Below are 230,686 nucleotides of genomic sequence, written 5' to 3'. Positions count from 1 at the left end.
ATTTAAAGGCGGTCGTGACCAATTGTTGCCGTTTATCCGATGACGCTCCCATCTGAATGTCTGTGCCCTGCATCAACTCATTCCTTATCTTTGGTAAACATTCGTTAGCAAATCTTAGCTAACAAATATGAGTCACACCTTCTCACGAGTAGACAAGTCAGTCTACCCATGAGGAGATGCGCCAAGAGTAGACAGATCGGTCTACATCGAGGGGTTAAATTTGGTTAACAGTGGAATCAAGAGTGAGCACGAGAAATCGCAGCGCGTTAACAGAAACGGTTTGCGTCAGCATTCACGTCCACAATTTATTTTCAAAATAAGGGCTTAACACCAGTCATTAATGGGAGAAAAAGATGCAAAGAATCAGTCAACAGAATCTAAAGATGGCCTTGCTCGCAGGGTGCGGGGCCATGTTGTGTATCAGTAGTTTAGCGGCGCTTGAACAGTTAACACCGCAAACTATTTGGTTAATGGCTCCCTTTGGCGCCACTATGGTGTTGTTGTTTGCCTTACCAGAAAGTCCGCTCGCTCAACCGAAAAACATACTCTGCGGTCACTTACTCACAAGTCTGGTCGGACTAATAATTTTAAATACTTTGGGAGTCTCCCCGCTCACCTTAGGGCTCGCGGTTGGATTAGGTATCGCAGTGATGATGCTAACCCATACAGTGCATCCACCCGCGGGAGCGAATCCTCTAGTCGTTATGCTCACGGCGCAGCACTGGGATTTTCTGTATATGCCCGTCGCCAGTGGTGTGGCGCTCATTCTGGCTTTTGGTTGGCTGTATCACAACTTGCTTTGCCGCCGCCAATATCCAAAAAAATGGTTTTAATTCATCATTAATCGCCAATAAAAAAGGGCAACCTTAAATTGCCCTTCTTACTCTCTAACATACAGAATCAGCTATCGCTTTATTTTTAAAACCAGCTCAACGCGATACTGATAATCACGCCTGTGATCATCAGCTGCATTAAACAAAATCCCATAATATCCCGCGCTTTTAAGCCTGCAATTGCCAGAACGGGCAGTGCCCAGAAAGGCTGAATGAGGTTAGTCCAGGCATCACCCCAAGCTACGGCCATGGCCACCCGAGCAACATCGGCGCCCAAGGCCTGCGCAGCAGGTAACATAATCGGTGCCTGTACGGCCCATTGACCGCCTCCCGATGGCACAAAAATATTTACAATTCCCGCGCTGATAAAGCTCCAAAATGGCAGGCTCTCGGCGCTAGCGATGGCCACAAAACCTTCCGAAATACTTTGGGCTAAACCCGATTGCACCATCACAGCCATAATGCCCGCATAGAAAGGGAATTGGATCACAATCCCTGCGCCGCCCTTAATGGCCTCATTCAAGCTGGTTAATAAACTGCGTGGCGTTTGATGTAAGAGGATAGCGAGAAAAAGGAATAAGAAGTTCACTAAGTTAAGGTTTAAGCTGCCGCCCTGTACCCAAAAGTAATAGCCTAAGTACACAAGCCCAGCGCCACCGACACTCCAGCCGAGTAAGCGGCTATTTTCTAACTTATCCGCAGGACGGCTTTCAGGCTGACGCTCGCTCACATTTTCAGGGTTAAGCGCCGAAACTGCGGGTTCGCTTACTTTATCGTCCAGAGCGCTTGGGTCGACATAAATGCTGTCCTTGTCTTCAGGCAACATAAAACGATTCACTAATGGCATGACCACAAACAAAATCGCCACTAACAGTAAGTTAAAGCTCGCGAAAATGGTGTCGCTGGTGGGGATAATGCCAATTTGTGCTTCGGAGAAATGCCCCGCCGTTGCTATGGTTAATGGGATAGAACCCGCGAGCCCACCATGCCAAACCACAAAGCCAGAATAGGCGCTGGCGACCAGCAGCCGATAATCCACTTTTACTTTGCGGGCTAAGGCTTTGGCAAACAACGCCCCCACCACTAGCCCAAAACCCCAGTTAATCCAACTGGCGGCCAGTGATACTAAGGTCACTAACATAATGGCTTGCGGTGCCGACTTAGCTAAACCCGCAATCGCATCGAGCAGCTTTTTAATTGGCGGGGAGCTTGCCAGCATAAATCCCGCCACCAGCACTAACAACATCTGCATCGAAAAACTCAGCAGGGTCCAAAAGCCATCGCCCCAATAATTAATGACTTCCAGTGGCGTTTTGTGTTCTGCGACCACGGCAGCAATTAACACCACTAAGGTGAGTAAAAGCACGAATATATAGGGATCGGGTAGGAATCGGTCGACGAGTTTGACCAGAGGTTTTGCCGCTTTGTTTAACATAGACTTTCCTTGTTTATTATCTAAATTCTAGTTTTTATCTGTTTTTATTGAATTTTTATTGAGTCTTAAGCCCACAGGTTAAGCGATCTCTAAAGCGGGATAAAGTCTTGAGGGGGTTTTTAAAGCGTTGAACTGGTAGCACCAGATAGCCAGCCCTACGCACACGCGAGTGCCGATAGCATCTCAAGCTAAAAAACTGATAATATGGCCAAAATTAACTAAGGTGCTCTTTATATGAAAATGTTACTTGCCGTAGCTGTGATTGCTGGGGTGATTTTTTACTTCTTTACCTCAATGAACGGCCAAAAAGCCGCCCAAGAGAATATCCGTTTAGGCAATGAATTTTTAGCGCAAAACAAAACTAAAGAAGGTGTTATCACCACAGCTTCGGGTTTGCAATATCAAGTGTTAACTCAAGGCGATGGCACTGTTCACCCTAAAGCCAGCGATACTGTGACAGTGCATTATCATGGCACTTTGATCGACGGTACTGTGTTCGATAGTTCGGTTGATCGCGGTGAGCCCATCGCATTTCCGCTTAACCGCGTAATTAAAGGTTGGACCGAGGGCGTGCAACTTATGGTCGTTGGCGATAAAGTGCGTTTCTTTATCCCAAGTGAACTCGCCTACGGCAATCGCAGCACGGGCAAAATTGGCGGTGGATCAGTGCTGATTTTTGATGTGGAACTGCTTAAGATTGATTAAATCAGTCTTCAATTAGCCAGTAAGATCACTTAATAAAGAAAAAGCCCTGAATCTTCGCAGGGCTTTTTATCTCTATAACTCAAATAATATTAGTATGTTGAATAATTAAGGACAGCTTGCAGCACCAATATCAACCCATACCGCCGCAACGCCCGGTACATCCCCTTTAGTCCAGTAACTCGCCTTCCATTGACGGCCGTTATAGCTGGTGGTTTGCCCGCCAGTATAGGCGACACCCGCATCCCAACCGAGAGCAACTTGGCTAAGTAGCTGCCATTGATCAGCGGTGCGAGATGGCGTATTGCCCTGCGTCCAGTACTTGGCTTTCCATACCAACTGACTGTGGCTCACAGTATCGCCCGTGTTGTACACCACACTGGTTTGCCAAGCAGGATAGTTACCGGCATTAGGATCGGTTGCATCACAACCACCACCGATCACTTTTGGCGTCACGGTGAGATTCGTCGATGCGCTCGCATCTAAGGCTCCATCGGAAACCAGCACGCTCAAACCATAGCTGGTCGCTTCGGTGACATTAGGCCCAGTGACTACTAAGGTGGCACTATTTTGTCCGGTTGCCGACACGCCAGCGGGCACAGTCCAAGCGTAAGTTAAGGCATCACCGTCGGCATCAGAGGCACTCGCCACTATGCTGACAGTTTTACCCGCCTCCACTGTTGCAGTGGCTGCCACACTCACCACAGGTGCTTGGTTCGGAGTATCTGCCTTATTAGTCACTGTCACTGAATCTGTGGCAGATAGCCCTTCTGGATCAGTCACTTTAAGACTAAAACTATAGGCAACATCAGTTTGCGTTGCAGCCAATTGAATCGCCGCATTCGCCATATCGGCGTTCGCAATGGCAATGGTTGGGTCAGAAACTTGCGTCCAAAGATACGTCAGCGCACCGTTCTCAGGATCGCGCGAGCCACTACCATTGAGCGTCACATCGGCTGGACCTGTGACATTCACATCCGCGCCCGCATTGGCAATCGGCGCTTTATTCACTGGTGGTGTTGTCCCTTCGCCATGACCTAAACCTTCGTGCATCGCATTAAGAATATCGCCATTGTCGGCATCGATTTCCCATGCAAATAAACCACCTAACTGATTGGCAAGCACATATTGGCCCTTGGCTTTAACGGAACGCGCATCATCGAAAGTGATTAAATCACCCGTCGATGCTTTAAACACTGATGCCGCTTCTGCCGTTTCATCATAGCTGTAAGTCCAACCACTCCCCATGTACTCGTTCACTATCTGGCGATAATCTACCACGCCATCTTCCCATGTGCCTTTCACTTTGCCCGTCGCTGTCCCTGTGAATGGGTTATTGCCCGTATAGCCATTCACGCCTGTCCAGCCGCGGCCGTACATAGCGGCACCAACCACAATTTTCCCTGGGGTTACGCCTTGAGTTAACAGGGCTTTTACGCCCTTGTCAGTGGTGTAGCGGGTATCTGGGTCCCAACTCGCCTCATAAAGATTGGTCTGATGACCGAGTTCAGTGTTTGTCCAACCGCCATTAAAGTCGTAACTCATCAAGAAGATGTAATCCATGTACTGCTGCGCAGCTTGGTAGTCGACTTTAGCGATTTTGTCATCACCCGCACTGATTGCCGATGTGAGTTCATAGGTACGACCCGTCTCAGCACTTAACTCATCAAGCATCACGCGCAGTTCACGCATCAGGGTCACATAGGTTTCACCGTCGTTGGTATTACCTAAATTGGGGTTAGCACCACTGCCACCGGGGAATTCCCAGTCAATGTCCACGCCGTCAAAGAATTTCCACGTTTGCAGGAATTCCTTCACCGATGCGACAAAGGTATCGCGCTTAGTTTTATCGCCAAAGAAAAAGAAGGGATCAGATAATGTCCAGCCACCGACCGAAGGTAAAATCTTTAGATCAGGATGGGCTTGCTTAAGCGCCATCAATTGACCGAAGTTACCTTTGTAGGGATCTGAGTAGTCACTCACCCCCGCCTGCGGCATTTGAATTGCCGCCCAAGGGTCGTGAATAGCGACTTTAAAATCTTCACGGCCGCTACAGGCACGTTGCAACGCTTGGAAACTACCGTCGATTTCTTTCAAACTATCGTTAATGCCATCACCACCACAAATAGGGGTAAAGCCATATAAAATATGAGTTAAGTTCTGTGCTGGGATCTTATCAACTGGGAACTTACGGCCGTACACACCCCACTCGACAAAGTAACTGCCAACCACTTTTCCCGACTTGTTAGCGTATGGACGATTGTTTTCTTTAAGCGGAGCATTGAGTGGCACTAAATGGCTGCCATCGGTATCGGCTACAAGGATTTCTTTGGCATCGCTTGCCGTACAACCGTCGCTGTTACACAGTTGCACTTGCATCTGATAACGGCCACCTTTATTCACCTTAAAGTTAGCGGTGCCAGAAGCGCCCGAGGGGCCTTCCCAAGCGACATTACCGTTGAGCAGCACTTGGGCTTTGTTGCCCACATCGCCACTCCAGAGGTTCCAGCTAACTGACACATCGGCAGCATCTTTAATGGTTACCAACTGATTGTAAGCCGTAGCAGCTTGATTAACTTCGATAATAGCGAACTTGGTTTCGCCCCAACCTATAGTCGGTTTGCCGGGCGCTGCGGCAAATGCACTGGCACTCACGGTAGATGCCAGCGCCGATGCCACCAGCAAGGCTGATGTTGAAATTTGAGTCTTGAACATGAGATATCCCTATTGAATTTGTTATATGAATCAATAAGGCAAACAAAGCGTAGACAGGAAACAACACTCTCTTAAGACCATGCAACACGACAGACAATTGCACGAAGAAAAACCTGTGGTATCCCCGCTATCATAGGTACAGACGAACCCTTAGACCGGAGGCTTTGCGTCCCAGTTTTTCAACTGGTTTGCCTTTTACACGCGATGACAACGTTGTCATTGCGATAATCAGCATAGACGTAAGCGCAATAAAAATGCAACAAAATATTATCAACTAAGGTAGTGGTCTGATAAGAAAGCAATTAAATATAGTTCAGAAATTTCTAATACTTACTTTGATAATTAAGGCTTTGCTGACTATTTTAGCCATAAAAAAACAGGACACGATAAGCCAAAGGCATCACCTGTCCTGTTATCAATTTCACTATTTATGCTGCTAATACTGCTTAAATTGCTAGGACTGAGCCGCTGAACTCTAATAATTCAAAATCATAAGCGAACAGCATCTATGATCCTTGTGCGCGAGGATAATCCCTTGCGAGCATCACAGATAAACCTCTGCACACTAAGGTTTCCATATCATCGACGCGGTTGATTTTCATCTCAGCTAAGGGCGCGCTCAATGCCATTTGCTTTAAGCTTTCGAGGCAGCCTTTGTAGTAAGGAGCACTGTTCATCATGTTGCCCGCGAGCCAAATCCGATTGGGATTAAATAAATTCACGGTCCACGCCAGCCCCATACCAAGGTAACTGCCCGCACGGTATAAATCATCCTGAGTGGTGATGTTACGGCTGCGTACAGAATCGCCACTGGCGAGTTGTTCTAAACTAAATTCGCCCGATTCTGTCATCACGCGGCAATGCCCCAACTCCCCTGCAACCCCCGTCGCACCTGTAAAGGCTTGCCCATTAAACGCAATCGACATCCCTATCCCAGTGCCGCACATGACCAACAACTCACAGGCATATTTGGCATCGCACGTGGCTTGCATACCCGCATCCATATCGTTGCAAATAAACTTAAGCTCGCCTTGAGTTTTCACTGTATCAAAACTCAAACCATTGAGCCCAGGTAATGATTTACAGGCAACCAAACGATTATTTTGTACCAGTCCAGGTACGCCAATCGCTAATTGATAATCTTGTAAATCGTAATCGCGTTCAAGCGCAGCGATTTGATTATTTAACTCTTCAATTTTAAAACCTTCGCCTGTGGGAATTTTATATTGTTCTGTATGTCCCGCGAGCTGAAGTTCGAACAGGGCTGTCGTACCGCCCACATCTATTGTTAGTATTTGCATCGCTTACTCCACTGATACATGCGCCCCACTCTGACCCCGAGCGGAGATGGCAAATGTTAGCATAGGGTCCAAATGTTAGCGATTGAATAAAACTTAAGTAGCTAATTTGTAAGGAACAAGTCTAAAAAAACATGACTGACATTTTGTTTTACTCGAGTTTTATGACTAAGAGTCACACAAATAAATTAAGGATTTAAAAGCTTAGCTTGCTCATCGCAGTCAGCACAAATTCACGATTGTATACAAAATCCTTTATTCGCTCCCCTTGCATCTCGCGCGTTAGGCTTGCGATAATCCGAGCTGGTTAGAACTCAAATAAACGTATCCTTAGGCAAGCTTTGCCTACCGACTTGCACAGCGTGCCAGTCTCACTTGGAGCCCATATGTCACATTCTATCGCCAGCCGCCTCGACGCTATTCGCAGCGAATTATCTTCTGCCAATCTCGATGCTTTTATCATTCCCCGCGCCGACGAGTATCTGGGCGAATATGTGCCAGAACACAACGAACGTTTGTACTGGGCAACCCACTTTACCGGTTCGGCAGGCATGGCTATCGTATTGAAAGATAAAGCCGCAATATTTACCGATGGCCGTTATACGGTGCAAGTTCGTCTGCAAGTGGATGCTGCACTTTTCAGCTACGAAAGCCTGACAGACACGCCACAAATTGAATGGTTATGTGACACGCTACCAGCGGGGTCACGCGTTGGCTTCGATGCACGCTTGCATACTTTAGCTTGGTTTGAAAATGCCAAAGCGACCTTAAACAAAGCCCAAATCGAATTAGTGGCGGTTGAGCAAAACCCTATCGATTTACATTGGCAGGATCGCCCCGCACCATCGAGTGCGCCAATCACGTTATTCAGTAACGAGAGTGCCGGTAAAACCAGTCTGCAAAAACGCATTGAAATTGGCGCCTTAGTGAAAAAAGCCGGTGCTGATGTCGCGTTGATCGCCGCCTTAGATTCTTTCTGCTGGTTGTTAAATATTCGCGGTAACGATGTGCCGCGTCTGCCCGTTGTGCTCGGCAGTGCCCTACTCCACGCTAATGGCGATATGCAGCTGTTTACCGATTTAAGCAAACTTCCAGAGGGCATTGAGGAGCATGTCGGTGCAGGCGTTAGCTTTAAAAGTGAAGCGTCCCTCGCCGATACGCTGGCGAGTTTATCAGGCGTTAAACTGCTTGCCGATCCAAACTCAGCTAACGCTTGGGCACAAAACCTCGCCCGTGAAGCGGGGGCTAAATTGATTGCTGGCATTGATCCGGTTTCTTTGCCTAAAGCGCAGAAAAATCCCTCAGAACTTGCCGGAATGCGCGCTTGTCACATTCGTGATGGCGTTGCTGTGAGCCGCTTCCTTGCATGGTTAGATGCCGAAGTCGCCGCCAAGCGTATGCACGATGAAGCCACACTTGCCGATAAGTTAGAAAGCTTCCGCCTGCAAGATGAGCGCTATCGCGAGCCAAGTTTCGACACCATTTCTGCAGCGGGCCCCAATGCCGCCATGTGCCATTACAATCACAACAATGGCACACCAGCGATGATGACGATGGATAGCATCTACTTAGTGGATTCTGGCGCGCAATATATCGATGGCACCACAGATGTGACCCGTACTATTGCGATTGGCAAAGTCACTGATGAGCATAAAAAAATGGTCACGCTGGTGCTAAAAGGCCATATCGCGCTGGACCAAGCTCGCTTCCCTAAAGGCACTTCAGGCCAGCAACTCGATGCATTCGCCCGCCAATATTTATGGCAACATGGCTTTGATTACGACCACGGCACAGGCCATGGTGTGGGTCACTTTTTAAGTGTGCACGAGGGTCCACAGCGCATAGGTAAAAATGTCAACGGTATCGCACTGATGCCCGGCATGGTGCTTTCCAACGAGCCGGGTTACTACCGCGCTGAGAGTTTTGGCATTCGCTTAGAAAACTTAGTCGTAGTGCAACACTGTGAAGCACTGAAAGGCGCAGAGCGCGAGATGTATGAGTTCGATGCACTGACTATGATCCCTATGGATGCCCGCCTAATCGATAAGAGCTTGCTAACACAAAGCGAAATTGACTGGTTCAATGCTTACCATCAGCAAGTGTTTAATACACTTTCGCCGCTGATGTCCGGTGATGAACTCGCGTGGTTAACGCAAGTAACTAAAGCGATTTAGAGCGATTTAGCACTCCTGCGGATAAGTAGCGATTTAAGTCGTCATTTAAATCATCTTCTACATCCGTTATATGCTACAAAATAAAACGCCCAAGGCTATGAGCCTTGGGCGTTTTTTTTAGCACTGCTTCTGTATTTTCAAGGCCTAGTCGTATTTCAATAGCATGCTTTCAGCTCATAGTTTCGAAACATGGTTTCAAAACACATTTTCAATTTCAAAACACGATTGTAAACATGAGCCGCTAGACCATAGTAGGCTGCGCCATAGGCTGATAAGCATCATCCAGCGATGCCTTAGATAACACTTCAAACTCCTGATGAATTACCATAAAACAATCGACTAACTCAGGATCGAAATGCTTACCTTTACCTTCAATAATTAGGTCGATAGCCTCTTGGTGGCTAAAGGGTCGCTTATAACATCGCGGCGAAGTCAGCGCATCATAGACATCCACTAAGGCAACTATGCGTGCCGAAAGCGGAATATCCTCACCTTTCAACCCTAAGGGGTAACCACTACCATCCCACTTTTCATGGTGACCCGACGCGATATCTTGGCCCATCCGAATAAACGTACATTGGGGCGCATATTCCAACAAACTGCGTAACACTTGCCCACCAATCACAGGGTGAGCTTTGATCTGCTCAAACTCCTGCGGGGTTAATTTACCCGGTTTGAGTAGAATCGCATCGGCAATACCGACTTTACCTATGTCGTGCAAAATGGCCGATAGACTAATATCTTGAATAAAATCATCGTTTAATTCAGCAGGTGGATTGTCGGCCTGCAACCGCTGCGCCGCGAGCATTTTCGAATACTGCCGCATACGTAGTAAGTGCGCGCCCGTTTCGTTATCTCTGTATTCAGCAAGTTTGGCCAACCCTAATACAGTCGCTTGGCGCGAGGCTAAGGTTGAATCGAGTGAATCAGCCAACTTACCTAATAAATAAGTGATGGTTAAGGTCAGCATGGCATTGGTTACAATAAAATTAACTACAACAACGGCCCAAATACCCAAACTGTAACCGCGAATATCGGGCCAGTTTAACCAACCAAAATGATAGGCAAGCCCAATCATTACCAGACTCAACCCATTCAAATATTGGGCATATAAGCTCGCGCGACGGCCTAAAAAAATGCCCACTAATGGCGGAAAGATAAATAACCAGAAGAACCCCGCACCCGATGGACCAATCGCAATCAAAAAACCTACGCCGATAGCAAACGCTAACAAACAGCCACAGCCAAAACGCGTGCTATCAGCAAGCTTAGGAAAATACAGTAAAACCAATAAAAACAAATAAGCCAGCGTATCGAATACCACCATAGACCAAAGATCGGCGATGACACATAAATACACGCTGGTGATATATACGGGCACGCAGAGAAGCGCAAGGAAGCCAAATAGACGTTCAAAAATCAAACGTCGCCAATGGGGCAGTGCCGTTGTCGTCCCCAAGGACGCGGTAGCCAATTTCGCTACGCCACGTCTAAGTGATATCGCCATGGGAAGTTCCTCTTATGTCGCATTCCCGTTGTGAGCTAATGAACCTGATCTAATAAACCTAAGCTAATGAACCTGAGTTTATGAACTAAAAGGTACAAATAAGATGACTGAACTGCAGCAAAGCCAGATAAATCACACATCCAGCAAGCCATAGTTTATTGCCCATTAAAGAATAGACTATGACGAATAAACCGTCCGAATGAATGCCGCGATATGGCAAACGAATCAAGGACATTAGGCCAATGCCACCGCAAAGATTTTGCAAATAATATGATGCCTACTTTCTACTCAATATCTGATAAAACAATAACCCTATACAAAATACTGAAATTTGCGTTTTAGCAGGATAAACGCTCGTTTAATTCCATATTCGCACTACTTAAAATTTTTATATTTTGCAATAGCTTACAAATACAACGGACGATTGATTTTTATGGGTAAACCATCAAAAACCGCTCTCCTATACCCATACAAAAATGATAGTCTTGTCACATAACAAGCTTACCCCAATGAGAGTAAGCGCAAGAAAATTAGCGCCTAACACCGCGCCCCTGAACCCTAATGAATCACATCGGCCCTGAATGGACACACTAAATGAGCCAGAGTAACGCGTCTGCCCACAGAACACTGAATGCACAGAGATCAGATCAAGAAATCCGCTTAACACCACAAGATGAACTCATTTCCACCACCGACACTCGCGGTGTCATTACTTACGTTAATGCCCGTTTTGCCGAAGTCTCAGGCTATAGCGCCCAAGAGTTAATTGGCAGTGCCCACAATATGGTTCGCCATCCCGATATGCCGAGCGCCGCCTTTAAAGAAATGTGGGAAAAGCTTAAGTCGGGCCAATCTTGGCGCGGCATAGTAAAAAACCGCTGTAAGAATGGTGGCTTCTATTGGGTCGATGCCTTTGTTTCACCATTGTTTGAAAACGGCACCATTGTCGGTTATCAATCGGTGCGTATTCAGCCTCAAGCCGCCTACGTCAGCAAAGCAAATGAGATATACCAAAGACTTAAACTGGATAAATCCATTCCTAAGCCCTTAAGCTTAATGCAGAAACGTATCCTCTCGGCGGTTGTCGCCTCGACCGGCCTGCTGATCGCAGGCTACTTTTGGGGCTGGGGCGTGATTATCGCTGGCGCGGTTTTGATGAGTTTAAACTTGGCTATTTTCTACGATGAGGCCTTTCGCATTCCCGCTAAACTGATTGAAATGCAAACCAAATACGACTCTATCAGTCGCTACATCTACTCGGGTGCAGACACGTCTTCTATCCTCGATTTCCAGCTCATCATGCTGCAGGCCAAAATGAGTGGCGTACTGGGGCGCACACAAGATCAAGCCAATCAATTGCATGCGATTGCCGATCAATTAGTGGTCGCGACCGAGCAAACCTATGTCAGCCTAGATCAAGAGAAAAGTCAGCTAGAACAGCTCTCTAGTGCGATGGAAGAAATGAGTTCAACCATCACTGAAGTCGCGCAGAATACCCATCTCACGTCCACCAGCATCAATACCGCCTATGATCTTTGCCTTAAAAGTAGCGCCAATATGAAGGCCAACACTCAAAAAGTGGAACAACTGGCCAAGTCTGTTGCCGATGCAGCTAACAATGCCCATCAATTGAATAAAGAAGCCGAGCAAGTTGCTAATGCGATGGGCGAAATTGACTCCATCGCCGAGCAAACTAATCTTCTCGCCCTCAATGCGGCCATTGAAGCTGCCCGTGCAGGTGAACAAGGCCGTGGGTTTGCCGTAGTCGCCGATGAAGTGCGCGCGCTATCGAGTCGAACCCAACTATCGACCAACAGTATTTCAAAGAGTGTCGATAAAATGTTCTCTATGCTCAACATATGGGCCAAAGAAATGGAACAGAGCCGCCAACATGCGGAGCGCTGCGCTAGCGACATTCAACTGTCCGCCGATAATGTAAACACCATTTACCAAGAAGTGAGTGATATCCACACCTTTGCCCAACAAAATGCAGTGGCAGCGGATCAACAGCGTCAAGTGGTCAACGAGATTGCCAGCAATATACATTCCATCACCCATTCAAGCGTAGAAAACTTAGCCGCAACCCATCTGATTGGTGATGCAGCTCATCTGCTTAAACACAATGCAGAGAAGGCACTCGGCCTAAGACGCACCTTTGGTTAGTCATAAGCAAGATATAAAATGATGCAGATAAAATGCCAAAACACTAAAAAGTTCAGGTTTTAACCGAAATTTTTGCTATACTCCGCGCCCGCCATTTTTCTTATAAAATCTGTGTGGAAGAATGAGCCAGCCGGTACACCTCTCTCCTTTAGACGAGTGATAAAGAGGCTAGTGGCGCTTGAATGTTTGAATAAGTGAACGATAGGAATCCAAAATGAGATTTGAATCTTTTAGTTTTTCCCCCGAGATTTTGCGCGCTATCTCAGATTGCGGTTATCAACAAATGACGCCTATTCAGCAGCAAGCGATACCTGCTATCCGCCGCGGCCAAGATGTCTTAGCCAGTGCCCAAACCGGTACGGGTAAAACCGCCGCTTTCGCGCTGCCGATCCTGCAAAAGATGGTTGAAAAGCCAAGCGAAACGCTAAAGTCAAATGCCCGCGTATTGATCCTTACGCCGACCCGTGAGCTTGCAGCTCAAGTCGCTGACAACGTTACGGCTTACTGCAAATACTTAAACTTCAGCGTATTAACCATTTACGGTGGCGTAAAGATTGAGACTCAAGCGCAAAAGCTGAAACGCGGCGCCGATGTAATCGTTGCCACCCCAGGTCGCTTACTTGAGCACCTTACCGCCTGTAACTTAAGCCTGTCGAACGTCGACTTTTTAGTCCTAGACGAAGCCGACCGTATGTTAGACATGGGCTTTAGCGCCGATATCCAAAAGATCCTGCAAGCGGTCAATAAGAAGCGTCAAAACCTGTTGTTCTCGGCCACTTTCTCAAGTGCGGTTAAAAAACTCGCCAACGATATGATGGTTAAACCGCAAGTGATCAGCGTTGATAAGCAAAACACTACGGCCGACACCGTTAGCCAAGTCGTTTATCCGGTTGAACAACGCCGTAAACGTGAACTACTGTCTGAGCTAATCGGCAAGAAAAACTGGCAACAGGTATTGGTATTTACCGCGACCCGTGATGCCGCCGATACACTAGTCAAAGAATTAAACTTAGATGGTATCCCATCAGAAGTGGTCCACGGTGAGAAAGGCCAAGGCAGTCGTCGCCGCGCCCTGCGTGAGTTTGTTGCAGGTGATGTCCGCGTACTGGTTGCCACCGAAGTTGCCGCCCGTGGTCTGGATATCCCAAGCCTTGAATACGTAGTCAACTATGACTTACCTTTCCTCGCCGAAGACTATGTCCACCGTATCGGTCGTACAGGCCGTGCGGGTAAAACTGGCGTAGCCATTTCATTTGTGAGCCGCGAAGAAGAACGTACCTTAGCCGATATCGAAAAATTGATTGGTCAACAAATTCGCCGTGTCACAGTGCCAGGTTATGAAGTGGGCAGCCGCGAATTGCTGTTAAAGCAATTGCAAACCCGCCGTAGCTTTGCCAAGAAGCAACAAAGAACCGACAACGTCGGCGCTCAAGTTGCTGCTGAGAAAAGCATGCAAGGCCGCCGCGTAAAAATGAAGGTGGGTCAAGCACCGAGCAAAGCGAAAAAGCTTAAGTAATCGCTAAAACGAGTGGTGTAAAACCCATAGCGTTTAACCCCATCCCACGTGTTTTAGTGAAATCGGCCACAACAACTGTTGTGGCCGATTTTTTTATGTCCAATTCGATAAAGCACTGCCTACTTTAACTAACTGCAATCCGTTATTGATAGCAAAATGACCATAACGCGGGGAACAAACTCAGCAACGTCGCCCCTGCGAGTAATCGCTCACGACGGTTAAGCTTTTTACCATCCACAAGTTGGCGGCGACTATAGAGAAACAAGAGTAACCCAGGGCCGTAGAGTAGCAAGGACAGCAACAGATACTCGACGCCTGCGGCATAGAGTAACCAGAGTCCATAACCGCTTGCCACCAGCGCCACGATTCTCATCAGCCCATTGCCCTGTCCACTTAAAGAAAGCTTCAGCAGGAAGAGTCCAATCAATAGATAAGGCACTAAAATCATCGACGTAGAAATGAGTAGCAGATTGGTATACCCCTTACCCAGCAGCCACACCAGTAACAAGCAAAACTGCACTGTTAAGCTGGATAACCAGAGGGAAGAGATCGGCGTGCCATTACGATTCTGTCGTAAAAAGATGGCTGGAAAAGCACCGTGGCGGGCTGCGCTGAAAGGCACCTCTGCCGAGAACAGAGTCCAACTCACGTAGGAGGCCAGCACAGAAACAATCAGCCCGACACTGATCAGCGTCTTACCCCAAGCGCCGCTCATGCTTCCCATCAGTCCCGCCATAGAGGGATTAGGCAGTGCTGCAAGTTCAGGACGAGCCAAAATCCCCAGCGCTAACACAGAGATAAGCACATAAAGTAGTAGCGCCAGCACGACGCCAAGGACTGTCGCCGTGCCCACATCCCGCTTATTTTTAGCGCGCGCCGATAACACAGCCGCACCTTCGATACCGGTAAACACCCAAAGCGTGATCAGCATAGTGTTACGCACTTGCTCCGACACTGGCACAGCTAAAGTGCTGGCCGCTTGGTCCTGAGCAAAAGTCACAGGGTCGAAGTAATAGCAGGCAAACAGTACAAACAGCAATAACGGTAAACTCTTGGCTAATGTCGCCACCAGATTGAACATGGCGGCCTGCTGTACGCCGCGGGAGACCAACCAATGCACCGCCCACAAAATGCACGACTCACCGACAAAAGCGGCCAGCGTATTGCCCTCGCCAAACCAAACTTGCTGCGGCGTATCGACAAAGCTGCCAAGGGCGGCAAACGCAATCACTAAATATCCCACCACGCCTATGGTGGCGCAAAGCCAATAGCCCCAAGCAGAAAAAAAGCCCACCAGCTCACCAAAACCGGCTCTGGCGTAGGTATAAATGCCGCCATCAAGCTCAGGCTTCAAGCGCGACAGATAGAGGAAACTCGCAGCCAATGCCAAGATGCCCACACCTGTGATCCCCCAGCCAATCAGCACAGCTCGAACACCCGCCACTTCAGCCATGTTTTGCGGCAGGCTGAAAATCCCCGCACCTACCATAGAGCTGAACACTAGGGCTGTGAGTGACCAGAGACCTATCCTGTTCTCTTTCATACAAAATCCTTAGCGCAAACGACTAGAAAGAGCCTGAATGTGTTCGGGACCAATGCCGCAGCAACCACCGATAAGCGAAGCCCCTACCGCGCGCCAACGCTCAGCCCAACCGAGATAATCAAGCGGCCCGAGATCGGCACGGATCTCATCCAGACCATCGTTAGCCGTCGCCTCTTTCGGTTGAGGAGGAAACGCATTGGCATAGGCACCGAGTCGAATATCAGCACGCCCCAGATCACTCAATCTATCGCTGGCCACCTGTAATGCCGCCTCAATCACCTCAGGCTGACAACAGTTGAACAGAATCGCATCCACACCAACTGCGACTAACGCATCGATAGCATCGGCCACTCGCTCACCGGAGCGTAGTGTCGGTTCGCTACCTAACGTCTCGTCCTCTAAGGTGAAAGAAACCCAAAATGGTTTGCCATCTTCTGGCAGCAAGGCCTTGATGGCTAAAGGCTCGGCAATCAAACTCATGGTTTCGGCTAACCAGAGATCGACACTGGGCGACAACGCTCGAATGAGTGGCAGCGCCAGTTCACTCACCCTCGCGGCCTCAAATAAATCGGCACGGTAAGAGCCAAACAAGGGTGGCAATGAGCCCGCGACCCGAACCACATTTGCGTGTTCATCCGCGACATCCCGTGCCAGTTTGCCCGCCAATGCAGCCAGCGCTTCACCCTCGGCGGCAAAACGCTCATCACCGGTATGAAATGGCACGAGTGCATAACTGTTGGTGGTGATGACTTTGGCCCCGCAGGCTACGTAGGCTTGATGTACCTCAGTCACGGTTTGCGGCGCTTCTATCAGGGCCAACGCCGACCACTCAGGCTGGCGAAAGGGTGCGCCCCGTCTTGCTAACTCACGCCCCATGCCACCATCCAAAACCCACAGTTGCTGCTTATCCATCTTGCTTACCTCAATCTTTTATGCGACTTCGTTTTACTAAGGCACTCATAGTTAATGAGAATCCTGCTACCTAACACCTTGCTGCGTTCGATGACGACAATGCATAGTTTCAATGAGTACCTTAATAACTGCAAAACCATCTAGACACCTAGATGGCCACAACAAAATAACGGAATCTCGATTTAGCCGCAATCGATATCAGTAAAAAACACAGATTAATCTCAAACTTGAATAAATGGTTGCCGCTGCGCTACGAAAATATGCCCAGTTAACGGCAAGAGACGGGGTATTGATGGGGACACTGATTGAAGACATTGATGAGGACATCGATAAATGTCATTACTGCGTAATACATTCAACAACACAGAAGTTGATGGTAAAACTGGAGAACAAGATGAGTGCCCTCCATGTCTTTGGATAATATGAGATTGGTATTTATCCAAGTCGTTTAACTATTTCCAGCCCTGCAACCAAAGGTCTTCATCTTTTAAATCATGCCAGTTTATAGGTATAACTCGCTTTGACATCACAGCCTCAATTGAACACGAGATCACTAAGCCTTCCTCATCAAACTCAATCTCAGTAACTAAAAAATGTTTTTCTTTATTGGTCGGCTTAACGGCGGTCCACTTACTGTTGAGTAATTTCTTAGGGTTAATTTTATTCATCAAAACTCCGCGTGACAGCTAATTTTCTGGGTTATGCAATAACTTTCGCGAATCCCCGTTCCTTTAGAGACTCGCTTGAGAACGCCTTGGCCAATACGAACAATACAGCAAGACAGCGCAATGGCACTTACACAAAAAACACTTAAGCGAAGATCTCGTCAACGGAGATGACTTAAGCAACAAATTACATAAGCAGATTACACAAGCAGATCTCAGTACTAGAGCAGACAAAAAGAAAACTGTTGGTGCTTGAAATGCAGCCATTGAAAGATAACGTTAGGAACGCCCATGTCAACCATACTAAAAACACTTTGCCTCGCAGGTACACTATTGCTCACTAGCTTTACGACTCTGGCGCAGCCCATTGCCAAAGATGAGTTTTCCATCAGTCCACTACTCAATGGTCAACAAATTCCTAAGGTAAACTTGCAAGATATCAAGGGTAACACAGTCGACTTAGCCGAATTAACGCAGAAAAAACCGACCATCTTTTTCTTTTACCGCGGCGGCTGGTGCCCATTTTGTAACAATCAAATGGGACAGTTAAAAGCGATTGAGCCTGAATTATTAAAAATGGGCTTTCAGTTAGTGGGTATTTCACCCGATACACCAGCTCAACTTAAGGCTTCGGCGGCAAAAAATGAGCTTAAGTATCTACTGCTTTCCGATGAAAAAATGCTGGCAGCGCAAGCCTTTGGCTTAGCTTTTTACACAAGCGAAAAGGTCACTGAGATTTATACTTCGCGTCTTCATGTTGATAATCCAATGTGGACGACTCCCGAGGGAGTCAAACGTTTAGTCTTACCTGTGCCAGCCATTTATATTAGCGATGATAAAGGTTTGATTCATTTCCAATATGTAAATCCTAACTACAAGGTCAGACCCGCACCTAAGCTGATCTTAACCGCCGCAAGTTTGGTGGGATCGCAAGAATAAATATCGGTTTATCGACCGCTTTGCTAAACTAGCTCCGCCGCAATCAATATCGTCCAAGTTCAAATAGATAACATCACTTCAGCCCGCGGCGGAGTCATAATGAATTCTCAAACCTATAACCAAGCTGTGCTCGAACTCGCCCTCGCTGGCCTTGCCGATTTAACCGCTTCAGCACAGACCAAGAAAGCCCAGCGCACTTCTGCGCAGGAAAGTCATTTTTTGTGTAATTGGATGGTCGAGTCCTTAAAGGAAAAACGCTTTTCTAAACTGGTAGCCGAGGATCTCACGGCTTGGATACGTCTGGCTCGCAGCCAAGGTGCGGGCGCCGAACTCAAGCGTTTGCTAGAAAGGATTGTGCACCAATATCAAACAGTTGAAAAATCAGAGCAAGCTTTAGGCACGGCATTAAATGCTATGATAGAAACTTTAAAGCAAGCCGAATGGTTAGTCTTTACTGACACTGAAATCAGCGCCAAGCTCAAACTCGATGCTGATGGTCAATCTAGCTTAGTCATTGATGCAAAAGAATTTAACCAACATATTAAAGACAATCAATTGGTCAAACCAATCAACTTATATGTCCGCGCCGATGAACAGACACTAACGCGTATCGCCCTATCCCATGGGTTATTACTGAGCCAAGGTAATAAGAAAACCAGCTTGATTAAGCACCATAAAACCTACCAAATTTTCCCGCATAATCAACAGCCCGCCCTGTGTCAGCTATTGGCTTAGGTGTGATAGCGGAAAGTGTAATGACAAAAAGTGTAATGGCGTAAAGGTGAAAACTGCTTAACTATGGCTGGTGTGACTGATTGTGACCCAATAAACAATTTATTCACACAATTTAGGTAGAATGGCCATCGGATAGGCCTTGGCTAAAGCAGAGATAACAAGGATAAAAGCAATATGGTTAAGCGATGTTTGCAGTATAAACACTTAGTTCGATTTGCCTTGTTCGCCCTTTGCTTTACTCAACCACACGCCTATGCGGAGCAGCTCAAATACAATATCACTGGCTCCTATTCTTGGTATCCGTATTTTATCGGCGACCAAGCAGAGGCGCCGGGGATGATCACTGAGCTTATCCCGATGATTTTATCCCTCGCTAAAATCGACGGTGAAATCCTCACTCTGCCGCCAAAGCGCACTAATAACGCACTGGAAACCGGTCAACTCGACTTTGATATCGTCAGCCCGAGTTGGTTTGAAAAACAGGATTTAGGGCCGCTGTTTGTCAAATCCGCCCCCATAATGCAAATCACCGAATATGTGGTCACCCTGCCTGAAAATGTCAGTAAATATAAGGATATCGACCAGATTAAAGGCAAACACATCGGGACTGTGCGCGGTTATTTATACCACGACGATAAGGACTTTATCCGTGCCGACTTTACCTCTGAGCAAGAATTAGTCAAAGCCTTAGATAAACACAGAGTCGATGCGATTATTTCCGGTAATTATCCAGCCCTGTATTGGTCAACTCAGTTGCGTATCCCCGTCGCCCTTGCGGCAGTGCATTCTGATGGTGACTTAGTGTTTAGGCTACGTAAGGAACATGCCGATTTGCTGCCTGCCATTAATCAAGCAATAGCGACCCTTAAAGCCAATGGTAAAATTGACGAAATCATCAAAAAGTACACTCAAACGCTGGCAAGCTGAGCCAATACGGCCAGCCTTAGCAACCTGCACGGCTTGTCACACGCTGATCGATAGTTTAGTCGTCCATGCACGCAGCTTTGGCGGGGTTTATCAAAGTGATGCCAGCGGTGGTCGAATTTACCAATCAGGACAGGAGTCATGCGCAACCTGTCATGCCGAAGGTCGCTCATCGGGGGTCGACAAGGTACACAAATAGGCCGTTAGCTTTTATTGGCCTCAAAATAAAAGCGCTCGCAAAAATGCGAGCGTTTTTAGTTAATCAAGCAGATTTAATCTCATAAAGCTAACCTCGTAAAGTTAGCTAAATCGACCTTACAGCTTAGGCACGCTTTGACTCTCGACCACCTGCGTTTGGCTGTAATCTTTAAGTCCAGCATGAGACGGCTTCACGCCACTTAACGCCTCGGCGGTTAAGGTGTTATTGCCGTTTAATAAATCATTTAAGGTGCCAGAGTCGCCATTCACTAAGCCCAATTCTCTAAGCATGGCATCAACCACAGGCGCATTGGCGCGGTAGTTTAATGCAGCGCTAGTCACTTGCTCGGCAATGCCGCCTTGATGGTGAGCAGCTTCGCCACCCGCGGCAAATTGATTGCCAGCGCCGTAGCCTTGAAGAATTTTAATGCCTTCGATGTTTTCCAACGGTTTAACGGCTTGTGCCACAATTTCAGGCAGCGCTTTTAAAATCGCGAGGGATTTTTGCAGGGCAATTTGCTCATCACTCAAGACGTTTTCGGCTTCGTAAAGTGCTTGCTTACCCGCAGCTTCAACGGCGTAGACCTTCTCATCCGCTTCGGCCTGCAGTTTTTTCGCATCGGCGCTAGCGCGCGCTTCAATCAGAATCGCACTCGATCTGTCTTCAGCAGCACGTTTCTCGGCTTCGGCTTGTACTGTCACACCTACCGCATCACGCTCAGCTTCTTTACGGGCATCAATCACTTCAATCTCTTTGCGACGATTCGCTTCGGCCACTTGGCGCGCTGTGATGACCGCTTCTTCTTTCTCAACCTTCAGCTTTTCGGCTTCAGCAGCACGGGCACGGGCGGCCGACTCTTCTTCAGATTTGGCCGCAACCGCAATGCGTTTTTCCTGCTCAGAAACTTCGATATCCCTTTGCTGTTGAATGCGCGATTGCTCAATCGACTTATATTTTTCGATTTCGCGGGTTTCGATATCTTTAGTCTTTTCGATTTCAGCGGTTTCAATAGCGCGCTCTTTAGCAATTTCGGCTTCGCGCTCTTCGCGGGCCTTATTTTCTTTCTGCTTAATGATTTCCGCTTTTTGATCGGCGCGTTTAAATTCCAAAGACTGTTGCTGGATCAGGCGTGCTTCTTCTTCCGACTTTTCAATCTCAAGGGATTCTTTTTCGGCTTCGAGGTTACGCTGCTCAATCTTAATCCGGTTATCCTGTTGGATATCGTTGGTTTCTTTGCGTTTTTCTTCGATAATCTTCGCTAAACGCGCACGACCTTCGGCATCGAATGCGTTGTTTTCATTGAAGAACTGCAGATCAGTTTGGTCAAACCCAGTTAACGAAACCGACTCGAGTTCGAGACCGTTTTTCTCCAGATCGTTAGCCACGTTATTTTGCACTCGTTGTACAAAATCGGCACGCTGCTCATGCATTTCTGTCATGGTCATTTCAGCGGCAACGGCGCGCAGCACGTCGACAAACTTAGACTCCATCAGCTTTTTAAGCTCTTCGACACGGTTTGTGCGCGTACCTAAGGTTTGCGCCGCCATCGAAATACCATCTGAATTTGGGGCAACTCGCAAATAGAAGTCGGCCTTCACATCGACACGCATTCTGTCTTTAGTGATCAGCGCATCTTTCTGAGTTTTTTCCACTTCGATACGCAGGGTATTCATGTTAACCGAAATGGTTTCATGCAGCACTGGCAGTACGATAGCGCCGCCATCTTTAATGATTTTCTCACCGCCAAAGCCGGTACGCACAAAGGCCATTTCTTTGGTTGCACGTTTATATAACTTGGCAAAAATTAACCCGATCACGATAAAGCCAAGTAACACCATACCGGCAACGAGCAAAATAAAACTACCGGATGAACCGATATCAGTTAACACATCCATTTGATTTCCTTTCAATTGATTTATAGCTGGGGACGATTAATTATCAAAACACGTAGCAGACCAGACACGGCCTTCACGTTTAAGTAGCACGACTTGAGTGCCAGAGGCAAACTCGATGCCCGAGGTTTCAGGCTCGACTAAGACGTAATGTTTTTGTTGGTGTTTATCACGCACAACGGCTTCGGAAGGCATGCCTTTAATGGCGCAGCCTAAGGTAATAGTCGCGACATAGCCGCTCAAATCATCAAGCGAAATTGCGCTCGATTCATTTTTCGGCAAATGATCCGCCAGCACTCGACCGAGATAACGGCAAGAAAAGGCACTCGCAACTATAGCTATCGGTAAGGTGAACAGTTGCGGCAGTAAAAGGCCAGCGACATTGAAACTGATAAAATTGACGATATAACCCGCAATCGCAAAACTGGTCAGCGCGAGCACAAACCAAATCAATAACGGCAGTCGATTGAGGCACAGCCAACCGGCAATGCCTGTGAGTCCACCGGGGCTGACATCGGCGTCATAATCAGCATCGATAGGCACCCATTGGTCTAGCGCACTCATCATGCTTAGGCCAATAACTAACGCGAAGGCTTCAAACACACCGAGGGCCAGAACACAGGCAAAAGCTATGGTGTAAGGTAAATTAGGCTGCTCAACTAAAAACGCCCACATAGTCATCTCCTTGAACAATACAGCATTCCATTTATTTCACTGTAATTATCGACTTATGCGCCACAGAATAGCAAGCCAAGCCCTATTTCCAAACTAAAAATTTACCCTAAAATAGATTTTCACTGTAACCCTGCTGCGCCAAAATAGCGTGGGCTGTCATCGCCGATAATGCCATATCGACTCCGGGTAATAATGAGGCATTGGTTAAATCGAAATAGGCGGCGCTCTGTCCGCAGATATAAAACTTCACGCCGTGATCAACCAGAGCCTTAATCAAAGTGCGATTAGCGTTAACTTCACCTGAGTGCTGCTTGGCATAAAAAGCATCATCAGCTAAATCGCTGATGCCGCCACCGTGCACCACCATAGCAAGCTCGATATCAATTTCGTTAACGCCTGCCGCCACATGCATGTTGATGAAACGGGCTAAACTTTCGAGCTGACGATTTGCCTTCCCCACATCGGCCGCCTTACTCATATCAAAAGCCACTTTAAACTTCATGCCCTTAGGAATTGGCATCATGCTATCGACTTTGGCAATCTGACCAAACTCAGGAATTGCAGGCCCAGCCACAAATTTATCGACGCCCGCCTGCGCAGTCGAAGCGATAGCTGCGAGGGTCAGGCACAGCGCAGCCTTAAGCGTTTTAGTGCTATATGATTTTGACTTCATTGTATTATTATCCTGTTATTGTTATTTATTCGCGCAGGTTTTATGCGCCAGAAGGGAAATTCCATGGGCACACCTAAGACTAAAGTACCAACGCCAAGTTACGACAAACTGACGGCACATTTCCAGAAAATTTCTCATTTTGAACATTTCAGCGCTTTGGGTGACTGGGATTAAGCGGCCATGATGCCGATGGGCGGCGGTCAAGATCGCGGCGATGCTATGGCAGAACTGGCGCTGCATATCCACGGTCTCAAAACCTCAGCCGTATTAGCCGAGCACTTACACGGCGCGGCAGATGAACCACTCTCAATAGAGCAGGAAGCCAATCTGCGGGAAATGCTGTACCAGTATCAACAGGCCAACTTAGTGCCCGGCGACCTAGTACAAGCCAAAACCAAGATGGCCTATCAATGTGAGAATGCGTGGCGCGAACAACGTAAAAATAATGACTGGCTGGGCTTTAAACCAAACCTTAAAGCAGTCATCGACCTTGCCAAGGAAGAAGCACAGATCCGCGGTGAAGCCCAGAATATCGCACCCTATGATGCCCTGCTCAATAAATTTGAACCGGGAATGACCACGGCAAAGCTGGAACAAACCTTTGGCGGCCTGAAAGATTGGCTACCGACACTCATCCAAGAAGTACTGGCTAAGCAGGCAAGCGAGCCTAAGCTTGTACTCAATGGCCCCTTCGATATCAGCGCGCAGCAAGCCCTTGGCCGTGATGTGATGGCGTTTTTAGGGTTTGACTTTAATCATGGCAGGCTGGATATGAGTAGCCATCCATTTTGTGGCGGCGTGCCAAGCGATGTGCGGATAACGACCCGCTACAATGAGGCCGATTTTAGCAGTGCTATCATGGGTATAGTTCATGAAACAGGCCATGCCAGATACGAGCAAGGTTTACCTCAAGCGTGGCGCGGACAACCCGCAGGGCTTGCACGTTCTATGGGCATCCACGAAAGCCAAAGTCTTTTTTGCGAAATGCAGCTCGGGGCAAATCCGGCATTTTTACGTCAGTTGCAGCCTAAAATCGCGCAGCATCTTAACTGTCATTTCAGTGCCCAAGAATTAGCGCAACATTACACTCGTGTAGCGCCCGGACTTATCCGCGTCGATGCCGATGAAGTCACCTATCCTTGCCATATTTTACTGCGGTTTGAGGCGGAAAAAGCCTTTGTCGATGGCAACTTAACCGTCGATGATTTACCTGATTTCTGGTCGACGCAGATGCAACAATTACTGGGGATCAATACCGATGGCAATTATCGCGACGGTTGCATGCAGGACATCCATTGGGCTGTCGGTGAGCTAGGGTACTTCCCCAGTTACACCTTAGGCGCCATGTATGCCGCCCAATGTCGTTTTGCGATAGAAAAAGCCTTAGGACCGATTGAAGCCCTAATAGATGCAGGCAAGTTGGACTCGGTATTCCAATGGCTGCGCGAGCACATTTGGTCTAAGGGATCCTTACTCACCACCGATGAACTGATCCGCCAAGCAACGGGCGAAACCCTAAATGGTCAATATCTTGAGCGTCACCTGCGCCAACGATATCTAGGTATTTAACCGCTGCGAACGCTTAGCTCAGTTTTAATGGGTTTTAAAGCGCTTTATATTACCGCCGGAGCCTGCATTTTAAAGCCGCTTGAGGTTATAATGCCGAGCTTATTTGAATCAGGGCTCTTTTAACGGAGTGCCTTCAATAGAACTCTTGAAACGGGACTCTTGAAACAGGATAAATGTCTGCCATGTTACTGCGAGCAATCACCCCACAGGATTGGGATGCCATTTTAGCAATCCAAGATGAGTGTTACTCACAACTGGATCCTGAGCCCTTGCACGTGCTGCAAAGTAAATGGCAGGTATCACCACAATCCTGTTTTGTGTTCGAAGTGGATAAGTCGGTTGTCGGTTATTGCTTGGCTCACCCATGGACCACCAATATGCCGCCCGCGCTCTATCAGCCCATCACCCATTTACCTAAGGCTGATACCTTATACCTACACGATATTGCGATTTCGGCCAAAGCCCAAGGTTTAGGCGCAGGTGCTAAGGCCCTCACTCGCTTAACACTGTTGGCGGATCGTTATAATCTCAATTCTTTGTCCCTTGTTGCCGTTCAAGGCGCCGACAGTTATTGGCTAAAAATGGGCTTTAAACCTCAGGCCATAGACAAGTGCCTTGGCAGCTATACCGACGATGCCATGTACATGATTTATAAAATTAATCATAGAGATGAAAGATGAATCCAACCCTGACGACTATCGGTTTACTTTGCCTAAGCAATATCTTTATGACTTTTGCTTGGTACGGGCATCTAAAAACCTTAGGCTCAAAACCTTGGATTATTGCCGCCTTAGTGAGTTGGGGCATCGCCCTATTTGAATACTTGCTACAAGTACCTGCTAACCGAATCGGTTACACGGTTATGAACGTCGGCCAGTTAAAGATTTTACAAGAAGTCATCACCTTAAGTCTGTTCGTCCCCTTTGCCTATTTCTATATGAAAGAACCATTGAAGCTCGATTATCTGTGGGCAGGATTGTGCATATTAGGTGCTGTGTATTTTATTTTTAGAATTGAATTTAATTAATTTCAGACTTATTTCAGGAGAGCTCCCCATGGCCCGTCAAGTCACTTACACCTTCAAAGGTACGACTAAAACCATCGCCTTTAGCTACGACAAACACCATGATTTATATGAAGCTGTGGCCGAAGCCGAAGGTATCGATCTGAGCAAATTTTTGGCTATGGAACAACAAGTCGCCATGACGTCGCGCAAGGGTGCTAAGGCTGAAAAAGAATTCAGAAAAGTAGAATTTGCCCGCTTTGGCTTTAGCAATATCCACTTTGTTAGAGAAGAAGAACCCGAAGCCTAGGCAGGTATCCATATTTGTATTCGCTTTAAGCACTTTAAAAACAGGACACTGTGATGCTCAATACCGAACATGCTAACTTTCCCCGTGCGGGATTCTTTCGCCGCTTAGGTGCTGCCGTTTACGATTCGATGTTAGCCGTGGCCGTGTATATGGTTGCTGGCGCTGTGGGCTTTGGCATTTTCTACGGCCTTACCGTTTCAGGATTGGCTGGCATGAATGGCTTTGAGCATGTCTCTGACGCGCTCAATGGCACGCCGATTTACCATGGTATTTATCAACTCTGGCTCGTCTTGTGTGTCGGTACTTTCTACGCGCTATTTTGGAGTAGAGGCGGCCAAACCTTAGGCATGCGCGCTTGGCGGCTTAAAATCCAACATCCAAACGGCCAAAACTTAAGTATGGTCACAGCTTATGCGCGTATCGTTTGGTCACTGCTCGGCATTGGCAATTTATGGATTGTAATCAATGATGATAAACGCGCACTGCAGGATCGAATGACTCGCTCAGAAGTGGTTGTTCTATCAAAGGAAGCTAACCAAATGCGTAACTGGCACGGTGCTTAGATTTGAAGCTTAGGTTTCGAAGCGTAAACTTCGGAGCTTAAACCAAGCCAAATCCATCCATAAAAAAACGACGCAATGCGTCGTTTTTTATGGGTGGAATTCGAAGTAACTAATTCGAAGTAACTAAATGAGTATCATCGCCGGATAAAGTAGAAAGCAACGCCGGTAAACAGCAAACTTGGTGCCACAGCCCCCACGTAAGCGGGTAACTCATACACTATGCTCATAGGACCGAATATTTCGTTACTGATATAAAAACTGAAACCCGCCACAACCCCGAGCAATACCCGCGCGCCCATAGTCACAGTTCGCAGCGGCCCAAATACAAACGACAGTGCCACTAACATCATCACAGCGACCGTCACGGGCTGCATCACCTTCCGCCATAAAGCAAGCTCATAGCGACTCGGATCTTGGCTGTTGGTTTTAAGATAATCGAGATAACCGACCAAGCCACGGATAGATAGCGCCTCAGGTTTAATCGAAACCACACTGAGTTTATCTGGCGTTAAACTCGACTGCCATTGGTCTTCATCAAGGTGTTCAAGCATGACTTTCTCATAGCTTAAATCCGTACGTTTAACATCAAATAAACGCCAGTGGTCTTGGAAGAATACTGCACGAGTCGCGTGCACAACGTTGGTGAGCTTAAGTTCGCTATTGAATTTATAAAGCGTGATATTGCTGAGTTTATTGATGTTTTCAACTTCACCAATATTAACGAACAAATCACCATCCTTTGCCCAAATGCCTCGATGGGACTTAATTAAACTCCCGCCAGAGAGTTTAACAGCTTGTAACTCATTCGCTTTTTGCTCAGCAATCGGTGCGCCCCACTCCCCTAAAACCATCACCAATAACATCAAAGGCACAGCAGTTTTCATCGCTGATAGAGTGATCTGTAGACGTGACATACCTGAGGCTTGCATCACCACAAGTTCGGAATTCGATGCCAACATTCCCATACCAATCAAAGCGCCTAGCAAGACGGCCATAGGGAAAAACATTTCAATATCCCGTGGCACTAAAAATAAAACATAGATGCCAGCATCCATCATGCTGTAGGTGCCACGGCCAACTAAACGCAGCTGATCAACCCATTTGATGATGCCCGACAAACCAGTCAACACCAGCAAACAAAGCGCTGAAGTGCTTAGCAATACCCTAGCGATATAAAAGTCTAATATCATCATGCCGCCACCTTTTTATGGGCAAACAGAGCCGATATACGACTGAACATAGGTCTATCTTTACCGAGTAAGAACAGCCCCATCAAAAGCGCCGAAATATGGATCCACCACATACCAAGATACAAAGGAATAATCTCATCTTGCAATGCCTTACGTCCGGCGACCATGAGGCCAAAATAGCCAAGGTACAAGAGTATTGCGGGGAACATTTTAGCGAACTTACCTTGACGCACATTCACCCGCGCAAGTGGTACCGCAATCAAGGTCATGATCGGAATCGCCAGCGGAATGGCAAGACGCCAATGGAATTCGGCAACGGCTTCTGCACCTTCGATTTTCACGAGTTCATCGACGGGTAGCGCAGATAATTTACGGCGACGCTCGTCGACTTGCTGCTCTTTAATTTGCATTTTATAACCACCAAATTCGATCATTTGGTAGTCCTTCGCCTTAGGGCTGCCTTGATAACGCACGCCATCACTGAGGTTTAATTGCTGTGCGCCAGTACTATCTTCCTGCACTCGCCCGCCTTTAGCGACCACCACATTGGTGACACCCGTTTCATCATCAGGATCTGGCAACTGGGCTACAAACACTTTATCTAACTCGTTATCTTTACCGATACGTTCGACAAATAATACCGCGCGGCCATTAGGGCTCGCCTGAAAACGCCCTTGCACTAAGGCCGCAAGACCCGCTTCAGACTGAGCTTTTTCAAGCACTTGGTTTTGCTGCTCTTCTGCCCAAGGGGCGACATATAGGGATAAATAGCCGGTAAACAACATATTGATCACGGCAAGGATCAGAGTCACACGGGTAACATACCACTCACTAACCCCAACACCGTGGAGAATAACCATCTCATTTTCAGAATACATACGGCCGTGGGCCATTAAAATGCCCAAAAACAAACTTAACGGCAGGACTAAGATCACCAGATAGGGCAAGTTAAGCCCAATCAGGGTCATGATTAAAGAGGCGGGAAAATCGCCGTCGGAGGCATCGGCCAGTATACGCACGAAATGCTGGCTAATAAAAATAGTTAACAGCACTAAAAGTACCGCAATTTGTGCCTTTAAAACTTCTCGAATAAGGTATTTAAATACAATCACAGGCAGGATCCGGTCTCTAAACTTATCTTTTTGCTGGTAACAGACTAACTTTCATGTAAACTGTTTACTTTTGATAGTTTTCTGACCAGCTTCAGGGGTTCTAGGTTAACTTAACGTCACCAAATGCGTGACTCAAGCACCGAGAATAAATCACCTTTGGAGTAATAACTTAGGCCCTTTTCGGGACAAGCAGACATTATCCAATAAATATAAAAATTTGTCTTTAAGAATCTAGGAGTGCTCATGGAGTTTAGCGTAAAGAGCGGTAGCCCCGAAAAACAACGCTCAGCCTGTATCGTGGTCGGTGTTTATGAACCCCGTCGTCTGTCGGGTATCGCGGAGCAATTAGATAAAATTAGCGAGGGTTATATCAGTAACCTACTGCGTCGCGGCGATCTGGAAGGTAAACCTGGCCAGATGTTGTTGCTGCACCATGTTCCTAACGTATTGAGTGAACGTGTATTATTAGTGGGTTGTGGCAAAGAACGAGAACTAGACGAACGCCAATACAAACAAATCATCACTAAAACAATCAACACCCTTAACGAAACAGGTTCAATGGAAGCGGTTTGCTTCTTGACTGAACTGCACGTGAAAGGACGCGATACGTATTGGAAAGTGCGCCAAGCGGTTGAAACCACCAATAGCAGTCTTTATAGCTTTGATGCCCTAAAGACCCGCAAAGGTGAAACTCGCCGTCCACTGCGTAAATTAGTGTTCAATGTACCCACTCGCCGTGAATTAACCTTAGGTGAGCGCGCTATCGAGCATGGTATGGCAGTGTCTGCCGGCATGCACTTATGTCGCGATGTGGCCAACATGCCACCTAATATCTGTAATCCAGCCTATTTGGCCTCGCAAGCGCGCCAAATGGCTGAAATGCACGACACCCTGCATGTCACCACTATCGGTGAAGAGCAAATGGCCAAACTGGGCATGAACTCATACCTTGCAGTCGGTCGCGCCAGTGCCAACGAATCCATCATGACAGTGATGGAATACAAAGGTGCTGTCGATAGCACAGAAAAACCCATCGTATTAGTCGGTAAAGGGTTAACCTTCGACTCGGGCGGTATTTCATTAAAACCTGGCGAAGCCATGGACGAAATGAAATATGATATGGGCGGCGCAGCAGGTGTTATCGGCACCATGAAAGCCATCTGTGACATGAAGTTACCTATCAATGTTGTAGGTATTCTGGCTGGCTGTGAAAACATGCCATCGGGTAATGCTTACCGTCCAGGTGACATTCTGACCACTATGTCAGGTCAAACCGTTGAAGTGTTAAATACCGATGCGGAAGGCCGTTTAGTTCTGTGTGACGTATTAACCTATGTTGAGCGTTTCGATCCTGAATTGGTTATCGATACAGCGACTCTGACTGGTGCGTGTGTGATTGCCCTTGGTAAACACGCATCGGGTCTGTTCTCATCGCATAACCCTCTGGCACACGAGCTATTAAGTGCTGGTGAGCAAAGTGGTGACCGCGCATGGCGCATGCCATTGTGGGATGAGTATCAAGATATGCTCGACAGCCCGTTTGCTGACATGACCAACTTAGGTGGCCGTCCTGCTGGCGCTATCACAGCAGCATGTTTCCTTTCTCGCTTTGCTAAAAAGTACAACTGGGCTCACTTAGACGTTGCAGGCACAGCTTGGAATAGCGGTGCTAACAAAGGTTCTACGGGCCGTCCAGTGCCACTATTGACTCAGTTCCTGATCAATCGTGCTGGCGTTGAACTCGGCGAATAACCAACTATCCGGCCTTAGTATGTTAAAGGCTCGATAAATGAAAGGCGAAGATGAAAATCTTCGCCTGTTTTATTTTCTTATATAATCAGAAAATCGATTTCCTGAATAAGAACTTGAATAAAAACTGAACAACTAATGGTTTTAGAATAATTTTTCAAAGAGTTATAGCTCGATCATCTTCATCTCCAACGACTTAAAAGCATCCCATTAAGTCCCGCCAAACAGTGATAGGTAAAACCTCAGCGCAAGGTTTGCCCCAAGCATTAACCCATAATGACTTTTAGTGTAAACTGCTGCTTTCGTTCGCCACTAAAACAAGTGAAGCAAGGCATTGAAATCATGACTCAAGTGCTGTTTTATCTCATGCCGCCAGTGGCATCACCTGCCAAGGCCAAGGTTGATTCACCTGTTGTAACCGCGAATGCGAACCCTGCAATTTGCGAGATGCATCTTCTGGCATGCCAACTGGCGCAGCAGGCTTTTGTGAAACAACAATGGGTCTATATCCATTGCCAAGATAAACAGCAAGCCCATGCAATTGATGAACTTTTATGGCAATTTGAGCCAAGTGCCTTTGTACCTCATAACCTCAAAGGTGAAGGCCCGATGACGGGATCGCCGGTAGAAATTGGTTTTGATCGCCTCGGCGCCAACAAAAGTCGCCAAGTTCTGATTAATCTTGCAGACCAAGCGCCCCCATTTGCGGTAAACTTTGGCCACATTATCGATTTTGTTGCCAATGACGATCAGCATAAAGCGGTCGCTCGCGAACGTTATCGACAGTATCGCGGCTTAGGGGTTAATTTACAGACCCAAGACTTAGCAACACATCCACTTAATTAGTTTGAGACAGACACGTTCCCATGGAAAAAACATACGATCCGCAGTCCATCGAGCAAACGCTTTACCAAAACTGGGAAGAGCAAGGTTACTTCAAGCCACACGGCGATGAATCCCAAGGCAATTATTGCATCATGATCCCGCCACCAAACGTGACGGGCAGCTTGCACATGGGTCACGCCTTCCAAGACACCATTATGGATACTTTGACCCGTTACCAACGGATGAAAGGCAAAAATACCCTATGGCAAGTCGGTACTGACCATGCGGGTATCGCCACCCAAATGTTGGTTGAGCGTAAGCTTGAAGCCGAAGAAGGCAAAAATCGTCATGACCTAGGTCGCGATGCCTTTATGGATAAAGTGTGGGAATGGAAAGCGCAATCGGGCGGCACTATTACTAAGCAGTTACGTCGCATGGGCGCTTCTGTTGATTGGGACCGCGAGCGTTTCACTATGGACGAAGGCTTATCTAAGGCCGTGCAAGAAGTGTTTGTACGTCTGTACGAAGACGAGTTGATTTATCGCGGTAAGCGTTTGGTCAACTGGGATCCAAAGCTACACACGGCTATCTCTGATTTAGAAGTGGAAAGCAAAGAAAAACAGGGCCATATGTGGCACCTGCGTTATCCACTGGCCGACGGTGAACTGACTGCCGATGGTAAAGACTATTTAGAAGTCGCTACCACCCGCCCTGAAACCATGCTCGGCGACAGTGCTGTTGCAGTTCATCCCGATGATGAACGCTATCAAGCGCTGGTCGGTAAGTTTATTCTGTTGCCGATTGTTAACCGCCGCATTCCTATCGTGGCCGACGATTACGTCGACATTGCCTTTGGTACAGGTTGTGTGAAGATCACCCCAGCCCATGACTTTAACGACTATGAAGTCGGTAAACGTCACAACCTGCCAATGTTCAACGTACTGACCTTAGATGCCGCCATTCGTGCAAGTGCCGAAGTGGTGAACTCTGACGGTACCTTTAACAAAACGCTCGATGGCAGCCTGCCTGAACGTTTTGCCGGACTTGACCGTTTTAAAGCGCGCGATGCTATCGTCGCCGAATTTGAAACCTTAGGGCTGCTCGAAAAAATCGCGCCGCACGCCTTAAAAGTCCCTTACGGCGATCGCTCAGGTGTGGTTATCGAGCCAATGCTGACCGACCAATGGTATGTCGCTGTTGCGCCAATGGCGAAAACAGCTATCGAAGCCGTTGAAAATGGCAGCATTAAATTTGTGCCACAGCAATACGAGAACATGTACTTCTCGTGGATGCGTGACATTCAAGACTGGTGTATTTCGCGTCAATTGTGGTGGGGTCACCGCATCCCAGCTTGGTACGACGAAAACGGCAAAGTCTATGTCGGCCGCAACGAAGCCGAGGTACGTGCTAAGCACAATATTGCCGACTCAATGACATTACGCCAAGACGAAGACGTACTGGATACTTGGTTCAGCTCAGCCCTGTGGACTTTCTCGACCTTAGGTTGGCCTGACAATTTAGAAGATTTAAAAACCTTCCACCCAACCGACGTGTTGGTGACAGGTTTTGACATCATCTTCTTCTGGGTTGCCCGTATGATCATGATGACCATGCACTTCATCAAAGATGAAGACGGTAAACCACAAGTCCCGTTCAAAACCGTCTACGTAACTGGTCTTATCCGCGATGAAGCGGGTAACAAGATGTCAAAATCTAAAGGTAACGTACTCGATCCATTAGACATGATCGACGGTATCGGACTTGAAGATTTAGTTGAAAAACGTACCGGTAATATGATGCAGCCACAACTGGCCGCCAAGATTGAAAAGAGCACTCGCAAAGAGTTTGCTGACGGTATAGAAGCCCACGGCACTGATGCACTGCGCTTTACGCTTGCGGCAATGGCATCAACGGGTCGTGACATCAACTGGGATATGAAGCGCTTAGACGGTTACCGTAGCTTCTGTAACAAGTTGTGGAACGCCTCACGCTACGTGCTGATGAACACAGAAGATCAAGATTGTGGCCCAGGCTCACCAGAGCACAAAGGCGGCGAGATGGAATTGTCGTTGGCCGATCGCTGGATTATCGGCTTGTTCAATCAAACCGTTAAGACCTTTGACGATCACATGACAGCCTACCGTTTCGACTTAGCAGCCAATACCCTGTATGAGTTCACTTGGAACCAGTTCTGTGACTGGTACTTAGAATTAACTAAACCAGTATTGCAAAACGGCAGCGAAGCGCAAATGCGCGGCACCCGTCACACCTTAGTGACAGTGCTCGAAGCGATGCAACGCCTGATGCACCCTATGATGCCGTATATCACTGAAACCATTTGGCAGCGCGTTAAACCATTAGCTGGTGTCGCTGGTGATACCATTATGCTTGCGCCGTTCCCAACATTTGATGCCGCTAAAGTCGATAGCGCAGCCATGGCCGATTTAGAATGGGTTAAGCAAGTGATTGTCGCCGTGCGTAACATTCGCGCCGAGCTGAACATTGCCCCATCTAAGCCATTAAATGCCCTACTACGCGGCGTTAGCGCGCAGGATAAAGCCCGTGTTGAAGCCAACCAAACCTTCTTCACTACCCTTGCCCGCTTAGAAAGCATGACCATTTTAGCCGATGGCGAAACTGCGCCTATGTCGACCACAGGTTTGATTGGCGAGATGGAGCTGTTGATCCCAATGGCAGGCTTAATCGATGTCGCCGCCGAAATGGCCCGTATCGACAAACAGCTTGAAAAACTCGGCCAAGAGATCGCTCGCATCGAAGGCAAATTGTCGAACCAAGGCTTCGTGGCAAAAGCCCCTGCCGACGTTATCGACAAAGAGCGCGCCAAGATGGCCGATCTCAAGCGAGATATGGACAAACTCAATGAACAAAAATCTGAGTTTGCTAAGTTAGAAGCTTAAGCTTCTCATTTACTCTGATTCACTTGTTATGATTAGTTCTAACTGAATGAAGGGCAGCCACTAGGCTGCCCTTCTTGTATCTATGTTAAATACAAAAATTAGTCGCTTACTGTTAAGTTCATATATAGCCAGATCTTTCTTAGGCAATGACTGGCTTAACACTAAAACCATCTAGAGTAGCGTTGTTGTTAAACCGACATCAATTTTCATACAAATAACTTGTTACGTTTAGTCATCTTATCCAGACAAAAACTGACAAAAATGCTTCTAGTACATCAAGTTAATTTGTGTACAATAGAAGCGCAATGTCACACTTCGACGCTAATTTGTGAGAATACGATGAAAAAATTACTACTTACTCTCGTTGCCAGTACTCTATTGGCTTCAACTGCACAGGCACACAATTTCGAAGATTCTAAAGATGCGATTGAATACCGCCAATCTGCATTTGGTCTTATTGCTTATAACTTCGGCGATATGGCTGCCATGATGAAAGGCAAAAAGCCTTTCGAAGCGGAAACCTTCGCAATGCGTGCAACGAATGTTGCTGCATTATCAAAAATTCCTTTCGAAGGTTTTATTGATGGCTCAGACAAAGGCGACACTGAAGCTTTAGCCAAAGTTTGGCAAGACAGAGCTGATTTCGATGCAAAAATGAAAACTTTCCAAGAGAATGCCGCCATTCTTGCTACTGTTGCTCAAAAAGGTGATCAAGCTGAAATCAAGCAAGCCTTTATGAATACAGGAAAAAGCTGTAAAGGTTGTCACGACGTTTATAAGAAAGACTAGCTCTATTTAGTTTTTCTCCATCAAAAAGCCTGCTTATTAGCAGGCTTTTTGTTACTCAAAACACTCAACGTAAAACTATAGCACTTGCACTATCGGCCACATTAAATACACAAAGACCACTGCCGCTAATACAGCCAGCAGCACTAAGGCAAGCCACGCTGACTTGAATGTAAGATCATGATTCACACTTGATGACAGTGCCACCTTAGAGACTTTCTTGTAGCCACTGAGCATAGCACCAACTAACTTATCGCCCTTGATGGCATGGATAACCACTGCTAGTACATGAATGGCACTCAGCGCTAGGATAAGGTTAAAATTCATCTTATGTAGCCAAGTCAAAAATCCACTGGTATCAGAACTGACATAACTATAGAGCGGACCTTCGGTAAAAATATCATCGGTCGCAAAAAGGCCTGTAACTAATTGCAGGCTAATGATCCCAATCAGTGCGACAACCATGTAGCCACCAATAGGATTGTGCCCTAGCACAACGGACATTCCCTTAGTTTTGATTGCTTTCAAGTAGTCGAGCACAACCTTAGGGTGATGAACAAAGTGGCTAAACCTTGCCGTATCGCTACCAATGATCCCCCAGAAGATCCTAAATCCGATAAAGATCAGCAAACTATAAGCAAAAATTTGATGCCACTGCATTTCGCCTGCGTCGGCACTCCACCATAAAAGTGCCAACAGACACACCATGCCCCAATGGAAAATTCGCGTGGGTAAATCCCAGACCTTAATCTTAACGTGTTCAATATTCATAAAATGGGCAAACTCAAAGTGAACGAATGAAATAAGTTGAGGTATTTTATCGGGATTTAGGATGAAACTTAAAGTAAATATAAGTAAATAAGGGCAAAGACTGCGGAGTTATCCCATCGAATATGACCCGATTTAGCAGGTAATACAAGGCTTTTTGGCTAGGAATTATTGATATTTGTCTAAGTGATCAAATATCCAACGAACAGTAACTAACCGGCACAAAAATGCGATCTAGATCTCGTTTTATAGTGCAGACCTTGGTAATCTGAAATCCAAGGAAACAACAGAAGGTTCGAAATATGCTAAAGATTACTAGCAAGCAACTTGAAGTCACATCTCCTATTCGTGAACGTATTGAAAGCCGTTTCGAAAAACTTTCAAGGCATGATGTGCAAATGATAAATCCCCATGTAATCATTACGGAGGAGAAACCTGGTTTCAAAATTGAAGCATCGGTTGGCATCCCAAATGGAGAACTCTTCGCTCAAGCAAAACATGAAAATTTATATACTGCGATTAACGCCATGGGCCAAAAATTAGAGAAGCAGCTCAATCGCATAACACATAAACCGGAAGCACAACGTTCCACATCATTAACACCGACTAATAATATTGTTGAAGTTGACGACGATTACGAGGAGGAAGATGCGGCATAATTTAAGTTTAGTGAGTGCGAGAAACGCACCACTTTGAGAGCAATAAAGTAGAAATATTTAATCAGATCACAGTTTTTACAAAAGCTTAGTGCAATCATTTTAATGATGAAAAAAACAGTTCGTTTGACTAAATACCTACTACACTTTACAAAGTGACAGCAAGAATCGAAGTGGTGCGAATTTAAATCGTTTCAAATGTTGATTTACTTTAATTTTTGATTTACATATATTGATTAAAAGATATTATTTATAAATAACGTTACTGGATATAACTAAGGAGCACGACCAATCCAACCCATATAGTTTTAAGTACTAAGATTTTAAGCTCAAAGGGTTTTAAGTTCTAAAATTTGTTGTTAATGATTAATTTTACTTATAATTTTCACGTTCAAAAGCTTAATGTTATACCTTCAACTAGGTTCACTTTCAATAGTAAGTTTGGAAAGGAGGCAACACAAAAGCAAACAATTTTATAATATTGATATTGTTGATATTAGTTACAATCAAGTATGTTTGCATTCACTAAAAGTAGTGCTCAATTTTGACGCAATAACAGAATGACCACCAGAAACAGGCGGCATTGCTGAATACCAGAGTTAACATGAGGAGCCGAGAACAGCACAAAAGTACATTAGCAAAGCCTTTAACTATCCAATTTTTATATCCACAATGGAGGCTCAGTTAAACATAAAAAAAGTCACATTAGCAAAAGCTACATAACAAAAAGTGCTTATTATAAAACGGGTCGGCACCAATGTGTGCTAAACACTGAGACAAATGAGGTAACAACGGTCACGTTTTGTTAGATGAAGAGAGTCATATTTACACTGATATATTAGTTAGCGTTTTTAGCGTGTGATTTAATGTAAGTGTTTAATGTAAGTGCAATACGTTGGTTTGATTAAAAGTCATTAGTTTACTTAGTGTTATTTGTATAGTAAAAACTGTAAATCGTATAAATATTTATTTATGTAATGCGTTAACGTTTACCGTTAGTTGAGTTTTGATATTTTATAGACACCTTAAATAATGTTTGATTATCAACTAAAAAGGAGGGCATCTAGACTTGACGAAAAATGTAATAACAGTAAATGAGAGTTTGTTATACGCTCCATGTATTAACACGTTAGGTTTTAAAGTAAAAAGTAATAACGTAAGTAGCAAGACCTAAGCGCATGATAAGGCTAAGCTGTTTTTACAGCAATATGTACCTAGTACAACTAATGAGCCGTAAATCGTTTATTTTAAATGTTCGTTTTTTTAGTGTTATTTTAAATGTTATAGCTTCATGTAAGTGTTAATTGTTAAAATATAAGTGCAAGACATGTCAACGTAAGTTCGCTGGTACTGCAAAACAGCATAGTTCAAATGTTATACGCTATGCCGCGTTAAAGTACTTGTTAGTGTTCATAGTAAATGCAAGTCGTTATCTAGTGAGTTGTTAACGTTTTACTGTTACACGTAAATGTAAGATAAACGAGTGTTTTACCTTGTCCCACATTGACCATAAGGAGGATAAACTCGCTTGACCATATATTCATACTCAAACCAGCGCACCTTCGGGTGCGCTTTCTTTTTAGTCTGTCTGTGAGAAAGTTTTGATTGACAGCTAAGCCCTAGCCCTTTAGTTTTAAGGCCATGAAAATGATAACAGCAGCTTTTTTTACTTTCTTTTTTACACCCCCACTCTAGGAGGCGGATTTACTGTGTAAAAACGAAAGTAAAAATCCAAAGCCTCCCAACTGGGAGGCTTTTTTGTCTTAAACGATTGATAAAATACATGGCGGCAATTGAGGTCAGAATGCATACACCACAGCCTTTAAATCAAACCCGAGAGCAGATCACCAATCTGGATAATGAACTGCTGGCATTACTCGCAGAGCGCCGTCGCTTAAGTCTAGAAGTGGCACGTAGCAAAGAAGTGGATGTCAGACCCATCAGAGATACTCAAAGGGAAAAAGAACTGCTCGCTAGGCTAGTGAAAGAAGGCAGAGAAAAGGGATTAGATGCCCACTATGTTATCTCCCTTTACCAAAGCATCATTGAAGATTCTGTATTGAATCAACAAGCTTACCTTCACGGCCGTGCCAACCCAGAAACACAAAAACAGCAGTATTGTATCGCCTACCTCGGTGCACGAGGCTCATACTCTTATCTCGCAGCGACCCGCTATTGCCAACGCCGCCAAGTTGAAATGCTAGACTTAGGTTGCCAAAGTTTCGATGAAATAGTGCAAGCCGTTGAGTCTGGGCATGCTGATTATGGTTTCCTACCGATTGAGAACACTTCTTCAGGTTCAATCAATGAAGTCTACGATGTACTGCAGCACACCAGTTTATCGATCGTTGGTGAAACGACGATTGAAGTCAGCCATTGCCTTCTAGGAAAAGCTGGCAGTAAATTAGCCGACATCAAAACTGTCTATGCCCACCCTCAGCCTATTAGCCAATGCAGCAGATATTTAAGTCAGCACAAAGACTTGAGACTGGAGTACTGCTCAAGCAGCGCAGAAGCAATGGACAAGGTAAACCAAAGTCCAGATAACAGTGCAGCAGCCATTGGTAGCGCCGAAGGTGGTGCTCTTTATCAGCTAGAGTCTATAGAAGCGGGCTTAGCGAATCAGAAGATCAACCAAAGCCGCTTTATCGTCGTTGCCCGCAAAGCCGTTGCCGTGCCAGAGCAGTTACCCGCTAAGACCACGTTGATCATGGCGACGGGCCAAAAAGCTGGTGCTTTAGTAGAAGCTCTGCTGGTTCTGAAGGCGCATCAGTTAAACATGAGCAAATTAGAGTCACGCCCGATTCCAGGAACACCTTGGGAAGAGATGTTCTATTTAGATATCGATGCGAATATCTCCAGTGAATCTATGCAGGCGGGTTTAAAGCAACTTGAGCGGATCACCCGTTTTATCAAAGTATTAGGCTGTTATCCTTGTGAAACAGTCAAGCCCACGCAGCTGAGCAACAGCCAGTTACTGATTGAACCTAGCACCTCTAAGGATCAAGTCATCAGCGAGAATGGAGCAAATACCAGCCCTGTTAGATATAGCAAAGCCTATAAAGAGCAAGCCAGTGAGATCAACTGCGGTGCAATGACAATCGGTGCAGGGCATGTCGGTGCCATAGCGCAAATCACGCTGAATAATGATATTTCACACTTAGCGTTATCGGCTTTCGAGCAGCAAGTGAAACAGCTTAAAGAAGCGGGATTCCAAGCCGTTCTACTCAATGCTGTTAGTCAAATGGCTATGGCGGAAGTAACCCTAGCTAAACTGCGCCAAATCCTGCATCAATATGGTCTAGTGTGCATTATTACCATAGAGCAAGAAGCCGATATGCCATTAGCCGTTCAACACGCCGATATGCTGTTCTTGGCGGGTAAGCAGATGTTTAATCAAACCTTACTGACTCAAGCGGGTACGTTGCCAATACCTTTGATACTTGAACGTAACGATATGGCAAGTTTTGAAGAATTACTCACGGCAACAGAAATTATCTTAAGCCAAGGCAATCAGCAACTTATTCTGTGTGACTCTGGCATTAGAACCTTAAATAACGCCAATCTACCCTCACTCGATTTGGCGAGCCTGATCCAGATTAAAGCCACGAGCCATTTGCCCATTTTGATCAACCCTAGCTATGCCGTATCAGATGATGCCCTACTGGTTCAAACCCAAGGTATTAAGCAGCTTAAAGTGGATGGATTGATACTCAATTGTCCACTCGATAGCAGTGATGACCATGAGTCGCTTAACTTAATTAGCGCTGTAGTGCGGGAATTATATCGGGCTAACTAAAGCTTTGATCTTGATTGATTTAATCTTAACTGAAATGTGGTTAGTTCGAAGTGTATTCAGGGATAAATGAGACTTCTTTTATCCCTGATTGACTGAAATAAGCCTGCAAGTCAGCGTGATGACTAACAGGCTTAATATTGTTTACTATCGCTGCCCAATCATCCTTTATGCATTTTCAGAAGAGCCAACAGCCCTCGATGGTTCGGTAACCGCATTACTCCTGCGGATAAGCCCTGTCATAGTAGAGCCCTGCACTAGAATCGAAAATACGACGACGGCATAGGTCATCACTAACAATAATTCCCTCAGCTCCACACCACCAATAGCATCGATAACAATCCCCTCAGGCAAACTCATCGCCATCGCGAGTGCTAATCCTCCCCTTAAACCACCCCAAATCAGAATCGTCTCTGCATAGGGGTTGTAAGACTTAAACAACCTAAAGCCCAAATAAGGTAATAACACGCTCACGGCACGCGCCAATAATACCAATGGAATCGCCACAAACATAAACCACCACAACGGCGCTTTAAAAGTGACTAACAAAAGCAATAAGCCGAGCAGTAGGAAGAGTAATGCATTAAAGAAGGATTCAATCAGCGACCAAAATGTCAGTAGTTTCACACGCTCGTGGCGGGCAAAAAACTTAGGCACACTGAAATTACCTATGATGATCCCTGCACTCACCATGGCTAAAGGCCCAGAAACCCCAAACACTTCCGCCATCACATATCCCGCGGTTGGGATCAGCAAAGTGACCAACATCAATTGCGTTTCTTCCTCACAGTAGCGGAAAAAATGATGCAGCAGAAAACCAAGAACGCCACCATAAATAACCCCGCCTAACGCCTCACGAATAAATAATTCAGAGATATGGATAAACGTCAGCGGTTCAGTGGAGAAGGCTAATTGCGATATTGCCACAAAAATCACTAACCCTATGCCATCGTTAAATAAAGATTCACCTTCCACTTGGATAGCAATATCTTCCGGTGCGCCCATTTTCTTTAAAATAGCCAAAACGGCGATGGGATCGGTTGGCGAGATCAAGGCGCCAAACAGCAAGCAGTGGCTGAGTTGTAGCGGTAGACCCAACATAGGCGCGACCCAAAATAACAGTCCTCCTATGATAAAGGTCGATAATAAAGTGCTGACAAAGGCGAGGATTAAAATTTCCCACTTCTGATGCCTCAGTATTTTTAAACGGATCTGCAATGCGCCGGCAAAGAGTAAAAAACCTAACATGCCATTGAGCAGCAAGGCTTGAAAATCGAGCTTCTCTAAGCCTGATACAAAATACAGATAAACATGCCCGCCTAAGGCCTTTCCCCCAAGGAGTAATAACAAACTCATGCCTAGGGCGATAGCCGTAATGGCCACAGTTTCCTGCAGTTTATGGACGCGTGAAGAGACAACCGAAGTGACTAGCGCCAAGGCGCAGAGGATACACAGAATTTGGTAACTGGACATAAGAGCCTCTAAATATCATCAATTTAGAGACTCTAGCACAAGTTTAGATTTCTAAACCATCCAATAGACTTAACCACCCTTTAATGATCCTGTGGCAAAACCAAATGATCCCAAAAAGATAAATCGAAAGACTGAGCCAAGTTAACGGCACACAATAGCCGAGCACTAACAAGCCAAGAAAGGCGACATTAGAATGCCGTTGCCAACGCAAATGCGACGCCAATAATGGGTTTCCATGGGATTGGCGTTGGGAAACATTAATGAACAAACTTAGCAGCACGGGAAGTAATAATAAGGGAAAGCCCGACATCAAGGCGTACAACAAATGCCCAAGAGAACGGTCTTCAATTTTTGCGGCATAAGTGGTTGTCATTGTCATTGAGAGACTCCAGCCAGACTAATGGACTGGGCGCCAACATCATACGCCCTTGTCATTAACCTTACGTTCTCACTGAGATAAGCGCAACTAAGGATTAGAAATATTTCCATCCATTTAAGAATAAGCCTGATAAGCCCTGTATAACTATCACTAATCAGCGCGCTAGAGTTTTAGTCTCACATCGGACGTTAACGTTGTAGAGCACGCCAGCACAAACCCCGCGTCAATTTCCGCAGGACTCAGCGTCATCACACTCGTTGATGTAGTTTCTCCCTCCAAGACTTGACACTTACATGCACCGCATACGCCCGAACGACAAGCCGCAATAATCGGTAATCCTTCAGACTCGATTCCCTCAAGTAAACTCTGCCCTTGTGTTAGCTTTGTGCTGCGATCCCCAATAGCTAAGTTAAAAATAGGCAAGGTAAAAGCCTCTGCTTGTGGATTATCATGCGTTTCAGTAGGTGAATTTGCTTGCATAAGCTGATGACGTGCAGCTTTCTCCGCGGTGGCAAAACTCTCATGGTGTAACTGACTCATATCAAAATTGAGTTCGGCCAATAACACTTTTACTGCCTGCATATAAGGCTCAGGCCCGCAGAGATAAACCGTTCGCTCAGTAACATCAGGCACTAAGGTTTGCAGCATCTGCGCAGTTAATCGCCCTATATCAAAACTTATCTTTGGAGAGAATAAAAGTGATTCGGTCGCCGACTCCAGTGCATAACTGAGTTTGAATGCGTTAAAGCGGTTTGCCATCGTCTCCAATGATGATTTAAAGATAATATCGGCGTCTGAGCGCGCGCTGTGCACAAAGGCAATATCGGCATCAATTTGAGTGTCAGTTAGATAACGTGACATCGAATACATGGGCGTAATGCCGCAACCTGCACTCAAAAACAAGTATTTCGCCGCAGGGATATCAATTAAATTAAATTGCCCCGTCGGTTGCAGTACGCGCACACGCTGGCCTGGCAGCAAGTGATCAATAAGATAATTAGACACCAGTCCACCCGCCACACGCTTAATCGTCACCATCAAGGAATAGGGTCTCGATGGTGATGACGACAAGGTATAACTGCGGCATACTTGCTCGCCGTTAATGTCGAGCACAAAGGTCATAAACTGGCCGGGCTTATAGTCAAACTTCATCGGCTCGCCCGCCTGAAAACGAAAACTCACCACATCGATAGTTTCATTCCAGCGTTCAACGCACACCAGCTCACTTAGCCCTGCTCCGATTTGCGCTGGCCCACCGTCTACTGGGTTAACACTTTTGGGTTTATGGAGCGCTTTCGGCCCTGCCATCACACTCAAATTTATCGCATTCATTACATTTTTACCTGCAACACACTGCGGTTTTAACCCTCGGAAAATCCGAAATTAAAACCGCAGTTAAGCAACCACTCATTGCTGATTTAAGCCACAATATTCAGCGGACTTCAGCAATGAGCACCGACTGATTTACGCCACGTTCAACATGGTCTTTAAATCGGCCTCAACTGTGGTGGTATTGCGTAAGCCAAACTTTTCTTCCAAAATTTTAGCGAGATTAGCGGTTAAAAATGCAGGTGGTGTCGGGCCTGTGCGAATGTTTTTCACACCGAGTGACAACAGTGTCAGTAACACCACAATGGCTTTTTGTTCGAACCAAGAGAGCACTAAACTCAATGGTAATTCATTGATATCACATTCGAATACTTCAGCTAACGCAATCGCTAACTGAATCGCAGAATAGGCATCGTTACACTGGCCCACATCGAGCAAGCGTGGGATACCGTTAATATCACCAAATTCGAGCTTATTGAATTTGTACTTACCGCAGCCTAAGGTCAAAATTAATGAGTCCTTCGGCGTCGATTTAGCAAGTTCCGTAAAATAGCTTCTGTCGGCCTTGTCACCATCGCAGCCGCCGACGAGGAAGAAATGCTTAATCGCACCACTTTTTACGTTTTCAACCACAGCTGGCGCTGCCGCCATCAAGGCATTATGGGCAAAACCAATGGTGATAGTGTGAGGGATTTCATCGTAGATAAAGCCTTCTAATGCTAACGCTTTATCAATCACAGCCGAGAAATCATCGCCTTCGATATGCACCACACCAGGCCAACCCACTATGCTGCGGGTAAAGATACGATCGCTATAACTGCCCACATTGGGGTCGATAATACAGTTGGACGTCATCACCACAGCGCCAGGGAAATTAGCAAATTCTTGCTGTTGATTCTGCCAAGCACTGCCGTAATTTCCGACAAGATGTGCATATTTTTTAAAGGCTGGATACGCCAGTGCGGGCAGCATTTCGCCGTGGGTAAACACATTAATACCCTTGCCTACAGTCTGCTCGAGAATAAGCTCTAAATCCTTCATGTCATGGCCAGAGACTAGTATGGCTTTGCCCTTAACTGACTTAGTGTTGACCACAGTTGGCTCAGGATGACCAAAGGCCTGAGTTTCACCCGCATCCAACATGGCCATTATGCGGTAGTTCAACTGACCAATATCCATCGCAGTGGTAAATAGTTTATCGCCATCGACACTCGGCTCACCTAAGAAAGACATGATTTCATGGAAGCGCCCTGCAACATTGGCATCAGTCTGTCCCAGCACGCGAGCATGTTCCATATAAGCAGCCGCGCCCTTAAGGCCATACAAACACAATAGTCTTAACCCCATGATGTCTTCATGAACGTCATGCTTATCTTTATTCAGCAGTGCAATTGGTGCCTGCGCTAGCATTTCAATCTTACTGGTCCCCAGCACTAACTGAGCGACTTGCGGCACTTGCTCAACGGCAATACCCGCTTGTTCACAAGCCGCTTCGTAAGAAGCTTTTAACCGAGCACGATAATGAGCCGCCTGCTGGGTATAGGCCATAATGCGCTCGTCATCGAAATTTACGTTGGTGAGGGTCGCGAAAAAGGCTTTAGGCACAAAACTATCAATTTCAGCATCGATAATGCCCAGCTCGCGGGCTTTAACCGCATACACAGACACGCCTTGCAGCATATAAATCAACAAATCTTGCAGATCAGACGTTGCCGCCAACTTGCCGCACATACCTTGGGAATAACTACAACCATTGCCAGCGGGTGTACGAATGGTTTGCTCACACTGAATACAGAACATGGATAGACTCCTAATTTAAATTCATGCTTTATTTTTGCATGTTTAAAACTAGTCTACCTAAACACACCATAAGCGACAGTCATTTTTAGAATGAGATGCTAAATGTTAGAGAAAGATCACTTTAAGTGATCGCTAATATAAGCAATCAAACCTGCCAAAATCTCATAAAAAAACGCCCATCAAAGATGGGCGTTTTAAAGAATAACTTGTTATTTATTAATTGGTTTTCATATCATTTACCGATTGCAGCATAATACGACTTTCACGCTGAAATTGGGGAGCAAAATCCCCAAACCATTTAGCGACGGTTTGGAACTGCTTAATAAACTCGTCCCTGTCACCGCGTTTTAGCAGCTCCAACGCCTCACGATAGTTATCTAAGTAATCGCCGATTGCATGTTGGCTATCTTGCTGGGCAAAAATAATATCGGCGTAAAGCTCTGGGCTTTGAGCGAATAATCGCCCTACCATAGCCAATTCTAAGCGGTAAATAGGCGAGCTAAATTGCAGTAAAGTATCAATATCTGCCTCTTCCTTGCACAGATTCAAACCATACACAAAGGTCGAAAAGTGACGCATTGCCTGCACTAACTGCATCGCACTGTCGTGACGTTCAGGCTCTGCTTCGACAATCCGCGCGCCCCATATTGCGATCTGCTCGAGTAACCATTGGTATTTATCAGGCTCACGTCCGTGGCACACCACCACGACTTGCTTTGCCAGACTGCCCACATCGGGACCAAACATAGGATGAAAACCTACAACCGGACCAGAATGCGCCTCAAGCATAGCGTTAACCGGCTCAGTCTTAATGGAGGTCAAATCTGCCAAAATGCAGTCTGCCGGTAATTGGCTCAGCTTTTCACGAATAAGCTCGCAAGTAATCGCAATCGGCACTGTCACTAACACCATTCCCGCATCGGCAAATAAGCTATCTGCTTGCTGCCAATCGTCTTTATCAAGCAACTCCACTTGGTAGCCTGATAGGGTCAGCATTTGTGAAAATAGTCCACCGAGTTGCCCTTTACCGCCGATAATCACCACAGATCCTAAATCTTTTTTAACCTGCTTAAAGCCAACATCTTTTTCATTGAGATAAGACTCACGCATCAAGCGGCGTAAAATATCCTCAATTAATTGCGGCGCAATCCCCATGTTTTTCGCTTCTTCGCGGCGTTTAGCGAGCATGGCGGCTTCACGCTGCGGTGCATAAATCGGTAAACCGGCGCCGTGTTTCACTGTGCCCACTTGCGCAACGAGATCCAAGCGCTTACGCAGTAAATGCAATAATTGCTGATCGACACCATCAATCAGGCCGCGAAGATGTTCTAATTCGGCCGTTGTTTTTTCATTCATACTTGAGTCCATTAAGCTGTAGCAATTTACGCATTAGCTACTTTAAGCATATCGAAACGCGTTGGAAGTATTGAAGATAACTTCGCCGCGCCGTCACGTAAAATGGTTTCTGTTTTTTCCAAGTTAATACAGGAATCTGTCACAGATACACCATAAGCTAGCTCGCTTAATGGCTTATCACAGCTTTGATTACCTTCATTTAAATGGCTTTCTAGCATAACGCCGATGATCGATTTATTGCCGTTATAAATCTGCGTGAACACATCTTCACACACAGGCTTTTGGCGGCTGTAGTCTTTGGATGAATTACCATGGCTACAATCGATGATCAAACGTGCATTGAGTTTAGCTTTGTGAAGTTGTGCCTCACATTCTGCCACGCTTGCGGCATCGTAGTTGGGTGTTGCGCCGCCGCGTAAAATAACATGACCATCTGGGTTACCCGCGGTTTGCAATAACGCCACTTGGCCCTGCTGGTTTATGCCCATAAATCTGTGACTGCTGGCTGCCGATTTTAGCGCATTAATTGCCACATCGAGCTTACCATCGGTGCCATTTTTAAAGCCCACCGGCATAGACAGACCCGATGCCATTTCCCTGTGGGTTTGCGACTCAGTCGTGCGAGCACCAATGGCCGACCAGGTCACTAATTCCGAGATGTACTGTGGGCTGATAGGATCAAGCGCTTCAGTGGCGACTGGTAGCCCTAATTCGGCTAACCAAATCATCAGCTCACGGGCCATTTTCAGGCCTTTTTCGACATCGAAGGATTCATCCATATCGGGATCGTTGATCATGCCTTTCCAACCTACCGTGGTACGCGGCTTTTCAAAGTAGACTCGCATTAAGATGTAAAACTCATCACTGAGTTCATCGTGCAGAGTTTTAAGCCTTAAAGCGTATTCTTTTGCGGCGGTGATATCATGGATAGAGCAAGGGCCAGTGACGATCAATACTCGATTGTCGCGCTTGTGGACGATATCAGCCACGGTTTTGCGAGCATTAAGAATATAACGATAAGCATGCTCAGAGAGTGGCAAGGCATTTTTAAGCTCTTGCGGCGTGATTAAAACTTTCTCTGAACTAATGTGTACGTTGTTAATCGTATCTTGTTGCATGCTTACCACCTAAGACTTAGTGTTTAACCCAGTTGTCGAAGCAGGACTTCAAGTCAGCTTGGGCATTCATTTCGGATAAAAATAGCGTAAATCCATTGCAATGTACTCTTGTAATGCTACACCATTACAACCAGGCGACCACTATGCCTGTTCATTTCCATTAGATCAAGTATAAATACTCAAAAAACAGCAACAAAAAACCGCCACTAGGGCGGTTTTCTGTGCGAACACTACGTCTTTTTTTCTGTAGCGGTAACTATTACTTAGTTGCCAGCTTCTCACGGATACGTGCAGATTTACCTGAACGATCACGCAGATAGTACAGTTTGGCGCGACGAACGCGGCCACGACGCTTAACTTCAATGCTAGCGATCAGTGGGCTGTGCGTTTGGAAAGCACGCTCAACACCTTCGCCATTAGAGATTTTACGTACTGTGAATGCAGAGTGCAGACCACGGTTACGCTTAGCAATTACAACGCCTTCAAAAGCCTGTAAACGCTCTTTATCGCCTTCTTTAACACGAACCTGAACGACTACTGTATCACCAGCACCAAACGCAGGTACGTCTTGTTTCATTTGCTCATCGTTGAGCATTTTAATGATGTTGTTCATAACTTACTCCGTTCTAGAATTAACTGAGCTACGACTAAGCATGCTTGTTCATTGCTTCAACGAACTGCGCTAATAGAGTCGTTTGTTCGTCAGTCAGAGCTAGATTTTGCAATAATTCTGGCCGTCTCAGTAAAGTCCTACCAAGGCTTTGCTGTAAACGCCAGAGTCTAATTTGTTCGTGGTTGCCACTTAGCAGCACTGCCGGTACGTCAAGACCATCTAGGCTTTCAGGGCGAGTGTAATGTGGACAATCCAGTAAACCGTCGGAGAAAGAATCTTGCTCCGCCGAAGCTTGTTTTCCTAGCACGCCAGGAACCAATCTCGATACTGAATCTATCAGAGTCATCGCCGGTAATTCGCCGCCCGAAAGCACGTAATCCCCTATCGACCACTCTTCATCCACTTCCGTTTGAATGATGCGTTCATCAATACCTTCGTATCGACCACAGACCAAAATCAAACGTGATGATTGAGCCAACTCAGTGACGCCTTGCTGATCCAGCTTGCGTCCTTGAGGTGACAAGTAAATCACCTTCGCACCTTCACCCGCTGCAGCTTTCGCTGCATGGATGGCATCACGCAAGGGTTGCACCATCATCAACATTCCGGGACCACCGCCGTAAGGCCTGTCATCTACCGTATTGTGTCTATCATGGGTGAAATCACGGGGATTCCACGTGTGCAACTCGAGCAGGCCGTTTTTCACGGCTCGACCCGTAACTCCAAAGTCTGTCACGGCACGGAACATCTCTGGGAACAGGGTTATTACCCCTAACCACATCTGTTGTACCTCGACTTAGAAGTCAGGATCCCAATCCACTAAAATCTGTTTACCTTGCAGGTCCACCGTTTTGATGAACTGCTCAGGGACAAAGGGGATCATACGTTCCACTTTGCCGAAACTATCTTTAGCGTTGGCTTTAACGAGTAATACGTCGTTCGATCCTGTTTCCACGATCTGATCGACAATCCCCATGTTATAGCCTGTTGTATTGACCACTTCGCAACCGATGAGATCACGCCAGTAGAATTCATCTGCTGGCAAATCGTTCATCTGTTCCGGCAAAATCGCAATCTCACAATTTGTGAGCATTTGCGCTTGCTCCCGTGTTTCTACGCCATCAAGTAAGGCAACAACGGCCTTGCCTTGATAACGCCACTGGGTGACCTTTATTTCGCGCCATTCACCATTTTCTTTAATAAGCCAAGGTGAATAGTCAAAGATACCTTCAACAGAATCGGTATAGGCGGTGATTTTCAGCCAACCTTTAATGCCATGACAGGAGCCTAATTTCCCCAGTACGACTGGCTGTTGGTTACTGCTCATCAATCTATACCTTAACGCTATTAAGCTGTTGCTTTACGAGCGTCTTTGATCAGTTTTGCTACACGTTCTGTAGCAGCTGCACCGTTAGAAACCCAGTGCTCAACGCGAGCTAGGTCTAAACGTAAAGTTTCTTCTTGGCCACGGGCCAATGGGTTGAAGAAACCTACACGCTCAATGAAACGACCGTCACGAGCGTTACGGCTATCAGCAACAACGATATTGTAAAATGGACGCTTTTTTGCGCCACCACGAGCTAAACGAATGGTAACCATGCGTTTTCAATCCTCTAATGATTTGCTTTGAAGCAAAAATAAAAACTGGAACCCCGTGTTCGCGAAGAGTCCCAGATAGAAAGCCGGAAGATTTTACCTGAGTTTCCAACTAATGCAACCAAAGATGGCGATTATTACGCCTGCATCCTTAGTTAGCAGTTCATTGTTGCCAGAGTCAACCGACTGATAAAGTGCTAAGTTTAACTAAAAATGTCCGATTAACGACCTGGAAATTTCATTCCAGGCGGCATCATGCCACGCATTCCGCGCATCATTTTTTGCATGCCGCCCTTAGCGGACATTTTTTTCATCATCTTTTGCATTTGCGTAAACTGTTTCAATAAACGGTTTACGTCTTGAATTTGCGTGCCAGAACCCGCAGCAATACGACGCTTGCGTGAGCCCTTGATTAAATCAGGGTTCTTACGCTCTTTTGACGTCATCGAATTAATGATGGCTTCCATTTGGCCTGTCATCTTGCCGTCTTGGATTTGCGCTAGGGCTTCTGGGGGCAATTGGCCGACACCGGGCAGTTTTTCTAGCATGTTCATCATGCCGCCCATGTTTTTCATTTGCTGTAACTGCTCACGGAAATCTTCTAAATCGAAACTGCCACCCTGCTTCACTTTCGAAGCCAGCTTCATGGCTTTTTCTTTATCGACGCCGCGCTCAACTTCTTCGATAAGCGATAACACATCGCCCATGCCCAAAATACGCGAGGCAATACGGTCCGGATGGAAAGGCTCTAACGCGTCGGTCTTTTCACCGACACCGAGGAATTTAATCGGCTTACCCGTAATGTGGCGAATCGATAACGCTGCACCACCGCGAGCATCACCGTCGACCTTAGTTAAAATCACACCGGTGAGCGGCAGCGCTTCGTTAAAGGCTTTGGCTGTGTTCGCCGCATCTTGACCTGTCATAGCATCAACAACGAACAAGGTCTCGATAGGCTTAACCGCAGCGTGTAAGCTTTTAATCTCGTCCATCATGGCTTCGTCGACGTGCAGACGACCCGCGGTATCGAGAATAACCACATCGATGAACTTTAATTTAGCGTGGGCAATCGCCGCTTTCGCAATGTCGATTGGCTTTTGGCTGACGTCAGATGGGAAAAACTCCACCGCGACTTCTTGCGCTAACGTCTCAAGCTGTTTAATCGCCGCAGGACGATAAACGTCGGCACTGACCACTAATACCGATTTTTTATGGCGTTCACGTAAAAATTTACCCAGTTTGGCCACACTGGTGGTTTTACCCGCACCTTGCAGACCCGCCATCATGATCACGGCTGGCGGCTGAGTGGCTAAATCTAAGGCTTCATTCGCCTCACCCATGGATTTTTCAAGTTCACTTTGAACTATCTTAATGAAGGCTTGACCTGGGCTTAAGCTTTTAGAGACTTCTTGGCCAACGGCACGTTCTTTTACATTATTAACGAATTCGCGCACCACAGGCAGGGCAACATCGGCCTCCAGCAGTGCCATACGCACTTCGCGCAGGGTTTCCTTAACGTTTTCTTCAGTTAAGCGACCACGGCCACTGATATTTTTCAGTGTGCGTGACAGTCTGTCGGTTAGGTTCTCAAACATCGTCCTGTTCTATACCTTTAAGAATCTCGATTGATGGGCTGTATTATAACGATGCATGCGCATTATGCTACTGCTGCACCCATCTTGATTGTGGTTAAGTGTTTTACTTGCGCTGAGTCATGTTTTATTGTCGTTAACACACTATTTAACCCTAACAATAAGAATCTGCTAAATTTTGCAACTCATGTCACTGCCCATTTGCCGACGGCTCATGTTATTCTAGGGAAAATATTGATCTGTATGCCCCGTTTATAAGGCACCTTTAACTACACAAATAGGTTAATTACCCATGGTCATCTTTTCTGCCTCAGCCATGTTTTTTTATTGCATTGCATTGGTACTAGTGACGAGTCGATTGTTCCACCCCGACGGTCCGAATCGCCGCGCCGTCGCAGGTATAGCAGCTATTGCGGTCATTCTGCATGCTGCAGCATTATCCCAAGTGATTTTCACCACCGATGGGCAAAACTTTAGCCTGACGAACGTGATTTCCTTAGTAAACTGGATTATCGCTTTCACTTTTACAATATTAATGTTCAGGCTGAAGGTGATTGTTGTAGTGCCCGTGGTTTACGCCTGTTCTGTGCTATCGGTCGCCCTGCTCTGGTTATTGCCGCCTAAGTTCATCACGCATTTTGAGCTTTATCCTGAAGTTTTAGCCCATGTCGTCTTGTCACTCATGGCCTACAGTGCCCTGATGATTGCCGCCCTGTATGCGATACAGCTGGCGATGATCCAGAATAAGCTGAAGAAAAAACAATTTATGCTAAGCCCTGGCATTCCGCCGCTGATGACAGTTGAGAAACAACTTTATCATTTAGTGATTATCGGCGTTATCTTACTCAGTTTGTCACTCGCAACCGGCTTTATCTTCCTTGAAGACATGTTTACAGACGGCAAAGGTCATAAGGCCATTCTGTCGATAATGGCTTGGTTTGTATACATTACAATGTTGTGGCAACAGTATTGGGTCGGCTGTAAAATTCGTACCGCGGTCATTTATACTCTGACTGGCGCCACCTTACTTTCGCTCGCTTATTTTGGCGCGCGCATCGTCAAAGAGTTAATCCTCAACTAAACATTTAGTCGGCAAAGGCAGTTAATGCCGCTGCCGACTTGACACTTTTTTTAAATGTCGGTATTTACTTAAGTTTACTGGCCACATTGGAGCCTTTTTTGGACGCTATATCGACAAGCGCACTCCTGATCGTTTTACTAGTGCTTATCCTATTCTCTGCCTATTTCTCAGGCTCAGAAACCGCCATGATGACACTCAACCGCTACCGTCTACGCCACTTAGCCAGTAATGGCCATAAAGGGGCGATTAGAGCTTTGAAGTTGCTTGAGCGTCCTGACCGTTTGATTGGTTTGATCTTAATCGGCAATAACTTAGTCAATATTTTAGCATCGGCTATCGCCACTATTATTGGTATGCGCCTCTGGGGGGACTTAGGTGTCGCCATCGCTACCGGTGTGCTGACACTCGTTGTACTGGTATTTGCTGAAGTCACCCCCAAAACCATAGCCGCACTCAATCCAGAACGTATCGCCTTCCCCTCCAGCATACTGCTGCGCTGGTTGTTAATCCTATTAGCGCCCTTAGTGAAAGGCGTTAACCTCATCACGTCAGGTTTTTTACGTTTGATGGGAATTAAAACCGTTAATAGTAGCGATGCCTTAAGCCAAGAAGAGTTACGCACTGTCGTACATGAAGCGGGGGCACTTATCCCCCAACGTCACCAAGAAATGCTGTTATCTATCCTAGATTTAGAGAAAGTCACCGTTGAAGACATTATGGTGCCGCGCTCGGATATCTACGGGATTAACGTCAATGACGAATTTAAAGTCATCAATCGCCAGGTGATCCAAAGCCCGCACACCCGAGTGTTAGTTTATCGCGACACAGTTGACGATGCGGTGGGCTTTATTCATTTGCGCGATGCCCTGCGATTACAATCGAAAGAGCAATTCAGCAAGTCATCTCTGCTGCGCGCGGTGAAAGAACTCTACTTTGTGCCTGAAGGTACGCCACTCAATGTGCAACTGGCTAACTTTCAGCAGAACAAAGAGCGCATCGGCTTAGTGGTTGATGAATATGGCGATATTCAAGGTCTAGTGACGCTCGAAGATATTCTCGAAGAGATTGTCGGCGACTTTACCACCTCAATGTTAACCACGCCGAGTGAAGATATTAAAGTGCAGCAAGATGGCAGTTACTTAGTCGATGCCAGCATTACCATTCGTGATTTGAATAAAGAAATGAAGTGGAACTTCCCGACCGACGGCCCTAAGACCCTCAACGGTCTGATCCTAGAATACCTAGAGGAAATCCCCTCAGCGAACACCAGTTTACGTTTAGCTGGGTATCCTTTAGAGATCATCGATGTGGCTGAAAATATGATTAAAACCGTGCGCATCATTCCGCTGCATTATCACCCGCCCAGAGCTTAGCTTTCGATTTGCCCCATAAAAATTCGGCCGAACGACATATTAATATGTCGTTCGGCCGACTGCTCCCCCGAGCAATACTTTTCCCAAGTGATGTAACGAGTTAAACCTTTTTCGCCTCCAATGCGCGGCGTTTTTCAATCGCCATCGGCGTTATCTGGGCATTGAGCGCCTTTTCTAGGCCCAACATAAAATACACTTCCGCCATTAAGAAAAATGGTCCAATTAATAGCTGATTTAAGTCATCCACAAAGGCAGGCTTGGCTTTTTCATATTTATGGCCAATTAACTGGAACACCCAGCCCACCACAAATACCCCTAGGGCAAGCCAAGTGGCACCGGCAATATGCGCCGCCCATTCAGTTGTGAGCAGCACAGGAACCATAAATAAGATCAGCCCCATTGAGAGCCTTAAGTGTAAACGGACATAGTAGGCCGACACTAACACGCCGACAATCACGGCTAGACTGGTCTCACCCAGACTGCCCAGCGGAATACGTACAGTGGCCAACAACAGGAATGCAGACCAAATAATCAGTGGGATACCAATAAAATGGGTCTGAATATTACGATGATTTAAATGCACACTTTTGTAGGTCGATAACTGCTCTGCGGCGGATTTCATTTTGGGTTCCTCTTCATTTGCCCCTGCTTTTACCTGCGCCAAATTGAGCGACGCGCAAGCCATAAACTAGCGCAAAACAATTAAGCTGAACAGTAAAAGTAAACGAATTGTTGCACTTTATTGTTTGGTACTTATTTTGATACCCATCCAGAAATGAAAAAAGGAACCCTAAGGTTCCTTTTTGATAGACGACAAACACCAACTCGGGTTTATTGAGACTCTATGATTACCGTCGCAATCGCATAGGATTTTTCATCGGCAATAGAGATATGCCCAACCGTCGCTTTAAGCTGCTGTAAGCGCGCTAAAGCACCCTCGGTAAAGTGAATCGTCGGCGCACCATCCGCATTGTTGCCAATGTGAATATGCTGAAACGACACGCCGCGGCCAATGCCCGTACCGAGCGCTTTGGCTGCAGCTTCTTTGGCGGCAAAACGCTTGGCAAGATAACGGCTTGGCTGACTATGGCCAGTATAAATGGCCAACTCAGCCTCGGTTAGCACACGTTTCGCCAGCTTATCGCCTGCGCGCGCCACATGCGCCTGAATCCGCTCAATCTCAACGATATCTGTGCCTAGGCCGACAATCGCCATTATTCGCCTCGACGACCTTCAAGCATTAACTCTTTCATGTCTTTTACTGCTGTCGCTAAACCGTCAATGGCGGCACGGGCGACAATCGCATGGCCGATATTGAGTTCATATAACTCAGGAATCGCCGCGATGGGTTTCACGTTGTGATAATGCAAACCATGACCCGCGTTAACCACTAAACCTTTGCCATGGGCGTATTTGGCCATTTCGCTGATACGCGCAAGCTCAGTGGCTTCTTCTGCTTCCGTTTTCGCATCAGCATAACAGCCAGTATGGATTTCGATAAGCGGTGCGCCTGACGCAACGGTGGCATCGATTTGAGTTTTATCGGCGTCGATAAATAAAGAGACTTGAATGCCCTCAGCCGCTAAACGAGTGACCGCTGCAGTGATTTTATCTAACTGCCCCGCCACATCTAAACCGCCTTCAGTCGTGACTTCTTGGCGCTTTTCTGGCACTAAACAAACATAGGTCGGCTTAATGTCACAGGCGATGTTAAGCATTTCCTCAGTCACTGCACATTCAAAATTCATGCGGGTTTTCAAGGTTTTTGCCAGCAAATATACATCGCGGTCGATGATGTGGCGTCTGTCTTCACGCAAATGGATAGTGATGCCATCGGCGCCAGCATGCTCAGCAACGGCGGCGGCATGCACAGGATCAGGATAACTGGTGCCACGCGCCTGACGCAGAGTAGCAATATGGTCGATATTCACGCCCAATAAGATACGGCTCATCGGGAACTCCTTAATGTTGAACGCTGATATTGCGGCTTATTGTACTTAGGCTTACACAAAAAAACAGGAGCTAGGGCGAATTATTCCCATCAATCTTGGTTGGCGTGGCAGCGCTGACGAACAATTGTCGACTCAGCAAAGGTTTAGTCCCGAGTAATGGCTTTAACAGGGAGCGCATCAATAACTTAGCGCTCAAAAAATGCACATCGGTGAGTTGGTTATCGTTAAGCGCCGTCAACATGGCACCTTGATAGGCATTGCGAGCACGGGAGTTGAGCACAAATTGAAAGCCTAACTCAGGCACGAGCTGGTAATAATCTTCAGCAACGAGTGGTTCGCCCTGAGTATCGCGGCTAAGCGAAGGCATAAAACCTAATTCTCTCAGCAAGGCGAGCTCAATATAACGCAGTTGGGATTGGCAAAACTTCGCGGCAAGGCCGACTAAAGCTTGATGATAAATGAGGAACAACTCTTCGGCGTTGTGCTGCACAGACAAAGTGCGAACCAATAACTCATTGATATACATGCCAGCAAACAAACTTTGGCCTGATAGAGGCACAGCAGGCGCAGCAGCTTCGACTTGAGTTAAGGTTTTTAATTCAGACTTACCGCTAAATTCGAAGATCAGCGGTTGAAAGGGCTGGAGAATACTCTTGATAGAGCGCTTACCGCTGCCGGTTCGGGCAACCACATCGACCCGTCCAATGCCGTCAACTAAGAGGTTAACTAAGACACTGGACTCTCGATACGGACGATGATGCAGAACATAGCCACGTTTCATCGGTAAGCGCGCTCGCTGGAATTAATGCTTAATCGTCGCCGTAACCTAAGCTACGCAGGGCGCGTTCATCATCGGCCCAACCAGATTTCACTTTCACCCACACTTCGAGGAAGACTTTATTATCAAACAAGGTTTCCATGTCTAAGCGGGCTTGAGTCGCAATAGTACGAATACGTTCGCCCTTGCTACCGATCACCATACGTTTTTGACCTTCACGCTCAACGAGGATCAGGGCATTAATTTGATAAACGCCATTTTCCATCATCTTAAACTGTTCGATCTCAACCGTCGCATCATAGGGTAATTCATCACCTAAGAAGCGCATCAGTTTTTCACGCACAATTTCCGACGCCATAAAACGTTGCGAACGGTCAGTAACATAATCTTCAGGGAAGAAGAAAGGTCCTTCAGGAATCGACGCTGCTGCCAGCTCTAAAATTCGCTGGACGTTAGTACCCTTGCTGGCTGAAATTGGCAAAATTTCATCGAAAGGATATTTTTTGGCGACTTCTTCCAAATACGGGAATAGTGATTCTTTGTCTTTGATATTGTCGACTTTGTTGATCGCCAGAATCGTCTGACGCTCTTCGCCGCCACGGCGTAATTTGCTCAGCACCATCTCATCATCAGCGGTCCACGTCATGCCATCGACCACGAAAATGACCATAGCCACATCGGCAAGCGAACTGGCCGCTGCGCGGTTCATCAGGCGGTTAATCGCCCGCTGCTCTTCAATGTGCAAACCCGGTGTATCGATAAACACGATTTGCTTAGGACCATCGGTATGAATACCCATAATACGGTGGCGCGTCGTTTGCGGCTTTTTAGAAGTAATACTCACCTTCTGACCAAGCAAACGGTTAATTAACGTCGATTTACCGACGTTAGGGCGACCAATGATCGCCACCATGCCACAATAAGTGACATCGTAATGGGCCGACGGCGTTGGCGCGGCCGCATTCATCCTTGCCAGTAATTCATCTAAACTCGGCTCAGTTGCCGCTTTTGCAGCATCGATACCTGACAAGTCTGTTTTTTTGGTCATTTCTTTAGTAACTCCAATACTTGAGCGGCCGCGATTTGCTCGGCTTTACGGCGTGAACTCGCCACACCAATGACGCTTTGGCTCAAGTCTTCAATACGACATTCAACGGTAAATGTCTGATCGTGGGCATCGCCTTCTATGTTGATTACTTGGTAATCAGGCAGCGGCTTTTTAAACCCTTGTAAATGTTCTTGCAGTAAGGTTTTCGCGTCTTTCTGGCTGATCCCAGGTTGGATTTCGGCCAAACGCTCGGCATACCATTTAAGCAATAATGCACGGCAAACTTCGAGATCGGAATCAAGGTAAACGGCGCCAATAATGGCTTCAACTGCATCGGCAAGAATCGACTCGCGTCTAAATCCGCCACTTTTTAATTCACCAGGACCAAGATATAAATAATCGCCGAGCTTAAATTCTTGGGCGATGATCGTTAAGGTATCACCGCGCACTAAGGTGGCGCGCATCCGGCTTAAATCGCCTTCGGTCGCCTTCGGAAACTGATGATATAAGGCATCAGAAATCACAATAGATAAAATTGAATCACCTAAAAACTCTAAGCGTTCATTGTGTTTATTTGCCGCACTTCTGTGGGTCAGCGCTTGAGTCAACAGCTCAATATTCTTGAACTCATAACCTAAAGTACGACACAAACGTGGCAAATTTTTAATCGGTTCCATGCTATTTAATTCCACCTACACGCTCAAAACGCACGCCGCTAGGCACCCAAGTTGGGAGGAAGTCTGCTTTTGAGCGGTCAAATTCAAAACTAATCCAAATCGCTACCGCTTTACCAACAAGGTTTTCTTCTGGCACAAAGCCCCAGAAACGACTGTCGGTGCTGTTATCGCGGTTATCACCCATGGCAAAGTAATGGCCTTCAGGCACTAAAAACTCACCCGCGGGTAAATTACCTTCGCGCTTAAAATATCCCAGCATGTCGGGACGACTTGGGTTGATCAAAATATCGTGGGCGACTTCGCCCAGTTGCTCCGTGTAACGCAGTAATGGCACGCCATCTTGGCTGTAATCACCACGACTGATTTCAGTGCGGGCGATAACTTGTGGTTCTGGGCAATCTGTTTGCTCAACGCCACAGGCCTTCTGGATCATCAACTGCTTATTACGGTAAATAATTCTATCACCCGGTAAACCGACAACACGTTTGATGTAGTCAATTGTCGGGTTTTCAGGGTATTTAAACACGATCACATCACCACGTTTGGGCTCGCCGGTTTCAACCAGTTTAGTGCGCCATACAGGATCTTTAAGCCCATAACTGAATTTTTCCACCAGAATGAAGTCACCTACTAAGAGGGTTGGCATCATAGAACCCGATGGGATTTGAAATGGTTCATAAATGAATGAACGCAGGATCAACACAAAGGCAATCACAGGGAAAATAGAGTGCGCGGTTTCGACTATGGTCGACTCACGAATGATTTGGTACTCGGCTTCTTCGGTTAACGTCGCTTGCGAGGCCTTGGCTAACGCTAAACTCTCACGACGCTTAGGGGCGAATGCGAGCACGTCGACTAACCAAATAAGTCCCGAGATCAGGGTGATTAGCACTAGAATAATGGAAAAATACGCTGCCATTGCTTATTGAACTCCTGCTTTAAAATCATTTAAAGGTGTCTAACTCAGCGAATATCATACTTTAGTTAACTTACCGTGTTCGACCTTGGTAAACCAAAGTGATAAACCAATGCGATAACCTAACTAAAGCGCCGCAAACAGCGGCGCAATAGTCAACTAAATGGTCATTTCTATGCTAACGATTACTCGTTTAGCTTAAGTACCGCTAAGAATGCCTCCTGTGGCACCTCAACGTTACCCACTTGCTTCATCCGTTTCTTACCCTCTTTTTGTTTATTTAAGAGTTTTTTCTTACGAGAAACGTCGCCGCCATAACATTTAGCCGTTACGTCTTTACGCAAGGCTTTCACGGTTGAACGAGCAATAATTTGACTGCCCACAGCCGCTTGAATCGCGATATCAAACATCTGACGCGGGATCAGCTCTTTCATCTTATCGACTAAGGCTAAACCACGGTGACGAATGTTGGATCTATGGATAACCATAGCCAAGGCATCGACTCTGTCGCCGTTGATGAGAATATCTAAACGCACCATGTCAGCGGGATCGAAACGAATAAAGTTATATTCGAGTGATGCATAGCCACGGCTAGTGGATTTCAAACGGTCGAAGAAGTCCATGACCACTTCCGCCATTGGCAGATGATACGTCACAGCCACTTGGTTACCGTGGTAAACCATGTTCACTTGCGTGCCACGTTTTTCAATACACAAGGTAATCACGTTACCTAAGTATTCTTTGGGCACTAAAATGTTGGCCTCAACAATCGGCTCACGCATTTCTTCGATGTTGTTAATCGCTGGTAGATCAGACGGGTTATCAACGTAAATAGTTTCACCGCTGGTCATCACCACTTCGTACACTACGGTTGGCGCTGTAGTGATCAACTCTAGGTTGTATTCACGCTCTAAACGCTCTTGTACGATTTCCATGTGCAGCAGGCCTAAATAGCCAATGCGGAAACCAAAACCGAGTGCCGATGAACTTTCTGGTTCGAAGAATAATGACGCATCGTTCAGGCTGAGCTTATTCAGCGCATCACGGAAGTTTTCATATTCGTCAGTAGAAATCGGGAATACGCCAGCGTATACCTGTGGCTTCACTTTCTTAAAACCAGGTAACGGCTTTTCAGCACCGTTTTTGGCTAAAGTTAATGTATCGCCCACAGGCGCGCCGTGAATTTCCTTCAGACCCGCAATAACAAAGCCTACTTCACCGGTTTTAAGTTCGGTTTTATCAGTTTGTTTTGGGGTGAAAATACCGACGCGATCCGCAGTGTGGTTTTGTCCTGTAGACATCACCTTAAACTTGTCACCTTTTTTCAGGCTACCGTGTTTAATTCGCACTAAAGACACTACGCCTAGGTAGTTATCAAACCAAGAATCGATGATCAAGGCTTGCAATGGTGCGTTAGGATCGCCTTCTGGCGGTGGAATTTTGGCAACAATGACTTCTAAAACCTCGTCGACACCGACACCGGTTTTAGCCGAACAACGCACAGCATCCATGGCATCGATACCGACGATATCTTCAATCTCGGCAGCAACACGTTCTGGATCGGCTTGTGGTAAGTCAATCTTGTTTAAAATGGGTACCACATCTAGATTCATATCTAACGCGGTGTAACAGTTTGCCAGTGTCTGAGCTTCAACGCCCTGACCCGCATCAACCACCAGCAAAGCGCCTTCACAGGCTGCTAATGAGCGCGAGACCTCGTAGGAGAAGTCAACGTGACCTGGGGTATCAATAAAGTTGAGTTGATAGACAAGGCCATCTTTGGCTTTGTAATCCAAAGTGACACTTTGTGCCTTAATCGTAATACCACGCTCGCGTTCTAGATCCATAGAATCTAAAACTTGAGCATCCATTTCACGGTCGGTTAAACCGCCACAAACCTGAATAAGACGATCTGATAGCGTCGATTTACCATGGTCGATATGGGCAATAATTGAGAAGTTTCTAATTTGTTTCATTATGCTGCAATGACTAATACTGAAAATGGATACGGTTCAAAGGAGCGAAATTGTACCTGATTGCGGTTTCAATACCAATCACATTCACTCCGACTTAAGACAGACAGATAAAACAACGCCCAAAACCGCAGTTAGCTGTTATTTGATAAAAAATAAAATATTGAAATTATTGAGCTAATTCTTGTAAATTGATGCTCATGCCCAAATAGGCCAAAATCACAGGTTGAGCATCGACTTCTAAGCGTTTGGCCTGTTGCTTACCAAAAGACCACGCAAGCAAGGCACCAACGGCCGCAAAGCCCATAGCACCTAGGTTAGGATTAAACTCAAGCAACTGGCCTAAAAATTGGCCTAACGCAGCGCCAACAAACAAACCAAACAGCGGCATTAAATAGATTAATGCCGCAGCTTTGAGGATTACGCTCTCGGGAAGTCCTAGTTTGAGTAACTCACCCGCCTCGCAGCGGCGCTCACTCTGAATCGAAAATTGCTGAGTTTTCGAGGAAAAAGCCTGAGCCACAGCAGAGGTCCCGCAAGACTCGCTGTTACTGCAGCTCTTGCAGGTACTCTTAAGTTCGACTTCAACCGTCAACCAGCCTTGGCTATCACAGGCGACGACTCTGGCAATTTCTTCCATCATAATCGGCGTCCTACTCTAGCGTCAGACTTTTAGCAATGCGTGTTAGGGTTTGTGTCGGCACTTTACCCACTGCAACCACTTCGGCATTACCGACTTTTTCTGAGACTAACGACAAACCATTACGGGTGATTAACTCCTCAGGCAATGGACTTGTACTTGCTCTCGCAACATAAACGGAGATACTCGCTAGCCCATCAGTTAGTGCTATGTATTCCACCGCCTCATGGCTACCAATCAATCTATGGTGATCACGCACGACCACAGTAAAACCTGCGGGTAACCAAGCAAATTGCCAGTTTTGACCGTCTTGGCGCTCGGCTTGATCGATAACTGCAGGCCATTCTTGCTTATAGGCTTCTTGCAAAATGGCTGGCGGCTCGCTGAATTCGATGAGTTCAATCACCATGATCTGCTCAAGCAATTGCTTATCTTGAGTCAGCATGTCGTATCGCAGCGGCAGATAAGTTTCCATATCAAGCCAAATTTGAAAGCCATAACGGAATTCATCATTGGGCAACAGGCGGATCATTTGCCCCGGGCGCCCAGCAATACGGGTGCGACCACCAAGCACAAACTGATAACCCACTTCTAAATCCGCCATATTGGCAGAAAAAGCGGCAGGCCAAACACCTTGAATATGATTAGAAACAATACTGTATGCAGGCTCGTCGTGCTCAATAAAGGTAACACGATTGCCGACACGCACAGCATTTTTAGGTGGACCGTTAAGGTATTCTAGAAAGGCTACTTCTTGATTATTCACCTTACCGTGCAGGTAAACCAAGGGCCGAATATGATCGGCCTGAAGTTGAATAATCGATGCTTTAAACTCTTTCTCTCGTAAAGCCTGACTCATTTTCTCGAGCCAAGCTTTGGCAGGCATGTCTTCCTGCGCGGTTGCAGGAAAGACCAAGGCTAATAAAGCCAACAGGATTAGACGCAAGCTAACTCCTCGTTATTGATTGACCGGAACGGGTACGACCTCGGTATTGTCCTCTACAACCGCACCAGTATTCAATCGTTGTTGCAACATATGATCTTGGATATAAGTATTAATTCGGCGACGTTGCTCATTCACCTGATCATTGGTATAGCCTTGGCTCTGTTGTACAGGACCAGTTTGTAGGCTCACAGGTGATGCGCTACCAATAAGCGGCCTTGTAATTAACACGGGCGATGGTGACACAGCATCATCGGCGGTTTGATTGTAATTCTGCACACCCACAATCGCAAACATAGCAACCGTCGCAGCAATGGCATATTGGCCAAATTGCTTAAATAAAGGTACGACGCGGCTTTGCTCCGAATTGGCGGCAATTTGTGGCGTTACAGGTGCAGTGACTTTAGACGCATGATGCTTAGGCGCAACTATCGCTGGCTCAAGTTCAATGGCGGCAGCAATGCTAGCAGAAAGATCTAACACAATATTCTGTGGCAATTCGCCACGCATGGCATCGCCTATCATATGATAGTTATGCCATTTATCATGTGAATGTGTATCAGCAGATAACTCTGCCATGGTCTGCGCATCAGTCTCTCCATCGACTGCGGCAGATACCCATTCTTGACCTAATTTATCCATTTTTCACCTGTCTAAATATAAGGGTTTCTTAAAATAAGAATTTAGGCTTCCAGCAACGGCTGGAGCTTTTTATCGATTGCCTCTCGAGCTCGGAAGATACGCGATCTTACGGTCCCTACGGGGCAATCCATGACTATGGCGATATCTTCGTAACTCATACCATCGAGTTCACGCAACGAGATAGCCATTCGTAATTCTTCAGGCAGTGTCTCTAAGGTATCGAAAATCACTTTTTTGATTTCATCCGATAACATGAGCCGTTCTGGGGAGGCGAACTCCTTCAGCGCATCACTACCTTCATAATATTCGGCATCTTCAGCATCAACATCATTCGCGGGCGCTCTACGCCCCTGTGATACGAGATAATTCTTCGCAGTGTTTACTGCGATGCGGTACAACCAAGTATAAAATGCACTTTCACCGCGAAAGTTTGGCAAAGCTCGATAAGCTTTGATAAACGCTTCCTGTGCGACATCGGCAACGTCCGCTTGGTTCCGTACATAACGGGATATCAAGCTAATGACTTTACTTTGATATTTAAGCACTAACAGGTTAAAAGCGTTTTTATCACCTTGTTGTACGCGCTCAACTAATTGTTGATCACTTAATTGTCCACTCATCCGAGCCGACTTCTCCTAAATCTAAAATGCTGATTTCTCAGTCGCTCGAATCATATTCACTTAAGTAGACTCGCGTACTTTGAAAAAGTTCTGAAATTATATAAAAAAAGTAAGGTTAAAAGGAAAGTACCCATAATCCGTGAGTTGGTTTACCATAGATGGCACTCTCAAGTCACATCATGATACCCGATGAAACAAGTAGTTGAACACCAATCTGACATATTAGTCATAGGTAGCGGTGCCGCAGGTCTGACACTAGCTTTGCATCTTGCTGAAAAAGCAAAAGTAATTCTGCTTTCAAAAGGCCCACTCTCGGAAGGGTCGACTTACTACGCCCAAGGCGGTATCGCCTCCGTCTTCGACGAAAGTGACACTATCGAATCCCATGTTGCAGACACATTAATTGCAGGTGCGGGTTTATGCGACAAAGACGTCGTCACCTTTACCGCTGAAAATGCTAAGAGTGCAATGCAATGGCTGATCGAATGTGGCGTCGCCTTCGATAAAGAAGAAACCACAGACGGCAATGCAAAAGATGCACCTTACCATTTAACCCGTGAAGGCGGCCATAGCCACAGACGTATTTTGCACGCTGCCGATGCCACAGGCAAAGAAGTGCAAACCACGCTACAAGAGCGTGCACTCGCCCACCCCAATATCCAAGTTTTAGAACGCTATAACGCCATCGACCTTATCACCACCCGTAAGTTAAATCGCCCAGGAAATCGAGTGTTGGGCGCTTATGTGTGGAATCGCAACGAAGAACACGTCGAAACCGTTAAGGCCAAGTTTGTTGCGTTAGCGACCGGCGGTAGTTCTAAAGTTTATCAATATACCTCTAACCCCGATGTCGCTAGCGGCGATGGTATTGCCATGGCGTGGCGTGCAGGTTGCCGAGTGGCGAATATGGAGTTCAACCAATTCCATCCGACGTGTTTGTACCATGCCGATGCGCGCAACTTCTTACTCACCGAAGCCCTGCGTGGTGAAGGGGCGTATCTGCGTCGTCCTGACGCCAGCCGTTTTATGCCGGACTTTGATGAACGCGCTGAACTCGCCCCACGTGACATTGTTGCTCGCGCTATCGACTATGAGATGAAACGTCTGGGTGCCGATTGTGTGTATCTGGATATCAGCCATAAAGATGCTGACTTTGTGATGAAGCATTTCCCGACCATCTATAGCCGCTGCTTAGAGCTGGGGATTGATATCACTAAAGATGCTATCCCTGTCGTGCCTGCGGCTCACTACACCTGCGGCGGCGTGATGACAGATATGCACGGTCAAACGGATCTCAACGGCCTCTATGCCATTGGTGAAGTCGCCTATACCGGCTTACATGGCGCCAATCGTCTGGCGAGTAACTCGCTACTCGAATGTTTAGTATTTGCCCGTGCGGCATCACAGGACATAGAAAGCCAACTGCATAAAATTCAAATCCCGGGACAAATTCCCGCATGGGATGAAAGTAAAGTCTCTAACTCGGACGAAGAAGTGGTCATCGCCCATAACTGGCACGAACTGCGGTTATTCATGTGGGACTACGTTGGGATTGTGCGCTCGGATAAACGTCTGGAACGAGCACTACGCCGCTGCCTGATGTTACAGCAAGAAATTCAAGAGTATTACAGTAACTTCAGAGTCAGCAATAACTTGCTCGAATTACGTAACTTAGTGCAAGTGGCCGAGTTGATTATTCGCTGTGCCATGGAGCGTAAAGAAAGCCGTGGTTTGCATTTTAATATCGATCACCCTGAGAAATTAGACGCGCCGCGCCCAACAATTTTACTACCAGAAAAGTAACCGCTTATGTGTTTATAGGTTTAGGTTCTTATTTGGCTTGCTGAAAACAGACTAAACCTCGTTATGAGGTTTAGTCTGTTTTATTTTAGCCCGCAGTAACAGCCGACATAAATGCCGATAGTCAGTATCGTCTAACATATCCGCCCAAACCATCAAGAGCCGCAGCTGAGTACCCACTTCGATATACATCAAACATACAAAGGGTGTCACCCAAGTGCGCTTTAATACCTGAAAGTGCTCCCCCGTTGATAAACGTCCCTCACCTTTATCACTCAGCACAAAATCTAAACGCCACTGCTGCAGTCGCCACAACTGCGACAGCAAGAAGATACAAACCAGCGCGATAAACAGATATTTAAGCAGGGATAAGGCGAAATTATCACTTTGAGGCCAGAACAAAAATGAGCTAGAACAGACACAAATAAAAACGACCAACGAGAGTCGCTGGTCGAAGGAGGCTTTTACACTGAAACTATGGTGCCGGTCTTCCACGGACTTTTACTATCATACGAGCCAGTTCAGTGTCAGGACACACTTCATGGCCCATAAACCAAGCAAACAATTCAGGATCTTCACATTCTAACAAACGGATAAACACGGTTTTATCTTCATCAGACATTTCTTGATAGAAGTTTTCAACAAAAGGTTGAAACAAAACGTCTAATTCCAGCATCCCGCGGCGACATGCCCAGCGAACCCTTGCGATGTTCATTAATTCCAAGGTATTTCTCCCAACACAGATTTGGCATTAGTCTATCAGTTCAGTGACTAAAGTGTCGATTACCCCTTCACATTGGCTCACAAAATTAGCATTGTTGTACTTGCGTATCGAGCCCCTCAAAGAGATCGCTAAAATCTGTATCCAATAATCGCTTTACCGCAGGATGTTGGATCATACGTTCGGCAAACATCACATGGTATTCCTCTTTCACATCGGTGGTTTCACCGAGCAAATTCATACCATGGGAAATCACTTCTTGGCGATAAATCGACGGTGTGACAAAAATACCTCGTTTAAGGTAACCAAAGGCTTTCATCATGGCCGCATCATCGAACTCACCCAAGATACTGACTTTAAGGTTTTGCTCATCAAACCAGCGATATAATTGCTGTCCAAGCGAAGTTCTGCGGCCGGGGATCAATAGCTGGCCTTGCTCTAAACAAGCAGGAAAATCAGCGCTATAAGTATCAGCGGAGAAAAAACTCACACCACACTCGCCCAACTTTTTAGATAAAATTTCAGGGTATTTCAGTGATTCACCGGCGCAATCGGAGAGGATCATATCCAATTTATGCTCGCGCAAACGTGCCATTAAGCTTTCGTGAGTCGCCTCATAGCAAGCTAAATGCATAGAATTGTCATTAGGCACTACAGATAATAAAACTCGGCTGACTAAAGCTTTAGATAAGGCATCGGCAATACCCACCTCGAATAACATGGCATCCGCTTTTTGATAATTAAGTAAATCGAGCATTTCATAGCTAAGGCTAAACATCTTATCGGCGTAGCGAAACACCAATTCACCTAACTCTGTCGCCTCCAATGTCCGCCCGACTCGCTTGAACAGACTGCCATTCAACCTGTCTTCTAGGGCACGAATTTGCCCCGTTATCGTTTGCGGCGTTAAACAGAGGGCTTCGGCCGCCTTAGCAACCGAACCCTTTTTCTTAATCATCCAAAAATAATACAGGTGGTTGTAATTCAAATGCAGCATGCTCATCCAGTGTGAATCGTCCCTCATACGCCCAAGGAGCTGAGGGATAAAAACCTATTGTTATAAATCAGTTTATTGCAAACGCTGGCAATCAAGCAAGTTAGTGACTATGCCTTGTAATTGCTCCAAATCAGTCGCATTACCCAGACTTACCGCTTCAGTGACACCTGAGACTAAAACGTTACGTTCAGGAATACGTTCAGCGCAATAGGTCCGATTTGCCTCTTGGAAACGTTTACCACCACGGTATTTAAGCGCCCTCGATTCATAACCATTGGTTTCTAATCTCGCCCCTAAGGAATCAGATTTAAACATCAGAGCGCCATCCACTATCCCTTCAAGATAGCTTTGGCAAGTCTGAGAGTTCGCATCCTGATTACAGGCCGCTATTTGTGATGCCGTCGCGGTTGTCGATAGACATAAGAGTGTTGCCATTCCCATTAATTTCAACTTTATCATAGTTATACTCCTTTATTAGGTAACACTTTTGATAACCAGAAATACCCGACTAACGCCGCCATAATCGAACCGATTAAGGTTCCGAGGCGCGCTAAGTCACCGTACATAGGATCTGCATGTTCAAAGGCTAACGACGCAATAAACATGGACATAGTAAAACCAATACCACACATGGCCGCGACAGGGGCAATTTGCTTCCAACTTACGCCATCGGGTAACTGAGCCAGTTTGAGTTTCACCGCAATATAGCTAAACACCATCACACCAATGGGCTTGCCTAACATCAGGCCCAGTGCAATACCAACGGGGACAGGAGAAATTAACGTCTCCAAATTCATATTACCGACATAAACCCCCGCATTGGCAAAAGCGAACACTGGTAGAATGAAGAAGGTGCTCCAAGGGTGCAAACTGTGCTCTAAGCCTTCCGAAGGTGAGCTGCCATCCTTTGCCCGTAATGGAATACAGAAAGCGATGATGACGCCAGCCAGAGTCGCATGCACTCCAGACTTCAGTACGGCGACCCAAAGGATCAATCCTAAAATGCCATAGGGTAAAAGTGAGGTGACCCCTTTACGGTTTAACCCAACCAAGCCCGCAATCGCTAAACTGGCAATCACTAAACTGATGGTTGATAGGTCGGTGCTGTAGAACAGCGCGATAATCACAATGACACCTAAGTCATCGATAATCGCTAAAGCAAGTAAGAAGACTTTCAGCGAAACGGGAACGCGGCTCCCAAGCAGCGCCATAATACCTAAAGCAAACGCAATATCCGTCGCGGCAGGAATCGCCCAGCCCGCTTGTGTGACCGGATCGCCATAGTTAAACAGTAAGTACACCCCAGCAGGGACTAACATGCCGCCAATGGCGGCAAAGGTAGGCAGAGAGGCTTGAGCAACACTCGATAAGGCACCTTCGAGTAACTCACGTTTAACCTCTAAACCAATCAGCAAAAAGAATACAGCCATCAGGCCATCGTTGATCCACAGAATTAGCGGCTTATGAATATCGAGCTCGCCAATTTTAACTTGTACGTCAGTGCCTAAAAAGCCTTGGTAAAGTCCAGATAAAGGGGAATTGGCCATCAGCATAGCTAAGGCAACAGCAACCAATAATAGGATACCGCCAGCCGATTCTTGGCTCAGAAAATTTCTAATTGCTTTTTCCATCGTGCACTCCTAAAAATCATAATGAATTGAGTGTAGACGAATTGTAACAACAAATATAATCGTAAGTTTCTCCCTAACACCTCGATTATCCCGAAGTGTCAGGCTAAAAAACATACATCACACAGCAACAGGGGCTTTGATATGAGGGTGTGGAGCGTAGTTTGTTAATTCAAAATCATCGAATTGATAGTCAAAAATCGACTCAGGTCTGCGTACAATAGTCATGGTCGGCAACGGTTTTGGATCACGACTTAACTGCAGTGCCGTCTGTTCCATATGATTAGAATATAAATGGGTATCGCCACCGGTCCACACAAAATCACCTAAGGCCAAGTCACATTGCTGGGCGACCATCATAGTTAACAAAGCATAGCTGGCAATATTAAATGGCAAACCAAGAAACACATCACAACTACGCTGATACAGCTGACAAGATAATTTACCATCGCCTACATAGAACTGAAAAAATGCGTGGCACGGCGCCAAGGCCATTTTATCCAGCTCGCCCACGTTCCACGCAGAAACGATAAGGCGGCGAGAATCTGGCTGAGATTTTATCTGAGCAATTACTTGTGAAATCTGATCGATAGCATCGCCACTCTGGGTTGGCCAGCTACGCCACTGGGCACCATAAACCGGTCCTAAATCGCCATTTTCATCGGCCCATTCATCCCAAATGCTGACCTTGTTTTCGCGTAAATAGGCAACGTTAGTTTCCCCCTTCAGGAACCACAGCAATTCGTGGATGATAGAGCGCATGTGGCATTTCTTGGTGCTTACCAAAGGAAAACCTTTGCTCAAATCGAAGCGCATTTGATAGCCAAATACTGAGCGAGTCCCCGTACCTGTGCGATCCGATTTATCCACACCTTCGGCTAAGATGTGCTTCATTAAGTCTAAATACTGTTTCATTGCTGCTTACCTTGCTTACGAAAAATCAAGTACAAACCGATTAACACCATAGGAATAGACAGTATCTGCCCCATGGTCATCAATCCCCAGTAGAGTCCCAACTGTGCATCGGGTTGTCTCACCGTTTCTACCATAATACGGAAAATACCGTAACTGACTAAGAACATACCAGAGACGGCACCAACTTTATCGGTACGTTTACTAAACCAGTAAAGTAAAAGAAATAACGCCACACCTTCAAGTGCAAATTGGTACAACTGAGAAGGATGGCGCGGTTCGGGGCCTCCAGTTGGAAACACCATGCCCCATGGCACGTCTGTGGTTCGGCCCCAGAGTTCACCATTAATAAAGTTACCAATACGCCCTGCGCCTAAACCAATAGGCACAACAGGTGCCACCATATCGGCTACCGCAAAGAAGGTGCGCTTTTGTTTCCAGGCGATATAAATCATCGCCGCTATCACGCCCATCAAACCGCCGTGGAAGGACATGCCGCCTTCGGAGATTTTAAATAAATATAATGGGCTAGCGAGGAAATAATCGAAATGATAAAAAAGCACATAACCGATACGCCCGCCCAATATCACCCCAAGAAAACCATAAAAGAGTAAATCTGACACTTGCTCCCGCGACCACACTCCCTTGGAGCGGTCAGCTTGTCGATTGAGCAACCACATAGCCGCAACAAATCCGACTAAATAGGTAAAACCATACCAACGCAGTGCAGGTTCAAAGGTTTGTCCAAACAGATTAAAGGGTCCAAATGATACGATAACGGGATCGATATTGGGGAAACTCAACGCCATAACACATCCATTAGCAGCCTCAAATAGAGGTAAACATAAAAACTAGGTCAGAATTAACTTAAGGCCGACACACAGCAATAACAGTGCAAATATCTTTTTAAGTACCGATGTTGGCCAAGTGCTTGCCGCTTTCACGCCAACGGGCGCCATCAGGACAGAAGTGATCACTAAACCAAACAAGGCTGGTAAAAAGATAAAACCTAAGGTGCCATAAGGTAACTCGGGCGCATTAAGGCCTGCGATGATATAGCCGAAACTGCCCGACAGGGAGATCAACAAACCTGTCGCCGCCGAAAACCCAACCGCGTAACGCATCTGCAGACCAAAGAAGGTTAAAAACGGCACTAACAATACCCCGCCACCAATTCCCATTAATCCTGCAATTACAGCGACGATCACAGCAACCACAAACAGAATAATTGAACTAGGTAATTCTCGGTTCGATTCAGTTTTAAGGGGATACGCCATCTGAATCGCCATTAAAATCACAAAAGCCGCAAAGCCTTGTTTAAGGGTTGCTGCAGGGATCTGTTCGGCAATGAAACCTGACATCAACGCACCGAGCACAATCCCAGGGAACATAGTACGAAACAATCCCCACGGCACGTTCCCCCGCTTGTGATGCGCTCGCATCGATGAGATAGAAGTGAGAATAATGGCCGCCAGCGAAGTGGCAATCGCAATATGGGGTAATTGCGCAGAAGTAATCCCAACGGAAGGCAGAATATAAAGCAGCGCAGGCACTACAATCAAGCCGCCACCGATACCTAATAATCCCGCCATAAAGCCGACAAATGCACCTAAAGCTAAGCAAATAAAGAACACCGACAACAAACTATCCACACGAGTACCTACAGCGTGATAAATTGAGGGCCTTAGCTTAAAGCAAAAGACAAGATTAGTTAATTAAGAATTGTCGAGAGACCTTGCTGGTTTAAATATTCTTTAACCAGCTCCCGCACTTGAAAGCCGTTTGATAGGCTCAAGGCTTGAGCGAGCAATTGATCTAAATCGGCCCTTGCAACACGGCGCAATAGATAATTAATTCGCGCTAAACTGCCCTGATTCATACTCAATTGATCGTATCCCATTGCCACCAACAAAATGGCGCCCATAGGCTCGCCCGCTAACTCTCCACAGATACTAATATCGAGTTTATGGTATCGACAATCGAGGTGCGCCTGATGCAAAGCCCGCAATATTCCTGGGTGATAACTGTCAAATAACGAGCTCACCCGCGGGTTATTACGGTCAACAGCCAGTAAATATTGGGTTAAATCATTGCTACCAACAGAGACAAAATCCACTCGTTTTGCCACATCATCCAACTGATATAACATGGCAGGCACTTCGAGCATAATGCCTATGCTTGGCATCACTATGTCGCTGTTAACATCGTTTTTTAATTCGACATAGGCTTGTTGCAAATATTCTAAGGATTGATCAATTTCATCTAAATTACTGACCATAGGCAGTAAAATACTTAATTGCTTACCGTCTCCACCAGCCTGCAACATGGCCCGTAACTGCACCAAAAATAATTCTGGATGATCCAGCGACAAACGGATCCCACGCCAGCCAAGGAAAGGATTGTCTTCTTTAATCGGGAAATACGGTAAAGGTTTATCACCGCCAACATCCAAAGTGCGCATCACCACAGGTCGACCGGACGCCGCCGACAAGACCTGTTGATACACTTTGACTTGCTCAGATTCACTCGGGAAGCGCTGTTGCAACATAAAAGGAATTTCAGTGCGATAAAGCCCAATACCGTCGGCGCCCTCTGCAATTTCAGAGGCCACACCACTGAGTAATCCCGCATTAAGATACAAGCGAATACGTGAACCATCGAGGGTTACCGAAGGCAGCGCTAATTCTTGGGCATACTGGCGTTGCAAAGCTTTTTGTGCCGAAATCAGGCTGCGATACTCTCCAACAATCGCCGGTGATGGCGACACCAATAACTGACCACGGCTTGCGTTTACGACTAGAAGTTTTTGGTCAATATTGGCGGATAACAGTTGCTCGACACCTGTAATAGCAGGCACACCTAAGGCACGGGCTAAAATGGCGGCATGGGAGTTTACGCCACCTAGCTCAGTGACAATACCCGCAAGCTTTTGCCTTGGGAACTCAGCCAACATAGTCGCATCGGCTTCACGGGTAATGAGGATTACGGGTTTATCGGGCTCAAGCTCTAGACGTTCTGGCTCAATAAGTTGGCGCAATACTTTTTGACCTAAGTCGCGAATATCGCTAGCCCGCTCCTTAAGGTAAGGATCTTCCATTGCTAAAAACTGTTGAATATAGCGTAGAGACACTCGGCTCACCGCCGACTCAGCAGCCCAACCTAATTGCACTTCACGGGTATATTCGCCGCCTAAACTAGCATCATCAAGCAGTAACTGTAATGCATTGAAAATGGAGACAACTTCGTCATCTTGCTCGCGATCAAACCGTTGAGATAAGGCACCTATCGCTTCTTTACAACGCACCATAGCCGTGGTTAAGCGACTCGATTCATAGGCAATATCGTCAGAACGCACCTCAGGCTGCTCAAGGGGAATTTCTCCACCAAGCACAAAAGCATAGGCAATGGCGATACCATTCGACGCCGACGTACCTTGAAATAGAATTTGTTGGTGGTGGGAACTGACTTGAGCTTTTTGTTTTAAACCGCGCACCGCCATCGCTAACTGGGCGGCGAGCGTCATCAGGAAGGCCTCTTCGCCTTCACTGAATTGACGGGCACTCGCCTGCTGTACCACTATCACCCCGACCACGGCTTTCTGGTAGATAATAGGTACAGCTAAAAAGGCACGGTATTCTTCTTCGGCAACTTCAGGGAAAAGTTTAAATCTGGGGTGAAGCCGCGCATCCGCTAGGTTAACGGCCTCTTCTCGCTGGGCAGCAAGTCCCACTAAACCTTCGGTCAGTGGCATACGTACCCGACCAACGGCGCTTTTTTCAAGACCGTCGGTTGCAGATAACACCAGTTCTTGCTCTTCTAGGATATAGATGGAGCAACATTGGGTTTCCATAGCCGCTTTAGTCGATGAGACTAAGACTTCTAGTGCGGTTTCCAAACTGTGGGCTGATGCCACAGCCTGAGTAATATCCCTAAGCGTATTTAACACTGTTTTCAATCCTCTTTTGAAAATCAGCCCGTTGTTTTTTGCCTTCCCCGTTTCCTAGGTATTTCTAGGGTCTGGAATGACAATGCCGTTACCGCAAACTCTTTCATCACCTTACGATAAACATCACGCTTAAATGACACGACTTGCCGCACAGGATACCAATAACTTACCCAGCGCCAATCGTCAAATTCAGGATGCCCAGAGGAACTTAAATTAATCGCACTATCTTGGCTTTTCAGTTGTAACAGAAACCACTTTTGTTTTTGCCCAATACACACAGGTTTACTGTCTTGCCTGACTAAACGCTTTGGCAAACGATAGCGTAACCAAGAACGGGTCGAGGTTAGGATATGCACGTGTTCGGGTCTTAGGCCCACTTCTTCATACAACTCACGGTACATTGCCTCTTCTGCTGTCTCGCCATCATCGACACCACCTTGAGGAAATTGCCATGAGTGTTGACCGAAGCGTCTGGCCCACATGACTTGGCCATATCTGTTACAAATTATAATGCCCACATTTGCGCGAAAGCCGTCGCTATCAATCACATGGACTCCAAATCACATTAAATTTTAATAAACTGATTGTTTCATAAAGCTAGTCTCTCAGCAAACCTCTATTTCACCCTAGACATTGGATAAAATCACACTTAAAAGACATTTATCAACAAAGCTAGGGGATGAAATGCGGGGATATCCACATTTTCTGTGGATATCTCTGTTTGAAACTCAGGTGAACTTGTTATAACGCTCAAAAAACATCTGTTTACCGCTATTTAAATAATTTAGAGTTAAAACTTAATTAAAAATAAATTCAACAACTTAAATAGATACCTTCATTTTAAAATGGCAAAAAAAACAATAAAGCTCACTATTTAACCAGTCAGAGGTATTTCTATAGTTCTCACAACACTACACAACTTTATACACAAATAGTGTCCACAACTGTCCACAAAAGCCGGAATAAATGCCCTTTATTCGCATTGACTTGGGGTTTTTATTAGGTTAAGGGACGCATTTTACTGAGTTATCCATAATATCTGTGGATAAGTGTGTGGGGAACGCAAGGGAAAGCAGAGAGTAACTTTGAACACTTTTTTGCAAAACGGGGAGTAACTCAGATATAAAATTTAAAATCAGGCACTTAGTTCAAAAGCATTCGTTATAATTTTACCCGAACTTTGACGCTCACTTTTTAACCGCCATTGCTAAGCGGTTATTTTTAAGTAAAATCCAACCATGAATCAAATTATCCCGCCCGAAAATCTCCCTGAGTTACTCGAACGCGCCCATCTGATGGCTGGCGTGAGTTTGGCGCAAATAGCAGCACAAAGAGGCTTAAATGTTCCCAAGGATCTTAAACGCGATAAAGGCTGGGTCGGCCAATTAATCGAAATGGAATTAGGCGCGACGGCGGGGTCTAAACCTGAGCAAGATTTTCTACATTTAGGGGTAGAACTTAAAACCATCCCCATAGATGCACAGGGGCGACCACTGGAGACCACTTATGTCTGCGTGGCACCGCTGTCAAATATCCAAGGGTTAACCTGGCAAAATAGCTTAGTCTGCCATAAGTTACAGCGAGTCCTTTGGGTACCTGTAGAAGGTGAACGGCACATTCCTGTAGGTGAGCGCCGCATCGGTACTCCGATATTATGGGAGCCTGATCCACAGGAGTTGCAATTACTGCAACAGGATTGGGAAGAGATCATGGAGCTTATCGCCCTAGGCAAAGTTGAGAAACTCACCGCACGCCATGGCGAAGTGCTGCAATTACGTCCTAAAGCTGCCAACAGTAAAGCGTTAACGCAAAGCATTGCCGAAGATGGCAGCCTCAAAATGACCAACCCTAGGGGCTTTTATTTAAAGACCAGTTTCACCGCCATGATACTTAATAAGGTTTTTGGTTAATATTTAGTGACGATATAGACTTGGATTGATCCAGATCACAAATTTCACTGGCACTAAGGTGACTCTTTTCTATAAACTACGGCATTCTGAAATCACAGCCGTATTCGGATACCCATCAAGCAGTGAGAGCACGTAGACAAGCGAAAAAACTCCTTTTTGCGATTTTAGCTTGGGCGATTGCCATGGCTGCATTCGTGTTTTTTCGATATGCCCAATCACCAGAACTGCCCCAATGGGCGGTAGGTTCGGCCGATCTCGCGACACTTGCTATTTATATGGGGATAATTTTTGGCAGTCTACATTGGATGTCGAACGTTATTGCCGATTTCAGTGCCATCAATCGCCTCCCCTATGTGTTTTCTGTCATCTTTAAAGGCTTGTTTTTATTACTTGGTGCGACGACGTTAGCGTACATGACTCAGTTCTTGAATATGTGGGCCATCGAAAATCATATGTCGACCCTTAGACAAATGTTGACAGCGCACATTCTCTATAGTCCTTCATTCCAAGCATTGATCGTCTATCTGGTGGTCGTGCGAGTCAGTTTAGCCTTCGTCGAGCAAATGGCGCTGTTAGTCGGCCCACGTATTCTGCTCAACATTGGTCTAGGTAAATACCACAAGCCAAGGTACGAGCAGCGATTATTCCTTTACCTAGACATGGTCGCCTCGACCACACACGCCGAATCACTTGGGGACTACCGCTTTAGTCGCTTGATCCAAGATAGCTTTAGCTTGCTGTCGGACACAGTGACCAATAACGAAGCGGAGATTTATCGCTATATGGGCGATGCCGTGTTGATCCACTGGCCGTTAGAAGAAGGGATAGTTCACGACCGCTGCATGAATATCTATTTTGAATTTAGTCAGCAACTTAATTGGCAAAGACGTTACTTTGAAGAACACTATGGCTTTGTGCCTAAGTTTAAAGCGGCGGCCCATTGCGGCCAAGTCGTCGCTGCAGTTGTTGGCGTGCAAAAACAAGAGATTAGTTTCTTTAGCGATGTACTCAATACCCTAGCGAGACTGCAAGATCAGTGTAACCCCTTGGGACAACGCATGTTGATCTCAGGCGCACTCGCGGGACGTTTAGATAACCCCAACACTCAGTATCACCTATCAAATCTAGGCCCAGTCAAACTCAAAGGGAAACAACACTCAATTGAAGTGTTTGGCGTTTCCCCGCTCTGATTTGTAATCGACTTTAAGCTTTAGCTTGAATTAATGCTTTGCAGTTACAGTCAGTTTATTCCTCGTCCTTAGCTAATAATTTTTGGATCATTAAACCTAAAGTGCGGAAAGTTAAGATCCGACTGGTGGTTTGACGCCAGACAAGGCCGATATCACGGTAAGGTGCCTCACCCGGTGGCGTCATCACCACTAAATCTGTGTCATTCAAAATACCCGCGTCAATGGCCATTTGCGGAAGAAACGTGGTGCCCAGTTTACTGTTCACCATCTGCACTAAAGTATGCAAACTGGTGGCGGCAAACGGATTGACTTTCGCACTATCACCTAGCTGACATGCAGTAATAGCATGGCCTGTGATGCAATGCTCACTTTGCAGAAGAAAAATACTCTCGTCCGGCAGAGTTTGATAATCAATAGGTTGATGTATGCCACCCGCTAAATCTTTGTGGGCCACCATTTTGAAAGGATCTATGCCCACTTTCATGCTGTGGTAACCGCTAGTATCAACGGGTAGTGCTAGGATCAATAAGTCCAGCTCTCCTTTACCCAAAGCATCTAACAAACGCTCAGTGGTATCTTCCTTCAATAATAAACTCATCGCCGGATAAGATTGCTGACACTGGCGGATCACACGACTCAATAGAAAAGGCGCTATGGTTGGAATACAGCCTAAGCGAATATCCCCCGTCATCGGCTCACCTTGATTTTTCACTAATTCCACCAAATCATCCACATCAGTGAGAATTTTACGGGCGCGCTGCACCACTTCTTCACCAATGGCGGTAAACATAAATGACTTATGGTCTCGCTCAATCAACTGATGCCCTAACTGCTCTTCTAGGTTTTGGATCCCACTTGAAAGCGTCGATTGACTGACAAAACACACCTTAGCGGCGCGGTTAAAATTCTGCTCTTGATGGAGATTCACCAAATAGAATAAGTTTTTTAAGCTAGGTAAACTTTTCATTTTCTCGATTGCCATTAAGGTTATGAATTAAGAAATTAAATCTACTTTAGCATAAGTGATGAGCAATAACGCGGCATAAGATATCAGGATTGTGACCCGAATCGATATTCAATCGGTTCGCCGTAAAACTTAAGTGGGAGTAACAAAATAAGATGGGAAAAGCGCTAACAAGAAAATGTCGAAAACAACAAACTTAATCGTAAAACCAATGCAAGATTCACTCAATTGAGCGCAACAATAGACATTATTGCTGCGCCTTAACTTACCTTAGCAAGTAATATTTTATGCTTTGGCTTGGAGGAATAACTTTAACTGTTGTAGGTCAGCGCTCGCATGTTCGACGATTTCAGCAACCCAAGCGCTGTGTTCAGCCTCCCATCTTGGCTCTTCACCGTGTTGTAATAACTGGGCGATTTGCTGAATGCGTTTTAAACCTACCGAACCTGCGGCACCTTTAAATTTATGCGCTTCTGAACATAAGGTATCTCTGTCTGCAGCGTCGTTAGCCTTCACTAGATTTCCTACATATTCAGGCATGAGCTGCTCAAATAACACCACACTCTTTAGTAAAGTACCGGCACCAATGGCGCTACAGTACTGTTCGAGAGTATTGAGATCTAGGATTACTTCTAATTCAACTGTGGCCATGAGGCCTCCCTTAAGTGGTCCAATGCTTAAAACGAATTTATCACATGATACCCGCTAAAATTGTCTGTGCAACTTATAGCGATATCCATGGTCAAATTCAGATTAAAATTAACAAAAAACAAACTAATAGTCGTAAGTAAACCCTTACAAAATAATAGCGACGACATAGCATTTAAGGAGGAAATGTATCCCACTAACTTGCCTCTATCGTTGCGCTAATACATGCCCTTGTCCACCATAAAGCTGTAAATTATCCACAATTGCCACCAATCCATCCCATCGATAGGCACACCAATCAGGCGCTAATAGCATAGGTTTTTTCGCATAAGCGGTGACGCGGTGGAAAATCACTTCCGCGGGTGTATTGCGGATCATCTCACCAACACTACGAGCATAATCTTCAAGACTCAGTAAAGATAAGCGCCCACTTCGCCACGCCTTGGCCATAGTGCTACCTTCGACGACATGCAAAGGATGCAGCTTCAAGCCATCAACGCCCTGCAGCAATACCGCCGCTAAGGTCGCCATATAATCGCTATGGATTTCATCGGGCAAGCCAAGAATAAGATGAGTGCACACCTTAAGACCGCGAGCTCTCGCCCTCGACACAGTGTCGCAATAACAGGCGAAATCATGGCCACGATTGATCTTGCGCAGCGTTTCATCTTTAGCGGTTTGCAACCCAAGTTCTAACCACACATCAACGCCGTTTGCCTGATAACTTGCCAGTAAATCCAGTACATTATCTGGCACACAATCGGGACGAGTTCCTACACACAGACCCACTATCTCGCCATCTTTAACGGCTTCATCGTACTTAGCCATTAACACCTGATACTCATCATAAGTGCTAGTGTAAGCCTGAAAATACGCTATAAATTTATCGGCTTGCGCCTGAGGTTTCGCCTCACGATAACGACTCTTACCCTGTTCGAGCTGCTCGGTAATACTCAGCACATCAGCAGTTTGGTGGCTAAATGACGCCACATTGCAGAAAGTACAACCTCCACGCCCCAAGGTGCCATCACGGTTAGGGCAGGTAAACTTGGCATCTATGGTGAGTTTTCGTAGTCGGGTACCATATCGCGCCTTGCAAACGGCACCAAAGGTGTTCACATATGCATCAAGCCCCATCAGAGCACCCACCAAATTTCATATCGCTTCATTAAGAATAACCAAGATAAAATCACAAATAGAAAAGAAAATACGTGAACAAATAGAAGAAAAAGCTTAGTGTAAACAAGGTAGCGAGTGGTTTCTTGGCGCTACATCAAATTCCCGCCTGACTCATACCCTTATTGTCATAAATGTGCGCATCCTCAAATTAACACACTAACCACTGAGATCTTGCTCACACTGATAATGAATAATAATTCAATAATTATAATTTTTTATTTAATTACTGTGTTTGCAATAAAAATCACTATTTCTAAATCAAAAACAATCCAACCTGCATGTTACATCTTGGTAAACCCACAGTTTCCTCATTTTTAAAATTCTTTTTATTCATAATGTTATACAGCACTTTTTACTGTTGACGTTAACGTAAAGCAATTATGATTTGTGTATGAAACATGAATTAATACCCATGTTTTATGCAAATTTTTGGTTTGACCTTTATTGAATCTCAGGCTAATTTGGGTGGTTCGGGTGCATATCTATAGAAAGTCTTTACATTTTCTCCCCGAGTAGTAATCAGTTGAGGTCTAGGGAGGTTTTTGTATGAGCTTATATCATCCCAGTTTTGAGCGGGACAATTGTGGTTTTGGGTTGATAGCACAGATGGATGGCGAAGCCAGTCATCGTATAGTGCGCACGGCAATCCATGGTCTAGATCGTATGAAGCACCGCGGTGGCATTGCCTCCGACGGTCGCACTGGCGACGGCTGTGGCTTATTAATGCAATTGCCAGTGCAATTTTTTGAAGCGATTGCCGCGGAAAATGATTGGCATTTGAGCCGTAAATTTGCGGTAGGTATGCTGTTTTTAAGTCAAGATGATGAACTGGCTGACCAAGCTAAGTTTATTCTTGAGCGCGAACTCGAGCGTGAAACCTTAAGTATTGCAGGCTGGCGCAAAGTGCCGGTCAATCCCGATGTATTAGGTGAAATCGGCAAGGCTAGCCTGCCACAAATCTACCAAGTGCTGATCAACGCCCCTATTGGCTGGCGTGAAAAAGACTTGGAACGCCGCCTTTATATGGCGCGTCGCCGCTTAGAGCAGCAGATCACCGATGACAAAGACTTCTATGTCGCGAGTTTGTCTGGCCAAGTTATCGTCTATAAAGGCTTAATGATGCCTGTAGACTTGCCCGCGTTTTATCCCGATCTCGCGGACATTCGCTTAAAAAGCTCTATCTGCCTATTCCATCAACGTTTCTCAACGAATACTTCTCCTAAATGGCCATTAGCTCAGCCGTTTAGATATTTAGCCCATAACGGCGAAATCAATACGATTACGGGTAACCGTCAATGGGCCCGCGCCCGCGCCTATAAGTTTAATTCACCGCTACTGCCAGATTTGCAGCAGGCCGCTCCCTTTGTGAATGAAACGGGCTCAGACTCTTCTTCCTTAGATAATATGCTGGAAATGCTGTTATCCGGTGGCATGGACTTATACCGTGCCATGCGTCTATTGATCCCGCCTGCTTGGCAAAGTAATCCAGAAATGGATGACGAATTAAAAGCCTTCTACGACTTTAACTCCATGCACATGGAGCCTTGGGATGGCCCAGCAGGTATTGTAATGACCAACGGTCGCCATGCTGCCTGCGCCGTTGACCGTAACGGTCTGCGTCCATCGCGTTATGTGATCACAAAAGATCGTATTTTGACCTTGGCCTCCGAAGTCGGTATTTGGGATTACGCCGCCGATGAAGTGATTGAAAAAGGCCGCGTTGGACCGGGTGAGTTACTGGTACTCGATACCTTAAACGGCCGCCTGTACCAATCCTTTGAAATTGATAACGACTTGAAACGTCGCCACCCTTATAAAGAGTGGATGGCGAAGAACAGCCGTACTTTAACGCCAGCGGAAGATTTAGCCTCTGAGCAGCACGGTGCCAGCGAGTTAAGCCCTGAGCTTTTACTGCAATACCAAAAACAATTTGGCTATACCCGTGAAGAATTAGAGCAAGTCATTTGGGTACTGGCAAAACAAGGTGAAGAAGCCACAGGTTCTATGGGCGACGATACGCCTATGGCGGTATTGTCGAAAAAGTCACGTTCACTGTATGACTATTTTAGGCAAAAATTCGCTCAAGTAACGAATCCACCTATCGACCCCTTACGTGAAAAACACGTTATGTCGTTGACCACTTGTATTGGCCGTGAACAGAACCTCTTCAATGAAACGACTGGGCATGCTTACCGGGTAATGTTCAATTCACCTATTTTATTATTCAGTGATTTTAACCAGTTACTGGGATTAGATAGCACTTACTACCGCGCCAATATTGTCGATTTAAATTACGAACCACAGGAAGGCTTAGAAAGTGCTATTCGCCGTATCACAGCCGAAGCCGAGCGTTTAGCCCGCAGTGGCACGACTTTGCTTATTCTGTCAGACAGAGCCATAGGTAAAACCGCGCAAGTGATCCCTGCGGCCATGGCGGTCGGTTCTGTGCAACAAATGCTGGTGAATAAGAGCCTGCGCTGCGACACCAACATTATTGTTGAAACCGCATCGGCGCGAGATCCGCATCACTTTGCCGTATTGCTTGGCTTTGGTGCCACCGCGATTTATCCGTACTTAGTGTATGAATCAATCTCTGAACTGGCGAAACGTCACCAGTTAACCGACACCACGGCATTGATGTTGAACTTCCGCTACGGCATCGAAAAAGGCCTGCGTAAGATCATGTCCAAAATGGGCATCAGCACTGTCGGTTCCTACCGTTGTAGCCAACAGTTTGAAGCTATCGGCATCGCCAGCGACGTGATTGAACTGTGCTTTAAAGGCGTGATTAGCCGTATCGAAGGCGTCAGTTTTGCTGAAATCGCCCAAGACCAAGCGATTCTGCACAAAGCCGCCTACCGCGCCCATGTGCCATTGCCGCAAGGTGGCTTACTGAAATACGTTGAAGGCGGCGAGTATCACTGCTTCAACCCTGATGTGGTCAACACCTTGCAGGCGTCATTGATTGACAAAAACTTCGCGACCTATAAAAAGTTCGCCGAACTCGTCGACAATCGTCCCGTGGCCACACTGCGTGACTTAATCGGTATTAAGGGTGCACAAGCATCGATTGATATCGCTAACGTCGAAGGCGCAGCGGGCTTGTATCAACGCTTTGACAGCGCAGCCATGAGTATCGGTGCCTTGAGCCCCGAAGCCCATGAAGCGCTGGCTATTGCGATGAACCGCTTAGGCGGCCGCTCGAACTCAGGTGAAGGTGGTGAGGATGCTCGCCGCTTTAATACTGAACGCAACTCTGCGATTAAACAGATTGCCTCGGCACGCTTTGGCGTTACGGCGCACTACTTAGTCAATGCCGATGTGTTGCAGATTAAAGTCGCCCAAGGGGCAAAACCCGGTGAAGGTGGTCAGTTACCCGGCCATAAAGTCAGCGTTGAAATCGCCGGACTGCGTCATGCGCGCCCTGGCGTAACCTTGATTTCACCGCCGCCGCACCACGATATTTACTCTATCGAAGATTTAGCCCAGCTGATTTTCGACTTGAAGCAAATCAATACTAAAGCGCTGATTTCAGTGAAACTTGTGTCAGAACCCGGTGTGGGCACTATCGCCACCGGCGTAGCGAAAGCCTATGCGGACATGATCACGATTTCAGGGTATGACGGCGGCACAGGTGCTAGCCCAATCACCTCAGTGAAGTATGCGGGCAGCCCATGGGAGCTAGGGTTAGCCGAAGTGCATCAATCGCTAGTGGAAAATGGTCTACGCCATAAAATTCGCCTGCAGGTCGATGGCGGCTTAAAAACCGGTACCGATGTGATTAAAGCCGCGTTGTTAGGCGCCGAAAGCTTTGGATTTGGCACTGTGCCTATGATCGCCCTAGGTTGTAAATACCTGCGTATTTGCCACTTGAACAACTGCGCAACTGGCGTGGCGACGCAAGATAAAAACCTGCGTGACAACCATTATCATGGTCTGCCAGAGCGAGTGATGACTTACTTTGAGTTTGTTGCACAGGAAGTGCGTGAATGGATGGCGGCCTTAGGGGTGAGTAAGTTTGAAGACTTAGTCGGTCGCAGTGAATGGTTATATGCCCTCGAAGGCCAAACCGCTAAGCAACAAGGCTTAGATCTGTCACCGATTTTGTATCAACCTAAGGTGCCAGCAACCTCGTCACGCACTTGGCAAGAAACCAATCCACCAGCGGATTTAGGGTTGCTGAACCAACATTTATTAAACGAGTGCCAAATCGCCGTCGATAAGGGCGAGTGTTTCGATGCCGCTTACAGCATCAACAATACCGACCGCTCCGTTGGCGCGACCTTGTCAGGCTATATCGCGAGTACGCTCGGCGTCAAAGGCACCAAAGCACCGGTCAAACTGAGCTTTAACGGCAGTGCCGGCCAAAGCTTTGGCGTGTGGAATAGCCCAGGCCTAGAGTTAAAACTCTGCGGTGATGCCAACGACTATGTGGGTAAAGGTATGTCTGGCGGCCAGATTGTCATCTACCCGCCAATTGGCAGCCCGTTCCAAAGTGAGCGCAGCGCCATTGTCGGTAACACCTGCCTTTACGGCGCGACGGGCGGCAAGTTCTTCGCCGCAGGTCAAGCTGGCGAGCGTTTTGCGGTCCGTAACTCAGGGGCGATTGCTGTGGTCGAAGGACTCGGTGATAACGGCTGCGAATACATGACTAGCGGCATAGTGGTTGTTCTTGGTAAAACAGGGGTAAACTTCGGCGCAGGTATGACAGGCGGCTTTGCCTATGTGTTCGATCAATTCGGCCGCTTTAATCGCCGTGTGAATACTGAGCTTGTCGATACGCAAAAACTTGACTCACCGATTCATCAACAACATTTAAAAGGTCTGATTGAAGCCCACGTGGCCGAAACGGGCAGTGAACATGCCAAGATGATCTTAAGTGATTTTGCTAACTGGTTGGATTGCTTCGTATTAGTAAAACCTAAAAATATTGCCGTGGCCGATCTGCTCAAGTTAGAGAAATCGAGCCCAGAATTAGTTGTAAAAGCGGGGTAATGGCGCATGAGTAACGATTTTCAATTTATTGAAGTGGGTCGCAAAGACCCCACCAAACACCCTGCGGCTAAACGTGCGACTCAGTTTATTGAGATTTATCAGCCTTTTGCTCAGCCTCAAGTGGCTGAGCAAGCGGACCGCTGTTTAGATTGCGGCAATCCATATTGTGAGTGGAAATGTCCGCTACACAATTATATTCCTAACTGGCTCAAGCTAGCGGAGCAAGGTCGCATCATGGAAGCCGCAGATTTAGTGCATGAGACCAACACGCTACCCGAAATCTGCGGCCGTGTTTGCCCACAGGACAGACTCTGCGAAGGCGCTTGTACTCTGAACGACGACTTTGGCGCTGTCACTATCGGTAATGTCGAAAAATACATTACCGACACAGCGATCGCCCAAGGCTGGCGCCCCGATATGAGCAAGGTCACACCACGCCCTGAACGAGTGGCGATTGTCGGTGCGGGTCCTGCGGGTTTAGGCTGCGCGGATATTCTGTCTCGCAACGGTGTTAAAGCTGTGGTCTTTGATAAATATCCACAAATTGGTGGTCTACTCACCTACGGTATTCCGTCTTTTAAACTCGACAAAGCCGTTATGGCGACCCGTCGCAGTGTATTAGAAGGCATGGGTATTGAGTTCAAACTCGGGGTTACTGTCGGTAAAGACATCCCATTTACTAAACTGCTCGAAGAATACGATGCAGTATTCCTTGGTATGGGCACCTATACCGCGATGAAAGCAGGCCTTGAGGGTGAAGATGCCCAAGGCGTATACCAAGCCCTGCCCTATTTGATTGGTAATACCCACCATTTAATGGGCACGCAAGATGCGCAATCGCCCTACCTGAACCTTGAAGGTAAACGTGTGGTGGTATTAGGCGGTGGTGATACTGCGATGGATTGTGTGCGCACAGCCGTTAGACAAGGTGCCAGCAGCGTAGTCTGTGCTTACCGCCGTGATGAGGCCAACATGCCGGGTTCACGCCGCGAAGTACAAAATGCGCGGGAGGAAGGCGTTAACTTCCTGTTTAACCGTCAACCTGTGGCGATTAAAACCCAAGATGGCAAAGTGATCGGCATTGAATGCGTTGAAACCGCCATGGGCAAGGCCGATGCAAGCGGTCGTCAACGCGCCGAAGCGATTGCGGGGAGCGAACAGTTGCTCGAAGCCGATGCGATCATTATTGCCTTTGGTTTCCAACCTAGCCCAGCACCTTGGTTTGCCGAACACGGTATCGAGCTAGATCAATGGGGACGAGTCAAAGCGAGTAAGTTAGACGAAAATCCATTCCAAACCACCAACCCGAAAGTATTTGCCGGTGGTGATATGGTGCGTGGTTCTGATTTAGTCGTGACAGCCATTGCCGAAGGTCGTGATGCTGCTCAAGGTATTCTTAACTACTTGGACTAAGCGCTAAGCTTAAACGCCAATGTGTTAGTTTTATCCCTAAAAAACTGTTTTACCGCTGTCATTTATCAAGTACTGCAATGGCTGGACTTAGTCAAACAAGTCCAGCCATTTGTTTGTGACTTGTCGCCATCGGTTGATGGAAAAATAGATATAAGCGCGCATCTTATGAGCGTACTTTTCCGTTAACCCTCCCGCATTTTACCGCGCCATTATCAAGCAATCCCAATCTCACCATAACGACTGCATAAAACTGTGTGGTATATTAGCCAGCATTCTCGTGTCCCACTCTTAAGTGTTGAATCAAAAAGGTCTCCCATGAAAATTGGAATTATTGGCGCAATGGAGCCAGAAGTCGCTCACCTGATCGCCGCCATGACAAACGCGACATCGCAAACCATTGCTGGTATTGAATTTATTGCAGGTACACTCGCAGGTAAAGACGTAGTCGTGACTCGTTCAGGCATAGGTAAAGTCGCCGCAAGTATTGCGACCACACTGCTCATCGAAAAATATGCGCCAGATGCGGTGATCAACACAGGTTCTGCCGGTGGTTTTGTCGATACGTTGGCCATTGGCGATATCGTGATTTCTTCTGAAGTACGTCACCATGATGTGGATGTCACCGCCTTTGGTTATGAAATTGGCCAAATGGCACAGCAACCCGCTGCGTTTATTCCTGCCGCACATTTAGTTGAAGCCGCTAACAAAGCGATTGCTCAGCTGGGTGAAGTCAAAGCAATTGAAGGTTTGATTTGTACTGGCGACAGCTTTATTTGCGATCCTGTTCGCACCCAAGCCATGCTCAAAAACTTCCCGACTATGGCCGCCTGTGAGATGGAAGGCGCGGCAATCGCTCAAGTTTGTCATCAGTTTAGTGTGCCATTTGTGGTTATCCGCTCTTTATCGGATAACGCCAACAATGACTCGCCAGTGGATTTTGATTCTTATATTGTCAAAGCGGGTTACCACTCGGCGTTGATGGTGATGCTGCTACTTGAGCAACTGAATCCTGACTCAGTAAAGTAATCACTTAAGCGGAAAGTACCGAATGCACACCTCTTTTTATCAACAACTTGTCGAGATAGATGGCGCTTTGTTTGAAGGCTTTTTGGTACTTTTTTTTGCTTTGTTATTGGCGCGCTTAGCACCATTGCCACGGGAAATGCAGCCGCTTATTTGGTTTAGCCATTTAGCCAAGCAACTCGCCGCCAAAGTGAATCGCCCTGAACGATCTCCAAGCCAACAAGCCACAGCAGGCTTTTTAGCTATGTTGCTGTTACTGTTCCCGTTTTGGGCCATTATCACCTTTTTGCTCGAACTGGCCGCCTTTCCATGGTTTTTCGAATTTTTGGTGCTTTATCTGTGTTTAACCGATGCAGGATTTAGCCAAGTTGCCGATGAAATCGCTAAGGCCTTAAAACGTGGAGACAATGCCAGCGCAAAAAAGCTATTACAGCCTTGGGTGCTGCGCGATACCGATAGTTTGTCGGAAATAGGCCTAGCCAAAGCCACCATAGAAAAACTCGCTACGGCGCCTATTTACGGCACAGCATCGACCATTTTCTTTTTCGCTATTGCTGGAGCACCGCTAGTGCTGGCGGTGCGTATGCTCAAACAACTCGAATTAAGCTGGCCACCCATTCAACCAAAGTATCAACATTTTTGCAGTACTGTGAATGGTGTATCCATTATCTTGCTGGCGATTCCGGCTTGGTTGTGGAGCCTGTCGCTCGCCATTCAAGGCGGGCCTAAGGCGTTTGCAAAACTTTTTAGAGCCCCTAAAAATCATCACGCTATTCGAGGTTATGTTCTCAGTGTGAATCTCGTGGCCAGTATTTTGAGAATCGAACTCGGTGGACCACAGAAGTTTGCTGGCGTGCGTATTAATGTGGACAAACTACGTTATGGTCCGCAGCCAACCAGTGATGACATCACGCCTGCAATCAAGCTGACCTCACGTGCCTGTGCTATCTGGTTTAGCTTTATCATTATACTGCCCTTGTTATGGGCAAGTTTACGTTGGTTACAAAGCCTGTGATATGATGCCGCATTATCTCAACGTGAAGTTAAAGGCTGACCATCTTGCTCGAAAACATGCATATTTCATTAACAACACCTGCGTTGTTATTTCCTGCTATCTCATTGTTACTATTAGCTTATACTAATCGTTTTTTTGCTCTCGCGGCATTAATACGGAGCTTAAGCAGTGGTGAGAAACCCGTTCATAAAGATCAAATCAAAAACCTGAGTCAACGCATTTCCATTATTCGTCGTATGCAAGAAGCGGGCGTATCTAGCTTTGCCCTGTGCGTACTGTGCATGATTTTCATCTATGTCGGCTTTAATAAAACTGGCTCAGTGATTTTTGGCGCTAGTCTGCTATTACTGCTCTATTCACTGATTTTATCTGTGATTGAAATTCGCATCTCTGTGGACGCATTAAATATACATATCAAAGAGATGAGTAAATGAGCCAGTGGATCTACTTTTTTGATTTATGGGGTACTGCTGTATTTGCACTTTCTGGCGCACTCGCCGCTGGACGCCATAGAATGGACCCCTTTGGTGTCATAGTACTCGCCTCGGTTACCGCTGTGGGCGGTGGCAGTATTCGGGATGCCTTGATTGGCGCGACGCCTGTGTTTTGGATCCGCGATCCCAATTACATCATAGTGATCCTCGCAACTGTGCTCGCCTGTTTGCTGTTAGTGCGTCGACCTCGTAAGGTGCCCGAATATATTTTGCCGGTCGCCGATGCCTTTGGATTAGCCTTGTTTACTGTGATTGGTGCCGAAAAAGCCCTTAATATGGGCTTAAGTGGCATGATTGCCGTGGTTATGGGCTTGATCACAGGCGTGGGAGGAGGCATTATTCGAGACTTACTGTGCAGACAAGTTCCTATGGTGTTACGTACAGAAGTCTATGCCACAGCTTCAATCATTGGTGGTATCGGCTATACCGTGAGTTTAGCCTACGGTATGGGCGAGAAAACGGCGCTGTTTCTGGCGATGACCAGTGCCCTATTTATCCGCTTAAGCGCCATCAAGTGGCATCTGTCGTTACCGGCCTTTGATCTCAAAACCAAGAGGGAATAGTTTGCGAATATTGTGTCTTATTTTGTGCCTCATTTTTGTGCCAGCCCTCAATCCTGCAGCGGCGCAAGCCAACTCAGGTGAAATGCCGCAAGAACAGCTGTTAGCCGTAAAGTATATGAATGCGCTAACCGAACACGACTATAAGACACTACGAAAATTCTATAACCGCGACAGTATCTTCTTCGACAAAACCGCTAACCGTAAATACACCGGCGGTCGCTTTATCATCGACTTTCTTGAGCGCGCCCATGAGGGCGTACTCGAGTACGACTTCAACATAGAACATATGTATAACGCCGGCTCTTTGGTAGTAATGATAGGTAACTATCACTTCAAAGGGCCGGGCGAGCAATTCGGCAAACCTGGCAAAATCATCGACATCGCTATTCCTGGCGTCACTAGCCTTAAACTCGATATGCTCAACAATAGGGTGACTGAGCATGTGGATCTTATCGATTACCAGACCATGTCTGATCAATTAGCGATGCAGTAGTCACAAAATTTCCCCGTCTTTGAAACTTGATCCCTAAAAACGGGTCGAAACTAACAATGAGCCAATACCACTGCGTATTTCACCTTAGCTAGGTTGACTGAGTCGTTTCGTTTCAATGAGGTTTGTATGAAGTTTTTTGGATTGATAGCCCTACTCGCCCTTAATGGCTTAATGCTGGCTCCCAAAGCACAGGCCTTACAGCCCATAATCGTGTCTTACGCCGTTCAGCCCGTCAGTCATTTTAATCAGCAGCTGCGTGTCGCTCAGGCGCAACATCAACCTTGGTCGGAAGACCCAAGTCAGATCAGCAGCCAATACGCAGGCAACAAATTTACCTTAGTGCGAACCCAAACCAATAAAGACAGCATTTTGACCTATCAGGTGAGCGAGCTCTCCAAGCAACATCCACAAATGCTGTTGATTATTTCCTTAAAGCAGAATGCAAAACAATGGCAGGTAAGTTCGGCGCAACTGGCGTGGAAATGCAGTGGTGGGCAACACTTTGGCACCGACAGATGTAATATCGCCGAGCACGAGGCCAACACAGCGCCTTAATCTTATGGGGGGAAACAGACTTAAAAACAAAGAGCGCTCTAAGGCGCTCTTTTTGTTCGATTAACGACTTTTCATTTAACAGACAATGGCTTAAACCAAAGTCACTTTGGCAAATTTGCGTTTACCGACTTGGAATACCGCGACAGTACCAGCAGACAAAGTCATACGGCTATCGTCCAGCTTTTCGCCGTCCATCTTCACCGCGCCTTGCTTGATCATCCGCATCGCTTCTGAAGTCGATGCTACTAAATCAGCATCTTTCAACAGATTTGCAATCGCAATACCTTCACCCGCCACTAACTCGATTTCTTCGATATCGTCAGGGATCATGCCCTTAGCACGGTCAACAAAAGCTTGATGCGCGCTTTCTGCAGACGCTTCATCGTGGAAACGTGTGATGATTTCTTTAGCCAAGGCAATTTTAATGTCGCGTGGGTTAGACCCATTGGCCACATCTTGCTTAAACTGCTCAATTTCAGCCAGTGGACGGAATGATAGCAGCTCAAAGTAGCGCCACATTAAATCGTCCGAAATTGACATCAGCTTGCCAAACATTTCGTTGGCAGGTTCGCTCACGCCAATATAGTTGTGTGCCGATTTAGACATTTTCTTCACGCCGTCTAAACCTTCGAGCAGCGGCATCATGATCACAGCTTGTGGCTTTTGGCCTTCCGCTTTTTGCAGTTCACGGCCCATTAACAGGTTGAACTTTTGATCTGTACCACCCAGCTCTACATCGGCCTGCAGCGCAACTGAGTCGTAACCTTGCAGCAGCGGATACATAAACTCATGAATCGCAATAGATTGACCCGAGGCATAACGCTTCTTAAAGTCATCACGCTCCATCATACGAGCCACAGTTTGCTTGGAAGCAAGGCGGATCATCCCCGCTGCGCCCAATGGCTCTAGCCAGCTTGAGTTAAATTCGATACGGGTTTTAACTGGATCAAGTATCTTATAAACCTGTTCTTTATAGGTTTCGGCGTTCGCTAATACTTGCTCACGGGTTAACGGTGGACGCGTACTGTTTTTACCGCTTGGGTCACCCACCATACCAGTAAAGTCACCAATCAAAAAAATGACTTCATGACCTAACTCTTGGAATAACCTTAATTTATTTAAGATTACTGTGTGTCCAAGATGGATGTCCGGAGCGGTAGGATCGGCGCCTAACTTAATACGGAGTGGACGTCCTTCTTTGAGTTTTTCCAGCAGATCCGCTTCGAGTAAAATCTCATCGGTACCACGTCTAATTTCTGCTAATACTTGGTCTAAATCAGCCATCTCGGCAGGGACTCCTAAGGCCATGATCATAAAATGAAGAGACTTATGTTACTTGTTAGCCACCACAATTGAAAGTGTGTACACTAACGGGATTATTTAAGTCTCTGGTTATTGGTATCGGCGTCAATGGGAAAGGTTATAACGTTATTTAAATTGTTGCCTAAAAAGCATCAAATTCTCCTCAGCATTCTTTCAGTTATCACTATGATAACCATGCTACTCCCTTCTGAAGAAGCGCAAGCTTCAAGACAAACCACTAGCATTGATGACCAAGCTCAAATCAACACCCGTTATGATGTGCCTTTAGCGTTTCGCTCGCCTGAACGTCCTGAGTTATTAGAGGGCCAAACAGACAATGCGCCCACCAATGCTGCACCATTATCATCAACCGACGCGCTTGCCGCGGGTGATGCTAATAATCCAGCGACAGAATCCTTAGAGAGTGCCCATCACAGAGATGTCGAGCATTTTAACGTTAAAAACGGTGACACCTTAGCCGCAGTATTTGATCGCGCAGGATTAACCAGTAAAGACGTGTATGAAATCACCCAACTTCCCTTGGCCAAACAAAACTTACTTAAGATTATGCCGGGCGAAGAAATCGTGATTTCAAAGGATGCCAATGGTGATTTGACCGAAGTGCGTTATCGCGTCAATGCAATTTCAACCTTAGTGATTACTAAGAATCAAGAGCAATACCAAGAAAAAATCTCTGAGAAGGATGTGGAAATCCGCAGCCATTTCACCAGTGCTAAGATTAAGAGCAACTTCTGGAACGCCGCCGTCGATGCAGGCATGAGTGCAAATCAGATCATGCAATTATCGACCGTATTTGGCTGGGACATCGACTTCGCCTTAGATTTACGCGAAGGCGACAGCTTTGCCATTATTTATGAGCAAGAATATGCCGATGGTGAATTTTTGCGTAACGGCAATATCTTAGCCGCAGAATTTGTAAACCAAGATGAGCGCTATACCGCCATTCGCTATACCGACGGCAACTATTATTCCGAAAATGGCACTAGCATGCGTAAAGCCTTCTTACGCTCACCAGTCGATTTTAAATATGTCAGTTCCAACTTTAATCCAAGGCGTTTACACCCAGTAACGGGCCAAGTCAAAGCCCACCGCGGAGTGGATTATGTCGCCGCCATTGGCACACCCATTAAAGCGGCGGGGAGCGGACGCGTCATCGAAGCGGGCTACAATCAATTCAACGGTAACTATGTGTTTATCAAACACAACGATACCTATACCACCAAATATCTTCACCTCACTAAGCGCAACGTCAGCAAAGGAGCCAGCGTTAAGCAAGGGCAAATCATAGGTACATTAGGTAAAACGGGGCGCGTCACGGGTGCGCATTTGCATTACGAATTTATCGTCAATGGCGTCCACCGCAACCCAAGAACCATAACGCTACCTAAAGCCGAATCAATTGCGAGAAAAGAAAAACATCAATTTGATGCACTCAGCCAGCAATTGATGACTACACTTTCGCAAAACAAGCAAACGCAATTGGCAATGCAATAACGACGGACGGATTCCTCCCAATGAAAAACGCTTATTATATTGGACTGATGTCAGGCACCAGCATGGACGGTGTCGATGCCGTATTGGTCGACTTTTCTGGCGCGCAGCCGCAGCTTATCGCCAGCCATACCGAAGCCATACCGAGCCATTTGCTCAAAGGCCTACAGCGCCTTTGCTTACCCAGTACAGATGAAATTAACCGCCTCGGCCGTTTAGATCGTAATGTAGGTCAACTGTTCGCCTTAGCAGTCAATAATCTGCTGGCCAAATGCACCATTGCCAAAGAAGAGGTTATCGCCATTGGAAGCCATGGCCAAACCGTGCGCCACATGCCAAACCTTGAAGTGGGTTTTACCCTGCAAATTGGCGATCCAAACACTATAGCAACTGAAACAGGTATCGATGTGATTGCCGATTTTCGCCGTAAAGATATTGCCCTAGGTGGCCAAGGCGCGCCCTTAGTGCCCGCATTCCACCAGCAGACTTTTGCTGAAGTTGGCAAGAAACGCATCATTTTAAATATTGGCGGCATAGCCAACATTACTTATTTACCGGGCAACAGTGACCAAGTGCTGGGCTTCGACACGGGACCTGGCAATACCTTGGTAGACGCCTGGATCCAGCAGGTGAAAAGTGAGCCCTTCGATAAAGATGGCGAATGGGCGGCATCGGGCAAAACCGACCAAGGCCTGTTAACGCAACTGCTTTCGCACCCGTATTTCTCCCTTGCTTACCCTAAAAGCACTGGGCGCGAGCTATTTAACCAAGCTTGGCTAGAACAGCAATTATCGCCTTTTAATCATTTAGATGAAGAAGATATCCAATCGACGTTATTGGATTTAACCTGCCACAGCATAGCCCAAGACATTATTAAACTATCCAATGAAGGGGAATTGTTCGTCTGTGGTGGCGGCGCGTTCAATGGCCAACTGATGCAACGTCTTGCCGCCTTATTACCAGGTTATAAGCTGGATACTACCTCGGCCCTTGGCGTCGACCCTAAGTGGGCCGAAGGCATCGCCTTCGCGTGGCTCGCCATGCGTAACCACTTAGGCTTACCCGCCAACCTCCCAGCTGTCACAGGCGCCTCCCGCGAAGCTGTACTCGGCGGAAGATTTAGCGCTAAGTAATCCTTAAAGCAACTTATTTAAGTAACTTATACTTAAGCAAGATGATATCCCGTTGTGGGAAGCCATCGAGCGTCATCACTAAGCGGTTTGACTCTTGGATATACGTCATAGAGCCAAAACCGCTTAAGCTCGAACGGGGAACCCTTAGGAGTGATGTCAGCTGTTGATTGCTCGCCTCCCAAAAATTAAGCCGCTGCTCGTTACCATTACTCGATTTAAAATACACCCCGTTTGCCGTAAGCACCCAGTTATTACCTGCACGGAATACTTTGCTAGGAATTAACTCTCGAACCTGCTCAGGCTGCGTTAAATCAATCTGCCAGAGTCCATTCACCCCATAACGGCTAAATACAAATTCGTTAGCCGATTTCGCAAATCCCACAGCCATAGTCAGAGGACTGATCACTCTTGGTGTACTGTTATCTAAATAAAACTCCGTGATGCCATCGCTGGTCGATGCTAATACGGCAGTGCCCTGCCAATTCCAACTGGGGCGACCGTGATTGTGATAACTCGAGGCTAAGGCAGTAATGTTTTTATTGGCTAAATCTAAAATAAAAATGCGATTACCTTCATTGCGATCATCGGGGGCGATAAAAGCTATTTTAGAGCCATCGGGAGACCAACGCGGGTAAGCTACGCGCGACTTGAGATGAGTATGTTGCTCAAGTTTTTTGCCGTTTATATCTGACGCCCAAATCTCGTTATAGCCAGTCTCACTAGAGACAAATACTATCCGTTTCGCCTCGGGGGAATAATCGGGATTTCGGTGGCTGATACTAGAATACAGGAGCGGAAACAAACTGCCAGATACCGACTCCCCAAGGGAAAAATACGCCATTTGGAATTGACGACGATACTGGTGATAAACAAGCTCACCTTCCGCTGATACACTGCTGGGATAACTCATTCCCTCTACATCGAGAGATTGAATATGCGTGGTTGCAATATCGATAGTAAAACCGTTGCGACTGCCGGAATCTTCGGTGGCAAAAACCAGCGACTGGCTATCAGGCGTCCAACTCAAGCCGCGAATATCTTCTAGTCCGTGGGTTAAGCGTTTCTCACTGGCACTGGCTAAATCCCGAATAAAAATATCTTCCGAGATATTACTAAAGCGTCTCGCTATTGCCAGCCAACGACCATCAGGACTGAAGGCTAAATCTCGGTCTTCATAGTTACAGTGCACTTCGCAGGATAATCTTTCAGCCTTAGCGTCAGGTTGCACCAAAGACAAACGGTAGATACCACCCACCTTACCCGCCTCAAGGGAGGAAACATACGCAAGATATTGGCCGTCAGCAGAAATATCTATTGCCGCCATATCGGTCGAGCAAGGCGCTAAGGCGAGGGTTTCATTGGTTGCAAGGGTTAACTGAGTAATTTGGCACTCTCCCGTTCCCTGAGTTCGGGAGGCAAAAAACAACTTAGTGTCATCTAAACTCCACACTGCGCGAAGCTCTGCCGATGTGGAAGGCGTTAACTGACGGGCGGGGATGTCTTCACGTTTAAAATCTTTAAGATACAGACTAGAAGTAACGCCAGGACGACTCGCACCATACACTAACCAACGCCTATCGTGGGATAACCTAGGATAACGCTCCGATCCCGGATCTCTGGTCAGCACTGTCATTTGGGTCTCTGTCATCCGCTGTTTATCTTGGTACAGGTGCACGCCAATCAATAGACCAACAGTCACGATGACCGCCCCCATCAATATCACCATAAAATGCAGTCGTCGCATCGTATGCTGTAACTTCGCCTCAGTGATTTGGAGTTTATCGATGTCTGTGTCATCAGAAATGTCGTAGACAGGGGGCAATAAGAGGCGGTACCCAGCCTTACGCACGGTTTCAATCACACCACCATCCTGTTCGAGTGGCGACAATTGCTGCCGTAAATGCCAAATCGCATTAGTGAGTGCCTTAGTACCTACGTAAACATTGCCCTCCCACACTTTTTCGATCAACTCATCACGGGTCACCACATTAGGATGACGCAAGGCAAGATAGCTAAGCACTTCAATAAACTTAGGTTGAAGTGACACCTTAGCGGCTTCATGTTGGGACGTTTCATCCGCCTGCGTTTGAAATGAAATTGAGTTATCGGAAGGGTCAATGCGACAACTTCCTAAGCAAAAACTCAACTTATTCTTATCCTTCATTTTTCTCACACCTGAGTTATTGATCTTTTTATGGTTAGGGTAATGAGTGCATCATTCGGTTAGATACTACCTAAGACTTAGCCCAGTTAGCAAACGAATGAATTAAACTAACTATATAAAATTCAAAATATTAGCTCGTATAAAATCTAAAATAGAGATTTAAACAATATAGAATCGAGTCGAAGCGGGTTGCGACAAAGCAACAGATTGCTTACAACTGCATGACCAATAAAAACTTATGCGTCAACGTCTTACTCCTGTTACAAATTATCTGTGCGGGAGTTATGCACTTTGTTAGGGACCCAAACATGCTTCGTTTAGCCTTGATTTGCATCGGGATGATGTTATGTCCAATTTTTACCCCACAGACCTTAGCACAAGACTACCAAAAACCTTCCTCTGCATTGCAGCAAACCATTAACCACAGTACCAGCCTCACGACACGGCTTTCAAACGATCGCCAATGGTTAGCATTGCTCAGCCCTATTTCGGCTCCCAGTATTACTACGTTGGCCATACCAGAGCAGAAACTCGCGGGGTTACGTATCGCAGCAGAGCAATATTTACCCAGCCGTATTAGCAAACGCTACCACCAACTCAGGCTAATTAATATTCAAAACAATCAGCAGCGAATGATTAGCTTGCCCGGCGGCCATGATATTACTGAGCTGCAGTTTTCCCCCGACAGTCGCTATCTGTCCTATTTGAGCCTAACGCCAGAGGGCGGTTACTTATATGTTTACAACATCGCTCAAGATAGCCACAAGCGCCTGTCAGATAACCGATTGAATGGCACGATTAGTCTTGATTATCAGTGGGTTAACAATAGCAGCCTGCTCACTCGCTTTGTGGTAGCCTCCAATACCAACGCAAGCATGGCTCAGGCCGTTTACGCACCTAAAACCAAGGAAACCTCGGGCAAACAAAGCCCACAGCGCACCTATCAGGACTTATTGAAAACCAGCGCTGACAAACAACGCTTTAGCCTACTGACAACCAGTCAATTGGCCCGAGTGGATTTAGATGGCAAGCGGACAAATATCGCCGCGCCGGGTATTTTTGAGGATTTTTCGGTTTCACCCGATGGGCGCTATATTTTAACCCATCAGCTCACCACGCCCTTCTCAACCCAAGTAAAATATTATGATTTTTCAACCTTAACAGAGATTTATAATCTTGATGGCCAAAGCATTACGCAACTGTACCAAAGCCAGAGTGGAGAATCTAAGCCCCAAGGAAGAGACTCAGTGCTCCCAGGCCCACGCCAGTTCCATTGGGTTCAAGGGCGAAGCGCAACCTTAGCCTTTACCGAGGCTCTAGATCAGGGCGATAGCCAGCAGGAGGCGCCGCTACGGGACAGTCTATGGCAACTCGATGCCCCCTTTACCCAAAAGGCCAAACTCATAGCCAAAACCCCTTGGCGGATCATCGATATCGACTGGGCGGAAAACAACATCGCCTTAGTGACCCAGCGCAATAGCAAAGCACAGTTACTGCGACTGAGTAGCCTAGATACCCGCCTTGGAGAAAGTAGCCTACAGACGTTGAACGAGCGTAATCTGCGCGATAAATATCAAGAGCTTGGAACATTCTCCAGAGAATACACCCAAGGCAAAGGGCATGTGATCCGCCTGCAGCAGGCGCAAACTGCAGGGCTTATTCACTACGGCCAAGGGGCATCGCCACAGGGGGATAAGCCTTTCTTAAAGCGCACCTCATTACTGACGGGTGAGTCGTCACTGCTTTGGCAATCGCCAGCCCAGCAATTAGAGTCGGTGCGCTACGTGCTCAATCTTGAGCCCTTACAGCTGATTATTAACCGTGAAAGCCCGACTGAAGCCCCAAGCCTTGTCTTAATCGATGGCGCTAAAGAAAGTGTGCTCTACCAACAGGCCGATGAACTGAGTGCGTATCGGGGAATGCAGAAGCAGCTTATCACCTACAAAAGAACCGATGGAGTGCCCCTGTCTGGCACTCTCTACTTACCCGCCAATTACACCAAGGAGCAAGGCACCCTACCAGTGTTAATGTGGGCTTATCCGCGGGAATTTAACGATCCCGATGTCGCGGGCCAAATTAGCTTTAGCGCCAATCAATATCCCAGCATCAGCCCTAGGGGCCCAATCCCATTAGTCGCCGAAGGCTTTGCGGTGTTTGATAAAGTCTCTATGCCCATCATCGCTCAAGGGGATAAAGAGCCCAATGACAGCTTTCGCGAGCAACTCGTTGCCAACGCACAGGCGGCTGTCGATACCTTGGTGGATTTAGGCATTGCCGATCGCAAACAAATCGCCGTGGGTGGACATTCCTACGGGGCCTTTATGGTGGCAAACTTGCTCGCCCATACGGATTTGTTTTATGCAGGCATTGCCCGAAGCGGTGCCTATAATCGCAGCCTCACTCCTTTTGGGTTTCAAAATGAGGAGCGTTACTACTGGCAAGCCAATGATATTTATCAGCAAATGTCACCGTTTAATTACGCCGATAACATCAAATCACCCTTGCTATTAGTTCACGGCGAGATGGACCAAAACTCAGGCACTTTCCCGCTGCAATCAGAACGACTGTTCGATGCTATTCAAGGCCTTGGCGGTAAAGCAAGATTAGTTGTTCTGCCCTTTGAAGAACACAGTTATGCGGCTAAGGAATCCCTAGAACACTTGCTCTGGGAACAAAGCCAGTTCTTAAAGGCAAATCTGCCGTCCACTAACCTGTGAGCCAATAAGCTAAATAACGCTTAGCATTCCACAAGTACATCCCATCAAAGGATTGGCGGCATAACCAGCCGCCAGTCGCTTAACAAGTTACTGCTATCACTTATCCCTAAATACTGTGTTTATTCAGTATTCAAGAGAGTATCTCCCCTCACTGATGCATCGAACCTCTGAATCTTTAGCCTTTGTCTCTTAGAGCTTTTGACTCTTAGATCTTTTGACTATTTCCCGTTAGTCGATTGACTTTATGCTCTGTTTTTCTCACTCAAGGCCCCCGAAGAGCAATCGCCTATGTGAGGACCCAATATGTAGAGAGAGCAAGGATCTTGTGTTAAGTGATTGTCTTAAAAGCTTAATCTAAACACCAAAGTTAAGAGCTTTAGTTAATTACCGTAGTCTAAAACCAGTAAAAGCTTAGTATCTGCCTACCCAGTTTATGGCTTGCTACGTGCACCAAACCTATTACGATGAACTGATTACGATGAGCTTATTGATATGCGCGTCTAACGGTGATTGGCAATAAAAAAACCGCATGCAGGGAGCCACATGCGGTTGAGCAAACTTAAGTGGTTAGTATCAATTCAACGATATTAGAACTTAAGCTCTGCACCTAGGTAGGCATAGCGACCAACACCACCGCCATAGGCGCTGCTGTAGTTACCATTACCCGTTTCGACTAAATCACCAGTATCGGCCACCCAAGGACCCTGATTGTCGAAAATATTACGCACACCGCCGTATAAACGTAATTCAGTCTGACTCACGTCCATAGTGTAAGACACTGACAAATCGTGGGTGATATACGAGCTGTAGAATAGGAATGCGGGCGTTTCTGGATTGGCCACTGCAGTGGCATCGCCAGCATCGAGTTTGGCTTGGTTTTCGGCTTTCAGCACGTTCCACTCTTCAACTCTATCGTGGCTATCGACCATGGCGCTCTTATACTTAGCGCTCCAACGTACACGCCAATCATCATTACTCCAGGTTAATGAGATTGCACCTCTGTCCTCAAAAATCCCGCTGGCAAGCTCACCGACATAGTCATCTTCAACTAAACCATCCGCGCCATAGTAGCTAGTGCTAAATTCCAACACATGGGTCCAGTTAGTTTTTAAGCTAAGCTCACCGTAACCGTCTAATTGCCACTCGTAGGCCATGGCGATATCAACACCACGGGTGACAATGTCATTTAGGTTCTGTTCCTGTTGGATAACCTGGGTGATTTGCCCTTCAGTATCGCGGCTGATGACCTGACAGTACTCGTTATCGGCGCCATAGGGATTACTCGAGTTATAACATTCGGCCAGAATATCCTCGTTACTCAGTGAACCAATGGCATCGGTGACTTTGATATCGTAATAATCGACTGCCAGATTAAAGCCTTCGAGGAAGGCTGGCGCCATGGTAAAGCCTAAGGTATAGGTATCCGCGGTTTCCTCGGTGAGGTTTTCGTTACCAGCGTTCGGCGAATATTTAGAACCGCCCTCATCCTCAAAGATACCGTTAGTCGCAATTGCGGCTGCAATACCAGGGTCTTGGCGACAACTATCATGCCCAGCCCCTGTTGAGGTTGCTGTTACCCCATCACAAATATCGCGGATACTGTCGTAATCTCCACGGGGTGGAGAAATCAGTTCGGTAATATTCGGCGCACGTTGCGAGCGAGAGTAGTTAGCACGTAGGGCATAGTTGGCAATAGGCTCCCATAGAATACCCGCGCGATAGCTCGACATTAAGTCGATGTTTTTCTGGCTGTAATCGGCAAGACGTAATGACAAATCTAGGTCGAGCCTATTAGCAAAAGCCTCATCCCTTAACAAAGGAAGATTCGCTTCACCAAAGGCTTCCCATACTGTCACATCCCCTTCAAAGGGCGGCACATCGTTAAACGTTATCGCATCGCCACGCATCGCTTTATCGGTATCGACGGCTTGAGTATCACGGCGATATTCGACCCCGAATGCCGATTGCACGCCACCCGCGGGCAATTCAAACAATTCGCCTGAGATAAACCCTAGGGCATTAAATTGCGTGATATCCGTGTTGATATAAGGAGTGGCACGGATATAGTCCGCCCCTTCCTTACTGATTGAACCTTCACCAAAGATATTGACGGGAACACAACCCTCAGCCCTTGCCTCTTCACTGGCACATTGGATAGTCACACCATCGGCAGCGTATTCAGCATCCAGAGCATATTGCAGACGACGAATACTGATCTCATTGCTGCGGCGCTGACGCTGTTCAAACTTACCGTAACCCAGTGAGGCATCCCAGGTCCAAGTTTCAAATAAGTTACCCTGCAATCCCGCCCAAGTACGCAAAGTAGTACGCTCATTATCGCTCTCAACGGGCCCAACTTCTTGGAAGCGGCGATCCCAAGTGATGCTCTTGCCTGCTGTTGCAGCAATTTCGGCTGGCACATAAGGATTGTTTGGTGAAATACTGCCCGCAGCAATAGTGCCAGGAAGACCCGTTACAGGGTCGATATAGAGTTCAGTGTCGTTATAGTCTTGACCTTCGGCATCGGTACGACGAAACGCGTTATTGCGGCTAAACTGCACTTGCACATTCGCGCGCACATCGTCACTGAGGTCATAGTTCATTTTAACCGCCGCGGCCAAGGTATCCTCAGGGACCTTTAATAAACCTGTGGTGTAACCGTTATAACCATCACGCTCTTCTTTAAAATCGGTTTTAAGCTCAGTGCCATCGTACCACCAAGAGTTTGATTTAAAGCGACCACCGATGATGTCATTACTGCGTTCGCGCCAATCGTCTCGGGTAATATCGCGCATACACTGGTCGCCATCGACAGTGTTCATGGCATTACACATTTGCTTTTCATCGTAGGCAAAACTTGACTCGTACAGGGCTCTTTCCCTGTCGGTCGCAAATAACCCATGTTGCTTATCGTAAGTCGCACTGGCGAAGATATAACCTTTATCGCCATTAAAATCAGTGCCATAACCTACATCGACTGTGGTTTCTCGACCACCACCTTCGGTGGTTTCGCCGCCACGGGCGTTAATCTCAAAGCCCGTCTTGTTCTGTTGAGTAATAATGTTCACCACCCCAGCAATCGCATCGGAACCATAGACAGCCGACGCCCCGCCAGTAATGATTTCGACCTTATCGACCATAGCGGCAGGAATGGTGCTTAAGCTGACATAGTTACCGCTATAACTGTTTGATACAACGCGGCGACCATCGATCAAGGTCAGGGTACGGTCTGTACCTAGGTTACGTAAATCAATGGTTGAAAGACCCGTATTTTGCACGCTCGATTGGCTATTTGTACTGCTAACGCCTTCTGCCAATGCAGGAATTTGGTCAACTAGAATATCCGCCAATGATCCAATACCGCTATCGGCGATATCTTTCGCATCTAGGCCCTGCAATGGAGTGCTAAGTGAAAAGCTGTCACGCTTAATTCGCGAGCCAGTGACAGTCACTTTTTCGATGCTTTCTTGTTTATCAGCTACCTCAACTTCAACCCGATTAGCGCTTTCATTCACCGCATTCACTTCAATCGTATCGGCAGCCCAGGCTACCGAAGGAGCAATACCAAACATTGATGCTTGTATTGCTAAGGTCAATAGTTTCTTCTTCATCATTCCCACCTTCACTTTTAGGCATCGCAAACCATTTTTGTTGTTGTTTGGCACTGTTACTTGAATTAATCCAAAAGCCTTAGTCAGCGATTTTTCTTCAAGGACTTTGGTTTAATCATGGCTAGCAACACAGAAACACATAATTAACATTTAAGTAACTCAACCCTTTTACTTTGCCTAGTAATGAGCGACAACGAAATACCCCTCGTTTATTTCCCCGTTTTATATCTATTAAATGTCTATTCATTTATTTTCAATTACTTATAAGAACAAAAAAGAATAATTCGACGACTTGATACGCAAGAGGTGAGGGAAAAGCAATCCCTCAATCACCAGGTTGCCATCTATACAACCTATGCAGGTAAAAAACAAAAATGGCTAATATCCCAGAAAATCCGCTCATTGACGCGATAAGCCATGATCAAAAATGCACAATATGAAAACCCATCTATGCTTGATCACAGTTGTGCCATGTAAACGAACTAAAGTGATTATTAACTAAGCAGTAAAGACACAACACTCTGATTGTGATGGCCAGCTTTGGCATGAACAATCTGGGCGTGCAAAACCTTAATTAAGGGAATGGTTATTTATCTAGCTAAACTTAACCAGCGAGATAAACAAGGGTTTATGTAATGGCGTCAAAAGCCACACAGACATAAATCGGCTAAATAGGAAATCAAACAATGAATATGTCACAAAAAATGGCGGCGGAATTTCTTGGCACCTTGTGGTTAGTCCTTGGAGGCTGTGGCAGTGCGGTACTTGCTGCAGCATTTCCCGAGGTAGGCATAGGTTTACTCGGTGTCGCGCTCGCATTTGGCTTAACGGTTCTGACTATGGCGTTTGCAATTGGCCATATTTCAGGTTGTCACCTAAACCCAGCGGTGTCATTCGGCCTTTGGGCTGGTGGACGTTTTCCCGCATCGGAGTTACTGCCTTATATCATTGCCCAAGTCGCGGGCGGGATTGCAGGCGCGGGCATCTTGTATCTTATTGCTTCTGGACAGGAAGGATTTTCACTTGCGGGTGGATTTGCCTCTAACGGTTTTGGTGAACATTCACCGGGTGGCTACAGCATGCTGTCGGTCATGATTTGTGAAATCGTTATGACACTGTTCTTTTTGATCATTATTTTAGGTGCCACCGATGAACGCGCGCCAAAAGGGTTTGCCCCGATTGCCATAGGTCTAGGCTTAACCTTGATCCACCTTATCAGTATTCCAGTGTCCAATACTTCGGTAAATCCTGCTCGCAGTACAGGTCCTGCGTTATTTGTCGGTGACTGGGCGATATCGCAACTGTGGTTATTCTGGGTCGCACCGATTGCCGGCGCCATTTTGGCAGGCTTTATCTATCGCTACTTCCGCCCGGCAGAATAAACACCCAAGATCTAACACAACAGCGCCCTCTTGGCGCTGTTGTTCTTTTTCTAATCCCGCTCTAATGTTACCATTTAGCCAACTGGTGAATTTTGCTGTGCCCTAGGTTTTTCATTAGCGGCACGACAGGCTTCGCCCTATTCAAGCAAAAGAGATATTTTTCATGAGCAAGACTGTTAAAACCCTCGCTGAGACAGCAGCAATGACACCAGAAGCCCGTTACGATTACCTCGTTGATCAAGTCAAAGAACATAAGGTTCTTTGGACATTACAAGACCAAGACGGTTGCGTCATGCTGACCACTGAGGAAGAAGATTGCATTCCAATGTGGCCAACCGAAGAAGCGGCGGAATCTTGGGCTGTGGATGAGTGGAGTGATTGCCAAACATTAGCTATCCCATTCGATGAATTTCACGAAAGATGGGTGCCAGGCATGGAAGATGACGACCTGTTCGTTGCCGTGTTCCCAGTATTAGATGATTTAGGTGTGGTTATCCCGCCTTATGAATTAGATCAACGATTAGCGCCTAAGCAAAGCCATTAATCTCAATCGCTAAGCGAGAATGTTTATGAGCGAGCAAGAATCGGCTATACCGACACCTAAGGCTGACACGGCCATGAGTTCACGTTTACCCAAACGACTCATTGCCCTGCTGCTAGTGTATGTAGTTGCGTCCGTGAGTGGCTTAGTCGCTAAACAAGGCGTGTTATTTTGTCTACTGACACTTCTAATGGTGATTGCCATTATTGGTCGACAAAAGGCGGCACTTATCATGCTGCGTGGCTACACAGTCGTGCAGCTTGGCTTGATTAGCATGCTGCCAGTGATCATGTACGATCCCGGCAATTTAGTGGCAGGCCCGACGACAGTGCATTTAGGTGAATGGCAGGGAAAACTGCCTGACTATGTGATTTTTATTGCGTTAATCAGCTTGTCATTAGTGTTAGTCTGGATCGCTTTTGATAAAAAGGTAAAGGCGTGGTTTAAACCTAAGCTTAACCTGAATATTATGAGCTAAATTAGTAACCTACTGAATTTTTCCCAACAAAAAGCCGTCATTGCGACGGCTTTTTTGATCTCACTTCACACCTTAAAGGCGCTAAGTAAGCAGTCTTTATAGAGAAACTCTTTACACAGAGAAACTGGCACCACAGCCACAGGTCGTGGTTGCGTTAGGGTTTTTCACGAAGAAGCGAGAGCCTTCGAGTCCTGAAGTGTAATCCACTTCACCACCGACTAAATATTGCAGGCTCATAGGATCGACAACTAAGAGGACGCCTTGTTTTTCTATCGTAAAATCGCCGTCATTGACCTTTTCATCAAAGGTAAAGCCGTACTGAAATCCAGAACAACCACCACCAGTCACATAGACTCGTAGCTTAAGTGCAGGATTTTGCTCTTCTTCCAGCAAACCTTTCACCTTAGCGGCTGCCGCATCGGTAAATTGGATTGGCATTGCTGTATCAGCTTGATCAGTCATTACTACCTCTTACATCAGTTTTCTGGGGCAAATTATCCTTTACCTGACTATTTTGTTCAAGTATTACCCGCGGTTCTTTTTCACCCTGTAATAACTCAGGGGCACTATAGACATGTTCTGTCTGCGAATTCTTGGTCCAGCGGCTCGAAGGCACCAGCACTTTGACTTTCACTTGCTGTAAACTAAAGCCAGCAGGAACCGTGACCTTGGTATCTATGACCTGAAAATAGCGAAAATCAAATTCCAACTTAGAACCCGTGAGTTTGTTCACACTCAAGCTAACGGATTTGCCATCTTGAACGCCAATTAATGTCATTTCGACTCGACCTTGAATCGCTTGCTTGCGCTTTTGCAGCTGAGTTAACACCAATTTGAGATTGTACTCATCGGCTAAAACGCCCGGCGTCATTTCAAGTCCGTGGATGGCGACACCTTCGGCATTATCATCCGGCGTCATAATGCTACGGTAAAACGCCAGCTCATGTTCCAATTCTTTTTGCTTTTTCATCTGCTGGCCAAACATATCTTGCATTTGGGCGTTAGCCTCACGCTCGACGGACAACTCTAAATTTCGGGTCGCCAGCAATTGGGTCTGCGTTTCTAATTCGGCACTCAAGCGTTGGGCTTTGCTGCTGATGTGTTTAACTACGGGCTCATCGCTGCTCAGTAGCAGAAAACTTATCCAAGCCCCAAAAAGAATAGAAACTAACACTAAAAGCGATAAATACACTGAAGATGGACGATACTTGAGATCCATCACTTGCAGCCGATCTAGCCAACGATGATAATTTGGCATTAGGTAACAGCCCCTTATATAAAATACAATCAACTCAAGAACGAGTTCGATACAATACAACTCAGGCCAATGCAGTGCAATTAACGATAAATAAAGTCGCTATTCAACATGCCATAGTCACAGCCAAAAAGTATTTAACCAATGAGCTACGTGACCATTTATCCCAAGCGAGGATCAGTGCACAACTGTGCATACTGGCACTGCTATTTGCGATTTTTGCATCCTGCGTGATCTTACTGTTTCGACTCTTGCTCGATTGGGCTAATCATTACACCCAAATACAGGCGCTGGATTTTACGGGGAACGTCGCCGACTGGCGAGCCCTGTTACCACTTTTAGGCGCAATATTAATTTGGATTGTGGCTAAGCTAGGCTCCAAACGCTATAAACGTATGGGAATAGCCTATGTGTTACATAGAGTTAAACTGCACTACGGTAAAATTCCGCTGCAGTCTGCCGTAGGGCAATTTTTTCAAGCATTGTTTGCCCTCGGCACCAATTTCTCCGTCGGCCGCGAAGGCCCTGCCATCCATCTGGGCGCTGTCAGCGCCAGTTTTCTCGCCGAAAAATTCAATCTTCCCGATAATAGTGTGCGTATCATGTGCGCCAGTGGCATTGCCGCAGGGATTGCCGCGACCTTTAACGCGCCCTTAGCGGCAGTGATTTTTGTTCTCGAAGTGATTGTCCGCGAATATAAAGTCCATTATTTCTTCCCGATTATGCTGTCCGCGATTTGTGGCGCGGTTTCAAGCCAATTAGTGTTTGGTAATGTGCACGAATTTGACCGTATTCAAGTGATCCACATTCCCTTAGATCACTACCCTATTCTCGCCATCGGCGGCGTGGTATTGGGCTGCGCTGCGGCGCTGTTTAATTACTCACTGTTAAAAGTCACCGCGACGGGGCAAAACTGGCCACTCATCTACCGACTATTATTGGCGGGCAGCGTCACCACGCTAATCGGTCTCGTGTTGCCGCAAGCCCTTGGCACGGGCGATCTCGCCATTAGCGAAGCCATTAGCCAACATCCAAGCCTGTTGCTGTTAATTGCTCTGTTATTTGCCAAAATCATTGCCACTATTGCGGCGATTGGCTTAGGTATCCCCGGTGGTTTGATTGGTCCACTCTATGGTATCGGCGCGCTGCTCGGCGCGATTTTGGCGCTGATCAGTGCCATCTTGTTCCCGTCGATCGCCCCTTATGTAGGGCTTTACACTGTAATAGGCATGACGGCCATGATGGGCGTGTGCTTAAGCGCGCCGCTGGCGGCGTTAGTTGCCCTGCTAGAAATGACCAATGATGCCAGTATTATCCTGCCAGCGATGTTTGTGACCATTCCCGCCTTTTTGATTGCCTATCAAGGGTTTAAAACTAACTCCATCTTCTTCAAGCAGTTAGAAATTATGGGTTTAGGCTATAAAGTCGCCCCAGTGAATTTGGCGCTACAGAAAAAAGGCGTGCGCGCCTTGATGGATAAACGCTTCGTTATCGTCAACAACAACGACGAGCTGCTGCTCGAAGTGTTAAAACGCGCCGAAGGTCGCCCAGTATTAGTGCGTAACGCCGATGGCGTTATCGAAATGCTCAGCCTTGAAATGCAATCCTACGATGACAGTACCACGCTATCGCGCCATCCCATGCAAGGCTTAAGCGACAGCACTACTCTGAATGAAGCCTATTTACTCTTGTCACCCAAGCGCAGCGGTGAGGTGTTTATCTATCAAGATACGCCCGATAACGTGGTCGGGGTGATCAGTTGGTCAAACTTGCAACAGGAAATTCGCTTAGGACAAGCCTAGTGCCAATTAATGACATCGATTTAAAACCTGATATCAATTTAAAATCTGATAGTGATGCAGAATCTTATAGTGATGCCAAACCTGAGGCGGCAGATTAAAAGCTTTGGGCTTCATCGCAAAAATCTAACACAGTGGCAATGTGGCTATTTCGTTGCCCCAGTGCTTCTGCTACAATCGCGCCTCAGCCACCCTACATAACATCAGGGCAGATAAGCGCGATACCGCAGCTTAAAATGCCCCCTAGCAAATTGGAAAACAGGCTGATGAATCAGTTCGAAGGATCCCATATCCTCTCCGTAAACCAGTTAGATCTTGACTCAATCCAAACTATTTTTAATGTCGCTAGCCGCATGATGCCCTATGCACTTCGAGAGAAGCGCAATAATGTGCTCGATGGTGCCATTTTAGGTAACCTGTTTTTCGAACCGAGTACCCGTACCCGCGTGAGTTTTGGCTGTGCCTTTAACTTGCTCGGCGGCCATGTACGTGAAACCACAGGTATGGCGTCATCGTCTTTATCTAAGGGTGAGTCCCTGTACGATACGGCGCGGGTGTTATCCACCTATTCTGATGTCATTGCCATGCGCCATCCTGACTCTTATTCAGTAAAAGAGTTTGCCGAAGGCAGCCGCGTCCCAGTGATCAACGGCGGCGATGGTTCGAACGAACATCCGACCCAAGCTTTACTCGACTTATACACTATCCAAAAAGAACTCAAATGTGCCGGCCGTGGTATCGATGGCATGCACATAGCCATGGTCGGCGACTTAAAATTTGGCCGTACAGTGCATTCACTATCACGCTTACTCTGCATGTATAAGAACATCAGTTTCACGCTAATTTCACCCGCTGAATTAGCTATGCCTGATTATGTGATCTCCGACATTGAAAATGCTGGCCATAGCATCAAAATAACCGACCAGCTTGAAGGCCATTTAGATCAAGCAGATATTTTGTATCTCACTCGCATTCAAGAAGAACGCTTCCCTTCACAGGAAGAAGCAAATAAGTATCGCGGCAAGTTCCGCTTAAATCGCAGTATTTACACTCAGCATTGCAAATCTAACACTGTCATTATGCATCCGCTTCCAAGGGATTCACGGGCGCAAGCCAATGAGTTAGATAATGATTTGAACAGCCACCCTAACCTCGCTATCTTCAGACAGGCGGATAATGGGCTGTTAATTCGCATGGCTTTGTTTGCATTGACACTCGGCGTTGATCATCAACTCGAAAAATATGAGTGTCCGGTTAATTGGTATTCACGTAAAGCCGATCGCTAGTTGGCTACAGACTTTAAGGACTCAACATGACCCGTTCCGAAGCGCTATTTGAACAGGCTAAAAAAACCATCCCCGGCGGTGTTAACTCTCCGGTTCGTGCATTTAATGGTGTAGGCGGTTCGCCCCTGTTTATTGAAAAGGCCGATGGCGCTTATATCTACGATGCCGATGGTAAAGCTTATATCGACTATGTCGGTTCTTGGGGGCCGATGATCCTCGGCCACAATCACCCTAAAATCCGTGCAGCGGTATTAGCGGCAGTGGAAAATGGCCTGTCTTTTGGTGCGCCAACCGAGCTTGAAGTGCAAATGGCCGAAAAAGTCATCTCTATGGTGCCTTCTATCGAGCAAGTGCGCATGGTGAGTTCTGGGACTGAAGCCACTATGAGCGCCATTCGTTTAGCACGTGGTTTTACCAGTCGTGACAAGATCTTAAAATTTGAAGGTTGTTACCACGGCCACGCAGATTGCCTGTTAGTTAAGGCTGGGTCTGGCGCGTTAACCTTAGGTCAACCTAGCTCACCCGGTATTCCTGAAGATTTCGCCAAGCACACCTTAACCGCTGTGTATAACGACTTAGATTCTGTCAGAACCCTGTTCGAGCAGTATCCAACTGAGATTTCTTGCATCATCATCGAGCCCGTTGCTGGCAACATGAACTGTATTCCGCCTATCCCAGGTTTCCTTCAAGGTCTGCGTGATATGTGTGATGAGTTCGGTGCGCTGTTGATTATCGATGAAGTGATGACAGGTTTTCGCGTATCACAAAGCGGCGCTCAAGGTTACTACGGCGTCACACCAGACTTAACCACGCTTGGTAAAGTGATTGGTGGCGGTATGCCAGTGGGGGCTTTCGGTGGCCGTAAAGATGTGATGCAATTTATCGCCCCTACGGGTCCGGTTTACCAAGCGGGTACGTTATCGGGTAACCCCATTGCGATGTCAGCGGGTCTGGCACAAATGGAAGCCCTGTGTGAAGAAGGTCTGTACGAAGCACTGAGCGCGAAAACCAAACGTATTGCAGAAGGCTTTAAAGCCGCTGCGGATAAGCACGGTATTCCAATGGCGATCAACTATGTTGGTGGTATGTTCGGTTTCTTCTTCACGGAACAACCCGAGATCACCCGTTTCGATCAAGTGACCCAATGCAATATCGAACAGTTCCGTATTTTCTACCACGGCATGCTAGATGAAGGTGTTTACTTAGCGCCAAGTGCCTATGAAGCTGGCTTCCTGTCAATGGCCCATGGCGAAGAAGAGATGCGCTTGACCTTAGAAGCGGCTGACCGCGTATTAGCGAGCATGAAAGCGGCAAGCTAAACCTAGATCTTAGGGTTGCTACACCTTAAAAATAACAAAGGGACGCTAATGCGTCCCTTTGTTTTTATTAAATTTAATTAGCTTTACTTAAATTCAGTAAGCTTTATTTAGCGTTAGTAGCTATCAGACTTTTTAGAACCTAAAGCCGATTTAAATATGATCGCCGCTACAACGAACTGTATGGTCAAATTGATATGCTCAATGGCGAGCTCAGGCTGACTCATCACGCCCAGCGCAATTAGCTGCTTGCCAGAATACGTTAACCAAACCAGTGAGCCCAAAAGCAAAAGGCTCCGAATAACAAATGTCATTTACCTCTACTCCAAAAACACAACATCCGGTGTTAACACAACATACTGTGCCTAGATAAGAAAACAGCCACAAGATAGCGCTCACTTTGTATCCAGTCAAGATTTTGGCAAAGACATTTTTGTGACACGCTAATCGATTAAGCCATTAGAGTTCAGTAACAAAGGAAAGTGTGGAAAAGCAACACTACTCAGGCCGCAGCATTCATGAATATCTTGCTGAACAAAAATTAATTGAAGGATCGACAAACTGACTGCTTAGACTTTAATCGTAGATCTCACTTTTAACCTAGTAATCAAATCAAACAATACAGTTAATAAAACTGATAAAGATGAATTTGTCGATATATAAAACCAGTTTACACCAAAAAGCATGAGATCAACATCACAAAGCAGCAGCAAATTGAGTCACAGCTAACAGTTGCGTTCTTTAGCCCATTATGTTCTGATCCGCACGCGCTAACACGGCTGGCTTAATTCAGCCTTGATATGCTCAATCTTTAGGTTGACTCAAGTCGCCCTACGACATTAAAACAGCAGTTGGAATTGCAGTTATGTTAAATACCTTTCTCATCATACTGGCCGTGCTCGCATTGCTCAGTATTATTTTCGAAGAAGTGACCCACCTTAATAAAGCAAAAACCACCTTATTCTTTGGCTGTATTTCTTGGGTAGCGCTGTTTATGGCTGCTGGAGAACCGGCCCACGAGAAACTCGTTGCCCATCAACTCAATGAAAATTTGCTCGAAATTGCCACACTCTGGCTCTTTCTGATGTCGACCATGACCTTCGTCGCGTATTTGAACGCTAAAGGCATGATCCAAATCATGGTGCAAAAGCTGTTCCCGCAGAAAGTGTCGGTGCGCATGTTGATGATCCAAGTTGCCCTGTTTGCACTCGTGCTCTCGGCATTTTGTGATAACGTCACTGCGACGTTAGTGTCATTAGGTTTATTAACCACCTTTAAACTCGACAAACAAATGCGCCGCAGAATGGCAGTGTTGATTATCTTCGCAGTGAACTCAGGCGGTGTCGCTTTGATCACTGGCGATGTGACAACATTGATGATCTTCTTAGGCGGCCATGTGCATATGTCCGAACTGCTGATGTTGTTTATTCCATCGGCCGTGAGCGTGATTTTGTTGGCAACCTTGTTCTCACTTAAAGCCGAAGGCGTGGTGAGCACGACGCCCATCAAGCACACCTATCAAACCGTTGATGTGATGATTGCCCTCGTGTTCTTCTGCACGATTTTGATGACCATGTTACTGAACATATTGTTTGGCATCCCGCCAGTGCTGACCTTCCTAACAGGTCTGTCAATCATGTTCCTGATTGGCCATACCACGCGTAGCGATAAAGAAGAAATTAAAATCCTTGAGTATATTCGCCAAGTTGAATACGACACCCTGTTGTTCTTCTTAGGTATCTTACTGCTCGTGGGTATGCTTAAAGAAATCGGCACCTTAGACATGCTGACCGAAGCTTATACTATGTTTAATCCAAACATCTCTAACTTCGTCACAGGTATGGGTTCAGCCTTGATTGATAACGTGCCATTAACAGCGGCATTGTTAAAAGCAAGCCCAGTGCTAAATACCCCTGAATGGCTTGGCTTGACCTATAGCGTCGGTGTGGGTGGTTCACTGCTGATTATCGGTTCAGCATCGGGTATTGTGGCCATGAGTAAAGTAAAAGAGCTAACGTTTGTGAGTTATTTGAAATACGTTCCAGCACTTTTCCTTTGCTACAGCGTCGGTTATGCACTGACCCTATTCTTAGCCTACAGACTGTATAATTAAGTTGATATTCATTAAGATCAAAAAAGGCGCCTAGGCGCCTTTTTCATTTTTACTCTTTAGCTATGGCTAGCACAAATAACCGCAAGCATTGCTCATAGTGCCAGAGTCAATTTCGTATAACCTGGTTAGATTGCAGGTACTTTAAACTGAGTACCTTGAATATCTAACACTATGTCACGTGGACGAATGGAGATAATCTTCAGCTTACCCGCAATCATATCCCCTTCCTGTAACTCTGCACCGTCCACATTCAGCCACCTTTGGGTCGGATCGCTGGAATAAACATGGGCGACAATATTAAATTCAGGCACTTGCAATTGCAGCCCTGCAGGTAGTTGACCGTATTTGGGGATATCATCCACAGCTGTCTTAGGGATAGGATCTAATTTTGCTTCAGTGACATTTGTCTCCGCCGCATTGGTGTATTCCACATCCTTTAACGCATTTTGAAAGGAAGCCACTAACTTATCTTCATCGCGACTTTTGTTGGTCTCTAAACCGACATCTTCCGCCGCCGCACTCACTTGCTGACGCAGCGCCTCCAAGCTCGCAAGACCCGACTCATTGGCATTAGCACCTAACATCATAGTTTGCTGTGTTTGCGTGTCCGCAGGCATAGAGGCAACTTCACGACTTGCCGCATCCACTTGGGCAGACGTTGCCATATAGTCCCCGTAGCTGGAATCACTATAGCTAGGGTCACTGTCTTGAGCAGCGTTGCTGTTAGTAACCTTGTAACTTTGAGCTGCATTGCTGTTCATATTCGCGCTAGAAGCTTGAGGCGAGTTTGCTACCGCCCCGCCCTGATATTGCGATAAGGAAGTAAACTCAGGCAAAGTCTGTGCCCGAGGCAGCGCCACTTTTCCTGCGAGTCGAACACCTAAATTAGTATTAGCACTGCCCTCTGATTGCGGCTGAGTAACCGTTTCTATCGAGACAGTCTGAAGCGCGTTTTTAGCCGCTGTCGAAACAGCTAATGAAGGTGCAGTTGGTGGCAATACCTTTGTCACCGCCACATTGTGAGTTGAAGTTTGCTCGGTTGAAATATGACGAGTTTGGTCCCACACACTTAATCCCCAAGCGACGCCAATTCCGGCGGCGACTGCGACGACAAGTAAAGACAGTTTGCCTATCGGCACGCCTGATTTACGTGGCTGCGGGTAATTCGCCCTTGGCGTCATCACAGCATCGGGTAAAGGCGACTGTTGCTGTTGTTTATTGCGGGTCACGGCATCGAGTAAAATGGACATCAGCTGCGCGCCCCATTATCGGTTAAACGTGGACCTTGCTGACTTAAATACAAATTTAATCTCACTAATGTCTGATTTCCGGCAATACCATCGGCTTTTAAGCCATGCTGACTTTGGAAGCTTTTAAGATCATTTTCCAGTTGCACATCGAATTGATTGACCCTGCGAGCATTGCGATTATTCACATGGGCCAAGGCATTCTCTAACCACTGCAGTTGACCTGGACTCGATTTTTGACTGATATCCATCATAGGCAAATTAGGGGCTTGCCATAAAATTTCGAAGGTGCCACTGAAATGTTGATTGAACCAAGCTCTATCAACCCAAAGTTGTTGTTCACCTAACTGCATCAGTAACTGCTCACCATCCACCGCAATCACAGCGCCATAAAAATCCTGTTGGTTGTCATCAACCAAATACACGACAGCCGGATAATTAAGCCGAGTCAGTGACATCCAGTTACCTTGCTGCTGATAACAAGACAATCCTTGCTCAACCGCAGACTGACAAGCCGTCAAGCCTTTATAGGGCACTTTGCCCCACACGCTAAACAAACCCGCAAAGGCGGTATCGATATCACGACTCTGATTAATCGCATCATTAAGTAAACGCTGGCTAGGATCTGGAATAGACGACTGAGTCGTCTGATTGTTTTGCTGATCAGCGGGTTGCACGAACTTACTCGTTTCTTCGGTCGCGCTCAAAGTTTGCATGTTTAAAGGAGCAACATTTGTTGGCGTAGACTCAAGACCCCTACTAGACGCTGACGCGGCATTGACAGGCTTATCGGTAAATAGCCAATAGGAAACACCAAAAGCGACAAATAACGCCGCTGCGGTCGCTGTCGGCCAAAGATATCGATTCTGAGTCGGCTCTTCTTCACCTAATACTTCAGCCGCAGCTTGTCGCACCATATGATGATCGATAGGCACCCGGGATTGCGCATAGCCCGCCATCAGCGAGCGTTCACATAAGAGGTTAATTAATCGAGGGATGCCGCCACTGTACTTCTGCAACACCTTAACAGCCTTGCGGGTAAACAAAGGCTCAAATCGACCCGCGACTTGCAAACGATGCAACACATAGAGGGCGATTTCATCTTCATTTAGCGGTAATAAATGGTAGCGAGCGGTGATCCGCTGGGCTAACTGGCGCAGCTCTTGGCGCTTCAATAACAGCTGTAATTCTGGCTGACCGATTAAAATCACCTGCAGTAACTTCTTAGTGTCCGTTTCAAGATTAGTCAGAAGACGCAGTTGCTCCAGCACCTCAGGGCGTAAATGCTGCGCTTCATCGATGATGAGCACGGTATTACGGCCTTTGCTGTGATTATCCAATAAAAACCGACTCAAGTGATCGGTCAACTGCTTGAGTGTGGGATTATCTCCGTAGGCAATCTTAAGTTCATCGCAAAGCGTGGCGAGCAACTCGAGCTCTGTAAGCGATGGATTAAGGATAAATGCGGTGTCGGTATTATCGGGCAATTGCCCAAGTAAACAGCGAGATACCGTCGTTTTACCCGTGCCAACTTCCCCTGTTAGCAACACAAAGCCGCCCGTTTCCCCTAACCCGTAGGTTAAATGGGCCAACGCCTCTCTATGCCTATCACTCAAAAACAAATAATGGGGATTGGGTGCAATCGAAAAAGGGTTATCGCTGAGTCCGTAAAAGGCCTTGTACATACCACCAATCATCCTAATTTAAAAATAACGCCCCACGTTAAAGCGTCCCAATGTTATTGTCAAAATATCCGCAACATCAATGTGACACATCAGGGCGCAAATATCTCGCGACGACTTTATCTATCACCTTAATGGGCATGATAAGCTATGTTTATGACACATTAGCCGAATCTTGCCTGTGAAAATATTTCTCGTTGGCGGTGCTGTGCGTGACAGCCTGCTCAATCTCCCTATCAAAGACAAAGATTACCTCGTCGTTGGTGCGACTCCAGAACAAATGTTGCAACTGGGATACCGCCAAGTTGGTAAAGATTTCCCAGTATTTCTGCATCCTAAAAACCAACAAGAATATGCGTTAGCCCGAACAGAACGAAAAATTGGACTAGGTTATGGTGGTTTTAGCTGCCATGCCAGTCCCGATGTGACTCTAGAACAAGACTTGTTACGCCGAGATCTGACCATCAATGCTATCGCCCAAGATGAAAAGGGCAACTTATACGATCCTTTTAATGGCATTGAGGATATTAACGCGCGCCTATTGCGCCATGTATCGGATGCTTTCGTTGAAGATCCACTTCGTGTATTGCGTGTCGCCCGTTTTGCCGCAAGGTTTCATGCCTTAGGATTTCACATTGCCGCAGAAACTCTGGCACTAATGCGCCAAATTAGCGCAAGCGATGAACTTAACGCGTTAACAGCAGAGCGAGTCTGGCAAGAAGTCGATAAAAGTTTAGGTGGACCTCACCCAGAGATCTTTTTTGAGGTACTGCACCAATGTGGCGCCCTTGAAGTGCTCTTTCCCGAGATATTTGCCTTATTTGGCGTCCCTCAACCTGAGAAATGGCATCCTGAAATAGATACAGGCGTGCATACATTAATGGTCCTCGCCCAAGCTGCGCTTCTGACAGAGGACAAAAGCGTTCGGTTTGCCGCTCTCGTACATGATTTAGGAAAAGCCCTCAGCCCAAAAGAGCATTTACCTAAACATCATGGTCACGGCCAAAAGGGCTTGCCACTGATAAAAGCACTCTGTGCACGTTTACGAGTGCCGAACGAAACGCGCGATCTGGCGTTACTGGTCAGTGACCAACATCAGAACGTCCATCAGGCCTTCGAGCTTAGAGCCGAAACTATCGTAAAAATATTCGATAAAGCTGACTTTTGGCGTAAGCCAGAGCGCTTAACACAACTTATATTAACTTGCACCGCCGATATGCGTGGCCGCACAGGATTTGAAAACACCACTTATCCTCAAGGCGAGTATTTATCTCAATGCTTCCTTGCCGCCAATAATGTCGATATCGCCGCTATCATTGCCGCAGGTTTCCAAGGCGCAGAGATAAAGCAGGCATTAAATTTACGGCGAATTGAAGCCGTCAGTCAGTTTAAGCAAAAAGTGCAAACTACATTGGGGAAGGATGGACGATAATTTGTAAAGACTTTGTAAGTGCCGCATCACTTTATAGTGAAAAATAGCCTCCTTTACGATTAGAAATGGCGATATAACATATAAAAAAAGCTTTTAAAAAAAATTTATATGCCTATAGTGGTTAAACACATTAATATTCGTAGCAAATTAAAATAGCTATGTCATAATTAGGCAGTTTCGCTTACAAAGTAACGAAACATTCAAATCCAACCTATTTTAAGGGATTTTTTACAATGAACAAAAAAGTACTGATGATTGCTGGTTTAGCAATGACTGCCCTACTAGGTGGTTGCGCGAACACTACTGCTCTGGAAGAAAGCGTTGCAACTCTGGGCAACAAAGTTGATCAATTGTCAGCTGATGTTGGTTCTCTGAAATCAGAGCAAAGCAAACTGTCTGCAGACGTTAAAGATGCAAAAGCAGCATCTATGGACGCACAAGCAGAAGCTAAACGCGCAAACGACCGTTTAGACAACGTTGCTTCTCGTTACAAGAAGTAATGAAAGGTAATTTAGCTTACTATTTAGTAAGTTAAGACAAAAGGCTTAAGAAAGATGAAAGCGATAAGCACATCAATCTAAGCCTTTTTTTATACCTGTCATTCAATACATTGGTACTCTAGATTGTCAGCCCACTAATACAAAAGCGCTAAATTGACTTTAAATTTCCAAACGCATCTTTAAAGCCTACCCCCAATCCCCTTCAAAAAGTTAACTTTCGTATGCGCCTTTATAAACGGATCCCATTCATCTTTTAATTAAAACCTTCGTTATTAATCTAAGCTTCTCATTAAAATTTTTAAGCATTCTTAAAGGTCTGTCTCGCTTATCTTAAAAAATGTTTTTTATAAAAGAATAATATGGATCTTCTAAAGAAAAACTATTGACAAAAATCGAGGCTACATGGGAAACAAAGGCAATAAGAAAGTTGTATTTGTCACAGAACAAATAGGCCTAAAGTTAAAAATAATAACACCTTCGGCCCATCCAACATAAAAACAACATGAAACGTCAAACAGAATCATAGACTTGAGTAAAACGGCCCTATTAGACATCTCAAAACCATCGAGCCAAGCCTATGAATTGGTTTAAAATTAACCGCATCAACTGCAGGTTTTAACCTATAGCAACTCACTTACACGTTTATGTGCTAAGACTAATACATACTCAATTTCCAGCGACTCAAAATGATTAGCTTGAATATCGTGCTTCATCTTGTCATTTGCCCGCCATGCATAAGGTGCCATATCCAATAGCGTTAATGCCTGTTCACCAGTAACAGATAAGGTAAAGCTCAGTGTCTGAGTCTCCTTTACCGATAATGCTGAGGGTAAATTCACTTTGAAAGGTTTTTCTACTAAGTCAGAATAAATGTATTCCCTGAGTTGCCATAGGTGTCGTGGCCCAGGCATAACCAGTAACATGGTCCCATCGTCTTTCAATATCCTGATAGACTCTTTTCCCTTTAACGGCCGATCAATAACAGTAATAAAATCCACACAATTATCGGCAAAGGGTAATTTTTTAGAGGAGCTTAAACACAAGATCCCAGGAGTCTGCGCCTTCGCGGCAGCAAAAATGGCATTTTCTGCGTCCGCTACGCCCACGTACTGGACGTTTAGCGGATTTTCGACCTCAGCCAGCTTGGAAGCTAAAGCACGCAAGAAGAAGCCCTCAGCGCATTCATAATCCAATAAACAAGCATCAGGCGTAATAGATCCAGTAATTATCTCAGCCAGTTTATCGATTAAAGGCGAAAAGATGCCTGATTCGAGCAGAAAACGCTTAGCTCTAACTTGCTCGCGCGTATCACCAGTCGGCTTTTGACGTTGTGGTTTAGTAAAAACCCAATATCCTTGCTCATTTCGATCGAAGTGATGCTTATTAACACAATAAAAACCTTGGGAGGCTTTGTGTTGTTTTAACGCAAGTCCGCAGGTTGGACACTGATATTCGAGACCCATATAAAGCTCCAAAATGAGTTAAGCTTCAGAAAATGAGGAAGCTCCAAAAACAAAAATCGGGTACTTGACCCGATTCTATTATTTATTATCTGCCTATGATGACCAAACTCGCGTGGCTACAAGAAGATAAATCCACACAAGATGGCACCCAGTGCTAAACGATAGATTACAAATGGGGTCATTCCCATGCGGCTGATGATTTTTAAGAAGTAATGAATACAGGCATAAGCTGCAACAAACGAAATCAGAGTTCCTAGGATTAACGCTTGATAATCAATCGGAAGCTCACTTTTCGCCAGATCTTTACCCACTAAAATCGCCGCCCCTAAACTCACAGGCACTGACATTAAGAATGAAAAGCGGGCCGCAGCATCACGACTCAAGCCTAACATCAGCGCCGCTGTCATAGTGGCACCAGAGCGCGAAGTCCCTGGGATCAAAGCCAGAGCCTGCGCGAAACCAATTAACAAGGCTTTACGCCAGCCAGTCTGATAAACCGTTAAATCGCGGCGCGACATCTTATCGGCCCACCACAACAATAAACCAAATACCACTGTCGTGACCGCGATAACCTCAGCATTACGTAGATGAGTCGCGATAAAATCCTTTGCCAGAAAACCAAAAAATACCGCAGGCAAGGTCGCCAGAATAATCCACCATGCCAGCTTACTATCTTCAGATTGTTGACCTTTGAAAATGCTCGCAATCCAAGCATTAAACATAGCCCATAACTCGTGTCTAAAATAAATCACCACAGCAAATAACGACCCCGTATTCACCGCTACATCGAAGGATAAGCCTTGGTCTTCCCAACCTAAAAGCTGTGCGGGTAAAATTAAGTGGGCCGAGCTAGAAATAGGTAAAAACTCGGTTAGCCCTTGAATAAGCGCTAAAATAATGACCTGAAACGTATCCATGACAATCCTATCTATAAATTAAAACGTCAGCCCTGGGGGCCATTCAAACGTCACAGGCCAAAGTCGCTGTGAATCTTTGTCATACTCTTGCCACAAACTTGCGTAGCTTTTATCTACCACGGGATGAATCAATTCCGGCGCTAACTCGGCTAATGGCCATAACACAAAGGCATTATTGACTATCTCTGCACGGGGCAGCACAACAGGTGTTTGGCACACCACATGGTCGTAAAGCAGCAGATCTAAATCTAAGGTTCTTGGGCTAAATTTCTTCGCCCCGGCAAGCCGGCCGTGATTCTGCTCGATTTGCTTAAACTGTGCAACTACCGCCGCTATATTAAGATCAGTTTCAGCGCTAGCAACCATATTCAAAAAGTTAGTGCCACTGAAACCTACCGCTTCACTTTCATACATAGAAGAGAGGCGCAATGGTCCAAAACACGCTCGTAACGAAATTAATCCCGCTTGCAGATGCTGTTTAGGCTCGATATTGCTACCCAGACTGATATAAATACGTGCCATGCTAATGTCCGATTTATCTGAAGATAAACACTGTTTCTCAATCAACAGCGCAGTTGATCAAGTACTCATCTAACGTGAACGTTCAATCTCGACGCCAACCGAAGCTGCCGTTGCGACTGCTCCCGGCTTCATCACCACAACTTTCACCCAAGCCACATTAAATTCTTGAAGTAGGCAATCGGCCACGCGCTCGGCAACCGTTTCTATTAACTCGATTGGATGCTCAGTAACAAGTTGGGTTAATCGATTGGAAACTGTCTCATAGCACAGCGCATATTGATAATCGTCTGTCGCAGCGGCGGGTTTGTTATCCCACGCCATGTCTAAATCTAATAACAGGCTCTGCTGGATTTTCTTTTCCCACTCATAGACACCAATCACAGTATCAATGCGTAATTGCCGTATAAGTACCTTATCCATGCTTTCTCCAACTAACGACTATGAGGTCTGATAAGCTAAAAGCGATCCTAGCTGTATAATCCGCAATCTTCTGACAGATAACTAATTTACTTTCTACTCGAGCCAATCCACAGTAGGATAACGCCCTAAAAGGATTTGCTCATTCAGAGAATATCTCAGCCCCAACAGGGCGAGTTATCGCACAAACCTATAGCGGGATTGGCAACTGGGTCAGCTTTTTAAATTGTTGCGCGATAATACCTTAAGACGCGTAAGGAAACCAATGTGAGTCCATTAACACAGACACTTTTGATGATTTTGGCCGCCTACTTAGCGGGTTCAATCTCAAGTGCCGTGCTGGTTTGTAGGATGAGAGGTCTACCCGATCCAAGATTGCAAGGTTCAGGTAATCCAGGCGCCACCAATGTACTAAGAATTGGCGGCGCGAGTTCGGCTGCCATGGTGCTGTTTTTCGACATGCTCAAAGGTGCCGTGCCTTCTTATTTAGCTTACCTCATGGGCATAGATGCAGTGTCACTCGGGCTTATCGCCATCGCCGCATGCCTTGGACATATTTATCCGGTATTTTTTGGCTTTAAAGGCGGCAAAGGCGTTGCTACCGCCTTTGGCGCCATGGCTCCCATTGGCGATGATTTAGCGATTTGCTTAATGGCATCTTGGGTTATCTTGCTGTTAATTAGCCGCTACTCGTCCCTTGCCGCGATTCTTACCGCCTTACTTGCGCCCCTTTATACTTGGTGGCTAGACGACAGATTCACTATTCCAGTTGCCATGTTGTCGACGCTTATCATTATTCGCCATAAAGACAATATTCAGCGCTTACTCAAGGGAGAAGAGTCCAAAGTGTCACGCAAGAAGCGCCCTAAAAAATCCTAAGATAACATTACACCCAATAAAATTACCCTAATAAAAAACTGCGCTAAAAGCGCAGTTTTTTTATTTCAGCATAAACCTATCGGCATGAACAAGCTGTTAAGCCCAGCTGACTTAAGCCACAGGTGGCAAGGTATCTAACGGCCATCGAGGTTGACCTTTTACCGCTAAATCTTCGTGCTGCCCCGCCTTTAAGCGCTGCAATCCAGCAAAGGCAATCATGGCGCCGTTATCAGTACAGAACTCACCGCGAGGATAAAATACTTTTCCACCTAGAGAGCCCATCATTTCAGCCAAGGTTTCTCTTAAGCGCGTATTTGCACTCACGCCACCGGCAATCACTAAGCGGTTATAGCCAGTTTGCTTCAGTGCGCGGCGACATTTAATTGCTAGCGTATCGACCACGGCTTCTTCAAAGGCACGGGCAATATTGGCGCGCGTTTGCTCATCGTCAGGTTCAGCAGCAATAGTATTAGCGGTAAAGGTTTTTAAACCCGAAAAGCTAAAATCGAGTCCGGGTCTGTCGGTCATAGGTCGCGGGAATTTATACCCTGCAGGTAAACCTTTAGCAGCAAGCTTTGCTAAACGCGGACCACCGGGATAATCCAGCCCCATCAACTTGGCCGTTTTATCAAACGCTTCGCCCGCGGCATCGTCAACCGACTCGCCTAATACTTCATAGCGGCCAATCCCATCGACTTTAACCAACATAGAATGGCCACCAGAGACTAATAAGGCCACAAAGGGGAACTCAGGCGCGTCATCTTCGAGCATAGGCGCCAGTAGATGTCCTTCCATATGATGCACACCGATAGCAGGCTTGTCCCAAGCAAACGCCAGTGACCGCCCTACACAGGCGCCAACAAGCAAAGCACCAATTAAACCTGGGCCCTTGGTGTAGGCAATCCCGTCGAGATCAGCCATTTCAGTATTTGCATCTTTCAGCGCTTGACGAATAAGCGGCACAATTTTGCGCACATGGTCACGTGATGCCAGTTCAGGCACCACACCACCATAGTCAGCATGCAGCTTAACCTGACTGTATAAAGTGTGCGATAATAAGCCCAGCTCATCGTCATAGACGGCGATACCTGTCTCGTCACAGGATGTTTCAATACCTAGAACCCGCATGGTGTCTCATCAATTGCTAACTAAAAGGGCGCTAATTCTACCTGCAAGTGCTCAATTACTCCAGCCGCACAAGCCATATTGAGTACACTATAGGACTGAGCTCAGTTTTAGGGCTTTACAAGCCTAGGTGTCTCGGTATAAAATTCCGCACCATTTTAAATAGACTTGGTTCGAGCAATTGAACCAGAACAACCTACACCTAAGGGGTGATGGCGTATGCCAATTATTAAAGTACGTGAAAACGAACCATTCGACGTAGCTCTGCGTCGTTTCAAGCGCTCTTGTGAAAAAGCTGGTATTTTAGCCGACGTGCGTGCTCGTGAATTCTACGAGAAGCCAACTACTGCACGTAAGCGCGCAAAAGCAGCTGCAGTTAAACGTTTAGCTAAGAAGCTTTCTCGCGAAAACGCACGTCGCGTACGTTTATATTAATCTCATATGAGCCTAATTGATCAGCTAAAAGACCACATGAAGCAGGCCATGATCGCCAAAGAGAAGGCGCGCTTGAGCACTATTCGTATGGCATTAGCCGCCATCAAACAGATTGAAGTGGATACCCGCGAATCTCTGACTGATGAACAGGTTATAGCGGTCTTAACCAAAATGGTGAAACAACGTCGTGACTCGATTGCTCAGTTTGAAGCAGCGGGTCGTAACGAGTTGGCCGACGTGGAAGCAGCAGAGATTCAAGTTATTGAAGCTTTCCTGCCTACCCCTCTTACAGAGGCGGAAGTCGCGGCGCTCATCGATGCAACTATTGTAGAAGTAGGTGCATCCGCCATGGCGGATATGGGCAAAGTAATGGGAGCATTGAAATCTAAAGTGCAAGGACGTGCAGACATGGGCGCTATAGGCGCTATGATCCGTGCAAAATTGCAATAATTAGCGTTTCACTGTATGAACAAGCCGTGCCTATGCGCGGCTTGTTTGTTTAAATTCGCGCAAGGCGGGATTTTAAGCACTCAATGGCAATACCTCGTGATTTTATCAATGAGCTAATCGCTCGCACTGACATAGTCGAACTTATCGATCGTAAGGTGCCCTTGAAAAAGGCGGGTAAGAACTACTCGGCCTGTTGTCCTTTTCATAGCGAAAAATCACCTTCGTTTACCGTCAGCCGTGATAAACAGTTCTATCATTGCTTTGGCTGCGGTGCTCACGGCAACGCCATCGATTTTGTGATGGAGTATGACCGACTCGATTTTATTGATGCCATTGAAGATTTGGCGGGCCAGCTTGGATTAGAGGTTCCCAGAGAACAAGGCACAGGCAAGCGACATGATGACGGTTTAAGTCGTGACTTATACCAACTCATGGAAGAAGCGAGCCTTTACTTTCAAAACCAACTTAGACAACACCAAGATAAACAAAAAGTTATCGATTATCTTGCCTATCGCGGTTTATCCGATGATGTAGTCGAACATTTTGGTATTGGCTTTGCGCCAGACGGTTGGGATGGCTTATTGGGCCGCTATCGTCAGAATCAAGATGCGCAGGATAAGTTACTGACTGCGGGGATGTTAATTAGCAACGACAGTGGGAAACGTTACGACAGATTTCGTGACCGCCTCATGTTTCCTATCCGCGACAGGCGCGGACGAGTCATTGGTTTTGGTGGCAGAGTTTTAGGTGATGGCACACCCAAATACTTGAATTCTCCAGAAACGCCCATATTTCATAAGGGCAATGAGCTTTATGGTCTCTATGAACTAAAGCAACGCTATCGCGATCCAAACAAAGTACTGATCGTTGAAGGCTATATGGATGTGGTGGCATTGGCGCAATTTGGCGTCGATTATGCTGTCGCATCATTAGGCACCTCGACCACAGCAGAGCAATTCCAGCTTTTGCTGCGCAGCGCTAAAGAAGTGATTTGCTGTTACGACGGCGACAGAGCGGGTACTGAAGCGGCATGGCGCGCCTTAGAAACAGCATTGCCATTATTAAAGCCGGGCGATCAAGTGCGATTTATGTTCCTGCCTCAGGCAGAAGATCCTGATTCTATGGTACGTAAAATTGGTAAAGATGCATTTGAAACCTTAATGGACTCTGCCATTGCACTACCCGAGTTTCTATTTGACACGTTAGCGACAAAATACGGTACAGATAAAGGCAACTTAGCGAAACAAGCTTTTATCTTAATTGAAAAAATTCAAGACACTGTGCTGCAAAATTTACTACTTGAGAACTTAGCTCACAAGTTAGGAATGAACAGCTCAGAAGATATGAAAAAGAAGCTAGGCTTTAGCGTGAAACAAGCTAAACCAATGGCAAGTAAAGGATTAAAAGGACGCGGTACACCATTGCGACTCGCCATCGCACTGTTAGTACAACATCCTAAACTGGGTATGGGTTTACCCCCACAACCCGCACTCGCCCACTTGCAGATGCCAGGCATAGAATTGCTGCCACTGTTATTGGAGATGACTCGAGAGCAAACGTTAAACAGCGCACAACTACTTGAACAATTCAGAGAGCACCCTTACAGCGGCACTCTCCATAAATTGGCCCAATGGGACCATCAAGTGGCGGATGAAAACTTGCTCGAAAAGTTTAAACAAACCCTGGTTTGGTTGAACAATCAATATATTGAACAACGATATCAGGAATTGAGTCTAAAACAGACTCATACAAAAGAAGAGAAGATGCAGCTCTCGAAGCTGATCTCAGTCATGAAAGGGTTAAACTGAGGCAAAAATGTCCTCATTCGCTACCCCTGTGACTAGCACAGAGATGTGCACACGGCTATAATTGACGATTTGCGCGGCACTTGGCTTATGCTAAGTGTCCGTCGTTGTAACAGTTTCCCAACTTGGATGATATCTATGGATCATACTCCGCAGTCGCAACTTAAGCTGTTGCTTGCCAAAGGTAAAGAGCAAGGTTACTTAACCTATGCAGAAGTGAACGATCACTTACCTGCAGACATGGTCGATTCTGACCAGATCGAAGATATTATCCAGATGATAAATGACATGGGTATCCGGGTATTCGAAGAAGCCCCAGATGCCGATGACATGATGATGTCGGAAGACAACACAGACGAAGATGCCGCTGAAGAAGCCGCTGCCGCACTCGCAACAGTAGAAAGCGAACTTGGCCGCACAACCGATCCCGTGCGCATGTACATGCGTGAAATGGGTACCGTTGAGCTTCTGACCCGCGAAGGCGAAATTGTTATCGCCAAACGCATCGAAGAAGGCATCAACACAGTTCAAAGTTCTGTCGCCGAGTACCCGCAAGCGATCGCGATGATCCTTGAGCAATTCGACCAATTTGAAGCCGACGAACTGCGCCTATCTGATATTATCTCTGGATTTGTTAACCCGGACGAAGAAGACGTCGCACCGACAGCAACTCACATCGGCTCAGAATTATCTGAAGAAGAGCTGGACGATGAAGATGACGAAGATGATGACGAAGACAGTGAAGATGAAGAAGAAGGCAACAAAGGGCCTGATCCTGAAGAAGCACGCGAAAGATTCGCTCAACTGAGAACCGCCTACGAAAGTGCACTGAAAATTATCGAAGCTAAGGGCCGTGAACACCCAGAATCGGTAAAAGCACTATTCGAAATTGGTGAAATCTTCAAAGAATTCCGCTTAGTACCTAAACAGTTTGACCGTTTAGTAAAAAGCATGCGCACTATGATGGATCGCGTACGTGTTCAAGAACGTTTAGTGTTAAAACTATGCGTGGAACAAGCCAAAATGCCGAAGAAAAATTTTGTTAAATTCTTCACTGGCAACGAAACCAACCTCGATTGGTTCAACACTGAAAAAGCCTCAACTAAACCTTATGCCGAAGGCCTAAGAATGGTTGAAGACGACGTGATCCGTTGTCGTACTAAGCTTGCAGCAGTTGAAGAAGAAACCGGCTTAGCGATTTCAGCCATTAAAGACATCAACCGTCGTATGTCAATCGGTGAAGCTAAAGCCCGCCGTGCGAAGAAAGAAATGGTTGAAGCAAACTTACGTCTGGTGATTTCTATCGCGAAGAAATACACCAACCGTGGTCTGCAGTTCTTGGACTTAATCCAAGAAGGTAACATTGGCTTGATGAAGGCCGTGGATAAGTTCGAATACCGTCGTGGTTACAAGTTCTCGACCTATGCAACTTGGTGGATCCGTCAGGCGATTACTCGTTCTATTGCCGACCAAGCGCGTACCATTCGAATTCCAGTGCACATGATCGAAACGATCAACAAGCTGAACCGTATATCTCGCCAAATGCTACAGGAAATGGGCCGCGAGCCTTCACCTGAAGAACTGGCTGAGCGTATGATGATGCCGGAAGATAAGATCCGTAAGGTACTGAAAATCGCCAAAGAACCTATCTCCATGGAAACTCCAATCGGTGACGATGAAGATTCGCATTTAGGTGATTTTATCGAGGATACGACCCTCGAACTACCACTGGACTCAGCGACCAGCGAGAGCTTGAAGAACGCCACACACGAAGTGTTAGCAGGTCTAACCGCCCGTGAAGCAAAAGTATTGCGTATGCGTTTTGGTATCGATATGAACACTGACCACACTCTTGAAGAAGTGGGTAAGCAGTTCGACGTAACCCGTGAACGTATTCGTCAGATTGAAGCTAAGGCACTGCGCAAACTGCGTCACCCTTCACGCTCAGAAATCTTAAAATCATTCCTAGATGAATAGGCCGTTACCAGCCTAAAGTCAGCTAAGTAAGATTTGAAGCCCTGCCTATGCAGGGCTTTTTATTGCCTCTCATACGCTAATATCGACATCAGCACAGTATCGAAGCCCTAAATTTAGGCGACGATTACATTTAAGTTGATTAACAGATAACCAATTGAATCAGTTGTGTGTATTTCAAGCCAAAACACGGGTGACAAGCGTAAGTAAGCTTAGTATACTTCCACCCGCTTCAGGTAATGACGATTACCTTAAGTCGGCCCCTTAGCTCAGTTGGTTAGAGCACACGACTCATAATCGTTAGGTCCACGGTTCAAGTCCGTGAGGGGCCACCACCCAATACAACGAAGAAGCCCATTGATTCAATGGGCTTTTTTGTATCTAAAGCACACCCATTCTCACCTTCGAAATACCTGAACCTAGGAACGATCGCACCTATATCGCACAAACTGCATGCAACCCCATGCAAAAGGGTGCAAAACATCAGTCTAACCAAACTTCAAGGCAATTCAAGCTACAAATTTATTCTATCTAAAATGGAACACGCATTAGGTCGTGTCAGCATCTTAGAATGATAAAAGTTAGGGAGTTAATAGAGTGCAAAAAAACGAAGCTGAAGATGACCCGAAAAGAGTAAAGCGACGCTCTAACGCGTCGCTTAAGATGAAAGTATCAATCTTGACGAGTCCAGTGTTCAACTCGTCCAATTACAGCATTTTTTAATAATGCTTACTTACCTGATAAAGCGTGTGCAACTTATAGAAGTTCAATGGGCCTGAGAGCAAAGAAATAAAGGATTAGGCCCAATATCAACATGCTATAAGCCAATACCCGTCAGCCAACATTTAGGTTTTTTTTCCTTTATCAGCCGCCCCTCCATAGAGTCTTCAACTACCATTTCTACATGTTGACTATTATCTGTCCTCTCATTCCCCCCCGTATTTCCCCACATCACGGTTCCAAGATTTTGCTTTTTGGTCGAGGACTTCGATTCTGACTCAAGTGCATATTGCTTTGCTGAAGAAATAAAATTTTCAATATCCTCGGCCGTGTAGCGTACAAGACTACCAATCTTAATAAAGCTTGGTGCATGCCCCAGCTCAATTGCAGTTGAGCCCTTAGCTCGGCTCTTCTGTAATGCGCTAACTGACATAGACAACCTCATCGCGGTTTGTTTTTCGTTGTATAGCCTTACATCTGACATCAAATAACTCCTAGTGGGTAGACCCGCGAAGAATATCTGGTGCGTAAAAAAAACAAAAAAAACGATTATGTTTGGTCTAGAAATCTTGTGCACACTCCTCATTAATTTTTTTATGCATAATCGAAATTTCTGCCTTTTGAAAAAAATTTGCATGCTATTGCCATCTTAAACAACAAAAGGCAAAACAAATGAAACTCTACCAACTTATGTGGGATCTTCTACTTCATACATTCAACCTGATTATTGTGGGAGCGCCAAACAACGATGTCATTCAACAGTTTCACAAAACCTTCAATGTCAGCGGGAGCGGAAATGAGCCGCAGAACAAAAACCTTAAATTGATCCAGGTTGTTCACGAATGGCACTCAGGTAAACGAAAGTTTCTGACCGTTTCAGTAAAAGATATACCTAACTTTTACATTCGGATTTTAGATATCAAAAACTTCCAGAATAACGATACTAACGAGCTAGTCCCCAACAGCCTAGCAGCCATGAGTTTTTATAGCAGAGTGAGAGAAAGCAGCACGGGGAAATTGAAAACAAGAAAAATTTGCGACCTTACGCCAAAACAAGATTTGGATAACGTTATTTCAGCTCATCTGCTTAAACTCGCCAAACCTCAATTCCACTTGACCTCCACAAATCTCCTAACGCTTGATGAGTATCTGAAAGAATATGAAGTGGTTTTGATATCAAAAAACCCAAAAACAGCGCGAAATAAAATCAATATCATCCGTTATCACTTCAAACAATTCCTAGCATATCCTATTGATAAAATAGACTTAAAATTACTAATTCTCTGGAAGGAAAGCCATATCAGAAAGCTAACAACAAAACAGAAACAACAAAGTGAATGTCCATATGATTTGGCAGAATCAACACTTAAAGGCGCAATTTCATCACTCAGAGCAGCTTTACGATCGGCTTCCGCATCACCATTTCATAATTATAAAATTCCGGAGGAGATCATTCACACTAGCGAGCTTAAATTTATTCCCAAAAACTTGGTGCATAAATATTACAGCCAAGAAGAGCGAGTAGAAATTTACCAAAAATTATTTGTACGAGACCGGAACAAACTGCTTGGAAAAATAGGTTCCTGCCCGTTCTACGACTACCTGACACCTCTAATTTTAATTTGCATCTACTTAGGGTTAAGGCCGAGCTATGCACTAAAAATCAAAAAAACAGATATTTATTGGGAAAGTAACATGCTGATTATTCGAGGAGATAAGGGAAAAGTTAAGCAGCCACAATACACTCCATTGTGTAATGGCCTCGATGTTATTATTAAAGAATGGTTACAACATCCAATTCACTCCTCAAAAAGTCAATGGCTTTTCCCTAATCCAATTGATCATAAATCACACCTAGTAGACTACAGTAAATTAGTCAAAAACTTCAAAAAAACGCTGAGTTTTGAACACTTTGACTTTACAACTGTTCGTCATACATCTGCGACACATTTTCAATCTGGGGGCCATGATATCTTTAAAACGCAACGGTTCCTTGGCCATGGAAATGTCACGACAACGTTGCGATATTCGCATCATACGGATTTGGATATCAAGCGTTGTTACACTCAATACTCCGAGATGGTAGATAACGAGATCCTTCAGGCCAGAGCACTAGTAGCAGGTACGAAGTAACGTCAAAATCTCGTAACTCAGAATATGACGGTATAAATTTAACGACAGAACAGTGAAATTCTCATCGTGCGTTTCTAGTTATTCAGGACATACTTTCCTGCAAAGCGAGAAACCACGATGATGCAATCGACTGCGTTTGAACAACAAGCCCACAATCTGCTGATGGTCTTCGAATTGATGACCTATGTAATTAAAAAAGAGATGCCTGATAGCAACACCTTTTCTTACGAGGACAACGTTGAGCAAGAAATACTCCTGCACATGCTTAAACAACGCTTAGTGCGTGAAAAAATGTCCGCCGTTCAGATTGAACTCGCAATTTCATTTGCTGAGCAATTTATGAAAACAGGGCTAATTTCCATGGCACAGACCTAAGTAAAAGTTGAAAGGCCAAATCAATAGGAGTAACAAATGGAACACTCAACTTTTATTCATGTAAATCAGCTTAAAACATTTAGTCCTCGGAATGAACACTGCAAAGTCGTGTTGCTTGCAGATATTAAACTGAACGACCAAACATCAATAGAGCTGCTGTTTACACGCTACATTTATCTTCACTTAAATATAGATGGACATGTTCTAGGTGTGAGTATTAGCCAATCTATTTTTGAGGAGCATCCTGAGTTTAGCTCTCAGTTTTTAAACGACTTAGAAATGATGCAGCTTTTGCTCATGTATGTTGATGATATAACAAATTTTTGCCAATTATTTGCCGCAGAGTTTGAATATGTCTTAGGGTATCACCCGACAGTCTACTTTGAAGCCGCGGAGCAATATTGGGAAAAGCAGATTATTGAAGTGCAATCTAACGCGCCTCAATAATCACCTACTAGCGAACCTCACGGTTCGCTTTTTTTATTTGCTTATAGCCTTAGCTCAATCTAAGTCGCCAACGCCCACAAACTGCGACTAACAGTTAAAATCGGCCATACACTAAACATTAGAGTATCCGACCTGTAACCCACGTTTCCAATACATCAGCCAGTTTAATGAGTTGTTCTTGATGCTTGGATTTGTTTTTCGCTAGGTTTTGGATATTCAATAGCTTCCATCTCACCGCAGGTAGTGCCGCGACGCTCGGTTCATCAAACAATGACCAATCAGGCTGACCCTGTTTAAAGGATAATAAAAAGTCTCTGTCTTTTGCAGTAAAGTGATGCTGCAACGCTATCAGCATTTCTGAGCGAGTTAAAATCAGCTCATCGAGTTTAATCGGCTTTGTCGTCATTCCATTGAATTCAGTTTGAAAGCTTTCATCAAGCGGTTTCCAGCGTGGAGACATCACTTCATTAATAGGCCTTGGATGGCTAAGTGTATAAGTGAGAAAGCCGACCAAAATCTCTCGACTGATCCCCTCTTCCGCCAGCAGCATTTTCACATCGAAAAGATCCCTTGGGTGCTGTCTATCCATCGCTGCACATAACTTACCACCGTATAGATCAGGCAGGCTTACAACGGGGATCTCTGCATACCCAAATTCTTCTTCAACTAACTCAACGACTGGCATTAATACCGCTTTGTGTAGCGTACCTCTCGCAACAGGAGAGACTTCAATTTTTATTGTGACTCTATCACTTGTCACGACAACCCTGAGCTCATCATATTTATTGTCTTGAAATACTGCACTAAGGTTCGGTTGTAGATTGATCTGCGCAGTCAAACGACCAAGCGCTTCCTTCACACTTTGTAGCGCTTGTTCCCTTGGCTCCAAAGGAAGATAAGCCAAATCGATATCGACCGATAAGCGTGGGAAGTTGCGCACAAATAGGTTGATAGCCGTACCGCCCTTTAGGGCAAATACCTTCTCTTGGGCGACGAGCGGCAGCATCCGAATAAGCAAGGTCACTTGCTGGTAGTATATCGATGACTTATTCATATTGATTTTCTTCTGTCTTAATAAACGATGCCGGCACTGTTATTTGATACCGCCCATCGTAACGGCCATGAGCCACCACCTGACGCTTTCCCGCGCCTAGCGTGATTTGCTGCTCATCTAGCCTTTTGCTCCACTGGTGTTGATAGTAGTGGCCTAAAAAGAGAAATACGCGATTAGCTTGTACGGCTTCACTTCGATTCAGTATTGACTGTATTTTACGTGGGCTGAGATTCACTAACCCTTGAAACAGCTCCGCGGCATGCTCAAAACTGATATGTTTGCCAATGGCATTGACGACCTCATAGGCTGCAAGCTCCGCACAACTTGCCTTAACTTCCCTATTGTTCACCCCTATAGTAATAAAGTCTTTTTCCAACGTTTGAGTCAGCTTGCTACTGGTATAGAAAAGCCAATTTTGCTCCTCCAATTCGCGGAACCACTTTGGCAACGCCTGCTTACTTTGACAGCCAACCCAAACTTGCTCGCTGCTTAGTTGAAGATAATGACTAAGCCCTTGATGCGTTAGGCTACTGACTCCCGCAAGGTGAACAGGAAGCTTTAGCTGCTCATTCACAGCCTTGAGCGCTTCAACCCAATGAGGCTGTAACTTGCCTGTTGACTCAGGACGAACGTAAACCCCCGCACTTATCTTGTACAACCAACCACTCTGCACATATTTTCTCACCAAAGATGAGCTGATCTCATTTTGTGTCAACCACGACTGAAGCACTACCGCACCAGGACTCGTATGATTAATCAGCCAGTTTATTTTTGATGACATAGTTGCACCATAAGTACCAGAATATAGAGTAAATTAAACCAACTATAGAAGTAGAGTTTATAAATTGCAATTACTTAGTACCTTTAGTACATCTTTATCGTAAAATACAAACTAGCAGGATGAGGGGATGATTAGTTACCAGCAAAAGGCTAAGAAGGGATTCTTACTTAAAACGTTAAACTTAACCCCTGAACCGACAGAATTTCCGGTGCCAAATTCTAGTTATTGATAAGGACAATAACGAGGAGTTAATAATGAGTCAGTCACCGTTTATTCGCGTATATCAACGTAAATCAAAAAGCCCTTGGGATGATCATAGTACCGTCTTGTTACTCGCTGACATTGACGAAAATGATAACGATCCTAGAGCATTACAATTCACTCGATATATCTATCTTCATCGCGACATCAAAGGACAACACTTAGGCATTAGCATCAGTAAATCACTTCTTGAGGAGCATGCTGAGTTTGATACTCAGTATTTAATGGGCTTAGAAATGATGATGCTATTGTTGATGTATAAAGATGATATTTCTGCCTTTTGCGAGTTGTTTACCGCGGAGTTTCAACAGATATTCGGGTTACCCCCGATTCCCTATTTTGACGCTGCCGAACAATTCTGGGCTGAGCAGATTATTGAAGCCGAAGCTAACATTCAGCAGTAATGTTAAGCGTTAGCCACTTACTCGCGAACCCGAAAGGGTTCGCTTTTCATACCGAATCAAACTTGTGCACAAATTAAGTCCATAGATCATATTTGATGATGCTCTAGCAACGTGTTACAACACAAACGCTTTGGGACATTTTCGAGTTAGGACTTTTGCTCTAATGACAACATTTAAGATTACCAAAAGTATGAAAAAGCTCTAAACCTGTGGCCAGTTTTACTTGACCACTACAAACCGCCCAGTAAGTTGATCATAGTATCCTGCCTACATATAAATTAGTACGAACTACGATCCTTTCTAACTGTTATTCTTCGTCCGCCTTAAGATTTTTATAAATAAACAAGTCATCTTCTATTTTAAAAATAACTAAGATTAAAAGCTTTAAGTAAAGTAAATAGGAATTTTCATGTAGATGAATTTCTGTCGGATTTGCCTGTGTACCATGTAAATAGCTATTTCTTAAGTCGTGCCCGTTTGTAAACTCACTTTTGTTTAAATAGTAATTGAAGTAATTTTGCTCAGGTATTGCGAAAAGTGAACTTCCAAAAAACACTAGTCCATCATTACTCATATGCATAACCTCGTCTTGAATATCGGCAGGATAATGGTGTAACGAGGCGACCTCATTTTCAAAAACATCTCTTAATATTAAAATTCGGTTCCAATTTGTAACTTGAACGCAATTATTTTCATCGACAGATATATAATTATTATCTATCAAATAATTTAAATGCTCAAGCTGATGTTCTTCGTAATTTCCGAAATCGATTTCTTCTTCATTCACCAATAAATCAACAAAGTTTCTGTATTGCTTGTCTTTGAACGGGTCAAGATAAGTCAACAGAGTTTGATCCGAAAATAGCAGATAAGTTAGAAAATTAACTTCTTGGTCATCCTTATTGACATATATGTATTTATTGCTATTTAAGCTTGGAATGTCTTTGATGGCTGTAGGGCCAGACGACATTTGTAGAAGTTCAAAATCAATATGTCCATTTTCTACAAATAATTTGTATTGCTTCAATATCGACTCGAACTCAGGTGCGATTGTTCTTATTTTCTCTAAAGCAGAAGCATTTTGAGTAGGAATTGTAAAATTGGCGTTACTAGGTAAGTCAAATAATTCCGGTAGAGTATTAGTGAAAACTGTTTTTAGAATATCTTCTAATGAACACCCAAGCCCTTTTAGTACGTTGGAATATGTGTAAATTTGGCCCATAGATGCCATTTCTAATCAGGGCCGGATTATAAATTGTTAAATTGGTTAACAAACCTATCCAGTCGAACGAATTTCATTCGATTATGGATGATTTATATCAATCAATAATCTCGCATTAAGTCGACTTAAGAACAAAATAGCTAAATGTTAACAGAATTTACAAAGCATAATCTCACCCTGCATTTCTAATTGTGTGAACGCCACACCAAAAACGTATTCAGTTTTAGATCTAACACCTAAAGTTCTTTCAAAAATTCCAAGCTGATTTTCTTTGCTGGTTAAAGCTACAATATTCTGTTCATCCACGTACTCAAAAAGTGTCTCGAAGTTTCTGTACAGAATATATGGGTGATTATTTTCTTTAATGTAATCCAAGCTAAATTCGTAATGGACTGTACCCTGCTCAATCCAAGCATGTTTAATTTTAGAAGCATTTTCGGGATAACTGATAGCTACCCCGTATTCAAATGATGAACTAGAACCACTATCGAAAAACTCTTTAATAGACTGTTGGTGTTTTCTCTTAGCTGCTAATTTAGTTTTATCTGAGATTCGGAAGTCACTATGTTTTTTAGAATTTTGTATTATTGGCAGGTAGTTAGTATTGCAATGCCCTGAGTCGATGTACGAAGCAATTATGCTTTCTTTATCTTGAATAGTTAAACAACTAGGTAGGTACAACTTCGTTTTATTGAAACTATTTTCGACTTCATATATAGAAAGAAGGATCTCTGCACTCTGCTGGTCACTTTTTAAAAACTCACAGAGAACAAGCTTATATTTATCCACCAAATTTTTATGGCTCAACAAGTGCCTCACTTGATGGGGGAGGTTCTTTAAAACTTCTTCTATTTGAGATGGCGATATATTTTTATATTGTTGATAGTTATTCATTAATAACCAGAAACTATCATAGTAACCGTAATCTATATTTTCAAAATATGACAGGAAGTTACTATCATCAATATTAGTTATGAATTTACCAATTAAATTTTTAAAAGTATTAACTTTTTCTTTGTAAGCAATAATATCTGTATCTGACCAACTTTTAAGGTATATGCCGTTTTCGAAAAACAGCGATATATTGTACAGTTCAAGTATATCGTTTATATCGTTTATATCGTTTATATCGTTTATATCGTTTATATCGTTTGCTATTTCGCTATTCAATAATCGCTCTGCTTTTGATAAGTAATGACCACTCGACATGTCGTGTATCGAGTGAAATACAACCCTATCTCTATCTGACTTGTTCATAACAAACATTAACCTTGTAATTTCGTATCATTGTCTCTTTTACTAAGATATCGATTTTATACTTTTATTACAAACGCTTATTAGCATGTATCACTTTGATCTGATCCAGCAATAGTGGACACTTTGTACTGAAGGATCCCCTCATAAATCAGCCATAGCATAGCCATATTTGAGCAACTGATTGGCGAATAATACCCAGGCCGCCAGCAATTCTTTCTCCGTGATTTGATAATCAGGCCGCCTGAGTACCTCCAATCCCAAGCGAATCGTTGAGAGTACCGTTCGATGCCCAATGGTATTGGCCTGAAAATGCTTATCCCAGCCCTGTTGCTGTGCGTGTAAACCAACTAGCCACAACAGGCATTGAACCATCAACGCTATCAGTAGGATGATGTCGAATCGCTCTGGACTGTTGGTACGACTTTGGCGTAAGCCAAAGCCGTATGCCGGGCTTTTGAGGTCACGAAAGGTTTCCTCTATTTGCATACGTTTGGCGTACAGGTTTACCAGCTGCTTTGGGCTCCGAGATTCTGGTGGTAAATTGCTGGCTAACACCCAAGGCTCTTTCGCCGATGTTGAGTACGTTTTTGCCGATGGATGGTGGCAATTAGTCCTCGTTGAACGCTGATTTGTACGCCCCTTAGGTTTGCTACGATAAAGCGTGAGATGGCAATTGATAGGGTTAGTTTTGGTCAAGGTCTTACAACCCAGGCTCTTCGCTTGACCGTTGGCCAAGTCATGTGTACTGCGAACTGCACGCCAATTTTCAGCGCCAATATCTGCAAATTGAACTGTACCGCGAATACGGCTTAGCCAAAACCAACCATGCGCCTCAACCTCTTTGTACCAAGGCACTTTGAACCCCGCGTCAGTCACGATGAGAGGGGTAACATGCAAAGGTAAAATCTTGGCTAAGTCCGCTAAAAAACCGTTGTGGGAGGCCTTAGAGCATTGTTCTGATAGGGGATAGGACTTCTCATACAGGGTAATAGAGCGGCCATTGAAGGCTATTGAGGCGCGCAGGGCCATGATGCGTTTATGCTCTCGGATGTCTGACCAATCGACGAGCACAATCGGCATAGGGTTACCAGAACAGATGAGGCTGGCATGCCATTGGTAGACAGCTAACCGTTCTTGATGCAGATGCGTGTTGCCGAGCAAACGATCAATGCGCTTGATGTTGTGCTTGGTTCGGGCCGTGGTTGGTAAATTTCGACCTAACTCAGTCAAGGTCAGTGTCTTACATTCAATCAGTGCCTTAGAGGCCAGCATCAAGCTGTTTAATCGTTTTAGGTGAAGTTCTGGGCAGTATTGGTGTAAAGAATGTTGTAGGATATTGGCTTCGCGCATCTTGTTGTCCAAGTGTAGTTTTTGGCGAAACCATTTGATCATGCAACAAGATGCGCTTCCACCCTAATTTGATGATTTATTTGTAAATCATCAGGGGATTCTTCAGCACTTTGTATCATTACTAAAACTTGGCCAATTGGCTCATGATAACAAGTAACCTGTCTTAGCGCTGTGGCGCGGAATGGGGCATAAATGAGTTAACCAACTAGCCCATTTGGGAAGCAAAATCCTGTTATACACACCGTCCTCGCCTGGAACTTATGCGAGGTTAATTATGACTTTCCAAGATAAGGATACAAAAATTCACTAACTTCTCTTGAAGCGATACCAATATCAACTTTTATGCCCTCTTTCTCTAGAGCATAAAGACCCTTTCCATTGTTCCTTTCATCAGGATCTAGAATAGCAACTACAACTCTCTTAATTCCTGATTTAATGATTACAGAAGAACATGCCGGAGTTCTGCCAACAAATGAACATGGCTCAAGAGTGACATATGCAGTCACTTCTTCCATAGGGCCATCATAAGCACTAATCGCTTCGACCTCAGCATGGTTGCCACCAATTTTCTGTGTGAATCCTTCGGCAATGACTTGCCCGCCTAGAACGAGAACGCAACCTACCGGAGGATTTGGATGGCACTCAGGCAGAGCAGCCCGAGATACCTCCAATGCTTTAAGCATAAATGCCTTGTCTAGATTCATCTAAAGTTCCATTTCATTGAATATGTAGTCATTCAATATCACACGTTTGAAAAGTAACTTTCGCGTTACTTCAGGGACATCTACTTCGTTACACACGGATTCAAACTCTTGGATAATCGTATTAATCTGCGATCTGATAATTTCTTCTGCTTTTTCGGCCTTAATATTGAAGCTTGGTGCTGCTTTCAGACAAAGTGATAACAGAGACAAATTTGAATTGTCGAAGAGCTTCATTCCATGATTTGCCTCCCCACAGCTACGGTTTTGTGGACAAATATCATAAGCAGGTGATAGAGATATTTTATCCCCTTCGACAAAGAAAGCGTGATTGCGAGCATGGTCATCCGTATTGCCGATCAGCACGTTAAATACCATTCGTGCAAATAGCTCTTGGCTATCAGAGGCAAATGCAATGCAATACTGCTTCATAACGTTTACTAGGTCTACATAAGAAGCCTCGCTAGCCCATGCTTCATCTAAGCCTAAAACTGTCAGTCCGGACACCATAGAGCGACGACACCAAATACCACCAATCAACTCTCTATCGAATCGTTTAACAAGAAGAACATCTTTGCCTAATGCTTTTTTTAATACAACTTCGGCCACATTGAGTCCGGCTAACTTAGCTAACTTCATGGCTACGTATTCTGAATAGACAACCTCGTAAGTATCATTTTGGGATGAAAATTTAGCAATATACTTAGCTTCACCACCAGTGATCATCGCTTTCGGACGAGCACCTCCCAGCGATGTACAATGCATAAGTGCTTTATCCAAATCCAACGGGATTTTCTTACCTTGAGCGACGATTTCAGACACCAGGTATAACTCTTCAAGCGTGGCAGCATCAGTAGAACGATCAACATACTCAGTGGCCGATTCTTGAAAGTCGAGAGAACCGAACCGGTCTGAAGCGGAATGCATCAAATACGTCATTTCGTTAAACTCAGCATCGTAGCCTTTGCTCATCAGCCGAGAAATAATGGCCCTACGTCCCCAAACATCAGAAGCTGCATCACGCAAGCATGAGAATATAGACATGCCTTGAACTGGCTGCATAGTACCAGCAGAAAGCGGTAATTCATGTGAGTAAATTGGCTCTGCATCTGGACGCTTCAAGTAAGACTGACCATAGGTAAAATGTTGGCCAGATTCATCAATAGTGAGTCTACCGGCTGCCACAGGTTCTGACTGTCCTCTAAGCCATTTCCAAACGAAGCATTGGTTACTAGAAGTCGTCATCCAAAATTACCTTTTTCCTTCTTACTCGATTAGGCAGCAGTGCTTCTATTTTCGCATTTGTTTTATGTTTAATAGCAAACCGATTTTCATCGGGTTCAAATAAGGAAACACCTAACACCCAAGCAGTTTCGAAGTAAAGTCCGATACTTACAGACGGATCACCCTTAAGAATCTTTATCATAGTGGGCTTAGATGCCCCAACTCGTGAACACAGCTCTTCTACTGTGATTTTCTTTTCCTTACGCTGGATTGAAAGCAGAGTGGCGAAATGAGCTAGTGCAGCACTAGCAACAGTGCCAACTTGAATTTTATTCCTTCCCATAGAAAATTACTCTTCACCATAAACAAATTAGAGTAAACAGTAATTTACCAAAACCTAAATGTCAAAGTAATAGCTCAGAACTAGATTGGTAAAAACTAATTTACCGCAATAAATTTAAAGTAAACTATATTTTACCAAACAGCAGTCATTGAACGAAAGAAAATGAACAGTAGAGATCCAATCTGAACTCTCTAGTGAGTCATTGCTTGAACACGCTTCGGTGAAAAACGTTTTAAGGCATCAATCCACTTCTGGATATTTTCCAAGCTACAATTTTCAGCTGATATATCTATCTTCATCGCGATATTAAAGGACAGCACTTAAGCATTAGCATCAGTAAATCACTTTTTGAGGAGCATACTGAGTTTGATACTCAGTATTTAATGGGCTTGGAAATGATGATGCTATTGTAGATGTATAAAGTTGATATATCTGGCTATTGAGAGTTGTTTACCGCGGATTCAAGCAGTTATTAGGATCGTCCCGAGTCTCAATTTTGACACCGCCGAACAATTCTGGGTTGAGTAGATTATTGAAGCTTAAGTTAAGCTAACGTTTAGCAGTAATGTTAAGCGTTAGTCACTTACTCGAAACCCCGAAAGGGTTCGCTTTTTTTCTGGCTTGAATCGAATGGAGTATCCCAAATTGAAGCAGGGAAAGTTAACTCAAATCTAAACAACTAGATTTAAATACGAGTAAATCACTCTGCCGTGACAAAGCTAAACTCTACTTTGTACTTCTTAAGCGTCAAGTTTGGAACTACACGAGAAGCAGCGATAGCTTTGTCATCAAAGTCACCAGCAACAAGAATACCTCTGCTATCGACGTCATCTTCAGAGATAAGAATATCTCCCATGTAACTTAAAATTTGGGCGATAGCTCTTTGCCCTGCAACGCCTGTCTTAAGTTCAATAACAACGGTTTTACCATTCGCATCACGCGCCGTAATATCAATAAAACCCGACTCAACAGAGCGCTCCTTGCCCTCATCGATTATCTTCAGCCCTTGTTCAAGTTGCTCAATATTCAACCGCAAAGCCGCTTGCATATCTTTCTCAAGACTAATGCTATGGAGTGGCTTTTGTTCGCTAATCTCTCTCTCTTCTACAGACTCATATTCAAACGATTGATCTAAAACATTAAATCCTTCTTCTTTAAAACGTATATAACGCCTTATCGCATCTCGATATGATGCTAAATTATTGTAAGGGTCGCCATCAAAAGGGATCTTTGTAGGGTTCAGTCGATTGCTTTGCCTATCCGCTTGCGTGTATGTGAGTTCAACAATGAGAGAGTTTAGGCCATCTGTTTCATGAAGCTTATCAAGATCACCATAATGACTTTCAACACGTCCTGCACGGTGCATTTGGGCCGCGATGGTATTGTTTGCATACCCCTGTAACCCAAGCCAAGCTCTATACTCTTCAGATTTCATAAATCCTCTTTGCATTTCATGTTGAACACGATTGGAAACCTAGCAATGCTCAATTACGGAACCAGCATACTCATTAGTAACTCCAGCTTTGGCTGAGTGCTTCAGCTTGTTTAAGACAAAGCTCGATCGCCTCATCAGCTTTATCCGGCGGATACTTCCATTTACGCAGTGCTCGGCGGACAAGGTTACGTAACTTAGCACGCACACTGTCACGCACTTGCCAATCAACAGATGTCGATTTACGCAGTTGCTCAGTGACAAACTTGGCTAACTCTCTGAGATTGTTATCGCCAAGCTCCTTGACTGCAGATTCGTTTTGAATCAATGCACGGTAAAATGCAATTTCATCGGTGCTTAAGCCAGACTTAGCCGCCATCTCAGCATCTGCGGCCATGTCTTTGGCCATTTGAATAAGTTCTTCAATCACTTGAGCAGTTTCAATAGCGCGATTATGATATTTACGCAGGGTTTCTAAAATGCGGTCAGAGTATTTTTTCTCCGATACCACATCCGTTTTCATCCGTGCTTTAACTTCATCTCGCAGTAGTCGTTCGAGCAAATCTACGGCGAGATTTTTCTCCTTCATATTCGCCACGTCTTCCATAAACTCCGGCGATAACAAACCAATATTGGGTTTATCTAAGCCCACCAACTTAAAAATATCATCAACGCCTTCAGCAATAATCGCATTATCGATGATTTGTTTAAGGGCGGTGTTTTTTTCCTCATCGGTGCGGCGTTTGTCGACTGTGGTAAATTTACCCAGTGCACTTTTTACTGCGGCAAAAAAGGCAATTTCAGTTTTAAGGGGAGCCACTTCATCTAATGTACCGCATAGGGTGTACGCTTTACTGAGTGCCGCCATCACATCTAAAAAGCGTTTTTTACCGTCAAGCTTACCATCGCCCGAGTTAGGTAAACTTAAAATATGATTCATCACTTTAGGCAATAATTGCAATGCGTGGGTTTCATAGTCACTGTAATCACAGCCATGTAGCATGCCGCGCACAATATCCATTTTTTCAAGTAATACCGCAAACGCTTCGTGGGCATCATGGGTAGGCTGACCGCGACCGTTTGAATTAGTGTAAGTGTGCAGCGCGGCTTTTAATTCATTGGCAATACCAATGTAATCGACCACTAAACCACCGGGCTTGTCTTTAAATACCCGATTAACGCGGGCAATGGCCTGCATTAAATTATGACCTTTCATGGGTTTGTCGATGTACATAGTGTGGCAATTTGGCGCATCAAAGCCCGTTAGCCACATATCGCGCACTATTACCAATTGCAGCGGGTCGTTTACATCTTTAAAGCGTTTTTCAAACAGCTTTTTAGTTTCTTTATTATAAATGTGTGGTTGTAGCTTAGCTTTGTCTGACGCTGAGCCCGTCATAACAATTTTGATTGCCCCTTTGGCAGGATCATCATCATGCCAGTCGGGCTTAATGGCGACTATAGCATTATATAAATCAGCACAAATTTCGCGGCTCATGGCCACTATCATGCCTTTACCTGCTATGGTACTAATGCGTTCACTAAAATGAGTCACTAAGTCTTGTGCGACTAAATTGACTCTGGGTTTACTGCCAACCAACTTTTCCAGCGCCGCCCATTTTGACTTAGTGTTTTCTCGGCTCGAAATATCTTCTTCGTCCTCAATCACTTCATCCACGTCATCATTTAAGCTTTCAATATCTGCTTGGTTGATATCCAGTTTGGCAAGGCGTGATTCATAATAAATAGGCACAGTGGCACCATCGTCTACCGCATCTTGAATATCGTAAACCGACACATAATCACCAAATACAGCGCGAGTATCTTTATCGGCAACATCAATAGGTGTGCCGGTAAAGCCAATAAACGTCGCCGCAGGCAGCGCATCGCGTAAGTGCTTAGAATAACCAAAGGTATATTCGCCTGTTTTACTGTTTAACTTGGCTTTATCGCCATATTGGCTGCGATGGGCTTCATCTGAGATCACCACAATATTGTGGCGTTCACTCAACTTAGGGTGAATTTTTTCATCGGCTAACAGGGCAAACTTTTGAATAGTGGTAAATATAATGCCACCCGCTTGGCGGGCAGTTAACATATCACGAAGCTCGTCCCTATCCCCTGCTTGCACTGGGGTTTGTTTTAAAGTATCGGCTGCCATGCAAAAAGTATTGTAAAGCTGGCCGTCTAAATCATTGCGGTCTGTTACTACCACTATGGTTGGGTTATTCATTTGCGGCTGTGCCATAAGCTTACCCGCATAGCACAGCATCGAAATCGACTTGCCTGAGCCTTGGGTATGCCATACCACGCCAGCTTTACCTGAGCCCGCTTTAACTTTATTACTGTAATTTGCTCTGGGCTCATTCACTGCAAGCTCACCCGTCTGCGCCGCCGCAATCAACGTGGCTTTTACCGCTTCGCGTACCGCGTGGAACTGATGATAGCCTGCTATTTTTTTAATGGTTTTACCATCATCTTCTTCAAACAAAATAAAGTGGCGCAAATAATCTAAAAACAAGGCAGGCTGGAAAAAACCTTTCACTAAGGTCTCTAACTGGTACTCAAATAGCGGCTTGTCGTCTTCACTGTTTACGGTGCGCCACGGTACAAAGCGCTCTTTATTGGCAGTCAGCGAACCTACTCTTGCGGTTAAACCATCACTAACAACAAGCGCCTCGTTAAAAATAAATAAATCGGGCAGCTCATCTTTATAGGTTTGAATTTGTTGAAACGCCTGCCAAATATCGGCGTTATTATCAATGGGATTTTTCAGCTCTAGTAGCGCCAACGGTAAGCCGTTAATAAACACCATCACATCGGGGCGTCGATTGCCTTTAGTGCCCGTTAAAGTGAACTGATTCACCACCAAAAACTGGTTTTTATTGACATCGTTAAAGTCCACCAGCTGCACATAGTCAGTTTTACTTTCATCATTAACTTTGTATTCTACTTTTACGCCTTGCAACAACGCTTGATGAAACCCTTTATTATTTTTAATGAGTATGGGGGTTTCGGCTTTACCTAAGCTCAGCGCTACTTCTTCAAGGGTTGCAATGGGAATATGCGGGTTAATCACTTTAAGTTGCGCCAATAATCGCCCGTGTAATATCACTTGGCGATAATCACTGCGTTCTGCCGCTGGTTCATTAGGGGCAATATCGTAGCCACAAATATATTGATAGCCGATGCCTTGAAACCAATTAAGGCAAAGTTGTTCGAGCTGGTCTTCCGTGATCATTTTATCCCCTTAACATTAAGCGGCCATCGGCCACATCGACCATCAACTCAATCAGTTGAATTAACATTTTATGGTTATCTGTTGCTGGATACCAAATAGGACGAATACCTAATTCAAATAATCTACCCTCAACCGCTTGGCGTTTGTCATCATCCGCTTCTAAAGCGGAAACAACCTGTTCACTATTTTCAGTTGCTGTTGGTGGCTGCTCAATAGGTTTAACGGGTAATGCCAATAGAGCAAAATGCTCAGGAATGACAAACTCACCATCTTTGCGCACCTGTTCAAACAGCTCCATGGTTTTATCTTGCTGTAACGAACAACCTAAAAACAATAATGAATGACTGATATAAATTTGGCGAAGTGCTTTAGGAAGTTGCTTACGATAATCAATACCACCACTTCCGTAACCTTGTTCATATTGCGTTCGAGTAAAAATATAAGATTCAGACTGCGTGGCGTCACCATGTAACTTTAATAAACAGCGCTCACCCTTAAGTAACTTAGCGACAAAATTATGATTTTCTTGTAGACCATACAAAATCCCATCAAATTCAGAGGCCGTTTTATGCGCTTTAAACCAGCTCTCAATTAAGGTATCAAAATTAGTGGTAACCATGGCGCCTGCACACAAGCGCGGCAGTAATTTAATCACGTCTGGCACAAGGGTTTTATCTTGTTCAATTGTCGATTTAATTCTAAACGTAGTGCGGATATGATTATTGAGTTGCGAAGATGATGCATCTGCTAAGAGTTGTGCTAACTCTAAATAGCGCTCGTTAGCTAAGAGCTCTTCAACTTGCGCATTATCAACATTAGTCAGCTTTTTACCCAGATCTTTAAGTACCGTATCCCAACTTGGGTAACCTGCAGCAGCTGAAACCCCAGCACCAACAAAAGGCGCCACTTTCTTTTTTTTAATTAAGGCAATCAAGTCTGACACAACCGAGTCTTGTTGCGTCGCATCAACATAGTTAATTGCCTCTCGGTGTTTATCACGCAATTGCTCGCCATTCCAATTATCAAACTCATCTAAATAGGCGTTGCGATCAACCCAATACAACACCTCACTGGCTTTATATTGGTGGGTATGCTCAGTATCTTTTATGCTGCGAATGCTGAGTAAATCCCCTTCATCTAATGCGTCATTAAACAAGGAATTTGAGTTCAAACCATTTTGTAAATACTGCTCAACTTTTTCAATTAAGTCAGCACTTTGCTTTATTTGTTCAATCGCCATTTAAAAATCCGTTTCATTGGTATCTATGCTGAGTTTGCCTGAGAGCAGTTTAGGAAGCAGAGCATCTCTTGTGCTAGCTAACTCTATTGACTGATTACTTTGCAGTATATTCACAAAGGGAATGATTAGTTGTTCAAACTCATTTTGTAAAGTGACTGGAGGTGCTAGTAAATCAATTGTCTCTAAATCTTTTCTTTTTATACTGGCTTGGACAGTTACAACTAAGCGAGCATCAATATCATGTCTAAATCTAAGACTATCCATTTGGTAATACATAAAATAAGGTGAAACTTTTTTACGTTCGAACCGCATTCCAAGTAAGTTTTGCGCGATGGCAACTTTTACACCTTTAGGTACCATACAAATACGACCAATTGTACCTACTGTAGATATCATAATATCTTCAGCTTCAAGGTGCGCTCTAAACCAAGAATTAAATGTTTCAATATCAACGTATTTTGAAGTATCTAAACTTGGCTTAATTGACCCATCAGGTAAATGTTTAACCTCAAGTAAAGGGATGCCACTTTCTACAGTCGGCGGCGTCCTTCCTCGATTATCAATATACTTTCTAATAATATCCTTGAAACCAACAACCCCCCAACCTTCTGGTATTTCACCTAGTTCTGAGTCGACTAGGTTATCTGGGAATAAAGAGGCGGTGGCTTGTAGTTGTTGGTATTGCTCTGGATGTTGTTGATAAAGCTGGTCAAGCTCTGTTTGGTCTTTGCCGCTGATGACAGCCATTGCAGCACGCTGCGCATTTTCACCTACAACATTGGCCGCTATTTTTGCGCGTACGGGGTCAAAATCGACAAACCAGCTTTTAAACATTGCCTTCGCAATTTGCTCTAAGGTTTGGTTGGTTTGGCGGTTAAGTTCGATTTTAGAGTCATATACAGAAATCCATTTACCAAGCTTTTCTCTATCCTGTTTTTTTTCAGGTATTCTGATTGGTAATGCATGTGCATTTTCGCGGTTTAATCCAGGGACTGCACTATCAGAATTCATCCCCTCTAAACCTAATGACTTTAATAGGTAATAAGTAAACTTAAGCTCATCAATACTGTCTTTTTCTACATAAAAAGAAGTATCGATTGGCCAAAAAGGGTCTGCTGATAAATGAACAGCACCAACACTGCCTTTTCTTCCAATAATAATACCAGGGCCATTTACATAACTCTTGTTATGATAATCCACACAGCCATTTGATCCAAAAACAGGAATATTACCTTCGGCACGTTGGGTTTTAGGTAAACCTTTTCCATAAACAAAAGGGCAATACTCGCCAACGGTTGTCTCTATCCAATTCATAAACCAATCCCACTTTTTTTAATCTGCTTAACTGCCACACCAATTAACCTTTTCATCAAATACTTACTCTTCATCACCAAGCTCCTTTTGCTGACTACTCAGTTGCTTTTGCACACGGGCGCGTTCTTTTTCAAGCTCGTGCTGTAGCTCTTCTTCGCTGGGTAGTTGAGTCAGGTATTTTGACGCAAATAACTGCTTGCTTTCGCTCAATACTGAGTATTTAGCCACTGTGTGGTTATGTTCGCTGCAGAGAATTAAACCAATGGTTGGGTTATCGTCAGGGCGGCGTTGTTGCTCTTCGTACATGCGCACGTACATGTCCATTTGCCCTACATCTTGATGGGTGAGCTTGTTGAGTTTTAAATCAATGAGCATAAAGCACTTAAGGTGGAAGTTGTAAAACACTAAATCTATGAAATAGTCGCCATCGTCAGTGCAAATACGTTGTTGACGCGCCACAAAGGCAAAGCCTTTACCTAGCTCTAATAAAAACTTTTGTAAGTTATTAATAATACCTTGCTCTAGGTCTGCTTCTTGGTAATGGCCACTGTCTAAATTTAAAAAGTCGAGAATGTAGGGGTCGCGTAAATAGTCTTGCGCATGTTCTGCCAGTGGTAAGGTATTTTGCTGGGCTTCTTGCTCTACGGGTTGTTTATTTTTACTGGCTAATAAGCGCTCGTAATACAAAGTGCCAACTTGACGTTCAAGCGCACGCACGCTCCAGTTTTGCTCGGCAGATTCTTGCATATACCAAAGCCGCGCCGCTTGGTTTTCAATCCGAATTAATTGACAGTAATGCGACCAGCTCAATTTTGCAGACACTGTCTGCAAAATTGGATACGCCAAGTAAAAGCTGCGCATATTAGCAAGGTTACGGCTAGAAAAGCCCTTACCGTATTCTTGAGTTAACTGTATTGAGAGCTGCTTAAGCTGATCTTTGCCATATTCGGCGCGGTTTAGACCTTGCTGCTCTTGCTCAACAATCAACTGGCCAATGTGCCAGTAAGCTTGCACCATGGCGCTATTAACCACGTGTTTAACTTGGCTTTGCGCTTGGTTAATCACTTGGCGAATATTTGCCAATAGCACAGGTACAACCGCTGCAGCAATATTGGGTTGTTTAGATTTCATAACCTAAGCCTTTGAGGTTTTGCTTTATTTGCGCCTCCAAACGCTCTGACTCTGCAAATTGCGTTTTAAGCTGGGCGGTTAAACGCGCCATTTTATCGACAAAGAGCTCGCCGTCGTCTGCAACATCTTCAGCACCCACATAACGCCCTGGGGTTAAGACAAAGTCGTGTTTGGTAATGCATGCTAAATCAACACTGGCACAAAAGCCTGCGCTGTCTTGGTAGTTATTAGCTTGCTGCCAATTATGAAAGGTGGCCGTTACTTGATCTAAATCGGCTTGGGTAAAGTCGCGCAAGACGCGGTCTTTCATATAACCTAAGTTACGCGCATCAATGAACAGTATTTTGCCACGGCGGTCGCTTAATTGACGGCCTGAGGCACTCACACGGGCATTTTTATTTTTAGTTAAAAACCAAATACAGGCTGGAATTTGGGTATTAGTAAATAGCTGGCCGGGCAAGGCCACCATGCATTCTACTAAATCTTGCTCAATGAGGGCTTTACGGATTGCACCTTCGTTATTGGTGTTTGACGACATAGAGCCATTAGCGAGTAACAAACCAACACTGCCATTGGGCGCGGTGTGATATAACATGTGTTGTAACCAAGCAAAGTTAGCATTGCCCGATGGCGGCTTGCCGTATGCCCAGCGTGGATCGTCGTCACTTACACCAACATCCCACTCTTTCATGTTAAATGGCGGGTTAGCCATTACAAAGTCGGCACGTAAATCTGGGTGTTGATCGTTGGTATAGGTATTGGCAGGCTCTTTACCAAAGTTAAAATCGATACCACGGATCGCCATATTCATTGAGGCTAACTGCCATGTAGTATGGTTGTATTCTTGCCCGTAAATAGACACATCGCCAATTTTACCTTGATGGGCATGAATAAAATGCTCACTTTGGACAAAGAAACCACCCGAGCCCATGGCTGGGTCGTAGACACGGCCTTTAAAGGGTTCCATCATTTGTACCATCAGGCTGACAATTGATTTAGGGGTATAGAACTGCCCCCCCTTTTTACCCTCAGCTAATGCAAATTGGCCAAGCATGTACTCATAAACATGACCAAGAATATCTTTTGAATTTAATGACGCATGCACAAAAGGAATAGTCGCTATTAAGTCGATTAATTCGGCCAATTTAACTTGGTCAATTTGCAAACGGGTGTATTGCTTATTAAGCACGCCTTTAAGTTTTGGATTGGCAACTTCAATGGCATCGAGCGCGTTATCAATTAAATGACCCACAGAGTTGATTTTAATGGTTTTATTGTTACCGATTGGCAGCTCAGCACCACCAATTACCGCTTTATTATTGTCTTGTAAAAATGACCAGCGCGCTTGGGTTGGCACCCAAAAAGTATTGGTTTCAAGATAATAATCGCGTTGCTCTAACTCAGCTGCTAATTCTTCGCGGTATTCTTGAGAATCAGCCCCACCAAAGTCATCAGGGTCTAAAAAATAGTCACTAGCTGGGTGATTAAAGGCAGCGATTAATTCATCTTGGCGAATTTTAAATGCATCGGACACGTATTTGATAAACACCAAGCCGAGCACTGCGTGTTTGTACTGGGCAGCATCGAGGGTTGAGCGCAGTTTATCAGCGGCGTTCCACAATTTTTTTTCGAGCTCAGTGAGAAATTCTTGTTCAGTTTTTTGCATGAGTTCCAGCTTACTTCATTAAATAACAAAGAATGAGAAGATAAATAGCCACCGAGGGCACTTTCATCGGCTTGATGGTCAGAGAAGAGACGCTAGCCATTAGCATAGTCGCTCAAGTTTAACCGCTCAGCGGTTGCGAGTTTAACTATGCTCACGACAATACGAACCACTTAGCAGCAGGTGACATTATATTTTGTTATTGAGTTTGCCACAAAGTCCTTAAGTAACCTAGGGTTAGAACAGCAATTACCCTGTAATTATCTTATTTTGTGTTTTACATCAAAACCAAATAACGTGGACATTTCATCATAAATATCCAATCAACTGATTAATTTGCCCGAGGATGTGCTTACTTATCTATGTGGGGAACAGGGACGACCTCGCAATGAAGCCTTAACAGGCTGAAATAATAAAATTATTATTTCAGATGGCAGTACCAAAGTGTGCAGCCGACTTCATCTACTGGTAATGCATTGTAAAATCTTTGTATACCCTTCAAAAGGCACTTAGGTGCCTTTTGTCGTTTTTGGAAATTAGAGATTGTTTGTTAGCGATAAAACCGTTCGGTGAGTTCATCACACAGCAGAGTACGATAGATAATTCGTTGCTTAAGTGATGCCGCATCTTGCGCGGTTAATAAAGGCTGACGAGTCTTTTTATCAGGCCTTGTGGTTAGCTCCTCATAGAGCTGCTCATGAAGTCGTTTAATGTCGCTAAAAATGTGTAAGGATTGAGAAAACAGCATGACCTTATCGTAATAGCCTTGCCCTATCCCATCATGCCATTTCAATAAAATGGTTTGCCGCGCGGCTTTTGTCTTAAAGGAATGCTCCATTTCGACGGCACAAATGGTTCCATCCACCTCCCTCACTATCCCATCCACATTTCGCACACTGCTGTGAGTAAAACGCCGTTTAAACTCGGGCTCAGTCATCATGGCACACCATAGCGGATTTGGCTCTCCATTAGGCTTGTGATGATGGATGCCTTTCAACAACACAAACTGCATGATTAAGTCGTGCATTAAAGTGTTCTGGTTCACTTGCAGCGCCGGATGCTCTTTCGCACGATAGTAGACTGCAACATTCAGTATCTCTTCGGCGTATTTTGCGCCGCTGTAAGTGAGTGTATAAACACGGCCATCGTGGGAACGATGGGTAGTAACAAGGCAGAGCAGTTGCTCTTGGACAAGCTTATTTAAATGCTCCAGAGATTGCCGATGGCTGATGCCATAGAGCCAAGCAATGTTACTCGGTGAAATCAGACCGAATCGAGCCACCAATTTCATGGTGAACTCGCGGCGGATTTTCCCCGTTTTATTGTTATTTACGCCAGGTCGATATTGCATATCGAAATTCAAAAACGGGTCGTATCGAAGTGGAAGATTCGCGACCGATTTATCCTTTGTGCTACTGTGTGATGTCATTAAAAATACCTTTGATTAAATGGGTACAATTAACTAGCCATCGAGGGGACAAATTTAACGCATTGATGATATTTTTGAGTGAATAGTTGCAGATTTTCATCACGATAAACTGCTTTCATCCTATCGGAATGAAAATAGCGATGAACATCGCTACCAAGCCAGCCTTTGGCTGATGAGTCACTTGCTGCGCAAACGACTCAGATGCCCTGAAGCGCCCGCCAGCTCTGATGACTCGTCATCGACGCTGGCTTACGAACTCCGTTCTAGCACTCCACGACATCAGACGCGCATGCACCGAGCTACGCTCTGTACTAACCGCATTTTCGCCGCTTACGTCGAGGGGGCGATGTGCCATCTTATTCCCCCTCGCGTCTCGCTCACTTTTCTCACGAAAAGTCTGGGGTTTAGCGGTGTATTTGTGCCAAATTCACCCCTAAATTTTGCTGAGGCAAAACTAAAATGCGGTTAGTACAGACCAGCTGTACATGCGCGTGCTCCTTTGAGCCATTACTGCGTAATCGCCCAAATCCGCGCTTGAAAGCTTGTTATCACAAGCACTTTTGTCGCAGAAAATCGTACCGATTTTTGCTCGTCAAAAGCACATTCTGTTAACGCCAACCTGCAAGCTCAGCATTAAAATGTCGTCACTAATGTGAGTGTGAAGTCCGAGACAAGATAAAAAATGAAAGAAAAACAACAAAACTCACTGAACATTTTTCTTGTTCACCATTGCGAAAAATATGCTTGAAAAAGTGCTTTTTTTCATTAATGTCAATTTAGGAGCTTTACTCTTAATCACATTAAAGGAATAACTGCATGACTGACAATAATCACAACGGCCCGATCGTAAACATTGATGGCACACCTATGATAAGTAACACAGGAGTCGATGTGCATGGCAACCCATTTGGCATTACTGAATCCGACACATCGGCGTGTAATAGCAGCATAAGCGATGATGCTTGGTCATTACCTAACGACACATTTAGCTGCGATTTCGACAGTGGATTTGGGGATGGTTTCTAATTATGCGCCGTCATCTAAACGACAAAACACTTGCCAAATGGATACCTTTAGTCCTTTTGAGCATTATCACTATCATGTGCTTTTGCTGGTTTATCTATACTGAGGATATGAATTGCCTTTTACCTCCGTTAATACTGCATATTAAGTACGCCTTCGGTGTTTTAGCCTATGATAGACGTTATGCAAATACACCCGAGCCCGAGGATCCATGGGTGCGTTTTAAATACATGATGTTCCGGTTTTGCTAAACCTCAACGTAACTAACCAGACAAAATAGTGAATGACGCCTATAGGGCGGTTAAGGAAAAATGATGGAATTTTTACTACCGATTGCGCTAATGATTATTGGCAGCATAGTGCTTGTGAAAAGATGTAAGCCAAAGAAATAGATAAGAAAAATCTCTGAAATTCGTGACCATTGTAAGGAATCTGCCTAAATGTTTAAGCAGTTTCCTTATTTAAATCGCATCTAAATCAATCTGGCTCAACCACCACTTCGAGCCAACAACTTTGGCCAGTTAGCTTGACGATTAAGTAAGGCGTCATCATCTGAGAAAGTTATTAAATAACTCAATCTCAACAGCACTCCAGTCAGGAAAGCGAATCGAACCAAACTGCCACAAATCCCCCTTAAAAAACTCTTGGCCCTTTCCTTCAACGTGGTCGTCGATAAGAATATCTCCCTTCAGCAATCCTTTGTTCGGAATGATGATAAGACGACTGACATATTCCATGCCTAAGTGTTGCTCTACCCAAATACGCTTCTCCATATAACACAATGGATTTTGCAAACTTGGCGCTGTGGCTATATAAGGTTCAATTTCTGGATGTTCAAGCATCTTTTTCATCACAGCAATGCCACCTATTTTAGGGGCTAAGCAGCTGAAAAATCCCAATTCAGCTTGAGGGTATGCCTGCTCAGGTTTCTGGAGTTTTTTAAAGGTTACAGCTTCTGTATAATTTACAAGCACATCGTCCATATCAACATATACGATTTTTGGCATAGCCTTACCATTCATAACAAAACCAACCTAAGTAACTGTATTAAAATATGATTATTATAATAAGACATCTGCATTCTCACAATATAGAAGAGTACGTTCTATAGAAGCAGTGTCTTAACTTACTTAAGAAAGTCAGGTAATGCACCCACTTGTCTTGATTTATCAAGTGTATTCACAGCTTCAAACCTTGAGCTATCCATCAAATGTGCATAACGTTTAGTTGTCTCAATCTGTTGATGGTTTAGCAGCTGACTAACCATATAGATGTTACCAGTCTGCATCATCACTTTAGATGCAAAATCATGCCGTAAATCGTACAGCCTAAAATTTTCAATTTTTGCCTCTTTAATAATCATGTCCCATGATTTTTTTATTGTGGTGAGCTGAAGCTCAGGATTAGCTGGCGATGGAAATAACCAAGCATCCATTCTGGTCTTAAAATAACTAGCAGATTCGTTATGAATGCCATGTTTACGCCATTCTTTTAGTGTCTCCAACGCCAGAGAATTTAAAGGAATTACATTAGATATTCCGCGTTTATCAATCGATTTTCGAATACGGAAAAATTTTGAGTCCAAGTCAACATCAGACCATTTTGAATTGAACAACGTACCAGGCCTAATTCCCGTCTCTTTGAACAAAATAATAAAAGGTGAAACATGATCCACAAAATGACAACTTTCGAGATGCGCTGGCGTTTCTAGCCTGCGTAATATCCTATGCTCAATCGTCCTAGCTCTTTGCTCATGTTTTAATGAGTTGCGCTGGTTAATTGCAGCATACAGCCTTAATTCCTCATGGTCAGATAGATAACGAATGACCTGATTATCGACTCTTATTCTAGGTAAGCTATACAGATCATGATCTTTAATAAGACCTTTTTCCTTTGCTAACTGGATACAGGCTCGAAAAGTGCAAATACCTTCTTTCATCGTTGAAGGACTCAACGTCCAAAGACTATCACCCGCAGCTAACTGCCTTTTCGTCAACTTTCGCTCTTTAGATTTCATCCACTGCCGTACCAAATCAGCATTAATATTACCGATAGGGCTATCTAGTAAATGCCCAAAATGACGTGAAATGATATCCACCTTCACCATTACCGTTTTTGGATTTTCATATCGTTTTGTCTCTACATATTCTCCATATAAAAAATCCCGAAGGGAAACACTACTCTCTCCACTTGCGGATGTTCCACGTTGTTTGTCGACGATTTTTATCCCTAGATTATTTCCTGCTTTAACGTGTTGTGCAGCCTTCAGAAGAACTTGAAAATTAGAATTGGTCAAATTGCCAAGCTTTATTGTTTTCAGCGCTGCAGAAAGCGTATCACGCTGCCTTAGATAAACACTCGCGAGAGATTCTCCTATCGCTGTAAGCTTTTCATTTTTCAATGTAAATTCAGACTTATAAAGCCGAATTGAAAGACCTGCTATCTCATGACTATTTATAGCCAAGTATTTAGAATTCCCCGCCCACCAACTTTCTATGCTCTCGTGGAAAGCAGCTAGTTCTGCAAACGTAAATTGACTATTTAAATACACCTCAAACTCTTGGACAACTTTTAATCTCTTCCTAGTAGAAGAGACTCTGTAACCTAAGTAGGCCAAAAAACTTGATATAGATTGATTGGTAAACGCAATTTTTAATGTCTTATTCATGTGCTATCTCACTTCAATTTGATGAAATTTGATCGCACACCTATCGCACATGATACATGCAAAACAGTGCAAAACCATGCAAAACCCTAAGTTGCCAAAAATACAAAAAATATTTATTATCAACAACTTAACATGGTTTCGCGGGTCGGGTAAATCATTCAGGATCGACTCATAATCGTTAGGTCCACGGTTCAAGTCCGTGAGGGGCCACCAATTCTGATAAGGCGTAGCAGGTTAGTAACCGCTACGCCTTTTTCATATCTAAGCATTACATGCAAAATAATATTCTCAGCCACAACAGTGCTTCTCTTGTATATCTAGAGAAACTTTTTAGTCCTCAGTTTATAAGAGCTTTCAGAAAAAGCATCACAAAGGAAATATGATGAAAAAACTTGGTTTACTTCTAACATCAGTGGCAATGCTAGCTATTTCAGGCTGTACTGTACGAGTTGCAGATCTGACTGTTGGAAGTACTAAAAACTTCGATTTAAATTCAGGTAATCTAGTTAAGGGCGCACGTGTTACGGGCGAAGACTCATACCCTGTTTTTATTTTCCCTTTTGGAATACCGAATGTTAAAACAGCTATGGATAAAGCTATCGAGACTGAAAAATGTGCTGTTGGCCTTACAGATCTTGTCGTTACTCAACTTAACCACTCATTCCTTATTGGTTCTATTGGCATGAGAGTTGAAGGTGACCTTATCATTGATAAAAACAAAGCTGGTTGCGAGAATAAAGGCGTCTAACAACGGCTTTGAGTATTTGTAACTATCTTAAATTATAGTTTTTATAGTACTTATAATAAAAATAGGCCCTTTGGTCAGTGTTTAACCAGCAACACAATCAAAGAGCCTAATTAAAATCAATGCATTAATTTAGTAAATCTCTACGTACTAGGTTTTTAACTTACCTAACTGCTCATGCTGCTGCTTCACTAAGTTTGCGAGAACCACACTGCTTTGCTGTGCTTCGCCCGCAAGACGTGCAAGTTCGGAAGCAGAATCAGAAATGCCGGTGATATTACGATTAACCTCTTCAGTCACTGCGCTCTGCTCTTCTGCGGCGGCGGCAATATGGGTCACTTGACCTGAAATTTCCCCAATCTGACTCACCATTGAGTTCAATGAGTTTAACGCTTGCTCTGTTTGAGAGACGGCCATTTGTGCCCGCTCAGCACCTTTATCTATGATGCCAGAAGCACTTTGGACTTCTTTCTGTAGTGCATCGATAAGGGTACTAATATCGTTCGTCGAGCTTTGAGTCTTAGATGCCAGTGCACGGACTTCATCAGCCACCACAGCAAAGCCCCGTCCCTGCTCGCCCGCCCTTGCCGCTTCAATTGCCGCATTGAGCGCTAACAGATTAGTTTGCGCAGCAATGGAGCTAATCACCTCAAGGATACGGCTGATGTTCATGCTGCTGTCGGCGACTTTACTCACCGCTAGCTTAGCCTCCATTGACTCCTGAGACATAGTCGCGACGAAATCCATTGCCTTTGTCAGGCTTTCTTCACTGTGACGAATATTGCGCGACATGGCTTCAGTTTCTGCAGCCGTTTGCTCTGATGCCTTAGCAACCTCAAGTGCGGTGGCACTCATTTGGTTCACAGCCGTTACCACACTCTCAATTTCGCCGTACTGGCGGTTCACACTGTCACGGGTGAGCTGGGCAATTTTGGCAGAGGCTTGGCTTTCTTCCTGAGAGCGACTTGCAAGCGTTTTAAGTTCGGCAATCAAATCCTTAAGTTTATAAATAAAGGAGTTGAAACCTTTCGCTAACGCAATCAATTCAGCGTGCGAATCAACCTCAATCGATTGTGTTAAATCGCCATCGGCACTCGCAAGATGTTCCACTCGGCCTTGGATCAGCTTCAAAGGTGAGATAATGCTACGGATCACTAAGCTAATGGTAATTACAGCGGCAATCGATACCACAATCCCCACTATCAGCAGCAAACTGCCTAAAGAGGTCGCCATCTCATCCATATCATTATTAAGCTCAATCGAACTTTTATACGCCTGTGCTGTCGGCACTTGGATAACCAAGGACCACTCGGCATTCGCTAGCGGGATCTTAATGGGGTAGGCAACAATAATTTCATCATCGTTAACCATATAGCCAGAATTCTTGTGCAAGGAGATAATTTGCGAGGCGAGAGTAGAATTTATCGACTCAGCTAAGGGGCGCGCCTTTTTACTGTAATGACTGGCTGCAACCACTAAACCGCGGGTGCTCAGCAAAGTGACCTTCGCTTGTCCATCGTAGAGGCTTTTGGATAACTTATCGATAAGGGTTTGAAACACAGGCAAGTTTACATCTACACCGACTACACCGATAAATTGCTTATGTTTAAGCACAGGCACAGTCAAGGAGGTCATTAACGCTTTGTTGCCTGGAGTGATCTCGTATAAGTACGGCTCCATTAAACAGGGCTTTAAGGTTTCTTTACCGCATAAATACCATTCAGCATCGCGGATCCCAAACTCATTTAAGCTAGTGAGGTACTTTTCTGCCGAATCTTCAACTTGGTTATGCTCCACTGTGCCATCGTCATTACGAGTGTAATAAACCTCTAGCGCACCCGATGTCGCCACACTGTGGCTAACATTCACATTCAAAAACTCACTGTCGAGCCCATCATAACCATTAGGTTCGAACTGGGCATACATAGAAGAAACTTGCGCATTCTTCTTTAGTACTGCCGCCACTGCGAGTTCTAAGCGGTCGCGTTTTAAAGGTAATTCATCGGCTGTGCTTTCCAGCATACCCGCAAAAGAAAATGGAATACGATAAGCTTCGTTGATGAATCCAGCGACCATTTCGCCATATTCACCGGCGCGAGCTTCGAGTTTATCCCGCGTTTCAGTTTGTAGGGTATTTTGAACTTGATCAGATAATTGCGCGTTTTGAGCCGACAGTGTCCACCATAAACTGATAGATAAAATAGCCACTATCGATAAAAATAATGCTGATGTAATCCACAACAACTTAGTACTGATGGACAAATGCTTCATCGAGTAAACTCCCAAGAAAACGACAATGGCGTAATTATTTTGATCTCATTCATTTTTATACTTTCTAGCCAGCATTAAAAATAGCACTTAGCATAAGAATTACCAGCACTTAAGATAAAGATTTGCTAATGAAATGTAAAACCTTTGAATGACTAAATAAAAAAAGGCCGAATTCAAATAAATGAATTCGGCCTTTAATTTCAAACACTATTTCAAATTAAGTCTAAAGTTAGCGTCCCCACAACCAAGCGGCACCACGCACCCCCGATGAAGCGCCATAACAGTTTTTAACAACCGGAGTGTGACACTCACGGCCAACCACATATAGTGGTAAAACTTTTGGCAATTCAGTGTAAATGGCATCGATATTAGAGACTCCACCGCCAAGGACGATTACATCAGGATCCATCATATTGATCACATGGGCCAATGAGCGGGCTAAACGGTCAATAAAGCGATCGAATGCTTGAGTCGCCAGCGGATCGCCTGCTTGCATCATTTGGGCGATTTCAATACCACTGTCAGCGACACCACCTGCGGCGCGAAAATCGCGTACAAAGCCCGTGCCAGATATAAAAGTCTCGATGCAGTCTCTGTTACCACAAAAACACGTCGTGGTATTAAATTCATCGGCTTTCATCCAAGGTAAAGGATTATGACCCCACTCACCGCCGATACCATTACCACCATCATGCACTTGGCCTTTGATGGCGATACCAGCGCCGCAGCCAGTACCAATAATGGCGCCAAAGACCACAGACTTACCAGCAGCAGCGCCATCGACCGCTTCTGATACGGCAAAACAGTTCGCATCATTAGCGATTTTCACCTTACGGTTTAATCGAGCGCCCAGATCCACATCGAGGGGATGGCCATTGATCCACGTTGAATTGGCATTTTTAACTAGGCCAGTAAAAGGAGAAATCACCCCTGGAATACCTATGCCTATCGTGGCAGTTTGTTGCAGGCTCTCTTCGACTTCAGTCACGAGTGCGACTAACGCATCGACTGTCGCAACATATTCTCTCGGCGTTGGGATGCGTTTACGAAACACTTCTTTACCAGCGTCATCTAATGCGACTAACTCGATTTTTGTGCCGCCAAGATCGATACCAATTCGTAACATCAACTTACTCCATCTCAATATATTTACCGCAAAGCGGCGCTACTGCCTAATGCCATACACTGTAATTGAAATCTGACTCAGGTCAAAAACAACATTAGCCCCTGCCAAAGTAAAGGCTGTTTATTACAGCAAACAACGAAGGCACAGTGTTATTTAAACGACGCACTGCACCTTGAACTGTTACATTACGGACACTCGACCGACACCATACTCGCTGTCTTAGGCTTTAAGATGATATCGCTAAAGCTGATATCCACAGTGCCCGATGATGACAATGTGAAAGGCGAAATAATTTTAGCAAAATCAATCCCCTGCTTCTGATAGCAAGTGAGATCTATATTTAGTTCACTCCAAGTATCAAGACTTAATGCGCTTAGCTGAGAGCTGATATCCACATTGGCTCGACAATCGCCTTCGCAGATCATGCCGACATTCACTGGCGCCGTTATCGATGAACCCACTTTGACTTGTATGCTGAGCACAGACTTACTCGCCAGATAAGCCCGTAAGTCTTCCGGGAAGTTACCCTGTAAACTCACAAAACCAAGCACTTTACCGTTAAAGCTGACATGACGGGCATCTTCTTGTACTTGTTTATCAGAGGTTTTTATGGTCACAACCTCATTAGTCTGCACGCTACTGGCGATAGGTTCCATCGAAACCTTGTCACCATCAATACTGCCAATCCACATTTTCCATGGCGCCTTAACGGCACGCTCAAATAACGGCTTCTGGCTAAGTGGCACTTGTTTACTGAAATTATCTTCAGACAAACTATTTGATAATATCGCAGACGCAGTACTATCAGCCTTATCTGCATAGCTCAGGCCATAGCCATAGGGAAGTAATGCTGAATAATCACTGTCGTGGACATTCACTTGAGTTTGCTGCGGTGTCGACGGCCATGAGAAAGACAATTTACCAGTAAAGTCATACTGAACATCACCATTGGTCTGAGTGAATAACACTTCGCTAATCCCTGCACCTTCGGTGCCAGGCAACCAAGCGGCGACAAAGGCGTCGGAAGCATTTAACTCAGGATTGACCCATAAAGGTCGGCCGCTGATAAACACAGAGACCACAGGAACCCCAGCGGCTTTGAGCTTTTGCAATAAAGCTAAGTCACGCTTATTCCCCCTTTGATACTCAAGATTATCGATATCACCATTGCCTTCGGCATAGGGCTCTTCACCAAATACCACAATCGCCACATCGGGTTTATTGGCAGCCTCAAATTGACCATCAACACTCAGCACTGCGCTACCACCGCTGGCAGAAACCGCTTTTGCGATGCCGGCATATATCGATGTCGCTCCAGGGAAATCGGCATTTTGATTATCTGTACCCTGCCAAGTAATAGACCAACCACCCGATTGTTTGCCAATATTATCAGCAGCATCACCGGCAACGAGCACTTTAGCTTTAGGAGATAACGGCAGTAAATGCTGATTATTTTTCAATAATACCAATGACTCACGCACCGCTTGGCGCGCAACGTCCCTGTGGCTCGCTTGGCCAATTAACTCGGTTTTACCCGATAAAGGACGCTTAGCCGGACTTGGCTTTTCAAATAATCCCGCCCGAATTTTTACTCGCAGGATACGACTCACTGCATCATCAATCCGCGCTTGGCTGATCAAACCCGACTTAACTTGCGCGACAGTGTTTTCATACAAGGGTTTCCATGCCGCCGTAGGCACCATGAATACGTCTAAGCCCGCATTAACGGCCTGAGGGCAGGATTCATTGCTGCAACCTTCAACCTGCCCATGGCCATTCCAGTCGCCAACAACCAAGCCATCAAAGCCCATGCGAGTTTTTAGTACATCGGTTAATAAATAAGGATTACCGTGATTTTTAGCGCCGTGCCAGCTATTAAATGAGGCCATTACCGTTTGCGCGCCCGCCGTTAACCCGCCGACATAACCTTGGGCATGGATATCAAACAAGGCTTGTTCGGATGCGATATTATCGCCCTGATCATCCCCGCCTTCGGTCCCACCATCCCCTAAGAAATGTTTTACCGTCGCGATAACATGCTGATCTGATAAGAAGTCTTTATCATTGCCCCCTTGCAATCCCTCGACAATCGCGTGGGAATAGGATTTAACGATGACAGGATCTTCAGAGTAGCCCTCATAGGTTCGTCCCCAGCGATCATCACGCACCACAGCGACCGTCGGTGCAAATACCCAATCAATCCCCGTCACCATGACTTCTTTGGCGGTGATCGCAGCAATTTGCTGAATAAGCTCAGGATGATGGGCCGCACCTAACCCTATATTATGTGGGAACAGCGTTGCGCCAATCACATTGTTGTGACCATGAACCGCATCCGTGCCCCACATGGTTGGAATACTGATGCCATCGAGCGAGTCATCCATAGAGGCTTGAAACATAGCGTCGGCTAAGGCAATCCAATCAGCTGGCGTCGCATGTTTATCTTGATTTGGGTAAGAGCCGCCACCATTTAAATAAGAGCCAAAGCCGTATTTGCGCATATCTTCGACCGTGATATCGCGGATCTCAGGTTGGATCATCTGCGCGACTTTCTGCTCAATAGTCATTTTTGCTAATAAATCGGCGACGCGTTTTTCAACATCCGCCTGATTTTTATGGGGGATGGTTAACTGCGGCCAAATATTAATATCGGTAGGCTTACCATTGATACGGTAGCCATTAGGGCTATTGAGCGAGCTAGATGCGGCAACATCATTGGGCTTAACTGACTGACTATCATCGGCTTTTATCTGATCTGTTTTACTGCATCCACTTAAGCTGGCACAGGTCAGCACAGCCAATAAACTCAAGCTAAAGGTTTTGGGTTTCAATGCGATAACGCTCATAATTCTCGCCCTTAAAAATAAAATGTCTTAATACACACGCCGTGTGCGCATCCATGTGTTTAATCGTCGTGTTTTAATTGATTTAAAATCTTGGTCTTGGGGCATCACAGCCCTTGGCGCCGTAATAGGCGATAAAGCCATAACACAGCAGCGGCAAGATAAAGGCCAATTGAATACCAAAATGATCGGCTAACAAACCTTGAAATAAAGGCACAATCGCGCCGCCCACAATCGCCAAACATAAAATGCCTGAACCTTGGCTGGTGTGTTGCTCAAGATCTTGCAATGCCAGGCTGAAAATCGTCGGAAACATAATAGAGTTACACAACCCTACTAACAGTAAGGCCCACATCGCCATTGCCCCGGTACTGAACATGGCTAAGGCCACCAGCAGGCAAGCACAAATCGCATTGAAGGCTAACACTTTGCCGGCTTTGATTTTTTGCATCACAGCGGCACCAAAAAACCGCCCAACCATAGCGCCACCAAAATAATAGGCTATGTAATGCGCGGCTTCGGCATGGGTGTAACCGCCAATATCAGGCTGAACTAAAAAGCTAATCAGAAAACTGCCAATGGCGACTTCTGCGCCCACATACACAAAAATCCCCACGCTACCGAGAACAAGATGCGGAAATTGCCATGCACTGCCCAGCACTTTAGCGCTGCTCACTGGCAATTTTTGCCCCAAAAAAGGCAGCTTTAACAGCATAAAAATCACCGCCAACACAAATAAACTGGCCGCTAAAATCAAATAGGGAACTTGGACTGTGCTCGCTTGGGCCGCAGCGCTGACCATAAGGTCAGGAGCTGCCTTTCCTGTCATTTGATGTGAAGTCGATAAAATTAACCAACTACCGAAAAACGGGGCGACTGTGGTGCCAAAGGAATTAAACGCTTGGGTCAGAGTGAGTCTCGATGAGGCGGTTTTCGCAGGTCCTAGCACGCTGACGTAGGGATTAGCTGCCACTTGTAGAATCGTAATGCCAGAGGCTAAAACAAAAAAAGCGCCAAGGAACATCCAATAGGAGGCAAAACTCGCCGAAGGATAAAACAATAAGCAGCCTAAACACGCAATCCCAAGCCCTGTGACTATGCCTTTTTGATAACCAATCTTACCTACAAGTGCACCCGCAGGAATTGAGACAATGAAGTAAGCCCCAAAAAAACAAAACTGCACCAACATAGCTTGGGCGTAATTCAGCTCAAACATACTTTTTAAATAAGGAATCAAGATATCGTTAAGACACGTAATGAATCCCCACATAAAAAACAACGAGGTTAAGGCCACTAAAGCGAACCTAAAGTTGCCACTCTGGTGCACACTCCTTGTTGCCTCACTCACCGCACTCGCCTCAGTTTCATTTGCAATAGCCATATTTGTCCTATTCTCCCCAACCGATTACCTAGATAAAAACGTTTAATCTTCTTAGTCAAAATGGCGTGATTAATTTATCCGAATCACATATTGACCTTTTTATGATTAGTCACTAACCTCGATGTAAGCGCTTTCATTGTTAACATGTCGATAACCAAAGTCAATATTTTTAGTGACAGTCGGCAAGCATCTTTACTCTCTTTATCTTGAACTCTGTGTTTTAAATCGCAGGCATGAATTCAAAAATATAATTAAGTGACTGAATATATGAAAATATCTTTGCCAAAAAACTCAAGACTCCAAAGCGAAGCGTTTACTTTTGGTGTTGCGACCGCTTCATTTCAAATCGAAGGTGGCGTGGACTCTCGCCAGACCTGTATTTGGGACACCTTCTGTGCAACACCAGATAAAATCCGTGATGCGTCCAATGGCGATATCGCCTGCAACCACTTGAATCTATGGCAAGAAGATATCGCCTTAATCGCGTCACTCGGGGTGGATGCCTATCGTTTTTCAATCGCATGGGGGCGGGTATTAAATCAAGATGGCAGCATTAATCAGCAAGGAGTTGATTTCTACATTGGCATTCTAGATGAACTAAAACGTAGAAATATCAAAGCATTTGTCACGCTTTACCATTGGGATCTTCCTCAACATATTGAGGATCAAGGCGGCTGGTTAAACCGAGATACCGCTTATCTTTTCAAAGACTATGCCGACAAAATAAGCCAAGCCTTCGGCGACCGAGTGTATTCCTACGCCACCTTAAACGAACCCTTTTGCAGCTCATATTTAGGTTATGAGGCAGGCATTCACGCCCCCGGCTTAATGAAAAAAGCCTATGGCCGTCAATCGGCTCACCACCTGTTACTCGCCCACGGTTTAGCGATGCAAGTACTGCAAAGGAACAGCCCAAACAGCATGAATGGCATAGTGCTTAACTTCACGCCCTGCTACGCATTAACCCAAAATGCTGCCGATATTCAAGCCGCAAAACAAGCCGATGATTACTTTAACCAGTGGTATATCAAGCCCATTTTCGATGCGGCATACCCAGAGCTTCTCGCGGCATTAGCGCCAGAAGATAGACCGGAAATTCACGACGGCGACCTTGAGATTATCAGTCAACCCATTGACTTTTTAGGGGTCAACTTTTATACCCGCGCCGTATATCAGGCCGATGCCGAACAAGAATTTGTGCAAGTTGATTTACCTGGGGTACCCAAAACCGACATAGGCTGGGAGATCTATCCACAGGCCTTTACCGATTTATTGGTTTCTTTAGATCAACTCTATGATTTACCGCCTATTTTCATCACAGAAAATGGCGCCGCCATGGACGATAAATGTATTGATGGACGTGTCGATGACTTCGATAGGCTCAGCTATTACCAGCACCATTTAACCGCAGTAGACAATGCCATAGTACAAGGTGTTAACATTCAGGGTTACTTTGCCTGGAGCTTGATGGATAATTTTGAGTGGGCCGAAGGCTACTTAAAACGTTTTGGCATTGTCTATGTGGATTATGCCAGCCAAACCCGAACGATAAAGGCCAGTGGTCACGCCTACAGCGACTTGATTCGCTCAAGGGCCCACTTAACTAATAACAATAATAAATAAGGCTAACGCCATGATTAGCATAAAAGAAAAAATAGCCTATGGGCTTGGCGACACCGCCAGCAACATCGTTTTTCAAACCGTTATGCTGTTCCTTACCTTTTTTTACACCGACATTTTTGGCATTTCACCCGCCTTTGTCGGCACCATGTTTCTGCTCGTACGGTTGATTGATGCCGTCACCGATCCTTTAATGGGCGCATTGGCAGACCGCACGAACACGCGCTGGGGTAAATTCAGACCCTATTTACTCTGGTTTGCCCTGCCCTTTGGGATTATCAGTGTATTGGCATTTACGACCCCAGATTTATCTGAAGATGGGAAAATGATTTATGCCTTCGTGACTTACACGGCATTGATGATGGTATATACCGCCATTAATATCCCCTATTGCGCCTTAGGGGGAGTACTGACGGCCGATCCCAAAGAGCGGGTTTCGGTGCAATCCTATCGGTTTGTATTCGCTATGCTCGGTGGCTTACTGGTCTCAGGACTTACCCTTCCTTTAGTCGAGTTTCTCGGTAAGGGGGACCAAGCAAAGGGCTATCAGCTTACAATTCTCGCCATGAGCATCTTAGGTGTTGCCATGTTTTTGGCCTGCTTCTGGGGCACAAAAGAGCGCTTACATCCGCCAGTGGATCAAAACTCCAGCTTTAAACAGGACTTTACCTACCTATTACAGAATGACCAATGGCGAGTGCTATCCGCCGCCGCAGTTTGCCTATTATCCGGCATGGTGTTACGCACTAGCCTCGCCATTTACTATGTGAAATATTTTCTTAACCTGCCGGATATGATCACTCTTTTCATCACCTTAGGTATGGTTGGCAATATTTTTGGCTGCATTCTCGCAGAGCCATTAGCCAAACGCGTTTGTAAGGTCAAAGCCTATATTGTGTTGCAACTCCTCGCCGCAGCCCTGTGTGTATTGCACTTTTTTGTCCCTAAAGATCAAGTAGTTCTCGCCTTCACTCTTTATATTGTCTGGGGATTTACCTTCAATATGGCCACGCCATTGCTCTGGGCAAAAATGGCGGATACGGTCGATTATGGTCAATACAAAACCGGCGTGCGTATCACAGGCATGATTTACTCCTCGGTGATTTTCTTTATCAAACTTGGGGTCGCGATTGGCGGTGCGGCGGCGGGATGGTTACTGGCAAGTTATGGCTATCAAGCCGATGCCGTTCAGAGTGAAACGACGCTCAATGGCATCTTAATTTCATTTACCCTTTATCCCGCTATCGGCTCAATTTTGGTCGCATTTATCATGCGTCGTTATACGCTAAATAACCAGAAAGTCGATGAAATCCATCTGGAATTAAATAGAGCCACCTAATAAAATTATGCTAATCTTCAAGGCATTGTACTTTTCAGTACCTCTAATTTGAGATGATATGGCCACTATTTACGACGTTTCGGTACTTGCAGGCGTGTCACTTGCGACTGTGTCACGGGTGATGAATAAAAACACCAATGTCAGTGAGAAAACCAAACAAAAGGTATTAGACGCTATGGCTCAGTTGGACTATCGCCCCAATGCGATAGCCCAATCATTAGCGTCCAACTGCTCAAATAGTGTGGGCGTCCTAGTATCACAATTGGATGGTCCATTTTATGGGCCTATGATGACTGAAATTGAAGATGCCCTGCGTGATGCGGGTAAACACGTCATTATTGCCGCGGGTAAAAGCAATGAATCCCTAGAAAAGGATGCGGTGCAGTTTTTACTGGATCGCGGCTGTGATGCGTTGATTATCGACGTGGAAGCGGTTTCAGATGACTATCTTATCGATCTCTGTCAGCAGAGCACGCCAATCGTGCTGATTAACCGCTATGTTGCCGCCATACGTGAACGCTGTATTTATCTCGATAACGAGCTTGGCGGTTACCTCGCGACTCAGCATATGTTGTCGTTAGGGCATGAGCATATTGCTTATATATCAGGACCTTTATTCAAACTAGACGCTAGGCAGCGCCTGATGGGCCATAAAAAAGCGCTCACTGAATCGGCCATTCCCTATGAAAGCGAGCTGTTCTACGAAGGGACGTTTAAAGAGTCGAGCGGTTGCGATGGCATGCGACATTTACTCAGCCTGCAACGGCCGTTTACTGCGGTGATTTGCGCCAATGACCAAATGGCATCGGGAGCGATTTCAACCTGCCTTGAACAAGGGCTTAAGGTGCCCGAAGATTTGTCCTTCATGGGTTACGATAATATCCCGTTTCCTCAGTATATTTCTCCTAAGCTCACCTCTGTCAGCAACCCCATCCATGAAATGGGTAAAATGGCGGCGCTCTGGGTACTAAAACACGTATACAATAAAACCGATGTGGAAATTGTTAGCCGTTTCACCCCATCACTATTTATAAGAAATTCAGCAACTAAGATCATAAATAGTTAAATCACTAAGGCGTAGACTCCCCTAGTCTACTCATATACTTAAGTTGCCCTGATGGGGCGACCCAGTGGGCAAGGCACTGCATTTTTTCGCTTGAACTCAAAGGCAAAAATAAACAGGCCCGACTCAAGCTCAGTATAAAAAACACTCAAAAACAGCAAGAGAAACTCACGCTATATTTCCCCCGCTTACGCAAAATATCCTCACACTTTATCTATTCACCAAATGGCAAAACACGCCATTACGAAGTTCATAAAGTAGAGTTAGCATGCTTTCTTTCACAAACAATATCATCAATATGTAACAAAATATAAAACTGGTTTCATTTTAAAACAATGGGTTAGAATAAACTTGCAGACAAGAACAACATAATATTGCAACAATAAAGCAACTTACCGTTGACTCTGTTGATAATTTAAACTAGCTTTATGTAAGCGCTTACATAAACCTAACTCGAACAAGAATATGAGCAAGCTGTACATAATTTGTTCTACCCAAAAACAAAATCAGAGAGTTGTAGCCTGAATATCTACTCAACGGGGAGATGTAGATGGAACTTAGAACATTTAGAAAAACCAGATTGGCCACTAGCCTTTCGCTAGTCTTAGGCGTGGGCGCTATCATGCCCGCCTATGCAGCCGATACTGACAAAAAAGAAGAAAATATTGAAGTTATTCAAGTAACAGGGATCCGCGGTAGTTTAGTCCGTTCGATGGACGTAAAACGCGGCTCAGAAGGCATTGTTGATGCCATTAACGCCGAAGATATCGGTAAATTCCCCGACAGTAACTTAGCTGAATCGCTACAACGTATTTCTGGCGTATCTATCGACCGTCAAAACGGTGAAGGTAGCCGAGTGTCGGTCCGTGGTTTTGGTGCCGATCAAAACTTAGTGCTGTTAAACGGACGTCAAATGCCCGTCACCACAGGCTCTCGTTCATTCGACTTTGCCAACATAGCGTCAGAAGCCATCAGTGCGGTTGAAGTGGAGAAAACCGCTAAGGCGGAAAATCCAACGGGCGGTATTGGCGCCACGATCAATGTGCTCACCCATAGACCGCTAAGCTCGCCAGGCATGAAAGCCACTTTCGGTGCTAAGGCCGTCGATGACTCATCCACGGATAAAGGCGCTACCACACCCGAACTTTCAGGCTTGTACTCAAATACCTTTGCCGATGATAAATTTGGGATTTCTATTTCAGGTAGCTATCAAGAAAGGGAAAGTGGTAATCAACAAGCCCAAGTCGGTACTGGTTGGCGCAGCTTCCCTGGTATTGTTGACCAAGATTACAGCGGCCCTAACGCAGAATGGGGCGGCGTTCCTAAAAACGACAATCAAGTCAATCGCCCTGGCGATGATGATGTCTATAGCGTGCCACAAACCACAATTTACCGCTTTGAAGAACAACAACGCAAACGCACCAACGGTCAATTAGTGCTGCAATACGAACCAATTGACTCGCTGCGCGCAACGCTTGATTACACTTACATGCGTAACGACATCGATACTCAAACGCACGACGTCTCGGCATGGTTCAACTTTGTGCCGTCCCAAGAAAATATTTGGAGTGATGGCCCAGTTTCATCACCACTCGTTTATTCAGAAACCTACGATGCACCCGCCGACCTTTCAATGGCTGCTGGCGATTTCGGCACCCGCGACCAAAGTGGTTCACTGGGTTTCAACTTAGCTTGGGAAGCCAGTGATAATCTGACCTTAAACTTGGATTACCATAACTCCTACGCCGAACGTACGCCTAACAATGTCAATGGCAGTACGAGCAACCTCAGTACCGCCGCCTTTATTCGTACCAGTGCCGCGACCGATTTTAGCGGTGATGTCCCAGTACTCGCCGTTGGGGGTGGAAATGCGGTTCGCCCAGAAGATATGCGCGTCACAGGTTCAACCTTTACCAATGCCGTCAATCGATCCGAAATTGAACAGCTGCAAATGTCGGGTAAATATGATTTAGCCGAAGCAGGCAGTATCGATTTTGGTATTGCGATGTCAGACGTGAATAACCACTCTCAACAGGTTGATATTCAACGTAACGACTGGGGTGGCGTTGGTGCAGCGGGCGATTTAGATGCTGCTTGGTTCCCGACCAGTTCGGTTATCGATAAATTTGATGGTTCAAAAGGTAATTTTGCAGGTTATAACGGTAATGCATCGACAGATCCACTAAACACTATGTTTCTGTGGGACTTTGAAGCGGTTCGTGCCCGTGCTGCAGAACTCTATGCAACCAACATAGTGGGTGATTGTGGTAATGGCTTCTGCCCTTCTACCGATTACTCCAAAGGCACAGACCGTTTCACTGAAGAAAAATCTCAATCAGCCTATATCCAATACAACTTCGCCAGCGAAATTGCCAACATGCCCTATGACGTGCATTTCGGCTTACGCTACGAAAAAACAGATGTCGAATCGACTTCTGTTGTTTCCTCCTATGATACAGCTACTTGGATTGCAGAATCTGAAATCGCGCTAACGAGTTCAGTGGATAATAATCGCGTTTATCAAACTCAAAAGGGTGATTACGATTACCTACTACCTAGCTTCAATTTTAATATTGAAATGCTGGAAGATGTGTTCGTCCGCGCCGCCTTTAGCCAAACGATTGGTCGTCCTGATTACACCTCGATTCAAGGTGGCACCACAGTAGGAACGCTTGCCTATCGCAACGGTGGTAGCGGCTCTGCGGGTAACCCAAGTTTGTTACCACTTGAGTCAACAAACTACGACCTATCGACAGAATGGTATTACAACGATGCCAGTTACGTCTCAATCGGTTATTTCCGTAAAGATGTGACTAACTTTATCAGTAGTAACCCAGAAAACTCAGACATCTACAACATTCCGGATCCAGCACACGGTAAATATGTTGATGAAGCCATTGCGGCAGGTGCCACCACTGCGATTCAACAACGCCAATGGATTTATGACAAATACGGTGCAACCGATCCGAATGTGAGGATTAATCCTGATAACGGCAACATCGAGATTACCGGTAACCCAGGAGATCCATCGTTAAACTTCCTCATTACTAACCCCACTAACAGTGATTTAAGTAATGTGATTGATGGTTGGGAGTTTTCTATCCAGCATTTCTTTGGTGAGTCAGGATTTGGTATCCAAGCCAACTACACTATGGTGGATGCGGGGGACAGCTATGATAACACTAACTTAGGTCGCCCAGGTGATGCGACCCAAAACGTGATTTTAGGCATCAGCGATACCGCAAACTTAGTCGGTATCTATGAAAACTATGGTTTCTCGGCCCGTATCGCCTATAACTGGCGTGATGAGTTCTTAAACTCAACAGGTCAAGATACAGGCTCTAACCCTAAATACACCGAAGCTTATTCGCAAGTGGACTTTAACATAGGCTACGACGTTGAAGCGGTTGAAGGTTTAACCATCTTCATCGAAGGCTTAAACATCACCAATGAAGCCACCCGTGTACACGGCCGTGCGACGGAACAAGTCCTGAACTACACCCAGACGGGTGCGCGTTACAGTATAGGTGCACGTTACACTTTCTAGTCGTACCGATTAAAGAGCAATAGATCTTTACCCTAAGGTCGTATGAGGTATGCCATAGATGCCTCATTTTTATCAGGATGACAGCAGGCTACACGGACGTAGCCGCTCTTTTTAGTCAATATGAGTAAAATAAATACTGGAAATCGCAGTAAAACTATTCAATCCTAACGCAAGCGCTAACCGCGTTAGTGATAACGAAAAAATAAAAGCCTTTTATAAACAACAATAAAAGATTAGGCACTCGATATGCAGCAAGCAACTCACACAGCCATTAATAACATTGTCATTGTCGGTGGCGGCACAGCCGGTTGGATTACCGCTGCCCTTTTGGCCGCTGAGCATAATGTCGATAAAGGCCAGCTTGCGCACTCGCCTAAACTCAATATCACATTAATAGAATCCCCCGATGTGGCCACTATCGGCGTCGGCGAAGGTACTTGGCCATCGATGCGTAACACCTTAGATAAAATCGGCATCAGCGAAACCGAATTTATCCGCCAATGCGACGCGAGTTTCAAGCAAGGTTCACGCTTCATTCACTGGCAGCACGATGATACTGAGCATACTAACCCATTCGGTTCCAACCAATATATACATCCCTTTAGCCTGCCCCATGGCCATCAAGAGTTAGATTTGTGTCCCTTTTGGTTGCCTCACAGTGACAAGGTCAGTTTTGCTCAGGCGGTATCCAACCAAGATGCGCTGACTCAGCTAGGGCTGGCACCTAAAACCATTGCGACGCCGGAATATCATTTTCAAAACAATTACGGCTATCACTTAGATGCGGGTAAATTTAGTCAGCTGTTAATGCAGCATTGCACCGAAAAACTGGGGATAAAGTATGTTCGAGATCATGTCACTCACGTTCACAGTCATGCCAATGGCGATATCGAAAGCCTTGCGACCAAAGAGCATGGCGTGATCTTAGGTGATATGTTTGTCGATTGTTCTGGCACTAAATCATTACTGCTGGGCGAGCATTTTAACGTGCCTTTCCTGTGCCAAAAAGCCGTGCTGTTTAACGACAGCGCCTTAGCAATTCAAGTCCCCTATGCCGAAGAAAATAGCCCTATCGCCTCATGCACACTCTCAACGGCGCAGCCCAATGGCTGGATCTGGGATATAGGTTTACCGACTCGCAAAGGCGTGGGTTATGTCTATTCATCGGCCCATTGTAGCGATGACGAGGCAGAACAAACCTTAAGAGCCTATTTAGCCAATGACACATCAACTAATCCTCAATCGGCATCCAACAACGCAGTTGATTGTCGTAAACAAGAATATCGAAAGCTAAATATCAACCCCGGCTACCATGCAAAATGCTGGCAAAACAACTGTATCGCCATCGGCATGGCGGCAGGCTTTATTGAACCTTTAGAAGCATCGGCATTGGCTTTAGTGGAATGGACGGCAAATACCTTAGCCACACAACTGCCAACGCATCGCGGCGTAATAGACACGATTGCCCAGCGAGTGAATGAACGCTACGAGCGCCACTGGCAGCAAATCATCGACTTTTTGAAACTGCATTATATCGTGAGTCGACGCGAAGTGGATGGCTACTGGCGCGATCACAGGGACACCGCATCCATTCCTGAAAGATTACAGCAGCAGCTCGACCTATGGCGTTATCAAGCGCCAAGCAGTCACGACATTAGCTACAAAGAACCCCTATTTCCGGCGGCGAGTTTCCAATATGTGCTTTATGGTATGGGCTTTAATACTGCCCTACCGACTCATATCAAGCCGTCGCAACAGCAAGTTGCACAAAGACTTTTTAGCGAGAATCAAAAAAAGATTAATGCATTGAGCCAGAGCCTTCCGAGCAATCGCGACCTATTAAACAAGGTCAGGCAATTTGGTTTCCCTAAGATTTAACACAAATAACAAGAATAACTCGCAGCAGTGAGAACCAACAAAGGACAAAGGTAACCCTATGAGCCAACACGTATTACTTAACAGCGTAGATCATAAAGATATTAAAATTATCACTGAGCGTAGTGCTAAGTACGGCGATAATGTCTGGTTCAGTGTCACCTTTCCGGCGGAGTTTCGCAGCGTACAGGCGTACTATCCAATTTTTTTCCAAAAGGATCAGACCACAGGCCAGTTCTTTGCGGTGGCGCTTTATGGTTTTCAAAATAATGAGAATCTGTTTATAAATAACGGCACTTGGCAGGCTTCTTATATCCCTCTCACCCAACGTCGTCAGCCATTTCTTATTGGTCAGCAAAGCGTGCGCGAAGACGGTGTCGAGCGCAAACAAAGGGTCATACACCTCGATATGGCGAGCCCAAGAGTCAGCACAACCGAAGGCCAAGCTTTGTTTCATCCCTATGGTGGCAATACGCAATATCTGGATGATATTGGGGATATGTTAGAAGGTATCCACCACGGGCTTATCGACAGTAAGCACTTTATCGATTTACTTATTGAACATAAGTTGCTCGAATCCTTTATCTTAGATATCAAGCTCGACAATGGCCACCAGCATCAAATGGTGGGGTTTTATACTATTAATGAAGAAACTTTAGCGGCCCTATCGGCAGAGATGCTCGCGCAGCTGCATGCTAAGGGTTACCTAGAGGCGATTTACATGACCTTGGCCTCACAGGCAAGAGTGCGTGACTTGCTTAACCTTAAAAATGCGCAAGGTTAATCTAGGTCGTAGCCATGAGTATTGAACTGATGGAACCTAAAGCCAATGTCGTCAAACACTTTGACCACAGCTCAACCAAGGAAATGCTCGCGCTGATTAAAGATGCTGAGCAACCTTTGGTATTTAAAGGACTTTGTGCAAACTGGCCCTTAGTGAAAGCAGGGCTTGAGTCCAGCGATAGCGCGATGAAGTATCTGGCCCAGTTTTATCAAGGCATGCCCGTCACCGCCTATTATTTAGCGCCAGAGCATCAAGGCCGCGTGTTTTATAACGACACTTTAGATGGGTTTAATTATCAGGCGGGTAAGTTAGATCTGCGGCAAATCTTCACCCAGCTATCTCAAGCGCAAGATGCCAGTATTTATATGGGCTCAACCGATATTAACCAGTGTTTACCTGGGCTTGGCGACGACAACAGCTTTAATCTTGCGCCTTTATCACCACTCACCAATATCTGGCTTGGCAATCAAACGCATATTGCCGCCCATTTCGACTTTCCCCATAACCTAGCCTGCAATGTCGTCGGTCGACGCACTTTTACCCTGTTTCCGCCGGAGCAAGTCAGCAATCTGTATATCGGCCCAATGGAGTTTGCTCCAGGCGGCCAAGACATTAGCTTAGTCGATATGGATAACCCCGATTTTGAGCGTTTTCCTAAATTTGCCAAGGCAATGGAAGCCGCGCAAGTCGCCGAACTGGAAACCGGTGATGTGTTATTCATCCCCAGTATGTGGTGGCACCATGTGCGTGGAATGGATGACTTTAATGTGCTCATTACCCATTGGTGGCGAGATACGCCCGGCTATCTTGGTCGCCCCAATAATGCCTTACTGCACGCGATGTTAAGTTTACGCTCCTTACCCAAGGCCCAGCGTCAGGCGTGGAAAGCCCTGTTCGATCACTATATTTTTGACCATGAAGATGGCGATCTAGAGCATATTCCTAGTGCTGCCCAAGGCATGCTGACCACCCCACTCGATGAAATCAACGCCCGAAAACTGCGGGCAGATTTAACCAATAAGCTCAAACGTTAGCCCAGTTGAGGATATAAACGATGACAACAGCCATAAAAAGAGTCGTGATAGCGGGTGGCGGAACAGCCGGATGGATGGCAGCAGCGGCGCTCACTAAGTTGATGGGCAAACACTTAGAAATTGTGCTGGTCGAATCCGATGAAATTGGTACGGTCGGCGTGGGCGAAGCGACGATCCCCACATTACACATTTTCCATCGATTACTGGGCCTCAAAGAACAAGAGGTCATGGCAGCGACAAATGCGACCTTTAAACTCGGGATCTCCTTTGAAAATTGGCAGGATATCAATAAAAACTACCTGCATTCCTTCGGTTTCTTAGGCAAAGATTGTTGGGCCTGTGGTTTTCAACATTTTTGGCTGAAAGGTAAGCAGCTTGGCATGGTGAGTGAAATAGGCGACTACTGCGCCGAACATCTCGCCGCCCGCCAAGGACGCTTTGCCGTATTGCCAAACCAAGATTACAACCATGCTTACCACATGGACGCTAGCCTCTATGCCAAGTACCTTCGAAAAATGGCCGAACAACACGGCATTCACCGTATTGAAGGAAAAATAAAACAGGTATTACAGCATCATGATAGCGGCAATATCAAAGCCCTCGTCCTAGAGAATGACGAAACAATCGAAGGGGATTTGTTTATCGATTGCACTGGCTTTCGCGCACTGCTGATTGAGCAAACGCTTAATACTGGCTTTGAGGATTGGAGCCATTATCTGCCCTGCGACAGTGCGATTGCGGTGCAAACCCAGTCCGTGGGTGCCCCTATTCCTTATACTCGCTCGATTGCTCGCGAGTCAGGTTGGCAGTGGCGTATTCCACTGCAAAATCGCACGGGCAATGGCCTGGTCTTTTGCAGTAAATTTATCTCAGATGAGGATGCCACTGAGTTGCTCCTCGCTAATCTTGAAGGGGAACCGCTGAATAAGCCTAGGATTATCAAGTTTAAAACCGGCACCCGTCGCCTGCATTGGCATAAAAACTGTGTTGCCGTCGGGCTGTCCGGCGGATTTTTAGAGCCACTCGAATCCACCAGCATTCATTTGATCCAACGTAGCATTATCAGGTTGATGCAACTATTCCCGTCGGCGGGCATAGTGCAATCCGATATTGATGAGTTTAATCAACAAACTAAACTCGAAATGGACAATATCCGCGACTTTATCATCTTGCATTACAAGGCCACGGAACGCGAAGACAGCCGTTTCTGGCGTTATTGCAAAAACATGGACATTCCGGCGTCGCTCAAACATCGTATCGAAATGTTTGCCGACAGCGGTAAGGTCTATAAATACGGTAGCGAACTCTTTGGCGAAAGCTCATGGATCCAAGTGATGATGGGCCAAGGCATAATGCCAAAACACTATCACCCTATAGTCGATGTGATGGAAGAGCCTGAACTCGAAGCCTTCTTAAACAACATAAAATCGACCGTTAAGCGTAAGGTAGAAAGCCTACCCGCCCACCTCGATTTTATTCAGCACTATTGCCCTGCTGAGGTTTTGACCAACACTAAACCTATGGCAATGTGAGGGACAGGGATGCAAACAATAGATCGCAACGCTGATACGAATAAGTCACAGGCAACTAAGCAACAGGCAACTAAGCAACAGGCAACTAAGCCACAGACAATTAAGTCACAAACAGTCAAGCTCACGCCTCAGCTAGTTTATCTTGGCAATGAAAAGACGCCCTTGATTATTATCGATGATGTTGCGGCGGATCTGCTCCCAATACGCCAGTGCGCTTACACCCAAGCGCACTTTTCTGCCGATAACGGGTCTTTTTACCCCGGCGTGCGTGCTCCCTTGCCACAGGCCTATGTCACCGATGTACTCAATCTTGTGTACCAACTGATTTATGATGTGTACCAACTCCCTTCGAGTTTAAGCATCAAATTACAGGCATTGTATTTCTCGCTGATCAGCACTCCCGCGAGTGAGCTTAAACCGCTGCAATGCCTGCCGCATTTTGATACTCCCTCACCGCACTATTTCGCGCTGTTGCACTATTTAAACGACGGTCCCCATGGCAATACGGCGTTTTTCCGCCATATTGCGACGGGCTTTGAGCGGATAAATGAAGAGCGTATGCCAGACTACTTTAAGTCGGCTCAGCCTCTGGTCGATGAGATTACTCGCCATCCTTCGGGCTATTGTGTTGAAAGCGACAGTCATTATGAGATTTATCATCAAGTCGAGTATCGCCCGAATCGTTTAGTGATTTATCCCGGTAATTTGCTGCATTCCACCTTAGTGAACCCACAAACCGATATTGATGCCAACCCAAGAACAGGCCGGCTAACGAGCAATATTTTTATCGAGTTTAAACCCTCAGTCCGCTAACTCAGCGATACATAAAGTGTTATCTCACTGTTACTGATGCTGACGACTTTAGGTTTAGCTGGGTTTATTGACGTCTCCAAAATCGTTGTTAACACCGCCCAAAGCCTTAAACACACATTAAAATTCATCAATTCATTTGTAACAAAGTCTGTTTTGCCAGTCTCTGCCATTGGTTTGCTTGGGTTATCGCCTTATACTTTTGAGCTCAAATATTAAAACAACAATGTTGGAAGCAAGCGATATGACTATTGGGACTGCTCCGGTAAGTAAAACACATTCATTTATGACTGTGTCTCTTATCGAATTATGGGAACGCTTTGGTTATTACGGCATGCAAGCGCTGATTGTGTACTTTATGGTGCAGCGCCTTGGCTTTGATGACTCACGGGCAAACTTAGTATGGAGTGCCTGTGCGGCGCTTATTTATGTATCACCGGCGATAGGTGGCTGGGTTGGGGATAAGATCCTCGGCACTAAACGCACTATGCTGCTGGGTGCGGGGATTTTGTCTCTGGGTTATGCGCTGATGGCCGTACCCACTGAAAATACGTGGTTTATGTTTTCGGCGCTCGGTGTGATTGTGGTCGGTAACGGGCTGTTCAAACCCAATGCCGGTAACTTAGTTCGTAAAATTTACGAAGGTGACGATTCTAAAATCGACAGTGCGTTTACCATCTATTATATGGCGGTCAACGTCGGCTCGACCTTCTCTATGTTGCTGACGCCTTGGATTAAAGATTACGTCAACGCCCAGTATGGCAACGAGTTTGGCTGGCACGCCGCTTTTGCCGTGTGTTGTGTTGGCATATTGGTGGGTTTAGGCAACTATGCACTTATGCGTAAGAGTTTAGTCCATTACGGTTCAGAGCCTGATACTCGCCCAGTGAACAAGAAAAACCTCGCGATTGTATTGGGTCTATCCGCATTGTCGGTTGTCGCTTCAGCCATTATTTTGGAATATGAAGCGGTTGCCCGTGTCTTTGTTTACGCCGCTGGCGTAGCCGTATTGGCCATTTTCTTCCACTTGATCCGCACCAGCGAAACCAGTGAACGAGCGGGACTGATTGCGGCGCTGATCCTCACAGTGCAAACCGTGTTCTTCTTTATCTTCTATCAACAAATGTCGACTTCGTTGGCGCTGTTTGCCTTGCGTAACGTGGACTGGGATTTCCAAATTTTTGGTACCCATTTGTGGACTTGGTCACCGGCCCAGTTCCAAGCATTAAATCCATTATGGATTATGGTGTTAAGTCCAATCTTAGCGTGGAGTTATTCGTGGGCTGGTCGCAATGATAAAGACTTCTCTATCGCGGCGAAATTTGCCTTAGGTTTTGCCGTTGTGGCGATTGGCTTCTTTATCTATGGCTTTGCCGGACAATTCGCCGTCAACGGTAAAACCTCTTCATGGATCATGATCTGGGGCTATGCCTCTTACTCTTTAGGCGAATTGCTGGTGAGTGGTCTTGGTCTTGCCATGATTGCCCGCTACGTACCTGCGCGTATGGGCGGCTTTATGATGGGCGCCTATTTCGTCGCCTCAGGTATTTCACAGTATCTGGGCGGTGTGGTCGCTAACTTCGCCAGTGTGCCAAAAGATTTAGTCGACCCACTGCAAACCTTGCCCGTATACACCAGCCTATTTAATAAGTTGGGTATCGCGGCTGTGGTCTGTACCTTTATCGCCCTTGCAGTATTACCGCTCATGCGTCGCCTGACTGAGACTCACCATTCACACAACAATGCTGCTGATGATGGTATTAGTGAAAGTGCTGCGGCATCACTACGGGATGTAAAAGCAGAGCAATAATGCTCGACTGACAATAGCGATTTATTTATTGCATAACATTAACTGCCGATAGCCCTGCTATCGGCAGTTTTTTTATCACTTCACTTAGTTATACCCTTGTGTTGCAACTCATAACCAAATGAGCTGTAGCAAATATCACCCAATCCCGTAGTAACTGGCCTAGCGCTGAGTTGCTAAGAATAAGATCTTCAGTTCCACATTATCGGCCCTCACACTGGGATGACTTCACCGCCTCGATTTGTTACAAAGCAAGTATGAGCCCGGACGCATCCAGTTTAAACGCGCAGCTCAAGTGCACACTCAAATTGAAATAACCAACGAAAAACGAAAGGAAAAAGAGTCAGTCGTTCAAGCTTGAGAAGCGCGGCACTCAGCCCCATATCAATATCACTGAATACCTTTTATTCATCAAGACTGAGCCGTTAACGCTTGTTCTTCGCTATGCGCCTAACAATGCCACTAGCAATGCGACTAACACTGTTAGCGCCGCATGTTTCGCTAGCAAAAACGGCAGTCACTTGGAGACACTATGTCACAGCAGACATCAATATTGGCCGATATTCCCTTCTCGCTATTGGAACTCGCGCCCATGCGCCAAGGCTCAACCGTAGGCGAAACGCTGCACAACAGTTTGCAGTATGCCAAGGAAGCCGACAGACTCGGCTTTAATCGTTTTTGGTTTGCCGAACACCACAATATGCCCGGTATCGCCAGTGCGGCGACCTCGGTATTAATTGGTTATATTGCTGGCAATACGCAGCGTATTCGCGTCGGCGCGGGTGGCATTATGCTGCCAAACCATGCGCCTTTAGTGGTCGCGGAACAGTTTGGCACCCTTGAAAGCTTATATCCAGGTCGAATCGATTTAGGACTGGGACGCGCCCCCGGCAGCGATCAAATTACCAGCCGAGCACTGAACCGTGATACTAGTCGCGCCGAAAAATTCCCTGAAGAAGTCAGTGAATTACAAACCTTACTCGGCCCTTATAATGGTCGCCATGCGGTGCGAGCGATTCCAGGGGAAGGCACTAATGTGCCAATTTGGTTATTGGGCTCGAGTCTCTTTAGCGCACAGTTAGCGGCGCAGCGCGGTTTGCCCTATGTGTTTGCGGGCCACTTTGCCCCACGTTTTCTCTACGATGCGATTGAAATCTATCGCCGCGACTTTAAACCATCCCAAGTGCTGGATAAGCCCTATGTGATGCTCGGCTTGCCGCTCGTTGCCGCCGACACTGATGAAGAAGCCCAATATTTGGGCACGACCTCGAAACAGCGCGTGCTGGCGCTTATCCGTGGTCACGAGTTATGGTTAAAACCTCCGGTTGACACTATGGATGGCTTGTGGAGTGCGCAGGAAGAAACCTATGTCGATAATTTCTTAGGTTTATCTGTCACTGGCGGCCCAGCGACGATTAAGCATCGTTTGGAAATGATCGTTAAAGAACTCGGCGTGAATGAGTTTATCTTCACCAATGACTTGTATGACCTTGATAAACGCAAAAAAGCGCTGCAGATCCTAATGGAGATTAAACAGTAGCGATTCAGTAAACTGACTCGTGCTGAAAGCCATTGGCAGTAAAAATGGCTGCCAATGGAACCATCCTCAAAACAATTGCCCATAAAAAATCCCGCCGCAGCGGGATTTTTATTATGTAAAACTGTCATCAAAAACGGTTTTTATATCAAAGCAATATTAACTTTTCAGAACGGCATCAAAACTGGCTTTGAGGATACCTAGGCCTGCATCGATTTGTGCATCCGGCGCGGTTAATGGCACCAAAATACGCAGCACATTACCGTAAGTGCCGCAGGATAATAAAATCAATCCACGGTCACGGGCATCGCTCAACACTTGCGCGCAATAGTGCGGCGCAGGTTTGCCCTCTTCCATCAGTTCGATGGCGATCATCGCGCCTAAACCACGCACATCGGCGATTTGTGGATGTTCGACCTGCATCACATTCAGGGCAGACTTAATGCGCTCACCAATGGCATTGGCTCTTTCTAGCAACTTTTCTTCTTCAAACACTTCAATGACAGCAAGCGCTGCGGCGCAGGCTAACGGACTGCCACCATAGGTACCACCAAGGCCACCCGGACCAATCGCATCCATCACTTGCGCGCGGCCGGTAATCCCCGAAAGAGGGAAACCACCCGCGATAGATTTAGCAAAAGTCGTGATATCCGCAGCCACACCCATTTGCTCCATGGCAAAGAAAGTGCCGGTACGGCCTGCGCCCGTTTGCACTTCATCGGCGATGAGCATAATGCCTTCACGGTCGCACAGTGCACGCAGCCGCTGCATAAAGGCGGGTGATGCGGCGTAGAAACCGCCCTCGCCCTGCACTGGCTCTAAAATAATGGCGGCGATATCACTTGGCTCGGCATCATTTTTAAAGATACGTTCAATCGAGGCCATAGCATCGTCATCGGACACGCCGTGCATTTCGCAGGGGAACTCAGCGCGGAACACATTCGCCGACATCAGCCCCATACCTTTACTGTAAGGCGCGACTTTTCCGGTCAATGCCAAGGCCGCGATAGTGCGACCATGGTAGCCAGACGTAAAGGCAATCACACCAGCACGTTTGGTATAGGCACGCGCCACTTTAACTGCGTTTTCAACTGCTTCTGAGCCACTAGTGAATAATGCCGTCTTCTTGGCAAAATCCCCTGGCACCAATTGATTGAGCTTTTCACACACTTGGATATAGCTCTCGTAACCGAGCACCATAAAACAAGTGTGGGAGAAATTATCCAGCTGAGCTGCAACCGCCGCCTTCACTTTAGGGTGAAGATGACCGGTATTAAGCACGGCAATGCCGCCCGCAAAGTCAATAAACTCGCGACCTTCAACGTCCCACACAGTCGCATTTTCGGCGCGAGCGGTAAAAATAGGGTGAATTTGCCCGACACCACCCGCAACTGCGGCTTGGCGACGTGCCATCAATGAATCATTGGTTGTTGTCATTTAGTGTTCCTCACACGCCAAATCGGACCGTATTAAACGGACATGCAGATATACTTCATTTCTAAATATTCTTCGATGCCGAACTTAGAACCTTCGCGGCCAAGCCCTGAAGATTTCATCCCACCAAAGGGAGCCACTTCAGTCGAAATCAAGCCAGTGTTGACCCCAACCATGCCGTATTCCAAGGCTTCGGCGACTTTCCACACCAGTGAAATATCGCGACCATAGAAATAGGCGGCGAGGCCAAATTCCGTATCGTTAGCCTGTTTAATCACATCGTCGACATCACTGAATTTAAACAGCGGCGCAAGTGGACCAAAGGTCTCTTCACGGGCGACACGCATGCTTTTATCGACATTAGTGAGCACGGTTGGCTCGAAGAAATTACCGCCAAGGTCATGGACTTTACCGCCAGCGACCACAGATGCGCCTTTGGCAATGGCATCGACAAGGTGACTTTGTACTTTTTCGACCGCGGCGGCATTGATCAGCGGGCCCGTTGTGACGCCCTCCTTGATGCCCTCTCCGACTTTGAGCTTGCCCACAGCAGTGCTGAGTTTTAAGGCGAACTCGTCGTATACACCGTCTTGCACATAAATGCGGTTAGCGCAGACGCAGGTTTGGCCGGCATTACGGTACTTAGCAATCATGGCGCCTTCGACAGCTGCATCGATATTGGCATCGTTAAACACGATAAATGGCGCGTTACCGCCTAATTCTAAAGATAATTTTTTAAGTGTTGGCGCGCATTGCTCCATCAGCTTAATGCCGACATTGGTCGAGCCAGTGAACGACAGCTTACGCACTATCGGGTTGCTGCACATTTCATTACCAATCGCGACGGCATCGCCTGTGACCACACTGAACACCCCTGCCGGAATGCCCGCACGCTCGGCCAGTTCGGCCAAGGCTAATGCGGTAAACGGCGTTTGCGGCGCAGGCTTAACCACCATAGTACAACCCGCGGCGAGAGCCGGAGCCGCTTTGCGAGTGATCATCGCCGCAGGGAAGTTCCACGGCGTAATCGCCGCCGTTACGCCAACGGGCTGCTTAATCACCATCAAGCGTTTATCCCCTTGATGCCCGGGAATGGTATCGCCATAGATACGTTTCGCTTCTTCGGCAAACCACTCGATAAAGGACGCCGCGTAGGTCACTTCACCCTTGGCTTCCGCCAGCGGTTTGCCCTGTTCTGTGGTCATCAATAACGCGAGGTCATCACTGTTTTCATTGAGTAATTCAAACCAGCGTCTTAATTTAGCGCCGCGCTCTTTGGCTGTGAGCGCTCGCCAAGCTGGCAGCGCCGCTTCCGCCGCTTTAATCGCAGCTTGGGTTTCGACTTGCCCCATTACAGGGACGCTTGCAATCACAGCGCCCGTAGCAGGATTGGCGATGGCGACAGTCTCTTTCGACTCGGCATCACACCACTGGCCGTTGATATAACATTGTTGACGCAGCAAACTCGGATCTTTTAGCAACACAAGGACGTCCTCGCATTAGTGAGGCAATCACTTGCCTCGAATGAAAATAAGTGAAACAGACTAGATACCTAATTTGTCTCTCAAAGTGTAATACCAAGCTCCGATAGCACTAAAAGGGACGCGAAGTGCGTGACCACCGGGGAAGGGATAATGTGGCAATGCGGCAAAGGCATCGAAGCGCGTGGCTTGGCCATTGAGCATTTCGGCCAGTAACTTGCCCGCCAGATGGGTATAAGTGACACCGTGGCCACTGCAACCCTGTGAATAATAGATGTTCTTACCAATACGACCGACCTGTGGCAGGCGCGATAGCGTCAGCAGAAAGTTACCTGTCCAGGCATAATCAATCTTCACATCTTTTAATTGCGGGAAGGTTTTGAGCATGTTCGGAATAATGATCGACTTGATATCCGCCGGATCGCGGGCGCCATACACTACGCCGCCGCCGTAAATCATCCGCTTGTCGCCAGACAGGCGGAAATAATCGAGCAGATAGTTACAGTCTTCGACGCAGTAATCCTGCGGTAATAAGCTCGCCGCTAGATCGTCACTCAAGGGCTCAGTGGTGATCACTTGCGTGCCGCAGGGCATAGATTTCGCCTGCAGTTCTGGTAATAACTTGCCTAAATAAGCATTACCCGCCACGACCACAAACTTGGCTTTAACACTGCCCTGCGCCGTATGCACAACTGGGCTATCGCCTTCATCGACACTCAGCACTGCTGAGTCTTCATAAATCTTGCCGCCGAGGGATTCGACCGCGCGCGCTTCGCCAAGAGCTAAGTTAAGCGGGTGAATATGGCCGCCGCTTTTATCAAGCAGACCACCGACATAGCGCTCAGTATTTACTACACCGCGAATACCTTTGGCATCGAGGAGTTCAAGCTGATTAACATGACCGTGGCTTTCCCACAGTTGCTTTTGATGGCGCAGATGACCCATTTGCTTTTCGTTCATCGCAGCAAACACGCCGCCATCTTTGAGATCGCATTGAATGTTGTACTTAGCAATCCGATCGCGAATGATTTTTCCACCCTCAAAGGCCATTTGGCCAAAGAGTTTACCTTGTTCTTTGCCGACTGTTTTTTCAATAGTATCAATGTCACGGCTAAAACTATTGACGATTTGTCCGCCATTACGGCCCGAGGCGCCCCAGCCAATGCGAGCGGCTTCTAACACCACCACACTAAAGCCAGATTCTAATAAATGCAGCGCGGCAGAAAGGCCTGTATAACCTGCGCCAATCACACAAACATCGGCTTCAATCGATTCCTGTAGACGCGGACGTTCAACCTTATCGTTGGCCGATGCCGCATAATATGATCCAGCGTGAGCTATGGCAGACATGTTGTTCCCTTGAATTCTAATGTTCATTATTTTAAACAGCCATCACATCCTACACCTTCAGAAAACGAAACACTAGCCAGAAAAGTGCAATAATTTACATTTTGTTTGATATTTCAAACACGCGATAATCTTAAGCTCAATGATGTCATGCGACTTAAGCTAAGCGATGTCATATTAATGGTGTCGAGTCGCAGAACTGGCCTGCAAAGCGAAGCGGATGATGGGAGCGGTGACAATTAACAAGGGTGGCTTTGGCGATACCAAAGCCACCTTATATTAAGCTAACTAGTTCATCGGTGTGCGGTCGCGTTTCTCTGCCCGCCTTGCCATATACCAAGACAAGAAGGCGATTAACGAAACACACAGAATGATTAGCGTCGCTAAGGCGTTGATCTTAGGCGAAACCCCTAAACGTACCGAGGAAAACACCACCATAGGCAGCGTAGTTGCTCCTGGGCCAGAGGCAAAGCTTGCGATCACTAAATCGTCTAATGACAAGCTGAATGACAACAACCAACCCGCCACCAGCGCCGGCGAAATCATAGGCACTGTGATGAGGAAGAAAGTCTTCAGCGGTGTTGCCCCTAAGTCCATTGCCGCTTCTTCGATAGACATGTCCAGCTCGCGCAATCTTGACGACACAACCACAGCCACATAGGCAGCACAAAATGTTGAGTGCGCAATCCACACGGTCAACATGCCGCGCTCTTTAGGCCAACCAAACAAGTCGGCCATGTGCACAAACAGCAGTAGCAAAGACAGACCCGTGATCACCTCAGGCATAACCAGTGGTGCTGTGATCATGTTCGATAATGTCAGCTTCGCCCATGAGCGCTTAAATCGCGTCATCACAAAAGCCGCCATAGTGCCAATAATCACCGCCATGGTTGAGCTATAAAAGGCAATCCGTAGACTGGTCCACACCGCATCTAAAATCTGTTGGTCTTGAAATAACTCGCCATACCATTTAGGTGAAAATCCGCCCCATACCGTCACTAATTTAGAGTCGTTAAAGGAGTAAATCACCAGCACTAACATAGGTGCATACAGGAAGAACAAGCCAAACCACAACATCGCTGAAGAAAAACTTAACTTTTTCATAGGTCTTTCTCCAAACTACGCGCCTGATAGCGATGGAATAAGGTAATAGGAATAATCAATAAGCCCAACATCACAATCGCCAGTGACGAAGCCACAGGCCAGTCGCGGTTATTGAAGAATTCTTGCCATAAGACTCGACCTATCATTAATGAATCTGGACCACCGAGTAGCTCAGGGATCACAAACTCACCCACAGCAGGAATAAACACCAACATAGAGCCAGCAATCACACCGCTTTTTGACAGCGGGAAAGTGATTTTCCAGAAGGTATTTAAACGGCTTGAACCTAAATCAGACGCCGCTTCAATCAAACTCATATCGAGTTTCACTAAGGTGGCGTACAAAGGCAAAATCATAAAAGGTAAATACGCATAGATAATGCCGATATACACGGCAATATTGGTATTGAGGATTTGTAACGGCTCAGAGATGATTCCCAACCACATGAGTGAATGGTTGATGATCCCAGTGTTACTTAAAATCCCCATCCACGCATAAACCCGGATTAAAAATGAGGTCCAAGAAGGCAACATGACTAATAGCAGCAATACGGTTTGCAACCGCGCTGGCGCACGGGCAATCGCATAAGCCATTGGATAGCCAATAATCAAACAGCCGATGGTCGAAATTAACGCCATTTTCAATGAGCTGAGATACGCAGTGTAATACAGCGAATCATCAAGCAACATCAAGTAATTACCCAAATGCAGGAAGATATTTAACACATCGTCGCTATATTGGAACGTAGCCTCATAGGGCGGAATTGCAATCGCCGCCGTCGAAAAACTCAGTTTAAGGACAATCGCAAATGGCAAGGCGAAGAACAGCAGCAGCCAAGTGTAAGGTATGCCTATGGTCCAAAAACGGCCTTTGAGAAACTTTAATTTAGTCGGTATCTTCATGATCTCAACACCACGCCACTGGTGTCCTCCCAACTGATAAATACTTCGTCATCCCATGTGGCATGATCGGCGCGGCGCTCACGGTTAGTCATACTGCACTGGACTATTTGGCCATTATCTAAACGAATGTAATACACTGAAATACCGCCTAAATACGCGATATCATGTACGATTCCTTTCGCCCAGTTGTACTGACCTTCAGGCTGTTCGCGGCTAATAATGGTCTTTTCAGGACGCACAGCGAGCCACACATTTTTGTCTTCTACGTTGGTCGACACCCCGTAACCCACATAAAAAGATTGGGCCAACTCATTCGGCTTAATGATCAAATGGTCGACTTCATCCACTTCAATCGCGCCACCAAACAAGTTCACAGTGCCGATAAACTCGGCAATCATGCGGCTGTTCGGGCTTTCGTAAATATCCATGGGTGAGCCAGTTTGGGCAATCCAACCGTCGCTCATAATGGAAATGCGTCCCGCCATTGTCATGGCTTCTTCTTGATCGTGGGTCACCATCACGCAGGTCACACCAACACGCTCAAGAATTTCAACCACTTCGAGTTGCATCTGAGTACGCAGTTTTTTGTCCAATGCGCCCATAGGCTCATCGAGCAGTAATAATTTCGGCCGCTTTGCCAGTGAACGAGCCAAGGCTACACGCTGACGTTGACCACCGGATAACTGATGCGGCTTACGTTTACCGTATTGCTCCATGTGTACTAGCTTGAGCATATCTTGTACGCGCTGCTCAATTTCGGCCTTAGGTAACTTGTCTTGTTTCAAACCAAAGGCAATGTTTTGCGCCACTGTCATGTGGGGAAACAGAGCGTAGGATTGGAACATCATATTGATAGGACGTTCGTATGGCGGTAAATCGGTAATGTCTTCGCCATCGAGGAAAATACGGCCAGAGGTGGGTTTTTCAAACCCTGCTAACATACGCAATAACGTCGACTTACCCGAGCCAGAGCCGCCTAGTAAAGCAAAGATTTCGCCTTTATTGATGGTTAATGACACGTCGTCGACAGCCCGCACGTCATCGAATAACTTGCTTACCCGCTCAATCTTGAGCAGTACTTTTTCTTGCGTCTTTGTTGTCGGTTTATTGGTGACGCCCGAGGTGATTGCCATAGTACTTCTCCACCCAAAAATGATGCGTCAACACGCTCAAACTCTGGGTTCAACACGATTAATGAATGAAAAGAGGTTAACCAAACTGTGTCAAATCCTATACGTGGATGAACTATGCATAGGATTGGACATAGCAAGTCTGCCAAGCTAGGGGCAAGCTAGGCTTGCCCCTTATCGACTATTGCCCTGACTTCACTTTGGTCCAAACACGGGTTAATACGCGTTGGATTTTCAAAGGTCGGATTTCACCAATATAAAGTTTATCTAACACTTCTTGTGGTGGATAAATCGCGGGATCGGTGCGGATAGCCTCATCAACCAGAGGTTGAGCAGGATCGTTCGGGTTAGCATAGGCCACATAGTTAGAGATAGGCGCTATGACTTCTGGACGGAGGAAATAGTTAATCAGCGTCAGTGCATTATCTGCGTTAGTTGAATCCGCTGGGATAGCTAACATATCAAACCACAGGTTAGCCCCTTCTTTTGGAATCGAATAACCAATCTTATTGCCATTACCCGCCTCTTCAGCACGTGCTTTAGCTTGGAATACGTCACCAGAGAAACCAAAGGCCACACAAATGTCACCGTTTGCTAAATCAGAAATATAGCGAGATGAGTGGAAATAGGTCACGTAAGGACGGATTTTTTCCAGTAACTCACCGGCTTTTTCATAATCGCTTGGGTTGGAACTGTTGGGATCTAAACCTAAATAAATCAGTGCTTGAGGCACCATATCGTCGGCAGAGTCCAGCATAGCAAAGCCACACTTAGAGATTTTTTCAGCATATTTAGGATTGAAGATCAGTTCCATTGAGTTAAATGGCGCATCTTCACCCACAGCCGCTTTCACTTTATCTATGTTGTAACCAATACCATTGGTTCCCCATAAATAAGGCACGGCATACTGGTTACCCGGATCGGCTTTCTCAAGTAGCTTCATCAGGGCGGGATTTAAATTTTTGAAGTTAGGTAGCTTAGCGCGGTCTAAAGGTTTGAAAGCACCAGCTTTGATTTGCTTAGCGAGAAAATGGTTAGAAGGGACAACGATATCGTAGCCACTACGACCAGACAGTAATTTAGCCTCAAGCACTTCGTTACTATCGAACACATCGTAAATTACCCGAATGCCCGTTTCTTTCTTGAAGTTTTCTAAGGTATCTTCCGCGATATAATCTGACCAGTTATACACGCGAACCACTTCTTCCGCTTGGGCCGCTGCGCTCGCTAATACGCTCGCAGTGACCAGAGCTAGAGTGGTCATCTTATTAAATAGCTTCATGCTTTCTCCTTTCTCGGGTAGCAGAATTGCTTAAGCAAATTCTGACATTGTGTCACCGGGCTATCCGGATATTGTTGTTATTTTCGACCAATGCTACACCTTACAAACCGCATCGGCAGTCTCTACGGCACGGGATCCATGCCAGCTTTATATCTTGCTGCAATTTGTTAAGTATCAGGTTTCGTGCCAAATTTTCGAGGCATCAGTATTGCATTAACACTCAAAAAATTAGACTAGATATGACACTGCTTGTACATATTGCAACATTAAGGCAAATGCCTCAAGTCCCTAAGTAATCGTAAAAACCACTAAGATAAAACACATTTTAAATATGACTAACAATTAGTTAGCGACTCTAGCAAACGAGCGACTTAAAACAGTTAGGCCTATTTCACTTTTCTAGCGGACACACATCTGAATTGAATAATCACTTTAATCAACAAGCCATTAAAAACCATCAGATTATTTAACAAGTGAATTGCACCGGTTGGGTGCAACTTCACTAAAACAGTGCAAATCTCCATCTTGTTGTTACCGACGCTAACCTCAGATTTGTCTGGGTTAACGCGGTAACACAGCTAGTGCACTTAATCCAAAAACATTACACAGTGAGCAATAGGAATTCACGTTCCCATGAACTGACCACACGGCGGAAGTTTTCAAGTTCAGCCTGTTTCACCGCCACAAAACCTGTGGTGAAGGCTTCACCTAAATACTCCTTACAGGCATCACTTTCTTCCATCGCCGCTAAGGCTTCTTCTAAGGTAAGCGGTAAACAATGGGTGTTGTTGCTGCGGCTTTCGTTGGCTTTACCTTGCACTGGCGTAGAAGGTTTTAGCTCCTCAACCATACCGATATAACCACACAATAAGCTCGCGGCAATGGCCAAATAACAGTTTGCATCGGCGCCGGGAATCCGGTTTTCGATACGACGGTTTTGTGGCGAAGACTCAGGAATACGTAATCCACAGGTGCGGTTTTCATCGCCCCACTCTAAGTTCACTGGCGCCGAAGTACCGGGTAGGAAACGACGGAAAGAGTTTGCATTGGGCGCCATCAGCGGCAGCAACTCAGGGATGAATTTTTGCAGACCGGCAATATATCCCAAGAATAACTGGCTCTTAGTGCCATCTTCATTGGTGAAAATATTTTTGCCTGTCTCTTTATTGATCACACTCTGGTGAATGTGCATTGCACTACCAGGTTCGTCAGTCACAGGTTTGGCCATAAAGGTAGCGCAAACATCGTGCTTCAGTGCCGCTTCGCGCAAGGTACGTTTAAAGATAAACACTTGATCAGCAAGGGACAATGGATTGCCGTGGCTGAAGTTAATCTCCATCTGCGCGGGGCCATCTTCATGGATTAAGGTATCGATATCTAAACCTTGAAGCTCACACCAATCGTACATGTCTTCAAACATAGGATCGTATTCGTTGGCTGCATCGATAGAGAAAGACTGGCGGCCCGCTTCGGGTCGACCTGAACGGCCAATTGGTGGCTTTAGGGGTAAATCGTGGTCGTCACTACGACGGGTCAAATAGAACTCCATTTCAGGAGCGATAACCGGTTCCCAGCCCTGTTCGTCATAGAGAGACAAGACTTTTTTCAATACGTTACGTGGTGACAGCTCAATCGGATTACCCATTCTGTCGTAGCAATCGTGGATCACCTGCGCCGTGGCTTCGATGGTCCAAGGCAACATAAAAACAGCGTTTTCATCGGGTACACAGACAAAATCGATGTCGGCAGCATCGAGCAAGCTGTAGTAAACATCTTCATTCACAAAATCGCCGGTCACGGTTTGTAACAGCACGCTTTCGGGCAAACGCATGCCTTTTTCATCGAGAAATTTATCGACTGGTGCAATCTTGCCGCGGGCGATGCCAGTCATGTCACTGATAACACATTCGACTTCTGTGATTTTTCGTTCTTTTAAAAAAGCGATTAGCTTATTCATTATTATTTCACTCGAGTTGTAGCCCTGCGTCGGCATGCATCACCGAAGGCATTGAAAAGGGAGAGGTAAAACGGATTTTCGCTCACCTTCCACTCTGGATGCCATTGCACACCGAGGGCAAATTCTTTAGTACCTATTACGGAGAAAGCCTCCACTAACCCATCTGGAGCATAAGCTTCTGGCCGCAACCCAACACCCAGACGCTCCACGCCTTGAGTATGCACAGAGTTGACCTCTGCAGAGTTACGGCCCCAGGCCTCGTAAATAAGCCCCCCGGGCTCAACAGTAATACTGTGAGAAGCCCCATATTGCACATCTAAGGATGCGGTTTTATCTTCTCTATGTTCAATAAAGCCACCCACCTCATATAACTTCTGGTGCAAACTGCCACCAAAGGCCACATTCATTTCTTGAAAACCGCGACAAATACCTAATACAGGTACCCCAGCAGCGATAGCAGCGTGGATCAGCGGCAAAGTCGTCGCATCACGTTTAGGATCATGGTGTGTACCAAGCTCGCTCGGTTGGCCTGCATAAAGATGGGGTTCTACATTAGAAGGAGAGCCAGTAAACAAAATACCGTCAAGACGTTCTAAAATCGCGTCTATCGGTAAATCGCCGCCTAACGATGGGATCACTAGCGGCCAGCCTTTCGCGCCATTCACGACACCTAAAAGGTATTTTTCACCAACAATATTAAAGGGATGTGAACCCAGTTGTTGATTACAAGCAATAACACCTATGAGGGGCAAATCGGCTGACATATCTCACCTTTAGAATTCGTTTTACTAGCATAACGAACACTTTGTCTTTAAATGTTCATTTTTTCACACAGTACACCGAAATTTCACACTAGGCAAGAGGTTAAGCACTTGTTAAAGGTTATTTAATCCACTTGTGTTTAATAAGCATAAATAACATGTAGTTAAACCTATATTGTGGTTATTCAATGTTATTTCATGTGAATAAAACAGTGCTTCAGCTGACAAAAAGCGCACTTTTAGCTGCGTAAATTAAACCGTATTCGAGCTAAATTTGAACCAATATTATTTACACAAAGAAGAGGATATATAACAAATATGACAGGATTAGAAAGTAGGTAAATCCGCAGTTGTGTTGAATAACAGTATTACGCCACTCACTTTTAGCTAATGAGTGGCCTAAGGTGTTAAATAATAGGATAAGTTAATGACTTAACTAGAAGTTCGCAGGCGTAGTCGCACTCACCAAACGGCAAGGTTCATCAAAGGGATTACGGAATCTATGGGGCACTTCACTGTTAAAGTAGTAACTGTCACCCGCTTCCAAAATATACACTTCATCACCCACAGTGAGCTCGAATTTACCTTCGATCACCATGGCAGCCTCTTCACCTTCGTGCTTCAGCATTTCTTCACCCGTATCTGAACCGGGCGGATAAATTTCACTCATCACTGACATAGCACGGTTGGGATAATCACGGCCGATCAGTTTAAATTCAAGTGGTCCAGTGCCGATATCCAGTAATTCATTGGATCGATAGACGACCTTTTGCTCACTATCCGCAGAGGCTTCAATGGAGAAAAAATCCACTAAAGACATCGGGATACCCGACAGCACTTTTTTTAGAGAGCTGACTGACGGGCTAACACTGTTTTTCTCGATCATTGAAATCGTACTGTTAGTCACTCCAGCACGTTTGGCCAATTCTCGTTGAGATAAGCCTTTCATTTTTCGAACAGTTTTGAGGCTGGCTCCAATATCCAAATTTCACATCCCCCTAAAGGCTCGGGTCAACCCCGATAGATGACGAACAGGTTGTTCAGGATAAACACCATCCAGAACGCATTTTCGCCCAAAAAGCGCGTGTTTTACTGCTTTCATTGTATTCTACATAAAAAGCATGTTAAATAAAACGAACACTTTTTTGCGTCATGTTAAAAGTGTGATGAGTATACTGAGACAAGTCCAATTTACAATAAAAACAATTTTTTGGAGCCATAATGGCAAGCAAACCTCCGGTGCATAGCGAACAGTATCCACACTCTTATTATGTTGATACTGCTAAAGAAATTTACGCGCACCCACAACTCGAAGGCAATATCAGTGCCGATGTCTGCATAGTCGGCGGCGGCTTTAGCGGTATCAATACCGCCATAGAACTCGCACAGCGCGGCATGAGTGTCGTCCTATTAGAAGCCAAACGCATTGGCTGGGGCGCATCAGGGCGAAACGGCGGCGAACTCATTCGCGGCATAGGCCATGACCCTGCACAATTTCACAGTGAAATCGGCACTGAAGGTGTTCAAGCAATTCAACAGATGGGCTTTGAAGCCGTCGAAATTGTGCGAAATCGCATACAAGAACACAATATCGACTGTGATCTGCAAATGGGTTATTGCGACTTAGCAGTTAAACTTCGTCACATGGATGAGCTTGAAGAAGAATTTAGCGCACTCAAGGCCATGGGTTATCAGCAAGAAATCAAGCTGTTAACTAAGGGACAATTAGGTGAAGTCATAGGCTCAGATTTTTATCAAGGTGCGCTGGTTGATATGGGCAGCGGCCATTTACACCCGCTGAATCTTGCTCTGGGTGAGGCACGCGTCGCCCGTAATCTGGGCGCACAGTTATTTGAATACAGCGCCGCCGAAAAAATCATTCAAGGCGCTAAACCTAAAGTCATCACCGCCAAGGGCGAAGTCACTTGCCAATACTTGGTACTGGCTGGCAATGCCTATATTGGCCACAAACTTAACAGTTTTGTTGGGGGCAAAGTGTTACCCGCTGGCAGTTATTTATTGGCGACCGAGCCCTTAACTGCGGCCCAATGTGCGAGCATTATCCCGCAGAATATGGCCTTCGCCGATATGCGAATTGCCTTAGATTACTTTCACTTATCCGCAGATCGTCGACTGCTGTTTGGTGGCCTTTGCACTTACTCAGGTAAAGACCCCAGAGATATTGAAGCAGCACTAAGACCGAATCTGGAGAAGGTGTTCCCGCAGTTAAAAGGCGTGCGCATCGATTATGAATGGGGTGGCATGATAGGTATTGGAGCTAACCGTATGCCACAAATTGGTCGCCTGCCCGATGCCAATAATATTTTCTACGCCCAAGCCTATGCAGGACATGGGGTGAATGCCACTCACATGGCGGCAAAACTACTGGCCGAGGCTATCTGCCAACAGGCGGGACACTTCGATGTGTTCGCAAAAATCAAACACATGACCTTCCCCGGCGGCCCGACGTTTCGCTCACCTATGCTCGCGGCTGGCATGTTGTATCACAGATTTAAAGACTTGTTTTAAGGACTGGTTTGAAGCCATAACGCATGATGCCCATCGGATACATAATCCGATGGGCATCATTGTTATAAGCACGAACCATTTAACCACTCGTCATTTAGATACGAGTCACCCTGTACAAGTTATTCAGTAAAATTAAGGCTTCAACAACGCTAAGCCTCGCCTAAGAGATGACCTCGGTCTAACAAGCATAACGGCTTTTTAAAAGCTAATTGGCTCTCGCTAATCTCTGGCGCTTTCTACGCCTTGCCCACAGGATAAAAGGGATAGACCCGAGATAATGCACGACTAACGCCACCACAACCCCAAAGCCAATCCCACTGGTGGTTAAAGGTATCCCAGGCTTAAAGTTACTGACGGTTTTCTCAAGATAATCAAAGCGAACTGGATTAAACATGTAGGCAGTTTTTTCAAACAAATTACCCGTGTTAAACACAGCCACGCCCTCTGTTAGCTCTTTATAAAGCGCCATTGTCTGTACTTTTTGCTCAGCGTCGGCACGCACACTAGGCTCTTCATTTTGCTGGTGACGGGCAATCATGGCCTCAGCATCGGCATAATGATATTCCTTAGCCGTTGCCTCGTAGCCTTCTACCTGCCATTGTGTCGATGCATAGAGTCCCGCTAGAAATTGCTGATAATGATCAGCCAGTTGTGGTAACTGTAAGGCAATCACTAAAATAAATCCAAATACCAACTTATCGATCAATCTCGCTATCAAAGGTTTCTCCTTGGCATTTAGCCAAACGACGTAGAAGTCACATGATGTTCAACAAAAACCACGCTAACTTAATTAATCTACAGCACTAATTTCAATGGTGATACTCAATTAACACTCTATCGGCAGATCGTTACGGCTGCCCCAATCCGCCCATGAACCGTCATAGAGGATGGGATTTTTATGCCCCGCGGCGACCGAAGCTAAGATCAAAATACACGCCGTAATCCCAGAACCACAGCTGAATATCCTTGCGGATTTATCCGCTGCTAACCCTTGATAAATCGCCTGTAACTCACTGGCCGTTTTGATTTTATTGCCATCGAGCACTTGAGCGAAGGGTAAGTTCACCGAGCGAGGAATATGTCCTGAGCGCACACCGGGGCGCGGCTCACTCACTTGGCCTAAAAAGCGTGGCGCACCACGGGCATCGACAATCGCGGTTTCGGCATCTTCTATACGTGATAACACGGCCTCGGCATCCATCACGCGCTCGGGGTGGTATTGCAGCACATCAACTAAAGTATCGACATCCGTCGGGCCGTAATCTACACCTTCGGCTTGATAACGCGATGATGTAATGCGGTCTTCTTCAATCCATTGAGGCAAGCCACCATCGAGCACATAGACTCGATTAAAACCCATGACTTTAAAGGTCCACCACGCCCGTGGAGATGAATAAATACCTTGATTATCATAGATAACGATAACACTGTCGGCCTCAATCCCAAGTTGCGCTATCCCTTGGCTGAACTGCTCAAATGTCGGCAAGGCATGGATTTGAGTTGAAGTCTTATCGCAAAACACATTTTCCACATCGAACCTGCGTGAGCGCGGAATGCAAATAGGCTCATCGTAAACTAGGGGTTCTTTACCAATAACGGTTTCCATACTGGCATCGAGCAAGACTAAATGGGGATCGGTGAGGTGTGCTTCGAGCCACTGCGTACTAACAAGTGGGTATTCCATAGCGGGTCCTTTTACTATTATCCAAGTCTGCCGCTAGTCTCTCACCAAATGCCGTAAAGCCCAAATATCGGCTTAACAAATTGTCTGCTTTGGGATTTTATTTAAAAGCGTCGACTCGGTTTCATACACTCAATCATTAAATTGCGGCGAAGCCATATTTTGAAGAGAGTGCTTTAAACTGCTCATTTTTAAGACGCCATTTTCGAAATAGCCGCTACTTAATGACTTCAATTTTCACGTCAATCAAGCCAGAAGAAGTATTGCCTATGCTGCTGAACGCCGATTTAGACAAATCAATAATGCGGCCACGCACGAAAGGCCCTCTATCATTGATTTTCACAATAACACTTTTGCCATTATCGACATTGGTGACCTTAACACTCGAGCCAAAGGGTAACTTTTTATGTGCTGCTGTCTTTAATTTATGTTTGTAAAGTTCACCACTGGCCGTCTGCTTATTTTGATGTTTATCCCCATAAAATGAAGTCTGACCAGCTTCCGTGAATCCCACCCAGTTACCATTCTCCCCCGTCTGCATTGAAGAACAGCCAGCCAAAAAGCTTAGCAATGCCAGCACAGCTAGTTTCACGAAATTGAACTGCCTAATTGGGTTTTGAAGTGCATTCATTTGAAGCGCATTCACATGACACCCTCTCTAATGAGTGAACGCTTTGCTGACGAGCGTTAGGCACAGCAAAAGTCACAGGGAAAATAACCAACAACCTTAGATGGCAAAGCTCTAAGCTTGCATCCTAAAAGATCAAAATAAGAAACAATAAATTTCCACGAGGCTACAGCAGTTGCACGCTAAAATCACGTATTTACAGGTGAATGCTCTTACGTTGAGATAAAATATGCAGTCATAACGAGGCTTTGTTTCCTAATTTAGATCGGTAAACAAAGCCCTAACGAGTTAACACTTCATGGATAATCTCAAATTTGGGTTCTTTACCACTTGGCCATGTAGGTTTCTTTATGGGGTTTTCAAAGGTGGTCAGCCAAATATCAAGGTCACTGGAACCAGACAAACAACCCATAAACGCAAAATACATTCCACTATTTATCATGTCACGGGCAAACTGAATAGCGTCTTCAAGAGTACCCTCTTCCCAAGTATGTGTGAACGTTTCATCATCCCATACCCATTTAATGGGGACTCCAGTTTCATCACAAGCGAAGAACCTTACATTTCGATAACCTTTACTTGCTGTATTTAGAGAATTAATAAAACTTTCTCTGGTGTTATCGAATCTTTTTTTAAACTCTTCAATATCTAGATCTTTGCTAATAAAGTTCTTCATACTTGCCCTAGAGATAAATACTACCAACGGTATGACATAACCACACACAAAAATTCTATCCAATGAGCCCAGTGACGGATGTCGTTTAGCTCTGTTAGAAGCTGATTATGCCAAAGATTGGTATTCATTGCTGCCATTATGAAACAACCTAATTTCGATACATTTTATTTCTTTTTTAGAGGAAATTAATTGCTCCACCAACCAAATATAACCGATTTCATATAGCTTATTTTGTAGGGAGAACAAATCATCTTCTGGCATATTGCCTATATCAACATTCAATAATTGATACCAATTAAAGGCTTTAAATTCAGAAGCATACTCAAATTCACATACTGCGGTTAAAAACCATGCGCCATTCATCATAGAGGCTATATCGACAAAAAAATCGCAATATGCCTCACCTTGATTTTTACAAGAAATCGCATATTCCCTAACAAGTTCCATAAAATCGGATTTGTAACTATCGAGAGCTTTACTGACGATTTCCCCAAACTCTTCTACATTGTGCGTACTTGCCTTCTTATTCAATGCTCTAAGCACCCTATAATATCATAAATAACTTACAACCCTTTTCACACTATGACTAAATGCATTAATGGTAATGTTTGAAAGCCACAAATTTATAAGCGATAACTTACGATATTTATGAAGCTGATAAGAATGGAAGTAAATTGAGATATTAATGGGAGTGTTTAAAGTCAATATTCTATCGGGTATGAGTGAGTAACATGATTACGAATCAAGAATGCAATATTTTATCTACAGCAGAAGATACAGATTTTACAAGTAAAATCTGGCTTAGAAAAATGGGGACGGCTTGAGCTCCAAAAAATAAAAAACCTCTTTCTATGTAATATGAAAAGAGGTTTTAGTATTGAGCGAAAGTGGCTCCTTCTTTTATATAGACAAAAAAGAGCGGTTATAAAAACAGAACGCTTATAGCACGATCCAAGTCGCTTTCAGTTCTGTGTATTTGTCGAAGGAGTGCAGAGATTTATCTCGGCCATTACCTGACTGTTTATAGCCACCGAACGGCGCTGTCATATCGCCGCCATCGTAATGGTTGATCCACACCATGCCAGCGCGCAAGGCTTTAGCGGTTTTATGGGCCTTGCTAATATCCGATGTCCACACGCCAGCGGCTAAACCGTAGATGGTATCGTTGGCGATTGATATCGCTTCTTCCATGCCATTAAATTCAATGACAGATAACACTGGGCCAAAGATCTCTTCGCTGGCAATCTTCATCTGGTTGTTTACGTTAGAGAATACCGTTGGCTGCACATATACACCGCCCGTATCGGCCATGACTTGGCTGCCACCGTGGACTAAGGTTGCACCTTCATCTTTACCCGCTTTGATGTAACTGAGTACGGTGTCTAACTGTTGTTTATCGACAACGGCGCCGCTCACAGTGGCAGGGTCGAGTGGATGACCCGGATGCCATGAGGCTAACTCCTCTGCGATAAGCGCGATAAGCTCATCTTTCACCCCTGATTCCACCAGCAAACGCGAACCTGCGGTGCAAACTTCACCTTGGTTAAAGGCAATGGCTTCGGCCGCAGCAACGGCAGCGGCTTTCAGATCTGGCGCGTCATTAAAGACGATATTGGGGCTCTTGCCTCCGGCCTCTAACCACACGCGTTTCATGTTCGATTCGCCAGCGTAAATCATTAATTGCTTGGCAATTTTTGTCGAACCTGTGAACACCAGCGTATCCACATCCATATGTAATGCTAAGGCTTTACCTACGGTATGGCCAAATCCTGGCAACACGTTTAATACGCCTTGGGGGATCCCGGCTTCAATGGCGAGTTGTGCCATGCGGATAGCCGTTAAGGGTGACTTTTCAGAGGGTTTTAATACCACACTGTTACCCGTGGCAAGTGCAGGCCCGAGCTTCCAACACGCCATCAGCATAGGGAAGTTCCACGGCACAATCGCAGCGACAACACCGACAGGTTCACGGGTGATCATGCCAATTTCATTGTGAGCGGTTGGTGCAAGTTCATCGTAAATTTTATCAATCGCTTCGCCAGACCAGCGAATCGCACGGGCAGCGCCCGCCACATCCACTGCTTTGGAGAAACGAATCGGTTTACCCATGTCGAGGGTTTCTAACAATGCGAGTTCATTGGCATTTTCTTCGAGTAATTCGGCGAAACGTATCATCACTTGTTTGCGCTTTACTGGAGACTGCTGCGACCAAACACCGGAATCGAATACGCTGCGGCCATTGGCAACCGCAAGATTGGCATCCGCAAGATCGCAACTCGCCACTTTTACTAGCAAGCGGCCATCGATAGGGCTAATACAATCAAAGGTGTTACCCGAAACGGCATCTTGGTATTCGCCATTGATAAACGCCTTCCCATTAATAGACAGGCTGGCAGCAAGACTTTCCCATTCGCTGCGTTTCTTCGGTGTACTCATGATGACCTCTTAATAGTTCGCATAGGTGTGGTTTATCGTTCATCGACAAGAAATAGTGGTCTGTGACGACATTAGCGCAAATGCGACACATCATCACAGTCGTAATCCGAGCTTCAGATTACGCTGTTTGAGCAATAAAATTCAATATTTTTTACAAAAATAGCTTTTTTGCCACAAATAACTGCACACAGCTCTTCCATGTTCATTATTTCTAACATAGCATAGCAAATATTAGCCACCCTAAAACAAGACCTGAAAATACAGGACAAGGTAGACACTATGGCCGATTTGCCGCTCAATTCCTCAAGTGATGCTTCACATCAATCTTCAACTGAGCACCCCTCACTTGAACATTTCTGGATGCCTTTTACCGCCAACCGCCAATTCAAAGCCAACCCGCGGTTACTCACCAAAGCGGAAGGCATGTATTACACAGATATTGATGGCAATAAGGTATTAGATGCTACCGCAGGTTTATGGTGTTGTAACGCAGGCCATGGTCGCAAAGAAATCAGCGAAGCTGTCAGCAAACAAATTAAAGAGATGGACTACGCGCCCTCCTTTCAGATGGGTCACCCCATTGCCTTTGAACTTGCCGAGCGCTTAGTCGAGCTCAGTCCTGAAGGATTAAACAAAGTCTTCTTTACTAACTCAGGTTCTGAGTCCGTCGATACTGCGCTTAAGATGGCACTTTGCTATCACAGAGCCAACGGTCAAGCCTCACGCACCCGCTTTATCGGGCGTGAAATGGGTTACCACGGTGTCGGCTTTGGCGGCATATCTGTGGGTGGCTTAAGCAATAATCGCAAGGCATTTAGCGGCCAATTACTGCAAGGCGTCGATCACTTACCCCACACCTTAGATATCCAAAATGCGGCATTTACCCGTGGACTCTCACACTTTGGCGCTGAAAAAGCCGAAGTATTAGAACAGCTTGTTACCCTGCATGGCGCCGAGAATATTGCCGCCGTAATCGTTGAACCAATGTCGGGTTCAGCAGGGGTGATATTGCCGCCACAAGGTTACTTAAAACGTCTGCGTGAAATCACTAAAAAGCACGGCATCCTATTGATTTTTGACGAAGTCATCACTGCTTTTGGCCGTGTTGGCGCCGCTTTTGCGAGTCAACGTTGGGGCGTTATCCCAGATATAATCACCACGGCTAAAGCCATCAATAACGGTGCGATTCCTATGGGCGCTGTGTTCGTGCAAGATTTTATCCACGACACTTGCATGCAAGGCCCCAATGAACTGATTGAGTTCTTTCACGGCTACACCTATTCCGGTCATCCAGTGGCTGCGGCTGCGGCGCTTGCCACCCTATCGATTTATGAAAATGAGCAATTATTCGAGCGCAGCTTTGAGCTTGAGCGCTACTTTGAAGACGCAGTGCACAGCCTCAAAGGGTTGCCGAATGTGATTGATATTCGCAACACAGGGCTAGTCGCTGGGATTCAATTCTCCCCTAACGCTCAAGGCGCCGGTAAACGGGGTTACGGCGTGTTTGAACACTGCTTCCGCCACGGCACTTTAGTGCGCGCCACGGGCGACATTATTGCCATGTCACCGCCACTGATTGTCGATAAACGCGAAATTGACCAAATGGTTAATAGCCTAAGCGATGCCATTAACGCCGTTGGATAATAACGCCAGCGGTTCGTTCCACTCTCACATTTAACACCCCGCTTCGGCGGGGCACATCAAAGGTTAACTATGCTCAAGATCACTCACTTTGTTAATGGTCAGCACACCCCTGCCAGTACCAGAACCCAAGATATTTTTGAACCCGCCACGGGTGAACTACGTGGCCAGGTCTCACTGGCAAGCGAAACTGAAGTCGGTGAAGCCATCGCAATCGCTAAAACCGCCTTTGAAACCTGGTCGCAGGTGACACCACTCAACCGCGCTCGAGTGCTATTTAAATTCAAAGCCTTAGTCGAGCAGCACCTAGATGAAATGGCGCAACTTATCACCCGCGAGCACGGTAAAGTGATCGACGATGCTAAGGGCGAGTTGATCCGTGGTCTCGAAGTGGTCGAGTTTGCCTGTGGTATTCCGCACTTGCTTAAAGGTGAACACACCCAGCAAGTCGGTGGCGGGGTCGATTCTTGGTCAGTTAATCAAGCTTTAGGTGTTGTCGCAGGCATAGCGCCCTTTAACTTCCCCGTGATGGTTCCCATGTGGATGTTCCCAATCGCGATTGCCTGCGGTAACACCTTTATTATGAAACCCTCAGAAAAAGACCCAAGCTCGGTGATGCGTATTGCCGAGCTGCTTAAAGAAGCGGGTCTTCCCGATGGCGTGTTTAACGTGATTAACGGCGACAAAGAAGCCGTCGATACCTTACTCACCCATAAAGATGTGCAAGCGGTGAGCTTTGTGGGCTCAACGCCGATTGCCGAATACATCTATAGCACAGCCTCTAAACATGGCAAACGCGTGCAAGCCTTAGGCGGCGCGAAAAACCATATGTTACTTATGCCAGATGCGGATTTAGATCAAGCCGTTAGCGCCTTAATGGGCGCAGCCTACGGCAGTGCTGGTGAGCGTTGTATGGCGATTTCTGTCGTACTCGCGGTAGGCGATGTGGGCGATGCGTTAGTGGAAAAACTGCTACCGCAAATCCAAAGCTTAAAAGTCGGCAACGGCCTAACGCCAGAGATGGAAATGGGTCCGCTGATCTCCAAACAGCACCTTGCCAAGGTCACCCAATATGTTGAAGCCGGTGTACAAGAAGGCGCAGCGCTGCTGGTCGATGGCCGTAAATTGAGTGTTGAAGAAAATCCACGGGGCTATTTCCTCGGCGCCTGTTTGTTCGACCACGTCACGCCTGAAATGAGCATCTACCGCGAAGAAATCTTTGGCCCAGTGCTGGCGATTGTGCGCGTGAAAGATTATCCAACGGCGCTTGAGCTGATTAACCAACACGAATTTGGCAATGGCACGGCGATTTTCACCCAAAGTGGTGAAGCGGCAAGGCATTTCTGTCACCACGTACAAGTCGGTATGGTTGGAGTGAACGTACCTATCCCGGTACCGATGGCGTTCCACAGTTTTGGCGGTTGGAAGCGATCACTCTTTGGGCCGCTGCACATGCATGGTCCAGATGGCGTGCGTTTTTATACCAAACGTAAGGCAATTACTGCCCGCTGGCCCGTGGGTAAACAGACTCAAGCCGAGTTTGTAATGCCTACGATGAAATAGCCGAATGTCAGCTCAACAAGGAAATCGCAAATGACTGTGAGTATCAACGCCATTATTCGCTTTGCTACGGCGCAAACAGCCGTCCAAACCTATCAGTTACCGACGGAAAAGTTGTTAGCAGGCAATCCAACTCAAGGATTAGAGAATCATTATTCTAGCCCTTGTGATCAATTTCACAGTGGAATTTGGCAAAGTGAATCAGGCGCTTGGAAAATAAACTACACTGAATACGAGTACTGCGAAATCCTCGAAGGGATAAGTGTTATCACAGATCTTCAAGGTCAATCGTAGACGTTCACTGTGGGCGACAGGTTTATTATACCCGCGGGTTTTCAAGGCACTTGGGAAGTCGTGGAACCCTGCCGCAAGGTTTACGTCATTTTCGAACAAAAATGAGATCAACGAGGCTGATGTTAGCCTCAAACAAGCTAAGTTATCTTAGCAATACTCGCCATGAGGTCACAGCAACGGGTTTTCCTAGGCTGTTGTTTGGCACACCAACGGATGCACTGGCACGATTGAATAACCATGGCCGCCAGTAACACGTCCGAGTCAACAAAGAAAATGGGAGAAATACCGTGTATAACAATCTGAATAAAAAACGGCTGGTACAGCTTGTCGGACTCGCGCTAACCACGACCCTATTCTCCGGCATGGCCGCCGCCGAAGTAACAGGGGAAATTAGTCTCACTAACGACTATCGTTTTCGCGGCGTATCACAAACCGCTGGCGATCCTGCCCTGCAAGGCGGTATCGATTGGAGCTTCGACTCGGGTTTCTCTGTCGGCGCTTGGGCAAGTAACGTGGACTTTGATGAGCCAGGCTATAACGGCCCTGCCATCGAATACGATTTCTATGTCGCCTATGGCGGTGAGATCAACGAAGATCTGACCTATGACATTACCCTTAACCGTTATAACTACTCTGGCGAGAGTGACATAGGCTACTTTGAAGTCACGGCTGGTATGGATTTTAAAGGCTTTCGCGCCGCTTACTGGTACACCAATGACTATGGCGGCACTGATTTAGACTATCACTACGCTGAGCTTAACTATTCCTATGAATTTGTTGAGAATTGGAGCCTCGATCTGCACTACGGCTATAACGTGGGTGATGCATTAGATGACGGTGAAGGTTTTGATAGCTACTCAGATTACTCTGTTGGCGTATCGACTGAACTATCAGGTTTTGGGCTTTCTCTCGCTTGGTTAGGCACAGATCTTAGCGGCGATCAAAAGGTCTCTGATGGTGTATTTAAAAACTCAGATACCGTACTTGCGAGCGTAAGTTACGCGTTCTAATTTGGCCTTAGTATAAAGTTCACAAGAACCGCTTAGATAAGACACAAAGAAGCCCTCATCATCGAGGGCTTCTTTTTAGCAACTCAAGCTTACTTGTCTACCAACTACGCATCTTATGACCTTTTACCGCGTAGAACAGAATGAACAGATAACAGGGCAACATCACCATATAACCGCCCTGCATACCCATATCTGTCGCCGAACTCATTAAGCCCCAAGACACAGGACCAAAGGCGCCACCTGCAATCCCCATGATAAGCAGCGCAGAACCTGTGCTGGTCAATTTACCCATACCAGACAAGGCTAACGGCCATACTGCAGGCCAAACAATTGCATTGGCTAAACCAAGGAAGGCAATCATCAACAGGGTGTCTGGCAACGCAACGCCACCAAAAGGCACTAACACAACATTCGCGATAGCGTAGGAGTTATTGTCGCCGAACAAAATACCGCATGTCAGCAGCAAACCTAAAATGGCCGACACCATCAAGGCCTTAGGCTGTGAAATAAAGCGAGGAATTAATAGGATACCGAGCGTGTAACCTAGCACCATACACACCATAGTATAGGAGGTCATCACCCCGTAATGTTCAACCCCGAGTGATAGCGCAAAAGTGCCGATAGTGTCACCAGCGATCACTTCCACCGCTACATACACAAACAGCGCCAGCACGCCAAAGGCTAAGTTAGGGTGTGACAGTGCCGCTTTAAGTTGGCCTTTATCGGTATTTTCAGCCACTTCATCTTCATTGGATAATTCTGGTAATGGGGATTTTTTTACCGCTAGCGCTAAAATTCCGATAAAAATCGCCATGCCTAAATAAGGGAATACTAGGCCGTCGGCCATTTCTTCAATTTGAATTTGAGTCAGCTCAGTACCAATACGGTCTTTAAAACTGTCTAAAATCAGTGCAGAGAACACCAAAGGCGCAATCACACCCGCACCTTTATTCAAAATACCCATCACACTCACACGGGCGGCCGCAGATTCTTCAGGCCCCAAACGCACCACATAAGGGTTAACCGCAGTTTGTAATAGGGTTTGGCCTGCGCCCATCACTAATTGGGCGAAAAGGAATAGGGCAAATATTTGTGTTTCCGCAGCAGGGATAAACAGTAAGCCCGCCAACATCATCACACCCATGCCTATCGCCATACCATTCTTATAGCCGACTTTGCGAATAAGCCAAGCGGATGGCAAGGCAGTAAAGGTCACTGCAATGTAGAAAGAAAACAGGATCAACGACGCTTGAAAGGGATTCAGTTGCAATATTTGTTTCAAATAAGGCATCAAAGAACCATTCAACCAAGTGGCGAATCCGAGGATGAAAAAGAGAGCGGCCACTATGGCCATGGGGAGAAAGCTGCTTTTCTGCTGGCTTTTATCGAGTGTCATTTCCATAAACCTGCTTCTTATAGTAATTAATTATTTAGGTGATAACGGGGTTTAAATTAATGCCTAAGTTCCCGAATATCCGTATCGCGACTCGTCCGCAATGGCTAATGTTATCATCCAAACGCACCATTGTTTCAGTGATGTTAAAACAAATAACACAAAAAGACAACGCTGTCATTTAATAAATTATCGCGAATATTCCCTCGTAATCATCGATTGGCCAACTGATAAGTTATAAGTAAGTGATGACTTACATCCAGAAAATAATGTAAAAAAAGCCGCAGACACTGAGTGTGTGCGGCTCAAGCTATTAAGCAAACAGATTAAATTCTGACAAAAATATTGCGGCGATACATCCAATATAACACCAGCCACTGCACCGCAAGTAAGCTGACAACCGCAGCTAACGCTTGAGCGCTTTCAGGCAAGGCCATCACTAAGCCGCCAAATACGCTTTGGGCGATATATTTCCAATCCACTAAGCTCGACGCTAAGTAAATAATGATGGCGTTCGTGCCTATCACCACAAAGAAAAATGCGGCTTTTTGCCACTTAAGCACATCGACTAAGGCATAGAATACCGCCAGCAGTATCATGCTCCAGCCCGACGTTACCAGCACAAATGAACTAGTCCACAGCTCTTTATTGACGGGAATGACAAGATCCAACAGCCAACCTAAGGCTAAGCAAACGCCACCCGCAGCGGTGAGCAATCCCACTTTAGCCCACTCACCTTTAGGATGGGATTTAACAATAAAGTGGCCGACAAACACACCCGCTAACGCATTGACTATGGCGGGGATGGTCGACAGTAAACCTTCAGGATCGGGCGTGCGCCCCTGATAGCTCACGCCGGGCAATAAAATCGAATCGACATAGGCATTGATGGATTGCGTTGGCGAGAGCACGCCCGCCTGTCCACCTGAGAAAGGCAACCAAAGTTGCATTGCGCCATAACCGAGTAAGATGCCCAAAGCGACGATAATTTGGGTTCGTAGACTCGTATGCCACACCAATAATGCGGCAAATAACCATGCAAAGGCGATGCGGCCTAACACACTGGCATAGCGAATTTTTTCAGGATCGGCAGGCGCGCCCGTACCCCAACCGTGATTGTATAAAATGCCCAGTAGCAACAATAAGAAGAGTCGTTTAATCCCATGCCGATACACAGGTAACCGCTCACTCAAGGATAATTTATCTAAACGTTTGGGAGATAAACCTAAAGCCACACCTGAGAGGAAAATAAACAGCGGGAAGATTAAATCGTAAAACCGAAAGCCATGCCATTGGCTATGGTGCATTTGCTCATCGCCCCATTGCCAACCTGCCCAGCCCGTTAAAATAAGCAAGCCACCAAACAGGGCCTCACCGCCCAAAATCCAAAACATATCGAAGCCGCGCAGTGCATCCAGCGACATCAACCTAGGTTTATTCACCTTTACAGGCTCAATTGCGTTTGTCTGTGTCGTCCCCATGCCATCATCCTTTATTATTGTTATTAAAAGCTTTTAGTAAAGTTGAGCCAAACTAATGCTGTACAATAAAAAAACTTAGCCCCTGTCATCAAAATACGACAAGGGCCAAGGTTAACGCTTTGCTGACTCAACGCACACTAAGGGCGAACATAAACTGCATTTCCAGCAATATAGTTTGCCTGCACTTTGTTGTGCGCATCGAGCAAGACAAAATCAGCCCTGAGTCCCTGTGCTAAACGGCCAGCTTTATGGTCAATCCCGAGGAACTGAGCGGGATAAAACGCCGCCATTTTCAAGGCTTCCGCCAAAGGCAAACCCAACAAGTTGACGGTATTATTGACCGCAGTCGCCATATCGAGCACACAGCCCGCCAGCTCACCGGTCACGGCATTTAATCTGTCGCCGACTCTCAGCACTTGCGTACCGAAGAGCTCGAAGCTAGTCTCACCGTCCATACCCACAGGCGGCATAGCATCGGTGACTAACATCATTTTGCCCCTAGGTTTTGCCCGTAGTGCGACCTTTGCCGCCGCGGGATGCACATGGTGACCATCGACAATCAAACCACACCACGCGGTTTCACTCTCAATCGCCGCGCCAACCATGCCAGGCTCACGGGAACCGAGTGGTGACATCGCATTATAAAGATGGGTAAAGCCCGTCGCGCCTGCCGCTAATGCCGCAACCACAGTATCGTAGTCAGCATTAGAATGACCCAAACACACCTTAACGCCCGAGGCGACAAGCGTGCGGATCACCTCTGTTGACACATTCTCAGGCGCAAGCGTGACGACTTTAATCCCTAAGTCTTGACGACAAAATACCGCGAGTTCAGCATCGGTTATTTCGCGAATAAAACCCTGCGGATGCACACCTTTTTTAGGCACAGATAAATGTGGCCCTTCAAAATGCACCCCTAAAACACCAGCGCTACCTTTGACTAAAGCCTCGGCTACGGCATCGGCCGCATTGGCCATCACGCTGACATCATCGGTGATAAGCGTAGGTAAAAATCCCGTCGTGCCAAAACGCGCATGGGCACGGCCGATAGTTTCAATGCAATTAACACTTGGATCGGCATTGAATAACGCCCCGCCGCCGCCGTTCACTTGTACATCGATAAAACCCGGTACCAGCGTTCCGGCTTGGCGGATTTCCTTCGCGCCAACAACCGTATCAAACGCCAGAATGTGCCCGTCTTCAACAGTCACAGGCACATCTTGATGGAAATATTCACCATCAAAAATACGCTCAGCGATCAAGGTGATTTTCATCACAAACCTCTTTCAATAAATAACACGAGTGACTTAAGTCTTTAATTTCGGCAGCTTAGAGCGTTTGCGTCACTTTTTTAAGGCCCGCCGGTTGGTCAGGGTCAATACCGCGGGCAATCGCAACTGCAGCCACATCGATATAGAATCGTTGTAATAACGCTAACGGAGCAACACGAGGGTGAATGTCGGTCGAGGTTTGATTCAGATGCACTAAATCGGCGCCGCGTTGGCTCACGTTTTCAATCTGTTCGATGTGGCTAGCGTAGGATTCATCGCCAATGCACACATCAACGATAGTGAGTTTTTTCTCAACTAAGGTCACAGGACCGTGGAGGAATTCGGCGCTACTGAATGCTTCAGCATGGATTGAGCACACTTCTTTCAGTTTAAGCGCGATTTCCTTAGATACCGCATAACCTAAACCACGGCCGAGTACGACTAAGTTCTTCACGTCGGCAACGGATTCTGGCGTGAGTTGTGGCTCAGCGTCCACCGCCGTTTGCAGCGCTTGGGGTAAAGAAGCGACGGCGCTAGCAAGCGATTCGCTTTGAGTCCAAGCGGCGGCAAGTTGTAAAATCGCCGACAAGGTCGCGAGGTAACTCTTAGTCGCGGCAACGGCTTTTTCTTCGCCGGCGCGTAAAGGTACAACCACATCGACAATATCTTTAATCGGTGCGGTTTCATCATTGACTAAGGCAACACAGAAAGCGCCGGCATTTTTTGCCATACGCGCCTGCGCCAAAATATCAGGGCTACGGCCAGATTGTGAAATCACAATCACTAAACCGCCTTCGAGTTTCAAGGTCTTACCATACACACTCGCCACTGATGGTGCGGCGGCAAACGTCGGTACACCCGCTTCGATTTCAAATAAGTACTTAGCGAACACACCCGCATGATCCGATGAACCACGACCAACGATCATTACAAAACGGGGATCGAAGGCGCGCAGTTTTTCACCTAACTGCTGCATGATTTCAGCGTTAGCTTCTAACTGACCAGCGATTTTTTGCGGTGCGGTGCGAGCTTCTTGCTCCATAATAGTGTTTGTCATGTCTTTTACCTTCACGTTCAAATACAGGATTTGGCTTCAGTGCCTATTGCACTGACAACGACTTATTAAATTCTTGCTGGGCGAAATACATAGCACCGAGTTCGGGTGGGGCTAAGGTTTCTGAAATTTTGGCAACCACATCGGCACCGAGCCAGGCTTGTAAAGGCTCTGCAAGGCCACCGATCATCGAAAAACGCACCGGATTTAGGCTAAATAACTTACGCGCCATGTCGCTAATATAATCCGCGCCTTCTTGCACTATGGCCGTCGCGACTGCGTCACCTTCATTGGCGCAATCAAGCACGCTTCTGGCTAATGCGGCGTAGCAACTTGATGATTTACCCGCTAGATTTTCGACAATGCCGAGCGCATCTGTGACGTTAAAATAATTAAGCAGCATATCGGTTAATCGGGTTGGTACGGCAAAACCATCGAGTGCTAACAACACGTGTTCGGCGGCTTTTAATCCCAGCCAAGCACCGCTGCCCTTGTCACCCAATGCAAAACCATAACCACCAATACTCAAGCTGGTATCACCAACATGGGCATAACCGCAAGAACCTGTGCCCGTGATGATCACTGCGCCATCGGCACCGCGGTGGGCACCAATACAAGCCGTATGTAAATCTGTAGTGACATACATGGCCGCAAAAGGATGCTGCCAGTTGATAACATCTTGATATAACCTAGGGACATTTACGCCAGCAAGACCAAGACCCGCCACTAGCAAGTGACTATCGCTCTCGTTCATGCCCGCATCCAGCAACGCCAGGCGAGTCGATGCTTCAATGGATTCAAATGTTTGTGTGAGACCATGCAGTGGATTTGCGCGTCCAGCAACACCTGTCCCTAAAACGGTACCGTCTGCGCAGTAGATGGTGGCGCGACATTTACTGCCGCCGCCATCTACACCTATAAACAGTTGTTGATCTTTTGTCTGGACTAACCCCATGACACCCCTCTTCACCTATCAATGCAGCGCTACCGTTGCTTATTATTTGCCGTTAATACAGCGCTCAACTTTAGTTAACTCAATGTTACAGCAAAAATGACAGCGTTGTCATTTACTTTTTTAAGTGATTTATGATCTAAAATCAAATTTAGGAAATCACCGACACAGAAAAACAAAAAGGCTGTATTTTATCTTTAAAATACAGCCAGATATAAAAACCAATTTAGTTAATGATTAAGCTTCTGCCTTTACGAATACCATCGGCAGCAATGGCGCGGATCTCAATCGGTGCAGTAACCGCCTGCCCCGCTCGATAAGCTTGCCATTGGCCATTGAGGCTTCGGTATTCAAGCTTGAGCCCAGGATATGCGATACTGGCAAACAGCTTGCCCTCACGGATCTCGGCGCCGACCGTCGGTACGCGGTAATCAATCCCCGCTTTATCTAACTTGATAAATTCTTTATGGCCTAAGGTATTCGCGAGTTGTTGCCACTCCTTTGCCTGTGCATCACGCATGGCTAAAGTAAAAGCACCCGAGCTTTGATTATATACAGCGCCTTGATATTGATAAGGTACTTCCCATGACGCTTGATGCCAAGCACGCTCGGCCAACATCAACAAACGCGGGAACACCATATATTCAATTGTATCGTCACTGCGAATCGACTCACTCCAAATCTGCCCTTGCAAGCCAGTAAAAGGTTTGCCTTTCTCCCTCGGGCCCGAGACTTTGTTACCCGCCTCATCGAGTTTTATTCTGTCGTCCGCTTCGAACGGCTGATTTTCAATATCGGTCCATTGCTCGGCATTGGCTGCTAAGTTATCAGGCATAAAGCTAAAGACTTTATGGCTGTTGGTCGCGCGGCTCGCCCAGTAATAACCATGCTCCTTAGGATCGGCCTCATAGGGGAAATCAAAGTACAGCACCTCAGGATTAGAGAGCACGGTTTCCCAACCAAGATTCGCCTGCTGATTGGCGCGCTCATGACCTTTATGGGCAATCACATCCCAAATATTAGACTGCACTTTAGCGGGCATATTCTCAGGGCGAACATGGCTCATGCCATCGCTCCACCCTGCAGCTTCAATGCCTTTTGCCGCTAACATAGTCGAAATTCGTTCAATAAAATAAGCGCCTAAGTCATCTATCGACTTAACGCCTTTATCGTTATTGGCGACAAATGCTAAACACTGGGGTGATTGTTTCCAAGCTCCCGCCGTTTCATCGGCACCAATGTGGTAACGCGTCAATGGTTGACCCGCGGCTTGGTGTAACTTGGCAATTTCATCAATCACTTTATCGACAAAGTGATAAGTCGATTCCATGCATACGTTAAGCGTGTTGTCGTCGTAATATTGCACTGAAGAATAAACTGTCTTGTCGTTTGCATCGGATAACAAATATTGCTCAGCTGCAGTGGTTTTCCCTTCAGCTTGCAATTGACGAGCGCCCGCATCTAACGCTTTTACCGCTGTGCTAGCTTGATTTGCCGTTTCCTGCACAGGGACAACCTGCACTTTGCCCGTATTTTTAAGCTCTACGTCTTCAGCCTGTAATCGACGAAAACGCGCATCCATCGCTTTAATCGCGGCGCGGCTATGACCCGGCATATCCATCGATGGGATCACTTGAATTTGACGCGCCTCGGCATATTTCACTATGTCGATATAGTCTTGTTTAGTATAGAAACCATTAACGCTCGACTCCGCAAAAGGACCACTGCCCAGTTGCGGTAACAGACAGGTATTTTCAGTAAGATCATGACAACGTTTACTACCGATGTCGGTCAGCTCAGGTAGCCCGTCGATTTCGAGTCGCCAACCTTCATCGTCAGCCATGTGTAAATGCAGTTTATTGAGCTTATAAGCCGCCATTTGGTCGAGCAAATCCAGCAACAATTGTTTGCTGTGGAAATTACGTGCCACATCAATGTGCATACCACGGAAAGGATAACGTGGGCTGTCTTCAATGGTCATGGCATTCACTTTCAGCGAATTCACATCCACAAGGCTTGCTAATGATGACAAACCGTAAGAGAAGCCCGCCGCATCATTGGCCGCGATCACAATTTCAGCTGGCTGAATATCTAAGCGATAACTGCCCTCATCCCCTTTTTGGCTGGCAAATTTCAGCGTAATGCCACTCGCAGATTCAGCCACACCTAGGCGAGCTAAACGTGCCACCGCCGCCGCAACTTGACGCTTTTGCTCTGGGTTATCTTGCTGATATTCAAGCTTAATACCATCAGAAAGGGATACTGGTGTATCAGTTGAATGAACCTTCACCTTCTGTGGCGTTGGGATAATGGTATCCACAGCCAAGGCGGCATCTTCACTCACGCTTTGATTGGCTTTAAATAATTGCGCGGCATCGGCTGGCGCGAGTTTATCCGTTTCAGTGCGTTGATATTGGGTTTTAACATTCGTAACCCCTTCAACATACGGACGCGTCTCTAAGCCCGTTTCAGCATCTTTACCCACTTGAGTACTGGCGATAATGACGGGTTCTAATCCTTTTGCTGCGAGGTAATAGTTTGGCATAGCGTCGGTTTCAGCCAATTGCCACAGCTCACCACGGAATGTCAGTTGCTTTTTCTCGCCCTTAACAAATCCCTTAAAAGCAGCCGTTGGCGTAATACGATGTAAATCGCCTTTAACGTGCGTTATCGTTAATTCACCGCTTTCAACCGATTGCACTGGACGCATTTGGCTTAAATAAATTTCCCAATCTTGGCTGGCTAAATCCATACCAGGCACGAAATCAATTTGAGCGACAAAACAGCGACCATCGGCTTTATCTTTTAGGCACTTATCATCTGGCACATTGGTCACAACACGGTAAGTTACGTCTAACGAATCCCCAAGTTGTTGTAACTGCGCTTGAGTTAATGCGTCCTGAGCTTGCTGTGTTTGAGCCACAGCCGTATTGGCTGAGGCTGTGGAAGGCACCACAGGCGCCTCGGAACAGGCCGTTAATCCTAAAGCCAGTAAAATGGCGCTTGCTGAGAGTGTTTTATTCATGATTATCCTTATCTAGCTCCAGAAATGGCTACAATCTGAAGGAAGTTACTAACGTCCGCAGTCTTTCCCCTTGGTGAAACAGTCGCTCGCTCGAGTGCGCTAAGTGCTCGCTATCGAGTGACGCTGAACCTGAGACATTGGCAAGATCATTTAACGTACGAGAAATCGCTTCGGTGACGCAGGTTTGCTCCTGTGCCGCATGGGAAACTTCGATGTTCATATTACTGATATTTGAGACTAAATCAGTCACTTTAGTGAGTACTAACTTAATTTCTTCCGAGCGGTTCACGCCCTGAGCTGAGAGGGCTTGGCTCGCTTGCATCACAGTGACCGTTTCTGCCACTCGGCTCTGAACCTGCTGGATCATTTTCTGTATTTCACCTGTAGCCTGTTGAGTACGGCTCGCCAAGGTGCGCACTTCGTCGGCCACCACAGCAAACCCGCGCCCTTGTTCACCCGCCCTTGCCGCTTCAATCGCAGCATTAAGCGCCAGTAAGTTGGTTTGTTCGGCAATGCTGTTGATCACCACGACCACTTCATCAATCTTTTGGGTTTCTTGCTGTAGCTGTGAAACGGACAGTGCCGAGCGGGCTAATTCAGATGCCAGTTTACGAGTGATGTCTAATCCCGAATCGAACTGCCGCTGACTGTCATCGACCGCTTTATCGGCCTGACTCGCCGCGTCCGCGGTGCGTTTCGCATTAATGGCGACTTCGTTAGCACTGGCGCTCAGCTGAGTAACCGCCGTCACTGCGGCCTCGGTTTCTTTTAGTTGGGTTTGCACGCGATCATTATTCGTTTGCGACAGCGACCCCAGCGCTTTGGCATCGCCCAGTAATTGCCCTGAGGTTTCGTGCACTTTGGAAATCGTGCCGTGGATTTGCTCTACAAAACCATTAAATGCCTTAGCAAGCTGACCAATCTCATCTTGACTCTCAACCGGTAATCTGTGGCTTAAATCACCGTCACCGCTGGCAATTTCTTCCATGGCGCGAACAATATTCTCCAGTGGATTAATCACTAAACGTTTAAGAATAATGAAGATCACAAATAAACTACCACCAAGAATTAACAACGCCTGCAAGAAATAACCTAAGAGTAAATCTGACAACTGAGCGCGAATGGGCAACATAGAAAACTGAATGGCCAATTGGCCCGTAGGGTTACCTTGGTCAGCAAAGTGAATTTCACGTTTTACCAGATACTCATCGGCCACAGTTTGAGCCTGTTGACTCTCGGCGAGCACTTTACCGCGATGGTCGCTCACGACAATATGATAAATCTGCGCAGATTTAAGCATCACAGATAACACGGCTTGGATTTGTTCGTAATCGTAGGTGAAGATGGGCTGCGCCATAGTGACTTGCAAATTGGCGACGGTATTGTTTTCAAACTCAGTTTCACTGGCGGCCAATTTATCGCTCGCCAACCAGTAAGATACGCCGAACAACACGCTGACTATCATAAAAATCGCTGCTGCTAATCCAATTTGTACTTTTAAGGCTAATGTTTTCATTATTTTGCACCTTGCATACTAAAGAGATCTAACCATAATTCTTTACGTTCTATTGGCGTTAACGGGCTTAAATCCGGCGTATCGAGGCGGATAATGACCCTCTGTTCAAACTTAGCCTCGCGGTACAGTTGTTCAATTTTTAGCTCGCGATTGAACATCTCATCAAAAGAGCCGTCGCTGACCATACTTTCAAGCCCGGCTAAAATGGCCGCCGCGAGTTCGGGGCGCTTAGGGGACACAAAGAAATAAGCTGGCGAGCGATATTGCAGCAGAATATGACTATCGACCTTAAGTGCGGGATCGGGGTGGTTTGCGAGTTCTTCACCAATTTCCTGGGCGCCGAGGGCGAGATAATCAAAACGCCCACCTTCTAGCATGGGGTATAGATTAGTGTACTGATAACTCGTCACGACGGGCAATCCATTGGCCCCTAAAATAGTGGCATCGGGCCAATAACGATTTTGCCCCGCCTTTAACTGCCTAAAATCCGCCATGGTTTTCACCTTGGAGAATCGCGTTTCATCCGCTTTGCGGATAATCAGCAGTCGATTACCGAGTAATCCTTTAAACAATGGAATGCGCACGGGAAGCACAGTTTCTTCTAATTCTTTTGAGGTCATGCTCCAAAACACATCGACTGTCCCAGCGAGTGCTTCTTCGACCTTACGTTTTTGATTCATCTGAGTCGACATTTGCTGTACTTGGTAATCGCTATCCGAACGGCGCAGTGCTTCCTTAAGTAAATTTAACTGCCAAGTCTGTTGTATGGTGGTGACGATTGTTTTTGAAATCGGTTGCCGAGTGTTAGAAGCATCAGACTTAATGGCGTCAGAGTAAGATTTAGAATTTGAGTTTGAGTTTGAGTTTGAGTTTGAGTTTGAGTTTGAGTTTGAGTTTGAGTTTGAGTTTGCAGCGAAATGACTTGAGACGGTATCGGCGGCAAAGACAGTGAAGGAGGCGGCCGTCGAAACACTCGTCAATGCCAGGATGAAAGATGACAAGCAAACAGCTCGTTGAGTGATAATGAGTACGGACGTTAGTGTAAAAACAGGACGAATGACACTCGTCATGCCCGTTGCAATGACGCGCATCGCAGCCGTTAAATGAATCGCCATAAATTGCAGCCTCTTTTTATTATCTGGTTTTTACCAGAGAGTTTTATTGATCTATGCCGCTAACGTTCAAATGCTGAGGTAGGCATTTAAATCATATTGTAAAAACACCCTAAAAAAATGGCTGGGCACTGCTTACAGTACCCAGCCCACGCTAGTTTCTGGGGAGAGACTATCAAAATATCAAAGACAAACGTATCGCCGCCCGACAGCAATACTCCTGCCAAACACATGAAAAGGAGACCTCATCCTCTCATGCAGACCTTACAAACAACGTATCACACAAGCAGATGACAGCGTTGTCATTGTTAAAATACACAAGAAAAAACAGGATTTCTACATTTTTTTGACAATTATTGTTATTTTTTATGAATAGACATATTTAGTCATTATTATTCAATGATTTAAAATGTTTAATTTATTTACTCAAGCTTATGTGACAACGTTGTATTTCATTGGTAACATGGCGATAACATGACAAAGATCACGGTAGCTATCGATGAGTCCCCTTAACACATTAGTGCCCAGTAATACCCAATCTGCTCCGCGCTTAACTCGGCACTACCGAAACCTCAGTTTGATATTGCTACTTTGTGGAGTTTGGTTATTTTGGGCGAGCCATTTTCATTCGCCATTTGATCTTATCCAAGAATATGGCCGCTTTATTTTTCTGGGTATTACAGGAGCGATATTTGCCAATGCGACGGGAGCAGGCGGTGGGGTCATCTTTATTCCCGTTTTTTCGAGCCTCAACTTTAGTGAGTCTCAAAGCATCGCGACTTCATTTATGATCCAATGCTTTGGTATGACAGCAGGCGCGATTTCATGGTCACTGCATTATCAAAAACGTCACCGAGAAGATGTCGCCTGGTCTGGTTTTGTGAAAGCAGCATTACTTGCCGCCTTCTTTTCAGTATTAGGTTTCTGGAGTAGCCAATTACTACAGTTCAATTCGCCCTCTTCACTACACACAAGTTTCAGCATTTTCTCGATAATACTCGGTATTGCCATCATTCTCAGTAGCAAAAGTAGTACGCAAATAACTCGCGCAATAATGCCGATTGATTTTCTATCGCTCGCTCTCATTGGTTATTTCGGCGGTATTATCACAGCTTGGTTATCGGTAGGCGTCGGAGAATTAGTGGTGATTTATCTGATGTTACGGGGACTATGCGCCAAAATGGCAGTCGCCACCGGCGTTGTTGTCTCTGCGATTACCGTTTGGTCGGCAAGCCCTATTCATATCTTTTCAACAAATAGCCAAGCCCTTTTTGAGTTAGTGTTATTCGCAGGCCCGGGCGCCGTTATCGGGGGATTACTTGCTCGCAAATTAGCGCTATATCTCCCAGTAAAAGTATTAAAACTCTTTTTCTCCATTTGGATCATTTTGACGGGGATTGTTATGCTGTGACATTTTTTATGCTACAAAGTTAAAATAGACGATGAAACTAAATAAAAAGCACTATGCCTACTGATAGAATTTAATTATATTATTTTAAATACTACTTTCTATAATAAGAAAATTAAATAAAGTTTGATTACACCATTATTTATTTAATGGTGGAAAGCCAACTTCAATAACTAAGCATGTACGTGGTAAGTGGCTCTTGTGTACAGTTGTTCCATGTAAAAATCTTGCATCATGACAAACAAGTCGACCTGTTTTTGATTTGACAATATATTGCTTCTCAGCCGGGTATTCGTGACAATGCTCACCTCGCATAATGCTGTTATCTTTATCATTAATAAAAACCAAGTCTGCACTTTCATCTGGCACATCGGTATAATATATTGCAACTAAATGAGGAATAGTCCAGTCGTTATTTGCATGCCTATGTGCAATTGCATCACAATTATACTCCCGACATTCCGCACCTAATTTAGGAATAAATTTGCCGATAGCGTTCACCCAATACCTCCAAAATGATCTGCTGGTCTCCTGTTAGCTCCGTTACTTGTGGCGGAGCGTCTCCCTGTCGATATTCATATATGCCACCAAAGCGCAAAAAGATCCAACGGGCCGTCGGCTGCTGGGTCGGTTTCTTTTTCATATCCGCCACGCTGCGGTTTTGCTCCATTAATCCCTGCCGGATACGGTGCTCCAACGCGGCATAAATCATCAGGCTACAGGTCATCACCATCAGCAGCGCTTCAATCCGCTCCGGTTTTTTCAGGTACAGTGAGGAGGTTAAAAACTCCGGGCTCTTGAGAAAACGAAAGCCTCGTTCGACATTCTGCTGCGCTTTATAGGTGGCGAGTAGTTCGGCCATGGTCAGCGTATCGCTGTGGTCATTGGTCGCCAGGATGAACACACCGGTCTGGTTGCGAGCCTCTTCAACGCAAGCCAGGCTAGTTGCCGCCAACCCACGGATTTGAAACTGATGGCCAATTGGCTCTTCGCCACGCTTGGGTCTGCCACGCCCTGCATAAACGGGTTCACTCACCACCTCGGCATCCAGTTGCAGCAGCATCAAGCTGGCGGTAAAACGACTCAACTCAGCTTGGGCATCCGCCTCACAAGCAAAGCGTCGGGCACACAATTTGGCGAAGGCTTTGAGCTCGCGAGTACTGTCTTTGAGCAGGTTTTTGGCCAATGTCTGCTGCTCGCGATGGCCGGCCTGTTCGCTGCGCACCAGCAACCAGCGCTGCGCGACGCCGGCATAATTGGCACCTTGCCAACGGCCATGATAGCCATTGCCCAAGGCAGTCAGAGGTTGCGCGCCGATTGTTGCTACGGCCTGCTTGGCCTCGTTCAACGTGACAGGTACCCGGGTGACAAACAGTTGCTGCTGTTGCGCCAGCAGTTGCAAAGTATCGGCGCAGTACAGTGCCGCATCGCCGACCAGGTAACGACTCTCCTGCGCGGCCTTGAGACTGCTCAAGTGGCGCCGTACGGTCTGGGCAAAGGCCTTGGTATCATTACTATTACCACTCAAGGCCTGCATGTAGATGGGCAGGCCGGCCTGATTTTCACAGATAAGTTCCAGGATAACCTGGTTCAGCTCGGGCCGATGGTCGCGGCTATAGCCACGTACCAATTGCAACTTACCGAGCTGTTCGCCATCGGCTTGGTCATAGGCGCCATCGACGTGGAAGCTGGTGATATCGAGGTGCACTGCGGTACTTTTGAGTCCCAACCGCTCGACGACTTGCTCCGCCATCACCTGATAAAGCATGCTCACATCTGCCTCAAAGAGGGCATCGAGACAGCGACCGAGCACATCATCATTGAGGTCATCCGCACAGATCCCAGGGCCAATCAGGCGCTCTACAGGCTTGTTGGCAAAGAATTGCGGAAACATGTGCAAGGTGGAGCTATGAAAGCCCAGACCGTTCAATATCATCGCCACCAAAGCTTCACCATGTGAGACTTTGTAGGGAGGTGTTTTGGGGAGCACCGCATCAATCATGCGAGCAATGCCAAGTTCTTGGCAGAGTGCAGCAACCAAGCCAAGGTGATCGAGGTTACGAATAGAGATAGCGGGAGTGGCCATAATGATCTACCTGCAAAAAGTAGTAATAGATCAGAATGACCGATCGCCGTCAAGTTTTTTTAAATCTCAAATGAGGTGCGGAATGACGGATACTCCATCCTATTTGCCCAAGTTCGGTGATACTTAAGCTTTTTAATATCTCGAGTATTCTGAAACCCTAACAAAATAGCAGATTCAAATATACGTCTTAAAATCCAATCACCTAAAGGATTAGTTTTGAAGTTTAATAATTGTGGAATTGGATGGCTTTTATAAAGATGTGCAGTTGATAATGCCCGCCCACCTTTCGCATCAGGAACGTTGCCTTCATTGAGCACTGCAGGAAGTGAAAACAGCGACTCAAGTGTACTGTATGTTTCGCGTTTCCCCTCAAAACTATCATATTCGTCGAAATCAAACACACAAATAGCTTGTTCAAATACAGGCACTAACATTTTACCCCCTCATTACCAAAGTCTTATTATTTAAGATTCTTAGCTTCAAATGCTCGCATTAATCCTTCTAGCCAGTCTCTATGATTTAAGAGTAAGGTTTCAGCTCGCCCAACTAAGAGATCATTATCAGAGAAAAGTTTCTCACAATGTGTAATTTCTTGCTGAGATAAAGCCGAATGATTCGTTTTAAATTTCATTCCATATAAAACATACAAAAAATTCTTATGATCAAATAAATCAAAACGACTAAAAAAGTCAGACTGATGCGGAGGACGTAATTTGAATCTAGCTAAACGCTGTTTTAACTCAAATGAAACAGTATCCTCTTTTTGATTATCTAACCAAAATGATGAGTCTTTCCGGTCAGAAATACAATAGTGCAACTTAATGAAGTCAACAACACGCTCCCAAACATACGTAATAACACTATTATAATATGAAGTAGAGACGCTAATATCCTCTATAGTTCGAGGAAAATGACGAGCTAACAGTTCAGCAGAAAAATCGGAAACTAATATAGATGTCGCCTCAAGTGGCTCAACAAAGCCTTGGGCCAATCCTAAAGCAACACAGTTTTTATGCCAGAACTCCTTTCTATAACCAATCTCCATCGGAATTTTCCGCGGCTTAAATTGAGCTTTTTCGACTTGTAAGTAATCAGCATATAACGTTAAAGCCTCCTCATCACTCATATGCCGACTTGAGTAAACAAAGCCAGTTCCGCGACGTGTAGTGAGTGGAATATCCCATATCCAACCTGCCTTATGGGCTGTCGCAGTTGTATAGGGATTGATATTTTCTTTAGCATTCAGAGGCACTTGCTGCACCAAAACAGTATCAGTCAGTAACTCACTTGATTTACTTTCGAAAGGGACTTTCAGTGCTTTATCGATTAGGATTGAAGAAAAACCACTACAATCCACATAAAAATCAAAAGCTAATGATGAATTATCAGCAGTGATTAAATGTGAAATCAGCCCAAATTGATCCTGCTCAACTCCAACAATAGTGGCAAATTGATGCTTAACATTAAACTTTTTTTGTGCGTTCTTTGCTAATAAACCTGCAAACTTTAATGCATTAAAATGATAGGCATAAGATAGGGCCCCATCATAGTCTCCCGAGCCTTTTAGCTTAGGGGATAAACCTAAGTCACAAATCCTTGCCTGAATGCCAACATCATCAAATGGACGTTGACTCGCGTGAGAAACCCAGTAACTTGAGACATCAATACCTGCAGGGTAAGGGGCATCGAAAGCATGATAGTAATGGTTGTCTCCGTGCACGTTTTTATCGAGCCAATTAACAAACTTGATTCCTTGCTTAAAAGTCGCATCACAAGCCAGCAATAGCTCTGCTTCGGAAATGCCAAACCGCTTCAATCCCTTCGCTAGATATGGAACACTTCCTTCACCGACACCGATTGTTGGCACATCTAACGACTCAATTAAAGTAATCTCTATTTCAGGATCATGGCACAACTCAGCCCCAAGGTGATTTGCAGCTAACCATCCAGCTGTTCCGCCTCCTATAATTGCAACACGTTTGATTTTCATAGTGTTTGTTTACCTATAAAAAAGCCCAGTCAAGACTGGGCTTTTGAATTACAACAAAGTGTTAGAATACAAAGCTAGCACCAAGTTTATATGTCGTTTCGCCTTTAAATGACCATGCAGGGAAATCATCTTGAAGCGCAGGCTTAACTTCAGTACCTACGCCAGCAGCACCATATTGAACGTCATCTTCAGCTGTTAAGTTAACAATTTCAAGACGTAATGCAATAGCTTCTGTCACATTCCAACCTAAAGTCACATCGAGTGTACCAAAGGCATCATGCATACGGTTGCCGTAATACTTACCATATTCACGAACCATGTACTCAGAACGCCAGTTATAAGCGGCACGTGCTGAGAAATCATCATTCTCCCAGTAGCCGACTAAGTTAGCACTATGCTTTGATGACTCTGTAAACATACCTATGTTGTCAGTATAAACTTCTGAAGGTGCACTACCATCTGCATATGTATAGTTCGCATTAACACCGAAACCGTTATCAAATGCATGGTTTAACTGCAGTTCGACACCATCGATCTCACCACCACCGGCATTTTCATAGGTATTAACGGTCCAACTATCAGCTGGCACCTCTAAATCCTTATTTATGATACCAATGGATTGATTAAACTCTGACGAAGCGACAATAAAATTGCTTATGTCTTTTATAAAGTATGTAGCAGAAACAAGATTGCCATCACCATAGTAATATTCAAGACTCAAATCAGCCTGCGAGGACTTCATCGGCTTTAAGCCTGGAGTTCCTTTCGTTAAAGCTTCATTCCCTTTACGATCATCTGGGAATCCAGTTAAAGTTGCTAGGAACAAATTATCATAGTTAGGACGAGTAATAGCTTGTCCTGCGGACATACGTAAGATCAAATCCTGAGCTAAATCGAATGAAATGTTGAAGCTCGGTAAGACATCACTATAGCTGTCTTTAACGCTATGAAGCTCTTCACTCCAACCTTGGTTAACAGATAAGATATCCGCTGGTGAGTTATCAATCACATGGCCGCTCGAAGTGACATCAGTTTGGATATAACGTAAACCAAAGTTACCGCGGAAACCTTCACCATCAAACGAGAACATACCATACATAGATAGGTTATCTTCTTCGATCAAACCATAGGCTGAGCGGCTGTAGGCAAATTGATCAACCAGAGACTCTGTGGCATTAATCATAGCGTCTAGATCAGCTTTAGGAATCGTCCAACCGTCATAACCTAACTTCATTGTGCCACTGTAAAGGTCTGAAGTTTTAAATTCATTTGTTTTGGTTGGATCATAGATGGCGCGGTATTCGCTTTTCTCAAACTCATGTTGTGTGTAACGAACGCCAGTTTCAAACTTATTGATAACACCTAGGTCAAGGTCAAAATCAACATCTAACTGAAAATAAGTTTCTTCGTCAGAGTTAGGTCCTTTAATCCCCGTCCAAGTTGATGTACTCACAGTTGTATCTAATTGGTCTTGGGTAAAGCCCATATCACGACCATTGATATCAACCTGTTTGCCTGTAGCATCAACAGTACCCGCCCACTTAACTTGGCCAAACTTATCACCCCACCAACCATAACCAAAGTTAGCACTCATTTGAGTACCACCTTCAGCTTTTGTCCTTCCTGCAACACCTGAAATTGCGAAACCATCACCTTTATAGTCAGCGTTCAACTCAAAAGTATCAGATGTCATTTCACCTTTACGTGCCCAATTCTGGAAAAATACATCTGATGGTGCATTTTCAGGTGTGACACTTAACGTACAAACACCAGCAGCATTGAACTGTTTACATGCAGACGGATTAGTTGTGTTCCCTGGTCCAGCTGTGCCATCTTTAGGGGCACCAGCCCAGTTCGTATCGGTTTCAATATACATGTTAGCGCCAATACTATCAGCACCGAGTTTCAGTGATAGTACGTGTGCACCAAATTCTAAATTATCAGTTGGTCGGAATTGTAATGTTGCATCTAGCGCAGTGCGCTCTTGCTGCTGCAAGAAACTAGATGGCTGAACAGAAGAACGTCCACCCCAATCTAAATCCGCTTCAGTACCAGTCCTTAAATACTCACGATCAATATATGAACCCGCAACTAAGACACCAAATGTCTCGTCATCATTTTTCCAGCTATACAAACCAGATAATTCAGGTGCTATATCTTCATTTACAGTGCCATATTCGCCCTTTGCAGAAACAAATACAGAATTAGCGTCCATATCAAGAGGCTTACGGGTTTTAACGATAACCGTACCACCAATACCACCTTCAACAAGATTGGCTTGAGTGGACTTGTACACTTCCATGCCACCAATCAGTTCCGAAGGTAACATAGAATAGTTAAACGAACGGTCGACGTTCATTTGATCGTACCAACCAGTAGATGCTACATTCTGGCCATTTAAGGTGGTCAGAGTCATTAAAGGATCGGTACCACGGATAGAAACTGAACTACCTTGCCCAAATGTACGCCCCACAGTTACGCCAGGGACGCGACCGAGAGCTTGGCCAACATCAGAATCAGGAAATTTACCAATATCTTCCGCAGTAACAGCATCCACTACTGCGTTAGAAAATCGTTTTTCATTGATATTGGCTTTATTTGAAGCGCGAATACCGCGAACTTCAATTTTTTCAATATTTTCAGGTACGGCGGCGGTTGCCGCTGCATCTGCAGCGACAGCGCTGATGGATACAGCACTGCCGAGTAGGACAGCAATATTTGTTGCTAGTACAGTTTTCTTAAAGGTAGATGGTCGCATCTCGTTTCCCTTCCATAACTTTATTATCGTTTTAGTATTCATAACCATTCCCGATGGAATGACAACGCTGTCATGTCTAGTGCAAACATTACACAATAATTAACAGCCTTGCCACAACAAAATAACGATGGAAGCAAAAAAATGTCATAAAGCAGAATTTTGAATCAGTAGTTTTATTAAAAATCATTATAAAACATGAGCTTTAATATTATGACGTAAATTTACAACTCCAAGCATAATTGTAACAACGATAAATTAACGCCAATTTGTAACAATTCAGGATTGCTAAGCACATCAAAAGCTCGCACTATAAGACGTATAAGTAAGAAAATACTGATAAAAATGTAAACTTGTAAATTGCTGGCAAAGAATTTACGTTCATAGAACAGTTAACCCTTCGCGACCTTAGACAAAGAGTTTTTACATCAATGAAAGTCACTATCAACGACGTAGCTAAATATGCTGGAGTGTCTATTAAGACAGTATCCCGTGTCACCAATAACGAACCTTCAGTGAAGCAGGCCACAGTTGACAAAGTGAACGAGGCGATAAAAGCACTTAACTATCAACCTAATTTAGCAGCGAGAAACCTTGCGGGCACAAAATCCTATGCTATTGGTTTTATTTACGATAATCCAAACGCATACTACATTATTGATATGCAAAATGGGATCTTGGCAGCCTGTAAAGACAAGGGCTATGAACTGGTCATCCACCCTTGTAATGCTAAATCAGAGACCATTTGTGATGAGCTTACAGCACTAGTCAAATATTCTAGGCTAGCGGGATTAGTACTGACGCCTCCCTTGTCAGAAGATCCAAAAGTACTCAAAGCGCTTACTGAGATTGATGCTAACTATGTGCGCATTATTGCAGGTGAAAAGGACAAGGATCAGAATGGATTGACTATTTTAGTCAACGATAAATTTGGTGCCGTTGAAATCACCCAGCATCTAATTGACTTAGGCCACCAGCATATTGCTTTTATAAGTGGGGATTTACACCATGAATCCACCAAAGAACGGTTACTTGGTTTTAAACAAGCATTAACAATAAATGGTCTAAAACTGGATGAAAACTACATAATTGAAGGGAAGTACTCATTTGAGTCCGGTGTTGACGGTGCGAATAAGCTTATTAAACTAGAACATCGTCCGACTGCGATTGTAGCTTGTAACGATGAAATTGCCGCTGGTGCACTTTTTGCGGCTCGTTTAGCGGGCTTAGATATCCCTGTAGACTTATCGATTGTCGGTTTCGAAGATAGCCCATTCTCACGTCAAACTTGGCCTAAACTGACCACAGTACATCAGCCAAACGCAGAAATAGCGCAAGTCGCAACAGAATTATTAATCGCAAAACGTCGCGAGCAAGATGCGATATATTCTAAGACTTTTACGCCTGAACCTATCATTCGCGACTCGTCGGCTATTCCTAAACCATAAAAAAGAGAGCATATTTGCTCTCTTTTAGTCATATTAAATTACATAGATATTAATGTAATTTAAGTTTTGGCCGCTGCCATTTCAATAATTTTTGCGCCACTCGATACACAATTGCCGAAAACCAACCATAAAGACTGGCTAAATGCCTTTGATACAAAGATATATACATCAATCTTGCAATATGCCCTTCTACAAAGAAAGTGCCAGAACGTAGGTTTCCCATCAAATTGCCTACTGCAGAGAAGCGGCTTAATGACACTAATGAGCCGTAATCTTTATAAACAAAAGCCTTTTCAGGCTTACCTTGTAACCGATTAACGATATTATCAAACAAGGTATCAGCCATCTGGGCTGCAGCTTGCGCCCTTGGTGGGACAGGCTGACCGGAACTTTGGATCAATAAGGCGCAGTCACCGAGGGCATAAATATCTTGATGACCTTTAACTCGCATACAATCATCAACTTCTACTTGATTTCGCGGCGTAATGGGCAATTTAGTAAAGTTCTGAAACGCTTTCGGCCCTTTTACACCTGCCGCCCAAACTTTTAAGCCCGCTTTAATGACATCACCATCTTGAGTGATAAAACCATCACGAGTCACTTCTTTAACTTGAACACCGATATGTAAACGTATACCTATTTTATCAAGAACAGACTGAGCCCTAGCACTCACACGCTCAGGCAATTGGGGGAGAATTTTGGGTGATGCTTCAATCAAATGCACATCAAGGTGATGTTTAGCAATGTTCAGATAGCCATACTCTTTAACAGATTCAATCACATGATGAAGTTCTGCCGCTAATTCAACACCGGTCGCACCAGCACCAACAATGCCAATACTGACTCTTTCTTGTGTTTCGTTTAATTGGAGTAATGCGTCGAGTAATTTATGATGGAATAGGTTGGCATTTTCAAGGCTATCTAAGAAGATGCAGTGTTCATCAGCTCCTAATGTATTGAAACTATTAGAAACACCACCAAGTGCGAGGACTAAAAAATCATAATCGATTTGTCGCTGATCTAACAGTATCTCGCCTTCATCATTATAGACGGCAGCTAATTGAATCGATTTGGCATCAGGGTCGCACTGCTCTATCTCACCACGAATATAGCGGTAACCATTTTTAAGCCCATGATCGCGGTAGAGTAAACCTTCAATAGATTGGTCGATCACGCCAACAGCAACTTCGTGTAATTTAGGCTTCCAAATATGAATAGGACTTCGGTCAATTAAGCACACATCGACGACATCACTACCGCCCCATTTACGGCCCAACTTAGAGGCAAGTGCTAAACCTGCAGCACCACCACCCACGATCACTATTCTTTTTGTAGCCAAAATGACAACCTCATAAAACTCATTTGCGAGGCTCAGTTATACCATGTTACAGATAAGAGATAACTACATTAGTTCAGTAAAACTAACGATTTTGCATTAAAGATATTTCAGAAACTCAGCAGTACTTCCATCAGCTTAGCCAACAAAAAAGGGCCACAGGCCCTTTAGATTCGTTAGTCAGCAGTTTATACCGCTTCTTCGTTTTCTTCACCCGTTCGAATACGGATAACACGTTCAACATCAGTGACAAAAATTTTGCCATCACCAATTTTGCCGGTGCGGGCAGTTTCAACGATCACATCAATTGCTTGATCGAGCAGATCGTCCTGGATAACTAACTCTATTTTCACTTTTGGCAGAAAATCCACCATGTATTCAGCACCACGATACAGCTCTGTATGCCCTTTCTGGCGACCAAAGCCCTTGACCTCAAGCACCGTCATTCCAGTAATACCAATTTCTGCAAGTGATTCGCGCACATCATCTAATTTAAATGGCTTAATAATGGCTTCAACTTTTTTCATTAAAAATTCCTCGTCCCTTGCAATAACATAAACAAACAGAATAACACTAGCTTACACGGGGTTAGGTTAATATTGAAGAGAATGTAGTGCTTTACTCATAAAACACAGTTTCTACAAAATCGCTTTTAGCACGTAATAGTCTAAAAAAAGCACTACAACTGTTACGTAAGATTTTATAATTACATTCTAGCCAAAACAAACACTCGCTCGCGGGATGCAAGCGCAAAATAACAAGGATTTGTTATGAAAACTCATCAAAAAGGCTTTAGCCTAATAGAACTTATGACTTCACTTTCCATCTTAACGATCTTACTTACAGGCGGAATACCATCCTTAACTGATGTTTATACCCAATATAGAGCTGATAGCAGCATACGCATCATCCAACAAACGCTACAGTTTGCACGTAACCAAGCAATTACCCTTAACAGAACAGTGACAGCATGTGCTGTTATCGATGAAAAATGCGTACAAAATTGGCAAGTTGGACTAACAGTATTCATTGACACTAACAAGAATGGTCAACTAGATGACAGCGATAAAATACTCTATATGACAAATGCTTTTGATTCGAAAGACATAGTTAAATACAATCGTACAGCAATCCGGTTTCAGCCTGACGGGCTGGCATCTGGTACAAATGGAACACTCAAATATTGTCCCTCATCAGTCACAAGCCCTTATTCTAGAGCTGTTATTGTTAATCAAGCTGGACGTGTACGTCTATCAAAAAACAGTAATATAAATTGCTCATAATCGAATAAGAGGAAAATGATTAAATTAGACTAATCCTTTAAAAATATCGCAAACAACATATCTTTCTAAAAGTTATAGTCAAAAAAGTCAAAAGATTGATTATAAAATGACTTATCTATTTATGCTGAAACTAGCAACATTCTCGCTTATACTTCACAAAGAATAAGCGAGGATGATCGTATGCGTAAAAAAAAGCAGGGCTTTACATTAGTGGAACTGATGGTCACTATCGCAGTTGCAGCAATATTACTGACTATTGGTGTACCGTCGATGATATCACTCTACGAGGGTATTAGAGCAAATACTGAAATTGAACGTATACAAGAGTCAATATCGTTTGCTCGCAACCAAGCGGTTAGTTACGGTAATACGGTTAGTATATGTCCTCTATCAGGTGCTAGCTGTGATAATGATTGGAGTAAAGGATTTAAAGTCTTCATTGATAATGGTACGCTTGGCACTCTTGATTCAACAAATGGTAGAACCGATAAAGTCATCAAAGTAGTTGATGGTTTTAATGATAAAGATTATGTTGAATATGATAAATCCTCAATTAGTTTTAATACTGAAGGCCTAATCGTTGGTTCATTAGGTACAGGAAAAATAATTTACTGCCCAGGTAGTAAGACAAGTACTCAATCAAAAGGTATACAAATAAGTTCATCTGGTCGAGTACAATCCTTAGCATCGACAGCAGCTAACTGCAATTAACGATTTATTTTAAGTGCTTTCTATCAAGTCCTCTTGCGATTAGTGATTTAAAATCTCGATAGTCAGGAATGCACTCAATTACATTTCTAACATAAACTGATTGATTATCGAGAATACCTACCTCAGTAGATATAAGGCTTGCAGCTCTAAGGTCCGCTTCCTCCTTTAGCCAACTAAAATAAGCAATCTGCTCTCCTCTAGAGGTATCAATATGACATTTATAGGTTTCATCTAAAGATCCTGCAATTGCATGAGCAGTAACAAAACTCAATCCAACAACGACAACACTCGTTAAATTCTTCATTTCCAACATTCCTTAGGCGTTTTTTCACCAATTGAATTCATGGATATTGTCACGCATGGCGCGTCACGAGATGCTTGAATACCTTGAGCGGTAGCAGTAACGGTAAACGCTCCAGAGCTTACGGATGAATCCACTTTATAAAGTTGATTTTCAACCACAAAAGGGTCCAATTTTAAACCCAACTTAACCATATCCGCAGTATATTCACGATTATCGAGATAAAACTGCTCTTGAAGATTAGCAATACGCATAACTGCAGCGATTCCATCTCCGCGAGCTCCTTTAGCAAGATACGCAGTATAAGATGGATAGGCAATAGACGCTAAGATACCTATGATAACCACTACAATCATTAGCTCAATTAACGTAAAACCTTCACTTTGCTTCATAGTTAAGTTACTCATCTATGTGATAATAAATTCTATTAACCCCTA

General features: G+C 45.5%; 192 protein-coding genes, 1 tRNA gene, 3 pseudogenes, 1 riboswitch and 1 other annotated feature (2 of these 198 cut by a window edge). Of the genes and pseudogenes, 77 read left to right on the top strand and 119 right to left on the bottom strand.

From position 1 onward, the window contains the following. Positions 1 to 73, bottom strand: the start of a protein-coding gene (locus AYJ58_RS09385) for a TetR/AcrR family transcriptional regulator (protein WP_106649894.1). The gene continues 539 nt to the left of window position 1, outside the view; the window shows 73 of its 612 coding nt (coding positions 1–73); its start codon is at positions 71 to 73; its stop codon lies off the left edge, out of view. Positions 74 to 353: 280 nt separating this feature from the next. Between AYJ58_RS09385 and AYJ58_RS09380 the strand changes: the two genes are divergently transcribed. Further along, the gene (locus tag AYJ58_RS09380; protein WP_106649893.1) at positions 354 to 833 is read left to right on the top strand and encodes an HPP family protein; all 480 of its coding nucleotides are present in this window, start codon (positions 354 to 356) and stop codon (positions 831 to 833) included. A gap of 85 nt (positions 834 to 918) precedes the next feature. Here the strand turns inward: AYJ58_RS09380 and AYJ58_RS09375 are convergent, their stop codons facing one another. Continuing rightward, positions 919 to 2,268: a short-chain fatty acid transporter gene (locus tag AYJ58_RS09375; RefSeq protein ID WP_106649892.1), complete on the bottom strand. Its 1,350-nt coding sequence runs from the start codon at positions 2,266 to 2,268 to the stop codon at positions 919 to 921. A 234-nt stretch (positions 2,269 to 2,502) separates the two neighbouring features. Here AYJ58_RS09375 and AYJ58_RS09370 point away from each other — a divergent pair, with 234 nt between their 5' ends. Continuing rightward, complete coding sequence (locus AYJ58_RS09370) at positions 2,503 to 2,973, top strand: FKBP-type peptidyl-prolyl cis-trans isomerase (protein ID WP_106649891.1); 471 nt, start codon at positions 2,503 to 2,505, stop codon at positions 2,971 to 2,973. A gap of 105 nt (positions 2,974 to 3,078) precedes the next feature. Here AYJ58_RS09370 and AYJ58_RS09365 read toward each other — a convergent pair whose 3' ends face one another. Both AYJ58_RS09365 and AYJ58_RS09360 read right to left on the bottom strand, forming a co-directional pair. Beyond that, complete coding sequence (locus AYJ58_RS09365; protein ID WP_106649890.1) at positions 3,079 to 5,685, bottom strand: glycosyl hydrolase family 18 protein; 2,607 nt, start codon at positions 5,683 to 5,685, stop codon at positions 3,079 to 3,081. Positions 5,686 to 5,799: 114 nt separating this feature from the next. After that, positions 5,800 to 5,888, bottom strand: a riboswitch (cyclic di-GMP riboswitch). Between the two features lie 303 nt (positions 5,889 to 6,191). After that, the gene (locus AYJ58_RS09360; RefSeq protein ID WP_106649889.1) at positions 6,192 to 6,986 is read right to left on the bottom strand and encodes an ROK family protein; all 795 of its coding nucleotides are present in this window, start codon (positions 6,984 to 6,986) and stop codon (positions 6,192 to 6,194) included. Between the two features lie 383 nt (positions 6,987 to 7,369). Here AYJ58_RS09360 and AYJ58_RS09355 point away from each other — a divergent pair, with 383 nt between their 5' ends. Further along, positions 7,370 to 9,157, top strand: coding sequence for an aminopeptidase P family protein (locus tag AYJ58_RS09355; RefSeq protein ID WP_106649888.1), 1,788 nt, complete (start codon positions 7,370 to 7,372; stop codon positions 9,155 to 9,157). 241 nt (positions 9,158 to 9,398) lie between these two features. On the opposite strand, the gene AYJ58_RS09350 is transcribed toward AYJ58_RS09355, so the two are convergent. Beyond that, positions 9,399 to 10,664, bottom strand: coding sequence for an HD-GYP domain-containing protein (locus tag AYJ58_RS09350; protein WP_106649887.1), 1,266 nt, complete (start codon positions 10,662 to 10,664; stop codon positions 9,399 to 9,401). Positions 10,665 to 11,258: 594 nt separating this feature from the next. Between AYJ58_RS09350 and AYJ58_RS09345 the strand changes: the two genes are divergently transcribed. Further along, on the top strand, positions 11,259 to 12,827 hold the full coding sequence (locus tag AYJ58_RS09345; RefSeq protein WP_106649886.1) for a methyl-accepting chemotaxis protein: 1,569 nt from the start codon (positions 11,259 to 11,261) through the stop codon (positions 12,825 to 12,827). Positions 12,828 to 13,041: 214 nt separating this feature from the next. Continuing rightward, positions 13,042 to 14,343: a DEAD/DEAH box helicase gene (locus AYJ58_RS09340; RefSeq protein WP_106649885.1), complete on the top strand. Its 1,302-nt coding sequence runs from the start codon at positions 13,042 to 13,044 to the stop codon at positions 14,341 to 14,343. Between the two features lie 142 nt (positions 14,344 to 14,485). On the opposite strand, the gene AYJ58_RS09335 is transcribed toward AYJ58_RS09340, so the two are convergent. The 3 genes from AYJ58_RS09335 to AYJ58_RS09320 form a co-directional block, all read right to left on the bottom strand. Further along, positions 14,486 to 15,886: a basic amino acid/polyamine antiporter gene (locus AYJ58_RS09335; RefSeq protein WP_106649884.1), complete on the bottom strand. Its 1,401-nt coding sequence runs from the start codon at positions 15,884 to 15,886 to the stop codon at positions 14,486 to 14,488. Between the two features lie 9 nt (positions 15,887 to 15,895). After that, the gene (locus AYJ58_RS09330) at positions 15,896 to 16,798 is read right to left on the bottom strand and encodes a homocysteine S-methyltransferase family protein (RefSeq protein ID WP_106649883.1); all 903 of its coding nucleotides are present in this window, start codon (positions 16,796 to 16,798) and stop codon (positions 15,896 to 15,898) included. A gap of 452 nt (positions 16,799 to 17,250) precedes the next feature. After that, positions 17,251 to 17,466: a TIGR02450 family Trp-rich protein gene (locus tag AYJ58_RS09320; RefSeq protein WP_106649881.1), complete on the bottom strand. Its 216-nt coding sequence runs from the start codon at positions 17,464 to 17,466 to the stop codon at positions 17,251 to 17,253. Positions 17,467 to 17,754: 288 nt separating this feature from the next. Between AYJ58_RS09320 and AYJ58_RS09315 the strand changes: the two genes are divergently transcribed. From AYJ58_RS09315 to AYJ58_RS22020, 4 genes and pseudogenes are all read left to right on the top strand, one after another. After that, positions 17,755 to 18,402 (top strand): peroxiredoxin-like family protein, encoded by a 648-nt coding sequence (locus AYJ58_RS09315; protein ID WP_106649880.1) that lies wholly within the window; start codon positions 17,755 to 17,757, stop codon positions 18,400 to 18,402. A 99-nt stretch (positions 18,403 to 18,501) separates the two neighbouring features. Next, the gene (locus tag AYJ58_RS09310) at positions 18,502 to 19,137 is read left to right on the top strand and encodes a DUF2913 family protein (protein ID WP_106649879.1); all 636 of its coding nucleotides are present in this window, start codon (positions 18,502 to 18,504) and stop codon (positions 19,135 to 19,137) included. 174 nt (positions 19,138 to 19,311) lie between these two features. After that, positions 19,312 to 20,064, top strand: coding sequence for a substrate-binding periplasmic protein (locus tag AYJ58_RS09305; RefSeq protein WP_106649878.1), 753 nt, complete (start codon positions 19,312 to 19,314; stop codon positions 20,062 to 20,064). Positions 20,065 to 20,074: 10 nt separating this feature from the next. After that, a pseudogene (locus tag AYJ58_RS22020) lies at positions 20,075 to 20,260 on the top strand (multiheme c-type cytochrome); the annotation flags it as partial. Between the two features lie 116 nt (positions 20,261 to 20,376). Here the strand turns inward: AYJ58_RS22020 and AYJ58_RS09295 are convergent. The 3 genes from AYJ58_RS09295 to AYJ58_RS09285 all read right to left on the bottom strand — a co-directional run bounded on the left by AYJ58_RS09295 (position 20,377) and on the right by AYJ58_RS09285 (position 23,500). Continuing rightward, complete coding sequence (locus tag AYJ58_RS09295) at positions 20,377 to 22,155, bottom strand: flotillin family protein (RefSeq protein ID WP_106649877.1); 1,779 nt, start codon at positions 22,153 to 22,155, stop codon at positions 20,377 to 20,379. A 36-nt stretch (positions 22,156 to 22,191) separates the two neighbouring features. Further along, positions 22,192 to 22,827, bottom strand: a complete 636-nt coding sequence (locus AYJ58_RS09290) for a YqiJ family protein (RefSeq protein ID WP_106649876.1) — start codon at positions 22,825 to 22,827, stop codon at positions 22,192 to 22,194. 106 nt (positions 22,828 to 22,933) lie between these two features. Then, entirely contained in the window at positions 22,934 to 23,500 is a 567-nt protein-coding gene (locus tag AYJ58_RS09285) for a DsrE family protein (RefSeq protein ID WP_106649875.1), read from the bottom strand. A gap of 63 nt (positions 23,501 to 23,563) precedes the next feature. Between AYJ58_RS09285 and AYJ58_RS09280 the strand changes: the two are divergent. The 5 genes and pseudogenes from AYJ58_RS09280 to AYJ58_RS09260 all read left to right on the top strand — a co-directional run bounded on the left by AYJ58_RS09280 (position 23,564) and on the right by AYJ58_RS09260 (position 26,945). Beyond that, a pseudogene (locus AYJ58_RS09280) lies at positions 23,564 to 25,069 on the top strand (carboxypeptidase M32). A gap of 182 nt (positions 25,070 to 25,251) precedes the next feature. Beyond that, the gene (locus tag AYJ58_RS09275) at positions 25,252 to 25,749 is read left to right on the top strand and encodes a GNAT family N-acetyltransferase (RefSeq protein ID WP_106651792.1); all 498 of its coding nucleotides are present in this window, start codon (positions 25,252 to 25,254) and stop codon (positions 25,747 to 25,749) included. Then, complete coding sequence (locus AYJ58_RS09270; RefSeq protein ID WP_106649874.1) at positions 25,746 to 26,096, top strand: DMT family protein; 351 nt, start codon at positions 25,746 to 25,748, stop codon at positions 26,094 to 26,096. The genes AYJ58_RS09275 and AYJ58_RS09270 overlap by 4 nt, the downstream gene beginning before the upstream one ends. 28 nt (positions 26,097 to 26,124) lie before the next feature. Further along, complete coding sequence (locus tag AYJ58_RS09265) at positions 26,125 to 26,382, top strand: DUF2960 domain-containing protein (protein ID WP_106649873.1); 258 nt, start codon at positions 26,125 to 26,127, stop codon at positions 26,380 to 26,382. 53 nt (positions 26,383 to 26,435) lie between these two features. Then, complete coding sequence (locus AYJ58_RS09260) at positions 26,436 to 26,945, top strand: RDD family protein (protein WP_106649872.1); 510 nt, start codon at positions 26,436 to 26,438, stop codon at positions 26,943 to 26,945. Positions 26,946 to 27,079: 134 nt separating this feature from the next. Here AYJ58_RS09260 and lptG read toward each other — a convergent pair whose 3' ends face one another. Further along, positions 27,080 to 28,138 (bottom strand): LPS export ABC transporter permease LptG, encoded by a 1,059-nt coding sequence (gene lptG / locus AYJ58_RS09255; RefSeq protein WP_106649871.1) that lies wholly within the window; start codon positions 28,136 to 28,138, stop codon positions 27,080 to 27,082. Further along, complete coding sequence (lptF, locus tag AYJ58_RS09250) at positions 28,135 to 29,247, bottom strand: LPS export ABC transporter permease LptF (protein WP_106649870.1); 1,113 nt, start codon at positions 29,245 to 29,247, stop codon at positions 28,135 to 28,137. The genes lptG and lptF overlap by 4 nt, the downstream gene beginning before the upstream one ends. A gap of 243 nt (positions 29,248 to 29,490) precedes the next feature. Here lptF and pepA point away from each other — a divergent pair, with 243 nt between their 5' ends. The 4 genes from pepA to AYJ58_RS09230 all read left to right on the top strand — a co-directional run bounded on the left by pepA (position 29,491) and on the right by AYJ58_RS09230 (position 35,528). Next, positions 29,491 to 30,999, top strand: a complete 1,509-nt coding sequence (pepA, locus tag AYJ58_RS09245) for a leucyl aminopeptidase (RefSeq protein WP_106649869.1) — start codon at positions 29,491 to 29,493, stop codon at positions 30,997 to 30,999. 339 nt (positions 31,000 to 31,338) lie between these two features. Further along, positions 31,339 to 31,842, top strand: coding sequence for a DNA polymerase III subunit chi (locus AYJ58_RS09240; RefSeq protein ID WP_106651791.1), 504 nt, complete (start codon positions 31,339 to 31,341; stop codon positions 31,840 to 31,842). A gap of 20 nt (positions 31,843 to 31,862) precedes the next feature. After that, positions 31,863 to 34,739, top strand: coding sequence for a valine--tRNA ligase (locus AYJ58_RS09235; RefSeq protein ID WP_106649868.1), 2,877 nt, complete (start codon positions 31,863 to 31,865; stop codon positions 34,737 to 34,739). A 339-nt stretch (positions 34,740 to 35,078) separates the two neighbouring features. Then, on the top strand, positions 35,079 to 35,528 hold the full coding sequence (locus AYJ58_RS09230) for a c-type cytochrome (protein WP_106649867.1): 450 nt from the start codon (positions 35,079 to 35,081) through the stop codon (positions 35,526 to 35,528). Between the two features lie 75 nt (positions 35,529 to 35,603). Here AYJ58_RS09230 and AYJ58_RS09225 read toward each other — a convergent pair whose 3' ends face one another. After that, complete coding sequence (locus AYJ58_RS09225; protein ID WP_106649866.1) at positions 35,604 to 36,296, bottom strand: cytochrome b/b6 domain-containing protein; 693 nt, start codon at positions 36,294 to 36,296, stop codon at positions 35,604 to 35,606. A gap of 299 nt (positions 36,297 to 36,595) precedes the next feature. On the opposite strand from AYJ58_RS09225, the gene hpf reads away from it, so the two are divergent. Both hpf and AYJ58_RS09215 read left to right on the top strand, forming a co-directional pair. After that, entirely contained in the window at positions 36,596 to 36,952 is a 357-nt protein-coding gene (hpf, locus tag AYJ58_RS09220; protein ID WP_106649865.1) for a ribosome hibernation-promoting factor, HPF/YfiA family, read from the top strand. Between the two features lie 1,643 nt (positions 36,953 to 38,595). After that, positions 38,596 to 38,712: a sequence feature (Phe leader region), on the top strand. Positions 38,713 to 38,753: 41 nt separating this feature from the next. Next, positions 38,754 to 40,748 carry a chorismate mutase gene (locus AYJ58_RS09215; protein WP_106651790.1) on the top strand — a complete coding sequence of 665 codons (1,995 nt, stop codon included), beginning with the start codon at positions 38,754 to 38,756 and terminating at the stop codon, positions 40,746 to 40,748. 165 nt (positions 40,749 to 40,913) lie between these two features. On the opposite strand, the gene AYJ58_RS09210 is transcribed toward AYJ58_RS09215, so the two are convergent. The 11 genes from AYJ58_RS09210 to ffh form a co-directional block, all read right to left on the bottom strand. Then, entirely contained in the window at positions 40,914 to 42,218 is a 1,305-nt protein-coding gene (locus AYJ58_RS09210; protein WP_071939190.1) for a cation:proton antiporter, read from the bottom strand. Between the two features lie 43 nt (positions 42,219 to 42,261). Beyond that, positions 42,262 to 42,597, bottom strand: a complete 336-nt coding sequence (locus tag AYJ58_RS09205; RefSeq protein WP_006080796.1) for a hypothetical protein — start codon at positions 42,595 to 42,597, stop codon at positions 42,262 to 42,264. A gap of 162 nt (positions 42,598 to 42,759) precedes the next feature. Further along, entirely contained in the window at positions 42,760 to 43,929 is a 1,170-nt protein-coding gene (locus AYJ58_RS09200; protein ID WP_106649864.1) for a hybrid-cluster NAD(P)-dependent oxidoreductase, read from the bottom strand. A gap of 132 nt (positions 43,930 to 44,061) precedes the next feature. Beyond that, the gene (gene hcp, locus AYJ58_RS09195) at positions 44,062 to 45,726 is read right to left on the bottom strand and encodes a hydroxylamine reductase (protein WP_106649863.1); all 1,665 of its coding nucleotides are present in this window, start codon (positions 45,724 to 45,726) and stop codon (positions 44,062 to 44,064) included. A gap of 216 nt (positions 45,727 to 45,942) precedes the next feature. After that, complete coding sequence (gene tyrA, locus AYJ58_RS09190) at positions 45,943 to 47,082, bottom strand: bifunctional chorismate mutase/prephenate dehydrogenase (RefSeq protein WP_106649862.1); 1,140 nt, start codon at positions 47,080 to 47,082, stop codon at positions 45,943 to 45,945. 26 nt (positions 47,083 to 47,108) lie between these two features. Beyond that, positions 47,109 to 48,200 carry a 3-deoxy-7-phosphoheptulonate synthase gene (locus AYJ58_RS09185; protein WP_106649861.1) on the bottom strand — a complete coding sequence of 364 codons (1,092 nt, stop codon included), beginning with the start codon at positions 48,198 to 48,200 and terminating at the stop codon, positions 47,109 to 47,111. A 259-nt stretch (positions 48,201 to 48,459) separates the two neighbouring features. Then, positions 48,460 to 48,813, bottom strand: coding sequence for a 50S ribosomal protein L19 (rplS, locus tag AYJ58_RS09180; RefSeq protein WP_006080791.1), 354 nt, complete (start codon positions 48,811 to 48,813; stop codon positions 48,460 to 48,462). A 34-nt stretch (positions 48,814 to 48,847) separates the two neighbouring features. After that, entirely contained in the window at positions 48,848 to 49,594 is a 747-nt protein-coding gene (gene trmD / locus AYJ58_RS09175) for a tRNA (guanosine(37)-N1)-methyltransferase TrmD (RefSeq protein WP_028760810.1), read from the bottom strand. Between the two features lie 15 nt (positions 49,595 to 49,609). Next, entirely contained in the window at positions 49,610 to 50,140 is a 531-nt protein-coding gene (gene rimM, locus AYJ58_RS09170) for a ribosome maturation factor RimM (RefSeq protein ID WP_006080789.1), read from the bottom strand. A gap of 20 nt (positions 50,141 to 50,160) precedes the next feature. Beyond that, positions 50,161 to 50,412, bottom strand: coding sequence for a 30S ribosomal protein S16 (rpsP, locus tag AYJ58_RS09165; protein WP_006080788.1), 252 nt, complete (start codon positions 50,410 to 50,412; stop codon positions 50,161 to 50,163). Positions 50,413 to 50,630: 218 nt separating this feature from the next. Further along, positions 50,631 to 52,004 (bottom strand): signal recognition particle protein, encoded by a 1,374-nt coding sequence (gene ffh / locus AYJ58_RS09160; RefSeq protein ID WP_106649860.1) that lies wholly within the window; start codon positions 52,002 to 52,004, stop codon positions 50,631 to 50,633. Between the two features lie 289 nt (positions 52,005 to 52,293). Here ffh and AYJ58_RS09155 point away from each other — a divergent pair, with 289 nt between their 5' ends. Together AYJ58_RS09155 and AYJ58_RS09150 are read left to right on the top strand one after the other, a co-directional pair. Continuing rightward, positions 52,294 to 53,082: a cytochrome C assembly family protein gene (locus tag AYJ58_RS09155; protein WP_106649859.1), complete on the top strand. Its 789-nt coding sequence runs from the start codon at positions 52,294 to 52,296 to the stop codon at positions 53,080 to 53,082. 98 nt (positions 53,083 to 53,180) lie between these two features. Further along, entirely contained in the window at positions 53,181 to 54,455 is a 1,275-nt protein-coding gene (locus tag AYJ58_RS09150; protein WP_106651789.1) for an HlyC/CorC family transporter, read from the top strand. A gap of 100 nt (positions 54,456 to 54,555) precedes the next feature. Here the strand turns inward: AYJ58_RS09150 and AYJ58_RS09145 are convergent, their stop codons facing one another. The 12 genes from AYJ58_RS09145 to rpoE form a co-directional block, all read right to left on the bottom strand. Beyond that, a complete protein-coding gene (locus AYJ58_RS09145) occupies positions 54,556 to 55,077 on the bottom strand; it encodes an Mpo1 family 2-hydroxy fatty acid dioxygenase (RefSeq protein WP_106649858.1) in 522 nt (173 codons plus the stop codon). Between the two features lie 209 nt (positions 55,078 to 55,286). After that, the gene (gene acpS / locus AYJ58_RS09140) at positions 55,287 to 55,670 is read right to left on the bottom strand and encodes a holo-ACP synthase (protein WP_106649857.1); all 384 of its coding nucleotides are present in this window, start codon (positions 55,668 to 55,670) and stop codon (positions 55,287 to 55,289) included. Then, the gene (gene pdxJ, locus AYJ58_RS09135) at positions 55,670 to 56,407 is read right to left on the bottom strand and encodes a pyridoxine 5'-phosphate synthase (RefSeq protein ID WP_106649856.1); all 738 of its coding nucleotides are present in this window, start codon (positions 56,405 to 56,407) and stop codon (positions 55,670 to 55,672) included. Before pdxJ ends, acpS begins: the two co-directional genes overlap by 1 nt. A 70-nt stretch (positions 56,408 to 56,477) precedes the next feature. Continuing rightward, positions 56,478 to 57,188 (bottom strand): DNA repair protein RecO, encoded by a 711-nt coding sequence (recO, locus tag AYJ58_RS09130; protein WP_006080781.1) that lies wholly within the window; start codon positions 57,186 to 57,188, stop codon positions 56,478 to 56,480. A 28-nt stretch (positions 57,189 to 57,216) separates the two neighbouring features. Next, a complete protein-coding gene (era, locus tag AYJ58_RS09125; protein WP_006085067.1) occupies positions 57,217 to 58,233 on the bottom strand; it encodes a GTPase Era in 1,017 nt (338 codons plus the stop codon). Next, positions 58,230 to 58,910: a ribonuclease III gene (gene rnc, locus AYJ58_RS09120; protein ID WP_012088603.1), complete on the bottom strand. Its 681-nt coding sequence runs from the start codon at positions 58,908 to 58,910 to the stop codon at positions 58,230 to 58,232. The genes era and rnc overlap by 4 nt, the downstream gene beginning before the upstream one ends. A 1-nt stretch (position 58,911) precedes the next feature. Then, positions 58,912 to 59,829, bottom strand: coding sequence for a signal peptidase I (gene lepB / locus AYJ58_RS09115; RefSeq protein WP_006085066.1), 918 nt, complete (start codon positions 59,827 to 59,829; stop codon positions 58,912 to 58,914). A 182-nt stretch (positions 59,830 to 60,011) separates the two neighbouring features. Further along, on the bottom strand, positions 60,012 to 61,802 hold the full coding sequence (gene lepA, locus AYJ58_RS09110; RefSeq protein ID WP_006080777.1) for a translation elongation factor 4: 1,791 nt from the start codon (positions 61,800 to 61,802) through the stop codon (positions 60,012 to 60,014). 166 nt (positions 61,803 to 61,968) lie between these two features. Beyond that, a complete protein-coding gene (locus AYJ58_RS09105) occupies positions 61,969 to 62,442 on the bottom strand; it encodes a SoxR reducing system RseC family protein (protein ID WP_106649855.1) in 474 nt (157 codons plus the stop codon). A gap of 10 nt (positions 62,443 to 62,452) precedes the next feature. Then, the gene (locus AYJ58_RS09100) at positions 62,453 to 63,385 is read right to left on the bottom strand and encodes a MucB/RseB C-terminal domain-containing protein (RefSeq protein ID WP_106649854.1); all 933 of its coding nucleotides are present in this window, start codon (positions 63,383 to 63,385) and stop codon (positions 62,453 to 62,455) included. A 12-nt stretch (positions 63,386 to 63,397) separates the two neighbouring features. Continuing rightward, the gene (locus AYJ58_RS09095) at positions 63,398 to 64,024 is read right to left on the bottom strand and encodes a sigma-E factor negative regulatory protein (RefSeq protein ID WP_106649853.1); all 627 of its coding nucleotides are present in this window, start codon (positions 64,022 to 64,024) and stop codon (positions 63,398 to 63,400) included. 41 nt (positions 64,025 to 64,065) lie between these two features. Beyond that, a complete protein-coding gene (gene rpoE / locus AYJ58_RS09090) occupies positions 64,066 to 64,644 on the bottom strand; it encodes an RNA polymerase sigma factor RpoE (RefSeq protein WP_106649852.1) in 579 nt (192 codons plus the stop codon). A 189-nt stretch (positions 64,645 to 64,833) separates the two neighbouring features. Between rpoE and nadB the strand changes: the two genes are divergently transcribed. Beyond that, positions 64,834 to 66,447, top strand: a complete 1,614-nt coding sequence (gene nadB / locus AYJ58_RS09085; RefSeq protein ID WP_106649851.1) for an L-aspartate oxidase — start codon at positions 64,834 to 64,836, stop codon at positions 66,445 to 66,447. 51 nt (positions 66,448 to 66,498) lie between these two features. Here the strand turns inward: nadB and AYJ58_RS09080 are convergent, their stop codons facing one another. From AYJ58_RS09080 to rppH, 10 genes are all read right to left on the bottom strand, one after another. Then, positions 66,499 to 66,939 (bottom strand): protein YgfX, encoded by a 441-nt coding sequence (locus AYJ58_RS09080; RefSeq protein ID WP_106649850.1) that lies wholly within the window; start codon positions 66,937 to 66,939, stop codon positions 66,499 to 66,501. Further along, positions 66,920 to 67,168, bottom strand: a complete 249-nt coding sequence (locus tag AYJ58_RS09075) for an FAD assembly factor SdhE (RefSeq protein ID WP_106649849.1) — start codon at positions 67,166 to 67,168, stop codon at positions 66,920 to 66,922. The genes AYJ58_RS09080 and AYJ58_RS09075 overlap by 20 nt, the downstream gene beginning before the upstream one ends. Positions 67,169 to 67,253: 85 nt before the next feature. Continuing rightward, complete coding sequence (gene nhaR, locus AYJ58_RS09070) at positions 67,254 to 68,162, bottom strand: transcriptional activator NhaR (protein ID WP_106649848.1); 909 nt, start codon at positions 68,160 to 68,162, stop codon at positions 67,254 to 67,256. A 72-nt stretch (positions 68,163 to 68,234) separates the two neighbouring features. Next, a complete protein-coding gene (locus AYJ58_RS09065) occupies positions 68,235 to 68,621 on the bottom strand; it encodes a hypothetical protein (RefSeq protein WP_106649847.1) in 387 nt (128 codons plus the stop codon). A gap of 2 nt (positions 68,622 to 68,623) precedes the next feature. Then, entirely contained in the window at positions 68,624 to 69,793 is a 1,170-nt protein-coding gene (nhaA, locus tag AYJ58_RS09060; RefSeq protein WP_106649846.1) for a Na+/H+ antiporter NhaA, read from the bottom strand. A gap of 117 nt (positions 69,794 to 69,910) precedes the next feature. Next, entirely contained in the window at positions 69,911 to 70,705 is a 795-nt protein-coding gene (gene thyA / locus AYJ58_RS09055) for a thymidylate synthase (RefSeq protein WP_106649845.1), read from the bottom strand. Further along, positions 70,702 to 71,511, bottom strand: coding sequence for a prolipoprotein diacylglyceryl transferase (lgt, locus tag AYJ58_RS09050; RefSeq protein ID WP_106649844.1), 810 nt, complete (start codon positions 71,509 to 71,511; stop codon positions 70,702 to 70,704). The genes thyA and lgt overlap by 4 nt, the downstream gene beginning before the upstream one ends. A 42-nt stretch (positions 71,512 to 71,553) precedes the next feature. Then, positions 71,554 to 72,354, bottom strand: a complete 801-nt coding sequence (locus AYJ58_RS09045) for a sulfite exporter TauE/SafE family protein (RefSeq protein ID WP_106649843.1) — start codon at positions 72,352 to 72,354, stop codon at positions 71,554 to 71,556. Positions 72,355 to 72,413: 59 nt separating this feature from the next. Further along, a complete protein-coding gene (ptsP, locus tag AYJ58_RS09040; RefSeq protein ID WP_106649842.1) occupies positions 72,414 to 74,648 on the bottom strand; it encodes a phosphoenolpyruvate--protein phosphotransferase in 2,235 nt (744 codons plus the stop codon). A gap of 23 nt (positions 74,649 to 74,671) precedes the next feature. Beyond that, complete coding sequence (rppH, locus tag AYJ58_RS09035; protein WP_006080762.1) at positions 74,672 to 75,196, bottom strand: RNA pyrophosphohydrolase; 525 nt, start codon at positions 75,194 to 75,196, stop codon at positions 74,672 to 74,674. A 690-nt stretch (positions 75,197 to 75,886) separates the two neighbouring features. Here rppH and mutH point away from each other — a divergent pair. Both mutH and AYJ58_RS09025 read left to right on the top strand, forming a co-directional pair. Then, on the top strand, positions 75,887 to 76,558 hold the full coding sequence (gene mutH, locus AYJ58_RS09030; protein WP_106649841.1) for a DNA mismatch repair endonuclease MutH: 672 nt from the start codon (positions 75,887 to 75,889) through the stop codon (positions 76,556 to 76,558). A gap of 122 nt (positions 76,559 to 76,680) precedes the next feature. After that, positions 76,681 to 77,748 (top strand): adenylate/guanylate cyclase domain-containing protein, encoded by a 1,068-nt coding sequence (locus AYJ58_RS09025; RefSeq protein ID WP_006080760.1) that lies wholly within the window; start codon positions 76,681 to 76,683, stop codon positions 77,746 to 77,748. A gap of 55 nt (positions 77,749 to 77,803) precedes the next feature. Here the strand turns inward: AYJ58_RS09025 and oxyR are convergent, their stop codons facing one another. The 3 genes from oxyR to AYJ58_RS09010 form a co-directional block, all read right to left on the bottom strand. Continuing rightward, the gene (gene oxyR, locus AYJ58_RS09020) at positions 77,804 to 78,715 is read right to left on the bottom strand and encodes a hydrogen peroxide-inducible genes transcriptional activator OxyR (protein ID WP_028760839.1); all 912 of its coding nucleotides are present in this window, start codon (positions 78,713 to 78,715) and stop codon (positions 77,804 to 77,806) included. A gap of 282 nt (positions 78,716 to 78,997) precedes the next feature. Then, positions 78,998 to 79,363 carry an Hpt domain-containing protein gene (locus tag AYJ58_RS09015; RefSeq protein ID WP_106649840.1) on the bottom strand — a complete coding sequence of 122 codons (366 nt, stop codon included), beginning with the start codon at positions 79,361 to 79,363 and terminating at the stop codon, positions 78,998 to 79,000. Between the two features lie 204 nt (positions 79,364 to 79,567). Then, positions 79,568 to 80,497, bottom strand: coding sequence for a TIGR01212 family radical SAM protein (locus tag AYJ58_RS09010; RefSeq protein ID WP_106649839.1), 930 nt, complete (start codon positions 80,495 to 80,497; stop codon positions 79,568 to 79,570). Positions 80,498 to 81,085: 588 nt separating this feature from the next. Here AYJ58_RS09010 and gltB point away from each other — a divergent pair. The 8 genes from gltB to AYJ58_RS08970 all read left to right on the top strand — a co-directional run bounded on the left by gltB (position 81,086) and on the right by AYJ58_RS08970 (position 91,090). After that, positions 81,086 to 85,534 (top strand): glutamate synthase large subunit, encoded by a 4,449-nt coding sequence (gene gltB, locus AYJ58_RS09005; RefSeq protein ID WP_106649838.1) that lies wholly within the window; start codon positions 81,086 to 81,088, stop codon positions 85,532 to 85,534. A 6-nt stretch (positions 85,535 to 85,540) separates the two neighbouring features. Next, positions 85,541 to 86,947 (top strand): FAD-dependent oxidoreductase, encoded by a 1,407-nt coding sequence (locus tag AYJ58_RS09000; protein ID WP_106649837.1) that lies wholly within the window; start codon positions 85,541 to 85,543, stop codon positions 86,945 to 86,947. Positions 86,948 to 87,262: 315 nt separating this feature from the next. Further along, complete coding sequence (locus AYJ58_RS08995; RefSeq protein WP_106649836.1) at positions 87,263 to 87,973, top strand: 5'-methylthioadenosine/adenosylhomocysteine nucleosidase; 711 nt, start codon at positions 87,263 to 87,265, stop codon at positions 87,971 to 87,973. 22 nt (positions 87,974 to 87,995) lie between these two features. Further along, complete coding sequence (locus tag AYJ58_RS08990) at positions 87,996 to 88,985, top strand: cobalamin biosynthesis protein CobD/CbiB (protein ID WP_106649835.1); 990 nt, start codon at positions 87,996 to 87,998, stop codon at positions 88,983 to 88,985. Positions 88,986 to 89,041: 56 nt separating this feature from the next. Beyond that, complete coding sequence (locus AYJ58_RS08985; protein ID WP_106651788.1) at positions 89,042 to 89,419, top strand: DUF2721 domain-containing protein; 378 nt, start codon at positions 89,042 to 89,044, stop codon at positions 89,417 to 89,419. After that, a complete protein-coding gene (locus AYJ58_RS08980) occupies positions 89,416 to 90,042 on the top strand; it encodes a trimeric intracellular cation channel family protein (protein ID WP_006080751.1) in 627 nt (208 codons plus the stop codon). The genes AYJ58_RS08985 and AYJ58_RS08980 overlap by 4 nt, the downstream gene beginning before the upstream one ends. 1 nt (position 90,043) lies before the next feature. After that, a complete protein-coding gene (locus tag AYJ58_RS08975; protein ID WP_106649834.1) occupies positions 90,044 to 90,535 on the top strand; it encodes a nuclear transport factor 2 family protein in 492 nt (163 codons plus the stop codon). A gap of 126 nt (positions 90,536 to 90,661) precedes the next feature. Next, positions 90,662 to 91,090 (top strand): hypothetical protein, encoded by a 429-nt coding sequence (locus AYJ58_RS08970; RefSeq protein WP_006085051.1) that lies wholly within the window; start codon positions 90,662 to 90,664, stop codon positions 91,088 to 91,090. Positions 91,091 to 91,180: 90 nt separating this feature from the next. Here AYJ58_RS08970 and tyrS read toward each other — a convergent pair whose 3' ends face one another. Next, entirely contained in the window at positions 91,181 to 92,374 is a 1,194-nt protein-coding gene (gene tyrS / locus AYJ58_RS08965) for a tyrosine--tRNA ligase (RefSeq protein WP_012088587.1), read from the bottom strand. Positions 92,375 to 92,500: 126 nt separating this feature from the next. Here tyrS and AYJ58_RS08960 point away from each other — a divergent pair, with 126 nt between their 5' ends. Together AYJ58_RS08960 and AYJ58_RS08955 are read left to right on the top strand one after the other, a co-directional pair. Next, positions 92,501 to 93,907, top strand: coding sequence for a peptidoglycan DD-metalloendopeptidase family protein (locus AYJ58_RS08960; protein WP_106649833.1), 1,407 nt, complete (start codon positions 92,501 to 92,503; stop codon positions 93,905 to 93,907). 20 nt (positions 93,908 to 93,927) lie between these two features. Next, entirely contained in the window at positions 93,928 to 95,037 is a 1,110-nt protein-coding gene (locus AYJ58_RS08955; protein WP_106649832.1) for an anhydro-N-acetylmuramic acid kinase, read from the top strand. Between the two features lie 13 nt (positions 95,038 to 95,050). On the opposite strand, the gene AYJ58_RS08950 is transcribed toward AYJ58_RS08955, so the two are convergent. Next, the gene (locus AYJ58_RS08950) at positions 95,051 to 97,201 is read right to left on the bottom strand and encodes a winged helix-turn-helix domain-containing protein (protein ID WP_106649831.1); all 2,151 of its coding nucleotides are present in this window, start codon (positions 97,199 to 97,201) and stop codon (positions 95,051 to 95,053) included. 308 nt (positions 97,202 to 97,509) lie between these two features. Between AYJ58_RS08950 and AYJ58_RS08945 the strand changes: the two genes are divergently transcribed. Continuing rightward, complete coding sequence (locus AYJ58_RS08945) at positions 97,510 to 99,918, top strand: S9 family peptidase (RefSeq protein ID WP_106649830.1); 2,409 nt, start codon at positions 97,510 to 97,512, stop codon at positions 99,916 to 99,918. Between the two features lie 587 nt (positions 99,919 to 100,505). Here the strand turns inward: AYJ58_RS08945 and AYJ58_RS08940 are convergent. Continuing rightward, positions 100,506 to 103,529 (bottom strand): TonB-dependent receptor plug domain-containing protein, encoded by a 3,024-nt coding sequence (locus tag AYJ58_RS08940; protein ID WP_106649829.1) that lies wholly within the window; start codon positions 103,527 to 103,529, stop codon positions 100,506 to 100,508. 686 nt (positions 103,530 to 104,215) lie between these two features. Here AYJ58_RS08940 and aqpZ point away from each other — a divergent pair. The 3 genes from aqpZ (at position 104,216) to AYJ58_RS08925 (ending at position 105,930) form a co-directional block, all read left to right on the top strand. Beyond that, positions 104,216 to 104,911: an aquaporin Z gene (gene aqpZ / locus AYJ58_RS08935; protein WP_106649828.1), complete on the top strand. Its 696-nt coding sequence runs from the start codon at positions 104,216 to 104,218 to the stop codon at positions 104,909 to 104,911. 163 nt (positions 104,912 to 105,074) lie between these two features. Further along, positions 105,075 to 105,455, top strand: coding sequence for a DUF2750 domain-containing protein (locus tag AYJ58_RS08930; protein ID WP_106649827.1), 381 nt, complete (start codon positions 105,075 to 105,077; stop codon positions 105,453 to 105,455). 25 nt (positions 105,456 to 105,480) lie between these two features. Beyond that, a complete protein-coding gene (locus AYJ58_RS08925; protein WP_198555642.1) occupies positions 105,481 to 105,930 on the top strand; it encodes a hypothetical protein in 450 nt (149 codons plus the stop codon). A 111-nt stretch (positions 105,931 to 106,041) separates the two neighbouring features. On the opposite strand, the gene erpA is transcribed toward AYJ58_RS08925, so the two are convergent. Continuing rightward, positions 106,042 to 106,392, bottom strand: a complete 351-nt coding sequence (gene erpA, locus AYJ58_RS08920; RefSeq protein ID WP_006080742.1) for an iron-sulfur cluster insertion protein ErpA — start codon at positions 106,390 to 106,392, stop codon at positions 106,042 to 106,044. Then, positions 106,385 to 107,188, bottom strand: coding sequence for a DUF6776 family protein (locus AYJ58_RS08915; protein WP_106649825.1), 804 nt, complete (start codon positions 107,186 to 107,188; stop codon positions 106,385 to 106,387). Before AYJ58_RS08915 ends, erpA begins: the two co-directional genes overlap by 8 nt. Before the next feature lie 74 nt (positions 107,189 to 107,262). Here AYJ58_RS08915 and AYJ58_RS08910 point away from each other — a divergent pair, with 74 nt between their 5' ends. The 3 genes from AYJ58_RS08910 to hemL all read left to right on the top strand — a co-directional run bounded on the left by AYJ58_RS08910 (position 107,263) and on the right by hemL (position 111,589). After that, entirely contained in the window at positions 107,263 to 108,987 is a 1,725-nt protein-coding gene (locus AYJ58_RS08910) for a chloride channel protein (protein ID WP_106651787.1), read from the top strand. A gap of 263 nt (positions 108,988 to 109,250) precedes the next feature. After that, positions 109,251 to 110,270 carry an aspartate carbamoyltransferase gene (locus AYJ58_RS08905; RefSeq protein ID WP_106649824.1) on the top strand — a complete coding sequence of 340 codons (1,020 nt, stop codon included), beginning with the start codon at positions 109,251 to 109,253 and terminating at the stop codon, positions 110,268 to 110,270. A gap of 26 nt (positions 110,271 to 110,296) precedes the next feature. Continuing rightward, entirely contained in the window at positions 110,297 to 111,589 is a 1,293-nt protein-coding gene (gene hemL / locus AYJ58_RS08900; protein ID WP_106649823.1) for a glutamate-1-semialdehyde 2,1-aminomutase, read from the top strand. A gap of 113 nt (positions 111,590 to 111,702) precedes the next feature. On the opposite strand, the gene AYJ58_RS08895 is transcribed toward hemL, so the two are convergent. Continuing rightward, on the bottom strand, positions 111,703 to 111,900 hold the full coding sequence (locus tag AYJ58_RS08895; protein ID WP_106649822.1) for a hypothetical protein: 198 nt from the start codon (positions 111,898 to 111,900) through the stop codon (positions 111,703 to 111,705). A 551-nt stretch (positions 111,901 to 112,451) separates the two neighbouring features. Between AYJ58_RS08895 and nhaD the strand changes: the two genes are divergently transcribed. Then, complete coding sequence (nhaD, locus tag AYJ58_RS08890) at positions 112,452 to 113,699, top strand: sodium:proton antiporter NhaD (RefSeq protein WP_106649821.1); 1,248 nt, start codon at positions 112,452 to 112,454, stop codon at positions 113,697 to 113,699. A 125-nt stretch (positions 113,700 to 113,824) separates the two neighbouring features. On the opposite strand, the gene AYJ58_RS08885 is transcribed toward nhaD, so the two are convergent. After that, positions 113,825 to 114,949, bottom strand: coding sequence for a general secretion pathway protein GspB (locus AYJ58_RS08885; protein ID WP_106649820.1), 1,125 nt, complete (start codon positions 114,947 to 114,949; stop codon positions 113,825 to 113,827). Beyond that, positions 114,949 to 116,631 (bottom strand): ExeA family protein, encoded by a 1,683-nt coding sequence (locus tag AYJ58_RS08880; RefSeq protein WP_106649819.1) that lies wholly within the window; start codon positions 116,629 to 116,631, stop codon positions 114,949 to 114,951. Before AYJ58_RS08880 ends, AYJ58_RS08885 begins: the two co-directional genes overlap by 1 nt. Positions 116,632 to 116,809: 178 nt before the next feature. Here AYJ58_RS08880 and AYJ58_RS08875 point away from each other — a divergent pair, with 178 nt between their 5' ends. Together AYJ58_RS08875 and AYJ58_RS08870 are read left to right on the top strand one after the other, a co-directional pair. Beyond that, the gene (locus AYJ58_RS08875) at positions 116,810 to 118,060 is read left to right on the top strand and encodes a multifunctional CCA addition/repair protein (RefSeq protein ID WP_106651786.1); all 1,251 of its coding nucleotides are present in this window, start codon (positions 116,810 to 116,812) and stop codon (positions 118,058 to 118,060) included. A gap of 233 nt (positions 118,061 to 118,293) precedes the next feature. Beyond that, the gene (locus AYJ58_RS08870) at positions 118,294 to 118,560 is read left to right on the top strand and encodes an Lpp/OprI family alanine-zipper lipoprotein (RefSeq protein ID WP_006080732.1); all 267 of its coding nucleotides are present in this window, start codon (positions 118,294 to 118,296) and stop codon (positions 118,558 to 118,560) included. A 620-nt stretch (positions 118,561 to 119,180) separates the two neighbouring features. Here the strand turns inward: AYJ58_RS08870 and AYJ58_RS08865 are convergent. From AYJ58_RS08865 to folB, 4 genes are all read right to left on the bottom strand, one after another. Beyond that, positions 119,181 to 120,023 carry a putative RNA methyltransferase gene (locus tag AYJ58_RS08865; RefSeq protein WP_106649818.1) on the bottom strand — a complete coding sequence of 281 codons (843 nt, stop codon included), beginning with the start codon at positions 120,021 to 120,023 and terminating at the stop codon, positions 119,181 to 119,183. Positions 120,024 to 120,139: 116 nt separating this feature from the next. Next, positions 120,140 to 120,940: an undecaprenyl-diphosphate phosphatase gene (locus AYJ58_RS08860; RefSeq protein WP_106649817.1), complete on the bottom strand. Its 801-nt coding sequence runs from the start codon at positions 120,938 to 120,940 to the stop codon at positions 120,140 to 120,142. A gap of 18 nt (positions 120,941 to 120,958) precedes the next feature. Further along, positions 120,959 to 121,462, bottom strand: a complete 504-nt coding sequence (gene folK, locus AYJ58_RS08855) for a 2-amino-4-hydroxy-6-hydroxymethyldihydropteridine diphosphokinase (protein ID WP_106649816.1) — start codon at positions 121,460 to 121,462, stop codon at positions 120,959 to 120,961. A gap of 69 nt (positions 121,463 to 121,531) precedes the next feature. Beyond that, the gene (folB, locus tag AYJ58_RS08850; RefSeq protein ID WP_106649815.1) at positions 121,532 to 121,882 is read right to left on the bottom strand and encodes a dihydroneopterin aldolase; all 351 of its coding nucleotides are present in this window, start codon (positions 121,880 to 121,882) and stop codon (positions 121,532 to 121,534) included. 264 nt (positions 121,883 to 122,146) lie between these two features. Between folB and plsY the strand changes: the two genes are divergently transcribed. After that, on the top strand, positions 122,147 to 122,758 hold the full coding sequence (gene plsY / locus AYJ58_RS08845) for a glycerol-3-phosphate 1-O-acyltransferase PlsY (protein WP_106649814.1): 612 nt from the start codon (positions 122,147 to 122,149) through the stop codon (positions 122,756 to 122,758). A gap of 111 nt (positions 122,759 to 122,869) precedes the next feature. Here plsY and tsaD read toward each other — a convergent pair whose 3' ends face one another. After that, positions 122,870 to 123,886 carry a tRNA (adenosine(37)-N6)-threonylcarbamoyltransferase complex transferase subunit TsaD gene (gene tsaD / locus AYJ58_RS08840; protein WP_106649813.1) on the bottom strand — a complete coding sequence of 339 codons (1,017 nt, stop codon included), beginning with the start codon at positions 123,884 to 123,886 and terminating at the stop codon, positions 122,870 to 122,872. A gap of 216 nt (positions 123,887 to 124,102) precedes the next feature. On the opposite strand from tsaD, the gene rpsU reads away from it, so the two are divergent. The 5 genes from rpsU to AYJ58_RS08815 all read left to right on the top strand — a co-directional run bounded on the left by rpsU (position 124,103) and on the right by AYJ58_RS08815 (position 128,882). Continuing rightward, on the top strand, positions 124,103 to 124,318 hold the full coding sequence (gene rpsU, locus AYJ58_RS08835) for a 30S ribosomal protein S21 (RefSeq protein ID WP_006080725.1): 216 nt from the start codon (positions 124,103 to 124,105) through the stop codon (positions 124,316 to 124,318). A 6-nt stretch (positions 124,319 to 124,324) separates the two neighbouring features. Beyond that, on the top strand, positions 124,325 to 124,768 hold the full coding sequence (locus tag AYJ58_RS08830; RefSeq protein WP_006080724.1) for a GatB/YqeY domain-containing protein: 444 nt from the start codon (positions 124,325 to 124,327) through the stop codon (positions 124,766 to 124,768). An 83-nt stretch (positions 124,769 to 124,851) separates the two neighbouring features. Further along, entirely contained in the window at positions 124,852 to 126,576 is a 1,725-nt protein-coding gene (gene dnaG / locus AYJ58_RS08825) for a DNA primase (RefSeq protein ID WP_106649812.1), read from the top strand. A 135-nt stretch (positions 126,577 to 126,711) separates the two neighbouring features. Beyond that, positions 126,712 to 128,550: an RNA polymerase sigma factor RpoD gene (rpoD, locus tag AYJ58_RS08820; RefSeq protein ID WP_106649811.1), complete on the top strand. Its 1,839-nt coding sequence runs from the start codon at positions 126,712 to 126,714 to the stop codon at positions 128,548 to 128,550. Positions 128,551 to 128,805: 255 nt separating this feature from the next. Continuing rightward, a tRNA-Ile gene (locus AYJ58_RS08815) sits at positions 128,806 to 128,882 on the top strand. A gap of 482 nt (positions 128,883 to 129,364) precedes the next feature. Here the strand turns inward: AYJ58_RS08815 and AYJ58_RS08810 are convergent. Next, positions 129,365 to 129,751: a hypothetical protein gene (locus AYJ58_RS08810; RefSeq protein ID WP_157825773.1), complete on the bottom strand. Its 387-nt coding sequence runs from the start codon at positions 129,749 to 129,751 to the stop codon at positions 129,365 to 129,367. A 188-nt stretch (positions 129,752 to 129,939) separates the two neighbouring features. Between AYJ58_RS08810 and AYJ58_RS08805 the strand changes: the two genes are divergently transcribed. The 3 genes from AYJ58_RS08805 (at position 129,940) to AYJ58_RS08795 (ending at position 132,222) form a co-directional block, all read left to right on the top strand. Next, positions 129,940 to 131,400 (top strand): tyrosine-type recombinase/integrase, encoded by a 1,461-nt coding sequence (locus tag AYJ58_RS08805; protein ID WP_106649809.1) that lies wholly within the window; start codon positions 129,940 to 129,942, stop codon positions 131,398 to 131,400. Between the two features lie 117 nt (positions 131,401 to 131,517). Then, positions 131,518 to 131,775 (top strand): hypothetical protein, encoded by a 258-nt coding sequence (locus AYJ58_RS08800; protein WP_106649808.1) that lies wholly within the window; start codon positions 131,518 to 131,520, stop codon positions 131,773 to 131,775. A gap of 36 nt (positions 131,776 to 131,811) precedes the next feature. Beyond that, the gene (locus tag AYJ58_RS08795; protein ID WP_106649807.1) at positions 131,812 to 132,222 is read left to right on the top strand and encodes a hypothetical protein; all 411 of its coding nucleotides are present in this window, start codon (positions 131,812 to 131,814) and stop codon (positions 132,220 to 132,222) included. A 118-nt stretch (positions 132,223 to 132,340) separates the two neighbouring features. Here the strand turns inward: AYJ58_RS08795 and AYJ58_RS08790 are convergent, their stop codons facing one another. After that, a complete protein-coding gene (locus tag AYJ58_RS08790; protein WP_106649806.1) occupies positions 132,341 to 133,276 on the bottom strand; it encodes a nucleotidyl transferase AbiEii/AbiGii toxin family protein in 936 nt (311 codons plus the stop codon). Beyond that, complete coding sequence (locus AYJ58_RS08785; protein WP_106649805.1) at positions 133,269 to 134,057, bottom strand: type IV toxin-antitoxin system AbiEi family antitoxin; 789 nt, start codon at positions 134,055 to 134,057, stop codon at positions 133,269 to 133,271. The genes AYJ58_RS08790 and AYJ58_RS08785 overlap by 8 nt, the downstream gene beginning before the upstream one ends. A gap of 254 nt (positions 134,058 to 134,311) precedes the next feature. On the opposite strand from AYJ58_RS08785, the gene AYJ58_RS08780 reads away from it, so the two are divergent. Next, the gene (locus tag AYJ58_RS08780) at positions 134,312 to 134,722 is read left to right on the top strand and encodes a hypothetical protein (RefSeq protein ID WP_106649804.1); all 411 of its coding nucleotides are present in this window, start codon (positions 134,312 to 134,314) and stop codon (positions 134,720 to 134,722) included. 307 nt (positions 134,723 to 135,029) lie between these two features. Here the strand turns inward: AYJ58_RS08780 and AYJ58_RS08775 are convergent, their stop codons facing one another. The 13 genes from AYJ58_RS08775 to AYJ58_RS08715 form a co-directional block, all read right to left on the bottom strand. Further along, positions 135,030 to 135,953 carry a hypothetical protein gene (locus AYJ58_RS08775; protein ID WP_157825772.1) on the bottom strand — a complete coding sequence of 308 codons (924 nt, stop codon included), beginning with the start codon at positions 135,951 to 135,953 and terminating at the stop codon, positions 135,030 to 135,032. 138 nt (positions 135,954 to 136,091) lie between these two features. Beyond that, a complete protein-coding gene (locus AYJ58_RS08770; protein ID WP_157825771.1) occupies positions 136,092 to 137,201 on the bottom strand; it encodes a hypothetical protein in 1,110 nt (369 codons plus the stop codon). A gap of 141 nt (positions 137,202 to 137,342) precedes the next feature. Continuing rightward, positions 137,343 to 138,551 carry an IS4-like element IS10A family transposase gene (locus AYJ58_RS08765; protein WP_001206290.1) on the bottom strand — a complete coding sequence of 403 codons (1,209 nt, stop codon included), beginning with the start codon at positions 138,549 to 138,551 and terminating at the stop codon, positions 137,343 to 137,345. A gap of 272 nt (positions 138,552 to 138,823) precedes the next feature. After that, the gene (locus AYJ58_RS08760; RefSeq protein ID WP_106649801.1) at positions 138,824 to 139,255 is read right to left on the bottom strand and encodes a bifunctional diaminohydroxyphosphoribosylaminopyrimidine deaminase/5-amino-6-(5-phosphoribosylamino)uracil reductase RibD; all 432 of its coding nucleotides are present in this window, start codon (positions 139,253 to 139,255) and stop codon (positions 138,824 to 138,826) included. Then, positions 139,256 to 140,497, bottom strand: coding sequence for a type II toxin-antitoxin system HipA family toxin (locus tag AYJ58_RS08755; RefSeq protein WP_106649800.1), 1,242 nt, complete (start codon positions 140,495 to 140,497; stop codon positions 139,256 to 139,258). Further along, positions 140,484 to 140,819, bottom strand: a complete 336-nt coding sequence (locus tag AYJ58_RS08750; protein ID WP_106649799.1) for a helix-turn-helix domain-containing protein — start codon at positions 140,817 to 140,819, stop codon at positions 140,484 to 140,486. Before AYJ58_RS08750 ends, AYJ58_RS08755 begins: the two co-directional genes overlap by 14 nt. 700 nt (positions 140,820 to 141,519) lie before the next feature. Beyond that, positions 141,520 to 142,254, bottom strand: a complete 735-nt coding sequence (locus AYJ58_RS08745) for an endonuclease NucS domain-containing protein (protein WP_106649798.1) — start codon at positions 142,252 to 142,254, stop codon at positions 141,520 to 141,522. Positions 142,255 to 142,327: 73 nt separating this feature from the next. Continuing rightward, the gene (locus tag AYJ58_RS08740; protein WP_106649797.1) at positions 142,328 to 145,492 is read right to left on the bottom strand and encodes a type I restriction endonuclease subunit R; all 3,165 of its coding nucleotides are present in this window, start codon (positions 145,490 to 145,492) and stop codon (positions 142,328 to 142,330) included. A gap of 1 nt (position 145,493) precedes the next feature. Continuing rightward, positions 145,494 to 146,732 (bottom strand): SIR2 family protein, encoded by a 1,239-nt coding sequence (locus AYJ58_RS08735; RefSeq protein WP_106649796.1) that lies wholly within the window; start codon positions 146,730 to 146,732, stop codon positions 145,494 to 145,496. Then, positions 146,733 to 148,046, bottom strand: coding sequence for a restriction endonuclease subunit S (locus tag AYJ58_RS08730; protein WP_106649795.1), 1,314 nt, complete (start codon positions 148,044 to 148,046; stop codon positions 146,733 to 146,735). Between the two features lie 63 nt (positions 148,047 to 148,109). Then, the gene (locus AYJ58_RS08725; protein WP_106649794.1) at positions 148,110 to 149,177 is read right to left on the bottom strand and encodes a PDDEXK nuclease domain-containing protein; all 1,068 of its coding nucleotides are present in this window, start codon (positions 149,175 to 149,177) and stop codon (positions 148,110 to 148,112) included. Then, positions 149,167 to 150,843, bottom strand: a complete 1,677-nt coding sequence (locus AYJ58_RS08720; protein ID WP_106649793.1) for a class I SAM-dependent DNA methyltransferase — start codon at positions 150,841 to 150,843, stop codon at positions 149,167 to 149,169. The genes AYJ58_RS08725 and AYJ58_RS08720 overlap by 11 nt, the downstream gene beginning before the upstream one ends. Before the next feature lie 547 nt (positions 150,844 to 151,390). Then, a complete protein-coding gene (locus AYJ58_RS08715) occupies positions 151,391 to 152,269 on the bottom strand; it encodes a hypothetical protein (RefSeq protein ID WP_106649792.1) in 879 nt (292 codons plus the stop codon). Positions 152,270 to 153,085: 816 nt separating this feature from the next. Between AYJ58_RS08715 and AYJ58_RS08710 the strand changes: the two genes are divergently transcribed. Next, complete coding sequence (locus AYJ58_RS08710; protein WP_106649791.1) at positions 153,086 to 153,295, top strand: hypothetical protein; 210 nt, start codon at positions 153,086 to 153,088, stop codon at positions 153,293 to 153,295. Between the two features lie 545 nt (positions 153,296 to 153,840). Here the strand turns inward: AYJ58_RS08710 and AYJ58_RS08705 are convergent. Further along, positions 153,841 to 154,299: a 5' nucleotidase, NT5C type gene (locus AYJ58_RS08705; protein ID WP_106651785.1), complete on the bottom strand. Its 459-nt coding sequence runs from the start codon at positions 154,297 to 154,299 to the stop codon at positions 153,841 to 153,843. 119 nt (positions 154,300 to 154,418) lie between these two features. Beyond that, the gene (locus AYJ58_RS08700) at positions 154,419 to 155,960 is read right to left on the bottom strand and encodes a tyrosine-type recombinase/integrase (RefSeq protein WP_011846135.1); all 1,542 of its coding nucleotides are present in this window, start codon (positions 155,958 to 155,960) and stop codon (positions 154,419 to 154,421) included. A gap of 382 nt (positions 155,961 to 156,342) precedes the next feature. Here AYJ58_RS08700 and AYJ58_RS08690 point away from each other — a divergent pair, with 382 nt between their 5' ends. Beyond that, positions 156,343 to 156,708, top strand: a complete 366-nt coding sequence (locus AYJ58_RS08690; RefSeq protein WP_106649790.1) for a hypothetical protein — start codon at positions 156,343 to 156,345, stop codon at positions 156,706 to 156,708. 147 nt (positions 156,709 to 156,855) lie between these two features. Here AYJ58_RS08690 and AYJ58_RS08685 read toward each other — a convergent pair whose 3' ends face one another. The 4 genes from AYJ58_RS08685 to AYJ58_RS08670 form a co-directional block, all read right to left on the bottom strand. Further along, positions 156,856 to 158,976 carry a methyl-accepting chemotaxis protein gene (locus tag AYJ58_RS08685; RefSeq protein ID WP_106649789.1) on the bottom strand — a complete coding sequence of 707 codons (2,121 nt, stop codon included), beginning with the start codon at positions 158,974 to 158,976 and terminating at the stop codon, positions 156,856 to 156,858. 229 nt (positions 158,977 to 159,205) lie between these two features. Continuing rightward, entirely contained in the window at positions 159,206 to 160,102 is an 897-nt protein-coding gene (gene mak / locus AYJ58_RS08680) for a fructokinase (RefSeq protein ID WP_106649788.1), read from the bottom strand. Positions 160,103 to 160,287: 185 nt separating this feature from the next. Next, on the bottom strand, positions 160,288 to 162,948 hold the full coding sequence (locus AYJ58_RS08675; RefSeq protein WP_106649787.1) for a glycoside hydrolase family 3 protein: 2,661 nt from the start codon (positions 162,946 to 162,948) through the stop codon (positions 160,288 to 160,290). A gap of 82 nt (positions 162,949 to 163,030) precedes the next feature. Beyond that, positions 163,031 to 164,326: a sugar MFS transporter gene (locus AYJ58_RS08670; protein WP_106649786.1), complete on the bottom strand. Its 1,296-nt coding sequence runs from the start codon at positions 164,324 to 164,326 to the stop codon at positions 163,031 to 163,033. A 267-nt stretch (positions 164,327 to 164,593) separates the two neighbouring features. Here AYJ58_RS08670 and AYJ58_RS08665 point away from each other — a divergent pair, with 267 nt between their 5' ends. The 11 genes from AYJ58_RS08665 to AYJ58_RS08610 all read left to right on the top strand — a co-directional run bounded on the left by AYJ58_RS08665 (position 164,594) and on the right by AYJ58_RS08610 (position 181,277). Continuing rightward, on the top strand, positions 164,594 to 165,949 hold the full coding sequence (locus AYJ58_RS08665; protein ID WP_106649785.1) for a GH1 family beta-glucosidase: 1,356 nt from the start codon (positions 164,594 to 164,596) through the stop codon (positions 165,947 to 165,949). A gap of 10 nt (positions 165,950 to 165,959) precedes the next feature. Further along, on the top strand, positions 165,960 to 167,285 hold the full coding sequence (locus AYJ58_RS08660) for a glycoside-pentoside-hexuronide (GPH):cation symporter (RefSeq protein ID WP_106649784.1): 1,326 nt from the start codon (positions 165,960 to 165,962) through the stop codon (positions 167,283 to 167,285). A 58-nt stretch (positions 167,286 to 167,343) separates the two neighbouring features. Then, positions 167,344 to 168,351, top strand: coding sequence for a LacI family DNA-binding transcriptional regulator (locus tag AYJ58_RS08655; protein ID WP_106649783.1), 1,008 nt, complete (start codon positions 167,344 to 167,346; stop codon positions 168,349 to 168,351). Between the two features lie 547 nt (positions 168,352 to 168,898). Further along, entirely contained in the window at positions 168,899 to 171,895 is a 2,997-nt protein-coding gene (locus AYJ58_RS08645) for a TonB-dependent receptor (RefSeq protein ID WP_106649782.1), read from the top strand. A 246-nt stretch (positions 171,896 to 172,141) separates the two neighbouring features. After that, positions 172,142 to 173,773, top strand: coding sequence for a tryptophan halogenase family protein (locus tag AYJ58_RS08640; RefSeq protein WP_106649781.1), 1,632 nt, complete (start codon positions 172,142 to 172,144; stop codon positions 173,771 to 173,773). A 58-nt stretch (positions 173,774 to 173,831) separates the two neighbouring features. After that, positions 173,832 to 174,554, top strand: coding sequence for a SapC family protein (locus AYJ58_RS08635; protein ID WP_106649780.1), 723 nt, complete (start codon positions 173,832 to 173,834; stop codon positions 174,552 to 174,554). Between the two features lie 14 nt (positions 174,555 to 174,568). Beyond that, the gene (locus AYJ58_RS08630) at positions 174,569 to 175,588 is read left to right on the top strand and encodes a cupin-like domain-containing protein (RefSeq protein WP_106649779.1); all 1,020 of its coding nucleotides are present in this window, start codon (positions 174,569 to 174,571) and stop codon (positions 175,586 to 175,588) included. Between the two features lie 20 nt (positions 175,589 to 175,608). Beyond that, the gene (locus tag AYJ58_RS08625) at positions 175,609 to 177,120 is read left to right on the top strand and encodes a tryptophan halogenase family protein (protein WP_106649778.1); all 1,512 of its coding nucleotides are present in this window, start codon (positions 175,609 to 175,611) and stop codon (positions 177,118 to 177,120) included. Between the two features lie 9 nt (positions 177,121 to 177,129). Further along, complete coding sequence (locus AYJ58_RS08620) at positions 177,130 to 177,933, top strand: DUF6445 family protein (protein WP_106649777.1); 804 nt, start codon at positions 177,130 to 177,132, stop codon at positions 177,931 to 177,933. Positions 177,934 to 178,174: 241 nt separating this feature from the next. Further along, a complete protein-coding gene (locus AYJ58_RS08615; RefSeq protein WP_106649776.1) occupies positions 178,175 to 179,740 on the top strand; it encodes a peptide MFS transporter in 1,566 nt (521 codons plus the stop codon). 529 nt (positions 179,741 to 180,269) lie between these two features. Next, a complete protein-coding gene (locus AYJ58_RS08610) occupies positions 180,270 to 181,277 on the top strand; it encodes an LLM class flavin-dependent oxidoreductase (protein WP_106649775.1) in 1,008 nt (335 codons plus the stop codon). A 156-nt stretch (positions 181,278 to 181,433) separates the two neighbouring features. On the opposite strand, the gene gabT is transcribed toward AYJ58_RS08610, so the two are convergent. From gabT to AYJ58_RS08560, 10 genes are all read right to left on the bottom strand, one after another. After that, positions 181,434 to 182,711 (bottom strand): 4-aminobutyrate--2-oxoglutarate transaminase, encoded by a 1,278-nt coding sequence (gene gabT / locus AYJ58_RS08605; RefSeq protein WP_106649774.1) that lies wholly within the window; start codon positions 182,709 to 182,711, stop codon positions 181,434 to 181,436. Between the two features lie 32 nt (positions 182,712 to 182,743). Next, positions 182,744 to 184,192, bottom strand: a complete 1,449-nt coding sequence (gabD, locus tag AYJ58_RS08600) for an NADP-dependent succinate-semialdehyde dehydrogenase (protein WP_106649773.1) — start codon at positions 184,190 to 184,192, stop codon at positions 182,744 to 182,746. A 60-nt stretch (positions 184,193 to 184,252) separates the two neighbouring features. Beyond that, positions 184,253 to 185,539 carry an NAD(P)/FAD-dependent oxidoreductase gene (locus tag AYJ58_RS08595; RefSeq protein WP_106649772.1) on the bottom strand — a complete coding sequence of 429 codons (1,287 nt, stop codon included), beginning with the start codon at positions 185,537 to 185,539 and terminating at the stop codon, positions 184,253 to 184,255. A 285-nt stretch (positions 185,540 to 185,824) separates the two neighbouring features. Then, positions 185,825 to 186,640 (bottom strand): ABC transporter permease subunit, encoded by an 816-nt coding sequence (locus tag AYJ58_RS08590; RefSeq protein ID WP_006080702.1) that lies wholly within the window; start codon positions 186,638 to 186,640, stop codon positions 185,825 to 185,827. After that, positions 186,637 to 187,542: an ABC transporter permease subunit gene (locus tag AYJ58_RS08585; RefSeq protein WP_106649771.1), complete on the bottom strand. Its 906-nt coding sequence runs from the start codon at positions 187,540 to 187,542 to the stop codon at positions 186,637 to 186,639. The genes AYJ58_RS08590 and AYJ58_RS08585 overlap by 4 nt, the downstream gene beginning before the upstream one ends. Then, a complete protein-coding gene (gene potA / locus AYJ58_RS08580; RefSeq protein ID WP_106649770.1) occupies positions 187,539 to 188,675 on the bottom strand; it encodes a polyamine ABC transporter ATP-binding protein in 1,137 nt (378 codons plus the stop codon). Before potA ends, AYJ58_RS08585 begins: the two co-directional genes overlap by 4 nt. A 178-nt stretch (positions 188,676 to 188,853) precedes the next feature. Continuing rightward, positions 188,854 to 189,954: a polyamine ABC transporter substrate-binding protein gene (locus AYJ58_RS08575; RefSeq protein WP_006085019.1), complete on the bottom strand. Its 1,101-nt coding sequence runs from the start codon at positions 189,952 to 189,954 to the stop codon at positions 188,854 to 188,856. A gap of 601 nt (positions 189,955 to 190,555) precedes the next feature. After that, entirely contained in the window at positions 190,556 to 191,911 is a 1,356-nt protein-coding gene (locus tag AYJ58_RS08570) for a glutamine synthetase family protein (protein WP_063884501.1), read from the bottom strand. A 2-nt stretch (positions 191,912 to 191,913) separates the two neighbouring features. Beyond that, the gene (locus AYJ58_RS08565) at positions 191,914 to 192,675 is read right to left on the bottom strand and encodes a gamma-glutamyl-gamma-aminobutyrate hydrolase family protein (RefSeq protein WP_006085017.1); all 762 of its coding nucleotides are present in this window, start codon (positions 192,673 to 192,675) and stop codon (positions 191,914 to 191,916) included. Positions 192,676 to 193,108: 433 nt separating this feature from the next. Then, positions 193,109 to 193,657: a cupin domain-containing protein gene (locus tag AYJ58_RS08560; protein WP_006080693.1), complete on the bottom strand. Its 549-nt coding sequence runs from the start codon at positions 193,655 to 193,657 to the stop codon at positions 193,109 to 193,111. A gap of 236 nt (positions 193,658 to 193,893) precedes the next feature. Here AYJ58_RS08560 and AYJ58_RS08555 point away from each other — a divergent pair, with 236 nt between their 5' ends. Then, positions 193,894 to 195,201 carry an NAD(P)/FAD-dependent oxidoreductase gene (locus AYJ58_RS08555; RefSeq protein ID WP_106649769.1) on the top strand — a complete coding sequence of 436 codons (1,308 nt, stop codon included), beginning with the start codon at positions 193,894 to 193,896 and terminating at the stop codon, positions 195,199 to 195,201. Between the two features lie 205 nt (positions 195,202 to 195,406). Here AYJ58_RS08555 and AYJ58_RS08550 read toward each other — a convergent pair whose 3' ends face one another. The 6 genes from AYJ58_RS08550 to AYJ58_RS08525 form a co-directional block, all read right to left on the bottom strand. Beyond that, positions 195,407 to 195,919, bottom strand: coding sequence for a DUF2937 family protein (locus AYJ58_RS08550; RefSeq protein WP_106649768.1), 513 nt, complete (start codon positions 195,917 to 195,919; stop codon positions 195,407 to 195,409). Between the two features lie 108 nt (positions 195,920 to 196,027). Further along, entirely contained in the window at positions 196,028 to 196,885 is an 858-nt protein-coding gene (locus tag AYJ58_RS08545) for a sulfurtransferase (RefSeq protein WP_106649767.1), read from the bottom strand. A gap of 214 nt (positions 196,886 to 197,099) precedes the next feature. Then, positions 197,100 to 197,513, bottom strand: a complete 414-nt coding sequence (locus AYJ58_RS08540) for a septal ring lytic transglycosylase RlpA family protein (protein ID WP_106649766.1) — start codon at positions 197,511 to 197,513, stop codon at positions 197,100 to 197,102. A 277-nt stretch (positions 197,514 to 197,790) separates the two neighbouring features. After that, on the bottom strand, positions 197,791 to 198,186 hold the full coding sequence (locus AYJ58_RS08535; RefSeq protein ID WP_106649765.1) for a hypothetical protein: 396 nt from the start codon (positions 198,184 to 198,186) through the stop codon (positions 197,791 to 197,793). Between the two features lie 105 nt (positions 198,187 to 198,291). After that, complete coding sequence (locus tag AYJ58_RS08530; protein ID WP_106651784.1) at positions 198,292 to 198,717, bottom strand: hypothetical protein; 426 nt, start codon at positions 198,715 to 198,717, stop codon at positions 198,292 to 198,294. A gap of 408 nt (positions 198,718 to 199,125) precedes the next feature. Next, on the bottom strand, positions 199,126 to 200,622 hold the full coding sequence (locus AYJ58_RS08525) for an aldehyde dehydrogenase (RefSeq protein ID WP_106649764.1): 1,497 nt from the start codon (positions 200,620 to 200,622) through the stop codon (positions 199,126 to 199,128). A 279-nt stretch (positions 200,623 to 200,901) separates the two neighbouring features. On the opposite strand from AYJ58_RS08525, the gene AYJ58_RS08520 reads away from it, so the two are divergent. The 4 genes and pseudogenes from AYJ58_RS08520 to AYJ58_RS08505 all read left to right on the top strand — a co-directional run bounded on the left by AYJ58_RS08520 (position 200,902) and on the right by AYJ58_RS08505 (position 205,127). Then, positions 200,902 to 202,266, top strand: a complete 1,365-nt coding sequence (locus tag AYJ58_RS08520; RefSeq protein ID WP_012196777.1) for an aspartate aminotransferase family protein — start codon at positions 200,902 to 200,904, stop codon at positions 202,264 to 202,266. 69 nt (positions 202,267 to 202,335) lie between these two features. Further along, positions 202,336 to 203,826: a CoA-acylating methylmalonate-semialdehyde dehydrogenase gene (locus tag AYJ58_RS08515; protein WP_106649763.1), complete on the top strand. Its 1,491-nt coding sequence runs from the start codon at positions 202,336 to 202,338 to the stop codon at positions 203,824 to 203,826. A gap of 30 nt (positions 203,827 to 203,856) precedes the next feature. Then, a pseudogene (locus AYJ58_RS08510) lies at positions 203,857 to 204,222 on the top strand (cupin domain-containing protein). Between the two features lie 182 nt (positions 204,223 to 204,404). After that, on the top strand, positions 204,405 to 205,127 hold the full coding sequence (locus AYJ58_RS08505; protein WP_006080670.1) for a TorF family putative porin: 723 nt from the start codon (positions 204,405 to 204,407) through the stop codon (positions 205,125 to 205,127). A gap of 97 nt (positions 205,128 to 205,224) precedes the next feature. On the opposite strand, the gene nagP is transcribed toward AYJ58_RS08505, so the two are convergent. The 8 genes from nagP to AYJ58_RS08465 form a co-directional block, all read right to left on the bottom strand. Beyond that, positions 205,225 to 206,523 carry an N-acetylglucosamine MFS transporter NagP gene (gene nagP, locus AYJ58_RS08500; RefSeq protein WP_106651783.1) on the bottom strand — a complete coding sequence of 433 codons (1,299 nt, stop codon included), beginning with the start codon at positions 206,521 to 206,523 and terminating at the stop codon, positions 205,225 to 205,227. 323 nt (positions 206,524 to 206,846) lie between these two features. Then, positions 206,847 to 208,001 carry a transmembrane glucosamine N-acetyltransferase NagX gene (gene nagX, locus AYJ58_RS08495; protein WP_106649762.1) on the bottom strand — a complete coding sequence of 385 codons (1,155 nt, stop codon included), beginning with the start codon at positions 207,999 to 208,001 and terminating at the stop codon, positions 206,847 to 206,849. A gap of 137 nt (positions 208,002 to 208,138) precedes the next feature. Next, complete coding sequence (gene nagA / locus AYJ58_RS08490; RefSeq protein ID WP_106649761.1) at positions 208,139 to 209,275, bottom strand: N-acetylglucosamine-6-phosphate deacetylase; 1,137 nt, start codon at positions 209,273 to 209,275, stop codon at positions 208,139 to 208,141. A 55-nt stretch (positions 209,276 to 209,330) separates the two neighbouring features. Then, entirely contained in the window at positions 209,331 to 210,329 is a 999-nt protein-coding gene (gene nagB-II / locus AYJ58_RS08485) for a glucosamine-6-phosphate deaminase NagB-II (RefSeq protein ID WP_106649760.1), read from the bottom strand. A gap of 43 nt (positions 210,330 to 210,372) precedes the next feature. Next, positions 210,373 to 211,281 (bottom strand): N-acetylglucosamine kinase, encoded by a 909-nt coding sequence (gene nagK / locus AYJ58_RS08480; protein WP_106649759.1) that lies wholly within the window; start codon positions 211,279 to 211,281, stop codon positions 210,373 to 210,375. A 223-nt stretch (positions 211,282 to 211,504) separates the two neighbouring features. Next, positions 211,505 to 214,303: a family 20 glycosylhydrolase gene (locus AYJ58_RS08475; protein ID WP_106649758.1), complete on the bottom strand. Its 2,799-nt coding sequence runs from the start codon at positions 214,301 to 214,303 to the stop codon at positions 211,505 to 211,507. A 28-nt stretch (positions 214,304 to 214,331) separates the two neighbouring features. Then, positions 214,332 to 215,819 carry a methyl-accepting chemotaxis protein gene (locus AYJ58_RS08470; protein ID WP_106649757.1) on the bottom strand — a complete coding sequence of 496 codons (1,488 nt, stop codon included), beginning with the start codon at positions 215,817 to 215,819 and terminating at the stop codon, positions 214,332 to 214,334. After that, positions 215,819 to 216,934: a substrate-binding periplasmic protein gene (locus AYJ58_RS08465; RefSeq protein WP_106649756.1), complete on the bottom strand. Its 1,116-nt coding sequence runs from the start codon at positions 216,932 to 216,934 to the stop codon at positions 215,819 to 215,821. The genes AYJ58_RS08470 and AYJ58_RS08465 overlap by 1 nt, the downstream gene beginning before the upstream one ends. A 496-nt stretch (positions 216,935 to 217,430) precedes the next feature. Between AYJ58_RS08465 and AYJ58_RS08460 the strand changes: the two genes are divergently transcribed. Next, on the top strand, positions 217,431 to 218,342 hold the full coding sequence (locus AYJ58_RS08460) for a sulfite exporter TauE/SafE family protein (protein ID WP_106649755.1): 912 nt from the start codon (positions 217,431 to 217,433) through the stop codon (positions 218,340 to 218,342). Between the two features lie 135 nt (positions 218,343 to 218,477). On the opposite strand, the gene AYJ58_RS08455 is transcribed toward AYJ58_RS08460, so the two are convergent. From AYJ58_RS08455 to AYJ58_RS08435, 5 genes are all read right to left on the bottom strand, one after another. Next, the gene (locus tag AYJ58_RS08455; RefSeq protein ID WP_106649754.1) at positions 218,478 to 218,840 is read right to left on the bottom strand and encodes a putative 2OG-Fe(II) oxygenase; all 363 of its coding nucleotides are present in this window, start codon (positions 218,838 to 218,840) and stop codon (positions 218,478 to 218,480) included. Then, on the bottom strand, positions 218,812 to 220,425 hold the full coding sequence (locus AYJ58_RS08450) for an IS1634 family transposase (protein ID WP_106649753.1): 1,614 nt from the start codon (positions 220,423 to 220,425) through the stop codon (positions 218,812 to 218,814). Before AYJ58_RS08450 ends, AYJ58_RS08455 begins: the two co-directional genes overlap by 29 nt. Before the next feature lie 59 nt (positions 220,426 to 220,484). Continuing rightward, positions 220,485 to 220,859, bottom strand: a complete 375-nt coding sequence (locus AYJ58_RS08445; protein ID WP_198555639.1) for a hypothetical protein — start codon at positions 220,857 to 220,859, stop codon at positions 220,485 to 220,487. A gap of 26 nt (positions 220,860 to 220,885) precedes the next feature. Further along, complete coding sequence (locus tag AYJ58_RS08440) at positions 220,886 to 222,415, bottom strand: tryptophan halogenase family protein (protein ID WP_106649752.1); 1,530 nt, start codon at positions 222,413 to 222,415, stop codon at positions 220,886 to 220,888. 61 nt (positions 222,416 to 222,476) lie between these two features. Then, complete coding sequence (locus AYJ58_RS08435) at positions 222,477 to 225,173, bottom strand: TonB-dependent receptor (protein WP_106649751.1); 2,697 nt, start codon at positions 225,171 to 225,173, stop codon at positions 222,477 to 222,479. A 428-nt stretch (positions 225,174 to 225,601) separates the two neighbouring features. On the opposite strand from AYJ58_RS08435, the gene AYJ58_RS08430 reads away from it, so the two are divergent. After that, entirely contained in the window at positions 225,602 to 226,618 is a 1,017-nt protein-coding gene (locus AYJ58_RS08430) for a LacI family DNA-binding transcriptional regulator (protein WP_106649750.1), read from the top strand. 49 nt (positions 226,619 to 226,667) lie between these two features. Here the strand turns inward: AYJ58_RS08430 and AYJ58_RS08425 are convergent, their stop codons facing one another. Both AYJ58_RS08425 and glnB read right to left on the bottom strand, forming a co-directional pair. Next, complete coding sequence (locus AYJ58_RS08425; RefSeq protein ID WP_106649749.1) at positions 226,668 to 227,957, bottom strand: NAD(P)/FAD-dependent oxidoreductase; 1,290 nt, start codon at positions 227,955 to 227,957, stop codon at positions 226,668 to 226,670. Positions 227,958 to 228,142: 185 nt separating this feature from the next. Next, positions 228,143 to 228,481: a nitrogen regulatory protein P-II gene (glnB, locus tag AYJ58_RS08420; protein WP_028760911.1), complete on the bottom strand. Its 339-nt coding sequence runs from the start codon at positions 228,479 to 228,481 to the stop codon at positions 228,143 to 228,145. A 243-nt stretch (positions 228,482 to 228,724) separates the two neighbouring features. On the opposite strand from glnB, the gene AYJ58_RS08415 reads away from it, so the two are divergent. Together AYJ58_RS08415 and AYJ58_RS08410 are read left to right on the top strand one after the other, a co-directional pair. Beyond that, entirely contained in the window at positions 228,725 to 229,237 is a 513-nt protein-coding gene (locus AYJ58_RS08415) for a GspH/FimT family pseudopilin (RefSeq protein ID WP_106649748.1), read from the top strand. Positions 229,238 to 229,417: 180 nt separating this feature from the next. Beyond that, on the top strand, positions 229,418 to 229,948 hold the full coding sequence (locus AYJ58_RS08410) for a GspH/FimT family pseudopilin (protein WP_106649747.1): 531 nt from the start codon (positions 229,418 to 229,420) through the stop codon (positions 229,946 to 229,948). A 4-nt stretch (positions 229,949 to 229,952) separates the two neighbouring features. Here AYJ58_RS08410 and AYJ58_RS08405 read toward each other — a convergent pair whose 3' ends face one another. The 3 genes in view from AYJ58_RS08405 to AYJ58_RS08395 are tightly spaced (at most 7 nt apart) and all read right to left on the bottom strand, a layout consistent with a single transcriptional unit that may run on beyond the window. Beyond that, entirely contained in the window at positions 229,953 to 230,252 is a 300-nt protein-coding gene (locus AYJ58_RS08405) for a TapY2 family type IVa secretion system protein (RefSeq protein WP_106649746.1), read from the bottom strand. Continuing rightward, positions 230,249 to 230,641 (bottom strand): type IV pilin protein, encoded by a 393-nt coding sequence (locus tag AYJ58_RS08400; protein ID WP_106651782.1) that lies wholly within the window; start codon positions 230,639 to 230,641, stop codon positions 230,249 to 230,251. Before AYJ58_RS08400 ends, AYJ58_RS08405 begins: the two co-directional genes overlap by 4 nt. 7 nt (positions 230,642 to 230,648) lie before the next feature. Beyond that, positions 230,649 to 230,686, bottom strand: the final stretch of a protein-coding gene (locus AYJ58_RS08395; RefSeq protein WP_106649745.1) for a pilus assembly protein. 3,472 nt of this gene lie beyond the right edge of the window; 38 of the gene's 3,510 nt are visible here — the last part of the coding sequence; its start codon lies off the right edge, out of view; its stop codon occupies positions 230,649 to 230,651.

Source organism: Shewanella sp. Pdp11 (genome assembly GCF_002838165.1).
Classification (GTDB): Bacteria; Pseudomonadota; Gammaproteobacteria; order Enterobacterales; family Shewanellaceae; genus Shewanella; species Shewanella hafniensis.
This window is presented reverse-complemented; position numbering and strand designations above follow the sequence as displayed.

Excerpts from the sequence above, each read along its gene's own strand:
- AYJ58_RS09380 (WP_106649893.1), top strand. The coding sequence starts at position 354 with ATGCAAAGAATCAGTCAACAGAATCTAAAGATGGCCTTGCTCGCAGGG.
- AYJ58_RS09375 (WP_106649892.1), bottom strand. The coding sequence starts at position 2,268 with ATGTTAAACAAAGCGGCAAAACCTCTGGTCAAACTCGTCGACCGATTC.
- AYJ58_RS09370 (WP_106649891.1), top strand. The coding sequence starts at position 2,503 with ATGAAAATGTTACTTGCCGTAGCTGTGATTGCTGGGGTGATTTTTTAC.
- AYJ58_RS09365 (WP_106649890.1), bottom strand. The coding sequence starts at position 5,685 with ATGTTCAAGACTCAAATTTCAACATCAGCCTTGCTGGTGGCATCGGCG.
- AYJ58_RS09360 (WP_106649889.1), bottom strand. The coding sequence starts at position 6,986 with ATGCAAATACTAACAATAGATGTGGGCGGTACGACAGCCCTGTTCGAA.
- AYJ58_RS09355 (WP_106649888.1), top strand. The coding sequence starts at position 7,370 with ATGTCACATTCTATCGCCAGCCGCCTCGACGCTATTCGCAGCGAATTA.
- AYJ58_RS09350 (WP_106649887.1), bottom strand. The coding sequence starts at position 10,664 with ATGGCGATATCACTTAGACGTGGCGTAGCGAAATTGGCTACCGCGTCC.
- AYJ58_RS09345 (WP_106649886.1), top strand. The coding sequence starts at position 11,259 with ATGAGCCAGAGTAACGCGTCTGCCCACAGAACACTGAATGCACAGAGA.
- AYJ58_RS09340 (WP_106649885.1), top strand. The coding sequence starts at position 13,042 with ATGAGATTTGAATCTTTTAGTTTTTCCCCCGAGATTTTGCGCGCTATC.
- AYJ58_RS09335 (WP_106649884.1), bottom strand. The coding sequence starts at position 15,886 with ATGAAAGAGAACAGGATAGGTCTCTGGTCACTCACAGCCCTAGTGTTC.
- AYJ58_RS09330 (WP_106649883.1), bottom strand. The coding sequence starts at position 16,798 with ATGGATAAGCAGCAACTGTGGGTTTTGGATGGTGGCATGGGGCGTGAG.
- AYJ58_RS09320 (WP_106649881.1), bottom strand. The coding sequence starts at position 17,466 with ATGAATAAAATTAACCCTAAGAAATTACTCAACAGTAAGTGGACCGCC.
- AYJ58_RS09315 (WP_106649880.1), top strand. The coding sequence starts at position 17,755 with ATGTCAACCATACTAAAAACACTTTGCCTCGCAGGTACACTATTGCTC.
- AYJ58_RS09310 (WP_106649879.1), top strand. The coding sequence starts at position 18,502 with ATGAATTCTCAAACCTATAACCAAGCTGTGCTCGAACTCGCCCTCGCT.
- AYJ58_RS09305 (WP_106649878.1), top strand. The coding sequence starts at position 19,312 with ATGGTTAAGCGATGTTTGCAGTATAAACACTTAGTTCGATTTGCCTTG.
- AYJ58_RS09295 (WP_106649877.1), bottom strand. The coding sequence starts at position 22,155 with ATGGATGTGTTAACTGATATCGGTTCATCCGGTAGTTTTATTTTGCTC.
- AYJ58_RS09290 (WP_106649876.1), bottom strand. The coding sequence starts at position 22,827 with ATGTGGGCGTTTTTAGTTGAGCAGCCTAATTTACCTTACACCATAGCT.
- AYJ58_RS09285 (WP_106649875.1), bottom strand. The coding sequence starts at position 23,500 with ATGAAGTCAAAATCATATAGCACTAAAACGCTTAAGGCTGCGCTGTGC.
- AYJ58_RS09275 (WP_106651792.1), top strand. The coding sequence starts at position 25,252 with ATGTTACTGCGAGCAATCACCCCACAGGATTGGGATGCCATTTTAGCA.
- AYJ58_RS09270 (WP_106649874.1), top strand. The coding sequence starts at position 25,746 with ATGAATCCAACCCTGACGACTATCGGTTTACTTTGCCTAAGCAATATC.
- AYJ58_RS09265 (WP_106649873.1), top strand. The coding sequence starts at position 26,125 with ATGGCCCGTCAAGTCACTTACACCTTCAAAGGTACGACTAAAACCATC.
- AYJ58_RS09260 (WP_106649872.1), top strand. The coding sequence starts at position 26,436 with ATGCTCAATACCGAACATGCTAACTTTCCCCGTGCGGGATTCTTTCGC.
- lptG (WP_106649871.1), bottom strand. The coding sequence starts at position 28,138 with ATGATGATATTAGACTTTTATATCGCTAGGGTATTGCTAAGCACTTCA.
- pepA (WP_106649869.1), top strand. The coding sequence starts at position 29,491 with ATGGAGTTTAGCGTAAAGAGCGGTAGCCCCGAAAAACAACGCTCAGCC.
- AYJ58_RS09240 (WP_106651791.1), top strand. The coding sequence starts at position 31,339 with ATGACTCAAGTGCTGTTTTATCTCATGCCGCCAGTGGCATCACCTGCC.
- AYJ58_RS09235 (WP_106649868.1), top strand. The coding sequence starts at position 31,863 with ATGGAAAAAACATACGATCCGCAGTCCATCGAGCAAACGCTTTACCAA.
- AYJ58_RS09230 (WP_106649867.1), top strand. The coding sequence starts at position 35,079 with ATGAAAAAATTACTACTTACTCTCGTTGCCAGTACTCTATTGGCTTCA.
- AYJ58_RS09225 (WP_106649866.1), bottom strand. The coding sequence starts at position 36,296 with ATGAATATTGAACACGTTAAGATTAAGGTCTGGGATTTACCCACGCGA.
- hpf (WP_106649865.1), top strand. The coding sequence starts at position 36,596 with ATGCTAAAGATTACTAGCAAGCAACTTGAAGTCACATCTCCTATTCGT.
- AYJ58_RS09215 (WP_106651790.1), top strand. The coding sequence starts at position 38,754 with ATGCATACACCACAGCCTTTAAATCAAACCCGAGAGCAGATCACCAAT.
- AYJ58_RS09210 (WP_071939190.1), bottom strand. The coding sequence starts at position 42,218 with ATGTCCAGTTACCAAATTCTGTGTATCCTCTGCGCCTTGGCGCTAGTC.
- AYJ58_RS09205 (WP_006080796.1), bottom strand. The coding sequence starts at position 42,597 with ATGACAATGACAACCACTTATGCCGCAAAAATTGAAGACCGTTCTCTT.
- AYJ58_RS09200 (WP_106649864.1), bottom strand. The coding sequence starts at position 43,929 with ATGAATGCGATAAATTTGAGTGTGATGGCAGGGCCGAAAGCGCTCCAT.
- hcp (WP_106649863.1), bottom strand. The coding sequence starts at position 45,726 with ATGTTCTGTATTCAGTGTGAGCAAACCATTCGTACACCCGCTGGCAAT.
- tyrA (WP_106649862.1), bottom strand. The coding sequence starts at position 47,082 with ATGAATGAAAAAACAACGGCCGAATTAGAACATCTTCGCGGCCTGATT.
- AYJ58_RS09185 (WP_106649861.1), bottom strand. The coding sequence starts at position 48,200 with ATGCAACAAGATACGATTAACAACGTACACATTAGTTCAGAGAAAGTT.
- rplS (WP_006080791.1), bottom strand. The coding sequence starts at position 48,813 with ATGAACAACATCATTAAAATGCTCAACGATGAGCAAATGAAACAAGAC.
- trmD (WP_028760810.1), bottom strand. The coding sequence starts at position 49,594 with ATGTGGTTAGGGGTAATAACCCTGTTCCCAGAGATGTTCCGTGCCGTG.
- rimM (WP_006080789.1), bottom strand. The coding sequence starts at position 50,140 with ATGAGCAGTAACCAACAGCCAGTCGTACTGGGGAAATTAGGCTCCTGT.
- rpsP (WP_006080788.1), bottom strand. The coding sequence starts at position 50,412 with ATGGTTACCATTCGTTTAGCTCGTGGTGGCGCAAAAAAGCGTCCATTT.
- ffh (WP_106649860.1), bottom strand. The coding sequence starts at position 52,004 with ATGTTTGAGAACCTAACCGACAGACTGTCACGCACACTGAAAAATATC.
- AYJ58_RS09155 (WP_106649859.1), top strand. The coding sequence starts at position 52,294 with ATGGTCATCTTTTCTGCCTCAGCCATGTTTTTTTATTGCATTGCATTG.
- AYJ58_RS09145 (WP_106649858.1), bottom strand. The coding sequence starts at position 55,077 with ATGAAATCCGCCGCAGAGCAGTTATCGACCTACAAAAGTGTGCATTTA.
- acpS (WP_106649857.1), bottom strand. The coding sequence starts at position 55,670 with ATGGCGATTGTCGGCCTAGGCACAGATATCGTTGAGATTGAGCGGATT.
- pdxJ (WP_106649856.1), bottom strand. The coding sequence starts at position 56,407 with ATGAGCCGTATCTTATTGGGCGTGAATATCGACCATATTGCTACTCTG.
- recO (WP_006080781.1), bottom strand. The coding sequence starts at position 57,188 with ATGAAACGTGGCTATGTTCTGCATCATCGTCCGTATCGAGAGTCCAGT.
- era (WP_006085067.1), bottom strand. The coding sequence starts at position 58,233 with ATGACCAAAAAAACAGACTTGTCAGGTATCGATGCTGCAAAAGCGGCA.
- rnc (WP_012088603.1), bottom strand. The coding sequence starts at position 58,910 with ATGGAACCGATTAAAAATTTGCCACGTTTGTGTCGTACTTTAGGTTAT.
- lepB (WP_006085066.1), bottom strand. The coding sequence starts at position 59,829 with ATGGCAGCGTATTTTTCCATTATTCTAGTGCTAATCACCCTGATCTCG.
- lepA (WP_006080777.1), bottom strand. The coding sequence starts at position 61,802 with ATGAAACAAATTAGAAACTTCTCAATTATTGCCCATATCGACCATGGT.
- AYJ58_RS09105 (WP_106649855.1), bottom strand. The coding sequence starts at position 62,442 with ATGATGGAAGAAATTGCCAGAGTCGTCGCCTGTGATAGCCAAGGCTGG.
- AYJ58_RS09095 (WP_106649853.1), bottom strand. The coding sequence starts at position 64,024 with ATGGATAAATTAGGTCAAGAATGGGTATCTGCCGCAGTCGATGGAGAG.
- rpoE (WP_106649852.1), bottom strand. The coding sequence starts at position 64,644 with ATGAGTGGACAATTAAGTGATCAACAATTAGTTGAGCGCGTACAACAA.
- nadB (WP_106649851.1), top strand. The coding sequence starts at position 64,834 with ATGAAACAAGTAGTTGAACACCAATCTGACATATTAGTCATAGGTAGC.
- nhaR (WP_106649848.1), bottom strand. The coding sequence starts at position 68,162 with ATGCTGCATTTGAATTACAACCACCTGTATTATTTTTGGATGATTAAG.
- AYJ58_RS09065 (WP_106649847.1), bottom strand. The coding sequence starts at position 68,621 with ATGATAAAGTTGAAATTAATGGGAATGGCAACACTCTTATGTCTATCG.
- nhaA (WP_106649846.1), bottom strand. The coding sequence starts at position 69,793 with ATGGAAAAAGCAATTAGAAATTTTCTGAGCCAAGAATCGGCTGGCGGT.
- thyA (WP_106649845.1), bottom strand. The coding sequence starts at position 70,705 with ATGAAACAGTATTTAGACTTAATGAAGCACATCTTAGCCGAAGGTGTG.
- lgt (WP_106649844.1), bottom strand. The coding sequence starts at position 71,511 with ATGGCGTTGAGTTTCCCCAATATCGATCCCGTTATCGTATCATTTGGA.
- mutH (WP_106649841.1), top strand. The coding sequence starts at position 75,887 with ATGAATCAAATTATCCCGCCCGAAAATCTCCCTGAGTTACTCGAACGC.
- oxyR (WP_028760839.1), bottom strand. The coding sequence starts at position 78,715 with ATGAAAAGTTTACCTAGCTTAAAAAACTTATTCTATTTGGTGAATCTC.
- AYJ58_RS09015 (WP_106649840.1), bottom strand. The coding sequence starts at position 79,363 with ATGGCCACAGTTGAATTAGAAGTAATCCTAGATCTCAATACTCTCGAA.
- AYJ58_RS09010 (WP_106649839.1), bottom strand. The coding sequence starts at position 80,497 with ATGGGGCTTGATGCATATGTGAACACCTTTGGTGCCGTTTGCAAGGCG.
- gltB (WP_106649838.1), top strand. The coding sequence starts at position 81,086 with ATGAGCTTATATCATCCCAGTTTTGAGCGGGACAATTGTGGTTTTGGG.
- AYJ58_RS09000 (WP_106649837.1), top strand. The coding sequence starts at position 85,541 with ATGAGTAACGATTTTCAATTTATTGAAGTGGGTCGCAAAGACCCCACC.
- AYJ58_RS08995 (WP_106649836.1), top strand. The coding sequence starts at position 87,263 with ATGAAAATTGGAATTATTGGCGCAATGGAGCCAGAAGTCGCTCACCTG.
- AYJ58_RS08990 (WP_106649835.1), top strand. The coding sequence starts at position 87,996 with ATGCACACCTCTTTTTATCAACAACTTGTCGAGATAGATGGCGCTTTG.
- AYJ58_RS08985 (WP_106651788.1), top strand. The coding sequence starts at position 89,042 with ATGCATATTTCATTAACAACACCTGCGTTGTTATTTCCTGCTATCTCA.
- AYJ58_RS08980 (WP_006080751.1), top strand. The coding sequence starts at position 89,416 with ATGAGCCAGTGGATCTACTTTTTTGATTTATGGGGTACTGCTGTATTT.
- AYJ58_RS08970 (WP_006085051.1), top strand. The coding sequence starts at position 90,662 with ATGAAGTTTTTTGGATTGATAGCCCTACTCGCCCTTAATGGCTTAATG.
- tyrS (WP_012088587.1), bottom strand. The coding sequence starts at position 92,374 with ATGGCTGATTTAGACCAAGTATTAGCAGAAATTAGACGTGGTACCGAT.
- AYJ58_RS08960 (WP_106649833.1), top strand. The coding sequence starts at position 92,501 with ATGGGAAAGGTTATAACGTTATTTAAATTGTTGCCTAAAAAGCATCAA.
- AYJ58_RS08955 (WP_106649832.1), top strand. The coding sequence starts at position 93,928 with ATGAAAAACGCTTATTATATTGGACTGATGTCAGGCACCAGCATGGAC.
- AYJ58_RS08950 (WP_106649831.1), bottom strand. The coding sequence starts at position 97,201 with ATGAAGGATAAGAATAAGTTGAGTTTTTGCTTAGGAAGTTGTCGCATT.
- AYJ58_RS08945 (WP_106649830.1), top strand. The coding sequence starts at position 97,510 with ATGCTTCGTTTAGCCTTGATTTGCATCGGGATGATGTTATGTCCAATT.
- AYJ58_RS08940 (WP_106649829.1), bottom strand. The coding sequence starts at position 103,529 with ATGAAGAAGAAACTATTGACCTTAGCAATACAAGCATCAATGTTTGGT.
- aqpZ (WP_106649828.1), top strand. The coding sequence starts at position 104,216 with ATGAATATGTCACAAAAAATGGCGGCGGAATTTCTTGGCACCTTGTGG.
- AYJ58_RS08930 (WP_106649827.1), top strand. The coding sequence starts at position 105,075 with ATGAGCAAGACTGTTAAAACCCTCGCTGAGACAGCAGCAATGACACCA.
- AYJ58_RS08925 (WP_198555642.1), top strand. The coding sequence starts at position 105,481 with ATGAGCGAGCAAGAATCGGCTATACCGACACCTAAGGCTGACACGGCC.
- erpA (WP_006080742.1), bottom strand. The coding sequence starts at position 106,392 with ATGACTGATCAAGCTGATACAGCAATGCCAATCCAATTTACCGATGCG.
- AYJ58_RS08915 (WP_106649825.1), bottom strand. The coding sequence starts at position 107,188 with ATGCCAAATTATCATCGTTGGCTAGATCGGCTGCAAGTGATGGATCTC.
- AYJ58_RS08905 (WP_106649824.1), top strand. The coding sequence starts at position 109,251 with ATGAATCAGTTCGAAGGATCCCATATCCTCTCCGTAAACCAGTTAGAT.
- hemL (WP_106649823.1), top strand. The coding sequence starts at position 110,297 with ATGACCCGTTCCGAAGCGCTATTTGAACAGGCTAAAAAAACCATCCCC.
- AYJ58_RS08895 (WP_106649822.1), bottom strand. The coding sequence starts at position 111,900 with ATGACATTTGTTATTCGGAGCCTTTTGCTTTTGGGCTCACTGGTTTGG.
- nhaD (WP_106649821.1), top strand. The coding sequence starts at position 112,452 with ATGTTAAATACCTTTCTCATCATACTGGCCGTGCTCGCATTGCTCAGT.
- AYJ58_RS08885 (WP_106649820.1), bottom strand. The coding sequence starts at position 114,949 with ATGTCCATTTTACTCGATGCCGTGACCCGCAATAAACAACAGCAACAG.
- AYJ58_RS08880 (WP_106649819.1), bottom strand. The coding sequence starts at position 116,631 with ATGTACAAGGCCTTTTACGGACTCAGCGATAACCCTTTTTCGATTGCA.
- AYJ58_RS08870 (WP_006080732.1), top strand. The coding sequence starts at position 118,294 with ATGAACAAAAAAGTACTGATGATTGCTGGTTTAGCAATGACTGCCCTA.
- AYJ58_RS08865 (WP_106649818.1), bottom strand. The coding sequence starts at position 120,023 with ATGGGTCTCGAATATCAGTGTCCAACCTGCGGACTTGCGTTAAAACAA.
- AYJ58_RS08860 (WP_106649817.1), bottom strand. The coding sequence starts at position 120,940 with ATGGATACGTTTCAGGTCATTATTTTAGCGCTTATTCAAGGGCTAACC.
- folK (WP_106649816.1), bottom strand. The coding sequence starts at position 121,462 with ATGGCACGTATTTATATCAGTCTGGGTAGCAATATCGAGCCTAAACAG.
- folB (WP_106649815.1), bottom strand. The coding sequence starts at position 121,882 with ATGGATAAGGTACTTATACGGCAATTACGCATTGATACTGTGATTGGT.
- tsaD (WP_106649813.1), bottom strand. The coding sequence starts at position 123,886 with ATGCGGGTTCTAGGTATTGAAACATCCTGTGACGAGACAGGTATCGCC.
- rpsU (WP_006080725.1), top strand. The coding sequence starts at position 124,103 with ATGCCAATTATTAAAGTACGTGAAAACGAACCATTCGACGTAGCTCTG.
- AYJ58_RS08830 (WP_006080724.1), top strand. The coding sequence starts at position 124,325 with ATGAGCCTAATTGATCAGCTAAAAGACCACATGAAGCAGGCCATGATC.
- dnaG (WP_106649812.1), top strand. The coding sequence starts at position 124,852 with ATGGCAATACCTCGTGATTTTATCAATGAGCTAATCGCTCGCACTGAC.
- rpoD (WP_106649811.1), top strand. The coding sequence starts at position 126,712 with ATGGATCATACTCCGCAGTCGCAACTTAAGCTGTTGCTTGCCAAAGGT.
- AYJ58_RS08810 (WP_157825773.1), bottom strand. The coding sequence starts at position 129,751 with ATGTCAGATGTAAGGCTATACAACGAAAAACAAACCGCGATGAGGTTG.
- AYJ58_RS08805 (WP_106649809.1), top strand. The coding sequence starts at position 129,940 with ATGAAACTCTACCAACTTATGTGGGATCTTCTACTTCATACATTCAAC.
- AYJ58_RS08800 (WP_106649808.1), top strand. The coding sequence starts at position 131,518 with ATGATGCAATCGACTGCGTTTGAACAACAAGCCCACAATCTGCTGATG.
- AYJ58_RS08795 (WP_106649807.1), top strand. The coding sequence starts at position 131,812 with ATGGAACACTCAACTTTTATTCATGTAAATCAGCTTAAAACATTTAGT.
- AYJ58_RS08790 (WP_106649806.1), bottom strand. The coding sequence starts at position 133,276 with ATGAATAAGTCATCGATATACTACCAGCAAGTGACCTTGCTTATTCGG.
- AYJ58_RS08785 (WP_106649805.1), bottom strand. The coding sequence starts at position 134,057 with ATGTCATCAAAAATAAACTGGCTGATTAATCATACGAGTCCTGGTGCG.
- AYJ58_RS08780 (WP_106649804.1), top strand. The coding sequence starts at position 134,312 with ATGAGTCAGTCACCGTTTATTCGCGTATATCAACGTAAATCAAAAAGC.
- AYJ58_RS08775 (WP_157825772.1), bottom strand. The coding sequence starts at position 135,953 with ATGGCATCTATGGGCCAAATTTACACATATTCCAACGTACTAAAAGGG.
- AYJ58_RS08770 (WP_157825771.1), bottom strand. The coding sequence starts at position 137,201 with ATGAACAAGTCAGATAGAGATAGGGTTGTATTTCACTCGATACACGAC.
- AYJ58_RS08765 (WP_001206290.1), bottom strand. The coding sequence starts at position 138,551 with ATGCGCGAAGCCAATATCCTACAACATTCTTTACACCAATACTGCCCA.
- AYJ58_RS08760 (WP_106649801.1), bottom strand. The coding sequence starts at position 139,255 with ATGAATCTAGACAAGGCATTTATGCTTAAAGCATTGGAGGTATCTCGG.
- AYJ58_RS08755 (WP_106649800.1), bottom strand. The coding sequence starts at position 140,497 with ATGACGACTTCTAGTAACCAATGCTTCGTTTGGAAATGGCTTAGAGGA.
- AYJ58_RS08750 (WP_106649799.1), bottom strand. The coding sequence starts at position 140,819 with ATGGGAAGGAATAAAATTCAAGTTGGCACTGTTGCTAGTGCTGCACTA.
- AYJ58_RS08745 (WP_106649798.1), bottom strand. The coding sequence starts at position 142,254 with ATGAAATCTGAAGAGTATAGAGCTTGGCTTGGGTTACAGGGGTATGCA.
- AYJ58_RS08740 (WP_106649797.1), bottom strand. The coding sequence starts at position 145,492 with ATGATCACGGAAGACCAGCTCGAACAACTTTGCCTTAATTGGTTTCAA.
- AYJ58_RS08735 (WP_106649796.1), bottom strand. The coding sequence starts at position 146,732 with ATGGCGATTGAACAAATAAAGCAAAGTGCTGACTTAATTGAAAAAGTT.
- AYJ58_RS08730 (WP_106649795.1), bottom strand. The coding sequence starts at position 148,046 with ATGAATTGGATAGAGACAACCGTTGGCGAGTATTGCCCTTTTGTTTAT.
- AYJ58_RS08725 (WP_106649794.1), bottom strand. The coding sequence starts at position 149,177 with ATGAAATCTAAACAACCCAATATTGCTGCAGCGGTTGTACCTGTGCTA.
- AYJ58_RS08720 (WP_106649793.1), bottom strand. The coding sequence starts at position 150,843 with ATGCAAAAAACTGAACAAGAATTTCTCACTGAGCTCGAAAAAAAATTG.
- AYJ58_RS08715 (WP_106649792.1), bottom strand. The coding sequence starts at position 152,269 with ATGACATCACACAGTAGCACAAAGGATAAATCGGTCGCGAATCTTCCA.
- AYJ58_RS08710 (WP_106649791.1), top strand. The coding sequence starts at position 153,086 with ATGACTGACAATAATCACAACGGCCCGATCGTAAACATTGATGGCACA.
- AYJ58_RS08705 (WP_106651785.1), bottom strand. The coding sequence starts at position 154,299 with ATGCCAAAAATCGTATATGTTGATATGGACGATGTGCTTGTAAATTAT.
- AYJ58_RS08700 (WP_011846135.1), bottom strand. The coding sequence starts at position 155,960 with ATGAATAAGACATTAAAAATTGCGTTTACCAATCAATCTATATCAAGT.
- AYJ58_RS08690 (WP_106649790.1), top strand. The coding sequence starts at position 156,343 with ATGAAAAAACTTGGTTTACTTCTAACATCAGTGGCAATGCTAGCTATT.
- AYJ58_RS08685 (WP_106649789.1), bottom strand. The coding sequence starts at position 158,976 with ATGAAGCATTTGTCCATCAGTACTAAGTTGTTGTGGATTACATCAGCA.
- mak (WP_106649788.1), bottom strand. The coding sequence starts at position 160,102 with ATGTTACGAATTGGTATCGATCTTGGCGGCACAAAAATCGAGTTAGTC.
- AYJ58_RS08675 (WP_106649787.1), bottom strand. The coding sequence starts at position 162,948 with ATGAGCGTTATCGCATTGAAACCCAAAACCTTTAGCTTGAGTTTATTG.
- AYJ58_RS08670 (WP_106649786.1), bottom strand. The coding sequence starts at position 164,326 with ATGGCTATTGCAAATGAAACTGAGGCGAGTGCGGTGAGTGAGGCAACA.
- AYJ58_RS08665 (WP_106649785.1), top strand. The coding sequence starts at position 164,594 with ATGAAAATATCTTTGCCAAAAAACTCAAGACTCCAAAGCGAAGCGTTT.
- AYJ58_RS08660 (WP_106649784.1), top strand. The coding sequence starts at position 165,960 with ATGATTAGCATAAAAGAAAAAATAGCCTATGGGCTTGGCGACACCGCC.
- AYJ58_RS08655 (WP_106649783.1), top strand. The coding sequence starts at position 167,344 with ATGGCCACTATTTACGACGTTTCGGTACTTGCAGGCGTGTCACTTGCG.
- AYJ58_RS08645 (WP_106649782.1), top strand. The coding sequence starts at position 168,899 with ATGGAACTTAGAACATTTAGAAAAACCAGATTGGCCACTAGCCTTTCG.
- AYJ58_RS08640 (WP_106649781.1), top strand. The coding sequence starts at position 172,142 with ATGCAGCAAGCAACTCACACAGCCATTAATAACATTGTCATTGTCGGT.
- AYJ58_RS08635 (WP_106649780.1), top strand. The coding sequence starts at position 173,832 with ATGAGCCAACACGTATTACTTAACAGCGTAGATCATAAAGATATTAAA.
- AYJ58_RS08630 (WP_106649779.1), top strand. The coding sequence starts at position 174,569 with ATGAGTATTGAACTGATGGAACCTAAAGCCAATGTCGTCAAACACTTT.
- AYJ58_RS08625 (WP_106649778.1), top strand. The coding sequence starts at position 175,609 with ATGACAACAGCCATAAAAAGAGTCGTGATAGCGGGTGGCGGAACAGCC.
- AYJ58_RS08620 (WP_106649777.1), top strand. The coding sequence starts at position 177,130 with ATGCAAACAATAGATCGCAACGCTGATACGAATAAGTCACAGGCAACT.
- AYJ58_RS08615 (WP_106649776.1), top strand. The coding sequence starts at position 178,175 with ATGACTATTGGGACTGCTCCGGTAAGTAAAACACATTCATTTATGACT.
- AYJ58_RS08610 (WP_106649775.1), top strand. The coding sequence starts at position 180,270 with ATGTCACAGCAGACATCAATATTGGCCGATATTCCCTTCTCGCTATTG.
- gabT (WP_106649774.1), bottom strand. The coding sequence starts at position 182,711 with ATGACAACAACCAATGATTCATTGATGGCACGTCGCCAAGCCGCAGTT.
- AYJ58_RS08595 (WP_106649772.1), bottom strand. The coding sequence starts at position 185,539 with ATGTCTGCCATAGCTCACGCTGGATCATATTATGCGGCATCGGCCAAC.
- AYJ58_RS08590 (WP_006080702.1), bottom strand. The coding sequence starts at position 186,640 with ATGAAAAAGTTAAGTTTTTCTTCAGCGATGTTGTGGTTTGGCTTGTTC.
- AYJ58_RS08585 (WP_106649771.1), bottom strand. The coding sequence starts at position 187,542 with ATGAAGATACCGACTAAATTAAAGTTTCTCAAAGGCCGTTTTTGGACC.
- potA (WP_106649770.1), bottom strand. The coding sequence starts at position 188,675 with ATGGCAATCACCTCGGGCGTCACCAATAAACCGACAACAAAGACGCAA.
- AYJ58_RS08575 (WP_006085019.1), bottom strand. The coding sequence starts at position 189,954 with ATGAAGCTATTTAATAAGATGACCACTCTAGCTCTGGTCACTGCGAGC.
- AYJ58_RS08570 (WP_063884501.1), bottom strand. The coding sequence starts at position 191,911 with ATGAATAAGCTAATCGCTTTTTTAAAAGAACGAAAAATCACAGAAGTC.
- AYJ58_RS08565 (WP_006085017.1), bottom strand. The coding sequence starts at position 192,675 with ATGTCAGCCGATTTGCCCCTCATAGGTGTTATTGCTTGTAATCAACAA.
- AYJ58_RS08555 (WP_106649769.1), top strand. The coding sequence starts at position 193,894 with ATGGCAAGCAAACCTCCGGTGCATAGCGAACAGTATCCACACTCTTAT.
- AYJ58_RS08545 (WP_106649767.1), bottom strand. The coding sequence starts at position 196,885 with ATGGAATACCCACTTGTTAGTACGCAGTGGCTCGAAGCACACCTCACC.
- AYJ58_RS08540 (WP_106649766.1), bottom strand. The coding sequence starts at position 197,513 with ATGAATGCACTTCAAAACCCAATTAGGCAGTTCAATTTCGTGAAACTA.
- AYJ58_RS08535 (WP_106649765.1), bottom strand. The coding sequence starts at position 198,186 with ATGAAGAACTTTATTAGCAAAGATCTAGATATTGAAGAGTTTAAAAAA.
- AYJ58_RS08525 (WP_106649764.1), bottom strand. The coding sequence starts at position 200,622 with ATGAGTACACCGAAGAAACGCAGCGAATGGGAAAGTCTTGCTGCCAGC.
- AYJ58_RS08520 (WP_012196777.1), top strand. The coding sequence starts at position 200,902 with ATGGCCGATTTGCCGCTCAATTCCTCAAGTGATGCTTCACATCAATCT.
- AYJ58_RS08515 (WP_106649763.1), top strand. The coding sequence starts at position 202,336 with ATGCTCAAGATCACTCACTTTGTTAATGGTCAGCACACCCCTGCCAGT.
- nagP (WP_106651783.1), bottom strand. The coding sequence starts at position 206,523 with ATGACACTCGATAAAAGCCAGCAGAAAAGCAGCTTTCTCCCCATGGCC.
- nagX (WP_106649762.1), bottom strand. The coding sequence starts at position 208,001 with ATGGGGACGACACAGACAAACGCAATTGAGCCTGTAAAGGTGAATAAA.
- nagA (WP_106649761.1), bottom strand. The coding sequence starts at position 209,275 with ATGAAAATCACCTTGATCGCTGAGCGTATTTTTGATGGTGAATATTTC.
- nagB-II (WP_106649760.1), bottom strand. The coding sequence starts at position 210,329 with ATGACAAACACTATTATGGAGCAAGAAGCTCGCACCGCACCGCAAAAA.
- nagK (WP_106649759.1), bottom strand. The coding sequence starts at position 211,281 with ATGGGGTTAGTCCAGACAAAAGATCAACAACTGTTTATAGGTGTAGAT.
- AYJ58_RS08475 (WP_106649758.1), bottom strand. The coding sequence starts at position 214,303 with ATGAATAAAACACTCTCAGCAAGCGCCATTTTACTGGCTTTAGGATTA.
- AYJ58_RS08470 (WP_106649757.1), bottom strand. The coding sequence starts at position 215,819 with ATGAAAACATTAGCCTTAAAAGTACAAATTGGATTAGCAGCAGCGATT.
- AYJ58_RS08465 (WP_106649756.1), bottom strand. The coding sequence starts at position 216,934 with ATGGCGATTCATTTAACGGCTGCGATGCGCGTCATTGCAACGGGCATG.
- AYJ58_RS08460 (WP_106649755.1), top strand. The coding sequence starts at position 217,431 with ATGAGTCCCCTTAACACATTAGTGCCCAGTAATACCCAATCTGCTCCG.
- AYJ58_RS08450 (WP_106649753.1), bottom strand. The coding sequence starts at position 220,425 with ATGGCCACTCCCGCTATCTCTATTCGTAACCTCGATCACCTTGGCTTG.
- AYJ58_RS08445 (WP_198555639.1), bottom strand. The coding sequence starts at position 220,859 with ATGTTAGTGCCTGTATTTGAACAAGCTATTTGTGTGTTTGATTTCGAC.
- AYJ58_RS08440 (WP_106649752.1), bottom strand. The coding sequence starts at position 222,415 with ATGAAAATCAAACGTGTTGCAATTATAGGAGGCGGAACAGCTGGATGG.
- AYJ58_RS08435 (WP_106649751.1), bottom strand. The coding sequence starts at position 225,173 with ATGCGACCATCTACCTTTAAGAAAACTGTACTAGCAACAAATATTGCT.
- AYJ58_RS08430 (WP_106649750.1), top strand. The coding sequence starts at position 225,602 with ATGAAAGTCACTATCAACGACGTAGCTAAATATGCTGGAGTGTCTATT.
- glnB (WP_028760911.1), bottom strand. The coding sequence starts at position 228,481 with ATGAAAAAAGTTGAAGCCATTATTAAGCCATTTAAATTAGATGATGTG.
- AYJ58_RS08415 (WP_106649748.1), top strand. The coding sequence starts at position 228,725 with ATGAAAACTCATCAAAAAGGCTTTAGCCTAATAGAACTTATGACTTCA.
- AYJ58_RS08410 (WP_106649747.1), top strand. The coding sequence starts at position 229,418 with ATGCGTAAAAAAAAGCAGGGCTTTACATTAGTGGAACTGATGGTCACT.
- AYJ58_RS08405 (WP_106649746.1), bottom strand. The coding sequence starts at position 230,252 with ATGAAGAATTTAACGAGTGTTGTCGTTGTTGGATTGAGTTTTGTTACT.
- AYJ58_RS08400 (WP_106651782.1), bottom strand. The coding sequence starts at position 230,641 with ATGAAGCAAAGTGAAGGTTTTACGTTAATTGAGCTAATGATTGTAGTG.